166 protein-coding genes, 1 tRNA gene and 1 pseudogene are annotated in these 203,106 nt (G+C 58.4%); 96 read left to right on the forward strand and 72 right to left on the reverse strand.

The window, feature by feature from the left end; genetic code table 11:
- Both A9Q02_RS24355 and A9Q02_RS25235 read left to right on the forward strand, forming a co-directional pair.
- Positions 1-302 (forward strand): annotated as a pseudogene (locus A9Q02_RS24355) (hypothetical protein); the annotation flags it as partial.
- A gap of 102 nt (positions 303-404) precedes the next feature.
- Entirely contained in the window at positions 405-878 is a 474-nt protein-coding gene (locus tag A9Q02_RS25235; RefSeq protein WP_097654187.1) for a YDG/SRA domain-containing protein, read from the forward strand.
- A gap of 25 nt (positions 879-903) precedes the next feature.
- Here A9Q02_RS25235 and A9Q02_RS16505 read toward each other — a convergent pair whose 3' ends face one another.
- A complete protein-coding gene (locus A9Q02_RS16505) occupies positions 904-1,512 on the reverse strand; it encodes a GyrI-like domain-containing protein (protein ID WP_097654188.1) in 609 nt (202 codons plus the stop codon).
- 274 nt (positions 1,513-1,786) lie between these two features.
- Between A9Q02_RS16505 and A9Q02_RS16515 the strand changes: the two genes are divergently transcribed.
- Positions 1,787-2,950, forward strand: coding sequence for an alpha/beta hydrolase family protein (locus tag A9Q02_RS16515; protein ID WP_172451072.1), 1,164 nt, complete (start codon positions 1,787-1,789; stop codon positions 2,948-2,950).
- Between the two features lie 82 nt (positions 2,951-3,032).
- On the opposite strand, the gene A9Q02_RS16520 is transcribed toward A9Q02_RS16515, so the two are convergent.
- The 7 genes from A9Q02_RS16520 to A9Q02_RS16550 form a co-directional block, all read right to left on the reverse strand.
- On the reverse strand, positions 3,033-3,956 hold the full coding sequence (locus tag A9Q02_RS16520; protein WP_097654190.1) for a LysR family transcriptional regulator: 924 nt from the start codon (positions 3,954-3,956) through the stop codon (positions 3,033-3,035).
- Between the two features lie 4 nt (positions 3,957-3,960).
- Entirely contained in the window at positions 3,961-4,890 is a 930-nt protein-coding gene (locus tag A9Q02_RS16525) for an MBL fold metallo-hydrolase (protein ID WP_097654191.1), read from the reverse strand.
- Complete coding sequence (locus A9Q02_RS16530) at positions 4,887-5,801, reverse strand: DMT family transporter (protein ID WP_097654192.1); 915 nt, start codon at positions 5,799-5,801, stop codon at positions 4,887-4,889. The genes A9Q02_RS16525 and A9Q02_RS16530 overlap by 4 nt, the downstream gene beginning before the upstream one ends.
- A 7-nt stretch (positions 5,802-5,808) precedes the next feature.
- Positions 5,809-6,300, reverse strand: coding sequence for a hypothetical protein (locus A9Q02_RS16535; RefSeq protein ID WP_097654193.1), 492 nt, complete (start codon positions 6,298-6,300; stop codon positions 5,809-5,811).
- 105 nt (positions 6,301-6,405) lie between these two features.
- The gene (locus A9Q02_RS16540; protein ID WP_097654194.1) at positions 6,406-7,545 is read right to left on the reverse strand and encodes an acyl-CoA dehydrogenase; all 1,140 of its coding nucleotides are present in this window, start codon (positions 7,543-7,545) and stop codon (positions 6,406-6,408) included.
- A gap of 154 nt (positions 7,546-7,699) precedes the next feature.
- The gene (locus A9Q02_RS16545; protein WP_097654195.1) at positions 7,700-8,653 is read right to left on the reverse strand and encodes an NAD-dependent epimerase/dehydratase family protein; all 954 of its coding nucleotides are present in this window, start codon (positions 8,651-8,653) and stop codon (positions 7,700-7,702) included.
- Positions 8,653-9,354 carry a TetR/AcrR family transcriptional regulator gene (locus A9Q02_RS16550; RefSeq protein ID WP_097654196.1) on the reverse strand — a complete coding sequence of 234 codons (702 nt, stop codon included), beginning with the start codon at positions 9,352-9,354 and terminating at the stop codon, positions 8,653-8,655. The genes A9Q02_RS16545 and A9Q02_RS16550 overlap by 1 nt, the downstream gene beginning before the upstream one ends.
- A gap of 385 nt (positions 9,355-9,739) precedes the next feature.
- Here A9Q02_RS16550 and A9Q02_RS16555 point away from each other — a divergent pair, with 385 nt between their 5' ends.
- The 3 genes from A9Q02_RS16555 (at position 9,740) to A9Q02_RS16565 (ending at position 12,368) form a co-directional block, all read left to right on the forward strand.
- Positions 9,740-10,537 carry a class I SAM-dependent methyltransferase gene (locus A9Q02_RS16555; protein ID WP_245860591.1) on the forward strand — a complete coding sequence of 266 codons (798 nt, stop codon included), beginning with the start codon at positions 9,740-9,742 and terminating at the stop codon, positions 10,535-10,537.
- A gap of 121 nt (positions 10,538-10,658) precedes the next feature.
- Positions 10,659-11,375, forward strand: a complete 717-nt coding sequence (locus A9Q02_RS16560) for a ubiquinone/menaquinone biosynthesis methyltransferase (RefSeq protein WP_097654197.1) — start codon at positions 10,659-10,661, stop codon at positions 11,373-11,375.
- Between the two features lie 111 nt (positions 11,376-11,486).
- Positions 11,487-12,368: a DUF4230 domain-containing protein gene (locus A9Q02_RS16565; protein WP_245860593.1), complete on the forward strand. Its 882-nt coding sequence runs from the start codon at positions 11,487-11,489 to the stop codon at positions 12,366-12,368.
- A gap of 67 nt (positions 12,369-12,435) precedes the next feature.
- Here the strand turns inward: A9Q02_RS16565 and A9Q02_RS16570 are convergent, their stop codons facing one another.
- Positions 12,436-13,326 carry a DMT family transporter gene (locus A9Q02_RS16570; RefSeq protein WP_097654198.1) on the reverse strand — a complete coding sequence of 297 codons (891 nt, stop codon included), beginning with the start codon at positions 13,324-13,326 and terminating at the stop codon, positions 12,436-12,438.
- Between the two features lie 7 nt (positions 13,327-13,333).
- Positions 13,334-14,200 carry a metallophosphoesterase family protein gene (locus A9Q02_RS16575; protein ID WP_097654199.1) on the reverse strand — a complete coding sequence of 289 codons (867 nt, stop codon included), beginning with the start codon at positions 14,198-14,200 and terminating at the stop codon, positions 13,334-13,336.
- A 150-nt stretch (positions 14,201-14,350) separates the two neighbouring features.
- On the opposite strand from A9Q02_RS16575, the gene A9Q02_RS16580 reads away from it, so the two are divergent.
- From A9Q02_RS16580 to A9Q02_RS16640, 13 genes are all read left to right on the forward strand, one after another.
- Positions 14,351-15,838 (forward strand): MDR family MFS transporter, encoded by a 1,488-nt coding sequence (locus A9Q02_RS16580; RefSeq protein ID WP_097654200.1) that lies wholly within the window; start codon positions 14,351-14,353, stop codon positions 15,836-15,838.
- Between the two features lie 182 nt (positions 15,839-16,020).
- Entirely contained in the window at positions 16,021-16,284 is a 264-nt protein-coding gene (locus A9Q02_RS16585) for a hypothetical protein (RefSeq protein ID WP_097654201.1), read from the forward strand.
- A gap of 365 nt (positions 16,285-16,649) precedes the next feature.
- A complete protein-coding gene (locus A9Q02_RS16590) occupies positions 16,650-17,921 on the forward strand; it encodes a M16 family metallopeptidase (RefSeq protein ID WP_097654202.1) in 1,272 nt (423 codons plus the stop codon).
- 281 nt (positions 17,922-18,202) lie between these two features.
- Positions 18,203-18,427 (forward strand): hypothetical protein, encoded by a 225-nt coding sequence (locus tag A9Q02_RS16595; protein WP_097654203.1) that lies wholly within the window; start codon positions 18,203-18,205, stop codon positions 18,425-18,427.
- Between the two features lie 153 nt (positions 18,428-18,580).
- A complete protein-coding gene (locus A9Q02_RS16600; RefSeq protein ID WP_172451074.1) occupies positions 18,581-22,807 on the forward strand; it encodes a right-handed parallel beta-helix repeat-containing protein in 4,227 nt (1,408 codons plus the stop codon).
- A gap of 12 nt (positions 22,808-22,819) precedes the next feature.
- On the forward strand, positions 22,820-30,469 hold the full coding sequence (locus A9Q02_RS16605; protein ID WP_097654205.1) for an NEW3 domain-containing protein: 7,650 nt from the start codon (positions 22,820-22,822) through the stop codon (positions 30,467-30,469).
- The gene (gene aroQ / locus A9Q02_RS16610; RefSeq protein WP_097654206.1) at positions 30,466-30,930 is read left to right on the forward strand and encodes a type II 3-dehydroquinate dehydratase; all 465 of its coding nucleotides are present in this window, start codon (positions 30,466-30,468) and stop codon (positions 30,928-30,930) included. Before A9Q02_RS16605 ends, aroQ begins: the two co-directional genes overlap by 4 nt.
- Before the next feature lie 26 nt (positions 30,931-30,956).
- The gene (locus A9Q02_RS16615; protein ID WP_097654207.1) at positions 30,957-31,436 is read left to right on the forward strand and encodes a GNAT family N-acetyltransferase; all 480 of its coding nucleotides are present in this window, start codon (positions 30,957-30,959) and stop codon (positions 31,434-31,436) included.
- 227 nt (positions 31,437-31,663) lie between these two features.
- Positions 31,664-31,921, forward strand: a complete 258-nt coding sequence (locus tag A9Q02_RS16620) for a DUF4160 domain-containing protein (protein ID WP_167857335.1) — start codon at positions 31,664-31,666, stop codon at positions 31,919-31,921.
- Positions 31,922-31,930: 9 nt separating this feature from the next.
- On the forward strand, positions 31,931-32,182 hold the full coding sequence (locus A9Q02_RS16625; RefSeq protein WP_097654208.1) for a DUF2442 domain-containing protein: 252 nt from the start codon (positions 31,931-31,933) through the stop codon (positions 32,180-32,182).
- Between the two features lie 496 nt (positions 32,183-32,678).
- Positions 32,679-32,915 (forward strand): type II toxin-antitoxin system Phd/YefM family antitoxin, encoded by a 237-nt coding sequence (locus A9Q02_RS16630; protein WP_097654209.1) that lies wholly within the window; start codon positions 32,679-32,681, stop codon positions 32,913-32,915.
- Positions 32,912-33,298, forward strand: a complete 387-nt coding sequence (locus A9Q02_RS16635; protein ID WP_097654210.1) for a type II toxin-antitoxin system VapC family toxin — start codon at positions 32,912-32,914, stop codon at positions 33,296-33,298. The genes A9Q02_RS16630 and A9Q02_RS16635 overlap by 4 nt, the downstream gene beginning before the upstream one ends.
- Before the next feature lie 215 nt (positions 33,299-33,513).
- Positions 33,514-33,672, forward strand: a complete 159-nt coding sequence (locus tag A9Q02_RS16640; protein WP_216361543.1) for a DUF4258 domain-containing protein — start codon at positions 33,514-33,516, stop codon at positions 33,670-33,672.
- A gap of 141 nt (positions 33,673-33,813) precedes the next feature.
- Here A9Q02_RS16640 and A9Q02_RS16645 read toward each other — a convergent pair whose 3' ends face one another.
- From A9Q02_RS16645 to A9Q02_RS16730, 18 genes are all read right to left on the reverse strand, one after another.
- Positions 33,814-34,062, reverse strand: a complete 249-nt coding sequence (locus A9Q02_RS16645) for a hypothetical protein (protein WP_097654212.1) — start codon at positions 34,060-34,062, stop codon at positions 33,814-33,816.
- A 73-nt stretch (positions 34,063-34,135) separates the two neighbouring features.
- Complete coding sequence (moeB, locus tag A9Q02_RS16650) at positions 34,136-35,290, reverse strand: molybdopterin-synthase adenylyltransferase MoeB (RefSeq protein ID WP_097654213.1); 1,155 nt, start codon at positions 35,288-35,290, stop codon at positions 34,136-34,138.
- Positions 35,291-35,292: 2 nt separating this feature from the next.
- The gene (locus tag A9Q02_RS16655; RefSeq protein WP_097654214.1) at positions 35,293-35,568 is read right to left on the reverse strand and encodes a MoaD/ThiS family protein; all 276 of its coding nucleotides are present in this window, start codon (positions 35,566-35,568) and stop codon (positions 35,293-35,295) included.
- A gap of 296 nt (positions 35,569-35,864) precedes the next feature.
- Positions 35,865-36,338: a M67 family metallopeptidase gene (locus A9Q02_RS16660; RefSeq protein WP_097654215.1), complete on the reverse strand. Its 474-nt coding sequence runs from the start codon at positions 36,336-36,338 to the stop codon at positions 35,865-35,867.
- Positions 36,339-37,271: a PLP-dependent cysteine synthase family protein gene (locus A9Q02_RS16665; RefSeq protein WP_097654216.1), complete on the reverse strand. Its 933-nt coding sequence runs from the start codon at positions 37,269-37,271 to the stop codon at positions 36,339-36,341. It lies immediately after the preceding gene.
- Positions 37,272-37,304: 33 nt separating this feature from the next.
- On the reverse strand, positions 37,305-37,691 hold the full coding sequence (locus tag A9Q02_RS16670; protein ID WP_097654217.1) for an iron-sulfur cluster assembly scaffold protein: 387 nt from the start codon (positions 37,689-37,691) through the stop codon (positions 37,305-37,307).
- 64 nt (positions 37,692-37,755) lie between these two features.
- A complete protein-coding gene (locus A9Q02_RS16675) occupies positions 37,756-38,607 on the reverse strand; it encodes a sulfurtransferase (RefSeq protein ID WP_097654218.1) in 852 nt (283 codons plus the stop codon).
- A 96-nt stretch (positions 38,608-38,703) separates the two neighbouring features.
- A complete protein-coding gene (locus tag A9Q02_RS16680; RefSeq protein WP_097654219.1) occupies positions 38,704-39,021 on the reverse strand; it encodes a non-heme iron oxygenase ferredoxin subunit in 318 nt (105 codons plus the stop codon).
- Between the two features lie 115 nt (positions 39,022-39,136).
- Positions 39,137-40,552, reverse strand: coding sequence for a Fe-S cluster assembly protein SufB (gene sufB, locus A9Q02_RS16685; protein ID WP_097654220.1), 1,416 nt, complete (start codon positions 40,550-40,552; stop codon positions 39,137-39,139).
- 72 nt (positions 40,553-40,624) lie between these two features.
- The gene (sufU, locus tag A9Q02_RS16690; RefSeq protein WP_097654221.1) at positions 40,625-41,026 is read right to left on the reverse strand and encodes a Fe-S cluster assembly sulfur transfer protein SufU; all 402 of its coding nucleotides are present in this window, start codon (positions 41,024-41,026) and stop codon (positions 40,625-40,627) included.
- 14 nt (positions 41,027-41,040) lie between these two features.
- Positions 41,041-42,279 (reverse strand): cysteine desulfurase, encoded by a 1,239-nt coding sequence (locus A9Q02_RS16695; protein ID WP_097654222.1) that lies wholly within the window; start codon positions 42,277-42,279, stop codon positions 41,041-41,043.
- Between the two features lie 40 nt (positions 42,280-42,319).
- Complete coding sequence (gene sufD / locus A9Q02_RS16700; protein WP_097654223.1) at positions 42,320-43,528, reverse strand: Fe-S cluster assembly protein SufD; 1,209 nt, start codon at positions 43,526-43,528, stop codon at positions 42,320-42,322.
- A 1-nt stretch (position 43,529) separates the two neighbouring features.
- Positions 43,530-44,309: a Fe-S cluster assembly ATPase SufC gene (gene sufC / locus A9Q02_RS16705; protein ID WP_097654224.1), complete on the reverse strand. Its 780-nt coding sequence runs from the start codon at positions 44,307-44,309 to the stop codon at positions 43,530-43,532.
- A 29-nt stretch (positions 44,310-44,338) separates the two neighbouring features.
- Positions 44,339-44,995, reverse strand: a complete 657-nt coding sequence (locus A9Q02_RS16710) for a helix-turn-helix transcriptional regulator (protein WP_097654225.1) — start codon at positions 44,993-44,995, stop codon at positions 44,339-44,341.
- 149 nt (positions 44,996-45,144) lie between these two features.
- On the reverse strand, positions 45,145-46,167 hold the full coding sequence (locus A9Q02_RS16715; RefSeq protein ID WP_097654226.1) for a hemolysin family protein: 1,023 nt from the start codon (positions 46,165-46,167) through the stop codon (positions 45,145-45,147).
- Positions 46,168-46,191: 24 nt separating this feature from the next.
- Positions 46,192-47,148, reverse strand: a complete 957-nt coding sequence (locus tag A9Q02_RS16720; RefSeq protein WP_097654227.1) for a stage II sporulation protein M — start codon at positions 47,146-47,148, stop codon at positions 46,192-46,194.
- Entirely contained in the window at positions 47,135-47,953 is an 819-nt protein-coding gene (locus A9Q02_RS16725) for an isopentenyl phosphate kinase (protein ID WP_097654228.1), read from the reverse strand. Before A9Q02_RS16725 ends, A9Q02_RS16720 begins: the two co-directional genes overlap by 14 nt.
- Before the next feature lie 33 nt (positions 47,954-47,986).
- The gene (locus tag A9Q02_RS16730; RefSeq protein ID WP_097654229.1) at positions 47,987-48,967 is read right to left on the reverse strand and encodes a decaprenyl-phosphate phosphoribosyltransferase; all 981 of its coding nucleotides are present in this window, start codon (positions 48,965-48,967) and stop codon (positions 47,987-47,989) included.
- Between the two features lie 250 nt (positions 48,968-49,217).
- On the opposite strand from A9Q02_RS16730, the gene rdgB reads away from it, so the two are divergent.
- Positions 49,218-49,811: an RdgB/HAM1 family non-canonical purine NTP pyrophosphatase gene (rdgB, locus tag A9Q02_RS16735; protein WP_097654230.1), complete on the forward strand. Its 594-nt coding sequence runs from the start codon at positions 49,218-49,220 to the stop codon at positions 49,809-49,811.
- Between the two features lie 118 nt (positions 49,812-49,929).
- Here rdgB and rpmB read toward each other — a convergent pair whose 3' ends face one another.
- On the reverse strand, positions 49,930-50,115 hold the full coding sequence (gene rpmB / locus A9Q02_RS16740) for a 50S ribosomal protein L28 (protein WP_097654231.1): 186 nt from the start codon (positions 50,113-50,115) through the stop codon (positions 49,930-49,932).
- 224 nt (positions 50,116-50,339) lie between these two features.
- Here rpmB and A9Q02_RS16745 point away from each other — a divergent pair, with 224 nt between their 5' ends.
- Genes A9Q02_RS16745 through hisS form a run of 4 tightly spaced genes read left to right on the forward strand, consistent with a single transcriptional unit; the run spans position 50,340 to position 56,232 of the window.
- Positions 50,340-51,194: a DegV family protein gene (locus A9Q02_RS16745; RefSeq protein WP_097654232.1), complete on the forward strand. Its 855-nt coding sequence runs from the start codon at positions 50,340-50,342 to the stop codon at positions 51,192-51,194.
- Positions 51,195-51,215: 21 nt separating this feature from the next.
- Entirely contained in the window at positions 51,216-53,762 is a 2,547-nt protein-coding gene (recG, locus tag A9Q02_RS16750) for an ATP-dependent DNA helicase RecG (protein WP_097654233.1), read from the forward strand.
- A gap of 7 nt (positions 53,763-53,769) precedes the next feature.
- Positions 53,770-54,921, forward strand: a complete 1,152-nt coding sequence (locus tag A9Q02_RS16755; RefSeq protein WP_097654234.1) for an E3 binding domain-containing protein — start codon at positions 53,770-53,772, stop codon at positions 54,919-54,921.
- Between the two features lie 9 nt (positions 54,922-54,930).
- The gene (hisS, locus tag A9Q02_RS16760; protein ID WP_097654235.1) at positions 54,931-56,232 is read left to right on the forward strand and encodes a histidine--tRNA ligase; all 1,302 of its coding nucleotides are present in this window, start codon (positions 54,931-54,933) and stop codon (positions 56,230-56,232) included.
- A 242-nt stretch (positions 56,233-56,474) separates the two neighbouring features.
- Here hisS and A9Q02_RS16765 read toward each other — a convergent pair whose 3' ends face one another.
- Positions 56,475-56,777 carry a DUF952 domain-containing protein gene (locus A9Q02_RS16765; protein ID WP_216361544.1) on the reverse strand — a complete coding sequence of 101 codons (303 nt, stop codon included), beginning with the start codon at positions 56,775-56,777 and terminating at the stop codon, positions 56,475-56,477.
- A gap of 392 nt (positions 56,778-57,169) precedes the next feature.
- On the opposite strand from A9Q02_RS16765, the gene A9Q02_RS16770 reads away from it, so the two are divergent.
- The 5 genes from A9Q02_RS16770 to A9Q02_RS16790 all read left to right on the forward strand — a co-directional run bounded on the left by A9Q02_RS16770 (position 57,170) and on the right by A9Q02_RS16790 (position 63,932).
- Positions 57,170-59,602 (forward strand): branched-chain amino acid ABC transporter substrate-binding protein, encoded by a 2,433-nt coding sequence (locus A9Q02_RS16770; RefSeq protein ID WP_097654236.1) that lies wholly within the window; start codon positions 57,170-57,172, stop codon positions 59,600-59,602.
- Between the two features lie 150 nt (positions 59,603-59,752).
- The gene (locus tag A9Q02_RS16775; RefSeq protein WP_097654237.1) at positions 59,753-60,925 is read left to right on the forward strand and encodes a branched-chain amino acid ABC transporter permease; all 1,173 of its coding nucleotides are present in this window, start codon (positions 59,753-59,755) and stop codon (positions 60,923-60,925) included.
- A gap of 2 nt (positions 60,926-60,927) precedes the next feature.
- Positions 60,928-62,307: a branched-chain amino acid ABC transporter permease gene (locus A9Q02_RS16780; protein WP_097654238.1), complete on the forward strand. Its 1,380-nt coding sequence runs from the start codon at positions 60,928-60,930 to the stop codon at positions 62,305-62,307.
- Between the two features lie 24 nt (positions 62,308-62,331).
- On the forward strand, positions 62,332-63,111 hold the full coding sequence (locus A9Q02_RS16785) for an ABC transporter ATP-binding protein (protein WP_097654239.1): 780 nt from the start codon (positions 62,332-62,334) through the stop codon (positions 63,109-63,111).
- A 104-nt stretch (positions 63,112-63,215) separates the two neighbouring features.
- Positions 63,216-63,932: an ABC transporter ATP-binding protein gene (locus A9Q02_RS16790; RefSeq protein WP_097654240.1), complete on the forward strand. Its 717-nt coding sequence runs from the start codon at positions 63,216-63,218 to the stop codon at positions 63,930-63,932.
- Between the two features lie 52 nt (positions 63,933-63,984).
- On the opposite strand, the gene alr is transcribed toward A9Q02_RS16790, so the two are convergent.
- Positions 63,985-66,564: an alanine racemase gene (alr, locus tag A9Q02_RS16795; protein ID WP_097654241.1), complete on the reverse strand. Its 2,580-nt coding sequence runs from the start codon at positions 66,562-66,564 to the stop codon at positions 63,985-63,987.
- A 201-nt stretch (positions 66,565-66,765) separates the two neighbouring features.
- Between alr and A9Q02_RS16800 the strand changes: the two genes are divergently transcribed.
- The 20 genes from A9Q02_RS16800 to A9Q02_RS16895 all read left to right on the forward strand — a co-directional run bounded on the left by A9Q02_RS16800 (position 66,766) and on the right by A9Q02_RS16895 (position 90,771).
- Positions 66,766-67,752 carry a 2-hydroxyacid dehydrogenase gene (locus tag A9Q02_RS16800; protein WP_097654242.1) on the forward strand — a complete coding sequence of 329 codons (987 nt, stop codon included), beginning with the start codon at positions 66,766-66,768 and terminating at the stop codon, positions 67,750-67,752.
- Positions 67,753-67,815: 63 nt separating this feature from the next.
- Positions 67,816-69,336 (forward strand): YifB family Mg chelatase-like AAA ATPase, encoded by a 1,521-nt coding sequence (locus A9Q02_RS16805; protein ID WP_097654243.1) that lies wholly within the window; start codon positions 67,816-67,818, stop codon positions 69,334-69,336.
- A complete protein-coding gene (locus tag A9Q02_RS16810) occupies positions 69,296-69,925 on the forward strand; it encodes a Uma2 family endonuclease (RefSeq protein ID WP_245860595.1) in 630 nt (209 codons plus the stop codon). Before A9Q02_RS16805 ends, A9Q02_RS16810 begins: the two co-directional genes overlap by 41 nt.
- Before the next feature lie 111 nt (positions 69,926-70,036).
- The gene (locus tag A9Q02_RS16815) at positions 70,037-70,633 is read left to right on the forward strand and encodes a hypothetical protein (RefSeq protein WP_097654244.1); all 597 of its coding nucleotides are present in this window, start codon (positions 70,037-70,039) and stop codon (positions 70,631-70,633) included.
- A 5-nt stretch (positions 70,634-70,638) separates the two neighbouring features.
- The gene (locus tag A9Q02_RS16820; protein ID WP_097654245.1) at positions 70,639-71,397 is read left to right on the forward strand and encodes a YggS family pyridoxal phosphate-dependent enzyme; all 759 of its coding nucleotides are present in this window, start codon (positions 70,639-70,641) and stop codon (positions 71,395-71,397) included.
- A 104-nt stretch (positions 71,398-71,501) separates the two neighbouring features.
- Entirely contained in the window at positions 71,502-72,053 is a 552-nt protein-coding gene (locus A9Q02_RS16825) for a YceI family protein (RefSeq protein ID WP_097654246.1), read from the forward strand.
- Positions 72,054-72,344: 291 nt separating this feature from the next.
- Complete coding sequence (locus A9Q02_RS16830) at positions 72,345-74,414, forward strand: HAD family hydrolase (protein ID WP_097654247.1); 2,070 nt, start codon at positions 72,345-72,347, stop codon at positions 74,412-74,414.
- Between the two features lie 11 nt (positions 74,415-74,425).
- Positions 74,426-75,655: a glycosyltransferase family 4 protein gene (locus tag A9Q02_RS16835; RefSeq protein WP_097654248.1), complete on the forward strand. Its 1,230-nt coding sequence runs from the start codon at positions 74,426-74,428 to the stop codon at positions 75,653-75,655.
- A gap of 22 nt (positions 75,656-75,677) precedes the next feature.
- Positions 75,678-76,784 carry a glycosyltransferase family 4 protein gene (locus tag A9Q02_RS16840; protein WP_245860597.1) on the forward strand — a complete coding sequence of 369 codons (1,107 nt, stop codon included), beginning with the start codon at positions 75,678-75,680 and terminating at the stop codon, positions 76,782-76,784.
- On the forward strand, positions 76,781-77,881 hold the full coding sequence (locus A9Q02_RS16845; RefSeq protein ID WP_097654250.1) for a glycosyltransferase family 4 protein: 1,101 nt from the start codon (positions 76,781-76,783) through the stop codon (positions 77,879-77,881). Before A9Q02_RS16840 ends, A9Q02_RS16845 begins: the two co-directional genes overlap by 4 nt.
- 70 nt (positions 77,882-77,951) lie before the next feature.
- Complete coding sequence (locus A9Q02_RS16850; RefSeq protein ID WP_097654251.1) at positions 77,952-79,064, forward strand: Gfo/Idh/MocA family protein; 1,113 nt, start codon at positions 77,952-77,954, stop codon at positions 79,062-79,064.
- Positions 79,065-79,103: 39 nt separating this feature from the next.
- On the forward strand, positions 79,104-80,201 hold the full coding sequence (locus tag A9Q02_RS16855) for a Gfo/Idh/MocA family protein (protein ID WP_097654252.1): 1,098 nt from the start codon (positions 79,104-79,106) through the stop codon (positions 80,199-80,201).
- 106 nt (positions 80,202-80,307) lie between these two features.
- The gene (locus tag A9Q02_RS16860; protein ID WP_097654253.1) at positions 80,308-81,294 is read left to right on the forward strand and encodes a glycosyltransferase family 2 protein; all 987 of its coding nucleotides are present in this window, start codon (positions 80,308-80,310) and stop codon (positions 81,292-81,294) included.
- A gap of 79 nt (positions 81,295-81,373) precedes the next feature.
- Entirely contained in the window at positions 81,374-84,040 is a 2,667-nt protein-coding gene (locus A9Q02_RS16865) for a glycosyltransferase (protein ID WP_097654254.1), read from the forward strand.
- Positions 84,018-84,818: an ABC transporter permease gene (locus A9Q02_RS16870; protein WP_245860599.1), complete on the forward strand. Its 801-nt coding sequence runs from the start codon at positions 84,018-84,020 to the stop codon at positions 84,816-84,818. The genes A9Q02_RS16865 and A9Q02_RS16870 overlap by 23 nt, the downstream gene beginning before the upstream one ends.
- Positions 84,818-86,071, forward strand: coding sequence for an ABC transporter ATP-binding protein (locus A9Q02_RS16875; protein ID WP_097654256.1), 1,254 nt, complete (start codon positions 84,818-84,820; stop codon positions 86,069-86,071). The genes A9Q02_RS16870 and A9Q02_RS16875 overlap by 1 nt, the downstream gene beginning before the upstream one ends.
- A 12-nt stretch (positions 86,072-86,083) precedes the next feature.
- The gene (locus A9Q02_RS16880; RefSeq protein WP_097654257.1) at positions 86,084-87,310 is read left to right on the forward strand and encodes a glycosyltransferase family 2 protein; all 1,227 of its coding nucleotides are present in this window, start codon (positions 86,084-86,086) and stop codon (positions 87,308-87,310) included.
- Positions 87,311-87,329: 19 nt separating this feature from the next.
- Positions 87,330-88,592, forward strand: a complete 1,263-nt coding sequence (locus A9Q02_RS16885; protein ID WP_097654258.1) for a glycosyltransferase family 2 protein — start codon at positions 87,330-87,332, stop codon at positions 88,590-88,592.
- Positions 88,589-89,788: a glycosyltransferase family 2 protein gene (locus A9Q02_RS16890; RefSeq protein ID WP_245860600.1), complete on the forward strand. Its 1,200-nt coding sequence runs from the start codon at positions 88,589-88,591 to the stop codon at positions 89,786-89,788. The genes A9Q02_RS16885 and A9Q02_RS16890 overlap by 4 nt, the downstream gene beginning before the upstream one ends.
- On the forward strand, positions 89,785-90,771 hold the full coding sequence (locus A9Q02_RS16895; protein WP_097654260.1) for a glycosyltransferase family 2 protein: 987 nt from the start codon (positions 89,785-89,787) through the stop codon (positions 90,769-90,771). The genes A9Q02_RS16890 and A9Q02_RS16895 overlap by 4 nt, the downstream gene beginning before the upstream one ends.
- Before the next feature lie 12 nt (positions 90,772-90,783).
- On the opposite strand, the gene A9Q02_RS16900 is transcribed toward A9Q02_RS16895, so the two are convergent.
- From A9Q02_RS16900 to A9Q02_RS23845, 7 genes are all read right to left on the reverse strand, one after another.
- Positions 90,784-92,337, reverse strand: coding sequence for a WecB/TagA/CpsF family glycosyltransferase (locus A9Q02_RS16900; RefSeq protein ID WP_097654261.1), 1,554 nt, complete (start codon positions 92,335-92,337; stop codon positions 90,784-90,786).
- A 366-nt stretch (positions 92,338-92,703) separates the two neighbouring features.
- Entirely contained in the window at positions 92,704-93,522 is an 819-nt protein-coding gene (locus tag A9Q02_RS16905) for a gasdermin (protein ID WP_097654262.1), read from the reverse strand.
- A gap of 9 nt (positions 93,523-93,531) precedes the next feature.
- Positions 93,532-94,695, reverse strand: coding sequence for a cell division protein FtsZ (gene ftsZ, locus A9Q02_RS16910; protein WP_097654263.1), 1,164 nt, complete (start codon positions 94,693-94,695; stop codon positions 93,532-93,534).
- Positions 94,688-96,619, reverse strand: coding sequence for an N-acetylmuramoyl-L-alanine amidase (locus A9Q02_RS16915; RefSeq protein ID WP_097654264.1), 1,932 nt, complete (start codon positions 96,617-96,619; stop codon positions 94,688-94,690). Before A9Q02_RS16915 ends, ftsZ begins: the two co-directional genes overlap by 8 nt.
- 93 nt (positions 96,620-96,712) lie before the next feature.
- Positions 96,713-98,089: a CHAT domain-containing protein gene (locus A9Q02_RS16920; RefSeq protein ID WP_097654265.1), complete on the reverse strand. Its 1,377-nt coding sequence runs from the start codon at positions 98,087-98,089 to the stop codon at positions 96,713-96,715.
- Positions 98,086-101,244 carry an NACHT domain-containing protein gene (locus tag A9Q02_RS16925; protein ID WP_097654266.1) on the reverse strand — a complete coding sequence of 1,053 codons (3,159 nt, stop codon included), beginning with the start codon at positions 101,242-101,244 and terminating at the stop codon, positions 98,086-98,088. The genes A9Q02_RS16920 and A9Q02_RS16925 overlap by 4 nt, the downstream gene beginning before the upstream one ends.
- Entirely contained in the window at positions 101,244-101,459 is a 216-nt protein-coding gene (locus tag A9Q02_RS23845) for a hypothetical protein (RefSeq protein WP_141508986.1), read from the reverse strand. Before A9Q02_RS23845 ends, A9Q02_RS16925 begins: the two co-directional genes overlap by 1 nt.
- A 462-nt stretch (positions 101,460-101,921) precedes the next feature.
- Here A9Q02_RS23845 and A9Q02_RS16930 point away from each other — a divergent pair, with 462 nt between their 5' ends.
- The 3 genes from A9Q02_RS16930 (at position 101,922) to pheT (ending at position 105,420) form a co-directional block, all read left to right on the forward strand.
- The gene (locus A9Q02_RS16930; RefSeq protein ID WP_097654267.1) at positions 101,922-102,365 is read left to right on the forward strand and encodes a hypothetical protein; all 444 of its coding nucleotides are present in this window, start codon (positions 101,922-101,924) and stop codon (positions 102,363-102,365) included.
- Positions 102,295-102,789 (forward strand): hypothetical protein, encoded by a 495-nt coding sequence (locus A9Q02_RS16935; protein WP_141508988.1) that lies wholly within the window; start codon positions 102,295-102,297, stop codon positions 102,787-102,789. The genes A9Q02_RS16930 and A9Q02_RS16935 overlap by 71 nt, the downstream gene beginning before the upstream one ends.
- Before the next feature lie 72 nt (positions 102,790-102,861).
- Positions 102,862-105,420: a phenylalanine--tRNA ligase subunit beta gene (gene pheT / locus A9Q02_RS16940; RefSeq protein WP_097654269.1), complete on the forward strand. Its 2,559-nt coding sequence runs from the start codon at positions 102,862-102,864 to the stop codon at positions 105,418-105,420.
- Between the two features lie 17 nt (positions 105,421-105,437).
- Here pheT and A9Q02_RS16945 read toward each other — a convergent pair whose 3' ends face one another.
- From A9Q02_RS16945 to A9Q02_RS16965, 5 genes are all read right to left on the reverse strand, one after another.
- The gene (locus A9Q02_RS16945) at positions 105,438-105,803 is read right to left on the reverse strand and encodes a family 43 glycosylhydrolase (RefSeq protein ID WP_097654270.1); all 366 of its coding nucleotides are present in this window, start codon (positions 105,801-105,803) and stop codon (positions 105,438-105,440) included.
- A 99-nt stretch (positions 105,804-105,902) separates the two neighbouring features.
- Positions 105,903-107,270 (reverse strand): DUF4129 domain-containing protein, encoded by a 1,368-nt coding sequence (locus tag A9Q02_RS16950; protein WP_097654271.1) that lies wholly within the window; start codon positions 107,268-107,270, stop codon positions 105,903-105,905.
- A gap of 56 nt (positions 107,271-107,326) precedes the next feature.
- The gene (rpmG, locus tag A9Q02_RS16955) at positions 107,327-107,491 is read right to left on the reverse strand and encodes a 50S ribosomal protein L33 (protein WP_097654272.1); all 165 of its coding nucleotides are present in this window, start codon (positions 107,489-107,491) and stop codon (positions 107,327-107,329) included.
- A 62-nt stretch (positions 107,492-107,553) separates the two neighbouring features.
- The gene (locus A9Q02_RS16960) at positions 107,554-108,750 is read right to left on the reverse strand and encodes an ArsA family ATPase (RefSeq protein ID WP_097654273.1); all 1,197 of its coding nucleotides are present in this window, start codon (positions 108,748-108,750) and stop codon (positions 107,554-107,556) included.
- A 37-nt stretch (positions 108,751-108,787) separates the two neighbouring features.
- A complete protein-coding gene (locus tag A9Q02_RS16965) occupies positions 108,788-109,543 on the reverse strand; it encodes an esterase/lipase family protein (protein ID WP_097654274.1) in 756 nt (251 codons plus the stop codon).
- 126 nt (positions 109,544-109,669) lie between these two features.
- Here A9Q02_RS16965 and trmB point away from each other — a divergent pair, with 126 nt between their 5' ends.
- The 5 genes from trmB to A9Q02_RS16990 all read left to right on the forward strand — a co-directional run bounded on the left by trmB (position 109,670) and on the right by A9Q02_RS16990 (position 114,680).
- Positions 109,670-110,368 (forward strand): tRNA (guanine(46)-N(7))-methyltransferase TrmB, encoded by a 699-nt coding sequence (gene trmB / locus A9Q02_RS16970; protein WP_097654275.1) that lies wholly within the window; start codon positions 109,670-109,672, stop codon positions 110,366-110,368.
- A 183-nt stretch (positions 110,369-110,551) separates the two neighbouring features.
- Positions 110,552-111,499, forward strand: a complete 948-nt coding sequence (locus A9Q02_RS16975; protein WP_097654276.1) for a MerR family transcriptional regulator — start codon at positions 110,552-110,554, stop codon at positions 111,497-111,499.
- 341 nt (positions 111,500-111,840) lie between these two features.
- Positions 111,841-112,836, forward strand: a complete 996-nt coding sequence (locus A9Q02_RS16980) for a phytoene/squalene synthase family protein (protein WP_245860603.1) — start codon at positions 111,841-111,843, stop codon at positions 112,834-112,836.
- Between the two features lie 4 nt (positions 112,837-112,840).
- Positions 112,841-113,392 (forward strand): DUF2085 domain-containing protein, encoded by a 552-nt coding sequence (locus A9Q02_RS16985; protein WP_245860604.1) that lies wholly within the window; start codon positions 112,841-112,843, stop codon positions 113,390-113,392.
- A gap of 16 nt (positions 113,393-113,408) precedes the next feature.
- The gene (locus A9Q02_RS16990; protein ID WP_245860606.1) at positions 113,409-114,680 is read left to right on the forward strand and encodes a S1C family serine protease; all 1,272 of its coding nucleotides are present in this window, start codon (positions 113,409-113,411) and stop codon (positions 114,678-114,680) included.
- 137 nt (positions 114,681-114,817) lie between these two features.
- Here the strand turns inward: A9Q02_RS16990 and A9Q02_RS16995 are convergent, their stop codons facing one another.
- Positions 114,818-115,777 carry an LGFP repeat-containing protein gene (locus tag A9Q02_RS16995; RefSeq protein WP_141508990.1) on the reverse strand — a complete coding sequence of 320 codons (960 nt, stop codon included), beginning with the start codon at positions 115,775-115,777 and terminating at the stop codon, positions 114,818-114,820.
- Between the two features lie 345 nt (positions 115,778-116,122).
- On the opposite strand from A9Q02_RS16995, the gene hisD reads away from it, so the two are divergent.
- The 8 genes from hisD to A9Q02_RS17035 all read left to right on the forward strand — a co-directional run bounded on the left by hisD (position 116,123) and on the right by A9Q02_RS17035 (position 124,123).
- A complete protein-coding gene (hisD, locus tag A9Q02_RS17000; RefSeq protein WP_097654279.1) occupies positions 116,123-117,436 on the forward strand; it encodes a histidinol dehydrogenase in 1,314 nt (437 codons plus the stop codon).
- Positions 117,437-117,499: 63 nt separating this feature from the next.
- The gene (locus A9Q02_RS17005) at positions 117,500-117,754 is read left to right on the forward strand and encodes a YggT family protein (RefSeq protein ID WP_097654280.1); all 255 of its coding nucleotides are present in this window, start codon (positions 117,500-117,502) and stop codon (positions 117,752-117,754) included.
- A complete protein-coding gene (locus A9Q02_RS17010; RefSeq protein ID WP_097654281.1) occupies positions 117,755-119,419 on the forward strand; it encodes a spermidine synthase in 1,665 nt (554 codons plus the stop codon).
- A 432-nt stretch (positions 119,420-119,851) separates the two neighbouring features.
- Positions 119,852-120,358 (forward strand): HNH endonuclease, encoded by a 507-nt coding sequence (locus A9Q02_RS17015; RefSeq protein ID WP_097654282.1) that lies wholly within the window; start codon positions 119,852-119,854, stop codon positions 120,356-120,358.
- On the forward strand, positions 120,345-120,719 hold the full coding sequence (locus A9Q02_RS17020) for a YraN family protein (protein WP_097654283.1): 375 nt from the start codon (positions 120,345-120,347) through the stop codon (positions 120,717-120,719). Before A9Q02_RS17015 ends, A9Q02_RS17020 begins: the two co-directional genes overlap by 14 nt.
- Before the next feature lie 124 nt (positions 120,720-120,843).
- Positions 120,844-121,659 carry a hypothetical protein gene (locus A9Q02_RS17025; protein WP_245860611.1) on the forward strand — a complete coding sequence of 272 codons (816 nt, stop codon included), beginning with the start codon at positions 120,844-120,846 and terminating at the stop codon, positions 121,657-121,659.
- Positions 121,660-121,727: 68 nt separating this feature from the next.
- The gene (locus A9Q02_RS17030) at positions 121,728-122,759 is read left to right on the forward strand and encodes a DUF3048 domain-containing protein (protein ID WP_245860614.1); all 1,032 of its coding nucleotides are present in this window, start codon (positions 121,728-121,730) and stop codon (positions 122,757-122,759) included.
- The gene (locus A9Q02_RS17035) at positions 122,756-124,123 is read left to right on the forward strand and encodes a golvesin C-terminal-like domain-containing protein (protein WP_097654285.1); all 1,368 of its coding nucleotides are present in this window, start codon (positions 122,756-122,758) and stop codon (positions 124,121-124,123) included. Before A9Q02_RS17030 ends, A9Q02_RS17035 begins: the two co-directional genes overlap by 4 nt.
- A gap of 33 nt (positions 124,124-124,156) precedes the next feature.
- Here the strand turns inward: A9Q02_RS17035 and A9Q02_RS17040 are convergent, their stop codons facing one another.
- The 5 genes from A9Q02_RS17040 to A9Q02_RS17060 all read right to left on the reverse strand — a co-directional run bounded on the left by A9Q02_RS17040 (position 124,157) and on the right by A9Q02_RS17060 (position 131,544).
- Positions 124,157-126,286, reverse strand: a complete 2,130-nt coding sequence (locus A9Q02_RS17040; RefSeq protein WP_245860627.1) for a diguanylate cyclase — start codon at positions 126,284-126,286, stop codon at positions 124,157-124,159.
- Between the two features lie 258 nt (positions 126,287-126,544).
- Positions 126,545-128,404 carry an ABC transporter substrate-binding protein gene (locus A9Q02_RS17045; RefSeq protein WP_097654287.1) on the reverse strand — a complete coding sequence of 620 codons (1,860 nt, stop codon included), beginning with the start codon at positions 128,402-128,404 and terminating at the stop codon, positions 126,545-126,547.
- Between the two features lie 215 nt (positions 128,405-128,619).
- Positions 128,620-129,489, reverse strand: a complete 870-nt coding sequence (locus A9Q02_RS17050) for an alpha/beta fold hydrolase (RefSeq protein WP_097654288.1) — start codon at positions 129,487-129,489, stop codon at positions 128,620-128,622.
- A 1-nt stretch (position 129,490) separates the two neighbouring features.
- Positions 129,491-130,390, reverse strand: coding sequence for a D-hexose-6-phosphate mutarotase (locus A9Q02_RS17055; protein ID WP_097654289.1), 900 nt, complete (start codon positions 130,388-130,390; stop codon positions 129,491-129,493).
- 191 nt (positions 130,391-130,581) lie between these two features.
- The gene (locus tag A9Q02_RS17060) at positions 130,582-131,544 is read right to left on the reverse strand and encodes a carbohydrate kinase family protein (protein WP_097654290.1); all 963 of its coding nucleotides are present in this window, start codon (positions 131,542-131,544) and stop codon (positions 130,582-130,584) included.
- A 94-nt stretch (positions 131,545-131,638) separates the two neighbouring features.
- Here A9Q02_RS17060 and A9Q02_RS17065 point away from each other — a divergent pair, with 94 nt between their 5' ends.
- Positions 131,639-132,286 carry a uracil-DNA glycosylase gene (locus tag A9Q02_RS17065; protein WP_097654291.1) on the forward strand — a complete coding sequence of 216 codons (648 nt, stop codon included), beginning with the start codon at positions 131,639-131,641 and terminating at the stop codon, positions 132,284-132,286.
- A 52-nt stretch (positions 132,287-132,338) separates the two neighbouring features.
- A complete protein-coding gene (locus A9Q02_RS17070; protein WP_097654292.1) occupies positions 132,339-134,225 on the forward strand; it encodes an RCC1 domain-containing protein in 1,887 nt (628 codons plus the stop codon).
- Positions 134,226-134,327: 102 nt separating this feature from the next.
- Here the strand turns inward: A9Q02_RS17070 and A9Q02_RS17075 are convergent, their stop codons facing one another.
- The 4 genes from A9Q02_RS17075 to A9Q02_RS17090 form a co-directional block, all read right to left on the reverse strand.
- Positions 134,328-135,458, reverse strand: a complete 1,131-nt coding sequence (locus tag A9Q02_RS17075; RefSeq protein ID WP_172451079.1) for a site-2 protease family protein — start codon at positions 135,456-135,458, stop codon at positions 134,328-134,330.
- Between the two features lie 258 nt (positions 135,459-135,716).
- The gene (locus A9Q02_RS17080) at positions 135,717-136,802 is read right to left on the reverse strand and encodes an AOC03_06830 family ribosome hibernation factor (RefSeq protein WP_097654294.1); all 1,086 of its coding nucleotides are present in this window, start codon (positions 136,800-136,802) and stop codon (positions 135,717-135,719) included.
- 24 nt (positions 136,803-136,826) lie between these two features.
- Positions 136,827-137,234 carry a hypothetical protein gene (locus tag A9Q02_RS17085; RefSeq protein WP_172451081.1) on the reverse strand — a complete coding sequence of 136 codons (408 nt, stop codon included), beginning with the start codon at positions 137,232-137,234 and terminating at the stop codon, positions 136,827-136,829.
- A gap of 56 nt (positions 137,235-137,290) precedes the next feature.
- Positions 137,291-140,281: a leucine--tRNA ligase gene (locus A9Q02_RS17090; RefSeq protein WP_097654296.1), complete on the reverse strand. Its 2,991-nt coding sequence runs from the start codon at positions 140,279-140,281 to the stop codon at positions 137,291-137,293.
- A 290-nt stretch (positions 140,282-140,571) separates the two neighbouring features.
- Between A9Q02_RS17090 and A9Q02_RS17095 the strand changes: the two genes are divergently transcribed.
- The gene (locus tag A9Q02_RS17095; protein ID WP_097654297.1) at positions 140,572-141,684 is read left to right on the forward strand and encodes an RNA-guided endonuclease InsQ/TnpB family protein; all 1,113 of its coding nucleotides are present in this window, start codon (positions 140,572-140,574) and stop codon (positions 141,682-141,684) included.
- A 36-nt stretch (positions 141,685-141,720) separates the two neighbouring features.
- Here the strand turns inward: A9Q02_RS17095 and A9Q02_RS17100 are convergent, their stop codons facing one another.
- From A9Q02_RS17100 to A9Q02_RS17120, 5 genes are all read right to left on the reverse strand, one after another.
- Positions 141,721-143,955, reverse strand: coding sequence for a VC_2705 family sodium/solute symporter (locus A9Q02_RS17100; RefSeq protein WP_097654298.1), 2,235 nt, complete (start codon positions 143,953-143,955; stop codon positions 141,721-141,723).
- The gene (locus A9Q02_RS17105; RefSeq protein ID WP_097654299.1) at positions 143,952-145,142 is read right to left on the reverse strand and encodes a sensor histidine kinase; all 1,191 of its coding nucleotides are present in this window, start codon (positions 145,140-145,142) and stop codon (positions 143,952-143,954) included. Before A9Q02_RS17105 ends, A9Q02_RS17100 begins: the two co-directional genes overlap by 4 nt.
- Entirely contained in the window at positions 145,139-145,843 is a 705-nt protein-coding gene (locus A9Q02_RS17110; RefSeq protein WP_097654300.1) for a response regulator transcription factor, read from the reverse strand. The genes A9Q02_RS17105 and A9Q02_RS17110 overlap by 4 nt, the downstream gene beginning before the upstream one ends.
- A gap of 82 nt (positions 145,844-145,925) precedes the next feature.
- Positions 145,926-146,339: an EVE domain-containing protein gene (locus A9Q02_RS17115; protein ID WP_097654301.1), complete on the reverse strand. Its 414-nt coding sequence runs from the start codon at positions 146,337-146,339 to the stop codon at positions 145,926-145,928.
- Positions 146,340-146,347: 8 nt separating this feature from the next.
- Positions 146,348-146,424, reverse strand: a tRNA-Glu gene (locus A9Q02_RS17120).
- 118 nt (positions 146,425-146,542) lie between these two features.
- Between A9Q02_RS17120 and A9Q02_RS23850 the strand changes: the two genes are divergently transcribed.
- From A9Q02_RS23850 to A9Q02_RS17135, 3 genes are read left to right on the forward strand one after another with little or no spacing between them, the layout of a single operon-like run.
- Positions 146,543-148,948 carry a beta-galactosidase gene (locus tag A9Q02_RS23850; RefSeq protein ID WP_141508992.1) on the forward strand — a complete coding sequence of 802 codons (2,406 nt, stop codon included), beginning with the start codon at positions 146,543-146,545 and terminating at the stop codon, positions 148,946-148,948.
- 45 nt (positions 148,949-148,993) lie between these two features.
- Complete coding sequence (gene ygfZ / locus A9Q02_RS17130) at positions 148,994-149,989, forward strand: CAF17-like 4Fe-4S cluster assembly/insertion protein YgfZ (protein WP_245860616.1); 996 nt, start codon at positions 148,994-148,996, stop codon at positions 149,987-149,989.
- A 21-nt stretch (positions 149,990-150,010) separates the two neighbouring features.
- Positions 150,011-153,979 (forward strand): GAF domain-containing protein, encoded by a 3,969-nt coding sequence (locus A9Q02_RS17135; protein ID WP_097654303.1) that lies wholly within the window; start codon positions 150,011-150,013, stop codon positions 153,977-153,979.
- A 7-nt stretch (positions 153,980-153,986) separates the two neighbouring features.
- Here the strand turns inward: A9Q02_RS17135 and pyrC are convergent, their stop codons facing one another.
- Positions 153,987-154,982: a dihydroorotase gene (gene pyrC / locus A9Q02_RS17140; RefSeq protein WP_097654304.1), complete on the reverse strand. Its 996-nt coding sequence runs from the start codon at positions 154,980-154,982 to the stop codon at positions 153,987-153,989.
- Positions 154,983-155,184: 202 nt separating this feature from the next.
- Between pyrC and A9Q02_RS17145 the strand changes: the two genes are divergently transcribed.
- Positions 155,185-155,586: a PPOX class F420-dependent oxidoreductase gene (locus A9Q02_RS17145; protein WP_097654305.1), complete on the forward strand. Its 402-nt coding sequence runs from the start codon at positions 155,185-155,187 to the stop codon at positions 155,584-155,586.
- Between the two features lie 58 nt (positions 155,587-155,644).
- Here the strand turns inward: A9Q02_RS17145 and A9Q02_RS17150 are convergent, their stop codons facing one another.
- Genes A9Q02_RS17150 through A9Q02_RS17160 form a run of 3 tightly spaced genes read right to left on the reverse strand, consistent with a single transcriptional unit; the run spans position 155,645 to position 158,847 of the window.
- Positions 155,645-157,546, reverse strand: coding sequence for a S9 family peptidase (locus tag A9Q02_RS17150; protein ID WP_172451083.1), 1,902 nt, complete (start codon positions 157,544-157,546; stop codon positions 155,645-155,647).
- Positions 157,547-157,553: 7 nt separating this feature from the next.
- On the reverse strand, positions 157,554-158,336 hold the full coding sequence (locus A9Q02_RS17155) for an enoyl-CoA hydratase-related protein (RefSeq protein ID WP_097654307.1): 783 nt from the start codon (positions 158,334-158,336) through the stop codon (positions 157,554-157,556).
- 10 nt (positions 158,337-158,346) lie between these two features.
- Complete coding sequence (locus A9Q02_RS17160) at positions 158,347-158,847, reverse strand: M48 family metallopeptidase (RefSeq protein WP_097654308.1); 501 nt, start codon at positions 158,845-158,847, stop codon at positions 158,347-158,349.
- A gap of 270 nt (positions 158,848-159,117) precedes the next feature.
- On the opposite strand from A9Q02_RS17160, the gene A9Q02_RS17165 reads away from it, so the two are divergent.
- Positions 159,118-159,726, forward strand: a complete 609-nt coding sequence (locus A9Q02_RS17165) for a hypothetical protein (RefSeq protein WP_097654309.1) — start codon at positions 159,118-159,120, stop codon at positions 159,724-159,726.
- A gap of 104 nt (positions 159,727-159,830) precedes the next feature.
- On the opposite strand, the gene A9Q02_RS17170 is transcribed toward A9Q02_RS17165, so the two are convergent.
- Both A9Q02_RS17170 and A9Q02_RS17175 read right to left on the reverse strand, forming a co-directional pair.
- Entirely contained in the window at positions 159,831-160,586 is a 756-nt protein-coding gene (locus tag A9Q02_RS17170; protein ID WP_097654310.1) for an SIR2 family NAD-dependent protein deacylase, read from the reverse strand.
- Positions 160,583-161,098 (reverse strand): histidine phosphatase family protein, encoded by a 516-nt coding sequence (locus A9Q02_RS17175; protein ID WP_097654311.1) that lies wholly within the window; start codon positions 161,096-161,098, stop codon positions 160,583-160,585. Before A9Q02_RS17175 ends, A9Q02_RS17170 begins: the two co-directional genes overlap by 4 nt.
- A gap of 172 nt (positions 161,099-161,270) precedes the next feature.
- Between A9Q02_RS17175 and A9Q02_RS17180 the strand changes: the two genes are divergently transcribed.
- The 6 genes from A9Q02_RS17180 (at position 161,271) to A9Q02_RS17205 (ending at position 166,617) form a co-directional block, all read left to right on the forward strand.
- The gene (locus tag A9Q02_RS17180; RefSeq protein WP_097654312.1) at positions 161,271-162,470 is read left to right on the forward strand and encodes an ArsA family ATPase; all 1,200 of its coding nucleotides are present in this window, start codon (positions 161,271-161,273) and stop codon (positions 162,468-162,470) included.
- Entirely contained in the window at positions 162,460-163,365 is a 906-nt protein-coding gene (rocF, locus tag A9Q02_RS17185; protein WP_097654313.1) for an arginase, read from the forward strand. Before A9Q02_RS17180 ends, rocF begins: the two co-directional genes overlap by 11 nt.
- Before the next feature lie 21 nt (positions 163,366-163,386).
- Positions 163,387-164,262, forward strand: coding sequence for a PIG-L family deacetylase (locus A9Q02_RS17190; RefSeq protein WP_097654314.1), 876 nt, complete (start codon positions 163,387-163,389; stop codon positions 164,260-164,262).
- Between the two features lie 209 nt (positions 164,263-164,471).
- Positions 164,472-165,212: a glucosaminidase domain-containing protein gene (locus A9Q02_RS17195; RefSeq protein ID WP_097654315.1), complete on the forward strand. Its 741-nt coding sequence runs from the start codon at positions 164,472-164,474 to the stop codon at positions 165,210-165,212.
- A gap of 319 nt (positions 165,213-165,531) precedes the next feature.
- Positions 165,532-165,813: a hypothetical protein gene (locus A9Q02_RS17200; RefSeq protein WP_097654316.1), complete on the forward strand. Its 282-nt coding sequence runs from the start codon at positions 165,532-165,534 to the stop codon at positions 165,811-165,813.
- 87 nt (positions 165,814-165,900) lie between these two features.
- Positions 165,901-166,617 carry a glycerophosphodiester phosphodiesterase gene (locus A9Q02_RS17205; protein ID WP_245860618.1) on the forward strand — a complete coding sequence of 239 codons (717 nt, stop codon included), beginning with the start codon at positions 165,901-165,903 and terminating at the stop codon, positions 166,615-166,617.
- An 81-nt stretch (positions 166,618-166,698) separates the two neighbouring features.
- Here A9Q02_RS17205 and A9Q02_RS17210 read toward each other — a convergent pair whose 3' ends face one another.
- A complete protein-coding gene (locus tag A9Q02_RS17210; protein ID WP_097654317.1) occupies positions 166,699-166,977 on the reverse strand; it encodes an NAD(P)H-dependent oxidoreductase subunit E in 279 nt (92 codons plus the stop codon).
- A 231-nt stretch (positions 166,978-167,208) separates the two neighbouring features.
- On the opposite strand from A9Q02_RS17210, the gene A9Q02_RS17215 reads away from it, so the two are divergent.
- The 3 genes from A9Q02_RS17215 to A9Q02_RS17225 are packed head-to-tail and all read left to right on the forward strand — an operon-like array spanning position 167,209 to position 170,873.
- A complete protein-coding gene (locus A9Q02_RS17215; RefSeq protein ID WP_097654349.1) occupies positions 167,209-168,081 on the forward strand; it encodes an alpha/beta fold hydrolase in 873 nt (290 codons plus the stop codon).
- Positions 168,082-168,100: 19 nt separating this feature from the next.
- Complete coding sequence (locus A9Q02_RS17220) at positions 168,101-169,645, forward strand: SPFH domain-containing protein (RefSeq protein WP_097654318.1); 1,545 nt, start codon at positions 168,101-168,103, stop codon at positions 169,643-169,645.
- Positions 169,638-170,873, forward strand: coding sequence for an SPFH domain-containing protein (locus A9Q02_RS17225; RefSeq protein WP_097654319.1), 1,236 nt, complete (start codon positions 169,638-169,640; stop codon positions 170,871-170,873). The genes A9Q02_RS17220 and A9Q02_RS17225 overlap by 8 nt, the downstream gene beginning before the upstream one ends.
- 39 nt (positions 170,874-170,912) lie before the next feature.
- Here A9Q02_RS17225 and A9Q02_RS17230 read toward each other — a convergent pair whose 3' ends face one another.
- From A9Q02_RS17230 to A9Q02_RS17250, 5 genes are all read right to left on the reverse strand, one after another.
- The gene (locus A9Q02_RS17230) at positions 170,913-172,193 is read right to left on the reverse strand and encodes a M16 family metallopeptidase (protein WP_097654320.1); all 1,281 of its coding nucleotides are present in this window, start codon (positions 172,191-172,193) and stop codon (positions 170,913-170,915) included.
- A gap of 111 nt (positions 172,194-172,304) precedes the next feature.
- Positions 172,305-173,255 carry an alpha/beta fold hydrolase gene (locus A9Q02_RS17235; protein ID WP_097654321.1) on the reverse strand — a complete coding sequence of 317 codons (951 nt, stop codon included), beginning with the start codon at positions 173,253-173,255 and terminating at the stop codon, positions 172,305-172,307.
- Between the two features lie 41 nt (positions 173,256-173,296).
- Positions 173,297-174,460, reverse strand: coding sequence for a galactokinase (gene galK, locus A9Q02_RS17240; protein ID WP_097654322.1), 1,164 nt, complete (start codon positions 174,458-174,460; stop codon positions 173,297-173,299).
- A gap of 47 nt (positions 174,461-174,507) precedes the next feature.
- On the reverse strand, positions 174,508-176,394 hold the full coding sequence (selB, locus tag A9Q02_RS17245) for a selenocysteine-specific translation elongation factor (RefSeq protein WP_245860620.1): 1,887 nt from the start codon (positions 176,392-176,394) through the stop codon (positions 174,508-174,510).
- Positions 176,395-176,494: 100 nt separating this feature from the next.
- Complete coding sequence (locus A9Q02_RS17250) at positions 176,495-177,571, reverse strand: DUF4097 family beta strand repeat-containing protein (protein ID WP_097654324.1); 1,077 nt, start codon at positions 177,569-177,571, stop codon at positions 176,495-176,497.
- 95 nt (positions 177,572-177,666) lie between these two features.
- On the opposite strand from A9Q02_RS17250, the gene A9Q02_RS17255 reads away from it, so the two are divergent.
- From A9Q02_RS17255 to A9Q02_RS24360, 8 genes are all read left to right on the forward strand, one after another.
- Positions 177,667-178,167, forward strand: coding sequence for an NYN domain-containing protein (locus tag A9Q02_RS17255; protein WP_097654325.1), 501 nt, complete (start codon positions 177,667-177,669; stop codon positions 178,165-178,167).
- A gap of 147 nt (positions 178,168-178,314) precedes the next feature.
- Entirely contained in the window at positions 178,315-178,578 is a 264-nt protein-coding gene (locus A9Q02_RS17260; protein WP_097654326.1) for a hypothetical protein, read from the forward strand.
- Positions 178,579-178,965: 387 nt separating this feature from the next.
- The gene (locus tag A9Q02_RS17265; RefSeq protein ID WP_097654327.1) at positions 178,966-179,340 is read left to right on the forward strand and encodes an RNA recognition motif domain-containing protein; all 375 of its coding nucleotides are present in this window, start codon (positions 178,966-178,968) and stop codon (positions 179,338-179,340) included.
- 132 nt (positions 179,341-179,472) lie between these two features.
- Positions 179,473-180,072, forward strand: coding sequence for an HAS-barrel domain-containing protein (locus tag A9Q02_RS17270; RefSeq protein ID WP_097654328.1), 600 nt, complete (start codon positions 179,473-179,475; stop codon positions 180,070-180,072).
- Between the two features lie 9 nt (positions 180,073-180,081).
- Entirely contained in the window at positions 180,082-181,104 is a 1,023-nt protein-coding gene (locus tag A9Q02_RS17275) for an LLM class F420-dependent oxidoreductase (protein WP_097654329.1), read from the forward strand.
- Positions 181,104-182,252 carry a pyridoxal phosphate-dependent aminotransferase gene (locus A9Q02_RS17280; RefSeq protein WP_097654330.1) on the forward strand — a complete coding sequence of 383 codons (1,149 nt, stop codon included), beginning with the start codon at positions 181,104-181,106 and terminating at the stop codon, positions 182,250-182,252. Before A9Q02_RS17275 ends, A9Q02_RS17280 begins: the two co-directional genes overlap by 1 nt.
- A gap of 114 nt (positions 182,253-182,366) precedes the next feature.
- On the forward strand, positions 182,367-183,269 hold the full coding sequence (locus A9Q02_RS17285) for a sortase (protein WP_097654331.1): 903 nt from the start codon (positions 182,367-182,369) through the stop codon (positions 183,267-183,269).
- A gap of 14 nt (positions 183,270-183,283) precedes the next feature.
- On the forward strand, positions 183,284-185,488 hold the full coding sequence (locus tag A9Q02_RS24360) for a DUF11 domain-containing protein (protein ID WP_097654332.1): 2,205 nt from the start codon (positions 183,284-183,286) through the stop codon (positions 185,486-185,488).
- A gap of 74 nt (positions 185,489-185,562) precedes the next feature.
- On the opposite strand, the gene A9Q02_RS17295 is transcribed toward A9Q02_RS24360, so the two are convergent.
- A complete protein-coding gene (locus A9Q02_RS17295; protein WP_097654333.1) occupies positions 185,563-188,403 on the reverse strand; it encodes a VWA domain-containing protein in 2,841 nt (946 codons plus the stop codon).
- Between the two features lie 269 nt (positions 188,404-188,672).
- Here A9Q02_RS17295 and A9Q02_RS17300 point away from each other — a divergent pair, with 269 nt between their 5' ends.
- The 6 genes from A9Q02_RS17300 (at position 188,673) to panC (ending at position 200,070) form a co-directional block, all read left to right on the forward strand.
- Complete coding sequence (locus tag A9Q02_RS17300) at positions 188,673-190,643, forward strand: fructose-1,6-bisphosphatase (protein ID WP_097654334.1); 1,971 nt, start codon at positions 188,673-188,675, stop codon at positions 190,641-190,643.
- A gap of 169 nt (positions 190,644-190,812) precedes the next feature.
- Positions 190,813-194,583 carry a S8 family serine peptidase gene (locus A9Q02_RS17305; protein WP_097654335.1) on the forward strand — a complete coding sequence of 1,257 codons (3,771 nt, stop codon included), beginning with the start codon at positions 190,813-190,815 and terminating at the stop codon, positions 194,581-194,583.
- An 88-nt stretch (positions 194,584-194,671) separates the two neighbouring features.
- Positions 194,672-197,230: a replication restart helicase PriA gene (priA, locus tag A9Q02_RS17310; protein WP_097654336.1), complete on the forward strand. Its 2,559-nt coding sequence runs from the start codon at positions 194,672-194,674 to the stop codon at positions 197,228-197,230.
- 228 nt (positions 197,231-197,458) lie between these two features.
- A complete protein-coding gene (def, locus tag A9Q02_RS17315; protein ID WP_097654337.1) occupies positions 197,459-198,019 on the forward strand; it encodes a peptide deformylase in 561 nt (186 codons plus the stop codon).
- Between the two features lie 304 nt (positions 198,020-198,323).
- On the forward strand, positions 198,324-199,169 hold the full coding sequence (panB, locus tag A9Q02_RS17320; RefSeq protein ID WP_097654338.1) for a 3-methyl-2-oxobutanoate hydroxymethyltransferase: 846 nt from the start codon (positions 198,324-198,326) through the stop codon (positions 199,167-199,169).
- A gap of 67 nt (positions 199,170-199,236) precedes the next feature.
- Entirely contained in the window at positions 199,237-200,070 is an 834-nt protein-coding gene (gene panC / locus A9Q02_RS17325; RefSeq protein WP_097654350.1) for a pantoate--beta-alanine ligase, read from the forward strand.
- Between the two features lie 382 nt (positions 200,071-200,452).
- On the opposite strand, the gene lon is transcribed toward panC, so the two are convergent.
- Complete coding sequence (lon, locus tag A9Q02_RS17330; protein ID WP_245860623.1) at positions 200,453-202,888, reverse strand: endopeptidase La; 2,436 nt, start codon at positions 202,886-202,888, stop codon at positions 200,453-200,455.
- Positions 202,889-203,106: the final 218 nt, after the last annotated feature.

Here is a 203,106-nt window from a genome sequence, read left to right on the forward strand (position 1 = left end):
GGCGTGATTTCAGCGGTGAGGAGCGCTCTGGCATCACCAGTGCGCCGCGCAGTGCGGCGAGTGCCCGCCGCCTGCTGCAGGTCGTGCGCGGTCACTGGCAGATTGAGAACGGCCTGCATGATCGTCGCGATGTCACGTTAGGCGAAGATGCCTCGCAGGTGCGTATGGGCCAGGCCGCACACATCCTCGCTTGCCTCAACAATGCCGTCTGCGGACTGGCCGCCCGTGGCGGTCAGTCGAACCTGGCCGCGTTACAGCGGTCGATGGCGGCCGCCATCGACCGCCTCTTGTTCCGGGCCTGACTTTGCATCAGCCCTGCGTAGTTGGGCCGGCTCAGCCTATTGTGCCCTTACATATGCTAAAATAAGCATACGGTGCCCAAACGAACACACAAGGCTAAAGAAATGCCAGAACGAAGCTTTGGACATATAGCTGGACATCTCCCTGGCGCTGAATTCGAGTCGCGGATTGAGCTCTCACGTGCCGGCGTCCATCGGCCGACACAGGCGGGCATTTCAGGCACAGAGCAAGAAGGAGCTGACTCAATTGTTCTTTCGGGTGGATATGAAGATGATTCCGACTCCGGAGAAGAAATTATATATACAGGCCATGGAGGTCGCGATCAAGTTACAGGCCAGCAAATTAGTGATCAGCTTCTTACCCGCGGGAATATGGCACTTGTTTACAGCCAACTTCGTGGACTACCAGTTCGCGTGATTCGCGGTGCAAGTCATCGTTCGCCGTTTTCACCTCGGAGTGGTTACAGATATGATTTCACAATCTTAGGAATGTTAGGCCAACTCACAGTCATAACAGGGCATAAGATAAACATTGAACACATTCGATACCATCGTGCCCATTACTACAAAGAAATTTAAGATGGATACGTAAACATTTTCCGCTTCAGAGCATTGGTTGTCTGATAATAGTTTTCCATTTTGATGGATCCGCTTTTCTGATGTCACTTAAGTAGATTTCGTGGTGTTTTCCAGTTCGCTTGCCCCTGGCCTCAATAAACGCGTGGACTTTCTCGATCGTGGGCCCTTCTTCCGAGAATGGGCCGAGATGAAGAATTTGCGCACATGTGCCTTCTGACAGAGGCTCAAAACGTACGCGTGAGATTGCGGCAGGGTTTTTCTTCTTGCTCACATCGGCAATGGCGCTGTCGATCATTGCTACGGTGACAAAGTCGGGCTGCATGATCATCATTGTCCACTTCCAGTTGGCCTTGTCTTCGAGCAAAAACGTTGACATATCGTCTGCCCACCAGAGACCTTCCAGCGGCATGACGCCATAGTCAATGGCTAGCGGCCCCTTCTTGATCATGAACTTCACCGCATAAGAAACAGTGAATAGCGCTTCAATCGCATCAGCATATACCTGTGAAGTATTGGGATCACCTTCCCCATCGATCATCAAGTAATTCATGGTTGGCACATCAACCTGAACAACCTCCTTTGCTGACGGCTGGTAGAGTTGTTGCAACTCTTTCTTGAGATCGATCTTCTGCATAGGTTCTTTCCTCAAACTCTCATGCGGTTCATACGCTGTCGGTGTTGTCCATTTATGATACCACGTCAGCAATGGCTTGCTCCAACTGAGAGCCAGCCGCAACAGGACTGATGCAACGTCATCTGCGGACGCTATGTAACGCTACCGGGACGTTGCATCAGCTCTGGTTGCGGTGAGGTGCAAGCGCACAAATGGTGGTGAGTTTGGTACAATCATGAAACGCACGTGATTTGCCCAGGGATGATCGGATAGATTAGGATTTGTTGCCTTGAGTATGTTTTCTGATCGTTGGTTTGCGAGCGCACGCTATCTGCTGCTGCTCCTGATGAGCCTTGTAATGCTGGCAGCTTGCACGGGTCGCCCTGTTGGTTCAGCACCACCCACACCGACGGCGACGGCTGCACCGACCGCGACGCCCACGACGCCTGCGCCGACGGCGACGGCGACGGCGATGCCCACGCCCACGGCGACAGCGACGGCGACGGCGACGCCCGCGCCGACGGCGACGGTGACGGCAACGCCCGCGCCGACAGCAACGCCCGCGCCGACGGCGACGCCCGATCCGGTGGCCGGGTTGACGATTCCTGCTCTTCGTGCGCTGAGGTATGGCGCGGGGGAGCTTGTGATCGGTGAGCGGTATGCAGGTGGCCCTGGTTATACGACGTATCGTATGACGTATCCGTCGGTTGATGGGCTGCGCCTGACTGGTCTGTTACATCTTCCCGATGGCACCGGCCCGTTCCCGGTGCTTATTGCCAACCGTGGCTATATTGCGCCCGAGCGCTATCAGCCTGGGATGGATAGCCGGGTGTTCAGCGACTATGCTGCGCAACGCGGCTATCTTGTGGTTGCCCCCGATTATCGGGGTTACGGCGGCGGCGATGCGGGTCCAAATGCCTTTTATACCGGGTATTATCTTGATGTGCTCAGCCTGATTCCGCTGGTGCAGCGCCTCCCGATGGCTCGCGAGGGCAAGGTTGGTATGTGGGGCCATAGTCGTGGGGCGTCCATTACGGTTGCGGCGCTCACGCTCAGCGATCAGCTTGCGGCTGCGGTGGTCTATGCGCCGGCGCCTGCCGATCTCGCTGTTGATTATGCCCGACGCTTCCAGCAGAGTGGGGGCGATCCGGGCACCGAGACCTGGCCCTTCTCGCCTGAACGCGACCCCGATGCGTATCGCCGCGTGTCGCCGCTGACCTATCTCGGCACAGCCCAGGCCCCCGTGATGCTGCACCACGGGACGGCGGATACAACCGTGGCGAGTTCGGCTAGCATCGTGATTGCCGAGACCCTTCGTGCCGCCGGTAAAGATGTCACGCTCCATCTCTATGAAGCTGGCCCGCACACCCTTACTGGTGCGCAAGAGCAGCTCTATCTCGAACGCTCACTCACCTTTTTTGATCAGCATCTACGTGTGCTTGATACCAATGAGAATTGAGCAATCTGCATAGGCACTCCCGCCAGCGCGCATTGGAAGGCCTTGTGTGGCAATCTGTAATCTAAAATCTGCAATCTAAAACCTACGTCAATCCTGCTTTACTCAGGATCGTGCGGGCCACAGGACTGAGCATGTAGTCGTAGAGTTCCTGGACAGCGCGGGGTTGACCTCGTTCCCGTATCCGGATGAGGAACCAGTCTTGGTGCAGCGGTGGCCCGGCCAAGTCGATGGTGCCGACACCGTCGCTGCGGCTGGGCAGGCAGATCTTGGGCACAAAGGCGAGGCCAAGCCCTGCCCGTACGCTCTGCAGCACCCCGGTGGCGCTATCGGTCTCGAGCACCGGGTGTAGATCCGCTGGCAACACACTCCGCTTGCGTAGCCCTTCTTCGATCGTTCGGCGGAGTGGCGAACCCTGGCGTGGCAAGATCAAGGGCTGTTCGCGCAAGATGCCCGGCGGAACCTGGGCCTGTTTGAGCAGCGGACTGCCGGTTGCGCCGACCAGGACCAGGTTTTCGCTGCCCAGTTCCACAAGGTCAAGGCCACGTCGACGCTGCTGTTCTTCCAACACGATCAGGGTGATCTCGCGTTCACCAAGCGCATCAAGCAAGCTGTCAGCCGGGGCGATGATCAATTCCAGGTGAACCGCAGGAAAGCGGGTATGAAAATCGGCCAGCAGTCGGGGAAGGAGGCGTTCGCCACTATTTGCCGTGCATCCGACAACTATTCGCCCCGCCACTTGGCCTTTCAGGGCCAGAATCGTTTGTTCGGCCCGCTCGGCTAGTTGGACCAGATCACGCGCATTGGTGAGCAGTTCTTCACCCGCATGGGTCGGTACCATGCGCTTGCCGACCCGCCGAAAGAGCTTGATCTCGCCGAGTTGCTCTTCCAGCGCACGGATCTGCTGGCTTACGGCGGGTTGCGTCATGTGTAACGCCAGCGCGGCTGCCGAATAACTGCCGGTGTCAACGACCGCTAGAAAGGTGCGCAGGTGAAAGGTGTTGAGCATGCGTTTAGCCTGCTGCCCAGATCAAACGGGTATCAATCAGTTCAAGCCGAGCCTCGCCTTGTTGCTCGAGATAGGTCAGGTGCGCGCCAACGGCCCCGCTGAAAATGGCGTACTGGGCCACTCCGGCGAGGCTGTGCCCGATCATCCCGAGCACGCGGCTGGTGATCGTGGCTAGATCGCCCGCTTCATTCAGGGCCGCCCGTACCAGATCCGAGGCCCCGCGCACGGCGACCTCATTGGCGGCCAGGTGTTCCCCGATCTCCGCCCGTGTCGCCACAGCCCCGTGCCCTGGCACAAACCAATCAACCTCCAGGGAGGCAAGGGCCACCAGCGACGCCAGTTGCGCTGCGACATCGTGTGTATACGGCACGCCGCCATGCTTCGCCAGCACCGCCGGCCCAAAAAAGCCATCAGCCGCCAGACATACGCTATCCACCAGCACCCCGATCTGCGCCGGACTATGCCCCGGCAGGCCGATCAACTCAAGTTCAACCCCGGCGATCGTGGTGGTGCGCCTCATCCCTACAGTGACGGTCAGCCAGTCGTCGAGCAGGTGATGAACGGGCGAGCCAGGGGCAAGCACCCATTTGCCCCGCAAGGCCGCCGGCGGGCACGCCCCACCACTGAGATAGATTGGTTCAAGCAGCGGATGCTGGATCAACGCCGCCTCGAAGGGCGTCGCATAGACCTGGAGCTCGGGATATTGCTTGAGCAGAAACGCATTGCCGCCGACATGATCGGCGTGATGATGGGTACTGATGATCGCCCGTGGCGTGAGCCCGGCTGCAACCAGTGCCTTTTTCAAACCGCGTGCGGCATCCTTATCGATCCCACTATCAACAATGATGGCTCCACCGTCACCAGTTGCAATCACGCCCAGATTATTGGCCCCGGGCAGGTAGGCAACGCGCCCCGATAATTGCTGTAGTGTCATGACGTGCGATCCCCTCGCATCAAGATAAACATTGCCCCAAGCAGCAGCGCCGCGCCGAGAAAACCGAGTTGCCCCAGCCGCTCTTGAAAGAGCCACCACGCCAGTACCGTCGAAGTCAACGGCTCAAACAGGGTCAGAATGCTTGCCACGGTTGCGCTGGTTGTGCGCATCCCTTGTAAAAAGAGGATATAGCCAAAGGCCGTTGGGATCAAGCCCAGGTGCAACAAGAGTAACCAGCCGAGCGGCGGATAATCGAGCACGAGACCACCGGCGAGCACAAAGGGCAGGATCATCAGCGCACCAGCGGTAAAGCCCAGACTGATCGGTTGCAACGGATGGTACCGTGGGGCCAGCGCACGACTGGTCATTGTCACAAACGCATAACTAAGCCCAGTACCCAGCGCGAGCATTACCCCGATCATCATTTCATTGCGGTCACGCCCCAGATCCGGCCCCCCGCCCACCAGCAACACCGTCCCGACCAGTGCAAGCACCATCGCAACCCCGACCGTCGCCGTCAACCGCTCCTTCAACAGTGGGGCCGCCAACATTGCCACCATCACCGGGCACGTACAGAGCGCGATCAGCACCGCCACTGTCACCCCAAGCCGCTCAATCGCCGCAAAATAGGTCACCTGGTAGAGCGCCATCGCCAACCCGAGTCCCAGCATCAGCCAGAAATCGCGCCCCTGAATGCGGAACCCCGCCCGCCCCAGGGTCACATAGGTTGCCAACAGCAGCACTGGCGAAGCGAGGGCCAGACGAAAAAAGCCCACCGACAGCGGATTGGTCTCTGAAATAAGAAAGAGCGCCCGCGTCGCAATGCCAACGGTACCCCACAGCGTTGCCGCAATGGCAATAAAAATGACGCCCAGACGCAACTGTCCGGGCGAAACCACACTGGTTGTCATTCCAACCTCAACGCTTGACTGGTGCAATCAGGGTCGGCTCAACCTCAAGCAGACTGGCGAGGCGATTCAGACCACCAGAATTAAATGTAACCACATAGTAAGGTGTCAGCGGAAGCCGCTCGCCCGAACGAAAGCGCAGTTCAACCCGATGTTGCGAACGGCGCAACACGCGCACATCCATCGCCACCAGTTCGCTGAACGGACGTTCCAGCACCACCCGCCCGGTCATCCCATAGCGCTGAATCCTGATCAGATCACCGCCCCGGTCAAACGAAGCCAGCACCATCTCGCCGCCTTTATGCAGCGCAAAGAGACCGAGGCTGATCAGCAAAGCCAATGCTGTCAACCCACCAATATCAGCCGGGGCGCGGCCATCAACCATGCGTGTGACAATATCCACCACACCATAGATCACCAGGCCCACAAAGAGCCAGACCATCAGCGGCAGGTAACGCAGGTTTAGGTTGTAACGATCACCGCTGAGCAGAAACAGGGTCATGAGAAGCACCTTCCGGTGAGGTTATTTTTTCTTTGTTGGAAAAAAGCCAGTTACGCTGGCTTTTTTCCAACAAATGAAGCGGTTATCGGGCGGCAAAGCCGCCGCTTAACGTACCAGTTCGCGACTGATGACCAGACGCTGGATCTCCGAGGTTCCTTCGTAGATCTCAGTAATCTTAGCATCGCGGAAGAAGCGCTCGACCGTATATTCTTTGGAATAGCCGTTTGATCCGTGCAACTGAACCGCTTTGGTTGCCACCCACATGGCCGTTTCTGAGGCATAGAGCTTGCACATCGCGGCATCTTTAACATAATCAAGGCCATTATCTTTGCGCCAGGCGGCCTCGTACGTCAACAGACGTGCTGCCTTGATCCGCGTCGCCATATCGGCCAGCGTAAAGCCAACCGCCTGGAACTCGTGGATCGGCTTGCCAAACTGCTCACGGATCTTGGTATACCCAAGCGCCGCTTCGTACGCCCCCTGCGCAATGCCGAGCGCCTGCGCCGCAATCCCGATGCGCCCCGCGTTGAGGATCGTCATCGCAATCTTGAAGCCCTGCCCCTCTTCGCCGAGGCGACGCGATACCGGAACACGGTAGTTGTCATAGGCCATCTGGCAGCTATGGGCACTGCGAATGCCAAGTTTGTGTTCCACCTTGATAATGCTGCAGCCAGGCTCGTGGGTGTCAATCAAGAAGGCCGAAATGCCCTTGACCCCTTTTGAGGGGTCGGTCATTGCCATCAAGATGATCATATCGGCGTGATCGCCGTTCGTGACCCAGTTTTTGATCCCGTTGATGACGTAGGTATCGCCCTCCCGCACCGCTGTCGTCTTCTGCGCGGCCGCATCGGAACCAGCGCCCGGCTCAGAGAGCGAAAAGGCCCCGAGTTTCTGTCCCGAAGCGAGGGGCACAAGCAATTCACGCTTCTGCTCTTCGGTGCCAAACTTCTCGATTCCGTAACAGACGAGCGAATTGTTCACCGAAGCAATCACGCCGAGTGACGCGTCAACCCGGCTCAGTTCCTCGACCACCATCGCATACGAAATATAATCGAGCCCCGAACCACCATAGTCCTCGTTGACAGCCACACCCATCAAGCCGAGCTCACCCATCTTGCGCACAAGATCGGTGGGCCAGATGCCCTCTTCATCGCGCTGAGCTGCGGTTGGTGCAATTTCCTTCTCAGCAAATTGACGCACCATCTCACGCAGCATCTGCTGATCGTCAGTCGGATGAAACTTCATTGTATTCTCCTCATCCACTTCGCTAGCGCTACTGGTCAGGGGAAGCAATGTCCCTAGACTGTCACTATTGTACCGCAGATTCTGTTCAGGTACGGCGTGGGCTTGCGGCCCTACGTGTGATGCTTGCCTGACCCTGACGACGCCGGATGCATCCTCAGCGTAGCTGAGGATGCATCCGATACCATGCCACTGTCGCTTCCATCGCTTCGGCGAGCGGCGTTGCCTGCATCGCAAAGGTCTGGGCAAAGCGATTTGCATCAACAACAAAGGGTTGCTCAAACTCGTACATCATCTCGACGGTCTCGCGTGCGCCAGGGATAAAGAGCCCAGCGAGCGCCATCATTGGCTTGCTCACGCCACTCACCTTGATCGGGTGACCGACGGTATAGTAGAGCAGTTGCGCAAATTGGCGTTGCGTCATTTCGGGCCGATCACTCGGTACATGCCAGGCCTTGCCCAGCGCTTCGTCGTGTTCACCAAGAATCACCAATGCACGCCCAAAGTCTTCGATGTAGGTCGCCGTGTGCGGCAGATCAAGCTTGCCGACGAAACTTGCTGCTTTGCCTTCCAGCGCCGGATAAAAGACGCGCGCCCCAAAGGTCGAGTCAGTCACCCACGGGCCAAAGAAGTCTGAGCCGCGCCCGATGCTAACAGCCACCTTGCCCGTTGTGTGCGCCTCGAGGGCTGCCTGGCTCATTGCAGCCCGGGTCTTGCCCTTGCGTGTACGTGCAGCATACGGCAGGTCTTCGGTCAACGGCTGGCCTCGGGTATCGCCATACATATAGGTATTGTCGCCGATGACCAGGCGCGCCTGGCTGCCCGTCAGACCGGCGATGATCGCGGCTTGCAGGGGCGGGAATTTCTCCGGCCATGCCCAGTAGTGCGGTTGGGCGCATTGGTAGACGACTGCCGCATCCCGCGTCACTTCGCGCACACAGTCGGCATTGTAGAGGTCGCCTGCTACGATTGCGACCCCCTCAGGAATTTCGGCCATCTGACCGCTACGACTGACCATTCGTATCTGCTTGCCCCGGCGTATCAGTTCGTTCATCACCGCACGACCCAGTGGCCCGGTGCCAAAAATAACATGCGTTGTTGCTATATTCATCACTGTACTCCTAACTGAGCGGCAAAAGCCGTTACCTCATGGACAAAAAAGGCCTCCCCATCACCGACAAGCGGTTGGAGATGGTGAAACATCTCGAGCATGATCGTCCCATGCACCCGTGCCCAGCCACTCATCAGCAGCACCACCAGGGCGTCGGGCATTTCTATCGCCGAACTCCGCTTCCACGCGGCAATCGCCGTGCTCATCTCGCCCGGAAGGTCTTGGTAGCTCGGGGGAATCTGCAAGGTACCGGTTTCAAACGTGCTTGCAAAGAGGTGAAAGAGCCCCAGAAAGGGGCGACGGGCCAACGGGATGGTGAGCTCCTCTGGGGCCTGATAGCCCGGAATAGGATTGCCATAGATCAACAAAAAGTCGGTAGGATGGCTGATCGCCCAGTGCCGATAGGCCAGGCAGATTGCCATAATGCGGTCAAACGGTGGCTGCTTCCTGACTGCTGCCTCGGCAGCTTCAGTCGCCTCGGCCAGCGAGGTAAAGGCGTCAATAATCAGCGCTGTGATCAGATCGTCGAGGCTTGGAAAATAGTTGTAGATCGCCGGGGCGGTGATCGCCATCGCCCGCGCAATGCCGCGCAATGACAACCCTGCGGTGCCATGGGCCGCCATCTGGGCGCGCGCTGTTACCTTAATCTGGTTCGCGGTTGCGGCACCATTGCCACGTGCTGCTCGGGCTGCTCTCGCCATCGTAGGCCTCTCCTTAACAGTAAACAGTGTTTATTTACACTGTAAGTAAACACCATGTCGGCGCATTTGTCAAGCCCCCAGGAAGGTAGGGCTAGGGCGATTGCATCTTCCTGCCGTGGCCGTCAACGGCTCGGCTCCTGGGGAGCGAAGGCCACCTTCGTGGCATGATCCAGCCGGCGAAGGCCGGCTTCGCCCTCGGTAGCCGAGGCGTTCACGTCGACGGTGTGGGCGTGTGAGGGCGATTCGCTAGCCTGGTGGCACGTGCCAAGGCAAGATGCAACAGCCCTGCCTGCGCAATCCGCCAGGGTTGCGCCAGATCATCAACCCTGGTATCCTGCCTGTATTGAGGTTCAATGGGACGCCGCTGCAAGGTTCAGGTAAAGGAATGCCCCAGTTTCATCGCACGTATCGACAGACATCCACGATGCCGCCCTATCAGCGATATGCGCAGGCCTATGATCAGAGTGGTCAGGTGCGTTTTGCGTTGTTGGTCCACATCTATCTGCGTGAGATTCTCGCCCTGCATCCCGTGCATGGTCGTCGCTTGCTTGATCTTGCCTGTGGCACAGGCACGCTGGCCTTCTTGATGGCTGAACGTGGATGGAGTGTCGTTGGGGTGGATTCTTCCGCTGCAATGCTGGCGATGGCTGCCGTGCGCGTGGCCGAGAACCCCGGCGCAACGGTGCAGTTTCTGCAGGGTGATATGCGTACCCTCGCCGAGACGGTGCCGTCGGCCGCTTTTGATCTGATAACATGTACCTACGATAGCCTGAACTATATGCTGACGCACGACGATCTCGCTGCCTGTTTTGCATCAGCGGCGCTCGCTCTGGCTCCGGGTGGCCTCTATGTGGCTGATATGAATACGCGCCATTTTCTTGAGGTGGCCTGGGGCACGTGCGCGATCCATGAGCAATCTGGCTATGTCCAGCTTGAACGGAGCCATTTCGAGCCGACGTCTTCGATCAGTACGATGCTCTTGACTGGTTTTCTTGGTGATGAGACCAGTGGCTACGAACGCTTCGATGAGCTCCACGTTGAACGGGCGTATCCGCCTGATGAGGTTGCGGATTTGTTCAAACGCGCTGGCCTCACTGTCGAAGCAAGCTATGATAGTTTTACGCTGAGTTCGCCTGGGCCAGAAACCCAGCGGATCTTTTGGGTCGCTCGTAAGCCCCAATAGGGCTGTTTGGTTTTTCGCTGAACCAGTTTACCAGCGAAGTTGGTTCAGCAAAGCTTTCATCGTGTTGACGCAGCAGACTAGCTGTACTGGCATGCTGCGTTAGTAAAAAAGAAATATCCCTATGACAGTTCTCCCTCCAATTGAAGAAAAAGCTCGTTATGTTGAGCGTATGTTTGCCCGGATTGCGCCGGGCTATGATCGGGTCAATCGCGTCATGACCTTCGGGCTCGATCAGGGTTGGCGTCGGCGTGTGGTTGAGTATGTTGCGCCCCCGGTTGGCGGGCGTTCGCTTGATGTTGGTACCGGTACGGGCGATTTTTTGCCTGAACTTGCCGCGTGGAGTCGCGATGGCTTGGCCGTTGGGGTGGATTTTACGCTGCCGATGATGGTGGCTGGTCAACCAAAACTTGAGGCGCTCGGTGCGCGTTATAGTCAGTTTGTCGGAGGCGATGCGCTCTGTTTGCCGTTTCCTGATCAGACGTTTGATGCGATTACGACGGGCTTTGTGATGCGCAATGTCACCGATATTCGCCAGGCTTTCGCCGAGATGCACCGCGTCGCTCGCCCTGGTGCGATGGTCGCATGCCTGGAAGTGGCTCGACCGCGTAATCCGGTGATTCGCCTGGGCCATCGGCTCTATTTTGAAGGCGTGGTTCCCTGGATTGGGCAGTTGCTTGGTGGTGATCGCCGCGCCTATACCTATTTGCCCCAGTCGGCCCGCGCTTTTCCTTCCCCCGAGCGCCTCGCCGATCTGATGCGTGAGGCCGGTTGGAACTATGTTGCCTATCGTCTCTATGGCCTGGGGGCTGTGGCTATCCATGTGGGTGCCCGAACGTGATTGGTTGGTAACCTATGTTTTCTGACTTGTTGCCGAAGGGAGTGCCGGCTGAAGCCGGCACTCCAGAATGCCAGAAAACGTACGTTACAGAGTACTAACAATGGCAAAACGATGAATGACTATGATGCGCGTGAGCAACGCGAAAATATGATGCAGCGCCGCCTCCGTAAGGCGCGTGGCGAAGAGGTGTCTGATGAGTTGGCGGCTGATCAGGACTTTGATGATTTTGACGATCCCCGTGCGCCGGGGATGGGCTATGATCAGGCGCCGCCCTATCCTCGCTATCGCCGTGGTTCGGGTAGCGGGGGTGGCTGTGCGCAGGCGGTGCTCTATCTGACGATCGGTGCCCTTGTGGCCCTGTTAATCGGTTTTTTGGCCTTGAATCAGTTTGCCGGTCGCATTGGTGATCTGTTTGCTGGGGTGCCTGCGCTTCCCGATGTGGCGACGCTCATTGCGACCCCGACGCCGCAAATTATTACGAGTGCCGCTGTGGTGCAGCGTGTGCAGCAGTTGAGCCGCCTCGAGACGGCGTCCTATAGCATTCAGACGGTGATTGATATTCGTCAGGGTAGCAATATTCCCGTGATCGGCGATTTTCTTGAGGGCGATGCGCTGTTGCTTATTGCGCACGGCACCGTGATCGCGGGCGTTGATCTCAATACGCTGACCACCGATGATGTGACGGTTGCCGCCGATGGTCGGAGTGTGACGCTGCGCTTGCCGCCAGCGATGATCTTTGCGACGACCCTCGATAATGAGCGTACCCGTGTCTATAGCCGTAGCCGGGGCATCTTTGCTCCAGAAAATAAAGATCTGGAGACCGAGGCCCGCCGTCAGGCCGAAGAGCAGATTCTGCTCGCCGCCTGCGAAGATGGTGTGCTCAGCAAGGCAACCGAGCAGGCCCAGGTTTCGCTTACCCAGCTCGTCGGGCTCTTTGACAATATTGTGGTGACGGTTGTTCCAGCCCCTCCAGGCCCGTGCCCCGCCCCCTGAAGAAGCGTTGCGGTTCGGGCAACCAAGGCCTGCTTTGCTGGCTTGGTTGCCTGAACCGCAACCGAAATCACCCCTTGCTCTGTTCGGCCTGCAAGGCCAGCACGATGCCTGCGAGGAGCAGCACAAAGCCGAGCAGTTGCAAAGGGGCAAACTGCTCTTGAAAGAGGACGAGCGCAAAGATCGCCGAGCCGATTGGTTCGCCGAGTAGGGCAATCGCAACAAAGGTTGCCGAGAGGGTCGAAAGCGCGTAGTTCAAGGCGGTGTGCCCCAGCAATTGCGGGCCAAGGGCAAGGGCAAGGATCAGCAGGTAGGCGTACGGTGAAAAGCCGAAGAGCGGTTGCCCTGCGAGGAGCACCCACACCACCAGCACGACGGCTGCGGTGCTATAGACCACATAGATATACGCTAGAATGCTCAGCCGCCGCCGTAGCGAGCGTCCGATCAGGAGGTACCCACTGGCCGTCGCTGCCCCAATCAGCGCGAGCAGATTGCCGAGCATCGGGTTGGGTTGAAGGCTCTCGGCGCTGTCAGAAAAAGAGATTGCGATGGTGCCAAGGAGCGTCAGCCCAATGCCCACCATCGTGCGCCAACCCAGGCGCTCACGGAAGAAGAAAAATGAAGCCAGGGCAATCCAGAGCGGATTGGTTGCGACTAGGGCAGCACTCGAGGCCACCGAAGTGTAGGCGAGCGAACTGATCCAACTCGCGAAGTGACCCGCCAGAAAAGTACCCGAGCCAAGCGCCAGCAACAGATCCCGTCGACTCAAGCGTTGCAACTCGGGGCGTGCCCTGGCGAGCACCAGCGGCGTGAGGATCAGCGAGGCGATCACCAGTCTGCCCGCCGCAATGCTGAGCGACGGGACGCCCGCCGCCTGCGCATACCGAATCATAATCGAAGCCGTCGAAGCGATCAAGACACCACTAAAGAGAATCAGGTAAGGCCACATCGAACGCTGCATCGTCAGTTCACTTCGTTTCTCGGCTACGTTGAGAGCGGTTCAAAAAATCTTGCACGGCGTCTTCAAGGCTTATCTTCCCGCTCATAATGCGGTCATGATAGGCTGGTACAAAATCAAAGAGCAGCGATTGTCCCGTCTGGAGTTCACGGATCATGAGCCGACTATGGGCACCGATCGCTTCGACCATCCCGCTCGTGTGAAAGAGTTGCTCGGTTGACGCCACATTATAGCGGAGCCGAATAATCTCGGCCTGCCACCCTGTCCGCTGGCGACTCAGCCGGGCATAGGCGGCCCGTTGATCGCCGTCAAACGGTAGCCCGACCGAGCCAACATTGACCACCAAGGTTGGCCCAAACCGGCGCACAAACGGGGCGTGGGTATGCCCGACACAAAAGATCTGAGCGCGAGGATCAATTTGTTGCTGCAGCAACTCAGCCGAGGCAAAGGGGTCAATGCCATCGCGATCATGGCGCACCGACGCATGGTAGACCATCATCGTTGTCCCGTCGAGGTTGAGGGTGAGATGGGTGGGCAACTCGGCAATCGAGGCGATCTGATTGGCAACTTGACGATGGGTCCAGGCAATGACCCGACTTACCTCAAAACGTGGGCCGCTCGTGGGGAAATCGAGGCGGCGATGCTCCTCATCATAGTGCAGCACATAGCGCTCGTGATTGCCGCGCATCACCAGCCAGCCATGTTCGTCTGCATAGCGCCTCACTAGGTCAAAACAAGCCCCCGAGAGTGGCCCGCGATTCAGTATATCGCCTGCGACAATGACCAGATCGGGTTCCCATCGTTCAAGATCCTCAACAACCGCGTGCAACGCGGCCAGATTCCCGTGAATATCCGCCAGAAGCGCAATTTTATCCATAGAAAAAGGCTACTCAAGCCAGGGTATGCTTCAGGTCACTCTCTTAGTATACAGCTTCCCGGAAGCTTGCGAAAATATGGTATAGTCAAACCTAGAAATATTTGACTGAGCAGATACCCAGTACTCTTCTGTGCGCAAAGGAGGCGGCCTGTGACCCGGGGACGTGTCGTGCTGATCACGCTTGGCGTGATGATGAGCCTGTTTATGGCTTCGATGGAGAGCACGGTGATTGCGACGGCAATGCCAACCATTGTGTCTGAACTCGGGGGAATCCAGAGTTACAGCTGGGTCTTTGCGATCTATATGCTCACCTCGACCACGGTGGGGCCGATCTTTGGCAAGCTTTCGGATCTGTATGGGCGTAGACCATTGTACATGGTTGCGATTGCCGTCTTTATGCTCGGCTCGCTCTTGTGTGGTCTAGCGACCAGTATGAGTCAGTTGATCGCGGCGCGTGCGATCCAGGGTGTCGGGGCCGGTGGCTTGTTGCCGCTCGCTTTCATTATTGTGGGCGATATCTTTACCCTCGAGCAACGCACCAAGGTGCAGGGGCTCTTTTCGGGGGTCTGGGGCGTTAGTTCGATCCTGGGGCCATTGATCGGTGGCTTTCTTGTTGACCGCGTGGCCTGGCAGTGGGTCTTCTGGATCAATTTGCCGGCAGCGCTCGTTGCCGCAGGCCTGGTCTGGATGGCCTGGCGCGGTATCCCGCGCCCCGCAGGTGTGCGCCCTGCCATTGATTACGCTGGTGCGATCTTGTTGAGCATCGGGGTGGCTTCGTTGTTGCTGGGCCTCAATGAGTTTGGCAGCCTCCAGAGCAATGTCTTGCTGATGGTAGCTGTGGCAACGCTGACGGCACTTTTTCTCGTTGAACGTCGTGCCGAGGCCCCGATTTTGCCCCTGCATCTCTTTCGCTGGCGGCTCTTTGCCGTGGCCTGTGCGCACGGTGTGCTCGCCGGCTGGGTGCTCTTTGGCGGGATGAGCTACGTGCCACTCTTTGTGCAGGGGGTACTGGGAACCTCGGCGACACAGGCAGGCACAACGCTTACCCCGATGCTGCTCGCGTGGGTGCTGTCGAGCATCGTGGCGAGTCGGCTCTTGTTGAAGGTCGGCTACCGTACCTTGATTATCACCGGCATGGTCGCGTTTGTCCTTGGGGCTGGCTTGATGGCCCGTGTGAATCCCACCACAACTCAGCTTGAGATCATGGTTGCGCTGGCTCTGATGGGCCTCGGGATGGGGGCGTCGATCCCTTCATTCCTGATCGCGGTGCAGAGTAGTGTCAACAAGCCGGATCTTGGCTCGGCGACCGCGATGCTCCAGTTTTCACGCACGATCGGCGGAACCTTCGGCGTTGCTGTGCTTGGCGCGATCCTTGCGTCGCAGTTGACGGCGATCTTGCTCTCGTATGGCCTCAGTCCTGATGCAGTGCCCCTTGATGCCCTGATCGGCGAAGGTGCGACTGGTGCCGCTGAGTTGAGTGCGCAGGCCCGCGATGCCCTTGCATTGGCTATGGGCGTGATGTTTCAGACAACTTTTGTCATTGCGGTACTCGCGCTGCTGGTCGCCTTGCTTACCCCACATACCCAGATCCTGTCGTCTTCGCAACCCGATCCTGAGCCTGCTATGACCAGCGATTGAACCAGAAAGGTGCCCGATTTGTGCAAAATGTACAAATAAAAAGCCCCTTGACTTGTTGCTTTTGACTAAAAGATCGGATATACTAACTACAACAAGGCGGCAGTGCTGCTGCACAACTCAGGGTTAGGGCAACGGTGCCAGAACTCGTAACCTCGACAATGAAGACAGAAGGAGATATCACCATGCGGAACGGTAACTACGAGAATCTTTCGGTTGATGCTGTGGCTCGTCGCCTTCCCGAGTCGCGTGAGTACTTGCGTGAAGCCCGTATCGATCGTACAACGCGTATGTCGCTGCGCGAGGCGGCCAATGCCACCGGGACCAACTCGGATGAACTGCTGGCCCAGATCGAGGCTCGCCTCCGCCGTGAGGCTCGCCGCACGCACATCCAGCCCGTTGAGTTTGTGATGGTCTACGAAGAAGAAGATGAGATGTCGTTCGTCTAATTCCTCCTCGTTCACTGATAACTGCGGGCCGTCCAGTCTGGACGGCCCGTTGTTTTTATGCTGCCTATCCACGCCCCAGGGCGATTGCATCTTCTGTGTATGCATCCCACCAGGGCACCCGCAAGGGGTGCCCGTACACCGGGCCCGGCCCCCGGCCCTGTAGGGGCACCCCTTGCGGGTGCCCCGTTGTTGCCGGGGGCCGCCGTTTGCGACGCTGGTTGCATGCACATGCTGCCACAGAGAGCGTATTTTTTTGTATCCGGTTTCGTATGATGCAATCGCCCTAATCCACGCCCCAACAGACCTCCAACATCGCTGGCAAACGTGGTACTATACAACCGTGTCTATGTCGAGAGGAGACCCGTATGGTCAGGCGTGTCGGTGGTATTGCTCAGGCATCACGGTATCAGTTCGCGAATGGCATGATTGCCCTTGTGCATCGCAATCCCAGTACACCTACGGTCAGTGTGCGCGGTGAGTTGCGCCTGGGGGCGGTTGATGAGCCGGCTTCCGCCAATGGCCTTGCGTTGCTGACGGGCGCTGCGCTTATCCGTGGTGCCGGTGAGCGTACTTTTCAACAGTTGGTGGCCGAAACCGAGGCCCGTGGCTGTGGGGTCAGTGCCGCTGGTGGGCTCCACGCAACGAGTTTTGGTGGGCGCGCGCTGGTCGAAGATTTGCCCCTCATCCTTGAACTGCTGGCCGATATGCTCATCCGTCCGACCTTTCCGTTTCACGAGGTGACGAAACTGCGCAATCAGTTCTTGATGAGCCTCCGTGAACAAGAAGAAGAGCCGATGACTAGGGCGTCACGGGCGATCCACACGTTGCTCTATCCGTCCGAACATCCTTATAGTCGCCTTTCGACCGGGACGCTTATGACGGTGCAGGCCCTGGAGCGTGACGATCTCGTGCGTTTTCATGGTGCTTATCATCCCCAGGACGCGATCATTGCTGTGGTTGGTGATGTTGAGCCTGATGCTGTCTTTGCGGCCCTGGAACGCCATTTTGGCTCATGGAATCCCGTTAAATCACCGCCCAAAACGACCCTGCCTGCGGTACCGCCACTGTACGAACCGCAGCGTTGCGATATCGTGATGGAGGGCAAGCTCCAGTCTGATGTGATCTGGGCTGTCCACGGTCTGGCTCGCAATGATCCTGATTTTTATCCTGCGATGCTCGCCAATCTGATCCTCGGTCGCCTGGGGCTCGGGGGGCGGTTGGGCGAAGAGGTGCGGGAGAACCAGGGGATGGCCTACTATTGTTCGAGTAGCCTCGATGCTGATCTGGGCGCTGGCCCTTGGTCAGCCGTGGCCGGGGTCAACCCTAATGATGTCGAACGGGCGATCGAGGCGATGCTGCACGAGATCCGTCGCTTTGCCCACGAAGGGCCAACCGCACAGGAATTGGCCGATGCACGTGATTTTCTTACCGGTATGCTTGTGCTTGGGCTTGAGACCAATGATGGTATGGCTGGAACCTTGCTGGCGATTGAACGCTATCAACTTGGCTTGGATTTTATTGAGCGCTACCCGGCGTTGCTTGCCACTGTTTCCCACGAAGAGATTCTGGAGGTGGCCCGGCGCTATCTGGGCGGTACTGGCTATGCCCTGGCAGTCGCGGGGCCTCCGGTGGTCTAACGCCAATCCCTTGCACATAATACCAATGACGGTTCGTACCCCCGCATTGTCATGCTGAGTACCATATGGCCGACGGGCCAGTGGTATGGAGAGAAACCAGTGCGCGTGTGCAGCCTGCATGGTCACCCCGAACGGAGTGAGGGGGCTTCCATGATGATCCGTGCAGATTCCTCACTGAGCCTGCGGCTTCGTTCGGAATGACAGCGGAGGCGTTGCGATCCAACCATGAATAAGGCATTCTTTGAATAAGGCATTCTTTTTGACGCAAAGAGGAACAATTAATGATTGTTGCAGGTACCCGTGATGCCGTGCTGAATCAGGTTCAGATGCTCAGTATTCATGGCACGATCCTCTATGATCTTGTCTATACCCACGTAGGCGAAACTCAACCGCGTCAGGCTCGCCTCGGTAGTGAGAGTCTTTATGCCGAGCCGCAATCAGGTGATCTGATTCGGGTGCAGTATATGATGAACGTTGCTACTACGGTAGCTCGTCGTATGGGGTAGATAAGGACTCGATTCCTATCGGTACCCTCTATCATGTGGTTACGACTCGTGCTAAAATAACAGCGCGTATCGATGCGCTTTTTTGGTATATCCTCTGTTGCTCTCCTCCCGATGGTATCGCCGTTGCCCCGGCGGCGGCACAAGGAGTTCGGCATGGCTCCGCGCAGGCACACTTTTCTTCTCCTCACGGTCGTTGCTCTGGTCGTTGCTTCGTTTGGTCTGGTCTCCCTGCTTCCCGCGCAGTCTGGTCGTTCCGAGGTGGTCTTTTTTATTGACACCTTGGAAGATCTTGATGGCGCCAATGGATGTGTGGAACCTGGCCCCGGTCGTACCTGTAGCCTCCGTCAGGCGATTGCGAGTGCGAATGCGCATCCATCAAGTAGTGATTATAAAGTCATTACCTTCCGTTATTTTACCGATGGCCCGCTCGCAACCGAGGGGGGCATTGTCCGGCTTGATTCCTTGAAGCCGGTGTTGCCCAAGCTTACGGCGGATCGCGTTGAAATTATTGCGAATGATCTCTTTGGTATTCCCAAGATCCAGCTCGATGGCAATGGCCGCGATGTCGGCTTGCAACTTGCTGGCAATGAGGGGTTGATCCGGGGCCTCAGTCTCTATGGCTTTTCGGATTTTGGGATTGAGGAATTTCTTGGTTCGGCGATCTATATTACGGGCAATAATAATCGGGTCGAGCGCTCGTTTATCGGGGTCAATCCGGATGGACAGACACTTCCCGGGCGGCAGAATTTTAGTGGCGTGCGGATCGAGGGCAGTGCCACTGGCAATGTGATCGGTGGGGCTGGTGGTTCCGGGGTCGCCAACTATATCAGCGGCAATACGCAAAATGGGGTCATTATTCGCAATGCCTCGGGCAATTTTGTCCAGAATAATTTCATTGGCATTGTACGTGAGAATCAGTCAACAACACTCGTTGCCCGTGGCAATGGGCAGTACGGGGTGCAAATTGCGAGTATTAGCAGTAGCCTCAGTACCGATAATGTGATTGGTGGTACGAGTGCCGAACTCGCGAATGTGATTGCTGATAATGGTCAGGCCGGCATTCTGCTGCGCGGTTCGGGTACCATTACTAATTTTGTTCAGGCCAATTATGTTGGCCTCGATAGTGCGAATAATGATTTCAAGAACCGTGCTGATGGTCTTCTCCTTGAGGCTGGCGCACGCAATAACCGCATTGGTGGCTCGGGGGCGGCCCCCCTGGTGATCAGCAATAATGTCAATTATGGCATCCATCTGCGCCTCAATGGCGATCTCACGCGTGATAACGTGATCGCCGGGACGACCTTTATTGGAACTCGCACCGATGGGGTGACTGCCTTTGGCAATGGTCGCGGTGGGGTGCTGATTGCCCCCGGGGTGACAGGAACGCAGATCCAGGGTGCTGGCAATAGTCTGCGTATTGCCGCGAATGGTGGGCCCGGCGTGATTGTTGGTGGCCTTGGTGAACTGGCCGCCAATAATCGGATCGAACAAGCATTGATTGGCTTGGTGCCTGCCCCTGGTGGCTTCCAGGCCCGCCCTAATGCGCTCGGTGGGGTCGCGATCGTTACTTCGACGACGACCCTCTTGCACAATAATCGGATTGGCGGCAATACAACCAGTGGGGTGGATATTGGCCCCGGTGCGACTGCTGTGACGTTGACGGGCAATACCATTACGGCGAATAGCGCCAATGGGGTGGCGATCCTGCCTGGCGTGACTGATGTGACCTTGACCGGCAATATGATCAGTGCCAATGCGGCCTATGGGGTTCACGTTGGGTCCGGGGTTCAACGCACAAGTCTTGCCGGTAATACGGTGGCTGATCAGACCCTTGCTGGCGTCTGGCTCGATGGGGCCAGCAATACAACGCTTATAACTAATACGCTGACTGGCAATGCCGCCGGGGGGCTTGTTGTTCAGACGTCTACCAATACGACGATCACCGAGAATGTCTTTGGTGCGAATGATCCGTTTGGGTTGCGGATCAGTGAGAGTGTGACGACGACGGTTGATCGCAATTGGGTTGGTTTGACGATGGATGCACGCACGGCGTTGGGGAACCTCGGTACGGGTATCGAGGTCTTTGATGCGCAGATGACCGCGCTTACCAATAATTTTGTGGCGAGCAATGCGGGCCCTGGGATGGTGATTACCGGTACCAAGACCCGTGCGACGAATGTGCAAGGCAATGTCACCGGGTTATTGCGCGATGCCGCTGGTTTCGCCCGGGTGATGAGCCCTAACCTTGGTCCGCAACTCCTTGTCGCCGAGGGGCCGTATTTGACGATGATCAGTGGCAATACCATCGCGGGTGATAATGATCCGCTCACCGCCTACCCCGGGATCGTGATCTCGGGCACGCAGACCTTCACCGCGACGGTTGAGGCTAATCGCATTGGTTTTGTGCCCACTGCACCACCTGATGGCGAACCCTTCCTCAGTTTTGGTCATAGCGAGGGGATTGTTGTTGAGGGTGCGCACTATGTCCAGATTCGTAATAATAATCGTATTCGTCGTAATGATGGGGCTGCAATTCGCCTCACCGATGTGATGTCGGCGACGGTGACTGATCATATGGCGGATCGGGCGATCTTTGAGAATGGCCGTGGCATTGTGGTCACAGGTGCGTCGCAGTTTGTGACGCTGGCTCAGAATGAGTTGGTGGCGAATCGTGGCGATGCAATTGCGCTCGAGACGGTCGGCCAGATCGCCGATGTGTTGGTGCGCGAAAATACGCTACGGGCCAATCAGGGGTTTGGGATTCTGCTCAACGGCAATGTCCAGCGGGTGAAACTCCCCGGCAATCGGCTCAGTTTCAATCAGGCCGGTGGCATTGATTTTGTGCGTGCAGCTCCTTCGCCCGCCGCAACTAATCCTAATCATGATCTTGCCCCGCCTATTATCGATCTCACTGGCACTGATCCGATGCGCTTGCGGGTCTTTGATAATGGTACGTTCCAGGGACGGGTAATCACCGCGACGCTCGAACCCGGGGCTTTGCCCGCGCCCCTCGCTGGCTGTGTCACCTGCACGATCGAGGTCTTTCGCCCTGATCCTGAGTCGCTCGGTCAGGGTCTGACGTCGCTGGTGACGGTCACCGCTTCGCCCGAAGGTCTCTATAGCGGCCAGTTTGAAAACCTGACCGACACCCTCGAGTTGTTGCTGATCGCCACTGATGTGCTCAGCAATAGTTCTGAGTATGGTGTCTTCCCGGTGCGTCGGGGCATGGTCTTCCAGGAAGCAAATCTGATCCGCGAGGCGATCCCCGGTGAGACGGTGCTCTTTACGCTTGCCTTGTCGAATACGGGAACCTTGAACCTCGTTGATCTCCAGGTCGATGTTTCGGCTCCGCTTGAGGGCTGGACACTCGTGACGAATCCAGTGACGAGTACGCTGCAGACTCTGGCGGATGGCGAAGTCAAGCAACTCACGTTCGCGTTGACGTTGCCCCCAGGGGCACACCCGAATGCACGCGCTGGTCTGGTCAATGTGCTGAATGTGACGGTTCGCAATGCCTATGGTCCACCAACAACCGCTCGGTTGGAGACACGTGTCCGGGCGCAGCCGATCCTCCAGGTTGATCCGCCGGTGGCCGTGGGATCTGCCCGACCAGGGGCGGTGGTCGAACATCGGCATACGCTTCGCAATCAAGGCAATGTCGCGGTTACGGCTAATCTTGTCGCCGTGACTCGTGATGCCATTGGGATCACCGAGCTCTGGACAACGACGTTGCCGACGACGACGGTGACCCTCGCGCCCGAGACCGAGACGACTGTCGCGGTATTGGTGCGCGTGCCGCCTGGTGCCCAGGTGCTCGATCCGCTGGGCAATCCGGTGCAGGCGACGACGAGTGTCACGGCAACGGTGCCAGCTTTTGAGGGGGCGAATCCGTTGCTCAGTTACCCTGAGTTGACCCTGCCCTTTATGGCGACAACCCGCGTTGGCCTGGCCCCCGATGCTGATCTTGAACGCGACGAGACCACCGAGGCTGTGGCGGGCGGTGAGGCGATCTTTACCCATACGGTGTTCAACCAGAGCAACGGGACGGCCTTTTTCTGTCTGGTTGCTTCGACGACCAAAGGCAGTACGGTGCGCTTCGAATCGGCCACCCGCGATTTTGTGCTTGATGCGAATGGCTGCTTCCGCCTCGATCTGGTCAATGATGGCAGTCAACAGCCACCGCTCTTCCGTGAAGCCCAGTTCCGGGCAATCGTTTCGCTTGATCCGCGTCTTTTGCCCAACGAGCGCGAGCTTGTCACGTTGACCTTGCGCGAAGCTTCAACCGAGGAAATCATCAGCGATGCAACGCTGGTCAATCAGATCACGATTGTCCGTGGCAATCTGCTTCCGAGGGTGTGGTTACCGCTGGTGCAAAAATAAAGGAGGGGCACCGTGGCATCACTCAATCGTCGTCTCGCGCTAGTCCTCGTGCTGGCGCTGCTCTTCTCGTTGCTCGCAGCGCTGCCGGTGCCCTGGTCGATTGTCGCTGCTCAGGAGAATATTGTCGTCAGCAATCTCACTGACCTTGACAATGGTGGGGCCAATGATTGTGGCTCTGATGGGTGTAGCCTGCGCGAGGCGATCCGCCTGGCGAATAGCCGCACTGGCCCCAATACCATCACGTTTAGCGTGACCGGGACGATCTTCCTGGAAACGGCCTTGCCCATCTTGACTGATGACGAGACGACGCTTGATGCGACCAGCGCCGATCCTGCGGGGACGCAGCCCAATGTGACGCTGAATGCCTTGGGCATTGCGCCGGGCTCGCATGGCTTGCATCTCCAGAGCAACAACAATGTGGTGCGGGGCCTGGCGATTATTCGTGCTCCGGCGGGTATGTCGGCGGATCTCGCTGGGGCGGGCATCTTTCTTGATGGTGCGAGCGGCAATCAACTCTATCAGAACTGGCTCGGCCTCGCTGCCGATGGGACGGCCCAGGGCAATCAGGGCTATGGCCTGCTTATCGGCAATGGGGCGAGCAATAATATCATTGGGGCTGACCGTGATGATCAACGCAATGTCTTGACGTCGAATGTCATGGGCGGCATTCGGATCAATTCGGCGAGCAACACGGCGTTAAACCAGAATAATCTGATCGAGGGCAACTATATTGGGACGACGCCCGCGGGCGATGCTGCTGGCAACAATGGGACACGCACAGACAGCGCGGGGATGAGCCTGGGCGCCGGTGCGGTCAATACGACGATCCGGAACAATGTGATCGGGGGGTTCCCTCAGTCGTTTGGGATTTTTATGCCCGGCCTTGGACAGGTGTCGACCAACCCGCTCATTGCGCGTGACAACGTGATTGTGGGCAATGCGATCGGGGTGACGCGTGGCGGCACGCCCATTCCGAATAGATTTGGTCTTCAGCTTGGGAGCAATGCCTATGGTCCGCGCAATACGACGATTGGTGGGCTCGATCCACTTGACCGCAACATCATTGCGGGCAATACCAATTACGGTATTCGTTTCTTTGATAGCGGGTTTGCCTGGGGCGATGCGACCATTCTTGGCAATCTGATCGGTTTGACTGCCGATGGGACGCCACTCCCGAATGGCACAACCAGTGATAGCTCGTCGGGGGCGATCTTCATTGGGTTACTTGGCGGTGGTACTACCCAGTTTCCGCCTGGTCGCGTCACGGTTGGCCCCAAGAATGTGATCGCGGCGAGCCGTAGTTTTGGCGTTCATGTTCGTTCGAGTAACCATGTCATCAAGGGCAATTATCTTGGTACCAGTGCGTCTGGTGATCGTTCTGAAGCGGGTCAGACAGCCTTCGGTGGCGCGAGTATTTTTCTTGAGCATGGTACCGGGGTGACTATTGGCGGGACGACGATAGCTGACCGCAATGTGATTGCGTATGGCGGTGCGCTGATCGGTGGTGCGCGTGCCGCGATCCTGATCAATCCGGTGGCGCTGGGAACCAATCGCTGCAGCAATGGGACCTGTACAACGAGTGGTCACCTGATCGAGGGCAACTATCTCGGGGTGCGCCCTGATGGCGTGACGCCGTTGAATGCGGCCTCGCCTTCCGGTACCGAGGGCATGCGGATCTGGCGCACCACCGGCGTGACGGTGCGCAATAATCTGATTGGTGGGGTTGGCCAGGGTCTTGCCCTGGGCGAACCGAGTGTTGCTGCTGGTGCCGTTACGAATCTCTTGATCGAGGGCAATCTTATTGGTGCCCCGGCAACGGGCGAGTTGCCGCTTGATGCCAATCTCGCCGCCGCTCCGCGCAATTTCTCGGTTGGCATTCGTCTCTTTAATGGCTCAAACAATGTAATCCGTCAGAACCTCGTTGCCTATAATGGCTCCGGCCAGAGTTTTGATGTCGTACCTGGTATTTTGATTGGTGCGCTGTTTGATGGAAATCTCGCCAGTAATAATGATCTGCTTGGCAATCGTCTGGTGCGCAATGGTGGTGCCGATGCACCCGGTATTCAGATTCGCGGCGCGACTGGCATTCGGATTTCGCAGACGACGACCGAGTTTCATCAGGGGCCGGGGATTGCTCTGCTTGAAGGCGGCAATGCCGGGCGTACCCCGCCGACGCTGAATCCGCAGCTGCAACAGAATCCCGAGCCTCAACCCCCCAGTGTCACTGGCTTGACGGATCCCGCCTGTGGCCTCGGTTGCACGGTTGAGATCTTTACAACTTCGCGTGGCACCGAGGCCGACGAGGGGCCGATCTATCTTGCATCGGGCTTAACGCTCGCTGATGGAACCTTCAATATTCCGTTGCCCGTCTGTCAGCGCTATATTAATGCAACGGTGACTGATGCTACTGGCAATACGTCGCCTTTTAGTACCCGCATTGACCTCGGAGTTGATAATCCGTGTGCGCCCATTGCGTTTGATCTCGTCGCCGATCCGGCTGGTACCGAACGTGCCGTGGCCCCTGGCGAGCAGACAACCTATCTGCATACGCTCAATAATACTTCTCCGATCACCCTGACGTTCTCGGTGGCCCTGACTTCGACCCAGCGCTGGGCCAATGGGCCAACCCTGGTCACGGTGCCTCCCAATGCGTCAACCGAGATTCCTGTGACGGTGACGGTGCCTGCTACCCAGGCCGAGGCGGCCACCGAAACGACGAGTGTCCGTGCGCTCGTCGGGACGGCGCGTTCGTCGAATGTGGTGGTGAATACGACGACGGTGCGTTTGCCTGGCCCCGCCTTCCCTGCGCTCACCGGTCCCCTGACGACGACGCTCGCCGGGCCGACGACGATCTTTACCCATACGGTGAGCAATGTCGGCGATGTGGTTGGTGATTTCACGGTCGCTAGTACCGGTTTTGTTGGCGATGCGCCGCCCGGATGGTCGGTGGCGTCGGTGACACCAGCGTCATTTACGCTGACTCCTACGCAGACGATGACGGTCTCTGTGCTGGTCAATACGCCTGGTGCGCCCCCCGCTGGCTCCGTCGTCTTTGGGTTGCGGGCCTTTGTAACGGGTGACGAGGCGCGGGTGGCTCAGACTGCCAATACGATTATCGTGCCGGTGGTGCGTGGCTTTGCCTTTACCCCTGCGACGCTGCAGCGTGTGACTACTGATCCTGGGGCAACGGCGCGGTTCACCTATGTCCTGACTAATACCGGCAATGCTGCTGATAGCTTCGCCATTGCGACATCGGCTCCACCGGCTGGCTTGACGCTCACTGGTGTAACTGCGACGCCGAGTCTGAGCAATCTGGCTACCGGGAGCTCGTCCACGGTGCAGGTGAGCTATGCGGTGGCGGATGATGCGCTCGCCGGGACTTATCCGTTGACGGTGACGGCGCGTGTCACTGGCGGCGCTGATCCGCCCCCGCCTGCGCCGCGTTCGCTTGAGGTGGTCGTCCTCGGCAGTGGGGCGGTGACGCTTACCCCTGAGCGTGCCGAGCCGCCCGTCGTTGATCTCGCCGGGGCGACGCAACCGGTTGCGGTGACGACGGTCTTTACGGCGGCCAATACCGGCAATGCGTCGGCACCGATCCTGCCCGGGCCGGTGACTGGACTTCCCGCTGGCTGGACGGGTGAGGTGACGGGCAATGCCTGTCCGTCTGACCTCCCCGGTCTTGCGCCAGCAGCCTCATGCCTCTTTACCGTGACAGTCACCGTGCCGCCTACCGCTGATGCCGGGGTTACCGATCTCACGGTCGCGGCCACGGCCGATAATAGCGCCCAGACGAATCCGGCTGTGCCTGATGTCACCGATGAAGCCACGCTCCGTGTGCAGGTTGCGGTGGTGCGCGGGGTGGCCCTGCGCCCTGCGAACCTCGCGCAAGCGGCGTTGCCTGGCGACACGGTGACCTTTGTGCATACGCTCGAAAATACCGGCAATGCACCCGATAGCTATACGCTCACGGTGAGCCAGACGGCGACGTTGCCAGCCTGGACGCTCAGTCTGACCCCGACAGCGGTGAGTGATCTGGCGCGTGATGGCACACGGACGATCACAACAACGACGGTGGTGCCGGCGAATCTGCTGGCGGGAGATGTCAAACAGTTGACGGTGCGGGCCGTCGGGGTGAACGATGGGCCGACCGCAGAAGTGACCGCTGTCGTGACGATCGGGTCACTGGTTGCGGGCGAATTGCTTGACAGCCCGCGTGGCAGCGTTGATCCCGGTGAGACGACGACCTATACGGTGACAGTGCGCAATACGGGCACCGAACGCACCAGGTATACGCTGGTCTTGAGCGATACGCTGTCGGGATGGCGTTCTGCAGTTGGCCCGGCGACGCCTGCTTTGCCGCCGGGGATGACCGGCACGCTGGTGATCAGTGTGACCGCACCGCTTGATGCTCCATCCGACGCTACCAATACAACGCAACTGCGCCTGGTCGAGGATGGTGCGCCCACGGTCATCCTTGATGAACGGGAAGCAACTACGCGCATTGGGCCGGTGGTACGCGGCTTCCTCTTTACCCCCGCAACGCTCCAGCGTGTGACCACCGACCCCGGGACAACCGTACGCTTCAGTTACCGGTTGACCAATACCGGCAATGTGGCCGATAGCTTCACCATTGTTCCTTCGGTGCCGCCTGCCGGGTTGAGTGTGGCGGGGGTTTCGGCAACGCCGAGTCTGAATGATCTTCCCGTTGGCGCTGGCTCGACCGTGCATGTAAGCTACACGGTTGGGGTTGGTGTGTTGGAGGGAACGTACCCGTTGACGATCACCGCTCGCGTGAGCGGGGGCGATGATCCTCCCCCAGATGCCCTGCGTGCCGCTGAGCTTGTGGTGCGTGGGCGTGGTGCGGTCGCACTTGCGCCCACGCTGGCCGAGCCGCCAGCGGTTGATCTGGCCGGGGCGACGCAACCAGTCGCGCTCACGGTGGTCTTTACGGCAACCAATACGGGCAACGCACCTGCGCCGATCCTGCCCGGGCCAGTGACTGGTCTGCCGGCTGGCTGGACAGGTGAGGTGACAGGTAATGCGTGTCCTGCTGCGTTGCCTGGCCTGGCCCCGGCGGCGACGTGTCGCTTTACCGTCACGGTCTCGATTCCCGCCGATGCTGATGGTGGTGTGACTGATCTGACGGTGGCAGCCACGGCAGATAATAGCGCACGCACCAATCCGACGGTGCCGGATGCCACTGATGAAGCCACGCTGCGCGTTCGTGTGGCGGTTGAACGAGGCGTCGCGTTGCGGCCTGATGGGCTTGCCCAGTTAGCCGGCCCCGGTCAGACCGCGACGTTTGTCCATACGCTCGAAAATACGGGGAACGCGCCCGATAGCTTTAATCTGAGTGTGCTCCAGCCCCAGGCTGAACCAGTCTGGACGGTGGCGGTGAGTCCTTCGCTGGTCAGCGATCTGGCGCGTGATGGAACCCGTACCATTACCACGACAGCGGTGGTGCCTGCGACGGCACTGCCGGGCGAAAGTGTGCGCCTGACGCTCCGTGCGGCCGGTGTCAATGCTGGCCCGGTGGCCGAAGTCACGGCGCTCGTGACGGTCACGGAACGGGTCGTGCGTGACTTTGTCTTTACCCCCGAGCCACTCCAGCGCCGTACCACGGTTCCTGGCACGACGGTGCGTTTCACGTATGTCTTGACTAACACCGGCAATGGGGTCGATAGCTTTGCCCTTGATAGCTCGGTGCCGCCTGCCGGCGTGACGCTGCTCGACGTGACGGCAACGCCGAGTCTCGATAATTTGGCGGCGGGAGTCAGTTCCGAAGTTCAGATCAGGTATGCGGTTGATTCGGCGGCGCTGGCGGGAACCTACCCGTTGACGATCACGGCGCGGGCGGTCGGTGGCCTTGAGCCGCCTGCGCCAGCCGTGCGTTCAATTGAACTTGTTGTGGTCGCCGGAGGATCGGTCGTGTTGAGTCCTGATCTGGTCGCACCGCCCGAGGTTAACCTTGCCGGGGTGACGCAACCTGTCGCGGTGACGGTGGTCTTTACGGCGACCAATACGGGCAATGCGTCTGCGCCGATCCTGCCCGGGCCGGTGACTGGTCTGCCGTCTGGCTGGACGGGTGACGTGACGGGCAATGGCTGTCCGTCTGGTCTTCCTGGTCTTGCGCCAGCGGCGTCGTGTCAATTTACCGTGACTGTCACGGTGCCGTCTACGGCGGAGGCTGGGGTGACGGATCTGATCGTCGCGGCCACCGCAGATAATAGTGCCCAGACGAATCCGACGGTGCCTAATATCACTGATGAAGCCACGCTTCGTGTGCAAGTCGCGGTGGTGCGTGGCGTTGCTTTGCGCCCTGATAATCTGGCGCAACAGGCCTTGCCTGGCGAGACGGTGACCTTTGTCCATACGCTCGAAAACACCGGCAACGTGCCCGATAGCTATACGCTCACCGTGAGCCAGACGGCGACCCTGCCAGCGTGGACAGTCAATCTGACGCCGACCGAGGTGAGTGATCTGGCGCGTGCTGGTACGCGGACGCTCACGACAACGACGGTGGTTCCGGCGAATTTGCTGGCGGGTGAGGAACAGCGGTTGACCGTGCGTGCGGTCGGGGTGAACGATGGCCCGGCGGCGGAAGTGACTGCTGTCGTGACGATCGGGTCATTGGTTGCGGGCGAGTTGCTCGACAGCCCCCGTGGCAACGTCAATGTCGGTGGGACAACCACCAGCTATGCCATCACCGTGCGCAATACGGGGACGGAACGCACCAGCTATACGCTGGTCTTGAGCGATACGCTGCCAGGATGGCGTTCTGAGGTAGGTGTGGCGACGCCTGCCCTGCTTCCGGGGATGACCGGCACAGTAACCATCAACGTCACCGCACCGCCCGAAGCTGTGCGCGGCGATACGAATACAACCGTCTTGCGGCTCGTTGAAGCGGGTCTGCCGACCGTCATCCTCGACGAGGGTGAAGCCGTCACGCGGGTCGGGCCGCTCTTTGGCCTTATGCTGACGCCCGATACAGATCTGGCCGGTGCGCCCGGGACAGTGGTCGAGAGTCGGCATACCCTGACCAATCTTGGCTCCACCGAAGGGACGTTCCGCTTGCGCGTGGCCGACTCGCTCGGCTGGTTTACCAACGTCACCCCTGACCTTGTAACCCTTGGTCCTGATGAAGAGATCGAGATCCTTGCCTTGGTACGTATCCCTGAAGGGGTGCGGGCTGACACGCCGAATGTTGCGATCGTGACCGCACAACAGCTTGATGCCCCAGTGCTGGTTCAAGCACAGGCTCGGATCGACCTGCGGGCGACCCTGGTTGCCGGCCTCAAACTCGCCTCGTCACAGGTACGTCGGGTGCAACCAGGGCAAGGCCTGATCAGTATGAGCGATCTTGCGGTGACCAATCTCGGCAGTGGGAGTGATACCATCACCCTGACGGTTGTTGGTGAAAGTGACGGCTGGGAGGTTGATCTGAGTCGCAGCAGTGTATGGGTTGATCATACGAGTACTGCCCGCGTTTCGATGCGCGTCGTGGTACCTGAACGCATTGCGCCCGGTACCATCAAGACCCTGCGCATCGAAGGGCGCTCGACCAATGACGAAACTGTTACTGATGCGATTGAGTTATCGCTGATCTACTTTACGGGTGGGCAGACGCCTTCACGCGTCTTCCTGCCGCTGGTGCGCCGATGAAGACGATTGCCGTCATCCACGGACCGAATCTCAATATGCTCGGGCGGCGCGAACCCGCGATCTATGGGCATACCACGCTGGCTGACATCAATGCCGCCCTGACCGCACGCGCCGAGGCGGCGGGGATGCGCCTGATCGCTTTCCAGTCCAATCACGAAGGTGCCCTGGTCGACTTCTTGCAAGGCGAGGGGTGGGAGGCCGACGGGGTGATTATCAACCCTGGTGCGTTGACGCACTACGGCCTATCGCTACGCGATGCATTGGCCGCGCTGAGCGCCCCGATCATCGAGGTACATATCTCGAATGTCTACCGCCGCGAACCATTTCGCCACACCTCGGTCGTTGCGCCAGTTGCCACGGGCCAGATTACCGGCTTGGGCTGGCAGGGGTACATGCTCGCGCTCGAATGGCTCATTCCGACGCTGCTCCCCCCCTCCCAGGCCACACAACTCAGCACATAAGGCGGTTTTTTTGACAAGGAGACTGCGTGACAGTTCTACGACCAATTACAGAAGCCGAGTACGTAGCCTGGCTTGAGATAGTTATCCCGGCCTATGCCAAAGACAAGGTTTCCTCTGGCCAATGGCCAAAGGATTCAGCGCTCGATTCAGCTCGAAAGGACTATGCCGAGCTGCTGCCAAATGGAAAGGACACCGACAAAAACCACATCTTCACCGTTCTAAGCCCAGAAGGGTTTCCGGTCGGAACGTTGTGGTTTGTCGAGCAGGAAAGAGCGAACAGCCACATCGCTTATGTCTACGACATCTATGTAAAGCCTGAGCACAGAAGGCAGGGTCACGCTTCTCGGGCCTTTCAGGCTTTGGAAGTGGAAGTTACAAGACTTGGCCTATCGGGAGTCGCATTGCATGTCTTCGGCCATAATCTTGCAGCCCAAGCGCTCTACACCAAGTTAGGCTATGTCGCCACAAATATCAATATGTTCAAACCGGTGCCTGGTGCTACCTAACACTTGCCTCTGCGGGCAACGTAGCTCGAACGTTAGCCAGCCCTTTGCAATCTCGGCATGTCGCGCTACAATGGTAAGTAGAATCCGTTTGGCAAGGTTATGTTATTGATTGGCGCATCAGGAGAAAGAAATGAAGCCTTTTGCTACGTGGCGCACCTGAAGCCCCCCGTTAGGCGGGCGTCAAGTGACTGTTTGAGGAACGATGCAATGATTCGGAAGGAACGACAATGCCAACGTTGTCAACGTTCTATGGCATTAAGATCACGATGAACTACAACGACCATCTGCCACCTCACTTTCATGCAGAATATCAAGACTTCGAGGCGACCATTGAGATCGCCAGTGGACTGGTTACGGGCAGGATGCCCAGACGCGCCTTGAATCTGATCTGGTCATGGTTGGACGAACATCGCGACGAAGTTATGGAAAACTGGGAACGGGCGCAAGCGCGACAAGCACTCAAACCCGTGGAACCGCTCCGTTGAAGAGGTGAAATGTTTATCCATGTAACAAATGTGCAATACCTGGACGGCTATCGGCTCCAACTGCACTTCAACAACGGCGTTGAGGGTGTTGTCGATCTGGAACCAGAACTCTACGGAGAGGTCTTCGAACCTCTGCGCGATCAGCAGGTGTTTCGGCAAGTAGCTTTGACCAGTCGCACGATTGAATGGCCCAACGGCGCTGACTTTGCCCCCGAATTCCTGCTGTCATTGGCGCAGAAGCCCGAACATGTCGCCGCATGAGCAGCGACGAGCAAGCGGCCTGATGCGGTCTGCAACAATCCCAACGTGAGCGCAACGGGGAATGCAGCGGGTCTCTGGGCTCAGCCCCGATCCGGACGACGTTGCCTAGGCCGTTGCCCAACACCCCGTCCAGCCGACCGGCGCATGGGCCTGGGTTCGCATCGAGTGTTCGCGATCACCCGCGGCTGACGTGCGGCTTTGGGCCGCCTCAGCCCGTAACGCCATTCCGACGGTTTATCCAAATCCTGGATAGGCGGCAACCGTGCGGCGTCGCACCATACAGGGCCAATTGAGGTGGCATCATCGCGGTATCGCACGGGTCAGGCTGATCGAGGCCGCAGAATCGCTGTCTCCTTCATGTTGGATCGCACATCCATCACATCCGTACGAGAGCGAGTGTCTGCGATACCTGCGCCGTGCGCCAGTACTCGCCCACCGCCAGCTTTACACTACCGCGATCCTGGGCTACAATTTGCACATATCGCGGGAGGACGCTATGACGACGAAAGCAGTTGAGATCCACGAAGCACAGCAGCACCTTGCGGAATTGGTTGCCCAGGTCGCGACCGGAGAGGAAATTATCTTACTGGATGGTCAGATACCCCGCGCGCGCCTGGTACCCATCACGCCGCACACTGCACGGCGAGTCCCAGGGTTACATGCCGGTAGTATGACGATGAGCCCCGATTTTGATCAGCCTTTGCCCGATGAGTTCTGGACCGGAACACCGTGAAGCTGTTGCTCGATACGCATACGTTTATCTGGTGGGACAGCGATCCTGCCAAATTATCCGCCACCGCGCTGGCGTTATGCAGTGATCCCGCCAATGATCTCATCCTCAGTGTCACAAGTCTATGGGAAATGTACATCAAGCACCAGCTTGGGAAATTGAGCCTGCGGCTGCCGTTGGTCGATATTGTCGCGCATCAACAAGCCACGAATAGCGTGAACGTCTTGCCAATTCTGCCTACGCATGTGTTCGCATTGGATGGTCTGCCGACAGTTCATAAAGACCCATTTGATCGCTTATTGGTTGCGCAAGCGAACAGTGAAGACGCGACCTTGGTCAGCGCCGATCCCATTTTCAAATCCTATCCGGTTCGTATGGCTTGGTAACGCCTATGCGAGTTGACCATGAGCATTGCCATCGGCCACTCCACGATTCGCGATTGGGCGTTGGATGATGCTGATGCTGATGCACTGGCTAGATATGCCAACAACCCCAACGTTGCGGCGAACCTTCGCGATGGATTTCCGCAACCGAGGATCGTTGGAGCATCCTCGGCACATCGGACGTGGGTCGGCTCTTGTGTGTTGCCCATGCTGACAGTTTGCTCACAGGTGAGATTGTTGAACGCCAAAAAGACGCTGTTACTGGTGAGTGGAAGTATCTGGTCAAAGGCGACACGGTTGCAGGCTATGAAATGACGACCGTTGCAAAAATCAGCCCTACGGGCAAGTTGGTGATCATCACGGTCTATCGGTTATAAAGGTGACTTTGCTTTCGATATGCAAACAGGTAGCCTCGTGCATCACCGTAATGCGGTGTCGTCAAGGTTAATTGGTATTAGTCGGCACTGCTGTTTACAACCCAGATAGGACTGCTATAGCTTGTGGGGAGGAGCAAAACGTCACGTTTCCGTGGGCGGAAGCGACGTGGCGATGTCGTAAACAAGCACCTGCACGTCGAGGCCCTCGCTGGTCAGCAGATCGATCGTGTACTCGTGGGTGTCCGCTTTGATTGCCGTCTCGACGCCTGCCGGGGCATAGACACGGATGCTTGCTTCTTCTTCGGAAGCACGGGCAATGCGCAGCACCGCCTCGGGGCAGATCGTTGTGATACGCTGACATAGTTCGGTGATGGCGTCTTCCAGGGTCATGCGAAGATCCTCTCGTGGGCAATGTAGAGGGGCAGATCTATGTGTGTAGGTCTGCCCCCAACGAAGGTGCTACCTAATACTTCGCCATTCTCGGATCAACTTCGTCGCTCCAGCGGAGTACCCCGCCGACCAGGTTTTTGACTTTGCGGAACCCGGCGGCTTTGAGCATCTCGACGGCTTGACCACTGCGGGCCCCGCTGCGGCAGTAGACAACGATTTCGACTGAACTGTCGAGCTTATTGATCTGTTCAGGAAGTTGGTCAACCGGAATAAGCAGATCGGTTCCGGCGATGCTGGCGATCTCAACTTCATACGAATTGCGTACATCAAGCAGGAACGGTCGTTCGGGCGTCTCAAGCAATGCCGCCAATTCGACCGGGGTAATCTCATACTGGCTACTCAAGGTCTGTACCTCAGGGGCAATGCCGCAAAATTGTTCATAGTCAATCAACTCGGTGACGGTTGGGTGGTCACCACAGACGGGACAATTGACATTGCGGCGCAGCTTCAACTCACGAAAACGCATCTCAAGGGCATCATAGAGCAGCAAACGTCCGATCAGCGGCTCACCAATGCCGGTGAGCAATTTGATCGCCTCAGTTGCTTGCAGCGTGCCAATCACTCCAGGCAAGACACCGAGCACGCCTCCTTCCGCACACGATGGTACCAGACCAGGAGGCGGTGGTTCGGGATAGAGGCAGCGATAGCACGGCCCGCCATCTTTGGGTGAAAAAACGGTGACCTGCCCCTCAAAACGAAAAATGCTGCCATAGACATTCGGCTTGCCGAGCATCACGGCGGCATCGTTGGTCAGATAACGAGTTGGAAAATTGTCGGTACCGTCAATAATTATATCGTAAGGCCGCATCAGGTCAAGTGCGTTCGCCGAGGTGATTGGGGTCTCGTAGGTCGTCACTTCAACCAGCGGATTCAGATCGTGGAGGCGCCGTCGGGCCGACTCGGTCTTGGCAACCCCGACCGTCGAGGTACCGTGGACAATCTGGCGCTGCAGGTTGCTCTCGTCAACCACGTCGAAGTCAACCAGCCCGATATGGCCGACGCCCGCCGCAGCGAGATAGAGCGCCAATGGTGAACCGAGACCACCGGTACCGATCAGCAAGACACTGCCCTGCTTCAGGCGGCGCTGGCCCCCCATCCCCACTTCGGGCATAATCAAATGGCGACTATAACGCCGGATCTCTTCATTCGACAAGACTGGTGGTGCCATGCTCACCTTCCTCCAGCAATCGCAGGAATAATCGAAACCGTCTCGCCATCCTTGAGCGGGGTCGCTTCGCCCTGCAGGTAGCGAATATCCTCGTCGCCGACATAGACGTTAACAAAACTGCGCAGCTTGCCGCCATCAAAGATATGCTTGCCAAGATTGGGATAGTGTTCGACGAGGCGTTGCAGCAGCGCCCCGACCGTCTCGGCTTCAAAGGCCACCGTCGCGTTATTCCCTGCATACTGGCGCAGGGCCGTGGGAATCGTAATGGTAATCGCCATTGGTCTCTCCTTAATCTAGGCTGGCCGTTTTTGCCAGCCTAAACCTCAGTCGTGTCTAACGTAAGCTTGCTGACATGCTGCCAAAGGGAGTGCCGGCTTCAGCCGGCTAATGGTCTTCCAGAAATTAATCCGGTATAGCCCGCGCAGGCGGGCTTCGCTTCCCCTAGCCGAGGGCTTTAGCCCTACGGCATCGGGCGGATAGCGGATCATTTACTGCAAAACCATAAGCCGGCACTCCAGAATACCAGAAAATGTACGTTCCAGACTAGTAAGCGTAAACAGTGCCCCAAAAATCTCTACCGCCCATCTTCAAGGACCAGAGTCTCCTCGACAAAGGCTTCGCCGCCATCAAGTAGACACCACGACGCAAGGCTGGTTGCCTGTCCAGCCTCAACGGCTTGGATCGCAAAGGCAAAGCCTGGGCCGGCGATGGCCTGAGCCCCGATGCGATCGCGTTCCGAGGGTGTCGGTGGATGATCGGGATGCGAATGGTAACACCCAACGATGTCGAGCCCCCGTGCCTGCGCGGCGCGGTCGGCGCGCATGTAATCGCGGGGATCAAGGTAGAACCGATCCCGTCGTGAGGTTGGATCATCGGTCTCCGCCAGGCTCATCTGGCCTGCCCAGCGGTTTTCTACCGGAAAGGCTTCGCTGACGACTTTATCTTCACCGTCGAAGTGGCCGAGCAGCAGGCCGACACACTCATCAGGGTACGTTGCTTCGGCGTGGCGGGCAATGGTGTTCGCCGCCTCAGAGGCTACACGGATCATTTAGATGCCCGCCCCTTCTATCAGATCGCTATCTTCCCAGAAACGTTCGCTGAGATAGCGGTTGGCGCTATCGCAGAGAATGGTGACGACCACGCCACGCTCCAGTTCACGCGCTACCCGCAAGGCGGCGGCCACATTTGCCGCCGCCGAGATGCCTACCAGCAACCCTTCGCGGCGCGCCAGGCGGCGTGCCATTGCGAACGCTTCTTCGCTGCGCACTTCGATCACCGCATCAGGCGCTGCGGGGTTGTAAATGTCCGGCACCAGGCGGGTCGAGGCCATATGCTTGACCCCTTCGAGTGCATGATAGGGGCTGTCGGGCTGCACTGCAAGCGCCTGAAGCTGCGGGTTGAGCTCGCGCAGGCGACGACTGGTGCCCATAAAGGTGCCACTGGTGCCCAGCGCCGCGACAAAATGGGTGATCCGGCCATTCGTCTGTGCCCAAATTTCGGGCGCGGTTGTCTCGTAGTGGGCCTGTGGATTGGCCGGGTTACTGTATTGATCAGGATAAAAGAAGCGCTCGGGTTGCCCGGCAACCAATTCGCGGATCGTCGTGATCGCCAGATCCATGCCTTCGCTCGCTTCGGTCAGGATCAGTTCAGCCCCGAGGGCGCGCAGCGTACGAATGCGCTCAGGGCTCGCGTTGGCCGGCAGCGCCAGCGTGACGCCATAGCCCAGCGCAGCCCCAAGCGTCGCATAGGCAATGCCGGTGTTGCCACTGGTGGCGTCGGCAATGCGCATCCCCGGGCGCAACGCACCCCGCCGCTCACCGTCGCGCACCATCCATAAGGCAGGCCGGTCTTTGACCGACCCCCCGAGGTTGTACCACTCGGCCTTGCCGTAGACCTCGACCCCCGGGGCAAGCCCGGTTGTCAGGCGGGTCAAACGCAAGAGTGGTGTGTTGCCAATCAGATCCAGTGGCGTTGTGCGCATACCTTTAAACCTTCGCCTCTCAGCGCCTTTGCGTCAATGCCGACGCCGATACGCTTGCACCGCAGCTTTCATCGTGTTCAGGGCCAGCGTTGCGCAGCGCGGTCGGGCACGTACAACCTCGCGCCCCAGCAGATCGAGCACTTCGTTGTCGTCCATGGCTTCAATGAGCGTTAGCGGCTGGCCCTGGAATTGTTCGCTGAGTAGCGAGGCCGCGGCCTGACTGATTGTGCAGCCCTGACCCTCGAAGCTGAGCGCTGCGACATGCTCCCCACTGGCCTCAACCTTGAGGTAGATGGTAATCATATCGCCGCAATCAGGAATGCCCCCCGATAAGGTAACATCCGCCTCGGCCAGTGGCCCGTGGTGACGGGGATGGTCATAGTGCTCAAGCAGCCGCTCAATAATAGCCTGGCGATCCATTGGTGTCTCGCTTGGTCATCGTTTCAACCTATGTCGCGGCTGGTAGCAGCGGCAACATCGTACGCTACCCCCGTTCGATGGGAAGGCCAACCGCGTTGCCCCATTCGGTCCAACTGCCGTCATAGTTGCGTACCTGCGGGAAACCGAGCAGATAGGTGAGCACAAACCAGGTGTGGCTCGAGCGTTCGCCAATGCGACAGTAGGTTGTCACCTCTTTGTCGTCGGTCACGCCCTGGCTTGCATAGAGCGCCCGCAGTTCGTCGGTACTCTTGAAGGTACTATCCTCATTCACGGCCTGCGCCCATGGGATGTTGACCGCAGTCGGGATATGCCCCCCGCGGAGCGTGCCCTCCTGCGGATATTCAGGCATATGCGTGCGTTCGCCGCTGAACTCCTGCGGGCTACGGACATCCACCAGCGCGGTGCCTGCGGCATGCTTGATCTGCGCACGCACTTCGTCGCGGAAGGCGCGGATCGTCGTATCATCGCGCTCGGGGGCGTGGTAAGTGCCCTGCGGATAGCTCGGCACGACGCGGGTCAGCTCGCGCCCGTCGGCGATCCAACGCGCTCGCCCGCCGTTGAGCAAGCGAACATCCTTGTGGCCAAAGAGCTTGAAGACCCAGAAGGCATAGGTCGCCCACCAGTTGTGGCGATCCCCATAGAGAACCACGGTTGTATCGTTGCTGATCCCTTTGCTCGCCATCAACTCAGCAAAACGCGGTGCATCAAGATAGTCGCGCACCACGGGATCATTCAAGTCGCCAACCCAATCAAGTTTGACCGCACCGGGGATGTGCCCTGTCTCGTAGAGCAACACATCTTCATTGCTCTCGACCAGGCGCACCCCGGGATCGTTGAGATGGTCAGCCACCCAGGTGGTGTCAACTAGCACTTCGGGATGGGCATATGCATTCATTGGAAACTCCTCGCCAAACTCTTCATATTTGAAAGAGGGAAGGCAACGCCCTCCCTCTTTTGCAGTATACCGCTGGTCTGGTGTAAAGTCAAGTTCTTACGTAGAATACTCAACAAATAAGGCGTCACCCTCAGCATAGACGCGATAGGTCTTGACCGGCTTGTAGGCCGGTAACGTGCGCGCCTCGCCGGTACGGAGGCTAAAGAGCGCCCCGTGATGCGGGCACTCGACACAGAGCATGTCGGGATCAAGCTCGCCCGCGCTCAACGAGGCATCATCGTGGGTGCAGGTATCATCAATCGCAAAGAGTTCGCCCTCAACGCGAAAGACCGCAATCGCATGGCCCTCAACCGTAAAGGCCTTGCCCCCCTCTTCGGGCACCTCCGCCAGCATTCCAATCTGAATTGCGCTCATCAACTCTCTTCTTCTTCAACAAGGACGTCATTTCCCCAGCCAGAGGCGAACGCTGCGGGCGTGAGCCCGCTAGCCTTCACCAGCAGGCTAAGGATGCGGGCGCTAGCCCGCATCCTTAGCCTACCGATCCCTCCATCTCCATCTGGATCAGGCGGTTCAACTCGACTGCATACTCCATCGGCAGCTCGCGGGTGAACGGCTCCATAAAACCAAGCACAATCATCGAGAGCGCATCGGCCTCGGGCAAACCACGGCTCATCAGGTAGAAGAGTTGCTCGGCACCGATGCGTCCGACGGTCGCTTCGTGGGCGAGGGTGCAGCGATCCTCTTCGATCTCGATGAAGGGGATCGTATCGGAGGCTGACCGCTCATCAAGGATCAGGGCGTCACAGTTGACATTGATCTTCGAGCCGTAGGCCCCACGGGCAACTTTGGCGAGACCGCGGTAGGTCGTTTTGCCGCCATCCTTGCTGACCGATTTGTTGGTGATGCGGCTCGTCGTCTCGGGGGCCAGGTGAACCATCTTGGCTCCGGCATCCTGATGCTGGCCCTTGCCGGCGTAGGCGACGCTCAACACTTCGCCCTTTGCTTTGCGGCCCATCAGGTAGACCGACGGGTACTTCATTGTCAACTTGCTGCCGATATTGCCGTCCACCCACTCCATGCTCGCCTCTTCGTGGGCAACGGCACGCTTGGTCACCAGATTGAAGATGTTGTTCGCCCAGTTTTGGATCGTGGTGTAGCGGAATTTTCCGCCCTTTTTGACGACGATTTCAACGACAGCCGAATGGAGCGAGTTGGTCGAATAGATTGGCGCGGTACAACCCTCGATATAGTGCGCTTCGGCTCCTTCATCCACAATGATCAGCGTGCGCTCGAACTGGCCCATATTCTCAGCATTGATGCGGAAGTAGGCCTGCAGCGGAATGTCAACCTTGACGCCCTTGGGCACGTAGACAAACGAGCCACCCGACCAGACCGCGGTGTTGAGGGCGGCGTATTTGTTGTCAGCCGAAGGAATGATCGTGCCGAAATATTCCTTGAAGAATTCCGGATGCTCCTTCAACGCCGTATCGGTATCAAGAAAGATCACACCGAGCTTCGACCACTCTTCGCGCAGCGAGTGGTAGACCACCTCAGACTCGTACTGCGCACCAACACCCGCGAGGAACTTGCGCTCGGCCTCGGGAATGCCCAGTTTCTCGAAGGTGTCCTTGATCTCCTGCGGCACCGCGTCCCAATCGGTCTGTGGGCGTTCACCGGCACGCACGAAATAGTGAATCTCGTCGTGGTTGAGGTCGGCAAGCTCGTGGTTCGCCCACATGCCTGCCAGGGGCACCGGCTTCTTATTGAAAATATCGAGCGCACGCAGGCGTCGCTTTAGCATCCACTCGGGCTCATCCTTCATCCCCGAAAGTTCCCGGACGACCCGCTCGTTCAGCCCCTTGGGCGCCTTGAACAGATAGTTCTCTTCGTTCCGAAAACCGTACTTGGTGTAATCAAACTGGAGATTGGTTGCTTCTGCGACCATTGTCTATCCTCCTGAAATATGTCTTGTTGCTAGCGTACCACGCAAACTGCACGTATCCGCTCGAATGTCTGTTTACAGATCGTCGTCGTCCTCATTGAGATGATCGATGCCATAGAGCCCGGCTTTCAGTGCTTTGAGTGAGAGCAGCGCACACTTGAGCCGCGTCGGATTGCGGGTGAGCGGAATGCCGATCAGATCGAGCAGTTCCTCTTTGCGAAAGACCTTGGCATCCTCGACCGACATCCCCTTGAGCTCATCGGTCAAGAGCGAGGCCGAAGCCTGGCTGATCGCACATCCGCGCCCCTCAAAACGTACATCAGTAATGATGTCATGCTCGATCAATAATTCAATCCGTACCCGATCACCACAGAGTGGATTATGTTCTTCATGCGAAATATCCGGGTCTTCGAGGCGTCCAAAATTATGCGGATATTTCGCATGTTCAAGGATCTGTTGTTGATAGAGATCGTCCATATTCTGGCCTGTTCTTATTGAAAGAGCTTGCTCGCTTTTTCGAGGCCGACCGCCAGCCGATCCACTTCTTCGGGCAGATTATAAATATAGAAGCTCGCGCGAGTGGTTGCTGGCACATCAAAGTGGCGATGCAGTGGCTGCGTGCAATGGTGGCCTGCCCGCACGGCAATGCCCTGTCCATCGAGAATAGCGGCGACATCGTGGGGATGCACACCCGCGAGTGTAAAGCTAAAGGCACCTCCACGTTGCTCAGTCGTCAACGGGCCATAGAGGGTCAACCCTGGCACATTGCCCAGTCGCTCGAGCGCGTAGGCCATCAATTCGACCTCGTGCTGATAGATCGCCTCCATCCCGATAGCGCTGAGGTAATCAATCGCTTCGCCCAGCGCGATCGCCTCGCCAATTGCGGGCGTTCCCGCTTCAAAACGTGCCGGCACATCGGCATACGTACTCTGTTCAAGCTCGACCACCTTGATCATCGAGCCGCCCCCGAGGAACGGTGGCATGGCCTCAAGCAACTTGCGCCGCCCCCAGAGCACCCCGATGCCGGTGGGGGCACACATTTTATGCCCGCTGAAGGCGAGAAAATCGCAACCGAGTTCGGTGACATTGACGGGCATATGCGGCACACTCTGGGCACCGTCTACTAGCATCACTGCCCCAACCGCGTGCGCCCGTTCGGCGATCATCCGCACTGGGTTGATCGTTCCAAGCATGTTGGACTGGTGTGTCAGCGCAACTAATTTGGTCTGTTCCGTTAATTTCTGGTCAAGCTCTTCGAGGACGAGCCGCCCTTCGCCATCAATGCTGAGGTAATCGAGGATGGCTCCGGTACGCTGCGCGATCATCTGCCAGGGCACGATATTCGAGTGATGTTCCATCAGCGAGAGCAGGATGCGATCGCCGGGACGCAGATTGGTTGCGCCCCAGGTTTGGGCCACCAGATTGATCGCTTCGGTCGTATTGCGGGTAAAGATGATTTCGCGCTGACTGGCAGCCCCGATGAAGCGTGCCACCTTGCCCCGTGCACGCTCGTAGGCAAAGGTGGCCTCTTCGCTGAATTTGTAAACCCCCCGATGCACATTGGCGTTGTAGCGGCGATAGTAATCTTCCAGGCAATCAATCACCTGCCGCGGTTTCTGCGACGAGGCCGCACTGTCGAGAAAGGCCAGCCGATGACCATGCACCTCTTGCTGGAGGATCGGGAACTCACGCCGAATCGCCAGGACATCGAATTGGGTTAACGTTGACATAACCACTCGCTTCGCAACTGGTAGGCTTTGGCCCCAGTGCCTAGATCTTCGCTTCAATCACCGCTTCGAGTTGGTGTCGCAGCGCTTCAACCGGGATCGTATCGAGGGCCGGACTAAAGAAGCCCATGACGATCATACGGCGTGCTTCATTTTTGCTGAGCCCGCGGGTCTGCATGTAGAAGATCTGCTCTTCATCAACATCGCCGCTGGTCGAGGCATGACCGCCCTTGAGCACACTGTTGGTGTCAATCTTGAGCCCCGGGATCGAGTCGTTGCGGGCCCCCGGTTTGAGGTGCAGCGCATGCTCTTCGAGGCGCGTGCTGGTGGCCGCTGATTCGTGCTCGATCTTGATCATTCCATCAAAGATACTGTAGGCCGTATCGTTGACCACCGTTTTGAACTGCATAAAGCTCTCGGCGTTGTGGCCGACGTGACGCAGCCAGGGGGCGGTGAGCAGTATCTGGGAGCCATTGGCAAAGGTGGCCCCGAGCCAGTTGACGCGTGAGCCATTGCCCTTGAGCGTCGTCTCGGCTTCGATATGCTGCACTTTTGCCCCGAGCGCCAGCGAGGTCCACTCAAGCGATGCGTTATTGCCAAGCACAGCCTTTTGTCCACCGATATGATAGACCCCATCGCCCCATTGTTGCACACTGATAAAGCGCAGGGTGCTATTGGGGCCAGCGATCAGTTCGGTAGTCGGCGCGGCCAGCGCCTGTTCGCTGCGATCCGCCGAGATAAACTCTTCGATCACCGTTGCGCTAGCGTTGGCTTCCAGGATCACCAGGGTGCGCGGCATGATCATGTGGTGGTCGGCAGGCAGTGTGTACCGCACATGGATCGGCGTATCGGCAGCGACATTTTTTGGCACATAGAGCAAGACGCCATCAGACCAGAGGGCGGCGCGCAAGGCGCTGAATTTGTGGTCAAGTGGCGCAACCGCACTATCCATATGCGCTTTGATCAGTTCTTCGTGGCTATTGAGTGCCTGCCGCAGTGATTTGAAGACGACGCCCTGCTCGGCTAGCGACGCATCCCAGATCAATTCGGTGCCAACGGTGCCGCTGAGGGTCAGGGCATCAGGTGCCAACCCGCTCAGGTCAGTCCGGCGCCACTCGGGTGGCCCTGACTGGGCAAAGAAGGTCCACGCCTCGTGACGGCGCTCGGCAAGCCAACCTGGCTCGTGCGCAGCGTGCGCCTGCTCGACAATCAGGTCGGCGGTCAGGTCTTTCAGTGTAATGCTTTGCTTCATCTTACGCTGCTCCAGCTAGTTCCTCGCGGAGCCAGTCGTAGCCCTTCTCTTCCAGCTCCAGGGCCAGTTCGGGGCCGCCATCACGCACGATGCGTCCGTCCATCATCACCGAGACAAAGTTGGGTTTGATATAGTTGAGCAGGCGCTGATAGTGCGTGATCACGAGGGCACCTAGCTCTGGCCCGGCGAGGCGATTGACGCCCTCAGCGACGATGCGCAGCGCATCAATATCGAGCCCCGAGTCGGTCTCGTCCATCACCACCATCCCTGGCTTGAGCATGGTCATCTGCAGGATTTCGAGGCGCTTCTTCTCACCACCGCTGAAACCTTCGTTGAGGTAGCGGCGGGCAAAGCCTTCGTCCATCTCGAGGGTCTTCATTCCCTCACGCAGCATCTTACGGAATTCCGCCATCGGAATAGCGGTCGCTTTGGGATCTTTGCCCTCCTCGGCCCGATGCGCATTGATCGCGGCGCGCAGGAAGTTCGCGACGGTCACCCCAGGAACGGCCACCGGGTACTGGAAAGCTAGGAAGAGACCCAGCTTGCTCCGCTCATCGGCTTCCAGTTCAAGAATATTCTGCCCGCCATACCAGATCTCACCAGCGGTTACTTCGTAGTCAGGATGCCCGGCAATAACATGCGCGAGCGTGCTCTTGCCACTGCCATTCGGACCCATAATGGCGTGAATGGTGCCGCCGCGTATGGTCAGATTGACGCCTTTGAGAATCTCGTTGTCGCCAATGTTTGCGCAGAGATCCTTGATGACCAGATCGTTGCTCATGTGCTCCTCATTACAAAAAATCAAAACCCTTACTCAGACTGAACTGGTACAAGCGGAATTACTCCGCTTTGCACCACAAAACGACAGGTGTGCGACCCTTCCCGGATGGTGCTCTCAAGCTGTAATTTCTCGCCAAGGACAAACTCGATCATCTGCCGCTCCATCGAGCAGACTTCAGGATGATCTTGGGCAATGTCATAAAACGGACACGCAAAGAGGCGAATGCTGTCGCCACTCTCGGCTACTTCAGCCGGGACACCGCGCTGTTCAAGCAGGCGGCGCAACTCACCAAGACGTTCAGGCACATCGCTGCCTGCCATGCGGTCGGCATACTCGTTGGCCAGACGTCGGCTCACCCGTTCAAGCAGTTCACCGACTTTATCAGGCCCTTCGAGCGCAATCAATTCACGTAACAGGCCATTGATCAGGCGATCGTACTGCTTGGGAGACCGGCTATGGGCTTCGTCGCTGAGCATGTAGATTAGGCGCGGTCGCCCTGGTCCATATCGCTCGGCGCGTACCGTCACGAGCCCCTCGGCCTGTAGGTGAACGAGATGTTCACGTGCAGCAGTGGTGCTGACCCCAAGCACCGTCGCCAGTTCTTTCACGGTTGCCTCGCCCTGACGCTGCAAGTGTTGCAGGATCTGGCCCGAGGCGCTGGTTGTGGCATAACCGATGACGGGCATTGCTCTTGTTCGCCTCTTGCAAAGGCCATTGCCTTCGCTATGGCCCCACCTGGGGCGCATGATGAACTCGCTGAGTATGTGTGTTGAATGTATAGAAGCATTGTACCGACCTCACTTCTTTTTGTCAATAAAAACGGAAAATACCTTTTTTATTCAAAACGGCGGCGATTTTTGAGGCGTGCTTCGGCTTGGAGGTCGGCAACGCGATCGGTTTCATCCACAATTTCCCCGGTGATCACTTCGAGCACATCTTCAAGCGTGATTACGCCGGCCACCCCGCCGTATTCGTCAATGACCACCGCGAGGTGCTGGCGCGTCTGGCGAAAGACTTCGAGCAGGCGGTCGGCGCGGACGCTCGCCGGAATCAGATTCGCTGGCCGCATAATCGTGGTCACGAGTTCGTCGCCCCGCCCTTCGAGCAGGGCCGCTAGGATCTCTTGACGCAACGCAATGCCCCGTACTTCGTCAATCGAGTCGCCAATGACCAGCATGCGTGTGTGCTCTGAGGCGAGCACGCGCTCACGCGCTTCGGCCAGACTCTCGTCGGCATAGAGGTACGAAAGGCTGACCCGCGGGGTCATAATATCTTCGGCAATGGTATCGTTGAGCCGGAAGACACGCTCGATCATCTCAGACTCATCGCGCTCAATGATGCCCTCCTGTTGCCCGATCCGCGCCAGGAGCCGGATCTCGGCTTCGGTGGTGGTCGGTGCCTTCCAGGTGCCCACAATCGGCGCAACCAGGCGCTCGATCATCCAGACAAGTGGCGTGAGCAACATCGTCAGCGTTGCCACCGGGCGTGCCGCCACCAGTGCAATTGGCTCAGAATAGCGCTCCCCAAGATTTTTGGGGATAATCTCGGCAAAAATAATCACCGCCAGGGTCAACCCGGCGGAAAAGGCTCCAATCCATTGGCTGCCAAAGACCGTTGTGGCCAGATCACCAACGATAATGCTGCCACCAATATTGGCAATGTTATTCAAAACCACAATCGTGCTGATGGGCCGCCCCATATTTTCACGGATCTTGAGTAGGGTCTTTGCCGAAATGCCCCCACCTTCGGCGAGTTGGCGTACGCGCACCAGGTTGGTCGAAAAGAAGGCCGCCTCGACCCCCGAACAGAGGGCCGAGCTGATGAGAACCAGGGCAATGATGAGAAAGAGTTGCTCCATACGGTGGTGCTCCGAATGCTTTGTTTAGGTACGCCCCACGCCAAGCAGGTAGGTGTAGAGCCCGATGCCCGAGCCGATCGCGACGGCATATTTGATCGCTACCGGTAGAGCTGAGGGTGAGATAAACGCTTCGATCATGCCCGCAATGATCAAGAGGGGAATACAGCCGAGGATCAAGATCAGGGCGCGGCGTGCGGCGACCACCAGCGCCCCCCGGCGGGTCAACAGGCCAGGGCGTAGGATCGCCCAGCCGAGTTGCAATCCGGCCCCCCCCGCGATAAAGATGACACTCAGTTCCACCACCCCATGCGCGGCAATGAACCCCCAGAGATTGCCGGCAAAAGCAAAGCGCTGGGCGGCTCCGGCGATAATGCCGAGAAAGAGCCCATTCATGATCAGAATATAGCCCGTATAGAGGCCCAGCGTTACGCCTCCCGCAAAGGCGCGAAAGGCGACGCCAATGTTATTGGTCATGATTTCCGCCGAGGCGAGCGAGCGTCCTTCTTCGTTGATGCGCAGCCACCATTCGTTGCCGGCCTGCACCTCGCCTACCACAAATTCAGCTCCAGGCATCAGTATCCCGGCCAGCGCCGGATCATTCATGGTTAGGCCAAAGCCGATCAGCGCTGGTACCAGGAACATCAGACAGGCGATCAGCGTGGCTCTCCATGTGGCGCGAAACGTCTGCGGGAGATCGGTGCGGAAAAAGGTGCGGATCCGCGTTGTGCCACCAGCCCCACTCTCGCGATAGATGGCGCTATGCCCACGGGCGACTAGGCCATTGAGAAAGCCTACAATGGCGTGCCCAGGCAGATCGCGGCGGGCTGTCGCCAGGTCGGCGGCAGCCTGCCGATAAAGCCGCCCGAGTTCACGTAGTTCGCTCGCCGATAGCCCAGCCAGGCCAGCCCCGGCCTGTTCAATCAGGTGCTCGAGGCGCTCCCAGTTGGCCCGACGCTGCGCAATAAACTCATCGTGGCGCATAGGCTCTGATGATTGTTCCGCTCTCCAGAGGGCTTCCACTCACCGCTGCCGTCAGATTGCCCGGGGTCGGGCCAATCAAGTGGACTTCAAGCCCGGGGCAGGCTGTCACGAGCCGCCACATCAGTTCGAGCTTGCTCCGCATGCCGCCGGTCACATCGACCCCGTGCGACCCAGAGGCTCCATGCAGTACCGTTGCGAGGTTGTCGGCACTGATCACCGGGATGCGGGTCGCTTCCGGATCACGGTGCGGGTCAGCCGTATAGACCGCATCTTCGCCTACGAGAATGATCCGGTTGGGGGCGACGTTGCTGCTCAGCGCCAGATGGGCTAGCAGCAACTCGGTTGAGATGATGGCGGTTCCTTGCTGATGATCAAAAGCGACATCACCGTGGATCACAGGCAGCAAGCCCTCTTGCAGGGCGTGCTCGATATGGTCTGTCGCCCACGATGCAATCTGGCCGCCCTCGGCCCAGAGCGTGGCCGAGGGCTGGAACGCCATCGCGGGCAGACCAGCGTCGAGCAGGGCTTCAACCACAATGCGATTGAGGCGCAGCGCGGCACTGGCGGTCATCGCCAACCCGCATGGCTCGACCCCGGCAGCGCGACCGCGATGCACCCCGTAGCGGGTCGCCGCGACATGCCCAAATGAGCCACTTCCATGCCCCAGAAGCACGCGCACCTCGGGCCTGAGTTGGCGGGCCACCGCTAGTTCAGCCGCCAGTTGCCGGATCACCGGCAGATCGGCCGCCTCCTCGCCGCGCTTATCAGTAATGACGGAACCACCAAGTTTGATAAAGGTATACACACCGTACCTGATGGCTACACGGGCGCAAGCCCGCTAAAAAAAGAATAACACCCCAAGCACTGTGATCCCCCACAGCACCACACTGCTCGCCAACGGACGATCACGTAGCAACAGATCTTCGGGAGCGCCACCTTCACCGCGTTGATAGATCAGATAGAGATACCGGAAGATCGCGTAGATCACAAACGGAATCGTCATCATCAACATCGGGTACGGTTCCTGAGGGGCCACCGGGGCCAGAAAAGCGGTAATGCTGTAGGCCATAATGATGCTTGCCGTCACAATTGACATCATCTGGTCGAGCATTGGCACCGAATATTCCTGCAGAATCCGGCGATGCTCACCCGCGCCTTGCTCAAGCAGCGTCAATTCGTGGCGCCGTTTGCCAATGCCGAGGAAGAGCGCCAGCAAGAGCATGCAGAGCAGCAGCCACGGGGTAATCTGGATATCCAGGACGGCGGCACCAGCTACGGCGCGCAAAACAAAACCAGCCGCAAGCACGAGGATATCAAAGATAACCACATTTTTGAGCCAGTAGGTATAGAGGAAGCCCTGAATGACAATATAAAGCACGAGCACCGCAAGGAAGTCGAGATCGAGCGGGGCGGGTAGGGGATCACGATCAAGCACGATGGCGAGCGGAATGATGGCAAGCATCAGCACAACTGCCGCAGCGATGCCGATGCGCGGATCGAGACGCCCTGACGCAAAGGGACGCTCGCGTTTTTTAGGGTGAGCGCGATCCTTCTCGATATCAACGAGATCATTGACCAGATAAATGGCACTGGCGGCCATCGAAAAGGCGATGAACGCCCCGATCACCCGCAAGAGCGGTCCAGGTCCCGCGTCACCCCAGAATTGCCAGAGGCGATCCTCAGAAAAGGCCAGGGCCGCAAAGACAAAAGCGTTTTTTACCCACTGCCGTGGACGCATCGCTCGCAATAGTTCGCGCAAGGGGTTAACGGTTCCCGTTGTGAGCGTGGTCGTCGCACGATCGGTCGAAACATTATTCATACAGCGTAACAGTGCTACTGTGGTATCATGCCTCAAGATTGTATATACTATGCACAGGGGATTGTACTGCATATCTACGCTATGCGTCAATCACCTTCAGCATGGGGACAGGGCTTGTGCAAAGGTGTTGGGGTTGCGCCCCAAACCCCAGTTTTTGGTTCGTTTTGGCGGCGAAGCCGCCAAAACGAACCAAAACATCTCGCAGAGCAGCGAAGCCGCCCCAAGGCGGGCCTAGCCTAGAAACAAACGTATGCAAGAACTCTTGATCGCAACGCGTAATCCCGGTAAGCTACGTGAGTTTGCGGCGATCTTTGCCGGGCTCGATCTGCAGTTGCGGACGCTGGATGAGCTTGGTATTGTTGATGAAGTGGCTGAGACGGGGGCTACGTTTGCCGCCAATGCGACCCTCAAAGCTGAACAGTATCGTGACCTGAGCGGTTTACCGACGCTTGCCGATGATAGTGGCCTCGAAGTGGCGGTGCTCGATGGGGCCCCAGGCGTCTATTCGGCGCGCTATGGCGGCGTCACCGGCGAGGCCCAGTTGCGCTACTTGCTGGATCAGTTGCGCGATGTACCCTGGCATGCTCGCCTCGCTCGGTTTGTCTGCGTGATTGCTCTGGCCCATCCCTCGCATCCAACCGAACTGGTGGAAGGGGTGCTGCCAGGAGTGATCGAGTGTGAGCCAAAAGGCACCGGGGGCTTTGGCTATGATCCGCTCTTCTATCTGATTGATGAAGATAAGACGATGGCTGAATTGCCCCCCGAACGGAAGAATGCCATCAGCCATCGTGCCCGCGCTGCCCACGCCGCCCGTGCGATCCTCGCTCACTGGTTCACTCCATAGGAGCAAGGCGCTGAAAACAATCACCGCGAAGCCCTGGGGCTTCGCGGTGATTCGGTGGAAAATTCCTATTGCATCGGCTCTGGCGTTCGGCTATAATAGGCAACGCTGTGGCCGGTGCTTAACGAACTTTAGACATCGTACGAATACACTGCGTACACGCCTTGACCTGTACCGACGAACCGTCGTTGTTGGTGATGGTTGTCTTCTGAATGTTGGGCCGCCACATCCGGTTTGTACGACGTTTCGAGAAGCTGACATTGTGACCGAAGGATGGCTTTTTTCCGCAGATTTGACACTTTGCCATTGGGTAACTCCAGGCTTTTGTTTACAAGGATTTCAGGATACTGGTTTTTTCTTACGAGCGACGGTTAGCATGTTGCGTATCCGCGCACAAACAGATATCCGCACACCTTGTTCAATAGATGCACATCTCTGCGAGACTATACCATACTGATGGATCTTTGGCAAACCAATGCTTTTGGGTGCGCTTTGCGATGAGGTTGTAGGGCAGATGGGTAGGTTCTTTTCATGACCAAGATTAAAATTGTCACCGATGGATCGGCGGATATTCCTCCTGATATAGCCCATGAATTGGGTATTGAGGTCGTGCCAATTCTCGCTCATGTTGACGAGAAGGTGTATCGGGTTGGTGTCGACCTGAGTGATGATCAACTCTATGATCTTATTGTGAGTGGTCATCACCGGGTGCGGATGGCAACTCCTTCCTCTTCGGTCTTCGAGCAGGTCTATCGGAGCATGATCGGGACGGTGGATTATGTTTTTTCGATCCATCTGGGTACCCGCCTTGGTTCGGTGCTTGGTGAGGCGGTCGCCGCCAAGCAGCGCCTCCCTGCCAGTACGACGCGCTTGCAACTGGTTGATAGCAAGTCGGCGTCGCTCGGCCTCGGTTCGGTGGCGATCAGTGCCGCCAGCGCCGCTGCGGATGGAGCCCATCCCGAGGAGGTCAGCCGTTTGATCCACGCGACGATCCGCCATACGCATGTGGTCTTTTTTGTCGATACGATGGAGTACCTTGAGGTCACTGGTCGCCTGACGCTCGCTGGGTCGGTGCTTGGCTCGATGCAGCGCATCAAGCCGCTGATGATCCTCGATGAGGGCGAGATTGTACCCTACGAGCGTACTCGTACGCGCGCGAAGGCGATCGAGGGCCTCTTTACGTTTGTTGAGGATTTTCCCCGTGTCCAGGATGTGATCGTGCTCTATGCGACAACCCCCGAAGATGTTGAGAAGTTGCTGGAAAAGCTCGATCCTATTTTTCCTCGTGAACGCGTGCAGGTGGCGCGCTTTGGCCCCGCCGTTGCCGCACATCTCGGCCCCGGTGCGATGGGGGTGACGGTCTTTGAGGGTTTTGAAGAGGGTTAGGGCGTCGCTACGTTGGGGGTTATGCAGGATCGCGACCATATTATTAGCCTCGGCCGTCTCCTCGCCGCTGAGTTGCGCCGGGGGTGCGATGATACCGCTGCCGAGCTCGGCCTCGACCACTTCCTTGCGCAGTGGCAGGCTCAGGCTGATGGTGCGCTCGATCTCCCTGCCGTTCAGGCGACCTTTGCTCTGCTCGCTGATTATGGGGCTCAGTCGGTTCTCGAGCGCCGTGCCCGCGTGACCCGCGCGGTCGAGGATCTGCGCGGGCTCTTTCGTCACGAGACTGCGCCTCCTCCCCCCGCGCCACCAGCCAAAAAGAAGCGTACGCGTCCGCCCGCTTCGCCTCCTCAACCTCCTGCTCCTGTTCGCACTGCCGCCGATCTCGCGCTCGCTGATTCCCTCGATCTGGTGCCGGGGATCGAGCGCCGTGACGTCACTGCGTTTCGTCGCCTTGGCCTCAAGACCGTTGAGGATCTGCTCTACCATGTGCCCCATCGCTACGATGATTTTTCGTCGCAGCACGGCATTGCCGATCTCGAAGTCGGTGCGGTTGGTACGCTTATTGCTGAAGTAAGCGATGTCCGGCTCGTCGGCGGTGGGCCGCGCTCGCGCGTTGAGGTGACGTTTAGTGATACGAGTGGGTCGATCCGGGCGGTCTTTTTTAATCAGCCCTGGTTGCCGAAACAGTTGACCGTCGGACGCCAGATTGTGCTCAGTGGCAAGGTGTCGTCTTATCAGGGGTTGCGCCAGATGACGGGGCCGACCTGGGAGCCGTATGTGCCTGATGGGACGATGCTCCATACTGGGCGTCTCGTGCCAGTCCATCCGCTCAGCAAGGGGCTGCATGAGCGCAATGCGCGTAAGACGATTAAATTTGTTGTTGATGCGATGTCGTCTCGCATCGTCGATCATCTGCCCGAAATGAGTCGGCAGCGCTGCAATCTGTTGCCCCTCGGTGAGGCGTTGGCGCAGATCCATTATCCCGATACGCCCGAGCAGTTGCAACAGGCGCGTACCCGCCTCGGGTTCGATGAGTTCCTCTTTATTCAACTCGGGGTGCTGCAACGCAAGTTGCTCTGGCAGGGCGAACTTGGCTATCAGTTGGCGTTCCTCCCCGATCTCCACCAGCAGTTGCTCGATCATGTTGGCTTTCGTTTGACCAATGCCCAGCAGCGCGTCCTTGATGAGATCTTCCGCGATATGGCCCGGCCCCTCCCGATGGCCCGTCTGCTCCAGGGTGATGTTGGTTCGGGCAAGACGGTGGTCGCGGCGGCGGCCCTCGTGCAGGCGATTGGCAATGGCTTTCAGGGGGCGTTGATGGCCCCCACCGAAATCCTGGCTGAACAGCACTACAAGGGGCTCAAGCGGTTGCTTGGCAAGCTTGCCGTGCCCCGGGCCGCGCGCCAAGAGGCGGAAGGTGAGACGTGGAAGGATCGCCTTGAGCCTGAAGAGGCCGCAAAACTCGCCGAGATCAAGGCGCTGCTCGGGATGACCGATGAGGAAGATATGGCCGGTCAGGGTGTTCGGGTCGCGCTCTTGACCGGGAGCCTCGGCATCAGGGCGCGCCGACGGGTGCTCGAGGGTGTTGCCAATGGTGAGATTGATCTGGTTATCGGGACGCACGCGCTCATTACCGAAGGAGTGCGGTTTCAGTCGCTTGGTCTGGTGGTCGTTGATGAGCAGCATCGCTTTGGCGTCGAGCAACGTCAACGTCTGCGTGATAAGGGCTTTAATCCCCATTTGCTTGTGATGACCGCGACGCCGATTCCGCGTACCCTCACAATGACCATCTATGGCGATCTCGATACGTCGATCCTTGATGAGTTGCCCCCGGGCCGTGAGCCGATCCGTACGCGCTGGGTGCGCAAAGCAGAACGCTCGAAAGCGTATCGCCATCTCCGCCGTGAAATCGAGCAGGGCCGCCAGGCTTTTGTGATCTGTCCCCTCGTCGAAGAGAGTGAGAAGGTCGATCTGCCGTCGGCGGAAGAGATGTACGAAACCTTGCAAGGCTCGGTCTTCCCCGATCTGCGTGTGACCCTGCTGCACGGGCGGATGTTGCCACGCGAGAAGGACGAGGTGATGCTGGCGTTTCGTGACCACGCCTACGATATCATGGTCGCAACGGCAGTGATCGAGGTTGGCATTGATATTCCCAATGCCTCGACAATTCTGATCGAAGGGGCTGAACGCTTTGGTCTGGCCCAGTTGCACCAGTTTCGTGGCCGCGTCGGACGGGGTGCACACAAGAGCTATTGCATCCTGATCAGTGACAAAGATGATAATGCGATCACGCGCCAGCGCCTCGAAGCGATGGAACAGACCAACGATGGCTTCAAGCTCTCGGAAGTTGATCTGCAACTTCGTGGCCCCGGTGAGTTTTTTGGCACGCGCCAGAGCGGAACCCCCGATCTGAAGGTCGCTCGCCTGGCTGATACCCGTCTGCTCTATGCCGCTCGCAATGAAGCTGAGTTGATCCTGAACGATGATGTCCGTTTGAGCAAGCCTGAACATGCCCTTTTGAAACAGAAAGTAGACGCCTTCTGGGCCGAGGCCGCGAAGGCGGGATGAACATTTCATGCATACTCTTTCCCTGCCAGCGTTGCCAGGAGGTGCGGCGGTGGTCACACGGTGGCTCGTTGACCCTGATGCCCATGTGACCCTGGGCACGCCCCTCGTGATTGTGGTTACGTCGTCGGTCGAGGTGCTCATTCCTGCCGCTACGACCGGGCGCCTGTGCGATCCTGTGCCCACTGGGATGCGCGTGGCGCCCGGTGCGCTCCTGGCTCGCATCGAGGCGCTGGCCGAGACCGAGCCTGCGTCGGCCTTGCCTGCTACCCCTGCGCGCTGCAAAGCGACGCCGCTGGCTCGCCGCATCGCGCTGGCGCACGGCATCGCGCTGGATCATGTCACTGGCAGTGGCCCGCACGGCCAGATCCGGGCCGCTGATCTGCGTGCCCTGCTCTCCCCGCCCGCGACGGTCGTTGCCGCGCATGCTCCTGGAGAGACCGGGGAGGATGGGCAATGGCAGCCTCAGGATGGTACGCATCTTCCCCTCACCGATAATGAGCGAGAGCCTAGTTGCGCTGATGCGGCACCGCAACCAGCACTCACCCCGACCTTCACCGATCTTGAACCCGACCTGCGTCCGGTTGCCACCCTGACAATGGAGTTTGACGCAACGGCCACACTCGCACAAAGTGCCGCTTTGCCTGCGCATCTGGTGCGCCTGGAAGTTCGTCCAGCCATCGCTCCGCTGGTTATCGAAGCGCTTGCCGCGTTGCTTCCGGCCTATCCGTTGCTCAACGGTGCGCCTGGTAAAGATGGCAACCTTGTCTTGCGGCGGCGCGTGCACCTTGCCATTGGCCTGCCAGGCACCGCGCACTACCAATGGCATCTCGTGCATGATGCCGGCGATCTCAATCAGCGCGGCCTGATCAGAGCCCTCGCGCACCAGTCGGCTTCCGCGCTCGATGAGGCCACCTTTGCCGTCGTTTTTCAGCCCGAAGGCGCTGCTGCTTGGCAAGGCATGCCGCCGTTGCCGCATTGCCTGGCTGCAGTGAGTGTCACGCCTCCGGTGCGCCGCCTGATTGTCGTCAACGACAGCCTGGTGATTCGGCCTGTTGGCGTATTGACCATCAGCTACGATGCCCGTATCATTGATGAGCAACTGGCGAACACCTTTCTGCGTACCCTCTGTATGCACCTTGAAGCGCCGTCAACGCGATAAAGTAGAGACATGGCAAAAGTACAAAATATCAAAGGCATGCGCGACCATTTGCCCCAGGCAATGTTGCTCCGGCAGCACATCCTGACGGTGGTGCAACGCGTCTGCGAACGTCACGGTTTTGATCCACTGCAAACACCGGTGATCGAGTATGCCGAAGTGCTTGAAGGCAAACTCGGCGACGACGAGAAGCTCATCTACCGGTTTGAAGATCACGGCGGGCGGAGTCTGGCGCTCCGGTATGACCAGACAGTGCCCCTGGCCCGGGTGGTCGCGCAGTACGCCGGCCAACTCGCCTTCCCGTGGCGTCGGTACGCCTATGGGCCGAGTTACCGTGGCGAACGTCCGGCCCGTGGGCGCTACCGCGAGTTTTATCAGTTTGATGCCGATATTGTCGGGAGCAGTTCGCCGCTGGCCGACGCCGAGATTGTTGCCCTCTTGAGCGAGGCGCTCGCCGAACTCGGCTTTCCCGACTTTGTCACCTTGCTCAACCACCGCCAGGTGATTGGCGGCATCGCCCGTGCCAGTGGCCTCGATGAAGCAGCTGCGGGTGGCGTCTACCGGGCCATTGACAAATTCGACAAACTTGGCGCAAGCGGGGTTGGCGAGGAACTTGTACGGATGGGCGTCAACACCACCGCAACCGAACAGATCCTTGCCCTGGTGCAGACCGAAGGTTCACCTGCGACCGTGTTGGCGACCCTGCGCGAGCACCTGGCTGGTGACGAGCGAGCCGTGGCCGCCCTCGACAACCTGCACGCAATCATCGCAGCACTTGAGGCAATGGGTGTCCCCCCCGAGCGCTACCGTATAGCCCCACGGCTCGCCCGTGGGCTCTCGTACTACACCGGCCTCGTCTTCGAGACCATTACCCCGCACTGGCCAGAAGGCTCACTGCTCGGCGGTGGCCGCTACGACGAACTGATCGGCCAGTTTGCTGGACGAGCGATTCCGACGGTCGGGCTTGCCTTTGGCCTTGATCGCCTGCACGACGTCATGGAAGAGCTAGGGCTTGGGCCGAGGCTGAACACAACCGCGACGGCCTTTGTCACGATCTTTGGGCATGACCTGGCTGGCGAAGCGATGGCACTTGCCAGCGAATTGCGCGCCGGCGGGGTCAACACCTTGTTGAGCCTTGATCCAACCCAGGGTCTGGGCAAACAATTCAAAGAGGCCGACCGTAAAAGCGCCCGCTATGCCCTCGTGCTTGGCCCCGACGAACGCGACCGCGGCGAAGTTGTGATCAAAGACCTGCGCGACGGCAGCCAGCGCAGCGTCGCCCGCGCAGACGTTGTCGCCGCATTGACCCCGTAGGGGCACGGCTTGCCCGTGCCCCTGCCGCGCCGCCGTGCCCCTGCCGCGCCGCCCGTGCCCGGCGTGGGGGTCACGGCACCGCCGTGCCCCTACCGCGCCGCCGTGCCCCTGCCGCGCCGCCGTGCCCGGCGTGCGGGGCACGGCTTGCCCGTGCCGTGCCGCCCGTGCCCCTGCCGCGCCGCCGTGCCCCTGCCGCGCCGCCGTGCCCGGCGTGCGGGGCACGGCTTGCCCGTGCCCACCTGTCACGGCGCAAACAGACGTACTTCCACCACCGCATCAAGGTTCAGCGGCCCATAGAGGTGCGGGAAAAATTTGCCTGGTTCCGACTCCTCATAGCGCAATGCAGCCGTAAGGCGATCAACTTCCACCACAAGCAGCACCATGTTGGGCTGATGCTTGTAAAAACGCTCGACCACCCCGGGCAACTGTGCCTCAGTGGAAAAATGGATAAACCCCTCGCTATCCAGCGATGGAGGTGCATAGAACCCCAAGCGTTGTGCCTCGGCCCAGGCTATTGCATGGGCGAGGTGAAGGATCGTTGTCACAGAGAAACTCCTTGAAACGGTAGGGCTGACGCCCTAGAAACCAGTGCCTATAGGGTAGCCCCAAACCTTGGCACGACTCGGGCTGATTGTCAAGCGTAGCTTGACAATCAGCCCACAATCCGGTAGACTCCCGTTCTGTCACCCAACAAAAAAGTGTATAATAGGGCTATGTGTGGTACCCTACCACACAGTGGCACATAGTTTCTCACACGTCAACGCTGAATCCAAACCTGCCCTACGTCAGGGCCAACAACACCGAAAGGAGGTGTCTGTGCCTGTGCCGTTATCTCGATGAGCGTCAGTCAGGTGTGGGTTGGCAACCCTGGGTTACTATGATGTTCGTGTCGTTTCCGATACAGTAGCTTACAGATTGTGTAAGGAGTCCTACGTTTATGAAGCGTGTAAGTCTTTTGGTTCTCATTGCACTGCTCGGGGCGCTCATCGCGGCCTGTGGTGGTGCTCCCGCAGTCCAGCCGACAGCGGCTCCAGGTGCGACCGCTGCGCCTGAGCAGCCCACGACGCCTCCGGCACCACCGAGTGCTGGTGCGACGATCAAGATTGCTTCACAGAGTCCCCTTAGCGGCCCGCAGGCCGCGCTTGGTACGGGTATTCGCAATGGTGCCCAGTTGGCGATTGAGCAACTGGCTCAGCCGTTGATCGATCTCGGTTTTACGGTCGAACTGGCCCCGTTTGATGACCAGGCTCGTGCTGAGGTTGGCTCGGCCAATGCCAAGAACATCGTCTCGGATCCCGAGATTATGTGTGTCGTTGGTCACCTCAACTCGGGCGTGGCGCTAGCCTCGCTGCCCGATTATCAGAATGCGTCGTTGGCGATGGTGTCGCCGGCCAACACCAACCCGAACATCACCGAAGGTGGCTATGGCGTGGCCTTCCGCGTCGTTGGTCGCGATGATGTGCAGGGTATCGTGGGTGAGCAGTTTGCCCGCGAAGAGCTTGAGGTTGAGTCGGTCTATATCATTCACGATACGACCGCGTATGGCCAGGGTGTGGCCGAGTTCTTCCGCCTCGCGGCTGAAGAGAATGGCATGGAAGTGCTGGGCTTCGAGGGGACCGAGGAGCAGAGTGATTTCTCAGCGATTCTGACCCCGATCCAGGCCGCGAATCCTGACCTGATCTACTTCGGTGGGCTCTATCCGCAGGCTGGCCCGCTCTTCCGCCAGGCTCGCGACCGTGGCATCGCGGCGCAGTTCCTTGGCCCGGACGGCATGGATAGCCCCGAGTTGGCGACGCTGGCGGGTGATGCCGTTGATGGGATGCATTACACCTCGGTGGCCGCACCGGTGAGCCAGTTCCCCAATGCTGCCCAGTTTGCGACGGACTACCAGGCGCAGTTCAATGGGACGGCAACGCCCTTCTCGGCGCAGGCCTATGATGCCGCTGGTATCTGTATTACTGGTATTGCCGCTGCTGCCGAGGCCGCTGGTGGCGTGCCGACCCGTGCCCAGGTGCTTGAAGAGTTGAAGGGTCTGGCCGGCTACGAGGGCATTACGGGCGACTATACCTTCAATGAGAATGGCGACCCGAACCCGGCAACCTACTTTGTGCTTCAGGCCAATGTTGCTGATTGGAATGCCAATGCGTTGATTACCCGCCTCGAAATTGCTCCTCCAGGATCTGAGAGTACGACGACGCCTCCTCCTGCGGCAACCGAGGCTGAGCCGCTGGTTGATTTGATTGCTGCGCTCGGGGCTGAAGTTGTCGATTTGAACCTCGGCACGATCAAGCTTGCGTCGCAGAGCCCCCTTAGCGGCCCGCAGGCCGCGCTTGGTACCGGTATCCGCAATGGTGCCGAATTGAGCGTCGAGCAGTTGAATGAGTTGCTGGCCGATGCTGGTGTGACGTTTGAGTTGGCCCCGTTTGATGATCAGGCTCGTGCTGAGGTTGGCTCGGCCAATGCCAAGAACATCGTCTCGGATCCCGACATTATGTGTGTCGTTGGTCACCTCAACTCGGGCGTGGCGCTGGCCTCGCTGCCCGATTATCAGAATGCGTCGTTGGCGATGGTGTCGCCGGCCAACACCAACCCGAACATCACCGAAGGTGGCTATGGCGTGGCCTTCCGCGTCGTTGGTCGCGATGATGTGCAGGGTATCGTGGGTGAGCAGTTTGCCCGCGAAGAGCTTGAGGTTGAGTCGGTCTATATCATTCACGATACGACCGCGTATGGCCAGGGTGTGGCCGAGTTCTTCCGCCTCGCGGCTGAAGAGAATGGCATGGAAGTGCTGGGCTTCGAGGGGACCGAGGAGCAGAGTGATTTCTCAGCGATTCTGACCCCGATCCAGGCCGCGAATCCTGACCTGATCTACTTCGGTGGGCTCTATCCGCAGGCTGGCCCGCTCTTCCGCCAGGCTCGCGACCGTGGCATCGCGGCGCAGTTCCTTGGCCCGGACGGCATGGATAGCCCCGAGTTGGCGACGCTGGCGGGTGATGCCGTTGATGGGATGCACTACACCTCGGTGGCTGCACCGGTGAGCCAGTTCCCCAATGCTGCCCAGTTTGCGACGGACTACCAGGCGCAGTTCAATGCCGCTGCGACCCCCTTCTCGGCGCAGGCCTATGACTCGGCTGCCTTCTGTGTGGCCGGTATTCTCCAGGCTGCCGTTGATGCCGCTGCTGCCCCGACGCGTGCCCAGGTGGTTGACGCGATCCGTGGCTTGCCGACCCTTGGTGGCATTACTGGTGACTACAAGTTCAATGAGAATGGTGATCCCGAGGTTGCGACCTACTTCGTGCTCCAGGCCAACATTGTTGACTGGAACGAGAATCTCCTGATCACCCGGTTGGATATTGCGCCGCCGCAATAGCTTGTACGCTGTGGTCAAGCGTGTGTACCAGGCGTGTCCTGGTCACACGCTTGCTCACCTCCACTCCTGGCCTTGTGCGGTGCTCCGCACAACAGTTTGTCGTGCGTGCGGTCAGGCCGTACGCACGACATATATAGTCTGGTGAGGTTCATGGCTGCGGAAGCAAACGCCCAAACGTCAGCTCAAGCTGTTCGACGCCCCATCGTTGAGACTCTGCGAACCGTCTTTGGCCCGCTTGTCCAGTTGTTGATCTTTGTAGTTGGCAGTGCCGTCGCGTTGAGTTTGTTGGTTATCTTGCTGTCACTGGTGCAACTTGGCGCACGCCCCGATCTTTTGACCCGTACGCTGACCATTCTCCCGCAGGTGCTTATTGATGGTCTGGTGCGCGGGTTTCTTTTTTCGACCATCGCGCTCGGCTATACGATGGTCTATGGTGTGCTCGAGTTTATTAACTTTGCCCACGGTGAGATCTTTATGGTGGGTGGCGTCACCGGGGCGGCGGTGGGGTTGTTTCTGGCGAGTATTGGTCTCCTGGAAGGGATGAACCCTCTGTTCTTTGTGCTGCTGGTGGTGCTGATCGGGATGATCGTCAGTGGGACGCTGGCCGTGACCGTGGAACGAGTCGCCTATCGCCCATTGCGAGGTACGCCGCGTCTGGTGCCGCTGATTTCAGCCATCGGGGTGTCGCTGGTGCTCCAGGATGTTGTGCGCTTGATTATGACCAATTCCCCGATGGGTTTCAATGCGCGTTATAATGCCCCTGATTTTGGCCCGCCGATTCGCCTCTTTGAGATGACCCTTGGTGATCGCCCCGTGCCGATTATTATTAGTCCCAAGGCGTTGGTCTTCATTAGCGCTGCGGTGATTATGCTCATTGTGCTCAATTATCTGGTGAATGCAACCCGTCTTGGCAAAGCTATTCGGGCGACCGCACAGGATATGCCGACAGCAAGTTTGATGGGCATTAATGTCAATCGCATTATTACCCTCACCTTCTTGATCGGCGGGGCTCTGGGTGGTGCCGCTGGGGCGCTCTTTGGCCTCAATGTCGGGACGGTCAATCCTTATATGGGCTTTATTCCTGGTCTCAAGGCGTTTACGGCTGCGGTGCTCGGTGGCATCGGCAATATTACTGGTGCAATGGTCGGCGGGTTGGTGCTTGGCTTCCTCGAGGCGTTTGTGGCGTCGTATCTGTCGCTCTTTACCAATGGTGCCCTCTCTGGAGCTGCCTATGCCGATATTGTTGCCTTCAGTATCCTGATTCTGATCCTGATCTTCCGACCCTCCGGCTTGCTCGGTGAGTCGACAACGCAGAAGGTGTAGCTATGGCGACGATGTCTCCACCAACCAATCTCTGGGAGCAGGTGAAGGCTACATTATCGCGTGGGCCGACCGGCTATAGCTTTCTCGGTCTGTATGCAGCGATCTGTACCTGGCTCTTGCTGACGAATCCGCGGACAAGCCTCAATACCGATATTGCCTTTGCCCTTTTTCTGCTGCTGCTGCTCATTATCTATCGCTCGCAAGTGGCCCTTGGCTTCAAGGTCGTGCTCGGTGGCGCAATGCTGCTGGTCGTCTTGCCGATCTTTGGAACACTCAATCCCTTCTATATTGATGTGGCGACCCAGGCTGGTATCTTTGTCGCGCTGGCCCTTGGGCTCAATGTGGTAGTCGGTTTTGCGGGCTTGCTTGACCTTGGCTACGTGGCCTTTTTTGCTGTCGGGGCCTATCTCTGGGGGATCTTGAGTACCGAACAGATGACGCTCATGAATCCGGCCTGGAGCCCAGTGCCGCCGATTATGTTCTACCCTTTTATTTTCCTTGGCCTGATCGTCGGAGCGATTTTTGGTGTGCTCCTTGGCCTCCCGGTGCTGCGCTTGCGAGGCGATTATCTGGCGATTGTTACCCTTGGCTTTGGTGAGGTGATCCGGGTGCTGGCTAATAACCTTGATCGCCCGATCAATATTACCAATGGTTCGCAGGGTATTCGTGGTATCGCACGCCCTCCGCTGATTTTTGCCGATTTTGTGCGCGATACCCTTGGCCTCAACCTTGATGACCAGCAACTCTATCAGCAGTTTTTCTACTTTGCGGTGCTGCTGATTGTGCTGTTGACGGTGGTGGTTGTGAGTCGCCTCAAGCACTCGCGGATCGGACGTGCCTGGGAAGCGATTCGTGAGGACGAAACCGCCGCGATTGCTCAGGGTATTCCGCTGGTGCGTACCAAATTGCTGGCCTTTGCCGTCGGCGCTTCGTTTGCCGGGGCGATGGGCGTGATCTTTGCCTCCAAGCAACTCTTCATCAATCCGCCGACCTTCGACCTCATTCGGTCGATCAATATTCTGGCGATGGTCATTCTTGGTGGGATGGGGTCGATTCCTGGGGTTATGCTTGGGGCCGTGCTGGTGACCATGCTCGATCTGCAGATTTTGCCCCGTTTGGCGAACGTACTGCGTGATCTGCAGCGTGCCGGTGCGCCGATTCCGTCGGCCTTTGATCCAACCCAGTATCAGCGCCTCTTCTTTGGTCTGCTGCTGATCTTGATGATGATCTTTCGCCCCACCGGAATTCTTCCTGATGAACGACGTAAGGAAGAGTTGGTAGATGATCAAGAGGTGGATTTGCCCCTCGATGCTGGCGAAGTTGATGGTGGCGAGCCACCCTCGCCGACCCAGGCCCCGCCCGGTAGTGGCCCAATTGCTTAGCTTGTATGATGCGAGAGGAACCGTATGGCGCTGTTGGAAGCAACCAACGTTACCAAAACCTTTGGCGGCTTGACTGCGGTCAACGATGTGACGCTGATCATCGAAAAGGGCGTGATCGCCAGTGTGATCGGGCCCAATGGCGCAGGCAAGACGACGTTTTTTAATATGTTGACCGGGATCTATAAGCCCGATAAAGGGGCGATCCTCTTTGATGGCAAGTCGATCGGTGGGACGCGCCCCGATCAGATTGCGGCCCTTGGGATGCGGCGGACGTTTCAAAATATTCGCCTTTTTGATAACATGACGGTGCTCGAAAATGTGCTGGTGGGGATGCATACCCGCCTGCGCGTTCCGTTCTGGCAGATTATCGCGAGCGCTCCTGGTGTTCGTCGTGAAGAGACGAAGGCCCGCGATGAGGCTCGTGAACGCCTTGCTTACGTTGGCCTTGATGCTAAACGCGAAGAGCTTGCCAAGAATTTACCCTACGGTGATCAGCGTCGCCTTGAGATTGCCCGCGCCCTCGCTGGTGATCCCAAGTTGATTTTGCTCGATGAGCCGACCGCAGGGATGAATCCCCAGGAGACCGATGCCGCTACGGGTTTGATTCGACGTCTCCGCGATGACCTTGGTCTCACTGTGGTGCTGATTGAACACGATATGCGCCTCGTGATGGCGATTTCTGAGCGCATTTCAGTGCTTGATTATGGGACGAAGATCGCTGAGGGAGATGCGCATACGATTCGTTCCAATCCGCGGGTGATCGAGGCTTACCTCGGTAAGGGGGCCGCCGGGGCCGCTGCCTAGCTGCCCCGGTAACGTGGCTCGCTCGCCCTGGTGGGGCATCCTGCCCAGGGTACCGGTCGTACGGTGTGCATTGTAGATAAACGATCGGCTGCATAGAGGAATATATGGCTCTACTCAAGCTCGAAGATGTCCATACATACTACGGTAAAATTCACGCTTTAAAGGGTATTTCCCTTACTGTCAATAAAGGTGAGATTGTTACCCTGATTGGCTCGAATGGTGCCGGGAAGAGTACTACCCTGCGGACGATCTCAGGGTTGCTTGTGCCTCGCCAGGGGCAAGTGGTGCTGAATGATGAGCGGATCGACCGCATTCCATCACACGAGATTGTGAAGCGTGGGATTGCGCAGTCGCCCGAAGGTCGTCGGATCTTCCCGCGTCTGACGGTGCTCGAAAATCTTGAGATGGGGGCGTATCTCCATAGTACGCGCAGTGTGACCTATCAAGAGGATCTTGAGCGCGTTTTTACGCTCTTCCCGCGCCTCCGCGAGCGCGTTTCCCAGAAGGGTGGTACCCTCTCGGGTGGTGAACAGCAGATGCTGGCGATTGGACGCGCCTTGATGACCCGCCCTCAGGTGCTCTTGCTCGATGAACCTTCCATGGGCCTCGCCCCCGTGCTGGTTGAACAGATTTTTGAGATTATCGAGACGATTAATGCCCAGGGGATGACCGTGCTCCTCGTTGAACAGAATGCGCTTCAGGCGCTCGGCATTGCCCACCGTGGCTATGTGCTGCAGAGCGGCCGGATTATTCTTGAGGATGAAGCCAAAGCGCTGCGTGAAAATGAGACGGTGCAGAAGTCGTATCTCGGCCTCGAATAAGACTTGATCTATGCCCCAACAATGTGAGCAAAGCTCGCATTGTTGGGTTTTTCTATTCTCCAACTTCCCGCGGCACGCGGGGCAAAATGCCGGTGACGACGTCGTAGCTGATGGTGTTGAGCCAGGTTGCTACTTCGTCGGCGGTAATGGTCTCGCTGCCCTGTTGCCCGATGAGCACCACTGAATCACCGCGCCGTACCTCGGCAAGGTCGGTGACGTCAAGCATCGCATAGTCCATGCAGATGCGCCCTACCAGCGGGGCGCGTTGCCCCCGCACGAGCACTTCACGCCACGCCGGGCTACGGCGCAGACCATCGGCATAGCCAACCGGAATGGTCGCGATGCGACTGTTGCCCCTGGTGATGTAGCTGCCCCCATACGAGATTGGCGTGCCCTCTGGGTGGTCGCGGATCTGAGCGATTTCGCTGTGAAAGCTTAAGGCCGGGCGGAGCGTAGCGGGCAGCGGTACCGTTGGAGCTGGAGCCAGGCCGTAACACGCAATGCCAGGGCGGATCATGTCAAAGCAGGCCGTCGGGAGGCGCAACGTTGCGGCGCTATTGGCGGCGTGGGCGAGCGGCGGTCGCAGCCCGGCAGTCGCGAGCTCGTCGAGCAAACGGCGGAAGCGCTCGATCTGCGTGGTTGTCTGCGTAAGATCTTCGGCATCGGCACTGGCAAAATGGGTGTAGATCCCGACTACTTCGATCCCGGGAAGATGGCGTAAGCGGCTGAGAAACGGCCCAACTTCATTGGGGGCCAGCCCAAGACGCGCCATACCGGTGTCTACTTTGATGTGTACCCGGACGCGACGGTCTGCTGAGGCAGCCGCACTCAGGGCCTGGGCTGTATCGTCGTCAAAGAGCGTGCAGTCTAGGCCGAGTCCGACGATCGCTTCGGCTTGCCATGGTGGGGTATAGCCAAGCACTAGAATCGGTGCAAGAATGCCCTGTTCGCGCAGGGTGCGCCCCTCTCCGAGGGTTGCTACGGCCACGGCACTCGCGCCGGCCCCAAGCGCTGCCCGGGCAACGCGAACGGCCCCGTGTCCATAGCCATCGCCTTTGAGCACGACCATCAATGGCACGCCGCGCAACTGTTGTAGCCAGCGAATATTCGTGGCAATCGCATCAAGATCAACCCGGAGCCAGGTGGGGCGGTCAGGTGCCCCGATCCGCACACTACGCCAGGCCGTTTCTTGCCGTACTAAAAGGTGGTCGAGCTGGGGTGTGGTCAGGTACCCCGCGATCGGCGTACCTCCCGGCGTATCGGCAGGATGCGCCATCAACACACGGGCCACGAACCGTTCCATGCGTGCCTCGGCTGATCCGCTCACCAGCACAAGATCGCCGGTACGGGTCACGGGCATCGCTCGCAAGGCTGCGTCGGTGGTATCAACGATCGTGATCGGCAGATCATTGCGTACCGTGCGGGCGGCGCGCGCCGCGATGACACCCCAGTCACCTTTGAGGATCAAGGCATCACTGCAGTGCGCGGCGAGTTGGCCGAGCTCACGGGCAGCAACGGTTGCCTCGTCGGTTTTCAGTTCGGTGAAAGGCCCAAGCACCGCAATGCGGCGCCGTGCGGGCAGGGCCGCCAGCGTTGTCAGCGCTGCCTCCACCGAGGGCGGCGACGCATTGAAGGTGTCATCGAGCAGCACGGCCCCGCTCGGCAACCGCAATGGTCGCAGGCGCCCGGCTACTGGCTCGATCGTTGACAGCGCTGCAACACAAGAGGTCAATCGCAAGCCACAGACGAGACCAGTTGCCACGGCGGCAAGCGCGGCGTAGACCGCAGGGAGGCCAATAAGGGGGATAGAGACTGTCTCCACCACTCCTTGCCAGTGTAACTGGAAACGGGTGCCTTCAAGGCTATAGGTGATCGTATCTGCCCGTATGTCACAGTCGCGACCGAGCCCATAGCGGATGACACCGCGATCCGCGTGACCATTGGTCAGATGTGCCAGTAATCCCTTCTGATCATCGCCATTCATGATCACAATGCCGTTGGTTGGTAACGCGGCGAGAAGGGTTGCAAATTCGGTGGCTACCTGAGCGAGGGTGCCAAAGCGGTGCAGATGGACGGCCCCAACCGAGGTAACAACCGCAATCTGTGGCGGGAAGAGCGCGGCCAGTGCTTCGATTTCGCCAGGGTGATCGCTGCCATATTCGAGGACCGCAAAACGATGCTCATCGCGAAGGCGGGCAAGCGCAACCGGCAAGCCTAGCAATGAATTGAAACTGCGCCGACTCTGAAACGTTGGCTGGGCAGTCGCGAGCACGGCGGCAATGGCACGACGGGTGGTCGTTTTTCCCACGCTACCAGTGACCCCGATGACTTGTGGTGCGGCGGCAGTGAGGCGTGCTGCCGCCCAGCGTTGCAAAACGGCCTGCGGCTCATCGGCAAGCAGCACCGTCACCCCGGCGCTTGCCGGTGCCCACCGACAGAGCACACCAGTAGCCCCGGCGGCAATCGCCGCAGCGATGAAATCGTGCCCATCGGCCCGCGGGGTGCGCAAAGCCACAAAACAGGCCCCCGGGGTCATTAAACGAGAGTCGTAGCACCAGTCGGTAAAAGTTGTCGCCCCAGGTGGCCCAGCAAGCCGTGCGCCAGCCGCTAGCAGATCGCGAAGCAAGATCATCGTATGTTCGTTGTTATCCTCTCAGCGCATACCAGAGCATGCGTCATGCTTATCTTCTGCATAGTACCATATCGTTTCACCCTGGCGCAGTGTATAATGTGGGAACACCAAGCACCACCATCCCCATGTCATGCCTGTGTACGTGAGCATCCAGCGGATGGTCTGTCGGTGGACTTGGATCCCATGAAAGGTATATCGCGTATGCGAGTGTTAGTCTATGATACCCATTCCTATGATCGAACCTTTCTCGATACTGCGAATGCCGGGCGGCATGAGATTGACTATACCTCAGCCCAGCTTGATCCCCAGACGGCAGCTTTGGCCGAGGGCTATGATGCCGTCTGTCTCTTTGTGAGTGACCGTGCCCCGGCTCCCGTGATGGAACGTCTGGCTGCCGCTGGGGTGCGGATGATTGCGCAACGCTCGACCGGGTTCAACAATCTTGACCTGGAAGCAGCTTCCCGTCTTGGGTTGACCTGTATGCGCGTTGGCTACTATTCACCCTATGCGGTCGCTGAGTTTGCCGTTGGTCTATTGCAGACGCTCAACCGGCGCATTCACCGTGCCTACAACCGTACCCGTGAATTCAATTTCCGCCTGGCTGGCCTGCTTGGGCACGACATTTACGGGCGTACGGTCGGTGTGGTCGGAACTGGCAAAATCGGAGCCATTTTTGCCCGTATTATGCATGGCTTCGGATGTCCTATTCTGGCCTATGATGTCCAGGAAAATCCTGATTGCCTTGCGCTTGGGGCAACGTATGTGTCCCTGGAAGAGTTGCTCAGTCGTGCTGATATTATTAGCCTCCATGTTCCGTTGATGCCTCAGACCTACCACATGATCAATGCCCAGAGTCTAGCTTCGATGAAGCGTGGGGTGATGATTATCAATACGAGTCGGGGTGGCTTAATTGATACTGAGGCCCTGATTGCGTCGATCGAACGTGGTCATATAGCGGCCGTCGGCCTCGATGTCTACGAAGAGGAAGAGGGCAAGTTCTTTCGTGATCTCTCGGATGTGGTCATTGACGACGATGTCCTTGCGCGCCTGATGACCTTCCCCAACGTGTTGTTGACAAGCCATCAGGCCTTCTTTACCCACGAAGCAATGACGACCATTGCCGAGACGACCATCGGCAATCTGACTGATTTTGAAGAGGGGCGCACAAACGAGAATCTGTTGCGTTAAGGAGCGTATCTTTTCACCCTTCCCGTGCGGTATATCAAGTAATTCTAGTCACGGGGTAAGGGTATGATTGCCAAAGTCTATAGCTGTGCGGTCATCGGGCTCGAAGGGGTGCTGGTTGAAGTTGAGGTGGATATTGCCAACGGGATGCCGATGTTTGCGGTCGTTGGCCTGGGCGACGCTTCAGTGCAAGAGAGTCGCGAACGAGTGCGCGCGGCGATTCGCAATTCAGGCCTCAACTTTCCTATGAAACGCCTGACCGTCAACCTTGCACCTGCTGATCTGCGCAAGGCTGGTCCTTCCTATGATCTGCCCATTGCGGTGGGCCTGTTGCTCGCCTCGGGGCAGGTCACCGAGCGTTTTGACAAGACGGTCTTTATTGGTGAGTTGAGTCTTGATGGCGGCCTACGCCATACCGATGGCATTCTGCCTATGGCGGCCATTGCCCGCGCCTGTGGGATGACGACTGTCTATGTGCCCGCTGAGGATGCCGCCGAAGCTGCGCTCGTCAATGGCCTGACGATTATGCCGGTGCCCTCGCTTGGCAAATTGGCCGCTCACATCAGTGGTGAGCGGCGCTTGTCACCCTATGCGCCACGACCACCTGTCTCTTCGCTGGCAACGCATTTCCCCGTTGATTTTCAACATATCAAGGGCCAGGAACACGTCAAACGTGCCCTGGAAGTTGCAGCTGCTGGTGGACATAATGCCTTGCTCTGGGGAACTCCCGGTTCGGGCAAAACGATGCTGGCGCGGGCGATGCTCTCGATCTTGCCCCCGATGAGTCTTGAGGAGGCGCTCGAGGTGACCAAGATCTATAGTGTGTGCGGCCAGTTACCCAAAGATACCCCATTGGTGCAGCGCCGCCCCTTCTGTGCGCCGCACCATACGACCTCGCTGGCGGGTCTGGTAGGCGGCGGTGCCGGTCGTGCGCGCCCGGGGATGGTCAGCATGGCTCACCGAGGCCTGCTCTTCCTGGATGAACTACCCGAATTTGGCCCCAAGCTTGAGGTTTTGCGTCAGCCGCTGGAAGATCGGGTCGTCACCCTGAGCCGTTCAGCGGTGAGTGTCACCTATCCGGCGGCTTTTATGTTGATTGCGGCCATGAATCCCTGTCCATGCGGCTGGCACGGTGATCCCGAGCGTGAGTGTACCTGTAGCCCGGCGCTGGTGACGCGCTATCAAAAACGCATCTCGGGGCCACTGCTTGATCGAATTGACATTCATGTGGAAGTTCCGCGCATTAACTACGAAAAACTCAGTTCGAATCGTCTTGGTGAACCATCAGAAGCGATTCGTGCCCGTGTCGCCGCTGCGCGGGTACGCCAGCGTTCTCGCTTGGGTCCTGATGGTCCCGGTTTTACCAATGCCGATCTTGGCCCTGGTCAGATGCGTGACGATTGTCGTCTTGATACGGCAGGACATGCCCTGATGAAAGCCGCTGTGCGTCAACTCAACCTTTCGGCACGTGGCTATCACCGGGTACTCAAAGTGGCCCGTACGATCGCTGACCTTGCCGGGGCCGACATGATTGGCCCGGCCCATCTTGCGGAAGCCATCCAGTATCGCCCGCGACGAAGCGAGTAGACCTGCGGCCACCAGGAAACTCGCGTGTGCTGGCGTAAACGGCCAGCATACAAGGGCTAAATGGACTTTCAATTTTGATGCGCTCTTTGCTGATCGTCCGGATGTTTTTGTGGCCGGGGATTTGCTCTGGTATCCGGTCGAAGGTCGGCCTGATATTCGACGTGCCCCTGATGCGCTCGTTGTCTTTGGACGGCCCAAGGGCTATCGGGGTTCATATATGCAGTGGCGCGAGGATCAGATTGCCCCGCAGGTTGTCTTTGAAGTGCTTTCGTCCAAGAATACTCTGTCTGAAATGGCGCGTAAGTTGGAATTTTATGATCTGTATGGGGTCGAAGAGTATTATCTCTATGATCCTGAACGCAATGATCTGAGTGGTTGGTTGCGCCAGGGCGAGCGTTTGCGCCCGCTGGAAACGGTTGATGGCTGGCTTAGCCCGCGTTTGGGGGTTCGTTTTGCCCTTGATCCTCAAGAGCTTCAGATTATCCGTCCAGATGGTCGTCCGTTTCTGAGTTTTGTTGAGGTGTACCAGCGGGCAATGCTCCTGACTGAACGCTTGCGTGCGCTTGGGCTTGATCCTGATGCAGGCTAGCCTGTGTGCCCGAGGCTCTTTTCCGCGACACGCTTTACTGTGATCGGACGATAGCGGTACAATCAGTTGCCTGTTGTCATCGGTAGCGCATAAACGTGGTATGCTAGACACATGTTTGATCAATCTCCGCGCGGCATGCCCATCTGGATCTGGGGGGCTTTACTCGGCCTGATGCTGATTGTGATCAGCACCGGCGGTCGTTTGATGCCCGGTGACAATGCTGCTCTTCGCCAAATCTTTGCGGCACAACCTCCTGGAACGGGGGTTGGTGCCGGTGCTGATGGGGGCGACTGGCTCCCTTCTTTTGATCTTGGCTCGCTGCCGACCGAGTTGCAGCAGGGCGCACGGGATCTATTGACGCGCCTCGGGGCAGGGTCAAGTGGGCGTCCGGTTGAGCCAATTGCGATTACGCCCCGCCTGCGCGTCGAGGTCAAGGAACTGCGGCCGGTTGCCGATGGCATTGAAGTGCTTGGCTCGATCACCAATCTGAGTTCCGACGATCTGCTTGTGCCGATCAGTGCGTTTGAATTGCACGATAGCACAGGTACAACCTATCTCGCCGGAGGCGGGGCAAGCGCCACGCTGCGCTCTGGTGAGAGTACGTCACTTGAGTTGACGGTGCCGTTGCCTGAAGGCCGTGGTTTGCTCTTGATTACCAATTTGCCCCCTGATCCGTCAGTACAACAACGATTGATCGTAGTAGAGTAACGTGTATGCCAGGGTATCCTGAAACGATTGCTGACCGTGTTGCGCTTGTGCGTGACCGCATAGAGCGTGCCGCCCGCCACGCCGGACGTGATTCGGCGTCGGTGACGCTTGTGGCGGTGACCAAGACGCATCCACCTGTGTTGATTGAGGAAGTGGTTGCGGCGGGCGTGGTTGACCTTGGTGAAAATCGTGTGCAGGAGGCGGCCACGAAAGTCGAAACCTTCCGTCAAACTGGGCACGCTGTGCGCTGGCACCTGATTGGCCATTTGCAGCGGAACAAAGCTCGGGTCGCGGTTGGTCTCTTTGATATTGTCCATTCGGTTGATAGCCTGCGCCTCGCCGAGGCCCTGGATCGACAGGTGCGGGAAGCCGTTCTGTCTGCAGAGCGTGCTCCAGACTCACGTTTGCCGATCTTGTTGCAGATCAATGTGAGTGGTGAGGCCAGCAAAGAGGGTTTTGCCTTACTGGGTGGATGTGCCAACAAGTCAGGGATGGAGGCCTTGCTGGGTGCGATCGAGCGCATGGTTGCCTTGCCAGGGCTCGAAGTACGTGGCCTGATGACGATTGCCCCGCTGGTTGACGATCCAGAACTGGCGCGCCCCACCTTTCGTATGCTCCGCGAACTGCGCGACGAACTTGCTCGTCAGGTGCCCACCGTTCACTGGAACGAACTCTCGATGGGGATGACGGATGACTTTGAGGTTGCCATCAGTGAAGGAGCCACGCTGGTGCGGGTCGGGCGGGCCCTGTTTGGCGAGCGTTAACGAAAGGTGCTAACGCACGTGTTCACGCTTGTGTTGACACTGACCAGGTATGCTGGGTTTCAGGAACCGCATACAATCAAGTGAAAAGACAAAGGAAACCAAACATGACCTGGACAATTGATGCTGGCCATTCGCACATTCAGTTTAGCGCTCGCCATATGATGATCGCGAAGGTGCGTGGGCGTTTCCAGACCTTTACGGGCAAGGTTGAGTTTGATGAGCAGAACCCGGCCAATTCGTCGGTGAGCGTCGAGATCGAGGTCGCCAGTATTGATACGCGTGACGAGAAGCGCGATGGGCATTTGACCTCGCCTGACTTTCTTGATGCGGCCAATTATCCCTCCATGACCTTTGTGAGCAAGCGAATTGAGATGGTGGACGGGATGCACGGCAAGATCATTGGTGACTTGACCATGCGTGGTGTTACCCGCGAGGTGACGCTCGAAACCGAATACAATGGTCAGGCGAAGTCGCCCTGGGGGACGACGAGCGCTGGTTTCACGGCAAGCACGAAGATCAACCGCAAAGACTGGGGCCTCAACTGGAACGTCGCGCTTGAGACCGGTGGTGTGCTGGTGGGTGAAGAGATCACGATTGAGATTGAGCTCGAAATGGTCAAGATGGTCCCCGAAGAAGCCGCAGGCGTGGCTGCGTAAGCCTCAATGATGCTATAGCAACCCAACGGGTTTATAAAGCATGTGAGTGGCTGCTCGTGGCATATCCGCGAGCAGCCATTTGGCTCTTTATAAATGATTCAGAACTACGATGTGAAGGCTTGTGAGTTTTACCCGTACTCGCAGTGCCTTACAGCCGGGCGGCGTTAAATGACAATTCTTCCACACGCAAGGTTTGTCGTTGTCACCCAAGCTTCAGCTTTTTCGTTTACAATAGAAAGGATTTCTTGAACAATACTGGGGATTTCCCACAGATTAGGACCAGTCCAGTATATGAAAGTTACGTCATTTGATGTTTTTGATACGCTGCTGACCAGAGTTACCGGCCAACCAAGCGCAATCTTTCTCTTCCTGGGACGTCAGTTAGCCCATGAGGGGGCTTTGCCGTGTTCGCCCGAGGTTTTTGCCCGTCTGCGCTCAGAGGCTGAACAGCGTGCTTTCGAAAATGCCGGTGGACTTGACTCACATGTAAATCTTGCGCGAATTTATGAAGAACTCGGCGTTATTCTCGGCCTCGATGCATCACAGCGTCAGATGATGATGAAGGCTGAATTGGAGATGGAAAGGCGCTTTCTTCGCCCGCTTCCAGCGATGGCTGAACGACTGGCTCGTCTGCGTGCAACCGGGCAACGGGTCGTCTTTACCTCTGATATGTACCTTTCAGCTCAGACCATTCTTGAATGGCTTGTCGCACACGACCTTGCCACGCCAGATGATACATGCTATGTCTCGAGCGAGTACGGCGCATCAAAGGTTTCTGGAGCTTTGTTTGATCTGCTCGTGCAACGTGAAGGCGTTGCGCCAAAAGAGGTGCTCCATATTGGCAACAATGCGCGTGCTGATTTTCGCGGGGCAAAAATGGCAGGCCTGCGGGCTGAGCTTGTGACCGACGGCAATCTGAATCGCTATGAAGATGCGCTGAGTGCTTTTACGTATGCGACTGACGGTCTGGCGTCACTTTTGGCAGGTGCTTCACGGCTGACACGTTTAGCGGTTCCCGTAGCTAATGCGCATCAACGAGCCTTGCGTGATGTCAGTGCTGGGGTAGCGGCGCCTCTGCTTGTGGGTTTTACCCTCTGGGTCTTGTCTGAAGCACAGCGTCTGGGTTTGCGCCGACTCTATTTTGCGGCACGTGATGGGCAGTTGGTGCTCGAACTAGCGAAGCGCCTTGCCCCTAAACTCGGTCTGGACATTGATCTCTGTTATTTGTATAGTAGTCGCCAGGCGTGGTGTCTTCCCGCGATCACTGCTGACGAACAGCGGTTACTGCAACGGATGTTTAGTACGTATGAATTGAAGTCACTTGAGGTTTTATCAGTCGAAGGTATTCTGCATCGCGTGAATCTTCGACCAGAGGAAATAGCTGCCCGCCTGGGCGCTTTGCAATTGCACCCAGATGATTGGCAACGCAATCTAACTGTGGCCGAGCGCCTCGCTGTCCAGAAAGCCTTGTTCAACGATCCTTTGATCAATGCTTTGATTGTCGAACGGGCTGCTGAAGCACGGGCTTTGATGCTCACATATTTGCAGCAGGAGGGGATGCTGGATGGGACGCCGTTTGCGCTGGTTGATCTTGGCACCGGTGGCACTCTTCATAGTGCCCTTGAGATTGTCCTCGCAACGGTTGGTGTTGCTCCCTTGACAAGTTTCTATCTTGGGTTTACAAATGAGCCAACGAGCCATACTGGTACGCTCTTACCCTATTTCTTTGCTCACCATACGGGGATGGGCTTCCCTCATGTCATGGGATTAGTGCAAATCGTTGAGATGATCTGCACGGCTGATCATGGCACGGTATTGGGTTTTCAGCACGATGGTGAGCGGGTGGTGCCAAACTTGCAGGCGCAATTTAATACGGCAGCCTATGCCTGGGGCTATGCGTTTGTGCGCGAAACGATCTGTCATTTTGCTGAGGTGCTTGAACTCAGCCCTGATCTGGTCAATGTACGGGTTGATTTGCGCCCCCCGTCAATTGAGGTCATCAGGCACTTTTGGCGTTCGCCTACCCATGAAGAGGCGTTCGCCTGGGGCGCGTTTCCTTTTGATGATGGCTGGGGCAAGGAAGTCTTTTTCTCTTCTCTGGCACGGCCCTATCAATGGTCAGATCTGCCACGGATTATCCGTACTGGGCATATGGCGCATCCTCGCCACAATTGGCAGCGTGGTTCACTGTTGCTTACTCGTTCTAGGGGGCTGCGAAACCTTCTCCGAGCTTTATTGACCTTCCACGATACGATCAAGTCGTCGCGAACCAAGCGTGGCCTCCGCTTGCTACGGCGTTGGGTTCAGCGCTTGATCCGTATACCTCAGGGGATTATGCCCGTTGAGCATCCCAGGAGTTAGGGAAAGCCTGTATGAAGACCCTCTTAGTCGCTCCCTTTACCCCCTTCCCGCTCGTCTTTGGTGGTGCCATTCGGGTGCATTATCTGATGAAAATGCTGGCCTCCTTTTCTGAGGTCACCTTGCTCGCCTATCGTTCCTGGGCGGATGTCGATGCGGAAGCGGTGCAAGACTACCTTGAGACGATTTGTCACCGCGTGATGCTCGTTGATGGCAAGCCGACGGTGACCAATGTTGACCGGGTGCGTTCGGTGTTTCGCATGCGGTCTTTTCAATACGATGTACACTACAGCCAGCATTTTCAATTGATCATTGATGATCTGCTCGCTGCCGAGCAATTCGATGTCATTGTGGTCGAAATGACCCAGATGGGCTATTTTCGTTACCACCAGCCAGGGGCTTTGCGTGTCCTTGATATGCAGAATATCGAGTATGAGTTGTTGTTCCGTCGGGCCGAGATGGTTGCGCATCCTCTGAAACGGGCGGCCTTCTGGCTCGAAGCCCAGAAGTGTTACCGCGATGAAATCGCGATCTGTCGTTCGTATGATCTGATCTTTACCCCTTCTGATCGTGAACGTCTCATTCTGCAACGCTTCAAGCAGATGCCCCCCGTGGAGACGTTGCCGAATACGATTGATGTTGATTACTTTGCCTTCCATCCCCAACGCCCAATGACCAATCAAATTACCTTTATTGGGGCCACGCAAGTTGATGCCAATCGCGATGGCTTGCGCTATTTTATGACGCAGATCTTGCCCCTGATTGAACAGCACGTCCCTGATGTCCGGGTGTCAATTGTTGGCGGTGACCCGCCTCCTGAGCTTCTTGCTTTTGGGCAACGACCAAATGTCGAAGTCACTGGCTTTGTGCCAGATGTACGCACCTATATGGCGCAAGCAACGGTCCTGGTTGTGCCGCTGCGGAGTGGTGGGGGGACGCGGTTGAAAATTCTCGAAGGCCTTGCGTTTGGCGTGCCGACGATTTCGACGTCGGTTGGCGCGGAAGGCCTGAACCTTGTTCCAGGTGAGCATCTGCTGATTGCTGATACGCCTGAGGCGTTTGCGACGCACGTGGTGCAAGCGTTGACCGATCCCGCGTTGCAAAAGCACTTGAGTGTGGCCGGACGGAGTTTTGTCGAGGAACATTATTCGTGGCGGAACGTTGCTTTCCAGTTGCGCACCCATCTTGAACGTGCCTTAGGATCAAGAGCGACTGTTCCTGACGTTCACTCCACTCGCGCCTAACCGTTCAGGAGGAACGAACACTGTGTATACCATCGGGTTTGTCATCGAACAAGTACTGGGCCATATTACCCATACACAGAATTTGCGGGCCAATGTGTGTGATGATCCTGACGTGCGCACCGAGTGGGTTCTGGTACCGTATGAGGTCACTGGCCTGGCTCGTCATCTGCCTGTGTATGCAACGAACTGGACCGTGCGCGCTGGCCTGGGGGCTCGACGTGGGCTTGCGCAGATGGTTCGTGAGGTGCGCCCTGATGTGCTCTTCTTTCATACTCAGGTTCCGGCGATGCTGGCGGTGGATTGGCTGCGCCGCTTTCCAAGCATTATCTCGCTTGATGCAACGTCCTTGCAGTATGATCGGCTCGGTGAGTTCTATGACCATCAGACGGGTTCGTTGACGAGCGAACTGTTGAAGTGGCGTCTGAGTCGGGTCTGTTTTGATCTGGCTCGCCATATTGTTGTCTGGAGTGACTGGGCCAAGCAGGGCTTGATCGATGAGTATGTTGTCCCTGCCGAGAAAATTACGGTTATTCCACCAGGGGTCAATGTGCGCGAATGGCTCCGCCCTACCCCTCTCAAGCCCGATGGACATCAGTTGAAAATCCTGTTTGTGGGTGGCAATCTCGAACGGAAGGGCGGCCTCTTGTTACTTGAGGCGTTCCGTTCATTGCGCCATCACGGGATCGAGTTGCACCTCGTCACCCGTGATCCCGTTGCGCCTGAACCGGGTGTTTTTGTGTACCATGATATGCAACCCAACAGTGATCGCCTCAAGGCGTTGTACCATTGCTGCGATATCTTTGCTTTGCCAACCTATGGCGATTGTCTGCCGATGGTGCTTTCCGAAGCGGGTGCGGCTGGGATGGCAACGGTTTCGACGCGGGTGGGAGCTATTCCTGAGGTGGTACGCCATGATGAGACGGGCTTGCTGGTTGAGCCTGGTGATGGGGCCGGGTTGACGCTGGCCCTGCAACAGTTGGTGCTCAATCCCGCGTTGCGGCTGAGGCTGGCCCATGCCGCCGTCGCGCATATTCGGCAGGCCTATGATCTGCAGGTGAATTCCCGCCGTCTCCTTGAACTGTTGAAGCATGAAGCGGCTGCGGCCCGTAGGCAAGTGAGGGTGGCATGACCAATCAAGTCCTCTTGACCGTGGCCGGAACCATTCCTGCTGATCTTGTTGACCAGATTGAACGCGGCCAGCGTCCGCGTGCTGACTATCTTGAATTGGCGCACCATTGTGGCGCTGATCTGCTTGATTATCCCCAGGCGCATCAAGAAACAGGCCTGTTTGGACGCTTCCTCGCCCGGTTGGGTGGTGCTGATCTGACGCTCGCCTGGGCCTGTTTTCGGCGTCGTCACAGCTATCAGGCGATCATCACTGATGGCGAACAGGTTGGCTTGCCCCTGGCGGCGCTGTTCAAGTTCTTGGCTTTCGGCAAACGACCGCAACATTTGATGATTACCCATGTCATTTCGGTACAAAAAAAGATGTTTTTTCTTGACGTGTTGCGGGTGCAAAGTCACATTGATCGGTTTCTGGTCTATGCAACCCGTCAAAAACACTTCATTGAACAACGCTGGAAGCTTGCGCCCGAACGGGTTTTGTTCACTCCATTTATGGTGGATAGCCGTTTTTTTGCGCTGGAACATGTGGAACCGGCGCACCTGGCGCGCCCACAGATCTGTGCCGTGGGCCTCGAACGCCGTGATTACCCGACGTTGTTGCAGGCCGTTGATGGGTTGCCGGTCGATGTAGTGATTGCGGCAGCGAGCCCCTGGTCAAAGCGACAGGATAGCACCGCCGGTCAGCGTATTCCCGCCAATGTGACAGTGCGTCGGTTTACCCAGTACGAGTTGCGCCAACTTTATGCTGATAGCGCGTTTCTTGTGATGCCCCTTGAACCGGTTGAATTCCAGGCCGGGATCACGGCCATCCTTGAGGCGATGGCGATGCAACGTGCCGTGATCTGCTCGCGTGTGGCTGGTCAGACCGATGCGATCCGTGATCAGGAACATGGCCTGTATGTTCCCCCTGGTGATCCGGTTGCGCTACGCCGCGCCATTGAAACATTGCTTGCGAACCCTGATCAAGCTGCTACAATGGGACGTAACGGTTATCTGCTGGTGAGGCAAGCGATGAATCTGGATCAGTATGCCGAGCGCTTGCATGGCTTTGTGCAGGCAACGCTTGTTCGTTCGGCGCATACGCCTTCTTCCTCTGCGTAGGAAGCAACTTCTTCCTTCAAGCCTGCGAGGAAGACCCCGGGCAGTACCTGCTCGCTAGGAGAGTCACCCAATGAAGATTGCCCTGGTTGGTTGCGGTTTTGTCGCTGACTATTATCTCAAGACCTTGCCAGAACATCCTGAACTCACGTTGCTCGGGGTCTATGACCGTAATCAGGCGCGGGCCAGGACGTTTTCGGCGTACCATAAGGTGCCTACCTATCCTTCGTTGCAGGCGCTGTTGGCTGATCGTGAGGTTGAGATGGTGTTGAACCTGACGAATCCGCGCAGTCACTATGAAGTGTCGCGGGCGTGCCTTGAGGCAGGCAAGCATGTCTATTCTGAGAAGCCACTGGCGATGACCTTGTCCGAGGCGCGCGAGTTGGTCGAGATCGCTGAACGGCGTGGGTTGCTCATTATCTCGGCACCGTGTAGCTTGCTGGGCGAGACCGCCCAGACGATCTGGAAAGCCATTCGTAAGCAGGTCATCGGTTCGGTGCGCCTGGTGTACGCAGAAATGGATGAGGGCATGGTCTTCAAGATGCCCTACAAAAAGTGGATCAGTGCTTCTGGGGCACCCTGGCCGTATAAAGATGAGTTTGAGATTGGTACCACGCTTGAACACGCGGGCTATGTGGCTACCTGGCTGCCGGCGTTTTTTGGCCCCGTGCAGTCCATTGCGGGGTTTTCGGCGTGCTTGGTACCCGATAAGGGCACGCCGCTGGATGTGCTTGCCCCCGATTATGCCTCAGCTTCGCTGCATTTTGCGTCAGGGGTGGTGGCCCGTTTGACCTGTAGTTTGCTGGCGCCCCACGATCACTCACTACGGATTATTGGCGATAAAGGGGTTATGTATACCGATGATACGTGGTACTACACGTCGCCGGTCTATGTGCGCCGCTGGTTCAATCTGCGCCGCCGCCATCTCGAATGGCCGCGCCGCACTTATCCGCTGGTTGGCAAAGGTACCCGCTACAAGTATCGCGGTACCCAGCAGATGGATTTTGCGCGTGGTCCCGCTGAGCTGGCCGCAGCTGTGCGCGAGGGTCGGCCTGCACGCCTCTCGCCGCGCTATTCGTTGCATGTCAATGAACTTGTGCTGGCCGTCCAAAATGAATTACAGGGCGGTGCGACGTATAAGATGACAACGACGTTTGATCCGCTTGAACCGATGCCCTGGGCATAAGGGGCGAGCGCTGCCGTCGTTGTAGTTGGGAGTGAGTGTATGGCTAAGCAGATTCGCTGGGGAATTCTGGGAGCAGGCCGCATTGCACGTGGTTTTGCGCAAGGATTACGGATATTGCCCGAGGCTAGGCTGGTGGGGATCGCGTCGCGTACGGCCGAAACCGCTCGCCAGTTTACCCGAATGCATCCGGTTGAGCGGGTCTATGCCTCATATGAAGAGATGGTGCGCGATCCGTCGCTTGATGTGATCTATGTTGCGACACCGCACAACCGCCACGTCCACGATGTGACGCTTTGCCTTGAGCATGGCAAAGCGGTGTTGTGTGAAAAACCGTTTACCGTCAATGCCCGCCAGGCTCGGCAGGTGATTGAACTCGCCCGTGCTCGCCGACTCTTTTGTATGGAAGCGATGTGGATGCGGTTCATTCCGCTGATCCGCCGGGTTGCCGAGCTTGCGGCCAGTGATCAACTTGGTGATCTGCGGATGCTCATGGCTGATTTCGGGGTCGCCAATGCGTATCAGCCCCAGAGCCGTTTCTACAATCCGGCCCTGGCAGGCGGCGCACTGCTCGACCGCGGTGTCTATCCGATCTCGCTGGCGCATATGCTCTTTGGCAAACCAGACGAGGTGGTGGGCTTGGCTGGCATGACGCGGGAGGGGGTTGATGAGCACTCGGCGCTGGTGCTGCGCTTTCCCAAGGGGCGTCTTGCGGTGCTTGCTTCGTCACTGAGTAGCTTTGGCTCGAATGGTGCCATGCTGTCGGGAACCCACGGCAAAATTCAGATCCATGCACCTTTCTTCTGCCCTCAGCGGATGACAATCGAGCGCTATCAGCCGGCACTCGATCCGGTTGGGAGTGATCTCACGCTCAAACATCGTCTCGTGGAGGCTGTTAAACAGAATCCGGTGCTCAAACGGGTCTACCCTGCGGTGCGCTCGCTGGTGCGCCCGCGTTCACGCGATGTAACGATGCGCATCAAGGGCAATGGCTATAACTACGAGGCCGCTGAAGTCATGCGTTGCCTCCGCCTCGGTTTGACCGAGAGTCCGTTGATGACCCTTGACGAGACCTTGCAGATTATGGAGACAATGGATACGGTCAGGGCAGCCTGGGGCCTCAAGTATCCTGGCGAGTGATGATGGACGTAGACGTTATGCTTCGGAATTGTAGTGCATATGTGCTTTCTCTTTCAGTCAAGTGATGGCTATCTACCCGGTCACTCTTGTGGGGATGTTTCCTAATATGAATCAATCTAGCCTGTCATCCTCGCCCTCCATCGATATTATCATCCCTACCCGCGGTCGTGGTGAGTTGATTACCACCACCATTGCCAGCATCCGCACCCTGCGTGACGTCCACTTTACGCTCTGGGTGATTGATCAAAGTGAAGATGATCGTACCGAACAGTGTGTGCGTCGCCATGCGAAGGAAGATCCGCGGATCTGCTATCGACGCACCCCCACCGTTGGGGCGAGCACAGCACGTAATCTTGGCGTGTCGCTTGGGCAGGCTCCTTTCATTCTGTTCACCGATGATGATTGTTACGTGCATCCCGACTGGGCGAGTTCGATGCTTGCCGAGTTGCGCAACCCGTCGATCTGGGCGGTCTTTGGGCGTGTGTTGCCGGCGACGCATGGTGGCGAGGATGCGACCGTGCTTCGCGGTGGCACGGTCGCCATCAAACCAGTTCAAGCGCCACAGGTGTATTGGGGCAATCGCCTTGATCTCAGCTTTGGCCACGGTGCGAGCATGGGCGTACGGCGTGAACGGATGGAGCAGTTGGGCGGCTTTGATGAGTTGCTGGGGGCGGGTGGCCCCCTGCATTCATGGGAAGACCGTGATGTCGGCTATCGGATTCTCGCGGCCGGGGGGCGCATTACGTATACCCCTGCTGCCCTCATTTACCATCGCCAGTGGCGTGATTGGGCCGCGATCCGGCGGGTCTTTCGTGGGTATGCCATTGGGGCGGGGGCGTCGGCAAGCAAGTATGTGCGTTGTGGCGATCCCGTGGGGGTCGCGATCTTTGCTGAGTGGATGTTCAGTCAAGGCCTGCGCCAGGCGGCCTCGGCGATCCTGAAATGGCGCAGTTGGCCCAAGCTACAGGTTGCCCTCGAACAGTTTGTCTATCCCTGGTATGGGTTTGTCCAGGGGTTGCGCTACCCGATCGATCGTACGCACTGCCTGTATCAGACGGGAACACAACCAGCAGAAGTGGTGCAAGCGCACTAACCCAGACCGCTCCTGGGTGCAGCGATCTTCAGCTTCAGCCATGTATGGCGGCAGTGCAGTTGGAAACCGGAGCTAACGGGTGTTTCATGCCATCAAAGTCCTGGAACTTGAACTTACCCTCCCGCTTGTTGATCTGATCAATCTGGGGGCATATCGCCGAGCGCGGATCCTCGTTCGTTTGCAGGGAAGGCCGCTTGGGACGATCAGCCTGGAGGTGCAACACGGTCGGATTGCGGCGACAGCGCTGCGTGAGGCACTGTTGCGCGAATGTGCCTGGATGCTTGTTGGTCAGCATCTGCAAGGTTTGTTGAACACTCCGCCTACACAGCCGTGGACGCTCGATGATCTTGCGGTAGCGCCCCTGCCTCCGGTGTATGATGGCCCCTGGCCTTCGGTGACGGTGGCCGTCTGTACGCGGGATCGGCCCGAGGCAGTGCTGCGCTGTGTGCAGGCGCTCCTTGCCCTTGATTACCCTGGCGCGCTGGAATTAATCGTCGTTGATAATGCTCCGTCCGACGATCGTGTGCAGCGTGCGCTTGAACCATACGCGCCTCACGTGCGTTATGTGCGCGAACCACGCCCCGGTCTTGATTGGGCGCGCAATCGCGCTCTTCGCGAGGCTCGTGGCGATATTCTGGCGTACACCGATGATGATGTGGTGGTTGATCGGCTCTGGGTTCGTGGTCTGGCGCAGGTCTTTGCCCAGCATCCGGCGGTGATGGCGGTGACAGGTCTGGTCGAGCCATATGAATTGGAGACCGAGGCGCAGTTGGCGTTTGAGCACTACGGTGGTTTTGGTCAGGGCTACGAGCAGCGCTGGTACGCGATCAATCGACCGGCTGGTCAGCCAGCAACGATCTATGCTGCGACCGGCAAGTTTGGCACTGGTGCGAATATGGCCTATCGCCGTGAAATTTTTGCTTCGCTTGGAGGCTTTGATCCCGCGCTTGATGTGGGCACGCTTGCGAATGGGGGCGGTGATCTTGATATGTTCTTTCGCGTGATCAAGGCAGGCCATAGCTTGGTCTATGAGCCGCGTGCGCTGGTCTGGCATTGTCATCGGCGCGAAGCGGGCCAATTTCATCAGCAGATTGCCAATAATGGTGTCGGGTTCTATGCGTATCTGGTGCGGCTTTTTCTGCACTATGCCGACGAACGTCGCCACCTGCTACGTTTCGCGGTCTGGTGGTTTTGCTCGTGGTACCTCTATCGTTGGGGGCGCTCGTATGTGGCACCGGTCAATACGACCCGCGACCTGATCGTTGCTGAGATGCGTGGAGCTTTGCTTGGGCTTGGTCGCTATCAGCGTGCGGTTCGCTCGGCGTGCCAGATGGTTCGACCGGATGATCTGCCCGCCCGGATCGCCGCTTTTGCGCCGTTGCCCCATCCTATCTATCCCGATGGTCTTGCCGTACGGGTGATCGATCTGGCGGAACCGTTGCAATCCCTCATCGATGTGACGGCCTATCCTGCTGTCCGGGTCGAACTTCGACAGGGTGCGCTGGCTCTCGGAAGGGTTGAGCTTGTGAATGCGTATCAACCCGTTGGACGTGAGCGTCTGGTTGAAGCTATTGTGGCTGAACTGGGCCTGAAAGTGCTGGTTGAAGGACGCGACCCGGCGTACCCCGAGGTGCGTGAGGCCGCGCAGCGCCTCGTGGCAGCGCGTTATGGTCTGGTCGAGCCGTTGCCTTGTGCTAAGTACGTTGCATCAGAGCAACCCACAGCCACCTTGCCAGACGATCGTGCCGTGGCAGTCGTCGTCATTGATCATGGTACGCCTGAGGATCTGCGTGCGTGTTTGACGGCGCTGTATGCCCAGCAAACCGGGCGTGACTATACCGTCAGCGTCGTGACCAGTGCTGTTGGTTCAGGCGTGGTGGCTGAAATGGTGGCCGCGTTCCCGGGGATCCGTTTGGTTGAGGTGCCGCAGGTCGGGCATGCATATACGTCGTACGCAGAGTTGGTGACGAGCCAGGGCGAGTTTGTGGCCGTGCTTGATGCCAGCATCGTTCCAACAACAGACTGGCTTGAACAATTGCTGCGGCCCTTTCTGCGTGATGAGGTTATGATAACAACCGGCAAGGTTGTGCCGTCGCGCCTTGATACGCGGGTTGAGCAGATCTTTGCTGCTTATGATGAGGTGGGGCAGGGGTATGCACAACGGAGCTTTGACCAGCACTGGTTGGCGAGTTTTCGCCGCCAGATGCCACCGATGGACGAACTCGGCTTGCCGGTCAATCGTGCATGGCGCACAGCGCTGCTCGCCGAGCCTCTGGGCGGGCGCGGCCAGCAGGTCTTTGCTGCCGAGGTGATCCAGGCTTCTCCTCGTGACTATGAGCGTGTGTACCGAGCTTTACGTGCCGGGCATTCCCTGGTCTATGTTCCACAAGCGTATGGGTGGCGACGCTATGATCAGCGCTTGCCCGTCTTACGTCAGGATGTTGCGCAACGCACGTCGACCACCCTGCTCTGGTACCTGACATGCCTGATCGAGCGACGCGATCTGCGCGTCGTGTATCAAATGGGCTTCGATACTCCCAGGCAAAAACTAAGGCAATTAGCAGGTTTTATGCGTTCATATGTACGCGGGCGAAGCTATGCACCACTTTACCTTTGGGTTGATGAAGTCCGTGGTATACTAGCCTCATGCAAAGCCATCGCACGCGCCTCGTGCAAGAGCAAAGCCTTTGGGCAGCGCTTGATAAGACCAAAGGAAGGAACAGGTGGCTTCAATAACGTCACGTAAACATGCTATGCCCACCATCCGTCTCGTCTATGTGCGTGACCTTTTGCGTGAACTGGTGCTGCGTGACCTGAAATTACGCTATAAACGCTCAGTTATTGGCATCCTCTGGTCACTGGTGAATCCACTTGTCCAGATTTTGATCTTCACCTTTCTTTTTAGTCGCGTCTTGCCGCTCAATATTCCCAACTACACCGTTTTTGTCTTCAGTGGCGTGCTGGCATGGACCTGGTTTCAGACCTCGCTGAGCATGGCTTCGGGGGCAATCGTTGATAACCGTGAACTGGTACGACGGCCCGGTTTTCCGGTGGCGGTCTTGCCTGTGGTCACGGTGACGACCAGCATGATCCACTTTACCCTAGCGCTGCCCGTTTTAGCCTTCTTCCTGATCTTTGGCGGGGGGCACATTGGTCTTGTCACGTTGTTTTTGCCGCTGATTATGCTTGTGCAGTTCCTTTTGACGCTTGGCCTGGCTTACCTCATTGCTGCGGCCCATGTCATTTTTCGTGATACGCAACACCTGATTACGCTCGGGCTCATGTTGATGTTTTATCTGACGCCCGTCTTTTATCGTGCCGACAACGTCCCCGAGCAATATCGTTTGATTTATGCGCTCAATCCGATGGCTCATCTGCTGACTGCCTATCGCGCGATTCTGGTACAAGGGGTATGGCCGGCAACAGGCACGATGGCCCTGCTCTTTGTGATGGCCCTGATCCTACTAGGAATTGGCTATGCGGTGTTCCAACATGTGAGTCTGAGCTTTGTTGAGGAACTCTGATGGATCCTGCCATTATCGTTACGCAGCTTGGAAAACGGTTTCGTCGGCGCGGGGGTAATCGGCCCTCGACGTTGAAAGAAGCGATCCTCAGAGGCATGCGTGGCATGCGTGATGAGACGTTCTGGGGCCTGCGTGACGTCAGTTTTAGCATCGAGCCAGGGCGAACGGTGGGCATTGTGGGTCCCAATGGGGCAGGAAAATCAACCTTGCTGCGTCTGGTCGGCGGCGTTGGTCGCCCTGATACCGGTCGGGTGCAGACCCGGGGGCGGATTGGCGCCCTGCTGGATCTGGGGGCTGGACAGCATCCTGAATTGACCGGGCGCGAAAGCATTTTTATCTCGGGGGTCATCAGTGGCATGCTGCGCAGCGAAGTTGAGCAGCGCTTTGACGAGATTGTGGACTTTGCCGAGTTGGATGATTTCATTGATAGCCCGTTGCGTACGTATAGCACGGGGATGCAGATGCGCCTTGCGTTTGCTGTGGCCGTGCATATTGACCCGCAGATCCTGCTCGTTGACGAAGTTCTGGCCGTGGGCGATATCGCTTTTCAGCGCAAATGTCTTGATCGCATTGCCCAGTTCAAGACGCAGGGGTGTACCATTTTGCTTGTGTCGCACGATCCCGGCCAGATGCGGGGGTTGTGTGATGAGGTGATCTGGTTGCGGCATGGCGAAGTGGTTGCACATGGCCCCACCGATCTGGTCATGGATGACTATGTCTCGGCCATGGATACGGTGACGCGGCAACGTACCCCTGAGCATGTGCCGATTGTCGTGCTGGCGAATGGTCAGGAACTGCGCATTCGTGACAATCGTTTTGGCTCGCAAGAGGTGGAAATCAGCCAGGTGCGCCTGCTCAATCAGTATAACAAGCCGGTCACAACGCTGAGAAGTGGGGTGCCCTTGACGGTGGAGTTGAGCTATCGGACACCCCAGACTATCGTTGACCCGCTGGTGAGTGTTTCGATCACGAAGCCTGATGGCTCGCTTTGCCTTGATATCAATAATGTGAGCACGGGGGTTGCGTTTCCTCCGCTGACCGGTGAAGGGGTCATTCAATTGACGTTTGAACGCCTCGATCTCGCCAGTGGGGACTACTTCGTTGATGTGGGCGTCTATGCGCAGGAATGGGCCTATACCTATGATTACCACTGGCATGTCTATCCTCTCGTCATAGAGGGCGTTGCGCAGAGCAAAGGTGTGCTTGTTCCTCCGCTCAGTTGGCATGTTGAGCGTAGTTCTGAGCCTGAATAGGGGAAAGAAACAATGTCCAGCCAGCATCAGGGGGGGCCAGTAGCCGTCTGTGATGTTCGTCTTGAGCACCTGACGACCGATCTTGTTGGCCTTGAGGCCTATGCACGCGCTCTGCTGGTGCTGCGGATGGGTTCAACTGTGGTGGGACAGGCCTGGGTTGAGGTGAACCAGGGACGGGTTCCCGTGGCACGGATCAGGGAACTGGTACAGCGATCCGGTTGGTCTATCTGGCAACACATGCTTGACGAGGCGTTACCGCCGACCGTTTTGCCATCTGCCACAGTTGTCGTCTGCACCCGTGATCGTCCTGACGACATGCGTCGTTGTCTCCCCGGATTGGCGCGGCTTGCCGAGGCTGGCTACGAGGTACTGGTCGTTGATAATAACCCGAGTAGTGAGGCCACCGCGCAACTGGTGGCCCAGTATCCGCTGATTCGGTATCTCTGCGAACCACTGCCGGGGCTGGATCGAGCGCGGAACCGGGGGTTGCTTAGTGCTCGCGGTGAGATTGTGGCTTTTACCGATGATGATGCTGTCGTTGATGATGGGTGGCTTGAGGCGTTGTTACGCAATTTTGCTGACCCTATGGTAGCGCTGGTGACCGGGATTACAATGCCGTTGGAACTCGAGACCCCGGCCCAGATCTGGTTTGAACAGGCCCACGGTTTTCAGCGTGGGTTTGAGCGCCGAACCTTTGAACTTGCCACGATCAATCCCTTGAGTTCTGGGCAGATGGGGGCCGGGGTCAATATGGCGATCCGCCGGCAGGCTCTTCGCACAATCGGCCTCTTTGATGAAGCGCTGGATGGAGGCTCAGCTTCACTGAGTGGCGGCGATCAGGAGTTTTTCTTTCGGGTGCTGCGCCGTGGCTATCGCGTGGTCTATGAGCCAGGGGCACTCGTCTGGCATCGGCACCGCCGTGATTGGCCCTCGTTGCGCCGTACCCTCTATGGCTACGGGGTTGGGCTCTATGCCTGGTGGACACGTGCCCTCCTGGTGGAACGCGAGTGGCAGACGTTGATCGTGGGAGTGCGCTGGTTTCGCCAATGGCATCTGCGTAATCTCGTGCGAGCCTTGCTTCGTCGTCCTGGGGTGATGCCACTTGATCTGGCGTGGGCGGAATTTCAGGGGGTCTTTCACGGCCCCGGGGCCTATCTGCGTGCTCGACAACTTGACCAGCGGACAGCGCAGATACTTCAGGGTTCAGGGTCGAACGAATGCTTGGACACGCTTGTCTGATGCTGGATGAGGATCTGTGATGAGCCACATGCTCCTGGTGAGTGTCATTATTCCAACGCACAACCGCCGTGCTTCATTGCTTCGTTGCCTGGATGCGCTCGCTGCCCAGGATATGCCGATGGATCAGGTTGAAGTGATTGTTGTGGCTGATAGTTGCCATGATGCGAGTGAGCAGGCGGCTCGGGCCTATGCAGCCGAGGCACCGTTCCAACTGCGTGTTGCCAGCCATGCGGCGCGGAGTGCGGCGGCAACGCGCAATCTTGGCGCACAGATGGCGCGAGGAGCGGTACTGGTCTTTCTTGATGATGATATGGTGATCTTGCCTGGTTGCTTGCGTGCGCATCTGCACGCCTTGCAGTCCTATGATGTCTCGATTGGCTATTCACAGCCAATCATTCCCGACCGACCGACGCATTGGCAGATGGGTGCCCGTCAATGGTGGGAAGATCGTTTCCGGGCGATGGAGGTTGCTGGATATCGGTTTAGTTATCATGATCTCTTTAGTGGCAATCTTGCCATCCACTCGGAACTTTTTTCTCGGGTAGGCGAGTTTGATCTGGCCTTTGCCGGACGCCTGGAAGACTATGAACTGGGTGTTCGTTTGTTGCAGACCGGGGCGCAGTTTGCTTTTACACGAGCGGCGCATACCAGGCATTATGAGGCGAGTGACCTTGACACCTGGGTTCGGCGAGTCGGGTATGACGGTGAGGCCGAGGTGCAAATGGTGCGCAAGCATCCGGCGTTACGCTCGTTGATCTTTGGTGATGTGCTGGCCGTGGCTGATACGGTCACGAAGGTGATGATCCGTGTGGCGGCGGCGACGATTGATCAGGGCCCGCAGATTGAACAAGTGTTGGTTGCTCTCATTCGTTTCGCCGAGGCGCTGACGCTGCGTCACCGACGCGCCCAGTTGTTGCGGGTGGCGCGTGACTACAGTTACTGGCGTGGTGTGGCACGGGCTGTTGATGGGGGGGGCCGCGTCTCCACTTGGCTCCGTGAGAGCAAGCCGTTAGTACTTGCTGCTGATGCACCGGTGCTTGATCTTGCCGATCCTCCGTTGGGGGGCACCCTTGATGCATTGCTTGCCGCCGGTACGCGGCAAGGGTTGCGGGTTACGCTGGCTGGTGTGAAGGTCTATGAAGTTCTGCCGCATCCTGCGGCTGAGCCTCTGCGTCTTGAGCATATCAGGTACCTTCTGCGTGAAGCTTCCCGTCATAAGATCTTGCCCGGCGTGGTTTTGTATATGATGCAGAAAGAGCAACGGCTATGCTGGCCTGTATGAGAAGCATCGATCTCGCGCACCCGCTGCAGCCAGTGACGGTAGAGCCGTCCTGCCGCCGTTTGATGATCCTTGTGTGGCTTGAACGTCAGCCACTTGCATTTGTGCCGGTGTCGCTTGCCCTACACCAGCGTGAAGTATCAGTGGATCAATTGCAAGCCGCGATCCTATCGGCTCTTGGGGGCGATCTCTGGCAAGTTGTGCTTGGTCAGCAAATCGAACAGCAAGCCTTGCCGACGCCGCACTTGCCCCCTTTCAGTGTCGTGGTGTGTACCCGTGATCGTCCCGAGAGCCTGGCCCGCTGTCTCGCCTCGTTGCAGCACCTGGATTATCCGGGGTATGAAGTCGTCGTTGTTGATAATGCCTCGCGTGACCAGGCGACGGCTGCGGTAGTCGAACGCGCAGGGGTACGGTATGTCTATGAACCACGCCCCGGTCTGGATTGGGCGCGGAACCGTGGCTGGAACGAGGCAATGTACGACCTGATTGCCTATACCGATGATGATGTTGTGGTTGACCATGGCTGGTTGCGCGGTTTGGCGCACTCGTTTGCCGATCCAGAGGTTGCTGCGACGACGGGCCTGATCTTGCCCCTCGAACTTGAAACCGAAGCACAGCTTCTTTTTGAGACCTATGGTGGGATGCACAAAGGCTTCAAACGGATCTGCTTCCGGCGTCCCGATCTGCCGGAGGCACAGATGATCGCTGCGCATATGACTGGGGTTGGGGCCAATATGGCTTTTCGTCGCACGGCCCTTGCCCATGTGGGTGGTTTTGATACGGCACTAGATGTGGGAACGCCCTCTGGTGGGGGGGGCGATCTTGATATGTTTCACCGGATCATGGTTGCGGGATTGCCTCTCTGTTACGAACCACGTGCGCTGGTCTGGCATCAACATCGTCGCGATCAGCCTGGGTTGCGGCGACAGATCGAAAATAATGGCCGATCCTTTGGGGCGTATCTGTTGAAGATCTGGCAGACGCAGACAGTGCCACGTGGGGTGACCTTACGTTTTGCGTATGCCTGGGTATTTCGTTATCTCTTGCCGCAAGTCGGGCGTTCGTTGCTGCGCAAGAGCAACCTCCCGTTCTGGTTGACGTTGGCCGAGTTACGGGGTGCGCTGGATGCACCACGAGCCTATCGGATGACGTATGCGCATGATCGGCAACTCCGTTCTGGTATGAAGGTAGCCTTATGACCACTTCATCACCCTGCCTGGTTGACATCATCATTCCTACCCGTAATCGTGGGGCCTTAGTCGACACAACGATTACCAGTATCCGGGCCTGTTATGGGGTCAACTGGCAATTATGGGTGCTTGACCAGAGCGATGATGATCGCACTGAGCAATGTGTGCTGCGCCATTGCGCCGAAGATGACCGGGTTCACTATGTGCGCACCGCGTCACGGGGGATCAGTGCGGCCCGTAATGCAGGCTGTGCCCGTTGTACGGCCCCGCTGATACTGTTTACTGATGATGATTGTCGTGTTGAGCCTGCGTGGGCGATGATGATGGCGGCCGAACTCGTCAAGCCTGCGATCTGGGCCGTCTTTGGGCGCGTGCTGCCCGAGACACTCACCGAGTTAAATCAAGCGGTGGTCGTTGCGAGTGGGGGAATCCTGGCGACCAAAGTGAGTACCGAACGGCGGCTCTATGTGCGCAGTCGGCTCGATTTGAGTTTTGGTCACGGGGCAAGCATGGGTGTTCGCCGTGAGGCGTTGCAACGTATTGGGGGCTTCGATGAACTGCTCGGCGTCGGTGCCCCATTGCGTTCGTGGGAAGACCGTGATTTCGGCTATCGTATCATTAGCGCAGGCGGCCAGATTGTCTATACCCCTGCCGCAGTGATCTATCATCGGCAGTGGCGTGATTGGGACGCGGTGCGCAATGCGTTTCGTCAGTATGGCCTTGGCGCGGGTGCCGCGACGGGGAAATACATGCGCTGTGGCGATCTGGTTGGTGCAGCCCTCTTGGCCGAATGGATCATTGGTCAGGGTGGGCGCCAGGCCCTCTCGTCCATCTTGAAATGGCGGAGTCTTGCCAAGCTACGGGTCGCCCTCGGTCAGTTTGTGTACCCGTGGTACGGGCTACTCTTGAGTTTCCGCTACCCGATCGATCGTACGCACTGCTGCTATCGAGCCAGCGACGTGATTGACCATGTGGATCTGCTCCAACCGTAAGCTGGCCGCTTGTTACAGCTTAGCGGAGGTGGCAGTCGCAATATCTGGATAGAGGTTGAGGATCGTCTCAAGTTTGACCAGTTTCAAGGTGCGGAGCACATCACTCGAGCAGTTGGTAATGCGGAGTTCGCCCTCACGCCCGCGGGCGGCTCGGTCAACCTTGATCAGCGTTGACATCCCAATGCTGGCGAGAAAGACGACCTCGCTCATATCAACAATCAATTTCGGATGGTGCTCGAGTTGTTCCATACAGAGTTCGAGCATCGTTGAAGCTGTGGACGCATCAAAGAGGCGCGGGCTGCGAATGATGTGCCATCCGCCTGCAACTGGTTGTGCCTCGCTCATCTCACCCGTTTTTAACCGACGGTCTTCGGCGGCAGCCGGGCTAGCCATGATCTCAAAGAAGTGGTGCAGATTCACCAGGGTCAGAATTTCGCGAATCGGCTGAGGTACTTCAACGAGCCAGACATCGCCACCGTCAGCACGGGCCTGATTTGCCAGGGCGACCAGCGCCCCCAGTGCACTGCTGTCGAGGAAGTCGGCTTCGGCCAGGCTAATGATCAGATAGGGGTTGCTTTGCAACAACTGGTTGGCTTGTTGCATAAAGGTTGCCTGATTACTCACATCAAGCCGTCCACGAATCCGTAGAATGGGTGTCGTCTGCGTTGCGACTGCGGCAACTGGTATCGGTGCTGTCACCACATCTTCGCCGCCGTCTGCTGTCACCAGTACCGGTTCGGTGGGTGGAGGAGGGGGAGGAGGCGTCTCGATCGTGGTGGTGACGGGAACCATGCTGATCCCACCGCCGGAACGCATCGCCCACCACTGACGGGCAAAAAAGTAGCCGAAGTAGCCAAAATCGTGCAGGTACCGCTTGAGGAGGCGCTGTGGTTCTTGCGCCAGACGATAGACCCACTCGAGACCGGCGCGTTGCATCCAGACGGGGGCGCGACGCGTGACCCCGACGATCATATCGAGGGTGCCCCCGATCCCGATGCAGATCGGCACTTGAAGGGTTGGTGCGTGCATCCGGATCCACTTTTCCTGTTTTGGATTGCCAAACGCAACGAGCAGAATATCGGGGCGGGCTGCTTTGATCGCATCAACAATGCTTTGATCCATGTCGAGCACCGAGGCTGGTGGCGGTGAGAGTACGCCAGCGACCTTGAAGCCGGGGTTGCGTTGTTGCAAGATGTCAGCTGCACGGTCTGCGATGCCGGGGCCTGCACCGAGCAGAAAGACCGAGTAGCCTTTCTCGGCGGCGCGACGGGCCAGGGCTGGTACCATGTCGGCCCCTGTTACTCGGCCTCGCAGGGAACCACCCAGCAGGCGCGAGGCCCAGACGAGCGGCATTCCATCGGCGGTTGCCATATCGGCTTCTTGCAGAATACGGCGTAATTCAGGGTCATGCAGTGAGTTGACCACAAAATCAGCGTTGACGGTTGCGATTTGATGAGTTCTGCCACTGGTTCGTCCATGAGCAATGAATTCGTCACAGCGCACAAGAGCTTCTTCCATGGTCAGATTGTCAATGGGGACGCCCAGAACGATCAGCAATTTGCGCATGGTGCCACCAGCCTCTGCTGTGCAGTCAATCGAATCGGTTTCTTTAGAGCAATACCATATCGTGCAGGTATGCTGCCAGCTGCTTCTGGCAATGTACCAGGGTTAGTGAAAGATTTGCTGACAGTTGCTACTGCTCTCGATGAACATTCGTTCATACATCAGAATGGCAGAGAGCACATATGAGGTACCGTATCCTGGCGATATAGCCCTGCTCTGGATACAAGCTCCATTATAGCCTGAGTCGTAGTGATTTGGTGGAGGCGGACGACCAAGGGCTACGCTGAAAATGGGGGAATCACGTTCCCCCATTTTCAGCGTAGCCCTACTGATAGCGGAATACTTTGGTGACGAGCTGGTTCAGGCCAATTACGGAAGCGTGTGATCCCAGATTAACAAGCCCGGGCCATGACTCAGCACAACGTGGGGCTGTGGTTCACCTAAACTCAGCGTGCGCTGCTGCGGATCGGGGGGCAGGGCAATGATGTCGCCTTCGGGACTGAAGATGACCCGGACGCACGTGAAGGCAAAGGTTAGTTCGGCCTGGCTTTGCAGGGTCAACTCGAGATCACTGTCACTATTTGCCCCGACACTGCCACCAAGCTCGGTCATCGTTTCACGCAGGACGCTTATATCAACATTGAGTCGTCGCCCGCGCGCCGAACTGAGCACGATGCTGATCTGACGACTAATCAGGATTGAGTCGATTAACAACAATTCATATCCTGACTCATTGAACAGAATCGATGCGGCGGGGTTTTGGCGATCGATGCGGCGTTCGGTCAGTGCCCACCCAAGGGCATTGGGATCGACGGCGCGCCGACGTGCTTCGGGAAAGGCGAAGGTGAGGTGGGCCGCTCCTGCAAACCCCGCTTCAAGGTCGGCATACGGTAAACCAAAACCCCGTAGAAAGCCGCGCAAGATGTGCAACCCCAGGTCGAGATTGACTTTGCGTGATCGCCGCCCCGAAATATCGGTCAGCAACGACTCTTCAATTGGTAACCCGAGCGGGCGTGCATCTTCAAGCATTGGCAACAAGGAACCACGAAAATACGTCCGTTTGTGGTGGTGGAGTAGTACCGTCAACGGAATTACGCGGGCATCGGGGATGCGCACGATATTCGCGTTGAAGAGATCATGCACCAGCCCGGTGAGCGGATCTTCACGACAGAGGGGAATAATAGTCATTACGGCTCCTTACGCCTGGCGAAAGCGCTTTAAGAAGGGTGGAATATCCAGGGCATCCTGTTCGCGTATGCTGACCGGCTCGGCGGGGGCCGGGCGTGGTTTGACCTGGTTGATGCGTGAGAGCATCGCATACGGTTGCGCCAATGGTACCGACTCTTGCAGGCTGAACCCGGTGGCGACTAGCGTAACTTTGACCGAGCCGTTACTCAGCGTGGGGTCGATGGTTGCCCCCAGGATGATGTTGGCGTCGGGATCAATGGTGCGTGCGACCATTTCGGCGACCCGTTGCACTTCGAAGAGCCCCAGGTCTTCGTTGCCTGAGACATGCAAGAGGAGGCGGCTGGCTCCTTCAAGACGGCCTTCGAGCAAGGGGCAGGCCATGGCTCGGCGGGCCGCTTCGACGGCTCGGTCGGCACCCTGCGCCGAGCCGATGCCCAGTAAGGCCGGACCGGCTTCACTCATAATGGCCCGTACGTCGGCGAAATCAACATTGATCAGGCCATGGTTGGTGACTAGGTCGGCAATGCCCTGAACGCCATGGCGCAGCACTGCGTCAGCCATGCTGAATGATTCGCGTACCGTGGTGCTGCGTCCAGCCACTTGCAACAGGCGGTCGTTGGGTACGACGATGACTGTATCGGCAACGGCGCGCAGTGCCTCAAGGCCCTCTTCGGCGGTGCGCGCTCGCCGCCGCCCTTCAAATGAGAAGGGACGGGTCACGAGCGCCACGGTGAGTGCCCCGAGTTCGCGGGCGACTTCCGCCACAATTGGGGCCGCCCCGGTGCCGGTGCCTCCGCCCATGCCAGCCGCAATAAAGACCATATCAGCCCCCCGCAGTGCGGCGGTCAGGGCTTTGAGCGACTCTTCAGCCGCATGACGCCCAACCTCTGGGTTGCCGCCCGCTCCCAGTCCTCGGGTGAGGTTTTCCCCGAGGCAAATGAGGCCGCCTGCTCGTCCGCCAGATAACGCCTGCCGATCCGTATTTGCCGCAAGCGTATCAATTGCCGCCATCCGATGTTTGACCAGACAGTTGATAACATTGCCACCGGCCCCCCCCACTCCGATGACCCTGATCCGTAATTCGGGCGGACTTACCGTGAGGACGTCAGTGTCGGTTTGGAAGGGCGTCTGATCGGAGGTTGGTGCTGGAAAGAAGATCAATCGCTCAGCCATGGACGTATTCCTTTGCATAGCCTGCGTTGCGCAGGACACGAATCCGTTCGGAGGGGATCTGCAGGGTGGCTGAGAGGGAGCGTACTAGCCACGAAAGGGCACGGCGTTGGATCGTGTCAGCGTCGGACGGTCCTCCCTCAACGGCAATGACGATTGAGCGTTCACCAAGCGCGGTATCGGGTGCTGCAGTCGCAACGCAGGCTTCGTCGCAGAGGCGATAGATGGCTCCGGTTGCATCAATGTAGTAGTGCCAGCGCCCTGCCGCTGCTTCATGGTAGAGGTCGTTGCCAACAGGGCCTGTCGTTGCCGTGATCAAGATGGTGTCGGTTTGTGGGCGGGTGCGTTGCTGATGCTGGTGGAGCGAGGTGCCCATATCAAAGATAATCGGTTGCGCCGATGGGCTGCCGAGGAGGGCCGTCGGTTCTTCTGGTTCGTGCTGGTTCCAGCTGAGGCCCAGGTGGACACGTTGACGGAGACGGGTCAGCGGGTGTTCTGGATGCCCGCCCAGAAGGATGCCGGTTAGTCCGCCGACACGTGCCGCATTGTTGTTGAGCCCGATGACCTTTGTTTCGTTGGGTAGCGCTTTGTCGAGCGGCCAGTCGACCGAGGGCAACTGGCAGGCCAGGATATCAAGGGCAAAGGGCATCAGCAGATAGGCTTCGGTTTGTACCATGACGACTTCGGGGCGCCCGAGGGGTGCCCCGAGGCGTCGCCGTTCGGCCTGGCGGATCAAGAGGGCTTCGGCATCGTAGCGTCGCCCCGTCCGCGAACGGTAGAGGTCGTCGAGCAGGGTGCGGCGCAGGGTGCTGGTCGTGTCGGCATCGAGGCCGGCGAGGGTGCGGTTCATCTCGCTCAGACGATAGACGGTTTGCCAGTCGTCAACTGGTGAACAGAGGCTGTCGAGGCTGAAGTGCTGGCAGGTGAAGGCCTGGCGCCCGTTGATCGTCAGGCGGTGGTTGGCCCCGATGGGAACCCCCAGTCGGGCTGATTGTTTGAGATAGGTCTGGTGAAAGGCCCACGCGGGCTTGAAGCCATGTAACGGGTCGGCAGAGCGAAAGAGTAGGTCGAGCAAGGCGTCACGCAGCGGGCCCGCAGGGGTTTGTTGCAGCCGTTTGGTCTGCTGCTGGGCTGGTGGTTCATCATCTGGACCGTTGGCCTCGGCATAGATCAGGTCACGCGCATAGGCCTCGATGAGCAGGGGGGCCTGACCGGGCAGCCGCACGGCGCGATCACGGTCATCCTGGGCTGTGCCGCCGCTCTGTCCGGTTGGGCGGGTGGTAATGACGGCCACTGGCAGCCCGAGACTCTGGTGGCGTGCGGCAGCAAAGAGCGGCCAGTCGGCCGCGATACCGGTACCGGCGGCACGGTAGGCGAGATCGAGCATCAGGTTGCGTACCTGATCCTGGGGTGGAGCGCTGCTGGCGTCACTGTTGGTATACACGCGCGCCACAAAGGTTTGCCAGGGGAAACCGGCAGGATCGGTTTTGCGCCCCGGACTGATATCGAGGTGGCGCACAAGCTGGCTGCGAGGTACGTTGTAACGTTCGACCAGCATCCGGGTGAGCGCGACGGTTGCCGCTATCTGGGCCTCGGGGTAGGGGTCACGCCCGGTATTGAGGTTCTCCAACTCGATGCCGACCGAGACCGTGTTGAGGTTCTCGCGCATCTGCCCATCGATCATCCAGCGACTCACCCCGGCATGCCAGGCGATGTCTTCATCCTTCACCAACTGGCTGATCCGTCCGGCTTTATCAATGTAATAGTGGCACGAGATTGGTCTGCGTTCGTCACCACCTTTGCGGAGCCACCCGAGATCACCGGGTCCCCGGCCCGCTGTGGCGTGGATCACAATGGCCCGAATCCGTTCGGCGCTGCCACGTTGAAAATGTTGACGGGTCATCCCGACCCACGTAATGTTGACCATCCCTGGTTCTCGCTTTATTTCATGACAACGGTTCGCGCCGCATCTGACCTCTCAGCGCCTCTGCGTTAACCCAAGACTGCTGCGCCAACGCTTCTACCCAACCACCCGCATCGTGACGTCTTGAATCGAAGCTCCACTATCAGCAATGACGCGCTGGTTGCTGTGGGGGCGCCCTTGAATGCTGAGTGAGCGAATGACCGCCCCCCGGCGTGCCAGCACACTCTGGCGCACATCATCAGGCTTGACCGCCCCTGCCGACAAGGTGCGCGCCGGTTCGCGCAGGTAAAAAGGGCCACCGGTGCGATTCCGTAGGTAGAGCGCCGGGACATACCACGATGCCCCGTCCGCTTCTTCGACAAAGAGGACCCGCCGCGCCTGGGCAACGCCCTCCTGTAGGCTCCTGCCGTCGGCAAGGGTGCGATAGATCGCCGCAGCCGCCCGGCTCGCTGCGGTTGAACGCACGGCCAGTTGCATGCCCAGCACTGCCGGTATGCCTGCCGCCACGAGCGCCTGGGCGACGCCGCCGAGCAGTGGATCACCCATCCCCCCACCGACACTGGCTCCTTCGCAGGCATAGAGGGCGACCAACCCGACCTTGCCGAGTAGGGCGACAAAGGCTTCGGCAGGTACCCAGCTTGCGCCGTTGGCATTATCAAGCAAGAGTTCGCCCAGTCCGCCGCGCAACCGCCCGTGCCCGTAAAAGTGCAGAATGTCAGGTGGCTCGCCTTTCAACGCGCGTACTAGTCCTGTGCGATCGGCTGGCTCTAACTCTTCGATGATCGCCTGCCCTTTTTCTACCAGTGGCGCAAGCGCTTCGTTGCGTGCGGCTCGCTCGACATAACGTAACTCGGTACTGATCCCAGCTTCAGGCGAGACGGCGAGGATGCGCAGCGGGCCGCGTCCACGGCGCAGAGGCGGCAAGGCCTGCGGCAGATCGAGTCGGCGCGTAAGACTGCCCGCTTCGCCGCGCCCGAGGAGCAACGGGGCTGAGCCGTCATCCCAGAGCAATTCCCAGGGGAGGGCGGCAAGGCGTACGGCGTCGGGTGGAAAGCAGAGTTCGATTGCAAGCGGCACCCCCGTCGCTGTGGCGTGATTGCGTGTACTCTCGAGCGCTTCGCGACCGGCAGGATCAGCTGTTAAGGCGGTGTAGAGCCGCCGCCCGATCCTTCGTGGGGCATCCAGCGGCACCCGCTCGTTGCTGTCCCAGAGTCCCAGGGTATCAAGGCGTGTCCGTTCTTCGGGGGTAAAGCTGAAGTGTCGTTCTTGCATCGCTGTACGCGCATAGGGATAGGCGGGATCTTGCAATACATCAAGCGCACGCAAGACGAGGGCCAGTTCACTCGCTGGAATCGGGGGCACCATACGACTCTGGCGCACCCCAATAATGTCGGCTTCCCAGCGTACGGTTGCCCCAGCCCCACGGAGTAGGAAGATCAAGCGCAGGTCGACTGATTCCAGTGCGTTGCTCACGACGTCACCTCTTCGGTTGTCCAGACCATACGGAAGCCCAGGAGGTTATAGCGCTGGGCGGGGTGAAACCAGTAATGCGTGCCACAACGTAGGGCGTCGCCGTCCCAGTTGAAAGCGCCCCCTTTGATCGCAGGCATTTGCTCGGGCGAGACATCGTGACAGGGCGTGCGTTCGTTGAGCCGCTCGGCCAGGCTGGCAGTCCATTCCCAGATGTTGCCCGCCAGATCGAGGGCACCACAGCAGGCTGCTCCGGTGGGAAAGACGCCGACTGGCGATGGGGCGCGCACGCCGGTGTCGGTATAATTGGCTCGTTCTGGGGTGACCGCTTCGTCGCCCCACGGAAACGTCCGTTGGTCGGTATGGCGTGCTGCTCGTTCCCATTCCAGCGTCGTTGGCAGGCGCAAGACCTCGCCAGGGTAGAGCCAGCCAGCCGTGCGCCCGAGTGCCGTGAGCCAGGCACAGTAGGCACTGGCCTCGTACCACGAGACGCCAACCACGGGTTGGTTGGGGTTGTTGTATTGCCCATTCGTCCAGAGGGCTGGCTGGGTAATCGGGACGATCACGTCTTCGGACGAAGGCATGCGCCCGCCGTAGTCGAGAAAGGTGCGCCCCTCTGGGGTCCACCAGCGCTCGTCACGGTAGCCGCCGGCTTCGATAAACCGCTGATACTCGCTGTTGGACACCGGATAGCGGGCCAGACGAAAGCTATAGCCTAGGTAGGTCTGGTGAAGCCCACTGCTGCGCCCGTGTTTGAGCCGTTCGTCGCCCGACCAGAAGTGCCCCGCGGCGACATCACACCAGTAATCGGCAATGCGGGCTTCGATGCCACCGGTGGCCCGGCCATCGCTCAGGTTGAGCAGGCGTGGATCGCCGAGTTGACCCAGCACGAGTCCTCCGCTGACGCGGGTCGTGAGCGGCGTCGCCGGATCCGTTGCTAGTTGCACCAGTGCGCCAGTCACGGCTTGCCAGGCCCGTCCGCCGGCACCATTCCGTCCGACATCAAGCAGACACTCACCCGCAAGAACGACGGGATGGATGCCAGCGCGTTCGCCTGGAGGGGCTTCGAGCAGGGCGAGCAAGAGGCGTCCGGCTTCGCGCTGGGGCGCTGCGGCGACTGCGAGACGGATGACCTCACGCCAGCGTGGATCATGGGCATAGTTTTGCAGCAAGAGGGCCGGATCTTCGATTGCAACCGACTCGAGCAACCCGCGTGCGGCCAGGTACTCCTGAAAGGTCAAGTGCAAAAACGCGAACTTCCCGAAACCACGCTCTTGTAACAGCCCCGTATCGCGGCGCATCAACTCCACAAAGGCCAGGGCCATCCGTCGGGCGCGTCGCCGTGGCATCCCATCCGTCTGTTCGAGCGTCTCGGCCAGACGTTTTTCGAGATCAACCTGTTCGATCAAGCCTTCGGCATGTTCACGGTGCATCCAGAGCGCCAGTGGGCCCAACAGATTCACGACAAAGCGTTCGTCGAGCAATTCATCGCCGAGATAGACTTCGACGGGGCGTCCGCTCAGCGAGCGAGCGCGGTTCCAGGTTTCGGCCAGCGCGGCGACGCAGAGCCGGTAGAGTTCGACGCGTCGATCAGGCAGGCGCGCCCCCTGGTTGTGGATCAAGGCGAGAATCGTGAGCAGCAGCGGGTTCCGGGCGAGTTCAGTCACGTGGGGAACCGCAAAGACCGCTTCGGTGAGCGATGCGCTATAGGCCGCGACGCGCCGTTCGTGTTCAACTGCAACCGACTCACGCACGAGATCATGCAAGAGTTCGTCGACCGGAGGAACCGGGGGCATGCTGCTCGCGGCATAGGCCTGGCTCCAGCGCTGAATAAAACAACGAATCTGGGCGTCACTGAGCGGTTGGATCGTCACCACCGCAAAGAGCGCTGGATCAAGCGGCGCATCATCGTAGCCCACAATCCGTGAGGTTGCGAGGAACCGGTTCCCCGGTGCGTCCCATTCACGCACAAAGGCTTCAAGCACCCGGATCGTCGCTTGTCGGTCGGTGCGCACCTCATCGAGGCCATCGAGCAGCACCATCGCCCGCCCGGTTGTCAGCGCGCGCTGAAAGAGCGCTCCATAATCGGGCTGCGAGAGGCCGCGGTAATAATCAGCAAGGTATGCGAGGGGCGCGAGATCTTCTTTGCCGGGGCGACGGCGCGCCGCCGCAAAGGCAGCCACCGGAAAGAAGATTGGCAACCAGATCGGATCGAGCCCCAGGCGCTCGCGGGCATCGTTGCGGGTCAGAGCCAGCATCAGATAGCGCACCAGCGTACTCTTGCCACTGCCCGGATTGCCGAGCACCACCAGGAGCGGCTGTTCACAGACAAAGGTATGTAACGATACGCCTTGGCCCTGTGGCCCAAGCGCTTCAACCGGAATATAGATCTGTTCTAGATTGAGCCGACTGATGGTCTGGATTTGAAGCAGCCCGCGAAAATCGAGTTGATTGAAATTCTCGTTGATAAAGGCCCGATAGCGCGCATAGAGCAGCGCCAGATCGGGGCTAGCCGCTCCTGGTACCGTATAGAGGTTGCCCCGGACAATCGTCTGCTGCACGTGGTGGATCGCGGCCCCATTGGTCGCCACAATGCCCTGGGCAAACTGCTCGGCGAGGGGGGCAATTGGCGCGACGCGGGCACTGCGAAGCAGATCAATCGCTGTGCGCTCATCGGGGCTCGGCAAAAGTCGCCGCAGGCGGGCGTGATCGGCCAGGGCCTGGGGCACGAGTTGGCCCAGGAGACGGATCAGCGCGGGCCCGGCCACCCGCCACGGGGGCAACGTCACCTCGGCGTTTGCCATGCAGGGTCGTACCTCACGCCGGTACAACTCAACGAGCCGATTCAGATCGGGCTCACCAGCGAGCAACAGTTCTTCCACCGCAGCCGCCCGAAACCGGGCGGCTACGGGCGCTTCGTCGGTGAGCAGCGTAAGCAGCAACGGAACCGCCGGATCGGACTCTTCCTGCCCCAGGCGTTCGGCTGCACGGGTCATAGCACGGGCAAATGGTGCGATCAGTGGCGGTTCAGCGAGGCTCGCGAGGGCCGTCAAGCGCTCGTGGAGCGTTGCGGGTGTGGCCTCGGTTGCAGCCTGGTCTTCGAGTTCCAGCGCAACGGCCCCCAGCGTCGCGGCCAGGGCACGGGCCAGGTCACTCATTACGGTTCCCTCCCGCCCGGGATCTGCTCGTCAAGCAGGTGGCGCAACATCTCATCCGACGACATCACTCGGGCGGGCGGCCTGGCTGCCGGGCTGGACGACGTTCCGGCACAGAGGCCACGTTCAGCCTGGAGAATACCGCGCAGTCGTGTACGGGCCGTGGTAGCACTACCGACCTCTGGTTCAACATACACAGGGCGAGATAGGCGCAACATCGCAGTACCTCCCAGCTCTTCAGAACGCTCAGTGCAGCCCACTTGATCCTTGTTAGTATCTTATGAGTTGCTTATCAGGTTGCTAATCAACTATACTATAGCACATAGTATGATTTTTGTTAAGTCCCTCTCGCGGGTGCTTTTCGGGCTCTTTTCGGGGGAGATTGCCCGGTTTTGACTCTTGCAAAGTAGTACGATGTGTTGTAGTATAACGTATGTCAGGGTCATATGCAAGCTATTCGCTCCTTTTTGACCCTTCGAAGTCGTCTCTAAGACCGCTCGTTGAACTGAGCGTAGGCGCTAAAAGCTCTGAGGAGGTGGAACGAGCCCCAAAGTTCTTGCCCAGTACCCAGACCTCAGGATAGTCCTGAAGGTACGCTAATAAGAACCCGATAAGGTATAGACAAGTCGCCTGAAATATGCTAGAATAAGACCCGACGAGACCCTGAAAGGAACCCGGTAATGACTACGTCTCGTGAAGAAACCCAGAATGAGGCTTCGGAAGAGCAGTTGGCCGTGACGGTGCCGCTCAAAGTTTTGGGCATTGCTACTGCCTATGCAGCCATCCTGAGCTACCTTGAACGACGTTTTCCCATTAAGCCTGACCATATCTGGGCTGAAGTAGCTGGAGGAGTCCTTATTTCGTTGGTGCCGGTTGCGTTGACCGCCCGCAAGTCCAGACATTTGGATTGGCGGGTCTATGAAGGTACTATCTGGCGTAGCTTTATTGCTTCCGGGACGCCGATCATTCTCTGGCAGATCGGTGAGGCAGTGCTCCGTCAGATGGAACTCCTGAATTACACGACGGCACGTGAGTTACAAAGGCCAGATGCCTATGCCTACGATACCACGCCGCTGGCCCATCGAAGTGGAGAGCGAGCGCGAGGAGGCAATTCGCTCAGCTAACGAGGCGGCTCAGATCCTTCAGAAAGCTCAGGCGACCCTTGATAGCGCTCGGGCAAAGGTTAATGCCCATCAGAGCTTTGCTCTGGTGCTAGTGACCGATACCGAGCGCTATCTCGCCGATGCACTTACTCGTACCGAACGCGTGCGCCGCTATCTCTCCGTCGCTCGCAGTAAGTCCATCAATGGCCGCTGGCCCCAGGGGGTTTCTCGCCAGCGCGAAGAAGCTGAAGAAGCCCTTGATCGTGCGATTACCCTCCTCTATGATGGTGAACGAGGCCTTGCCCCTCTTCGTGAAAAAGTAACCAAAAATCCGGCGCTTTGTGATGCGATGATTGCCGATCTCTCGCTTGCCCTGGCCCGTTCCCTCAATCGGATCGAACGCGTTGTTCGTCTTTTGACTGAAGCTGGCCTCGGGCGTGATTGATCCTTCCGCTTGACACCGCTTCAACCCACGGCTACAATCCGCCGTGGGTTTGTTTTGCCTTGCGGGGTCGTCATGAAAGTACCGTTGAGTTGGCTGAAAGAGTTTGTTGCGGTTGAGTGCTCGCCTGATGAGTTGGCCCATCGCCTTACCTTCGGTGGTCTTGAGGTTGCCCAGGTGCGCTATCTTGGGCTTGAAGGCGCTGAGTTGCCCTGGGATCCTGATCTGATTGTGACCTGCAATATTCTTGAGGTGTTGCCCCATCCCAATGCGGATCGTTTGGTGCTCGCTACCGTTGATTATGGGGCCGCTCAGCCCCATACGGTTGTCACCGGTGCGCCTAATCTCTTTCCGTATCGCGGCCTTGGTCCCCTCGCCCATCCCCTCAAGGCGGTCTTTGCCCGTGAGGGTGCGCGTCTCTATGACGGTCACGCCGAAGGATGGGTCATTACGACGCTCAAGGCGCGCCCCGTCCGCGGGGTGCTCAGTGATGCGATGCTCTGCTCCGAAAAGGAACTCGGTATCTCTGAAGAGCACGATGGCATTCTGTTGCTCGAAGATGAGATGCCCGTTGGGCACCCCCTCCGCGATCTGCTCGGTGAGGTGATCTTTGAAATTGAGATTACCCCCAATTATGCCCGCGCGCTCTCGATTGTTGGCGTCGCTCGTGAGGTCGCTGCGTTGACCGGTGCGCCGCTGACCATCCCTGAGCCCCAGGTGCTCGCTGAAGGTGCGCCTATCGCAGGCCGCGCTGCGGTGACGATTGAGGCCCCCGAGTTGTGCCCCCGCTTTGCGGTCGGGCTCGCTGAAGGGGTGCAGATTGGCCCTTCCCCGCAGTGGATGCAGCGCCGCCTTGTCAATGCCGGGATGCGCCCGATTAGCAATGTGGTCGATATCTCGAACTATGTGATGCTCGAGTGGGGCCAGCCAACCCACGCCTTCGATGCCGCTAAAGTCGTCGATCACCATCTGATCGTGCGCCCTGCTCTGCCTGGTGAACGCCTCGTTACCCTCGATGATAAGGATCGCGATCTGACCCCTGGCTCGGCCAGTGGTCTCGAACGTACCCCCCTGATGGTCTGTGATGCCTCGGGTTCTCTTGCGGTCGCCGGGGTGATGGGCGGCGCTTCTAGTGAGGTCAGTTCGGCCACAACGTCTGTCCTTCTTGAGGCGGCAATCTGGGAACCAACGCAGATCCGGAAGACGGCCCGCGGTATGAAGTTGCCCAGTGAGGCCTCCCGCCGCTTTGAACGCGGGGTGGATTATGCGCTGCCTCCCATCGCGCTGCGGCGTGCCCTCGAGTTGATGCGCCGCTATGCCGGGGCGACGATTGCCCAGGGCTTTGTTGATGTTTATCCCCGCCCTTGGCAGCCACTGATACTTGAGCTTACAACCGCCGAGGTTGCTCGCATGCTTGGCATTCATCTAACGCCTCCCGAACTCGCCAGCCTGCTGCAACGCCTCGGTTTTGCCTGTATACCTCACGAGACGCCTGCCCCCTATGTGACTGTCGAGGTGCCTTCGTTTCGCCAGGATGTGACCATCCGCGCCGATCTCTGCGAGGAGGTCGCACGTGTCTATGGCTATGACCAGATTCCGCCTACTCGCCTTGCCGATGAGTTGCCCCCGGCGATGCAGTCGCCCGAACTCGCCCTCGAACAGCGCGTCCGCGAGGTGCTCGTTGGCGCGGGTTTGACTGAGTTGATTACCCATTCGCTCATTGATATGAACCTCGTTGCGTCCGTCGCTCCCTCAGAGGCGCTTGAGGCCCACTATCTTAAGCTCACGAATCCAAATACCCCCGAAAAGACCTTTTTACGCCGTTCGCTCCTGCCTTCACTTGGGGCCGCACTGACGATGAATCTCCGTGAACGCGAGCGTGTGTCCGTCTTTGAAATCGGGCGTGTCTACCTTAAGGTGAAAGACGCCTGGCTGCCCGCCGAGCCGCGTCGCCTTGCGCTTGCGCTCGCTGGTCCGCGTGAGCCCGAAGCTTGGGGGCCGGCTCACCGCGAGCTCTACGATTTTTATGATCTCAAAGGCATGGTCGAGCTGCTTGTTGCTCGCCTCGGCTTGACCGACCGGATCAGCTTTGTCCCGCTCACTGACGACGAGCGCTTCCACCCCGGTCGTTCCGCTACGCTGATGCTCATGCCGGAGAGTTCTGGGGGCAAGGCGAGCCCCCAGCGCGACAATGGTCAGGCGCCAGGGGTGGCGGTCGGGGCTCTTGGTGAAATGCATCCCGCCGTTCGTGTCCGCCTCGAACTTGGGGTGGCGCGGGCGGTCTTCGCCGAGCTTGATCTCGCTGCACTCATTGCGGCGGCGCAACCGCCAACCTTCCGCCCAATCTCCCGCTTCCCCGCGACCGTGCAAGATCTCTCGATCGTGGCCCCCCTCGAGGTTTCGGCAACCCGCGTGGCTGCGCTCATCCGGCGGGGTGCCGGCGATCTCCTCGAAGACTTGACGCTCTTCGATGTCTATACTGGCCCCCAGGTTGGCGAAGGTAAACGCAGCCTTACCTATCACCTGACCTTCCGTGCCCCCGATCGCACCCTCAGCGATGAGGCGTTGACCCGCGTGCGCCGTAAGATCATCACTGGCCTCGAACGCGAGCTTGGTGCAACCATGCGAACGTAGAAGAGCTTCCCGGAAGTTTAGCTTCCGGGAAGCTCAATATCCCGGCAGTCTGACCAGTAATCTGGGCCTGGATAGAAGGCATCAGGATGATCTGGGGTGAAGATCACGCCTTCTTTCTGCCAGTTTGCTGGTTCGGCTGGATTGGTGCTTGTGGCCAGCATGATCGTCTGGGCGATCTGGTTGTTCACCCCGGTATAGTACATGTAGAAGATTCCGTCACGTTCAATCACATGAGGAGCCCAGATCTCCCACTCATCGGGTTCACCTGGTTTCCCATGCTCAAGCGGCGTCGCGAGCTCTTCCCAAGTACAAAAATCGCGGGTTCGTGCATACGCAACGCGTCTTTGAGCCGTACTCCGGCAATGCTCAGGGGTGTGTGGCAAGCCGTACTGCTGGTTCCAGGCTGATGCTGGCTGAAGCTATGTGCTGTCGTGCTGAGCAGGCTGATCAGAGGCACAACGACGAGCCCGCGCATGCTTGTCTTAGCTCGGTTCTGGTTTGCGCTCATGTTCAATGATCCGGAGGATTGCTTCGGCTCGCTCGGCTTCGTCATACCCAACCCCGTCGGGGTGGTAGCGTGCCTGTTCGTAGATCTGGGTCAGCGTGGTGAGGGCTGGTTCGGACGGGCTGTGGGGCGCGGTGGTGTGCGCAAATTCGGTGGGCGTCTGGGCGTCATGGCGCACAAGCCCCTTCGCTTCGAGGCGCAAAAGCATCCGTACATAGGCTCGCCGCGTGCGTGTGGTGGCATCATTGCCCTTCAGATCTGCCAGCGCTGCCCGTAAGCCGGTGCGATGAGCGCTAAACGGATGACGTAGGCGGCTCAACAGGCTTCGCACGTCTTCGCCAAGGCTCTGCAGCACGCCCAGCGACTCGCGTTCTTCGTTCATCTGGGTGCTGGTGCTGGTGCGTCGACGCCAGAGCATAATCGCGATGAGCAGCAGGATCAGCGGGATGACCGCCAGCAGCAGACTTGCCCCCTCCACCAGAGCTCCGATCGAGGGCACTGGCGCGAGCACCTCAACCCCCGGTTGACCGCCCTCGGGTGGCGGTATCGGGCGCAAGTCGAACCCGTCGAGGGCTTCAAGCACCCGTTCGAGCAACCAGCGTAGGGGCTCACCAAAGATCGTTAGCACGAGCCAGACAAGGATCCCGCCGATGAGCGCAAACGGCAGCACTACGATGCGTAGCCCAAACTCGACTGTGCCAAGCAGTTCATCGCCACCGATGAGTCCTACGCCAAGGATCGCCAGGCCGAGCACCATCGCCACCGATCCGAGCATCGTTGCCAGCCAGCGCCAGTTCAAGCTCCGCTCTCCATCGTTGGTGGCCTGCGCATGCGTGAGTGCCAGTGCCAGCAACCCGGTTGCCCCAAACCCTACAATATGAAGCAGCATCTCCGGAGCATTCAACGGCCTGCCTGTGCCCATCAAGGTTCCCAGCAGCAAACTTGCTACAGCCAGCGCCGCACCGCGCCCAAAGAGCACCCCGGCGGCATTGCCGTCGCGATGATCGATCTGCATCCCACGCCAGAAGAGCACAAGGCCCACCAGCAAGAGCGTATATGCCCCGGCAAAACCGGGTTGACCTGGCTGGAGGCGTTGGAAGAGCGCAGCGACGTTCCCCGCCGCAAAGAGTGGCACCAGCAGCGCACTCGCCATGGCACTCACGGCGAGCAACCCACGCTGTCGCCCCAGGCTTAGCCGTCGCGTCGCATGTTGGCTCAGCCAACCCAGGCCTACCACAACGAAGAGCAGTGGCCACGGGGCTGTCAGCGTCGTCAACGCCAGCAATGGCAGGCTTATCACCGTCGTCGCAAGGGCTAGCAGTACCAGCACAAAAAAGAGGCGCATACAGGGGAAAAAGCAGCGAGGGCAGGCTCATCGGCCTGCCCTCGCTTGGTGGTAGACTACTTTGTTTCGCGGTAGGTTACGTGGCGGCGCACCAGAGGATCATACTTGCGGAGTTCGATCCGGCTGGGATCATTCCGCCGATTCTTCATCGTTGTATACGAATGACCACTCTCGGTGCTCTTCAACTTAATCACGATCCGATTGCCCTTTTTCGAAGCCATGGCTCAATTCCTCTCTGGCGCAGCAAAACGCGCTCTCTGGCGCACTGCCGACCATTGTAGCATTATTTCTCAGCACCGGCAAGCGGAGCCGTTACTTCTGCCTTGCGGAAAATGATCCGCAGTGCCTCGTTTTCAAAATACGCATCCTGGGCCCGTAGCCGGGCGAGACTCTGGGGCAGCACAATGCGGTGGCGATGCCAGCCTACCGAGATCAGCAACTCGTCGGCGCTCTGCGCCAGGTGTACCTGATCCTCTGAGGCAAACGGAAGCGGAATGATCAGATCAAACCCACCGACCATCTTTTCAACCCGTTGTACAGGCCCATGGTAGAGGAACTCGGCCGGATCTTGCTGATCAAACAGGTGATCGGCCAGACGACTGAGGTTCTCGATGCCAACAATCTCACGTTCAAAGTGAGGCGCACGCAGGATCGGCAGTGGCTCGAACATCTCATTCACGAGCGGGGCATACTCTTGCTGCATATTGCGCCACGAGGTAAAGTGGCGATCGACGTCTGTCGGCAAAATGCGATTGACGACCACCGCATCAACCGCATACCCAAAGAGGCTCAGATAGGTCAGGCTGCGCTGGGCTTCACGGATCACCATCTTTTCGAGGTTCATCACAATGCGTGCCGTCGTCACCTGCTGATCAGTCAAAATATGGCGAACATCGACAAGGGCATCAATCGCCTGTTGGGCCGACGCGAGCACATCATCGGCGGCGATCGGCATATCAGTCACCCGTTTGGCAACCGGGCGGACGACTTTGAGCAACGCGCGGGCAATCGGAAAGAGCCGCCCGATCCACCAGCGCATAATATCGGGTAGTGACAGCAAGCGCAAGGTCTCACCAGTCGGCGCGGCGTCAACGACCAGCACATCATACTTTTGCTCATCATAGTGGCGCTTGATCTGCAGGAGACTGAAGAGTTCTTCGGTTCCAGGAATGACTGATAGCTCACCCTGGGCAATCGTCTCGACGCCCTGCCATGCCAGCAGATCCGCGAGGTACTGTGACACCTGCCCCCAGCTTGACTCGAGCTCGTGCAGCGCGTTGATCTCTTGCGCCCAAAGATTCGGATGGACCAGGATCGGCTCGGCGCGCAACTCGACCCCGAGTGAGTCGCCAAGTGAGTGGGCTGCATCAGTACTCAAGACAATCGTACGATAGCCACGCTGGGCGCAGCGCAGCGCGGTTGCGGAGGCAACACTTGTCTTGCCGACCCCGCCTTTGCCAGTATAAAAAAGGATGCGCATGGAGACCCTATCTAGAGGAGACGAACATCAGACACGTTCAAGTACGCTGACCTTGGGTTGGTTCTTGCAAGGCCAGTTCGACCTGTTCCCACCAGGCTCGCACAATCGCGGCATTCGTACCATACCATGGAAGGTCAGGGCGTGGATCGTGACGCAGCCCGGGAATGATAACTTTGCGTGAGCCCTCAAGCAACCCGGCTGTAAGCGGCACCACCCCATCACCCCACTGCTCACCCGACCCATCGATCATTGCATAGCTCTGCCATGCCCCGCGTTCTGGTGGCTGGCCCTGTTGCACCCCGTAGATGCCTCGCCCCATCACGCTAATATAATGCATGAAACGCCAGTAAGCCCCAGGATAGCGTGCCTGCACAAACGCGATCTGATTCAGCCCACCCTGACGCCCGAGCCGCGTCGTCGTATGGGGCGTCCCCAAGGTTACCAGGGCGCTGACGTGGTTGAAACCATTGTACACGAGGCGACGTGGGCCATACGGCTGATCGCCCAGATAGATCCGACAAAGAACCCCACCGGCACTGTGGGCCACCAGAATGACTTTGCGGGTCTGTTGTTCGGCCAGGATATCGCGAACGGCTAGATCAAGAACCCGTAAGAGTGCTCCATAACTATCACTGGCAACAACGCCCGTCCATTCAAAGAGGGTAATCGGCGCAACTTTGACGACGCGCCCGCTGACTTGACCCACCAATTGCTGCAGCTGATTGTATAACGAGTAGTTGCTTCCAAAGCCCCCTACAATCAGGATTGGCTCTCTGCCGATAATGTCACTCATCGGCTTATCCTCGTTTCACGGCAACATAGCTTCCATGCACGCTATTATAACAAAATTGCAAGCCATGGGGTATAATCGCGTGGTTTCATTGGCAAATGTCAACTTCTACGGTAGCAGGAAAGCAACATGGGACGTGGACGTTATCCGGCGCGGTTAAAAGTAGTGCCGCCGCCCGAAGAACTTGCCGCACGCTATCTGCACATCTGGCCTGGACATACGCTCTATGCCCATGCCGAACAGTTTCCGCCCCTCTCATCACCAGGTCTTTTTGGCAATGAGCAGCCGCTCGCTCTCGATATCGGGTGTGCCACTGGTGAGCTTGTGCTGGCCCTTGCCGCAGCCTCCCCAGAGTGCAACTATGTCGGCCTCGACATTGTGGCCAAGCCGCTCTGGCGCGCTGTCGAACGGGCGGCGGCGGCGGATCTGCGCAATGTCTGTTTTATCCAGGCTGATGCCCGCTTGGCTTATCGCCAGATCCCTGCTGCCAGTCTCGCCATGGCCTATGTCCATTTTCCTGCCCCCCTCTTGCGTAACCGCCAACGCAATCAGCGCCTCATTTCGCCAACCCTGTTGACCCAAATGGAGCGCTGCCTTGCCCCTGAGGGCCGCTTGAGTATCATGACTGATCAGCCGGCCCTCTTTGCCGAATGCGAAACGTTGCTGCTTCACCATCCGGGTTTGCTCCCTCTGCCCCCCGAGGCCTGGTCAGTAGCCCTGACTGGCATGATCAAATCACATTATTACCAGCGCTGGGAGGACCGTGGCCGCCCAATCCTTCGCCTTGAGTTGATGCACAATCTTCGCACAGCGTTAACTGGGTCATAAATGCACAACTTTTGTTGCGATCTTGCAATATAATCTCACCTCGTTTTAAGCGCCTGGCGCGTTCTGAAGCCTTATAATCTGTTGTGCATTTCATTGACACCGTTTGTGCATCATGTTACAATGTGAGAAACAAAAGGAACACCTTTTGTCCAGGGTCTCAACCTTTCAGGAAGGCAGCCAGTCATGGCCCAGCAGCATTTTTTGACACAATTCTCTGACAAGCCACGTTACAACACCAAAGCCGTTGCTCAGGAGACAGGTGTCCCAGCGGATACTTTTCGTGCCTGGGAACGGCGCTACGGTGTTCCGCGGCCGCAACGTACTGAAGGTGGGCACCGACTCTACTCTGAGCGTGATATTGCCACGATTCGTTGGCTCCGTGATCGTACCGCTGAAGGTCTGACAATCAGCCAGGCGATTGCACTGATGACCGACGGTAACGAGGCTAATCTCTCGTGGTTGAGTACGGCGGTTGATACAGAACCACATACCTGGGAGCGGTTGAACAGTCGGCTCTTTTCAGCGCTGACTGATTTTGACTCAACCCGCGCTGAACAGATCCTCGGTGAAGGGTTTGCCCTCTATCCGATGGAAGAGGTCTTTCTCAAACTGGTTCAGCCAGTGATGGTTGAGATCGGTGAGCAGTGGCACGCCGGGCGGATCACCGTCACCGCCGAGCATTTTGCGACCCAGTTTGTGCGCCGCAAGCTTTCGAGTCTCTTCAATACGTACAATATTACCGACGGGCGCGGCCTCGTTCTGCTTGCCTGTGCGCCAAGCGAGCAGCACGATCTTGGCGTTCTTATGCTCGCGGTCTTCCTCGTGCGTCACGGCTGGCAGGTGATCTATCTTGGCCCTGAAGTGCCCGTTCGTGATCTGATTGATACGGTGCGTCATCTGCAACCTGACATTGTTGCGGTTGCCGCCTCTACCACCGAGTCGGCTACCCAACTCCTCGAAGCGGGGCGCGCCATTACCGCGCTTCCACCACCGACGCCTCACTTTGGCTATGGTGGACGCGCTTTTAATCTCAATCCGATGCTGATCCAGCGTATGCCAGGCGCTTTCCTTGGGCGCGATGCCCAGGAGGCTGTTGATACAATTGCCGATCTGTTGAGCGCCAGTCGCTAAGCTTTCTGCCCACCAATGTGTTCTGTTTGAACGAAAAAGCCAGCGTCGCTGGCTTTTTTGTGTCTGTAAAGAGCTATGCGCAGCGCCTGCGGCCCCCAAAAGAATTTCGCTTATACTGGCAAAAACGGCCAACTTCGCTGGCCGTTTTTGCCAGTATAAGCACGGGTTTTGAGGGCGTTAGCCCTCATGTTGATGCACATGAGCCGCACGCTCCCTCCCTTCTCCCCCACTTCTGGCTCTTATGGGCCAGAAGTGGGTTGCCTTCTGGCACTGATTCACGTATTATGAAAAGAGAACACTTTGTGATCTTCGTGTGTGTCTCAAGTTTGAAGGAGAGCCGCGTGTCGCTGAACTCCGTGCCCTCACTGGCGCTTCACGCAACCGGTACGCGTCGAGCCCAACCTTTGCCTGCGGAGGAGCAGCTCGCGCTGTTGTTTCATCTGACTGATCTTGCTCCCCAGGTTGGCTCTGATGAATGGCCGCCCCATCCACCTGATGCGACGGCTGCAGCGTATCTCGAGTGTGAACGCATTATCCGCCAGCATTCCAAGAGTTTCTATTTTAGTTCGCAGTTTCTTGCCCCTGATGTGCGTAAGGCGGTACGTGCCCTCTATGCGTTCTGCCGTATGACCGATGATACGGTTGACATGGCAACAAGTGATCCGGCTCGTGCGCTCGCTGCCTGGGTACAACAGGTGCGCGCACCACGCCCGGTTCCCGATAATCCGGTGCTTGTTGCCTGGTACGATACCCGTGTGCGTTATCAGTTGGCTCCCCAGCTTGTTGATGAGCTGCTTGCCGGGGTGGCGATGGATTTGACTATCAATCGCTACGAGACGTTTGCTGACCTCTGGCTCTATTGCTATCGGGTGGCGTCGGTTGTTGGTCTGTTGGTGATGGGTATTACCGGCCACGCTCCTGGGGCAGAACCCTATGCGATCAAGCTGGGGGTCGCCCTCCAGATGACCAATATTCTGCGCGATGTCGGCGAAGATGCGCGCCGTGGCCGAGTCTATCTGCCCCAGGAAGATCTAGAACGGTTTGGTTTGACCGCCGATGATATCCTGGCTGGGGTCTATGATCGCCGTTTCCGCGATCTCATGCGCTTTGAAATTGACCGCGCCCATCGCCTCTATGAGGAGAGTTGGCCCGGTATTGCACTCTTGCCCCCTGAGAGCCGGTTTGCTGTTGCTGCGGCGAGCCGGGTCTATCAGGGTATTCTTGATAAAATTGTCTTGAACCATTATGACGCCCATACCCGCCGAGCCTATTTGAAGCTCCACGAGAAGTTGGTGCGTATGCCCCGGATCTGGTGGGGTGTGAGGAGATTTAAGTAATTCTATGACGACAATGGTTGCCGTGAATCGCAGCAAGGCGCCCCAAGTCTGGCCGCGGTGGCTCTTTGATACCTTTTTGTGGGTGCTCTTGCTTGGCCCAATTATCTCGCCGCTCTTCCGGGCGACCGGGTTGCCGCTGGTGAGCGATGCCGGCGTGCTCGCTCGCGATCTGCTCTCCATCTATGTCTGTCCAACCCCTGAGCGCTCGTATCTGCTCTTTGGGTTGCCGATGGCCGTCTGTGCGCGCTGCTGGGGCGCAACGCTTGGTCTTTGGGGTGCACGCTTGCTCGTTGGCCGCTGGACGACTGATGCTGCCCGCCCACCCGCCGTGGTCGGCTGGTTCCTGGGCCTGCCCTGGCCGATACGCCTGTTGCTCTGTGCCCTCCCGTTTTTGCTCTGGCCCCTTGAAATTGTCGGCCATTATCAGGGCCTCTGGTTTGCCCCGATGTGGCTCTTACTGCTCAATGGCATCCAGGCTGGGTTTGCGGCTGGTCTCTTCTTCTGCTCGATCTGGCCCGGGATGTGGACCCCCGCCCACCATGGGTATGCTGCATAGTCTGGAAGGCTTTATCGTGCGTTTTTTGCTTCTATGCGGGTTGTGTCTGCTGCTCGTCGGGTGTTCCCTCCCGCCGATGCCGCTTGGCCAACGCCCTGATCCGACGGTTGAAGCGATTCAGACCCAGGTTGCGCTGATGGCCGAGGAACAGTTGCTCATGCTGGAGGCAACCCCGACCCCTCGCCCTCCATTACCAGTGCTGCCAACGCTTCCTCCCGTCTCGCCTCAGCCGACCCTTGGCGCTGAACTGACTGAACCATTGCTCAGTCAGGAGCGCTTGTTGGTTGAGTTGTTTCGTCGCGCTAATCCGGCTGTGGTGAGTATTGATGTGCTGGGCAGTAGTTTGCCCAGCAATCATCCGGCTATTCCTGGCTTGCCTGATGCCCGTTCCGGTCAGGGCTCGGGGTTTCTTTATGATGATCAGGGCCATATTGTGACCAATAATCACGTGGTTGCCCGGTCGTCACAGTTGCAGGTGCGCTTTTTTGATGGGACGACGGCGCTCGCTGATCTGGTGGGTACCGATCCTGATAGCGATCTCGCGGTGATCAGAGTTCGTCGCCTGCCTGAAGGCGTCGGCCCCCTCACCCTTGGCGAGTCACGTGCGGTTGAGGTTGGTCAGACGGCGGTCGCGATTGGTAGCCCCTTTGGTGAGCAAAACACCTTGACGGTTGGGGTGGTCAGTGGTGTTGGTCGTACCCTTCGTGGTCCAACTCGTTCGATTGGCACCTATAGCATTCCGAATATTATTCAGACCGATGCGTCGATCAATCCTGGCAATTCGGGTGGCCCATTGCTGAATATTCGGGGTGAAGTCATTGGCGTGAATACGGCGATTGCGGTCAGTCAGGGCAATAGCTCGTTTGAAGGGGTTGGGTACGCCGTGCCCGCGAGCACTGTGGCCAAGGTTGTTCCTGGCCTGATCAGTGAAGGTCGTTTTGACCATCCCTGGATGGGTATCGCCATGCTTTCACTTGATGCGCTGATGGCCGAACGGCTTGGTCTTGAGGTCGATCGTGGGGTGTTGATTACCGATGTGCGTTCGCCTAGCCCTGCTCAGCGCGCTGGTTTGCGGGCGGGTACCGGTGAACCGATTGAAGGCATGATGTCGCTCCAGGCCGGTGGCGATATTATTATCGCTATTGGTGGTCAGTTTGTTGCTGATAGCGATCAATTGCTTGGCTTGCTCGATCTCAATTACCGTGCCGGTGATACGGCAGTGCTGACGGTTGTTCGTGCCAATGGTACCACCGAAGAGGTTGACCTGCTGCTCGACGCTCGTCCCTAAAGCCCCTCGTTGCACACAAAAACGCCAGCAACGCTGGCGTTTTTGTGTGCAACTGTGTCACCCTGCGCGGAGCGAAGCATCTCTGTCATTGGGACGCCTGAGACCCTTCACTCCGCTCAGGGTGACACAACGACTATTTAGCGTTGCAACACAAAGGTTGCCACGCGCACCTGATTGCTGCGCAACCCCTGCCCCACGATGCTCCAGTTTCCCACCGGATCGCGGGTCTCGGTGAGGAAGCCGATCAGGATTGAGCCATCACTGTTGGCTCGCGCCAGATAGGGCAGTGCGCGGGTGGTGCCATTGGGCAAGTTCAACCAGAGCGCAATGTCTTCGCCGGGTTGATATCCATGCGCTTCAAAGCCTTGCACCGTGCCGGGTGATGTCGGATCGGGGAAGACCCGCGAATTCAGATTGACTGGCGGTGGGCAGGTGCTTGGGTCGCCTTCAGGGATCGGGCCAGTCGGCGGTGCGTGCGGTGGCAAGGGCTGGCGGAGTTGGCACGGTACCAGGAAGGTGCCGAGCGTGCTCAGGCGCACATTGCTCCCCACCAGTTCAAAGCGCCCGCGCTCGAAATACTGGACAACATAGTTGCCTCTGCCGTCAAGCTCCTGAACGAGTTCTTCGCTGATGGGGAAGCCGAAAATTGGCAACCCACCACGGCGCTCCCAGAAGCTGCGGAACGCCCCGCGCAGGGTATGACCTGTCTCGGGGAAATAGCGCACACCGGGCTGATTGACCGGGGCCAGGCGGGGGAAACCCTGCCCGGTTGCCGTAAGGTATTCACGTCCTACTAAGCCCAGGCTGACCACCGCCGTATTGTTGACCACATCGAGCTCGAACCGTGCCCGCTCAAAAAACTGCGCAACCCGTCCGTCCTTATTCTGGATAAACTCCTCGGAAAGAGGATAACCAAAAATCTCGACCCCACCGTTCCGTTCCCAGAAGGAGCGAAACGCCCCCCCAAGATAATGTCCCGTTTGCGGAAAATAGATCCTGCTCTGGGCCTCAGCGGGCGCGGCTGGCATGGTGCCAAAGAGCATCAATACTGCCAGGAAGACCAGGAGCCCTGCCCACCATCTGTGTCGCTGCCTCATGTCTTTTTCCTTACCATAGCGTAAAGCGAATTCTTGCCACTCTGGAGTAGTTCGGCCTTGTCTTTACCTGCTTTGTGCATGGTAAAATAACCGTTTTATCGTTTACACGCCTTCAGGCTCATCATACGCGATGGGATCTGTGCTGTCAAGGGTATGGGCGGCGCATATGCGCCGCCCATACCCTTGACAGCAAGGTGAACAGCGTGTTGGCGTCAAAAGAACCGCCTTCTTTGCAAGATACTGGGCTTAGGTGCTGGTCAGCGGCTTTCCGAGTAAAAGCTGTATAATAGAAGCAACAAACAAGCCCCTTTGTGTCTGGCTGGAGTGGCCTGGAAAGGTAGAACGATGACGACCATTCCGATCATTGTTGATCCTGCTGTTGCTCGCAAGAGTGTGCTCTATCGCGCACCGCTTGATGAGGATCAGACAACAGCACAAGCGGTGGCCGCCATTGTGTCTGAAGTTCGTGCGGGTGGCGATGCGGCGCTGCGGATCCTGAGTGAGCGTTTTGATGGTGTTGCGCCCGCGTCGATCGAGGTGCCCCGTGCGGAGTGGGTTGCTGCGGCTGAAACCTTGCCCCCCGATTTACGGGCGGCCCTCGAACTATCAGTCACGGAAATTCGTCGTTTTCATGAGCGTCAGGCCCGCAACTCCTGGATCGATTTCAGCGTCGAAGGGGTGCGTGGTCAACTGGTGGTTCCTCTTCAGCGGGTCGGCGTCTATGCCCCGGGTGGGGCGGCTCCTTTGCCGTCGTCATTGATCCATGCGGCCGTGCCTGCTCAGGTGGCTGGCGTGGAACAGATTGTCGTCTGTTCGCCTCCCCAGGCGGCGACGGGCAAGCCCTCGGTGCTTGTGCTCGCTGCGGCCCATCTCGTGGGGGTTGATCAGGTCTTTGCGGTCGGTGGAGCGCAGGCGATCGCCGCGATGGCCTATGGTACCGAGAGTGTCCCGCGGGTCGATAAAATTGCTGGCCCTGGGAATCGTTTTGTCATCCAGGCCAAGCGTCTGGTCTATGGGGCGGTAGGGATCGAGAGTCTGCCAGGCCCGACTGAGACCCTCGTGATTGCTGATCTGTCGGCGAATCCACGGTATGTGGCCGCCGATCTGCTTGCCCAGGCTGAACATGTCGAGGCAAGCGCGATCTTGCTTACGCCGTCACCCGAACTCGCCGTGGCGGTGCAGACCGAACTTGAACGGCAGTTGCAATTGCTGCCCGAGCCAAATGCAACGGCGGCGGCTGAAGCTGTGAGCCAGCGTGGTGCGATTGTGCTGGTACGCGATCTTGAAATGGCATTTGCTCTGTCCAATGAGTATGGTCCGGAACATCTCTGTTTGCTGCTCGAAGAGACCTGGCCGTATGTCGGGATGGTACGCAATGCCGGGGGCATCTTTCTTGGGGAACAATCCTTTGAAGTGCTTGGTGATTATTGTGCCGGGCCTTCACATATTATGCCCACCGAGGGAACAGCGCGTTATGCGTCGCCCGTCAATGTTGATGATTTTCGCAAGGTGATCTCGTTGGTTGGACTCAATGCAACTGGGCTCGCCCGGATTGGCCCCGCAGCGCAGCGCCTGGCCGAGGCCGAAGGTTTGTATGCCCACGCTGCGGCGGTACGCGTTCGCCTCGAACCCGCTGAGGACGCGGATGACAAGGGCTGAGACTGGTGGGCTATGCTAGTTCGGTGTTTGGAAGTAAAAAATCTTTGCTGAAAGGTAGTCTGTATGGCCGGCTTTTTTGTAACCTTTATCAACTTGCTCTTTCAAGTTCTGTTGTTTGCCATTCTTGGACGGGTCATCGTCTCGTGGATTGATCCGATGGGCAATATGCGTGTGACGCAGATCCTACGTGAGTTGACCGAGCCAATTCTGGCACCGATCCGCAGTGTGTTGCCGACAATGGGTATGATTGATCTCTCACCTCTGGTGGCGCTGCTTTTGCTTCAGTTGCTCCAGAGTCTCATTATGCGAGCAATCTAAATGGCGCGTCGTGATCGCTTTTTACTCGTGGTTGTCTTTCTGGCCGGCGTTGGTACGCTGGGGATCGAGATGGTGATGCCACGGTTGCTTGCGCCCTTTTTTGGGACGTCGCAACCGATCTGGGCGGTGGTGATCGGGATGACCCTCGCCTATCTTGCGGTAGGCTATTGGCTTGGTGGGCGGCTTGCTGACCGTTACCCCGATGAACGGTTGCTCTACTGGTTCATTGCATGGGCTGGCTTGCTCTGTGCGGTTATTCCGCTCATCGCCCGGCCTGTGCTGCTCTTTGCCCAGGGAGCGCTGCGTACGGTGGCCGCAGGCGGGTTTCTTGGGGCCTTGCTTGTTGTCCTGTTGCTCTTTGCTGCCCCGGTGATTCTGATGGCGACCGTGGGGCCGTTTGCGGTACGTTTGCGCCTGCGTGAGGCTGCCCATGGGGTGGAAGAAGCAGGCCGCACGGCAGGAACCATTTCGGCCCTCTCGACGGTTGGTTCGATTGTCGGTACGTTTCTGACGGTGCTCCTTCTGCTGCCTCTGATTGGCTCTAGTGCGACCCTCTTTCTCTTTGCGGCCTTTCTGATCATACTGGCCTTCGTTGGGCTGCGTGATTGGCGCGTTGGGATGATGCTCGCGGTTGTTGCGGCCCTCTTTGGGGCGCATATGTTCAATACGGACACCATCAAGCGTGCTGATTGTGGGGGTTGTCGCTTGCTTGCAGAGCGTGAGTCGAACTATAACTATATTCAGGTGGCCGAACAAGAGGTGATCTACCAAGGTGGCCGGGTTGATCCCCGCCGTGTTCTGATGCTCAATGAGGGTCAGGCCTTGCACTCGATCTATCGGCTCCGCTACCGCGAGACGGGGAATCCGCTTGATCTGTTGACCGATGGTGGCCCGTGGGATTATTTTACGGTGGCGCCGTTTGTCTATGCCGCTAAGGATCCGCAGCAAGTACAAAGCTTTGCTATGCTTGGCTCGGCGGCTGGGAGCATTCCCAAACAGTTCCTTGCGATCTATGGGCCGCAGACGCGCATTGATGCGGTTGAAATTGATGGGCGGATTGTCGAGTTGGGCCGTCGCTATTTTGATCTGGAAGATCGCGATCCGGCCTTCCCGTTCTATACGACGTATGTCGCTGATGCACGGTACTGGCTGGCCACGACTGATCAACAGTATGATGTGATTGGTATGGATGCCTATCATCAACCCTATATCCCCTTTCACCTCACCACGGTTGAGTTTTTTACCGAAGTGAAGGCGCGCCTCAACCCCCAAGGCGTTGCCGTCGTCAATGCCGGTCGGCCAGCTAGTGGTGACGATCGTCTCGTCAATGCCCTTGGCTCGACGATGCTCGCCGTTTTCCCCGAGGTCTATGTCATTGATACGCGTTTTGCCAATGCGATCCTGATTGGTGTCAATACGCCAGCCGGTGATGGCGTGACGAACTTTATCCGCAATGCCGAAACGATTGCGACGCTTGCCGAAACGAAGACGCAGTATCAGGCTTTGCAACTCGTGATGTACTGGTCACTCAATGAAGGTCGTTTTGGCCCTGTGCGCCCGTTTACCCCGACCCAGGCGCGTTTTACGCCCTTTACCGATGATCTTGCCCCGGTTGAACGCCTGATCGATGGCTTGATTCTGCGCGAGGCCATTGGGGGATCATGAGATCTGTTCAGGTGGTTTTGGGCGGCTTTGCCGCCCAAAACCACCTGAACAGATCTTTGGAGAGGGGGGCCGCACGGTTTGACAAGCAGCCGGGAGGTATGCTACTGTTAAGATGTGGGAAAATATGGCATCGTCCTGCTGTCGCAGGTCAAGGGTAGCAAAGGTCTGTCAGGTGATGAACAACGGATTGCGAGCATATGTCCGGCGTCGGTGCGGCGCTAACCGAGGGGCGGTGATGATACAGCCAGACCGGGCTGATCGTGCCGCGTACCGTCGTGGCCCCGGCATCGGTGTGGCACTGCAAGCGATCCAGTCTGTCTCGACGCGCTGTCAGACCTGGGATCAAACGCTCTAGCCGGGGCACCATGCATAACCCCCGTGCGAAGAGCTTTTGTTTCAGCGACAAAGGGTTCTTTGAAGGGGGTGGGCGCCTTGGGCCAGCGTGTTCTCGTCCTTAATGCGAGCTACGAGCCACTGCAACTCATCTCGGTTCGTCGTGCCGTTGTCTTGCTCCTCCAGGAGAAAGCCGAGCTCATTGAGGCTGCAGAGGCTCAGCTTCGCGCCAGAGCGATAAGTTTTGATGTGCCTTTGGTGATTCGTCTCGTACGGTATATTCGCATCCCGCGCAAGCTCAAGTTGCCCTGCTCGCGTCGGGGTGTCTTTGCGCGTGACCGTGAGACGTGTCAGTATTGTGGAACCCAACCCGGACGAGCACATTTGACGATGGATCATGTGCTGCCACGTTCGCAGGGTGGCATGACGACCTGGGACAATGTGGTGACGGCTTGCCGTGATTGCAACCATCGCAAAGGTGGTCGCACACCTGAACAGGCGCATATGGTGTTGTTGAGTACGCCTCGTCAGCCCCAATATATGGCCTTTGCGTTGCTCGGTGAACTCGAACGCCACGATGTTTGGCGTAAGTATGCCTTTGGCTAATCATGATCTCGGGCGGTTTGGTGAGGCCGCTGCAGCTGCACACCTGCGACGTGCGGGCTATGTCATTGTAGGCCGTAACTGGCGTTGCCCACTTGGTGAACTTGATCTGGTCGCTCGTAAGGGCGACCAGCTGCTGTTTGTCGAAGTCAAGACCCGCCACGTGGGGGCCTGGTTGCCCGAAGATGCCCTTGGCCCCGCCAAGGCCCGGCGTCTCGTGCAATTGGCCTATACCTATCTCACCGAGTTGCAGTTGCCACTTGATAGCCCCTGGCGGATCGATTTGATTGCTATTGAGCTTGATGCCTCTGGGCGTATCTGCCGCCTTGACCATATTGAAGGCGCAGTCGAGGGCGAAGGTTAATTGATTGTCACTGATTGTAGTCACATTGCACCTTGTAGTTTATGCCATGAAGATTGACTTTTATGTCATGGCTCTGTTATACTTGAAGCCTCAAAGGTTAGAATGGGCCTAGAATGAGAGAACCTTGCGTTTGCTCCACACACCTGTTATCGTCGGCCATCTGGCCCCTGATCTCGATTGTCTGGTGGCGATCTGGCTTTTGATGCGTTTTGGTGATGCTGCTGACGCTGAATTGGAGTTTGTTCCAGCCGGACGTACCCTCGATGATCGGCCAGTTGATGCTGAACCATATATCATCCACGTTGATACCGGTAGCGGTCGTTTTGATCACCACGATGCCGCTGATCCTACCCTGAGTGCCGCTGAACTGGTGCGCCGTGAGGTTGCGCCTGATGACGAGGCGTTACGCCGTCTTGTTGATCAGGTGACGCGTATTGATAATGCTGAAGCGTATGGTGGGCGTCAGCCGATCTTCTTCAATATTACCGATCTCATTGCTGGCTACAACGCGCTCTTTCCGAATCGCCCCTATCACGTTGCCCAGGCGATGTTGCCTAATCTTGATGCATGGTATGAGCATGAGCAGCGCAGTTTGCGCCTTGAGCGTGCGTTTAACCGCAGGCTTGAGTTCCAGACACGGTGGGGCCTTGGGATTGCGATGGCAAGCGAGGATGGCGGTTCAAGTCGGCTTGCCTATAGCTGTGGCGCGGTGCTCTATGCTTATCGCGATGGCCATGGCTATATGGGGGTGGCTGCCCAGAATCGTTCCTGTGTCGATCTTGGGGTGGTCTACCGTGATTTGAAGCGCGTTGATGCTGACGCCGATTGGTATTTGCATCCCGGGAAACGGATGTTGCTCTGTGGTACCCCCAAGTCGCCGCCACGTGTGCCTTCGGCGCTCTCGCTCGAAGAACTGGTGGATGTCTTGAAGCGACGGTGATTGCGGGGCCTGTGCTATAATGCCGTCGCATGGAATACCCGCCAGGTTCGCGGAGAAAAAATGACAGCATGACTCGATACCTCGTTCGTACCTTACTCCTTTTGGCTGTGTGTGCCCTGTTTGTGACCGCCTCCCCCACGCTGGCGGCTTTTCCCAATGATGTCACCCTTCATCAGATCAAGCCCAAACCTCCTGTGTCGCCGCTGACGCTTGTCCGGGGGAGTGTGACCGCACGCCCCTATGCGGTGATGCTCGATAACCATCCGATGGCCTATCCGCAGGTGGGCCTCAACCAGGCCCCGCTGGTCTTTGAGGCGCTCGCCGAGTTTGGCATTACCCGCTATATGGCGCTGTTTGTGCCCGGGATTACGCCCGAGTTGCCCACCATTGGCCCGGTGCGCAGTGCCCGCTCGTATTTTGTGGAGTATGCCAAGGGAATGCAGGCCGTCTATGTGCACGCAGGCGGTGCCCCCGATGCGTTGACGATGGCGCGCACGTCGGTCGAATTGCTTGATATGGACGCGCTCCGCGTTGATGCTGAACGCTATTTCCGTCGCGTGGGCGATCGCCAGGCTCCGCATAATCTTTTTACTTCAACACGCGAACTCGCCGCCTTTGCTGAGGCGCAGGCGCTCGCCGAGGTTGATCTGAGCGAAATGGGTTTTTTGATCAAGCCCGATTTGCCCCTGGTTCGTCGGCCTGTAGCCCAACAACTCAGCTACTATTTCCTGTACCGTGAGTCGTTTGTGGCCTGGAAGTATGACCGCACCAGCAATAGCTATCTCTATTTTCGGCAGAATCGCCCGCATGTTGACGGAGCGACGGGGCAGCAACTTCGTTTTAAGAATGTGGTTGTGTTGGAAGTGCCCGAGCGCCCTATTCCTGGCGATCCCAAGCAGCGCATTGAACAACAGGTGATCGGCGAAGGTCCGGCTCGGGTCTTTCTGGATGGTCGCATGATCGAGGCGACATGGCGTAAGGGCGCTGGCTTTGCGCCGTTGCGTATCTATGGCCCCGGTGGAACCGAACTGACCCTGAATGGCGGGCCGGTCTGGATTGCCGTGTTGCCGTCGCTCGATCATTTGACGGTGGAGTTATGAACCTTGTCAGACTCTGCAATCGGTTGAGCATTGTGCTGCTAGGCTTGCTTGTCCTGGTTGCTGCGCATGTAGAGGCCGCCCCGCAGCAGCAACAGGCGCAACCCGCCCTCGCCCCAACCTATCGTATTTTTGCCACCCGCGAAGGCCTGGTGGGTCATATGACGGGCAATGGGCATATTATTCAGCCGCGTGACCGCTTTGTGGCCCTGCCTTCGTGGGCGGTGCTCTCCCCAAAAGGCACCGACCGCTATCGGGTACGGGTTACCTATAAGGGTCGGAGTGTGGTGGTGCCTGTCTGGGATGTTGGTCCGTGGAATACGCGTGACGATTATTGGAATCCGGATCGCCGCTATCGCGATCTGCCGGTTGGACGCCCCATGGCCGAGGCGGCCTTTTTTGATGGCTATAATGGCGGTCTCGATGAACGTGGCCGTCGGATTAATAATCCCAATGGGATCGATATTGCCGATGGAACCTTTTGGGACGATCTCTTGATGACGCGTAATGATTGGGTTGAGGTGAGCTTTCTCTGGTTGGGGGCTGATCCTGGCCCTGGTGCGGCGATTACGATCAATCCTCCCCCACCTTCTGCGCCTGCCCCGCCGCCTTCGCCAACCAGCCTGCCTCCCGCGCCCGTTGAGGCCGAAGCAGGGTCAATCGTTGTCGACGACGGGGCCGCAGGCTATCGTGTGCAGGGCGATGGCTGGAATAATGCCAGTTGTGGTATGAATGGCAGTCATGCCTGGATCGCTTCGACGTCTGATGCCACTCGCTCGACGGCAGCAGCGGTATGGACGCCTTCCTTGCCTTCGGCTGGGAGCTATGAGGTACTGGCGTATCTGCCGAACTGTGGCAGCCCGGCGACCACCTCGGCACGTTATCAGGTGACCCACGATGATGCGGTGACCAGTGTCACGCTCAACCAGCAGGCGCTGGCGGGAACCTGGGTCTCGTTGGGTACCTACAGTTTTGGCCGAGTCACCGGGGTGCAACCGCAGGTGGAGTTGAGCAATGTGACCGGCGAGAACGGACGGGCCGTCCGTTTTGATGCCATCGCGTGGGCCCCGCGCCTCGACACCGAGCCCCCTGTGAGCAGCATCGAACTGATCGAGCGCAAAGGCAACGGCTATCAAATCACTTGGGGCGGAACCGATGCTGCGAGTGGCATCGCGAGCTACGATGTGCAGGTACGGATCTTGCCACGCGGCGGTTGGACCGACTGGCGCATGCAGACGACCTTGACGACGGCCTGGTTTGGGCCAGATGAAGGTAAACATTTCGCGTTTCGGGTACGTGCCCGTGATCGGGCGGGCAACCTGGAACCCTGGCCTAACGAGGCGCAGATGGATACAACGTCATCGTAGGGGCACGGCGCTACCGTGCCATGCGCCGTGCCCCTATGGGTTATATACTGTAGCTTCTCTGGGTTTGGCGAGGTAGGCGCGGTTACGTCCTTCGCTCTTCGCACGGTAGAGGGCATGATCCGCCGCAGTAATCAGTTCGTCGTGGGTATGGCCGTGCTCGGGGAAGATTGCCACGCCAATCGAGGTGGTAATGTTAGGCAGACGTTGCCCTTCGTGGCCTAGATCAAGGTTACTGATCGCTTCACGCAGGTTATTGGCACGGCTGAGGGCATTTTCTTCAGTCATGCCAGGCATGATCAGCAGCATCTCTTCGCCGCCAAAGCGACAGGCGATGTCTTCACCACGTAAGCTCGTGCTGAGAAAGCGCCCCAGAATGCGCAATGTTGTATCGCCGGCATCATGCCCGAAGGTGTCGTTGATATGCTTGAAGTAATCAATGTCAAGCAGCATAATGCCCAGGGTGCGCTGATGGCGTTGCGCTTCAATCAATTTAGGGCCAAGGATTTCATTGACAAAACGCCGGTTGAAGAGCCCGGTTAACGGGTCGCGGATCGCCTGCTCACGCAGGTCTTCGCGCAGTTGCAGACTTGCCAGGGCGAGGGCGAGCAGATCCGCTGTACGAATTGCGAGCGAAAGTTCACGTGGCTCTTCCGCGTTGCCAGAACCCGGTTCTCCATACAGACACAGCAGGCCCGAGGGCTCACGGTTGGCGTGGAGTTGCACACAGAGCAACGGATCCCTGATCGGCAGACAATCAGCACAGGCCTGGGCCTTACCTTCATTGTTGGGATAGGCAAAACGGGTGTTGGTTTGCATCGCCGGGCAGGTTGAGGTAATCTGGTCAGGATACGTGTCATCCTGCTTGCCCCACGTGCCAACCCGGTGGTAGACCGCAGCCTTGTCCCTATGATGATAGAAGACACCGGCGTAGCCTTCGAAGATCTCTTGCAACAAAGGAATACTAACCGCATAGGCCTCTTCAAGGCTCTGGCTTTGCTGCAAACGGCTGCTGAGGCGATTGAGCAACTCCTGTTCCTTGACATCGCGGGCGAGTTGCTGATTCACCCGGCGCACTTCGGCCTCGGCCTGTTCGAGTTCAGCTACATGGCTTTCGAGATTGCCGATCAACTCGCGCAGGCGGGCCGTCATCCGGTTAAAGGCCACGGTGAGCGCACCTATCTCATCGTTGTGGCGGGGATGAGCAATCAGTTGCAAATCACCGGCGGCAATGCGGGTGGCCGTATCAGCCAGGCTCGCCAGCGGTTTGGCAATGCCTCGGGCGGCAAAGAGGGCCGAGATAAGCGCGAACAGCATAGCTGTCAGGGCAATCACGATAGTGAGTTGCAGAGTCGCGTAGATCGTCTGAAAAGCCTCGCGCTCTTCTTGTTCGGCCACGAGCACAAATTGCAGTGAGGGGAGCCAATGGTACACTCCGATGACACGTTGCTGGCGATAGTTGTCGTAGATCCCAGCCGCATTGGTCTGATCGCGGATCACCTGTTCCATAATCGGTGTATGCAGGCGCAAGATCTGGGTGCGGCGGTCGGCAAAGCGTGAGTCGGTGAGCAACAGGTAATTCGGTCCGACGAGATAGGTTTCACCGGTCTCCCCCAGGCCTGCTCGTTGCAGCATGATCTCGTTGAGCGTGCGGGCGCTTGCGCGTCCAACCAGCACGGCACGGGCGCGCCCTGCGACATCGTAGACGGGCTGCGAAACGACGACGGGGCTACTCAAGCCCTGGGCGGTCGCCGAGGAGAGGGATTGCACATAGGTGCCCTCGATGCCCCGCCAGAAATATTCTTGGAGCGAGTGAACCTGGCCCTCTTTCGCAGGATCCGTTGCCACCAGCGCACGACCTTGAGGATTCAGGAGCAAAACTTCTTCAAATAACCCGGTTGATGCGATAACGCCATCAAAATGAATTCGTAATTCGTTATATGATTCGGTATAGGCTGTCGAACCCGGTTCATTGGTCAGCAATGGTTCGATCAGGCGCGGCACTTGATGGGGATAGACGATTGCTCCCATATGGATGCGTAGGCTCTCGATCCATGCAACAATCTGTTCTTCTTTGAGGGTCGCAACGGACTCGAGCTGATTGACAACCTGTGCTTGGCCACCACGCAACCCCAGTAGCACCGAACTACCGCCAATCAAGAGCATCGGAAGCAAAACCAATAGCATGGAAGCTATGAGTAAACGATTCCGGATGGTGCCAAGGCGCAAGCCAGAAAAAAGGCTTGCGCCTTGGCTGGTCAGGTGCTTGAAACGGCCAGCAACGTGCTCCATAAAAGCCAAGGTCTTGCTAGTCTGTCCACAAAAGTTTTCGGTATCTGGCCGACAACGCATGTGGGCTGTGACAACGCATGTGGGCTGAGCTTGTCAAAGCCCACATGCATTGTAGCATACGTCGTGTACTGACTATTTTTTGGTCTCTGTATTGACAGGTTGCACCTCATGAATAATCACATGCATACTTTGCCACCATGAAGGTGGGTGAATGTAGGCATTGGAGGCACTGGGCCAGTTTTGCCAGTAGGTTTCATCAAAGGAGATCAGTTGCCTATATTGTACTAGAGGAATGAAGGGTAATTCTTCAAGCCAAATGGCACTGGCTTCAACAAAGAGTGGTTCGATGCGGGCATCGCCAAGTGGCAACGCGCCTATCGCGTCAACGAGGTCGCTGTAGGCCTCGTTGCTCCAGCGTACCTGGTTATTATAGTTGGTGACAGGTATCCCGATAGGTTGCGCCCAACGGGCGTGGTAGCGATTCATTGAGGCCCAGGGCTCGTTGATCGAGCCACAGCTATCCCAGTCAATCATGGCATCAAAGACACCATTGGTCTTGTGGTAGACCCATTCGTTATTGGTGAGGGCTTTGGAGGAGGCGTTGATCCCGACGGCTTTGAGCCGTGTGGCGATCAGCTCGGCGCTACGTTGCATCGTGGTCGAGGCTTCGTGAACGTGGATCGTCAGGCTCAGTTGGCTGCCGTCTTTTTCATAATACCCGTCGCTACCGAGGCTCCATCCCTGGCCCTCGATCAACTGGCGAGCTAGCTGAGGATTGTGTTGCATCAACGGGTACTGTTCATAGAGACCGGCCTGTTCGAGTAGCTGAACATAACGATCAAGCGGTGGATAGGCGGGGAAGAAGTGGCGTGATGCAGTAGTGGTTCCCTCATAGGCATCGGTGACAAGCTCCTGGCGATCAAGGGCATAGTTGACGGCCCAGCGCAGGTCTTTATCGCCCCAGGGTTGCTGGAGGGTATTGAATGAGAGTGTGCGTGAGCAGGGGTCGATCCACGAAAAGGGCACTCCATCGAGCCAGGTGACCAGGTTGGGCTTGAGTGCAGCGATGGCCTGATACTCTTCGAGGGTGACATTGCCAAGCGAATCGAGGTGTTCGACAGCCTGAGCCAAGTCTGCCTCCATATTAACGGACGTCCAGATAAGCCGTTTTGGTGCTGGTAAGGGCTTGAAGCCCGCCTCGACACCCCACCAGTCATCATCACGGACATAGACGAAGGTGATTTCGTTAAAGCTCTCGAGCACGTACGGCCCGGTAAAGACCGGCCAACCCTGGGCGGGATCATAGTTGGTAAACGTGTACGGATCTTTATCACGCCAGATATGCTCGGGGACGAGGTTGAAGCTGCCCCAGACTTTGACCGAGAAGAAGTCAAGCTGAAAGCGCGGATTGGGGGCGGTCAACTGGAAGCGTACGGTATGTTCGTCGACCGCTTCGACTGATTCGATCGAGTTGGTCAGACCCGCAAAGAAGTCGAGTTCGAGATCGGGATGTTCGAGCAAAAGATTGATACTAAAGACGACATCTTCAGACGTCAATCGCTCACCATCGCTCCAGCGTACCCCTTTACGCAGGGTCAACGTCCAGACATCCTGTTCTGGATTAGGATCCATACGCTCGCCGAGCCATGGCTCGATCACGCCACTCTCGTAGTTGAGGATAAAGAGGGGCTCGATCATCGCCTGATGCAACCCTTTATCGAGGCGCGCATTGCGGGCAAAGGGATTCCATTGTTCCGGCTCGTCAACATTACCCGAGAGCATATCAAAGATGACCGCCTGGGCACGCTCGGCTGGATCATTGATCAGTTCGGGAGGCAAATCAACCACGAAGGCGGCGGGCGAATCCTCGGCGGTGCTGACTAGGGCCTGCTGAGGGAGGCTTGTTGGTGCAATGCTTGTCGTCGAGCCACAGGCGGTGCTCACAAGGATAACCATAATGATGAGGATCCAACGGTGCGCATGCATAGCCATATAGGTGCTCCTCTTTTTGGCCCAGGATCGGGTATATTTTCAGTATAGTGAGAGGATGTACCAGTCTATTACCAGGGCGACCATACCAAGAAACGTGCGTATGATGACGAAAACGACCAGCAAAGCTGGTCGTTTTCGTCATCATACGCACGGGGATTGTTCGCGACAGCCGGCTACACCAATGCACGCTTCGTGGCGATGCGCAATGTGCGCTCTCAGGCGAGAAATGCGCCTATTGAGGTGTAAAACGGGACGGCAGCCTCGATCATTGGCACGTGGCCGCAGTTGTCGAGCAAGAGAAGCCCTGCATCAGGCAGGGTATTGGCGAGGGCCATCACTGCTGTTGGTGGAAAGAGCGGATCTTCGCGCCCACTCACAACCAACGTTGGTACCCGTACCTGTTCGGCGGCAACGATGACAATCGGATCACCTGAACTGCTTGCTGCTTCTAGGGCAACGCGCGGATCCATCGCGACTAGGTCTGCAACGCCGATCGCCATCGCAGCATAGGGGATCTCGTTCATGCGATAGACCACCTGTGAGGCCAGCATGATCGGCCAGGGCGGCGTCATCCACGCCATCTGCGTCCACGGTCGCAGCATCGTAAACCACGGCCCCCAGAGGCTCAGCCACGGTGCCCAGAGCGCGGCGTTCGTGCGGAGTTGGGTGTGCAGACCGGCAAAGACGCCCGCTTCGACTGAACTCCGCGGCAGCCCAAAGCTCGCCAGGATGGTCCGTGTTACCCGATCAGGCCGCGCCGCTGCTAGCAGCAAAGCAACCGCTGCCCCAAGTGAATGCCCACCGACCGTAACCTGCTCGAGGCCCAGAGCATCAATGGTCGCAAGGGCGCTGGCGGTCAACGTATCGAGCGTCGCCGGCGTTTTCGGTGGCGGTGACTCGCCAAACCCTGGCAGATCAAGCGCAATCAGATCGTGTTGTTCGGCCAATGTTGCAAACGCACCCATCCAATAGCGTGACGATCCACCCCATCCGTGGATCAGCAGCAAGGGCGAGCCTGTACCGGCACGTCGGTAAGCAAGGGGGCCAGTTGGCAGGTGGAGCCAGGAAACTTCGGGGAATTCCATCTTACTTCTTCTCTAGACGATCAATGATCGCCATCATGGTATGACTCTCGTCCGGAGCCAGCATCATCGTTGCAGCCAGGGCATTCGCTGTTTCGATACAGATCATAGAGGTGGATGCTTCATCAGCAAAATCAGGAATCTGCTCTGCCTTTGCGTGCCATGGGTTCCAGATCACCGTTGAATGACTGCCTTGCTTGGCGATTCTGATCGTGTGCCCTTGCACAGGATCTTCAAGGAAACACGTTGCGGTTGTGCCTTGATAAACCCGATCGATCTCTGCGCCAATGTTGACCGGCCCACTCTGGGTGTGGGTTTCATGCGTGACTTTATCAAAGTATGTAACGCCTTCAAGTCCTATGATGCCACACTGAGTTACATCAGTCACCTGAAAATAGCTGTGTAACGCGCCACTCCAGACAAAAGCTTCGGCATCCAGATTGGTGATCTTCAGCGCAACCTCCAGGTGTTTGCCAACTGTCACCGTTAGCGTTAAACGAAATGCATACGGCCACAGAGCCAGCGTTGTCTCGTCGTGGCTCAGGCTCAGTTGTAGCCACACGCCTGTCGCGTTGACGCCACTGCTATCTACCTGCCACCAGCGTTCACGCACAAAGCCATGCAGCGGTTTGCTAGGATCGCTGGGGTGCGCCCCAAACCAGGGCCAGCATATGGGGATGCCCCCATGTACCGGGGGGCGGTTGGCTTTGAGCGCTGCCTGACTGGCCCACAGCAAGGGTGGCCCCCCCACAGGCTGGTACGTCAACACCTGTCCTCGATACAACGCAACCGTCGCCGTACCCTCATCAGCCATGAGCCTGGCCGTGACCATCCCGCCTGGATCGTCAACAAACTCAACCCGTCCAGCAAGACCAAAACGTGCCTGCAAGCCTGTGCGATCCATACCCTATGCATTGCCTTTCAGTAGTCTGTCAACGAAGTTTTCCGACCCGCGGGCGGCCCGCCCGCTTCCGGAACAAAGCGGGCGGGCCGCCCGCGCTCCCAAATGGCACCCAACCACCCTTTTCAGACCGCTTGCAAGCGTTCGCATGCCCGACGTCAGCAACTTTGCGCCTTTGCGTCAAACAACTCGTCCTATGTACACAGGAAGGCCTCTAGTTCGGCTCGGGTTGGCGGGTTGGCCCCAGGGCGTGAGCAGGCAAGCGCAGCAGCAGCAGCCCCACGCCGCAAGGCTTCAGCCAGGTTTGCGCTGGGCATTTTGGTGAGGGTGTCGCGACTCAGCACTTCGGCGTCAGCCAGCGCAGCGAGCAACCCCGCGCTAAAGGTGTCGCCGGCTCCGACGGTGTCGGCTACCTGCACCTTGAACCCCGGTACATCGAGTTGTTCGACGCTATCGCCCTGTTGTCGCAAGGCCGTCACGCCTTCGCCACCACGCGTCAAGGCAACAACACAGGGGCCTGCCTCAAGTTGCGTGCGGGCATAAACGAGTGGATCGGTATCGGGGGCGAGCCAGGCAATATCGGCAGCACTCAGTTTGAGCAGATCGCACGCTGCGACTGCCTGGGCCACCGTAGCCCGGTAGCTTGCATCATCAGTGATCAGCCGTGGGCGCACATTGATATCGAGCGAAACCAGGGCACGTCCATGCAATGCCCGCGCTGCCGCCAGCGCTGCCGCCGGAGTTGTCCCGCGCAAGAGACTGATCCCGCCAAAATGGAGCAGGGCTGTTGTTTCGACCAGTTCGGGCGTGATATTCTCGGGTGTCAGCAACGTATCCGCTGCGGCAGTGCCATAAAACGTAAAAGCCGGTTCGCCATCCTCAATCGTTACAAATGCTAGGGTCGTGGGGGCTTCAACACTCGTCAGCCAGCGATCATTGATGCCTTCCTCGCGTACATGCGAGCGCAGGCGTCGGCCAAAATAGTCGTTGCCAACCTTGCTGACAAACGCCGTCGGCACCCCCATCCGCGCCAACCCGACCGCTACATTGAACGGCCCGCCCCCAGAATGCAAGCTAAAGCCAGTTATGGTACCATCCCGTTCAAGCGGCAAAAAGTCAACCAGGATTTCACCAAGACACACGAGCCAACGCTTCATCGAGTTGCTCCTTTGTTTGTGGGGTCAACGCTGGCGTGCCGTGCTCCCACAAGCGAGATTCCAGACTGGGTAACAGGATACCACAAGAAAACCTATGCACAACAATCCGGCCCTCACGACGCTGATCACGACTCTAGCGAGCATTTCGGCCCCGCCCGACGCAATCAATATGTATGCGGGTGACGATCCGCCTGGCAATGCGATCCGGCGGGCGAACCTGGCGCTTGCGTTGCACCTGGCGCAGCAACGTGGCCCTGATCTGATCATCGTCGGCGAGGCCCCGGGCTACCACGGGGCGCGGCGCACCGGGGTTCCCTTTACCAGCGAGCGCATCTTGCTGGCCGACGAAGGCCAATTTGGCGCTGCTCGAGGGTTTGCCCTGGCGACGAATGACGGTCGCATCAGTGCCGAACAGACTGCTACTCTGGTCTACCGCGAGCTTGCCGCGCTCGGTCTCTATGCCGTGGGCTGGAATGCCTACCCACTTCACCCACATCGTCCTGGCAACGATCAGAGCAACCGCTTGCCACGGGCCGCGGAACTGGCGCTCGGTCGGCCTTTGTTGAGGCAAATGCTTGCCCTCTTCCCAGGGGTACCGGTGGTCGCAATGGGGCGGGTCGCCGCCGCGATGCTGACAGCGCTTGAGGTGCCCCATCATGCCGTACGTCACCCCGCCCAGGGTGGCGCAGTTGCCTTTGCCGAAGGGTTAAAGGCTTTCACTTTGCGCAGGATGCCTGGGTAGTTTGTTGTTCCATGGCTATGGCTCGCGGTGCGCGGGCAGAGGGAGGGACGTCATGCGTTGGGTGTTCGTGCTGTTTCTCATCGGCTTTGGGTTTCCCCTGCTTGTGACGACTTCTGCATTGCTCACCGTGCCGTCAGGGGATGCACCGCTAGCACCGAAGTCTTCCTTCGCGGTGATAGATCGACGCTCGTATACGATGCCCGCTCTTCGCACGACCACTCTGCCCCAGGTGAGCGCTGGTGTCCGCAAAACCTGTGTGCTCAATCGTGTCGGTCAACTCTATTGCTGGGGCGCACATTCCGATGTGCCGAACGATCTCGGCCCGGTGCGCCAGGTCAGTGTTGGAGGAGGTGGGCATACCTGTGTGGTGGCGGACGACGGGAGACTGCGCTGTTGGGGCAATAACGGGTATGGTCAAGCAGAGGTGCCAGAGGATCTTGGCCCGGTGCGCCAGGTCAGCGCAGGGAACGCGCATACCTGTGCGGTAACAACAGCGGGTACGTTGCGTTGCTGGGGATGGAATCTGGGCGGCCAGACGATAGTGCCAGATGACCTGGGTCCGGTTAGTCAGGTCAGCGCGGGGTGGTTGCACACGTGCGTGGTGACGACGGTTGCTACCCTCCGCTGCTGGGGTAGCAATACCTCCGGCGAGACCACTGTTCCAGACAATCTTGGCCTGGCAAGCCAGGTCAGCGTAGGCTATGCACACACGTGCGCGGTGACGACAGCAGGCATGCTCCGCTGCTGGGGTAGCAACACGGATCAGTACGGCAATCCCAGCGGTCAGACCACCGTGCCAGAGGATCTGGGTGTGGTCAGTCTAGTCAGCACAGGTAGCTTGCACACGTGCGCGGTGACGATGGCAGGCCGCTTGCGTTGCTGGGGAGAGGACGTTTCTGGTCAGAGCACTGTACCAGAGGATCTAGGCGCAGTCGGTCAGGTGAGTGCGGGGGGCAACCACACGTGCGCACTGACGCACGATGGCTCCCTCCGTTGCTGGGGGGGAAACAATGACGGCCATGCAACGGTGCCGCATGACCTGGGTGCGGTCAGTCTTGTTAGTGCGGGCTATTTGCACACCTGCGCGGTGACGGCGGCGGGTGCGCTATCCTGTTGGGGTAGCAACACCAACAACGATTGGCTCGATAATCCGGTTGGACAGGCGACAGTACCGCCCGATTTGGGGGCAGTCAGCCAGGTAAGCGCGGGCTATTTGCACACCTGTGCCGTGACGACGGCGGGCACGCTCCGCTGTTGGGGCGATAGCGGTGCCGGTCAGGCGACGGTGCCACATGATCTGGGGGTGGTTAGCCAGGTTAGTGCGGGAGGTGAGCATACGTGCGTGGTGAAGACCGATGGTGCGGTGATGTGCTGGGGGTATAACGGATCTGGTCAGGCGACAGTGCCAGGCGATCTGGGGGCAGTCAGCCAGGTGAGTGCTGGAAGTCAGCACACCTGCGCAGTGACGACGGTAGGCACGTTGCGCTGTTGGGGGAACAATGCAGATAACCAGAGCACTGTACCGCCCGATCTGGGCTCGGTCAGCCAGGTCAGCGCGGGTTTTCAGTACACCTGCGCGGTGACGACGTTGGGTACGCTTCGTTGCTGGGGGGCAAACATTTCCGACCAGGCGACGGTGCCAGGCGACCTTGGCACGGTTAGCGCAGTCAGCGCCGGAGGCGGGCACACCTGCGTGGTCACGATGGCGGGCATGCTCCGTTGCTGGGGCGATAGCGGTGCCGGTCAGGCGACGGTGCCGGGGGATCTGGGCCAGGTTAGGCAGGTCAGCACAGGGGCGCAGCATACGTGTGCGGTGGCGGTGGATGGTGGGTTGCGTTGCTGGGGTGATAACAGAAGTGGCCAGACGACGATTCCTCGTGATCCGCTGCGGGTCATTGATCGTGAGGAACGGGTCTATCTCCCAGGTGTGTATCGGTAGTCCTTGCGCTTGGCCTTGAGCTGAAGCTCGATCTGAAAGCCAGGGATGGGGGCGCGACGTAAGGCTGCAGCACGCGCCAAGCGCGTGCTGCAGCCTTCTTCTTTATGCCGACGGGGTTGTACGCGGGGTCGTCGAGGGCCCTTGGGGTGGTGTACCTCGGTCGCGCACCGCATACGCGGTAGCAATATCGTCAATTGTCAGCAAACCACGAAATTCCTCGCCCTCGTAGGCGGCGAGCACTGGGGTGCTATGCTCGGCCATTGTTGCGCGGGCGACTTCCAGCGTTTCGCCAAAGGGAACGCGAACAATCTCGCGGCGCATGATCATCGTGATCCACATTTCGCCTCGTCCAGTTGCGATTGCAGCCTGAATATCGGTGCGCAGCACAATGCCAAGCACGCGCTCGCCTTGCAAGACCACTAGCGCCTGCTGGCGCGTTGCCTCGATCATGGCCGCCGCATCACTCACCCGCTGCCCGATCTGCAAACTGACGGGCTCACGGTTCAGCGCATCGGCAATGCTCAAATCATCGAGCACCCCGATGACATCGGTTGCCACCACCTCTTGGCGTGCGCCAAGGAAGATAAAGACGGCCACAGCAATCAGCAAGAAGTTGACACTCATGACCCCAACCACAGCCAGCAAGATAGCGATACCCTGCCCAATGGCCCCCGCGATGCGCGTCGCCCGCCGGTAGTCCATCAACATTGCCATAACCGAACGCAGCACCCGCCCGCCATCAAGCGGGAACGCCGGGATCATGTTGAAAATCGCCAGCAGCAGGTTTGCCTGGATCAGCCAGAGCACCATCCCATCGAATGAGGGTGTCCCAACCATGTTGACCATTGACTCGGCGGTCATTCGCGTTGCCAGGCCGCTAAAGATGGCGACGATGAGCAGGCCAAAGACAATCAACAGATTGACGATTGGTCCCATGATGGTGATCAACAGTTCGTGTCCGGGGCGCTGCACGGGCCGCCCGAGCACAGCTACGCCACCGATTGGTAACAGTTGAATCTCGCGTACCGGAATACCGAGCGCACGTGCGGTGAGAGCGTGCCCAAGCTCGTGCAGGAGTACACTGCTAAAAAGCAGGATCATCATCAATACACCAAAGAGCGCCCCAAAAAGACTTCCATTGCCCCAGATCAAAGCGCCTAGCGGCAACATCAGCAAAAAGGTTACATGAAGATTAAGATCAATGCCTGCAATACGTGCAATACGAAAACTCATACGCATTATTTTGCTTCTTTCTATGCTTCTGGCAAAGGGAGTCGCTTATCCTGACTCGCCTCACCACATGCTCAGTCTTGTCACACAATAGTTCCCTTTAAGGATAACGCTTTCATTGTCTCAGCGCAATAGCGGGCTTTCCCGAATCAAGAGGGGAAGAAGCCCTTAGCTGCGTCTTGCGCTGGAGCAAAGCCAGCTGAACTGGCTTTGCTCCAGCGCAAGACACGGCGGTTTCCGGGCTTTCGCCCTTTAATCTACCTAATAGCGCAAAATCAAGGCGATCCGCCCGTGTTGTTCGAGCGCACCATCTTCCACAAAGACCACGCGACCACCCATGCTCATCACCATCGTGATCGCCTCGTCAACCGCATCGTCGAGATGGTTTGGGCCACTCTCGCCTGTATCGGGCAACAGCTGGAAGCCAGTCTCGTCGAGGATGGCCGACTCGTGGTAGTTTTCTTCGACAAGCAGGGTTGCGCCACGGCCTTCACGCGCAAAGCGCCACACTTCACCGAGCGTCGAGGCACTACGCTGCCCACCTACGGCTGTGCCAAGCTCTTCCAGCACGCCATTGCGTCGCTCTGCCAGGCTTGCTTTGACTTCAGGCCAGACCAGTTTGCCCAATTCGTGTCCCGGTGTTGTGTCGTGGTTCCCTCGGACGGTTGCCACGATCTGGCTCGCGTTACTCGTGACCTCATTGAAGAAGGAGGCCCAGCGGTCAACGCCAACGACAGCAACGGGCAAAGGGTCTTCCTTCAAGACTTCGGTCAGCGCTTCATCAACGCTCCGGAAGAAGATCCGGTGGTGCTCATCGCGGAAACGCGAACTGTTGACTGCCGGATCGTTCGGCAACCCACTGCCTCCCCCCGGGCCACCGTGGGTCAGCGGAAAGCCGGCCACTCTGACTTCGTCCAGATCCTCGCGGGTAGCTTCAAAGAGCCGGGTCGGCTGCTCGCTCAGCACGACCACCCAGTAGCGCGGGGTACGGTTCATCGCAAAGACCATATCCCGCGTAAAGAAGGTCTCGTCGACGACCACCCGCTCAGGCAGTTCAAAGGGGACTTTATAGATGAAGCTCGTCTCGGCGTTGACAAAGATTGCCAACCCATCAAGCGTATGTGAAAAGTCTAAATCATTGATTGCGGCTTCAAGATTGGCGAGCAACTGGGCTACTTCGCGCTTGCCAAACTCGTCTTTCAAGCGCTCATTGGCCTCGCGGGTCAGATTCCTCAAACGAATCGGATCCTGCCGGTTGTCGGGCGAGGTGCGATGTGTAGGGAGCGTAATCGTTAGACACGGGTAGGTCACAATGTTCTGCAATTCAATAACATCACCACGATACATGGCTTCTCCTCACTATAACGAAATTCAAATCGAACGACGCTCTTGCTTTGGGAACAAAAAACGAGTACCAAGCTCAATTTCTATCGGCAAAAGCGCAAGTAGGATCAAAGGAATCCAGATCGGACTCAAGACAAAATAGAGGCCGAGCGGTAGAATGCCGAGAATAACGGCAAAAATCATTCGTCCCGCACTCCGCCATCCACTTGCCAGCACAACGCCGACCGTGGTCAGGGTGACAATGACACTATCACTACACGTATTCAGGGCAGGACGATTGTAGCATGAATTAAGTACTGATGGTACGGCAATGTCAAAGGGCACACCCTGAATTTCGAAGGTGGTTGGCAAGACCATCCTCCGCAAGATAAAGAGGGCTATGCCAGCAAGCAGAATGGTATAGGCAACCAGGATCCGTTGCGTAGAAATATTCATACAATCCAGGGAACCCTCAGACAGGCAACGCTTGGTTGCCCGTCTGAGGATTTGTATTAACCGACAACGACATTCACCAGTTTTCCTGGCACCACAATGAGCTTGCGGATCGTTTTGTCGCCGACATGTTCTTTGACCCGCTCGCTCTGCAACGCCACGTTACGCAACTGCGCTTCATCGGCATCAGCAGGTACGACGAGTTTGTCACGGATTTTGCCATTGACTTGCAAGACGATTTCGACTTCTTCTTCCGCTGCCAGGGCGGGGTCTGCCTTGGGCCAGGACTGTTGATGAATGCTATAACTGCGTTGCGTGCGTGCCCAGAGCTCTTCGGCGATATGGGGGGCGACCGGTGCGATCAAGCGCATTAACGTCTCGATCGCCTCGGCCCACGTGGGGGTTCTGCTCAACCCGGCTTCGCGGGCCTTGTAGAGTGCATTCGTAAACTCCATCAACGCAGCCACCATTGTATTGAACTTGAATTCTTTGATATCACGTTCAACGCGCATGATCGTCTGATGGAGTACCCGCTGCAATTGCCGCTCGGTGAACTCGCCTTCGCCTGACCGCTCGGGTTCTGGATTGAGCACAATGCGCCAGACGCGGTCGAGCCATCGGCGAATCCCCGGCACCCCATCGGTACTCCAGGGCACCGCAGCTTCGAAGTCCGAGATGAAGCATTCATAGCCCCGCAGCGCATCGGCCCCGTGGGTTGCGACGACTTCATCGGGGGTGATGACATTATTCTTGGACTTCGACATCTTTTCGATGACGATCTGCCCATCTACTTCACGGGGCGGGGCCAGGATCAGCCCCTGATTGCGCAGGCTCTGAAAGGGCTCGATAAAGGGGACAACCCCAATATCATAGAGGAACTTGGTCCAGAACCGGGCATAGAGCAGGTGCATGACGGCGTGTTCGGCCCCACCGACATACATATCGACGGGCAACCAGTAGGCCAGGTCCTCTTGGCGCGCCAGTTCGTGCGGATTCCGGGGGTCAACAAAACGCAGGAAGTACCACGACGAACAGGCAAAGGTGCCCATCGTGTCGGTTTCACGCCGTCCCTGTTGCCCATCGCTCAGGGTCACCTTGACCCACTCGTCAATCTGGGCCAGGGGCGACTCGCCGGTCGCTGTGGGTTCATAGTTTTCGACCCCTGGGAGGGTGACGGGCAACTGCTCATCGGTTTCCATCACCTCGAGGCCATCGGCACGGTGAATGATCGGAATGGGGGTGCCCCAGTAGCGCTGGCGACTGATCAACCAGTCGCGCAGTTTGTAATTGTGGCGGGCCTTGCCCTTCCCTTCAGCCTCAAGCAGTGCAATCGTCCGACTGATGGCTTCGTCACCAGGCAGGCCATTGATTGACCCCGAGTTGATCGGTACCCCGGTCTCATCGTGATAGAGCAGGTCGCGGTACGCTGGTATCGTCGTCAGATAGGCCATCACGGTTGGCAGATCGTTGCGTTCCAACGCGGTGCTGATCCGTGCGGCTAGTTGCTGATCCGCTTCAACCGAGTCAAAGGCGACGATTGCATCGGGAAAGATGAACTTCCACCCGCTCCCCGCGATTTCGGTCCATCCATTGAACAACGCCGGTTGCACCAGGTGGGCATACGCCTCGGCCTGCGCCCCGGTCAGGTCAACGACCAGATCACCATCCTGTTCACTGAACTGATACCCCGCCGCACGCAACTGGTTTGGCAGATCCTCAGCATAGGTTCCCCAGCGCACCACCGAACGGGCGGCATCGTCGGGTCGCTGAATCACCGGGATGATCGGCAAGCCAAATTTCAGCGCAAAAGCGAAGTCGCGCTCGTCGTGGGCGGGTACCGCCATAATCGCGCCGGTGCCATACCCCATCAAGACATAGTCGGCGACCCAGATGGGAATCTCGGCCCCGTTCACCGGATTCACCGCATAACTGCCGGTAAAAACGCCGGTCTTCTCTTTCTCTTCGACGGGCACAGGCGCACTGGCATTGGTGTTGGCCTGCGCAACATAGGCCTCGACGGGAGCCTGCTGTGTCGGCGTAGTCAGCTTGGCGACCAGCGGGTGTTCGGGCGACAGCACCATAAAGGTGGCCCCCCACAACGTATCGGGTCGCGTCGTAAAGACGATCAATTCGTCGCCCGCCACTGTTTTGAAGCTAACCTCAGCCCCGACCGAGGCCCCGATCCAGTTGCGCTGCATCGTGACAATGCGGCTAGGCCAGTCAACGGTATCAAGGTCGCGATCCAGGCGGTCGGCGTAGGCCGTCGTGCGGAAAAACCACTGTTTCAGCGTGCGGCGCTCGACCAGGGCCCCACTCCGCCAGGCGCGCCCATCGGGGCCGACCTCTTCATTCGCCAGCACCGTTTTGTCAACAGGGTCCCAGTTGACGGTTGCTTCGCCACGATAGGCCAACCGGAAACGCTTGAGGATCGCTTGCCGTTCGAGGGGTGTCGTCGCCTGCCATGCTTCCGCCGTAACCCCACGCTCTGACAAGGGCAACCCCAGGCGCGAGGTGCCATACGCCGTTAATTCCGCCTCCAGTTCAGCAATCGGACGGGCCTGATCGACGCGTGGATCGTACCAATGGTCGTAGAGACGCAAAAAGATCCACTGGGTCCAGTGATAATAGTCTGGCTCAGACGAAGTAATTTCACGGCTCCAGTCATAACTGGCCCCGATCAGATTCATCTGGCGTTTGTAGTTGGCGGCGTAACGGCGGGTCAAGACCGAGGGATTGGTCTTGGTCTTGATCGCCTGGTTTTCGGTGGGCAACCCGAAGGCATCCCATCCCATCGGATGCAGGACGTTATAGCCTTTCATCCGATAATAGCGCGCTACCACATCAGTGGGTACATAATTGCGGCAATGGCCGACACTCAAGCCCTCACCCGACGGGTAGGGATAAAAATCGAGCACATAATACTTGGGGCGTTCATCAGCCGGGTCGGTTCGATAGAGATCATCATCCGCCCAGCGTGCCTGCCACTTTGACTCGATGGCCGTCGGATCATAACGTTCGTGCAACATTTTCTCGGGCTGTGCATCTTTCATGCGGTCACACTCCTCAAGGGTTGAGCAGAATTGGTGGCACCTACGACGAATTGGCATGAGTGATCATAGGCTGTAAGGCCACTAAGGTCAGGTTCTGACATGGTGCTCACCCCCTTTCGGAACGTTGTACAATGGTGCTCATTATAGCATAGGACGGTTTGTCGGCCTCATAGAATGCTTGCCTTTAGGCGCGGAAACCCACGAGCTTTAGCCGTGGGAGGAGCGCCCCGCTTGAGCGGCTTTAGCCCTGAGTTGCACGGGTGTTCGCTATGTAGTATACTTCTCATATTATGAGGCTCACAATCCAACTGAAGTTGCAGCCGACTCCTGAGCAAGCTGACGCTTTGCAGCGCACGCTTGAGCGGGCGAATGAGGCGTGTAACGCGATGAGTCTGACGGCATGGGAGACCAAGACCTTTCGGCAGTTTGCGGTTCACAAGCTGGTGTACCAGGACACCCGCGAGGCGTTCGGGCTTGCCGCGCAAATGGTGGTGCGGTGCATTGCGAAGGTAGCGGATGCCTACAAGCTGGATCGCAAGGTTCAGCGCACGTTTCGCCCACACGGTGCGATGGCCTACGATGATCGCATCCTGTCCTTCCACCGCGGCAAGCAGGAAGTCTCGATCTGGACGCTCGACGGGCGGCAGGCGATCCCGTTCCTCTGCGGCGATAGGCAACGCCCGTTGCTCGCTTCGCAGCGGGGCGAGACGGATCTGGCGCTGGTCAACGGCGCGTGGTATCTGTTCGCTGGGTGCGAGGTTGAAATACCCGACCCTGGCGACGTGGAAGGCGTGATGGGCATTGACCTGGGGGTGACCAATATTGCGGTAGATAGCGACGGCGAGACCCATTCCGGCAAGGCGATCAAGAACGTGCGCTATCGGCATCGGAGCTTGCGGCGCAAGCTCCAGCGGAAACGGACCCACGGTGCCCGCCGCCGCTTGCGAAAGCTCGTAGGGCAGGAATACCGCTTTGCGACATGGGTAAACCACAACCTCTCCAAACGGATTGTTGCGAAGGCCGAAGGCACGAAGCGGGCGATAGCGTTGGAGGATCTGACGCATATTCGCACGCGGATAACGGCTCGCAGGTCGCAGCGCGCAACACTCCATAGCTGGGCCTTTGCGCAGTTGCAGGCCTTTATCGTCTACAAGGCAGCGATGTGCGGGGTTCCTGTCCATCGGGTTGATCCTCGGAATACCTCTCGTACCTGTCCTATGTGCGGTTGTATTGACAAGGCCAACCGCAAAACCCAGGCTTCGTTTGTCTGCACATCTTGTGGCTTCGCTGGGCCAGCAGATGTGATCGCGGCGGTCAATATTGGCCGCCGGGCGCCTGTAAGTGCGCCATGCTACCCGGCTGCCGACTCGTCGGTAGTGCAGGGTAAAGCCCAAGAGCTTTAGCCTTGGGTAGCTTACTCGGAAGGTCTATCTATGCACCTACGGGTGGCGTAGCGAGTCGACCATGGCCTCGATCTCGGGCGAGGGTGGGGTATCGAGCCGGCTGACGATCCAGGTCACCAGGGCATTGATGGGGATGCCAAAGATGCCGGCTGCACTACTACTAATGCCCAGAAGGGTCCAATCTGGCAGGATCGAGGTGAGGGCCATATACCCTGCCGTGACGATCAAGCCACTCAGCATCCCTGCTGCTGCCCCACGACTTGTGGCTCTCTTCCAGAAGATGCCCATGACCAGAATAGGAAAGAACGTAGCGGCTGCGAGCGAGAAGGCCCAGGCAACCATCTGGACAATGATGGCGAGACGTTGCAACGCGGTGAGCGTCGCCAGCACTGCGGCCACCAGAATCATAATGCGCCCAAGCCAGAGCCGTTCGCGCAACGAGGCTTTGGGGTTGAGGGTGCGGTGGTAAATATCATGCGCCACCGCTGCCGCAATGACCATCAATAGTCCGTCAGCTGTCGAGAGGGCCGCCGCCATGCCCCCGGCGGCCACCAGGGCCACCACCGTCGTCGGTAAACCGGCAATCTCGGGCGTTGCGAGCACGATCAGATCTGGGTCGATCCGCAATTCGCCGTATTGGAGGCGGTTGTCATTGCTATTTTCGTCGGACGGATCTTCGCTGATCGTCAACAACCCGGTCTGCGCCCAGTTTTCGGCCCATTCAGGCAGCTCGGCAATGGGGCGTCCCACAACATCCTGCAGGATCTCCCAGCGTGAAAAGGCGGCATAAGCCGGTGCAGTGAGGTACAGCACCGCAATCCAGACGAGTGCCCACGCAACACTACTGCGACTCTGATGCACGTCGGGTACCGTATAAAAGCGGGTCAGAATGTGGGGCATGCCCGCTGTGCCTACCATCAGGCAGATCGTGAGCGCAATAAAGTTGAGCGGTGACCAGTCGTTGAATGGTTCGATATAACTTGACGTAATACCCTGCTCGGCTTCGAGGCGGATAATATTTTGCAGCGCTTCGCCGTACATCAACTGGGGGATAGGAACCCCGGTCAATTTGAGCGAGAGCCAGGTCACTGGCACGAGATAGGCCACAACCATGATAATACCCTGCACCCCCTGGGTCCAGGTAATCGCTTTCATCCCCCCCAGAAACGAGCAGAGCAGCACAGCCGAGAGCCCGACGATGACGCCGAGCATATAGTTGATGCCGAGGAATCGGCTCATGATGATCCCTATCCCCGTCACCTGTGCGGTCAGATAGGTAAAGCTGATGATGATGCAGATAATTGCCCCGAGCACGCGGGTGGCGCTGCCTGGATAGCGTGCGCCAATGAAATCAGGAATGGTGAATTGTCCAAACTTGCGCAAATAGGGTGCGAGCAAAAGCACGAGCAAGACAAAGCCGCCTGTCCAGCCGGTGATATAGGCTAGGCCCTCGTAGCCGAGCAAGAAGAGCGCCCCGGCCATACTGATAAACGAAGCCGCACTCATCCAGTCCGAGCCGGTTGCCAGGCCGTTGAGCAGGGCTGGCACGCGCCGTCCAGCGACATAATATTCATCAAGTTGCTCGGTTCGCGCACGTAGCCCGATCACCGCATAGACGCCGATGGTGAGCAAGAGAAAGAACCAACTGATTGCGCCTGGCGGCAAAGTGTAGATCTCATCAAGCAGGCTTACGACCCCGATCAGCGCAAGAAACCCGAGCGTAAAGCCGAGATATGCCATCAGCAGACGATTGCGGTAATGACGTTGTGCCGCGCTTTCGGGCGGGCTCATGCCAAAGCGACGATCGAGTTTCCGCATACGCAGGGTATAGCCAAAGGTCAGGCCAATGAAGATAATGAGGGCACCCTGACTCTGCATATAATAGCCGAGCGGAAAACCCGTGAGTACCGTCACCTGATTGAGCATGGGGGCAAAGATTGCTGGCAGGAGAAAACTTGCCAGCCAGATCAGCAACAATGGCCCGATCAACGTCAGATTAGTCTTCCAGTAGATCCCAAGCCACGGCGGCGCACGGTAGCCAGCCAATTCCTCCTCTTGAACATCCTCTTGAACGCTACTCTCTGGCGTGCTTGCTACGTCTGGCTCGGGTTGCGGTCGAATAGGCATGCCGCTTTCGCGTGAGAGATCGTGCATATCTCGGATACGTTCCATCGGGGGGAAGATCCGGTGCATCGTAAGGAAGGCCACGGCCAGTGCACTGACGACGATCAAAAAGACGTGCCAGAGTTCCAGCGTGATCAGTTCGCTCATGGTGCCTCGACTGTGCCTGGTTGGCGTGCAGGTTGCAACAGGGCTTCTGAGGCGCCCGGCGGCAGGGGCAGCGTAAACGAGATGGTTGTGCCGGTGCCCGGCCCTGCACTTTCGGCCCAGATCTCACCACCCTGAACATCAATCAGGTGGCGCACAATCGCTAGGCCGATACCGTTGCCCCCGCTTTGGCGTGCGCGTGATTTATCGACGCGGTAGAATCGTTCAAAGACATGGGGCAGATGCTCGGCGGCGATGCCTACGCCGGTATCTTGCACTGATACTTTGACCATCGGGTTGGCATAGACGGCCCGTACCGTTACCTTGCCCCCGCTGGGCGTGTACCGGAAGGCATTCGAGAGCACATTGATCATCACCTGATCAATGCGATCAGGATCGCTCCAGACTGAAGGCAGGTAGGCCTCGACATCGAGTTCCATTTCGACCTGGTTGGCCTGGAAGATCGGCTCAAAATGGGTCATGACCCCCTGCAACAAGGTGCGCAGATTCATGCTGCGCGCCACCACGGGGATCTGGCCCGCTTCGACGCGTGAGAGTAGTTCGAGGTCTTCAATCAGGCGTTGGAGGCGATTTGATTCGTGGAGAATCAGGTTGAAGGTTTGCGGCTCAGGTTTGATGACGCCATCGAGCAACCCTTCCATATACCCACTGATCGTCGCGAGTGGGGTGCGCAATTCGTGGGTCACATCGGCGAGCAGCGCCAGGCGCCGTTGCTCGGTACGGTCAAGGGTGTCGGCCAATTGATTGACACTCTGTGATAATTGGGCGATCTCATCGTCACTTGAGATCCGTGTCCGTTCACGATAAAAGCCCTGAGCCAGGCGTCGGCTGACCGTCGAGAGCGTGTAGAGTGGCTCCACGATGCGTTTGGAAACAAACAGGCTGACGATCACCGCAGCCGTCAGTGCGGCAAAGCCACTGATCAACAGTGCTTGCTGCAAAACGGTTTGAAACTGCTGCAACAACGGGGTCTGCACGTTTTCGGCTGCTGCTGGATCGCGCAGCGGGCCTGTTTCCGCCGCTGCTGCCCCAAGCGTGAGAGGGGCGACTTCTACCAGCCCGACACGAGCCAGGAAGAGCGCCGTGGCGATCAAGACAACATCAGCAATCACCACAATGATTAAATGCGATGCAAAGAGTTTCCAGCGTAACTGATGATGCCATCTCATCGTATCCCACCGACAAATTTATAGCCAACCCCACGTACGGTCTGGACTACAGGGGCTTCATGCGGGCCACATTCTTCGAGTTTCCGGCGGAGGGTGCCGACATGCACATCAACGACCCGATCAATGCCCGCAAAATCGGCCCCCCAGATGCGTTGCAACAGTTCTTCACGGGTAAAGACGCGCCCCGGATAACTCGCCATCACATAGAGGAGATCAAATTCACGCGGTGTCAATTCGACCATGGTCTCGCCATGTTGCACCTCGCGGCGTTCGGGGTCAATGCTAAGCACCCCAAACTGGAGTGCTGGGCGTTCGGCGCTCTTTTCCTGGGGCATCCGCGAACGCCGCAGAATCGCCTTGACACGGGCGACGAGTTCACGCGGGCTGAAGGGTTTCGTCAGGTAATCGTCGGCCCCGACCGAAAGCCCAATCAATTTGTCAACCTCGTCAGTGCGAGCGGTCAGCATCAATACATAGACTGATGTCTCTTGATGCAAACGTCGACAGACTTCGATGCCATCGATGCCGGGCAGCATGACGTCTAGGATGACCAGGTCGGGCCGTATCGCACGGGCTAGCGTCAGCGCTGATGGGCCATCAAAGGCACGCTGGATCGCAAATCCCTCAGCAGTCAGATAGCTCGCCACCAGATCGACAATGGGCTGCTCGTCGTCTACGACCAGGATCGTCGCTGCATCCATCGCAGCACCTCCCTAGCGCCTCAGGTAGGGTCAGTTTCACGAGAGGTACAAATTGACCAAGTGTAGTGCGCACTATACCATATTATGCCGAAACTTCGGCCATGACAAGCAGACGTTGCCACTGTTCATCAGTCAGAGGGACAACCGAGAGGCGACCCTGGCGGACAAGCGCTGAGTCGCTAAAGAGCGGATCGGCTTTGATGTCGGCCAGTTTGACGGGCGAGGGCAAGGCGCACGTGGCGCGAATATCAACGACAATAAGGCGGGGATCGTCTGTTTTGGGGTCTTGATACGGGGCGCTGATCACTTCAGCTATGCCTACAGCCTGGCGCTCGTCGCCCGTGTGATAGATGAGTGCTTGATCGCCTGGGGCCATCGTGCGCATGTGCTTGAGGGCAGCATTATTTGCTACCCCGTCCCAGATCGTTTTGTGGTCACGTTCCAGGTCAGCATAGCTATACACATTAGGCTCAGTTTTGAGTAACCAGCAAGCCATACAAAAAATGGTACCCCCAGCGGGATTCGAACCCGCGATCTTCACCTTGAAAGGGTGACGTCCTAGGCCGCTAGACTATGGGGGCGCAGAAACAAGACATGCTGTACAATTTGGTTCGTCTAGGTGCGTAACCAACGTACTCAAACCTTCGGTATTATACCAGGGTCTTGTTATTCTTTCAAGTCGCGGTAAGGAGCCTTTGTATGTTCAAATCAGCTCGCCTCTTGCTTGGGATCTTCGTTGGTCTTGCGCTGCTGCTCTCGTCATCACCAGGGGTGTCAGGTCAGCCATCAGTCGGTGCTGACGCGGCGTTTGGGGTGAATAGCCACCTGGCGTCGCGCTATCCAGTTTATGAGACATTGCAGGTGCCGCTGGATCTGGTGGGGCAGACGGGGATGGGGTGGGCACGCGAAGATTTCCAGTTTGCGCGGATCGAGCCTCGCCCAGGTGAGTTTGATTGGGGCTGGCATGACCGGGTGGTTGATGATCTGACGCGGCGTGGCATCAGGATCGTTGGTCTGTTGAATGGCCCGACCCCGGCCTGGGCTGCGCGTGGACGCGGCGAAGCCTTTGCCCCCCCTGATGTGGCGCGTTTTGCAGCGTTTGCCGGTGCGGTCGTCGCTCGCTATAAAGATCGGGTGCAAGACTGGCAGGTCTGGAATGAGCCTGATAATGCACGCTACTGGGCACCCGCACCCAATCCTGCTGCCTATGCGGCGCTCTTGCAGGCGACGAACCAGGCGATCAAGGCCGCTGATCCCAATGCTCGGGTGTTGGCGGCTGGCCTGGTCTCACCTGAGCCTGCGACGAGCTTTTTGCAAGCGATGGCGACGCACGGGGCCTGGAATGCGTTTGATGTGATTGCGTTGCACCCTTATACCGATCCTAAAAGCCCTGAAGAGGGCCAGATCGCTGCGGCTGGGGTTGGTTCGGTGCGGGCGCTCGCCGAACGTCTTGGCTCCAAGCCGATTTGGGTGACTGAGTATGGCTGGTCGACGGCGAGCGGCGACCGCGATGGTCACCGGGTTGCGCCTGAGGTGCAGGCGAGTTATCTCGTGCGCGGGGCGGCCCTTTTGCGGGCCGCTGGCGTTGAACGGGTGATCTGGTATAACCTCAAAGATGTCAACCCCGGTGATGGCCTTGGTCTGCTCGCCTATGGGGCTGGTCGTACTGATTATAGCCAGGGCAAACCCGCCCTCCAGGCCTTCCGTACCCTCAATCAGCAACTCGTCGGGACGACTCCCGCTGGGATGCTTGAGTTCGGTCAGCGTAGCGTGGTGGTTGATTTCGAGAACTTTGGGACGTGGCGTCGTGGTGATCAGCCGAATGGTACGTTTACGCAGAGTTCGGCGCAGGTCTATCGCGGTCAGTTTGCGGGTCAACTCAGTTATACCTTTGGAACGCGTGGCAATGATTATGTTGTCTTTACTGCGGGTTCACCGGCCCTTATCCCGGCTGGTGCGACTGACCTCGGGGTTCATGTCTATGGCGATGGCAGCGGTCACGCGCTCAAGGTCTGGTTACGTGATGCCGAAGGCGAGACGTTGCAGTTTCGGCTTGGTTTTGTTGGGTCGCCCGGCTGGCAGTTTCTCGCAGTGCCGCTCTCGGGTCAGGTCGAGGCCTACAATCGCGTCAGTGGCAGTGGCAACCTTCGCCTCGATCTGCCGGCTCGTTTGATCGCTCTGGTGCTTGATGATGAACCCGATACGGCGACGGGATCAGGGACGATCTACCTTGATGATCTGACGGTCTTGAGTGGCCCGTCGGCCTATGGCGCACGCTTTCAACGCGGGGGCGAGGTGATCGATCTGCTCTGGGCCTTGCAGCCTGCTCAGGTTGCCATCCCCACCGGCGCAGGCCAGGGAACACTGGTGACGCTCAGTGGTGAAACCCGTACCGAGGCGGCGCGTGATGGGCAATTTGTCCTTGGCCTTGGCCCTTCGCCAGTCTTCCTGCGTCACGTCGCCGGCCAGGCTCAGCCGCAACCGCAGCCGCAGCCGCAGCCGCAGCCGCAACCGCAACCGCAACCGGCTGACCAACGCTGTTTTCCCGAGACGGGCTTTTGCATTGCGGGTCGTATCCGTACATTTTGGGAACAGAATGGCGGCCTGCCCGTCTTTGGGTATCCGGTGGGACCACAGCGCGAAGAGATGATCGAAGGTCGGGCGCTGCAGGTGCAGTGGTTTGAACGCAATCGCCTTGAGTTGCATCCCGGCAATACACCACCGTACGATGTGTTGCTCGGGCGGTTGGGGGTTGATCGATTGGTGCAACAGGGTCGTGATTGGCAGGCCTTTGCAACGAGCACACCAGAGCCGGGCTGTCGTTTCTTTGCCGAGACGGGCCACAATGTCTGCGGTGCGATCCTGGCCCTCTGGCGGGCCAATGGGCTGGAGTTTGATGGGCGCCCCGGCAAGAGTGAAGCCGAGAGCCTTGCGCTCTTTGGGTTGCCGCTGAGTGGCCCACAGGTCGAGACGCTCAGTGATGGGCGCGAGTATACGGTGCAGTGGTTTGAACGGGCACGCTTCGAGCTTCATCCCGAAAATGCGCCACCTTACAATGTCTTGCTTGGTTTGCTTGGCAATGAATTTCAGCAAGATCGCAGATAAAACCGGGCGGCCTGTGGTATCATGTACCATAAGATGAGCAATTCTATGATGTCATATATTTCCGAGGCCATGCCTCGCGCCTATGCTGCTACCTACGAAGGAGCAAGCCTGTTGGTCGCGACTGATCACGGTCGCGTCTGGATGCGTGATCGTAATCGTGCCGCGCTCCTCCATCGCCTTTCAACGAACCATATTGAAGCGTTGCAACCCGGGCAAGGGACGACGACCGTCCTGACGACGCCAATCGGGCGGATTATTGATCTTTTGACGGTGTACGCTCTTGATGATGCGCTGTTGCTGCTCAGCAGTCCCGGTCGTGGGGCGGCGCTGAGCAGCCATCTGCGCAAAAACATCTTCTTCAACGATCGGGTGAAACTTGAAGATGCCGGATCCAGCCTTGATCAACGTGCCCTCTATGGACCGCAGGCACCTGCGCTGCTTGCCCAACTTGGTCTTCCGGGGGCTGAGCTTGGTGCGCACGGGGTTGCGGTGACAACCTGGCATGATCAGTTGTTGTATGTAGCCCGGACACACGCTGTTGGTGGCAATGGGTACTGGTTGCTCGCCGCACCTGAAACGATGGCGCAAGTGGCTGATGCGTTGCGTGAAGCCGGTACGCAACTGCTTGATGCTGCGACCTACGATGTGCTGCGGGTCGAACACGGCTCTCCGGCCTATGCGCGTGAGTTGTCACAGGAGTACATTCCGTTGGAGACGGGGCTGTGGGATGCGGTGAGTTTCAACAAAGGGTGTTATGTCGGACAGGAGATTATCGCCCGCATGGAGAGCCGCGGGCGCTTGGCGAAACAGTTGCGTGGCCTACGCCTGGCGGCGTTGCCCGCTTTGCCTGCTGAACCAGCTATCCCGCTAGCAAAACTTGCCGCTGGTGACAAAGAGGCTGGTGACTTGACTAGTCTTGTGCGGTCGCCACGCTATGGCTTGATTGCTCTGGGGTATGTGCGTACCGCTTATGCTGCTGTGGGTACCCGGCTTGAGGTCGCCGGTGTCGCTGCGGAGGTAGTTGAACTGCCCTTCTGCTAACCAACCAGGATCAAGAGCACTATGCCCAGGCTTGCTGCCAGGCGCGATCACCTTGAACGTGCATACCGCCGACGTTACCTCCGCTTACAGCAGGAGCGCGATCAGCGTGTGCTCCAGGCGCTCTACAAGATTAGCCTGACGTGCCGCGAGCGTCCGAGTTTTCAGGCCATCTTTCAGGCGATCCAGGCTGAACTCGCGACGGTCTTTGATTTTGATGCGGCCTACCTTGCCTTTTGCGATGAACGCCCTGAATACTTCAAGTGTGCCCTGCTGGTCGATGAAGGCGACGTGTCGTATATCGAACAGGTTGAGTACGGGTTCCTCACCGGGGCGATTGTGCGGAGTGGGCAGCCGATGCTCTATCGTGATCTGCTCTATGAGCGCGATCCCGCCTTGCCCCGTGTCCCTTTCGGTCAGATCGAGAAGCGCTCGCGGGCCTGGATGGGGGTGCCGCTCTTGATCGGCGCGGCCTCGATTGGCGTGATTTCGCTGCAGAGCTATAAGGTTGGCATCTATACGCAGGCCACGCTTGATCTGCTGCAGCGCATGGCGAATGTGATTGCCGTTGCTCTCGAAAATGTTGCCCTGATCGAACAACAGGAGAATCTCTCGCGTGCGCTAGCCGCACAGGTTGCTGCCCGTACTGAAGAGATCCGTGCCCTCAGTGAGGTCTCGGCGGGGTTAGTGACGCGCAAGCCACTCACGGAACTGCTCGATCACGCGATTGATGTCGTGCTCGAACTGTTTCAGCTTGATGCCGGCAATGTGCGTTTGATCGATGAGAACCGTGAATTCCTGGTGCTCTATGCGCAGCGGGGGTTTTCCGAGGCGTATGTTGAGCGGACGACCTACTCGCGCCTGACGATTAGCCCGATCCGCGAGGCGGTCTATACGGCGCAGCCAATTGTCATTCCTGATAACTGGCGCTCGCACTATGAGGGCATTGGTTTGCCTTTTGAGGTCTTTCCGCCTGCCGAAAGTTCGCTGATTTTACCGTTAACCATAAGTGGCATGGTGATCGGTACCCTGAACCTCTTCGGGTTGTCGCCGCGCCCGTTTGAGGCATACGAAATCAATCTTTCGATGTCGATCGCCTATCAGATTGCGACGATTATTGAAAATGCGCGCTTGCTCGACCAGCGTGAACGCCAGATTGCAGAACTCCGTGCCCTCGGTACGATCAGCACGGCGGCCTTGACCGCTCCGACGCTCGAAAACCTGCTCTTTACGGTGCGTGATGCTTTGCAGAGCTTTGTCCAGCTTGATGGATTGACGGTGATTGCCTATGATCACGAGCGTGGGGTGGTCACGGATAGCCTGATGCTGGAAGAGGAGCGGACGACCCGGTTGTGGGAACTTGAGCCGCCGCCTGCGAACTCTTTGACGGCACATATTCTGGCGACCGGCCAGGTGATGCGCTTCAACGATCTGCCGGTTGAACTTGCGGCCTACCCAAATCTTCGCCATGCTGCGCCGCCCGGGTTGTTGCCGGTGCAAGCGTGGCTTGGCGTGCCCCTCTATGATCGGAACGGGGTGGTCATTGGTCAGATGAGCATTCGGAGTGCGTGCCCTGGTGTTTTTACCCAACGCGATGCGCAGTTCTTACCGAATGTTGCGGCCCAGATTGCCCTCTATCTGCAAAATGTGCGCCTGCAAAGTCAGCGTGAACGCCAGATTGTTGAACTCGAAGCGATTGGTCAGATTGGCAAACTCGTAGCCGCATCGTATGACCTCGATCAGATGCTTGCCGAGACCTATCGCATTTTTCACGAATTGATTGGCGTCAATGTCTTCGCGCTGATTGTCTGTGAACCTGAGAGTGGTTTGATTACCAATGCCGCCTTTGTTGAAGAGGGTGAGTGGTTTTCGCTCGATCTTGTTGGTCAACCACCGCCCGACGCTTCAATGAGCACGTGGATTCTTACGCAACGTGAGCCGTTGCTTTTTCAGGATCTGGTCGAACAGCGCGAAGCGTTGCAGCGGCGTGGCATTATGCCCCAGCCCATTGGCCCACCCAATGAGGTGCGTTCCTGGGCCGGTGTGCCCGTGGTTGCGCGTGATGGCGACTTGATCGGCGTGCTCTCGATCCAGGCGTATCAGCCCTATCGCTATGATGTTGGCACGCTCGATTTTCTGAGCCAGGTCGCGAGCTATATCAGCCTTGGTGTCCAGAAGGCACGCCTGTTTCAAGAACGTGAACGTCTGCTCCGTGAAGCCCGTGAGAGTGCCGAGGCGGCCGAACGCCAGGCCGACCGGATGGCCCTTGTGCATCGGATGGCCTCGGTCTTGTCGGCTCGCCTTGATCAACAGGAGATCCTTGATCTCGCGGCGCGTGAATTGGTGCAACTCTTCTGGGCCGATCATACGGGGACGGTCATTCTCCACCCTGATGGAACAGGGTATGTCGCGGCTGAATACCCCGATCTCCAATTGGTTGGCCTGCAAATTGAGGCGAGCGACAACCCGATTGTGCAGCAACTTGCGACAACCCGCCGTCCAGTGGTCATTAATGACCCAGACCACGACCCGCTCGCCGCAGCCTCACGTGAGCTCTGGCGGTCGCTTGGCATCAAGGCGCTGGTGATTGTCCCGTTGATCAGTCGTGACCGGGTTTTTGGCTCGATTTCGCTCGATAGCCTTAGCAAGCCACTCAATTTTAGCGCTGAGGAACTAGAGTTGATGATGACGGTGGCGACTTCGATTGCTGCTGCCATCGAGAATGCGCAACTCTTTGCAGCTGAACAGGCGCAACGTCAGACAGCCGATACGCTGCGCGAGATGACCAGGGTGCTCAGTTCTTCGTTTGATCCTGCTGAAGTGTTGCGTCTGGTGCTTGATGAGCTTGGCAAGCTGATTGCGTTTGATACGGCTTCGATTATGTTGCGCGAAGGCTCGTATCTGCATATGGTTGCCTTCAAAGGCCGCGAGCAAGACCAAGAGTTGTTCCCGTTTATCTTACCTCTCGAAGGAAGTGCGGGCGGGGCTGTGGTTCTGCGCAATGAACCGTTGCTCTATATTGACGGGGAGGGTGGGGCTCCGTGGCTGCCAATGGAAGTCCTCAACGATATTCGCTCGTGGCTTGGCGTACCGCTGGTGGCGCGGGGTCGTGTCCTTGGGGTACTCAATATCGATTCACGTAGTCTCGATCCGCAGACACATGCTTCGCGGATCTTTACCGGGCGTGAGATTGAGGTCGCACGTGCTTTCGCCAACCATGCCGCCCTCGCGATCGAGAATGCACGGCTCTATCAAGAGTCAATCACCCGGGTTGAACAAGAACTTGAAATTGCGCGCAAGATCCAGTTGAACCTCTTTCCGCGTGAGTTGCCCCGCGTGCAACAGGTCGAACTGGCGGCGCGTTGTTTGCCCGCACGCGAGACCGGGGGTGATTTCTATGATGTGGTTGAGCTTGGTACGCGCCTTGGGGTCATTATTGGTGACGTGAGCGGCAAATCGTTGCCGGCCGCGATGCTGATGGCCGTGGCGCGCTCGACGGTGCGCTCAGAGGCCCGCAACCACGAGACGCCCTGGGTTGTGTTGACCGAGACGAACCGTTGGCTGGTCGATGATGTGCCGCGTTCTAGCTTTGTGGCCGTGAGCTATGCCGTGGTTGATCCTCAGCAGCAGCGCATGGTGCTCGCCTCGGCAGGCCAGTTGACGCCGTTGCGCTATCGGCGCGATGGGACAACCGATTTTCTGCCGAGCCCGCAGTCGTTGCCGATGGGTTTTTCGCGTGACACCGAATTTTCGCAGGTCGAGATTGCGCTGGTTCCTGGCGATACGTTGCTCTTTTATACCGACGGCATTGTCGAGGCCCATGATCACGAGCGCAATCTCTTTGGTTTTGAGCGCCTGCAAGCGCTGCTGGCACGCTGGGGGCATCTCGAACCCGAGGCGTTGATTGATCGTATTGTGTATGATGTTGAATTGTTTAGCGCTGGTATGCCGACGCACGATGATATGACGCTCCTTGTGGTGCGTGTGCATTGACGCAGGATCAACGAACTTCAACGATCTGCCAGTTTAGGGTTTCGCCGGCTGCGAAGGGGACAACGTCACCGTAGCGCTCGGGTACTTGCCAGGCTTCTCGTGCCAGGCGCACCTGTTTCGTCGGTGGCTCGAGGCCATAGATGCGGCGCGCATTGTCGGAAACGAAAGCCTGGAGTTGGTCAAGTGCTTCGTGACGCTCAAAGAGATCCGCGAGCATGGGCAGGATCACGGGTGCAGTGAAGACCCCGGCAGCACATCCGGCTGCCTCTTTGCGGTGGATTGGATGCGGGGCCGAGTCGCTCCCAAACATCAGGCGCGGATGGGTACGTAAGGCTGCTGCAAGCAATGCGGCACGATCCTCGGGGCGCTTGGCGATAGGCTTGCAAAAGAGGTGGGGGGCCAGCAAGCCGCCAGCAACATCATCAAGCGTGATCAGCAGATGATGCAGCGTTACCGTAGCCGCCAGATTCGGATATTCATCGAGCAGCGCCAATGCCCCCGCCGTGGTGATATGCTCCATTACAATCGTCAGACGAGGGAAGCGTTGCGCCCAGTGTGCATAGAAGGGCAGAAACTCGGTCTCGCGGTCGAGCACAAAGCCGTGACTCTCGCCGTGGACGAGCAGTGGAATGCCAAGCTCTTCAAGCAAGGCCAGCGTTGCTTCTACCCTCGCCAGATCGCTGACGCCACCGCTGCTGTTGGTCGTCACCCCATCGGGATAGAGTTTTACCCCGATGATCGCTGGGCGCGCTGCCTCCAGGGTTGCACGGTCGTAGGCACGAAAAAAGAGCGTCATCAGTGGGCGGAAGCGGTGTGGCACGACCGCTGCTTCGATCGCCTCGCGATAGGTTGTGAGCCGTTCAAGGCTGTCGACTGGGGGAACAAGATTCGGCATGATGACTGCCCCGGCAAATGCCTGAGCACTGAGCGGTGCAACCACCTGGAGCATGGCCCCTTCACGTAGATGGAGGTGCATATCGAGGGGCGCTTCGAGGGTGAGCATCGGATGGTTCTCCTTCCTGACCAGCATGTGCTGGCAACGCGTGCCAAATGATCATACAATACGAGATGCGAATTGCCAACGTTGTGTGGGGTCCTGTGGTTTTAACAACCCGTGCGTATGTTGGCACAAACGGCCAGCGAAGCTGGCCGTTTGTGCCAACATATGCGCGATATAGATTCTATCGAAAGGGAAAGTCGCATCAATGAACACCTCTGTCACCCTCACGCCATCGCAACGGGCGCTGCTCGACGAACGGCACTATGCGGTGATCGCCACGCTCAATGCCGATGGCAGCATTCAACAGACGGTTGTCTGGTACCTCCTGGATGGTAATGTGATCCGTTTTAGTGTTGGCGATCAGAGTGTCAAGACCCGCAACCTCCGCCGTACGCCGACGATTAGCATCACGATCGAAGACGGCATACGCTATCTGTCGTTGCAAGGCGAGGCGATTGTTGAGCCGAGCGATCCTGCACTGCGTCTACGCCTGGCGCAGCGTTACCTGGGTCCTGAGCGTGCTCAGGAATGGTTGACCCGTCGACCGGATGCGCCCCGCGCCAGTGTGCGTGTTGCGATCAAGCGTGTCTATGGGCAAGGGGTGTAATGGTGCGTGGGCCGGGTGCCAGCGTTGCTGGCACCCGGCCCACGCTGCCACCCGGCCGCTAATCGATGGAGTCCCCGGCAAAGACGACGTATTGACGTAAAAAAGCGTCAATGGCGCGGTAGTAGGTTGCGATTGTTTCGGCTCGTCGCCAGCCGTGGCCTTCGCCGTCGAAGAGGTGGTAGATGTGTGGGATGCCACGCCTTCGCAGAGCCGCAACGATCGTTTCGGCCTGATCGGGGGGCACGACCCGATCTTCACTGCCTTGAAAGATTGCCATCGGTGCGTTGATCCGTTCGGCGTGAAAGAGAGGTGAGCGTTCGCGGTAGCGCGTGGCCGTTTCTGGCAAGGGGCCGACCAGACTGTCGAGGTAGTGCGCCTCGAATTTGTGGGTGTCGGTTGCCAAGGCAAAGAGATTGCTGACGCCGTAACGGCAAATGCCTGCACGAAAGAGTTCCGGGGCCTGACAGAGCGCCTCAAGCACGGTGTAGCCACCCGCGCTGCCTCCTATGATGATGATCCGTGAAGCGTCAGCGAGGTTTTCTTGCGCAAGATAGTGGGCTCCGCTGATCGCATCGGCCACGTCAAAGACGCCCCATGCGTAGCGCAGACTCTGAGCGTAGGCGCGCCCGTAGCCGGTGCTTCCGCGATAGTTGACGTCGAGCACAACATAGCCACGGGTCGCAAAGAATTGAACTTCACCGCTATAGGTAGCCACTGCCTGATCAGTCGGGCCGCCGTGGATACGGATCACCGCAGGTGGTTTTGCCCCCTCCTGCTTGGGGGCATATCCCGGTGGCAGGTAGAGCATGCCGTGGATTGTGGCGGTTCCTGCGGCCCAACTGACGCACTGGACGTCGGCCAGTTGATTCCTTGCCACCAGTTCGCTACTGCTCCGGCGCAGGATTTGGGTGGTGGTTGCGTTCTGCACGACCAGGCGGGGCGGTATGGTCGAAGCCGAGGCCAGGCTCACCAGGTCGTCGTTGCGCGGGGAAGCGGCAAGCTGTGAAAACCAGGTATACCCCTCGGCATTGGGCAGGGTCGAGGCAGGGCTACCGTCAATGGGCAGCGCCTCGATGCTTCGTATGCCACGCTCATTGCGCAGCGCATAGATCCGCTGGCTATCATGGCTCCACGCAAACGAGCGTAACCCCTGCGCCCAGGCTGGCTGTCCATATTCACCCTCGCCCGTGCTGAGCCGTCGGTTGATCCCCGTCGCCACTTCGTAGAGATACACCTGCCATGCACCCTCGTGATCAGATCCATACGCGAGATATTGCCCATCGGGTGAAAAGCAGGGCTGCACAATGCTCTGGCCTTCACCACCAGCGACGATCCGGGTCGTCCGCACCTGCGGCAGTTTCCCCTCGAAGCCAAGCTCGGCCAGATAGAGGGTCGAGCTATCCCAGGGCATATGGGGATGCTCCCAGGCCACATAGGCGATGCGGTCACCCGCAGGATGCCAGCAGGGCCACATCACAAAATCGTGCCCTCTGACCAATTGTTGCGGCCACTGAGTGCCATCAAGTGACGTAATGGCGAGGCAATCCTGTTCTTCATAACTATGGACAAAGATCACCGTGTTGCCATCAGGGGCAAGCGCAGGGGCGGCAGCGGATCCAAAGGCTGGTGTCACTGGGCGGCGCGAACCTCCGTCGAGGTGTTGGCACCAGAGGCGGCCCGAAGAGGCTTCGGCAAAGACAACGTACTCATGACCAACGGTAAACGCGCCCCCGCCATAGCCAACCCGCCCGCGCACCGCAAGATCGCCGGGGGTCAGTTCACGGGGTGCATCGTTACGCTGCGTATCAACGCACCAGAGCGAGCCGCGCCCATCGAGGGCCTCGAGCCAGACGATATACCGCCCACTGGCATCCCAGAGCACATCATCGAGGCGCAACGAAGCCGCCATCTGGCGTGGGGTCAACGGACTGGCCCACAACCCGAAGGGTAGAGTCTGCATAGGTCTCCTAATGAAAACGAGCGGCGCGCTTCTGCACAAACGCGGCGACTCCCTCACGGAAATCGGGGTGCGCCCCGGCAATCTGCTGCGCGTGGAGCTCATAGTCGAGCATTGCATCAAGGCTGGCATGCCGTGACTCGGCGAGGCCAGCTTTGATCAGCCGGATCGCCGTCGCCGGGCCGTGCGCCAGTTGGGCGGCGAGTGCCTGGGCGGCGGTGGGTACCTCGTCATCAGGCACAACGCGATTGACCATCCCCCAGGCCATGGCGGTGGTCGCATCAAGCTCGCCACCGAGTGCAGCAAGCTCAAAAGCACGGGCATGCCCAATGAGGTGGGGCAGGGTATAGAGCATCCCGCAGTCGGGAATCAGGCCAATGCGGGCAAACGCAACGACCAACCGGGCTTGCTGGCCGGCCAGTCGGAGATCGCATGCCAGTGCGAGGCTCAACCCGGCCCCTGCGGCGACCCCATTGATGGCGGCAAGGATCGGCTTGGGGAGCGTCTGGAGCTTGCGCACCAGCGGATTATAACTGTCGCGCAGGCGTTCGCCAATCATCTCGACGGTGCCTTCGGTTGGAAACTCGCGGAGATCCTGCCCGCTGCAAAAGGCCTGGTCAGTCCCTGTCAGGATCACCGCCCGCACTGACGGATCATCTTCAGCCCGTGCCAGGCCAGCCATGAGATCGGCGTGCATCTGCGCATTGAGCGCGTGATAAACTTCTGGACGATTCAACGTGAGCGTCGCCACACCATCATGAACCGAATAGAGCACCGTTGCTTCATTACCCATACCAACGTCCTTATGCCTCATCGTCAAGTTGTTCCAACCCAACCGCCATCAGATACCCCCGCGCTCGTTCGGTAAGCGGATACTGTTCAACAATGCGCCAGAACCGGGGGCCGTGATTCGCCTCAAGCAAATGGGCGAGCTCGTGCATCACCACATATTCCTGAACAAAACGGGGCATATGGGCCAGCCGATGCGAAATTCGGATCGTACGATCGATTGGGGTGCAACTGCCAAACCGCTTGTTCTGTTGCATTGACCAGGTAATGCTAGCCCAGTGCAGGGTATTCTGAAAATAACGGTGATTGAGTTCACTGGCTATTGCGTGCAGGTTCGCATCATCAAGCGCCTCTTTTTGGGCACGACGCTCGATCCGGCCAGTTAGATGTGCAATAATCGGCTGGAGTTCCTCATCAGAAAGATGCGCCGGAGCAAGGATTTCGATCGTATCGCCGTCCTGACGGGCACTCACGGTTTTGGAACGCTTCTCGCTTCGCGTAATTTTGATCTTCATGGCAACCCCCATCTATGGGGTGCAGCACTGTAGAGCTCTCGTGTTCAGGGCGGCTACGCTCCTGATAGTTCTTATTATACAGGAGACCACCCGTTTTTCTGCCGCATGATCCTTCCCCAACGTAACCAGAACTGGTATAATTCTCATAACATAGTTTACAAAATACAACCAAAGAGCAAGACTTCTACGCTTGAAGGAACGATTATCGGGTCGTTGTGCTTGTGGTGTGATCATTCCAACCTCCCTATCATCATCTAGACGGGAAGTCGTATGGTGCAACTGATCAAACGCACACTTGTGAGTCTCGTGCTCGGCTTTGTCGTTAGTCTGGTTGGTCTGGTTGTCATGCCGGTTTCAGCGCGTCTGGCTGAACCATTGCTCTGTCAGGGAAGGCTTGAACCTGAGACGGGTTTTCTCAGCCTCCGTTTTCGTTGCATTTTGCCCACTGATGGGCGTATCGAACCTTTGGCGACGGGTCTGGTTATGCAGTACACGGTGCCAATCGTATCGTTTGGGGTCGCCCCACTGATTTGGTTTGCCCTGGCTGGGCGTGCGCAGCGGGCAGAAAAAGCGCGGACGACGATGCAAGCCGACCTCTCGCATGCGATTGTTGCGCCGGCCGAGATCCTGCGTGTCGAACGCCAGGATACGATCAACCACCAGATGCTTTTCCACGCCGCTGAATTGACGCTCGTCTTATGGGTACGACCGCCCAACCGTCGCCCCTACGAAGCCCGTGTTGCGTGGGTGGTCAACGATGCCAATGTCTATCACCTGCGAGCTGGTACTGAATTGACTGTTCGCATTAACCCCGAACGACCCGAACATGTCTATCCTGATCAGCCGTGGGCACGCTATGCCTGGTGGTTTCAGGAGTAGCGTATCTTTGTATTTCGCATGTGGCACAAGCCCGCTTAACGGGCTTGTGCCACATGCGAAATCCTTAGATGGCGTCCAACCGTGCACCGCAAACCTGCCAGGTTTTATCCCTGTTGCTCTAGGGCGGTCACCAGCGCTGGCAGCAGGTTTCCCGCCTGGCCGTTGAGGAGATAGAGCCGCTCTTGGTTGTGTGGGGTGACATCGAGGTTTAGCACCGCGACGGTTGCCCCACGGTTGTAGGCGAGCCGTGGCAGCGACGCGGCTGGCTCAACCAGCCCTGAGGTGCCGATCGAGAGCATGACATCACAGGTTGCGGCGGCGCTCCAGGCTCGCTCGAGAGCAATCACGGGCAATTGTTCGCCAAACCAGACCACATCGGGGCGCAGTGGTGCGCCACAGCTTGGACAGGGTGGCGGTAATGCGCCCTCCTCGCTCCAGGTCGTATACCGCGTCGCCTCGAGTGCACAGCGTACGCGCATGATATTCCCATGCAACTCGATTGGCTCGCGACTTCCGGCGGCTGCGTGCAAGCCATCAACATTCTGTGTGATTAGGGTAAAGGTCGGGACAAGATGTTCGAGACGGGCGAGGGCCAGGTGGCCTGCATTTGGCTTGGCCGCCGCAACCATCTGCCGTCGCCACCCATACCAGTCCCAGACGAGGCGCGGATTGCGTTGAAAGGCTTCGGGGGTGGCGAGTTCTTCGGCACTGTACTGCGCCCAGAGGCCCGTTTGCGCATCGCGGAAGGTCGGAATGCCGCTCTCGGCTGAAATACCTGCCCCGGTAAGCGCAACTACATGCTGTGCCGTACGTAGGGCCTCAAGCAGCCCGTTGGGGATGGCTGGCTCTTGCTTGCTCATGATGGTCGAAAGACAAGTTCAAAACGCTGCGTATGTTCGTCAACACGGTGAATATGCCAGATGCCACAGGTGGGTGCCGGGTTCCCTCCCGCATAGACATGCTTGCTCAGATCGATTTTCTCGCAGCTCATTTCGAGTAACAGGGCCCGGATTGGTGAACCGTGTGTCACCAGACCAATGCGTTGGTAGGGCGAGTCTTTGGCGGCTGCCAGTAACTCGCGGAGGCGCTCACGCACCTGATCGAAGGGCTCGTGGGGGCCATGCTCTTGCACCAGACTGGTAAAGGTAACAGGGATATTGAGGTGCTCGACAAGGACCTCGGCCGTCTGGGTGGTGCGGGCAAACGGCGAAACAAAGAGATGTTCCAGGCCCACCTTGGCAAGAAACGCCGCGGCCTGACGCGCCTCTTCGCGCCCGCGTGGTGAAAGATCAGGGCCAGGCAGCGTCTGATAAGGAATATCAGCTTTGCGTGCGGGCTCACCGTGACGAATCAAATAGAGATCAGTCAGCACTCCTTGCGCCTCTCCGCGTTGAATGAACGATACATCTTCAGGGTAGCATAGCCTCGCGCGCACTGTCAATGACGTTTGACGCCCTCTTATGCAACACGTACAATAGAAGAAGCGTCACATAAAGAGAGCAATGACTGACATTGTAGCTTAGTGGAGAGAGAGAATAACACATATGCGGCTCATCCTCTATCTTGGCAAAGGCGGGGTTGGCAAGACGACCACAGCCGCCGCTACGGCCGTCCGGGCCGCCGAGTTAGGTTATCGTACCCTTGTTGTCAGTACTGATGTTGCGCACAGCCTTGCTGATGCCCTTGATGCACCGCTTGGCTCGAGTCCTACCCCTTTGACTGATCGTCTGTGGGGCCAAGAGATCAATGTGCTTGACGAGGTGCGTGAACATTGGGGCGAGTTGCGTGGTTATTTGTCAACCCTGCTGCGGCGGCGTGGGGTCGACGAAGTTGCTGCCGAAGAGTTGGCCATCATTCCAGGGATGGAAGAGGTTGTCAGCTTGCTTCACATTCGTCGCCAGGCCAAAACGGGCGAGTTTGATGTGGTGGTGGTTGATGCCGCCCCGACCGGCGAGACGGTGCGCCTGTTGACGATGCCCGAAACTTTTACCTGGTATGCCTCGCGGGTGATGGACTGGGAGCCGCAAACGTTGAAGGCTGCCCGCCCCCTCGTCAAGCAGTTGATTCCGGCAACCGATATGTTTGCGACCCTCGAGCGTCTCTCGAAAGGGGTCGAGGCCTTGCGTGAAACGCTTATTGATCCCGAAATCAGTTCGTATCGCCTCGTCATCAATCCTGAACGCATGGTGATCAAAGAGGCCCAGCGTGCGGCGACCTACCTCGCACTCTTTGGCTATCCGGTTGATGGGGTGGTGCTCAACCGGGTTTTGCCGCTTGACCAGGCCGAGGGCGCTTTTATGCAGGAACTGGCCCGTATCCAGCAGGGCTATCGCCAGATGGCCTACGATATTTTCCAACCCCTGCCGATCTGGGAAGGCCCCCACTATGCCCGTGATCTTGCCGGTGTTGACGACCTTTCGATGGTTGGCCGAGCCCTTTTTGGCGAGACCGACCCAGTCAAAGTGCAGTTTCGGGGCAAGACTCAGGAGATTGTGCGTGAGGGCGAAGAGTATGTGATGCGTCTGCCCTTGCCGCACGTCGAAATTGGCAAAGTCTCAATGACCAAACGTGGCGATGAGCTCTTTATCGAAATTGGCAACTTTCGGCGCGATATGATCCTGCCGATGACCCTTGCCGAACGTCCTGCGCGCCGCGCCGTCTTCCGCAATGGTGTGCTCGAAGTACGGTTTGGGATTCCTGAGGGGCTGCCGCTTGAGCCGGCTGCCAGTGCGAATGAAGCCTGAGAAAATCGCCCTTATTGGGGTGCCGCTTGATCTGGGGGCCGGACGGCGTGGCGTTGATATGGGGCCCAGTGCGATGCGCTACACCGGGCTTCGTCGACGCATCGAGGATCTTGGCTATCCAATTGTTGATCTGGGTAACCTGGTCACACCGATGGTCGAGACGAGTGCGCCACCGGCCCCCGGTGAGTGCCTGCGGTATCTCGAGCCAATTGCCGAGGTGTGTGCTACGCTGGCCGATACGGTTGAGGCGAGCATTGCCGATGGTTTCTTACCGCTCATCCTCGGTGGGGATCATAGCCTCTCGCTTGGCTCGGTCAGTGGCAGTGCGCGTGGTTGTGGCCCCGGTCTGCTCTGGATCGATGCGCACGCTGATTTTAATACCGCCGAGACGACTCGCAGCGGCAACATCCACGGGATGCCGCTGGCCGTTGTGACGGGTCGTGGACATCCATTGTTGACCGGGCTTGCCGGGCGAACCCCGGCGATCCAGCCGGGACACGTTGCCCTCGTTGGTGTCCGCGACCTCGATCCGCTCGAGCGCGAAGCGTTGCGCCATGCCTCGATCCATGTCTTCACCATGCACGACATTGATCGTCTGGGCATGGCTGCGGTCATTGAGGCAGCCATCGCGATTGCTCAGCAAGGCACGGGCGGCTTTCACGTCAGCTTTGATCTTGATGTCATCGATCCCCGCGAAGCCCCTGGGGTTGGTACGCCAGTAGCGGGTGGTATTTCGCGTCGTGAGGCCCATCTCGCGCTCGAAATCATTGCCCACGCCGGTGGTATGCGTAGCCTCGATCTGGTTGAAGTCAACCCGATTCTCGATGAACGGAATGCGACGGCGGCGCTCGCCGTCGATCTGGCGCTCTCGGCGTTGGGGAAACGTATTTTGTGACAAAAAGACGAAAGCAAAAGAATGTCTACTTTATCAAACATAGATGGTATTCGCCCAACCTTGCTTGCCGTGCTCGCGCATCCTGATGACGAGTCGTTTGGGATCGGCGGAACGCTGGCCGCCTATGCGTGGATGGGGGCGCATGTTCACCTGATCTGTGCCACTGGTGGCGAAGAGGGTGCGGCTGACCCTGAGTTTCTGGTTGGCTATCCGTCACTTGCCGCACGCCGCGAGGCGGAACTTGCCTGTGCTGCGCAAGCACTTGGGTTGACCAGTGTCACGTTGCTTGGCTATCGCGACTCGGGGATGCCTGATACTCCTGCCAACCACCATCCCGAGGCGCTGGCCGCACAACCCCTTGAGCAGGTCACCGCCCGGGTGGTTGAAGATATTCGCCGCTTGCGCCCCCATGTTGTTGTGACCTTTGATCCGATTGGCGGCTACCGGCATCCGGATCATATTGCGATTCATCAGGCGACCGTCGCTGCATTCTATGCTGCTGGCGATCCTGCCCGCTTCCCTGGCGATCTGCCTCCCTGGCAGCCCCAAAAACTCTATTTTCAAACGATTCCCCGCCGTCTCTTGCGCATCTTTGTGCGGCTTATGCCCCTCTTTGGCCGTGATCCACGCCGGTTTGGACGGAACCACGATGTTGACCTTGTCTCGCTTGCCGAAGTCGATTTCCCGGTACATGCCCAGGTCGACTACCTCCCGCTGGCCCAGGCGCGCATGGCTGCAGCGCGGTGCCACGCGAGTCAGGGCGGAACCAATTTTGGGGGCAGCTTCTTTGCCATCTTTGCCCGCCTCTTTGGGGGCCGTGATACCTTTATGCGCGCCTATCCTGAGCCTGAAGCCAATCTGCATGAAACAGATCTTTTTGCCGGGGTCTCGATCTGAAAACTTGTGTGTATGCGAGCCAAAACGACCAGTTTCAGTGGTCGTTTTGGCTCGCATACGTGCGATTCTTGCAGGGCCGTAGGCCCCCAAAACCCCACTGGCAGCTAGATTGAGCTAGTTACCAGCTTCTTATCATCCAGGTTGAGCCTCCTGAGACGTTTGATTCAATACGTATCCTTGGATCAAAGACATAGCTAGAGGCTCCTCCTATGACAACGCGACGACAGTTTCTCCGCTTGATGCTCGCCGCAGGGACAGTGGGCGCAGTGGCCCAGCATCGTACGGCAGATGCTGCTTCAGCTTCCTCTCATCAAGCCTATCTGCCGTTGGTGCATCACCCTGCTGCCGCACATTCGGGATCATGGCCCAATGATGAGGGCTGGATCGTTGCTGGCCCGTCGGGACGGTTTGATCAGGCGATCGCATGGTTCCATGCTCGTTCAACAATCTATACTCATTACGATCTGTTGCAGATTGTCGGGGCCTATGAGCGAATTGGCAATGAAGCTGGGGTTGACTGGTTTCTTGCGCTTGCGCAGTGCGCCCATGAAACAGGCAGTCTGACCTCGTGGTGGTGTGATCGTCCGCGCCGGAATCCTGCTGGCATTGCTGTCACCGGGGCCGTGCGTGATGGCACGCCTGACAATCCGCCTGGCGTGAACTGGGCCTGGGATGGAAGCCGCTGGCGGGAAGGGGCGAGTTTTGCGGCCTGGGATAGCTTCTCGGTGCGGGCCCATCTGGGGCGCCTCCTTGCCTATGCTTTGCCTGATTGGGCGGCGACCCCCTATCAGCGTGAGTTGATTGACTATGCGCTCGCCATCCGACCACTCGCTGCCCGTATCCGTGGCATCGCTCCGACGATCATTGGGCTCAATGGTATCTGGGCTGTTCCTGGGACTGAGTATGGGCAACGCATTCTCGATCTCGCCCGCCGGATGCGTCAAAGTTAACGTCGGCCAACCGTTTAATGCGCAAATCTTCACTGATTATCCTACCGCCTAGCGGGGCGTTGTCGCTTATTAGGAAGCTGAATTGCTTTCCTCTATGGTCGTTGAATTGCTCCTTGACGTGCCTCACGCACACTCGTATAATAAGTTTATGTTAAGGGTTGCTTAACTTTTGATCAAGGAGCCACCATGGCGGCAAAACTGACAAAAGAGCTGATTTCCTAAGGGGCGGCGCGGGATAATGTCCTGCTGCCGCCCCTGTTGTTTTGTTTACGCTCCGCATATCTGGACATGGGAGTTCAGGAAGTACAGGAGGCACGAAATGCAGTCAGATCTGATCGGCAAGATTGAAAAGGCCCGCCGTTACGCTGCTGAACCTGATCGGGTGAAATTTGTCGAGTTGCGTGCGAACTTTAACGGGGGCAATAGCAATCACGAAGTGGTGCTGCGCGAAGGCCACTGGAACTGCGATTGTTCGTTCTTTCAGACGTGGGGAACCTGCGCACACGTGATGGCGATGCAGCGCATGTTGAATCCGATGCTTGATGAAGAAGCTCGACAGGCTGAATTGGCAATTGCCGCTTCTGCCGAGTTGTCGGTTTAGCGACCTCCTCAAAATATTTTAAGACCATGAAGTGTGTTTCGTTTGATTTTTACCACGTTACACCTTCATGGTCTTTTTGTGTGCCTTATGCCTATGCCACTGATTATTGCTCACCGTGGTGCCTCAGCCTATGCACCCGAGAATACGATGGCTGCGTTCGAACTGGCCTATCGCCAGGGGGCCGGCATGATCGAATTGGATGTGCAACCCACCGCTGATGGGTATCTCGCGGTCTTTCACGATGATACAACCGAGCGCTGGGATGGCCGCCCGCGTCCGGTTACAACGTGTCGTTTGGCTGAATTGCAAGCGCTTGATATCGGCGGCGAACGGGTGCCCATCCTCGAGGAGGTGCTTGCTTTTGCCGCTACGACCGGCATTGCTCTGAACATTGAACTCAAGGCTGTCGGTATAGGAAGGCAGTGCGTCCATCTGGTGCGTCAAGCCCGCCTCGTTGATCAGGTGATCGTCTCTTCGTTTGTCCCTGTGGCCCTGCGTGAGGTGCAAACGGCGGATCCGGTGGTGCGTCGGGCGTATTTGATGGGAACCCGTACCTATCGCCCTGATGTGCGTCTTCGCGAGTTGTGGCCTTTTCTGGCCCTGCGGCGCTTTGCGGTCGCCGCCTGGCATCCCTCGCACGAATTGCCCCTCGTTGACCGGATTATTCCGCTTGTGCGCAAGGCTGGCTATCAGGTCAATGTCTGGACCGTTGATGCGCCTCAGCGTATGCGCCAACTGGCGGCCCTGGGTGTCCAGGGAATTATTACGAATCGCCCTGATCTCGCCAGCGCGACATTGGCGTGAACATCCACCGGGCTCTTTGAGAAAGACAAAAAGGCCAGCTTTGCTGGCCTTTTTGTGCTTCTGGATGCCTTGAAGCTCCCCTTATGCAGGTGGGTATGGTGCAGGTACCCCAACAGGGTGCGCCGAGGTTGCCTGAGGGCTCAAACGCTCACGGATGAGGCGAGCTAGCTCACAAGGCGCGACTTGCGGGTGATAGTCAGTTTCGATCATGATGGCCGGTACATCGTCACATGCTGCTATGCAGTCGAGTTCTTCCACTTCGATCTGATTTGGAAACTCTTTGACGAGTTGGGCAACGGTGCGCTGCACTTCAGGTCGGCTGCGGATGCAGAACCTGCACATCGTAAGTTGAACGGGCATACATCCCTTCCCTGGTACCAGTCCGATGGGCGCATCAGGCTGAACCTCGAACTATCCTCTGCTGCTGATGAATGTGGTGGTGGTTGCGTGAGTATTATAAGGAAATTCTTTCGAAATCACAACCCTACCCTTTGTCTTTTTCTATTGTACACTGTCTGTCAATACTTTGCAATACTTTTGCACGGTTAATTATCATGGAGAGCGGAAGCCAGGCTTGCTATAATGCAGCATATGGCTGCTCGCAATGACAACAATGGCCGCGTTGCACTGGCGACGGATCTGCCTCCGGCCGCGATCCGCTCGTGCCTCCATCCCCATCCTCGCCTGGCCTATCTCTGTGCCGGTGAGACCGGGCCGCCCGTTGTGATGCTGCACGGGTGGGGGGCTTTCAAAGAACTCTGGTGGAGCACGCTGCGTGGCCTGGGGCGCGATCACCGTTGTTTTGCCCTGGATGTGCCTGGTCATGGCGATTCGCCCTTGGGAGGGGCGCACACGATTCCGTTGCTTGCTGACGTTGTGGCCCAGTTTTGCGCCGATCTCGGTTTGACCGAGATCATCTTGATGGGCCATTCGATGGGCGGGGCGATTGCTGCCGAGTTGACCCTGGCGCATCCCGACCTTGTCCATCGCCTGGTGCTCGTGGATGCGGCGGTTGATGCCCATCTGATGCCTATCTATGCCCGGGTCTACCTCTTGCCGCAACTTGGCTGGGGTCTGTTACGCCTGACCCAGTTGATTGGGCGTCGTGCGCGCCCCCTCAGTCTCCGCATTCCCCACGAACACGGTGGGGGCTGGATTCGCCCTTGGTTGCGCCGTTCGTCCTATCTGGCGATGTTTGAACCTGAAGGCTTGCACCGTGTCTATCGTTCGCTCTTTGCAACCCAGACTGGCGATCGCCTCGCCCAGATTGCGGTGCCTACGCTTGTGCTCTCAGGTCAATTTGATAGTCTGGTGCCTCCGGCCAATTCCCACCGCCTCGCTGACCTGATCCCTGGTGCCAGCTATCATCAAGTTTCTGGTGCGTTGCATAATCCAATGGATGAACGCCCGTATGCTTTTGAAAAGGCTGTGCGGAGGTTTCTGCGTTCCGCAGCAGATCTTTGAGCTTGGATGGTGAGGTTCTATGACAAACGCAAATGCACGGCGTGTGCTCGATTTTGCTCAGGATCTGATCGGTGCTGAGCAGATCGAACAGTTTCGTCTTGATGCGGCTGATTTTCTTTCGCCCCGCAGTGTGGGTGAGTCGGCAGGTACCCGTATCGAGCAGATGACGACGCCGCTCGATGAGGCCGCCGAGACGGTGAATCGTAGTTTTCCCCAGCGCGATCTTGCGTCGGGTCAGTTTACGAATGTGATCTCGCCTGTCGTGATTCCGCGTGATCCGCGGTCGCTCTTCTGGCTGCTGATTGCCGGTTTCTTTGCTTTGCTGGGCGTCGTTGGGTTGGCGATGACGGCGCTGGTTGATGCGGCAACCAATCTTGTTTTTGGGCAGGGCAATCTGGGGTGGGCGCTCTTTGGCCCCCACTATTGGCTCGTGCTCTTTGGCTATGTCGCCTACAATCTCTGGCGTAATAGCTATGTCATGGTGCCCGATGGGTGTCAGGCCCTGATTACCCGCTTTGGTAAGCTCGAACGGGTTGCCCCCGCCGGTCGTACGATGATCCTCGATCCCTTTGCGCGGGTGAGCTATATCGTCAATACGACCCGCGAGTATCCCTACAATGCTCCGATCCGTGAGGCTCCGACGGCGAGTCGGGTCAATGCATCAGTTGATCTCTTTTTGCAGTTTAAGATCGAGGATCCGCCGGCGTTTATCTTTACCCTCGGCGGCGCACGCGGCTTTCAAGAAAAGTTGCAGAGCGCCGTCAGTGAGGTGACCCGGGCCTTGATCTACGAGCAGAAGGCCGCCGCGATCTATGATCTCGTCGGTGAGAGTACCCAGACGGTCATTGATACGCTGAATCAGCAGTTTCTGCCGGCGGTGCGTTTTGTCAATGCGAATATTACCCACGCCGAGCCGTCAAGCCAGGAGTATCGCATGGATCTCGCGGCCCCCGAGATGGTGCGGGTCGCAAAAGAGGCGTATACCTATCAGTACGAGTTGCAGTTGCGTAAAGAACAGGACGAAGGCGATCTCAACCGCGAGCTCGCTGGTCTCCGTGAGCAACTTTCGGCGATTCGCGCCGAGATTGCGACCTATCAGGCGCAAATTGATACGGCAGGCGAAAAAGAGAGCTATCGCGCCAGTGCTTATGCCAGTCAGTTGTTGAGTGAGGCCGAGAGTGCGGCACGGGCGAATGCGGCGCTGCTCGAAGCTCAAGCGCTCGATATTCGTGCTGTTGGTGCGGCTGCCCATCCCGCGATTCTGCAGTACCGCTACCAGCGCGAGGTGCTTGACCGCCTCGAAGCTGTCGCTGAGCATTTGCCCCAGGTGATCCAGACGGGTGGCGATAATCAGGTGATTGATTTTCTTGAGACCGCCCGCAAGATGCTTGGCATTGCCGATGATCCGCTCTATAGCCCCGAGGAAGTTCAGGCGATTACCCGTCGCCTCAATGAGATCAAGGCGCGCATCAAGACCAGGAATGTGCAGTTGCGTCAGTTGATTGCCGATGAGACAACGACGGCGATGGCCCCCCTGCCTGGAGGAGGTGAGACCCGTGACTGAACCACGACGTGATTTTTCCAAAGTGCGCGAGGCCGTCGCGACCTGGGGGCGCATCCGTGAGTTGCTCCGCTCGGGCGAGGGCGGCCAGGTCGTGCCTGTGGTCATTCCGAAGGATCGGCGGCGGGCGGTGTGGCTGGCATGGTTGGCAGCCGGCCTCTATTTTGTGGGGGTCGCCCTGTTTGGCGGCATCGGACTGGCTCTTCTCACCGCTCCGCTTGCGTTGCTGTTCCTCTTGATCGCCGGGGTGACGCTCTGGCGTACGGCGATGATCGAGATTGAACAGGGCACCACGGCCGTCTATTCGCGTTGGGGGCGTATTGTTGGTACACTCGATCCTGGTCTGCACTATCTCTGGTGGCCCTGGGAAAAGGTTGAGGCCGTTGTGGATACAAGCACCGAAATCCCCTATACGGCCCCGGTGCTTTCGAGTCCGACCCGCGAAAATGTGCCGCTCAAGTCGATTGAATTCTTCCTGAAATTCCGCATCGAAGATCCGGTTGCTTTTGTGCGCAATATTGGGGCAAGCAATTTCGATATGGTGCTCAGTAGTGCGGTACAAGATGCGATTCGGCAGCGTTCACGTCAGGTTGAAACCGAGCGTGCCTATGACCTGCGCGGTTCAGATGTTGGCGATATGCAACAGAGCCTGAATCGTCTGCTGGCGCGGTATGGCGTGCGCATTACTGGGGCGAACATCCCCGATGTGCAGTTGCCCGACCAGTACCAGCAGCACCTTGCGACACGTGAGCGTGTTTCAAAGGAGCTCGAAGCCTATGCCCGCGAATGGGAATTGGTACGGCGTCAGCGCGCCGATAGCTTGCTGATGGAGATCGAGCGGGCCAAAAAGGTGCGAGATGCTCGCCTCGTTGAGGTACGAGCCGCCGTCAACAAAGCCCGTGAAGATGTGGCGCGCGCTATTCAGCAGAAAGAGACCGAGGCGCAACGTGTGCGCTGGGAGATCGAGGCCCGTGGGCGGGCCACCCTCAAGCAAGCCGAAAATGAAGCCCGTGGCCTCGAATATCTTGGTCAAGCCTACCAGGATAATCGCGCTGTCCTGCAGTATGAACTGGCCCTCCGGCGCATCCAGGTCGCCGAAGCCCTTGTGCGTAATGCACCACGCCCGGTTTTTATCCAGGGCAATAACGGCGAACAGTCTGCCCTGAGCACCCTCATCCTTGCCCAGATGCTGCCCAAACTCCTGGCGGAGTCATCTGCCGAAGAGAAGTAGGGCCGCAGGCTTCCCTTTATCTGCCTACGACAGAGGAGCCTATTGCTCCTCTGTCGTAGGCAGAAAAGTCCCGATCACACTACGCTTGCTGGTCAAATAGGTCTGTGCGACGCGCTGCACGTCGGCAGCCTCGACAGTGGCAAGTTCTTCAAGCAGGGTCTCGCCGCGCTGGTAGCTATCGAGCACTTCCCACATGCCGATTTGCAAGGCTTGATTGGTCACGCTTTCGAGGCTGTAGGCAATCTGGGCTCGCATCTGCTTGAGAACCCGTGCGAGTTCGTTGGGGGTGATGCCGTCTTGCTGGATCTTCACCAGTTCGTGCAGCAGCGCCGCTTCGACCTCTTTGGCGCTATGGGCTTCACTCACAATGGCACTCAGTTCAAAGAGATAGGGGTCGCGGGTGGGCATAAAACTGCTCCACGCAGCGGCAGCCAACTCGGTCTCGACCAGGCCCTGGTAGATCCGGGCGCTCCGGTTGGTTGGCGCACCGCCCCCCATAAAACTAGGCGCTTTCGCCCCACTCAACACGGCATCAAGGACTACCGTAGCGGCAAAGTCGGGGTGACGGCAATCAGGCGCAAGAAAACCGATCTGCACATATTCGGCTGGCCCGGGGCGACGGATCACAAGGCGCCGTTCCCCCTGTGGTTCTGGTTCGACGGCGCGTACCGAAGGCAAGGACGGACCTGACGGCAGTGACCCGAAATGGGTTTCGGCCTGACGCAGGATGGTGTCGGTGTCAACGTCGCCGACGATCACCAGCACCGCATTCTTCGGCATATAGAAGGTCTGGTAATAGGTGTAGAGTTCGTCGCGGGTCATGGCGAGGAGATCGCTTTTGTAGCCAATGACCGGGTTGTGGTACGGGTGAGCCGTGAAGGCACTGGCCTTCACCGCCTCATCGAGCCACGTTTCCGGGTAGTTTGCGGCCCCTTCGAGCTCGGCGATAATGACCGTGCGTTCACTTTCAACTTCGTCAGGTTCAAAGAGAGCATTGACCATGCGGTCAGCTTCGAGACGCAGGGCGAGTTCGATGCGATCAGCCGGCAAAGTCTCGTAGTAGGCCGTATAATCCACCCAGGTAAACCCGTTGAAGGTGCCGCCATTGCGGGCAATCAGGCGATCAAGTTCCCCCCTGGGGACGGCTGGCGTCCCCTTAAAGAGCATATGCTCAACCCAGTGCGAAATCCCCGTTTGACCCGTTGGCTCGTTGCGACTCCCCACGCGATACCAGATCCAACTAGTGGCGACCGGGGCGCTATGAACTTCGCGAATCAAGACGAGCATGCCATTGGCGAGTGTGTGGGCGTGAATTTTCATCTCTTTTCCTTATGAAGGCTGACGCCTCAAACCTCTTGCTGTGTTCAGAAAAAAGCCAGCGTCGCTGGCTTTTTTCTGAACACAGCAAAGCGACGTGTGGGCTGCAGGCCTCTACCTCCCGCTGGCAGGCACGCCCTGCTTGAGGGCAAATGAACGCACAAGGCGAACTAGTCGCCGCGGTTGTTCGCGTTGGGGCAGGTGACCGGACCCTTTGAGGACGTGCAATTCGGCCTGCGGCATGTTGTCACGGAAGAACTCAAATGATCCTTCGGGTAAAAAACGGTCGCGGTCGCCCCAGATCAGCATGGTTGGGACAGTGATGCTTCGCAGGTCTTCGGAGGTGAAGAAGTCATCTTCGCTCGCCGCCTCAATAAATTGCCGCACGGCATCGCGTGCGAAGAGATCGCGGAAACTGGCCTGTCCTAGATAGAGGGCCAGCGGAATGCGCCCGAACATCTGGCGGTAGATGCGGCGAACCGTTGCCAAATCGGGGACGCTCACCGTTGCTACAAAATTTTCCCACGAAGGTCGCCCGTTCAGTTGCGCTCCACCGGGGTCGAGCAAGACAATGCCCCGCGTCAACTCGGGCGTCTGTTCGGCGAGTCGCGCGGCAACCCATCCGCCCATCGAGTTGCCGACCAGGATCGCGGGTTGGCCGATGACCTCGCGGATCAGCGCCTGAATCACGTCCACCTGCTCGGCAATGGTCGCAAAACGGCGCCCTGGTGGGTAGCCACTCTGGCCGAAGCCGGGTAAATCAAGCGCATAGACTGGCCCGATTTTTGTCATACCGCGCATAGTGAAGGCCCAGGTCAGTGCATTATCGGCAATGCCGTGAATAAGAACTAGCGGGTGGCTCGTCACCGCTTTGCGGTGCGCAGGCGCGTAGTAGTAGTGGCTCAGAATGCCTGCTAGGCGGCGTTCGTGGCTGCTCACGCCAGCGCGGAGCAGGGCGCGTCGCGTGATGCCGAGACTTAGCGGGATCAGCACACGCGAAAAGGCTCCGCCAATTTCGAGGCGACGGCGGAAAGCCTGGTCTTGTTGCGGGGTGTTTTGGGGCATTAGGTAGGGCTTTCATATGCAAAGCGCCATGCATTGGCGCATCAGGCAATGGCAATCAGGCGGACGCCCTCGGCGGGTGTGCAGACCAGGGTGTGGGCTTCGCGCCCGGTGTGGGCCTGGTAGCCTGCCCGTAGTTCCGTTGCAAAGGCTGGCACCGCATCGTGGGCCACCAGACTGACGGTGCTCCCCCCAAAGCCGCCCCCGGTCATCCGTGAACCGTAGCAGCCTGGCAAGGCGCAGGCCAGTTCAACCAGGGTGTCAAGCTCGGGAATGCTCACCTCGTAATCGTCGCGCAGGCTTGCGTGCGATGCGTTCATCAGTTGTCCAAAGCCTGCCAGATCGTCCTGTTCCATCGCTGCGGCGGCATGAACCGTGCGACTAATCTCGGTGACAACATGGCGAACCCTGGGCAGCAGTTTCCCCGTGAGCAGATCGGCGTGTTCCTGCAATTGTGCCGGTGTGAGATCGCGGAGGGCCATCAGCTTGGGCAGACGGGTGCGCAAACGTCGTACGGCTTCGTGGCAGGCCTCACGCCGTTCGTTGTACGCCGAAGCGACGAGCTCATGCCGCACCCCGCTATCACAGACAACCACCCTGGCCTCGGTGGGCAACGGGATGGTACGATAGCTTAGATCGCGACAATCGAGCAACATCGCGTGGCCTGCCCGCCCGAGCGTGACAACAAACTGATCCATGATGCCGCACTGGGTACCCACAAAACTCTGTTCGGCCCCCTGGGCGAGCAGCGCCAACTCTTCGCCGAGCAAGTTGAGATCGTTGAGCAACTGAAAGGTGTAGCCAACCCCAATCGCCAGGGACGCCGAGGAAGAAAGCCCACCACCGACCGGCAGATCGCCGGTGATCAGTAGATCCGCGCCCTGGATATGCAGATCACGGGCAAGCATCGACTTGAGCATCCCACGAATATAGTTGCTCCATGGGTGTGTCTGGCTTCGTTCGAGCGTCTCAAGGCTGAACTGGTCTTCGGCCTGCATACTAGTGCTATAGACCCGTACCATCTGATCGCTACGGGGCCGGGCCACAACAAGGGTCGCCCGGTCAATCGCCATCGGCAAGACAAAGCCATCGTTGTAATCAGTATGCTCACCAATCAGATTGACACGCCCAGGTGCGCGTACCAGCATCGCGGGTTCGCTGCCAAAATGGGCCGCAAACGCTTCACCAGGTTCCCCGAACGTGTCCATGCCTTGCTCCCTTGTCAGCCCGTTGCCACACGGCATAGTCTACCACATCACGCGAGCTCGCGTCGTTCGCCGACGCGGCGCGTCAGTTTGCGCTCGTCGAGATGCTCAAGGAGGGCCAGCGCATAACGGCGGGTGCTGCCAAAGTGGTCGCGCAACTGCCCTACCGTCAGGCTGCCTTCGGCCTGGAGTATCGTGAGCACCCAGTTGACCAGTTCAGCATAGGTTTCGGGGAGCAAGTAGAGATCAGGGGCTATGCGCACGAGCATCTGCTGTTGAACCACCCACGCCAGCACTTCGGGGTCAAGATCGGGGAGGGGCGGACTGTACGGGGTGCGTCGCATTGCCGCGAGCGTCGTTGCCACCGCACGTTGCTGATGCGCCGCAAGTTGTGGGTCGTGTCCCACCAGCCAGACGCTTGTTTCGTCAGCGGCAATGATCTCGCATCGTATGGCCTCGTCAACGATACCACCGATCAGACGTGGCGCGAGGCGCAATTTTTGGCGAAGTTCTTCGCGGGGCATCCCTCGGCGCAGCGGAAAGCGCGTATGATAGGCGCGCACCGGTGGCACCAGACGAGTCGCGAGTCCCTGCCAGCCTGTTGCTGTCACCAGCAAGATGTCGGCCAAGGGGGCGGCTTTTTCACCTATATGAAGAGCCGGTATCGTCAGCACCCGTCCGCTCGCCACGAGATCGCTGACCAACGAGTGCATCTGCTCGTCGGGCAGGCCCACCGCTCTGGCGACCTCGTCCCAGGGTCGCGGCGGATCAGTGCCGAGCATTTGGAGCACCAGTTCGGCGGGGTCGCCGCGGGCCAGCGTCTCGAGGGCGGCGATGACCTCGGTGCGAAAGCGGCGGTGGCGCACCGGGAAGGGATCAACGACCATGCCCCCGGCGACCGTGCGGCTCGGCGAGGCAATGCGCAGGATGCAATGGTCATCGCGCACGACGACGACCGGCACTTCGAGGCGTACTTGCGCCCACCCGCTGCTGCCAGGCGCAAGTTGCTCGGTATCAAGCAGGGTCAGGCGACAGGGCACCTCACTTGCGCCCGTGAAGAGATCGAGGCTGCAATTCTGTTCGAGTGGTCCCGGCGCATCAGCGAGAACGCGCAGGTGCAGATCGATCAATCGCGTTGGCTGCAACGTCCCGGCAGGCACCAGGACATCACCACGCTTGACCTCGCTATGATGAATGCCGGCTAGATTCACCGCGACACGCGTTCCAGGCGCAACCACTTCAACCTTATCATAATGGATCTGTAGACCACGAATGCGCCCAGTCAACCCAGAAGGCAAGACAACAACCTCGTCACCAACCCGTAACGAGCCATCGCGGAGGGTGCCTGTCACGACGGTGCCAAAGCCGCCAATTGTGAACGACCGATCAACTGGCAAGCGTGGAATGCCGTCGGTCTTCGCGCGGGGAGGCAGGCTCTGTAGCACCTGTTCCAGCGTCTGCCGGAGCTGATCAAGCCCTGCCCCAGTCCGGGCGGACACCGCCACCAGCGGAGCGTCAGCGAGGCTGGTATGCGCCAATTCACTCGTGACCTCCTCGCGCACCAGCGCCAGCCACTCGGCATCAACCAGATCGGCCTTGGTCAGCACCACCACCCCATGGCGGACATCGAGCAGATCGAGGATTGCCAGATGTTCGCGGGTCTGGGGCATCATTGACTCATCGGCGGCAATGATCAGCAGGGCCGCATCGAGTCCGCCGACGCCGGCGAGCATGTTCTTGATAAAACGCTCGTGCCCAGGCACATCCACCACGCTAACCCTGCGCCCGCCGGGGAGGGCCAACCAGGCAAACCCGAGATCAATGGTCATCTGGCGACGTTGTTCTTCTTCCCAGCGATCGGGATCGATGCCCGTCAAGGCTTTCACCAGCGTGGATTTCCCGTGATCGACATGGCCTGCGGTTCCAACAACAAACATCGCTCGCATCCCTCAAAAGCATGCCTGCGGTTCCCTGGTTTGCTTGCCGCACGCAAACTGCCACATAACTAGCGGTTTGCGTACAGCAAGGTACTGAGGTTTATTCTAGCGTCTCAACCGAAATGTTGCCAGAGGCAGTTGTGATCGTCAAACGTGTCTCGCCGGTGCCCAGCGTCCCACGCAGACTACGCCGTTCAAGCGCAAGGCCATCAATATTTGTCGCCACCGAACCGCTCGTGGTGGTGGCCTCAAGGCGGAGATTCTCGTTTGCAGCCAGGCGTACCTTGATCCTACCTGACGCATTGCTGATGGTATGCGCCGCCCCTGGCATCAACCCAGTTCGGACGTCGATGTCGCCACTGGTATTTTCAAGCTGCAGATGCATCGGCCCCTGGCCGTTGATCTCTATATCACCCGAAATCGTCCGCACATCAACAAGCCCGATTGCTCCATCAACCTCGACATCGCCACTAACGGTACGAACAAAGGGCGCATCAAGCTGACCGCTGATCTGCACATCGCCGCTAACCCCATTGAGGTGCAGCTTGCCACGATGATTCTGCACGATCAGATCCCCCGACGTATTGCTGATCTGGATAGCGCCACTGGTATTGGTGGCGGTAAGATCGCCACTGACGGTTGTCAAGGTCAAGTCACCCTGCACTCCCTCTACCTGGACATCACCACTCACCAATTCAGCCTGTACCTGCACCCCCTCGGGTACCCCGATGCGGAATTCGACATAGGGCGAACGTCCGAAAGAGAGGCCATTCCATGGTGAACGGCGTACTTCAAGGGTGAGCGTGTCATCCGCGAGTGAAGCCTGCACTTCGAGGCGATCCAGTGCCCGACTTGCGGACTGTTCGGTGAAGCCAAAGCCACGGCGGAGTGCATTGACCTCGACCTGATTGCCCGCAATGCCCACCAGTTGCACCTGGTCATTGACGCCGCGGATCACCACGGTACTAGCCTCATAGCGTTGCTCAAGCATCACCTGACTACGTTCAGCGGTGCTGAGGATAAAGTTCCCGGGCCAGTTGCGGGCGCTGAGCGCAAAAACGAGCCAGATCACACCGATGACGAGCAGCAGAACCCCCCAGCGTCGGGCCTGCTCACCGCGTCGGTCATAGCGTTCCTCTGACCCTGAAGAGGATTGAGGTTCAGGATTGTCTTGCACAGCACACCTCGCACTAAAGCATCTTCCCTGTGCATAGGACGCCTTGATCGGTCTGAGTGTTGCGTTCCAACTGGCTCATGATGGTACAATGCAATATGCCAATCCTTATTGACGGACACAACCTGATTGGTCAGTTGCCTGGTTTCAGCCTCGCCGACCCGGATGATGAGGCCCGTCTGGTGATGCTCTTGCGTCGCTATGCCACGCGCCGCCGTGGCCGCAAAATCGTGGTCGTCTTTGATGGCGGCGTCTATGGGCACCCTGATAATCTAAATGGCTATGGTGTCGAAGCCCATTTTGCGCGCTCGCCGTCTGATGCCGATACCCTGTTGATCCGGCGCATCCGAGCGATCAAACGGCGCGATGAATGGCTCGTTGTCAGTTCTGATCGCGCGGTGGTTGGGGTTGCCCAGGCCCAGCGCATTCCAGTTATCTCGGCGCAAGCCTTTGCACGCCGCCTGGCTGCACTCGATCAGCCGCGGGCCTCGCTCCAGGATAAACGCAATGATCGCCCCTTGACTGCGGCAGAAATTGAAGAATGGATGCGTCTGTTTGGTATCGACGAAGATGACGCCGAAGATTTTGCAAATTATTGACATGATCTTGAAAAAACCTGTGCAAAATAAAAAAGATGTGATATACTTTACCTAACAAACCCGGAATGCGGCGCGGCACTTCTGCGGGACGGTAGTAGTTCGGCCTCATGTTTTCTGGTGAGGCTGGGTTATGGAGCTTGCATTTTTATGAACAAAGTCTATTTCGAGCGGCGTCTCGATGCTCTGCGCCTGCGCCTCAATGCGTTGGCTCCTAGCACCGAGCGGGCACGGCAGGCCGTCCGACGTCTTGAACGTGAGCAGGTACAGGTGCCAGCGGGGACTATTTCGGGTGCGCTGGCAGCCCAACTTTCGGCAGCGCGGGCGATGGCAACAACGCTCGAAGAGCGTGAACGCCAAGTGCGCGTGGCCATCGCGGCACTTCAGGCTGAACTGATTGCCGATCAGCCTTAATCAGGGTTTCACCACCGTTCGTGATCGCATGATGCGGCAACTCAAGAGGTGATCAGGCCAATGCCTGTTCTACCTGTTGAGTTTTTTTATATCTGTGGATTCTGCACCCATTCAGGTCTTGCTATTCTTGAAAAATATGCTATGATTGCGGTGTTTGCCAACGTTGCATAGCTGCCAGACTTGCATCAGAGACTCCTGATTAGTCCCCTGAGCGGTCGCGGGAACTTCTTCGCTCGAAGGGTGTGTTACGTTGTGATGGCCGGAGTGCGACAGCCGTTATATTGGCTGCCGGTGGTACGGAAGGTATAGGGAAGTAGGGTTTTAGACGACGGTGTCTGGTGCCGTACGTCGGTCAACACTGCGTAGAGACGCAGAGGAGTAGTTTTGATGCTGGTCAAGCTGTTTGTTGGGAATCTGCCCTGGAGTGTCGGTGACGAAGATCTGGCGCAAGTCTTTGCACCCCACGGGGATGTGCAGAGCGCTCGTGTGATCACTGATCGCGATACGGGCCGCTCACGTGGGTTTGGGTTTGTTGAGATTGAAGTTGATGATGTCAATACCGTGATCCGGGCAACTGATGGCCAGGAGTTGAATGGCCGTCCGATCCGGGTGAACGAGTCTGAGGATCGTGACCGTGGCAGCCGTGGCGGCGGCGGCGGTGGCCGTGGTGGTTACGGCGGCGGCGGCGGCGGTGGTGGTTACGGCGGCGGCGGCGGCGGCGGCGGCCGTGGTGGTCGTGGTGGCTACGGCGATCGGTACTAGCTTCTGTCGCCCGCTCCAGTGCAGGTGATCGCGCAGCTTTTTGGTAGGATCCTCGGGGCTACCGGGCCTCTCTTAGGCGAGACGGGGGGTAGTTACCTCCCGTCTCGTCCTTGTGTTTACGTGGTGCCCCAGATGCAACGCATCGGCGAAGTGATTGAAGCGTCAACGACTCGTTTTACCGCAGGTGCCTATGAGTTGCTCGAGGCTCCCTCTTTTGGTGCCCTGGTGCGGGCGGTGACTCGGGAGCCCACCCTCGAAGTCTATGGTCTCGTCTATGAGATTCGTACCAGTAGCAAAGATCCTGGGGGTCGTGCACTCGTCCGCGGGCGTACCTATAGCGGGCGTGAGTTGTTTGATGAAGAGATCTATGCCGAACATCCTGACCTCGCTGAGGTGTTGCAAACCGAGTTTTCGGCGTTGACCGTTGGCTATGTTGCGGATGGTCAAATCTGCCACTATTTGCCTCCTCAGCCTCCGCCTGTGCATTATTCAGTCTATGCCGCAACCGCTGCTGAGATGATCCGCTTTAGTGAGGTGACCAGTTTTTTTCGCGGGGTGCTCTTTGCTGCCCAGATCCCCGGTGACGAGTTGCTGGCTGCCTCGATTCGTGGCTTTGCCCGTGTGCGCCCCGATGGCGAACCCTACCTGCTTCGCGCTGGACGCGAAGTGGCCGGTCTGCTCAAAGATGATTACGACCGCCTGACGGCGTTGCTACGACGCATTCGCCCATAGGAGCAAGCTATGTTGCTTGATGTTGCTGTTCCGGTAGATGCGAATCCTTTGCCTACCGCTGTTGAACTTGCCCGTGCTGCCGAGTCGATTGGTTTTGCTGCTCTCTGGACGCCCGAGACCGGGCATAATGGTTTTTTGCCTCTGGTGCTGGCAGCTGAACATACCAGCCGTATGACGCTTGGTACCGCCGTTGCGATTGCGTTTCCCCGTAGCCCGATGATTACGGCCCAGCTTGCCTGGGATCTCGCGGCTTATAGTCAGGGACGCTTTGTGCTTGGGCTTGGGACGCAGGTGCGTGCCCATATCGAGCGTCGCTTCAGTGCCAATTTTGATCAGCCTGTTGCCCGCCTCCGTGATTATATCCTTGCGTTACAGGCGATCTGGACCTGCTGGCAAACTGGGGGTCCCCTGCGGTATCGCGGTGAGTTCTATCAGCATACGCTGATGTCGCCTTTCTTTAACCCCGGCCCGATCGAGCATCCGACGATTCCGATCTATATCGCCGGCGTCAATAGTGGCCTCGCCCAGCTTGCCGGTGAGCTCTGCGATGGCTTTCATGCGCATCCCCTCAATAGTGCGCGCTATCTCTCCGAGGTTTTACGCCCTCAGATTGCCGCTGGCGCGGCCAAAGCAGGCCGCGATCCTTCGGCCTGTATGCTTGCAGGGAGTAGCTTTGTGATTACCGGTGCCGAGCCAAAGCAGCGTGAGCGCCTGCGCCATTTTGTGCGTCAGCAACTTGCCTTCTATGGCTCAACCCCATCGTATCGCCCGGTGCTCGAATGCCACGGGTGGGGGGCCGTCGGTGAACAACTCTCGCAGCTCGCCAGTCAGCAGCGCTGGACAGATATGCCCGCACTGATCACTGATGAGATGGTCGCAACGTTTGCGGTTGAGGCTGACCCTGCCGATCTTGGAGCGGCGCTGCGCGCCCGTTACGAGGGCCTCCTTGATCGCGTTGCCCTCTATATACCCTTTGTCCCCGGGCAGATGGATGATTTCTGGCGTCAATTGGTGCAGACGGTACATCGCTAATGCCAGGCGTCTATGACGATCTTGATCTGAGCCCGAATGAGTTGGAACTGGCCCGCCTGCACCAGCAGGCGTCCGGGGGCTACGTTGATCTCAGCAGTAGCAATCCGACGGAACACGGGCTCATCTTTCCACCCCAGGTGCTGCAGCAGGCTGCCGAGGGCTTCTGGGCGTCACGGCGGTATGCGCCTGATCCGCATGGCAGTGCAACGGCGCGCGCTGCGGTGGCGGCCTATTATGCCGGGCGTACGCCAGCCCTGCACCTGGAGCTTGATGATCTCTTCATCACGGCCAGTACGAGTGAAGCCTACGCCTTGCTTTTTGCGTTGCTCGCTGATCCGGGGGACAACCTGCTGGCCCCCGGTCTTTGCTATCCGCTCTTCGAATACCTGGCCGCCTTACGCGATCTTGAGTTGCGCCCCTATCAACTCTGTGAAGAAGACGGCTGGCGTATCGATGAGGCCTCACTCCGTGATGCCGTTGACCAGCGTACCCGTGCCATTCTCCTCATTTCGCCGCATAATCCGACTGGCTCGGTGATCCAGCAACCGGTGGCGGTGCTGCGCGAACTGGGGTTGCCACTCATTTGTGATGAGGTCTTTGCTGCCTTTACGTATGCCCAACCCCACGTCCCACCGCTCGCCGCGTTGCATCCTGAATTGCCGGTCTTTACCCTGAATGGTATCTCGAAGTTCTTTGCCCTACCTGATCTCAAACTGGGTTGGATCGCCCTCAATCCACCGGCGCGTCATTTTCTCCCTCGGCTCGAATTGTTGAACGATACCTTTCTGGGAGCCAACAGCCTGACCCAGTATCTTGCACCTGCCCTCTTTGCCCAGGGTATGGATTTTGTCAACGCAATGGTTGCCCGGGTACGCGCCAACGTTGACTTGTTTATCGCAACGATTCGTCAGGCTCCTCAGATCACGCTTCGCCCGCCTGATGGTGGTTACTACCTCTTTCCGGCGGTACACGGCTGGGAGGATGAAGATGCGCTGGTGTTGCACTTGCTTGCGCATGGGGTGCTGGTTCATCCAGGCTATTTTTATGGCGAAGCAGCGGGCACGCATCTCCTCATTTCTGCCCTGACCGAGCCGACTCAGTTTGCCGATGGGCTTACACGTCTGATGCAAGCACTTACAAGATCGTGATTTTCATGCGCTCCTATTGCATCTGTACACACCTGGTTGTATAATCATTACCACAACGAAAGACAAGGCGACAGGCCATCACCTTGTCTTCAACCTCATCAGCCAGGCGTTTCCATGCCGCGAATTGTTTCCTCACCGGTCGCTCGGCCGGATGATCAAGATGCTCAACTCTTGAGTACGTTGCTCACCAGTGACGTGCCGAGTCGCCGTGAGAGTCTGCGTGCGGCACGGGTGCGTTCTGTCTCACAGCAGCGTAATGAGGCCCTGCGCGGCTATCTTTTGCGTAACGGGGTTGACCGTGCCCTTTTTGTCGTTGAGCGGGTGCTCATTGTGGCGGCTTTTATGGCGTTTGGCTACTGGTTGCTCGATGGCTATGGTCGCGATTGGTTCTATATGCTGCGCCAGACCCAACCTGTTGCCGCGAGCCAGGTGCAGATCGAACGCACCCCTCGCCCCACGCTCAGCACGCCGATGCCATCTGTTCAACCAGACGCGTTGGCGGTCGCTCCCCTGCCCTTTATTCATCAGGATGACGAGCCGTCGTCACTTGCGGCCGATGATCAGTTTCTTGTGCCGCAGACGATGCGTGCGCCCCCGGCGGTTGATGATCCCCGTCCGCAACGCCTCTTGATGCCCTCACTCGGGGCCGAGATGGATGTCTATGAAGTCTTTGTGCGCAATAATGAATGGGAAGTAGCCGAGTATGCGGCTGGGTTTCATCATGGCAGTGCACTGCCCGGCGACATTGGCAATACGGTGCTCTCGGGGCACGCTGGGCTCAGAGGGGCGGTGTTTCGGCACCTTGGGCGCCTCAAGCCCGGTGATCAGGTTGTCATTGAAACGAGTAACTGGCGCTATACTTACCAGGTGCGCCATACCCACAATGTTTGGCCGCATCAGGTTGAAGTGATGGATCCGACCGCCACGCCAGTTTTGACCTTGATTACATGTACCAACTGGGATACGCAGCGTTTGATTGTTGTTGCCGATTTGATTGATGTAAGCCCTCTGTCTTGAACCGAGGAGATGATATGAAACCTCCTGCACGGGGACGCCCCTCTCAACCAGGCCGTGGTCGCGGGCCTGTTCGCTGGACGGCATGGGAGATCAGCCTGATTGTTCTCAGCATTGTGATGATCGCCTTTCCGCTCTACGCTGAAGCGACGCGCCTTGTTTTCGCGCCTATTGCTCCGGCGCAGGAGAATCCTACGGCGACACCTGATCTTGTGTTTCCGCCGACGAATACGCCGCTGCCACCACCAACTGAGACACCACTGCCTGATTTGACGCCAACAAATGATCCGATTCTGCCTCAGCCTTCACCTTCGGGTACGGGTACGAATCAAGGGCCGACCTTGACGCCAACTAATACTCCGCTGGCCGGAACGCCCAGTGCCACGAGTACAGGTGAGCCTGCTACACCAACGGCGGAGCCAGGGTCGCCGACGGCAACGGCGGAGCCAGGGTCGCCGACGGCGACGAGTGAGCCAGGGTCGCCGACGGCGACGGCGGAGCCAGGGTCGCCGACGGCGACGAGTGAGCCAGGGTCGCCGACGGCGACGAGTGAGCCAGGGTCGCCGACGGCGACGGCGGAGCCGGCTTCGCCAACAGCAACCTTTACGGCGATCCCTACGGTGGCGCCGAGTCCCACCAGTGATGTACCGCCAACGGGTATCAGTATCTTCAAGATTGCCTCATCGTCGCAGGTTGCCCAGGGGCAACAGTTCAGTTACAACATCTCGGTTGTTTCGACGAGCACGGCCAATCAGGCGGTACGATTGCAAGACAATCTTGATGCCAACCTTGAATTCCTCGGGCTTGATGTTCGTGGTGGTTCATGTAGCGGCGGTCAGACGGTTGTCTGTGATCTGACGGTGAATAGTGGCAGTGCTGCGTCGATCACCTTGCAAGTGCGGGTTCGCCCGAGTGCTGCGGTTGGGACGACGATTAGCAATGTTGCGACCGCACCGGGAGCCGAGACAAGCGGGGCTTCGATCACGGTTATTGCTGGCACGCCTGGGCCTTCGCCTACACCGCTTAGCCCGTCGCCCACGTCGGCCTATCCGTCGCCGACGACGCCCGTGGTGCCGTCGCCAACGACGCCCGTTGGTCCGTCGCCGACGACGCCCGTGGCGCCGTCACCAACAACGCCGTTCTTGCCCTCACCTACCACGCCGCCAGGGGTTGTGCCCACCACGCCGCCAGGCGTTGATCCGACGGTACCGCCGGTCGTTGTGCCGCCTGCTGGTGAACCTGCGCCACCAGCCACGCCCTTGCCGATAGCCCCGCCGGCTCCGCCAACACCTCAGCCTGCCGTGCCAACCGAGCCGCCAACGCCGGCCCCACCTCCGCCTGGCCCGACGGTGATCCGCCCAACTGCGGCCCCACGCCCCCCTTCTGGTGGGGGAACGGTCGGCGGAAGTGTCGCCCGGACAAGTACGCCGGTTGATGTTACCGCCACTGCCACCACTGCGGTGACGCCTTCGCCAGGACTGGGGGGAAGCCAGACAGGAAGCGATGTCTTCTTCCGCATGGCAAGTGACTGGGGGAGTGCCTATCCTGGTCAGATCATCAATTACACCCTGGTTGTGCGCAATACGCGCCCTGCTGCTGCAGAAGGTGCCAATGATCTGCGGACGGTGAATATGCGGACGCTCTTGCCGAGCAATCTTGAAGTGCTTGGCGCACGGGCCGACCGTGGTACTGATCCGACCATCACTGGTAACGAAATCCGTCATGTAGTCGAAGTGCTGCAACCCGGTGAGAGTGTCGAACTGACGATCAATACCCGCATCAAGACGAGTGTTACGGCTGGTACGTTGCTGGTCGCGCAGGGACAACTGACCTATGCCGGACGACCGCAAGACCTCTTCTCGAACATTGTCTCGGTGCAGGTTGTCGGTAGTACGCCACCGACGGTTGTGCCAACCTTTACGCCAACCGTTGATCCAACCAGTACGCCCGATCCGGGGCCATCGCCCGTCCCGCCAGGGGCTACCGAGGTGCCAACCAGCACCCCGGTTCCGGGTGCGCCCTCGCCTACACCAGTCACGACCCCGCCAGCCGGTGGGCAACCCGATCCGCAACCAACGTCTGAACCGGGCGGCAAACCCCCAGGTGAAACCTCACCATTGCCTGAGACAAGCACGGGCGTCCCGCTAATTGGTGTGCTGATGCTTGGGCTAACCCTGTTGACCCGAACCTGGCGTTTGCACCGGGCTAAAGAACGTATCTAAAGAGCTACGCTCAACGCCGTGGCTGATGGAGAGCTTTGCTCTCCATCAGCCACGGCGTTTATGCCAATAAGACCTCACCCTTCTTCGCCGGTGGTGCGTTTGCGGGCGCGTTCTTTGGCTGCCCGTAGGCGTTCGAGGGGGTCGTCGTCGGGTGCTTGCTTGTCAGGTACTTGATCATCGGGTGTCTGGCTGACACCCTTGATGCGTGTTCCAGCCCGTTCTTTCGCGCTTTGGAGGCGTGCCATGGTCGGGTCGGGCGGGGCCTGCTCGGCGGCGACACGCCGGGCCTCAGCCCGCTGCTGCCGTGAACGCCAGAACTGGCTGAAGGGGAGGTCGCCGGGTTGCAGCATCAACCGACGGAGGGCGATGTCAAAGGGGAGGAGCACAAGGGCGAGCAAGAGCAGACTCAGCCCAATTTCGCGGGCCTGGGTAACGCGCCCTGCGACGGGCAGAAACGCATCGGCAGGCTCACTCAGGCGCTGGCCCCCGGTCAGGGCGGCCAGTTCGTCGAGCAGGGCCAGATTTCCCTGGCCGCCACGATATTCCGATGAATAGGGGACGACGAGGCCTGCCATCTCTTGCAGAACAACGCGATCGGCGGCAGCACCACTGATCTGGACAAGATAGGTTCCTGGGTTCGGGCTTTCGACGCGGCCCTGATAGGTCAAGGCCCCAACCTGGGGTAACGGCACGGCACGCCGCGAACCGTCGGTGCCAATCAAGGTTGCCGTGACGGCCAGGTTTTCCTGGCCTGGCGCTGCATTCAGGCGAATCATCGTCTCACCGCCAGCCACGAGCAGATCAGTGCTGATCTCCTGGCCCCCACGGACAGGCAAGATATCACCGACGACCTGCCCGGCGAAACGGGGAAAACCCTCCCAGGCCATCCAATCAACGGCCCATTTCCCTTTGGTATCGCTCAACCAGGCAGCGCTGCGTCCGAGGCCATACTGCCATGTTGCGAGCAGCGGCTGAGCATCATCGGTCTCTAACAACACACGTGCGCTATTCTTGAGGGTACTGCCATTGAACCCGTAGAGCAGAGGCAAGCCGCCGAGCCCATTGAGCACGGGGCTACTGCCGATCATCACCGGGGTAAAGGGGCGTTCCACGATATAGTTGCCTACCGCGCTGATCGTCTCTTGGACAAAGATCTGGGGCACGGTGGTAATATCTTCGGCGAAATAGTAACGGCCGCCGCCAGTATTAGCGAGATTTTCGAGGAAGGTGGCCGACCCGCTGCCTGCGGCAATCGTGGTCAGGGTCATGCCCTGTTCACGCATCCGGGCGGCGATTTCTAACTGATCACCACCGGTGCCCCAGCCATCGGTGAGCAGCACGACGTGTTTAAGCCGGGCATCAACCTGTTGCAACATCGCTTCGGCCTGGATCAGCCCAGAGCGAAGATTGGTGGCCCCACGCGGCTCGACGCCGGCGAGCGCATCGAGAATCTGGTCAAGCGAGGCGCCGGTGGTTGCGGGTAGCGTATCGAAGGCCCGACTATCGAAAGTGACAATGCCGAGGGTATCTTGCGGTCCAAGCAGGGCTGCTGCCTGTGCAACGGCTTCTTTGGCAATATCAACTTTACGCACCCCGCCAAGTTGCGAAGGGTTACTGCTCATATCGGGGCTGCTGCAGTGGCAAGCATCCATTGAACCTGATTTATCAATCACAAAGACCATCGCGAGATCGGGGCGTTCTTCGCGATTGCGCACATCCATATAGACAGGCATCGCCTCTTCGATCGGTGTACGCCCGTAGCCGCCAACGCCAAAGCTATCCGCCCCACCGATCATCATCAGGCCGCGCCCAAGGTCGCGCACATACCCTGGCAAAGCGCGCAGGGCACCCACAGGCAAGGTGCGTGCAGGGGTATTGACGAGAATAACCGCATCATAGGTAATCATTCCCGCCAGATCCGAGGGCATCATTGCTGGCGAAAGCACCTCGGGGGTCATATTGGTTGCTGCGAGCGCATTGACGAGCGGTTGAGCGTCGGCCTGATCTTGAGCCACAACGAGGATCCGTGGTGGCCCCTGGACCTGAATGAGCGCAGCGGCTTCATTATTTTGGGCTCGCCCATCGCGTTCGGGCTCGATCTGCACACGGAAGCGTTGAAAGCCATTGCCGGCAATCTCGACGGCAAACGTCACCTCGGTAAGACCGGGTTGCAGGGCCAGTTGTTGTTCGCTGATCGTGCCGCCATCGCCAATCAACCGCACCGTCGCCTGTTGGGCCACATTGCTCTCGATCGTAGCCACAACCGTTGCCACTTGGCCCTCACGCACCTGAGCAGGGGCTTCGACGCTGGCAACGAGCGCCTCGGCTTCACCGATACCGATGCTTAATGCCACGACTTCAATCGGAATGCCACGACTTGCGGCGAGGCGCGCCGCATCGCCGGCGCGTCCGGCATTCTCACCCCCATCCGAGAGCAAAACGAGGCGACGTGAAGCATCGGCGGGAAAGAGCGCGAGGCCGAGTTGGATGGCCTGTTCAAGATTGGTACGGGTCGCAATGGGCACCGAACTGATGCGTCCAAGGCGTTGTTCGTCGCTGGGTGCCCGTTCGACCAGGGCATTGCCGCCAAAGACCACAATGGCGGCCCGATCGCGCTCGGGCATCGCCTGCAAGGCCTCTTGCATAAACGTCTCGGCCTGAGCTCGCGCCGATGCCGAGAGCGAGTCGCTGCCATCGAGCAAAAAGACGGTCGTTAGCCGATTGACTGGAAGCACCAGTTGAACCCCTGCGATCGCAAGCACGAGGGCAAGGGCGATGAGCGTGCGCACCGTCAGGCTTGACCAAAAACGCCATGGGGCCAGGCGGCGTGGGGTGAGCACGGCAATTGCCACCATCAACCCGATCAGGCCCAGCAACCAAAGCATCTCAGGATACACAAAGGAGAGACGAGGCATAGAATCATTCTCAACTGCGGTGGCAGCCCATAGGAGGCTGGCCGCAGAGTACAGACGTGGTTATGCTAGAGGCATTGTACCCCATCGGCTAATGAGGGACAATGCTTATCTTGGCAACAGCCCTCGGCTGTTGCCAAGTTCGCCTCCGGAGATGCGGTCTGGGGTGCAACCCCAATCAGCCCTCGGAAGGAGCCGTACTCTGGCCCAAATTCTTGCAGGATTTGGTACAATAGTACAAATCCTCCCTCATCTCAACGAGATCAATCCCTATGAGTTACAGTGACCAGGAACTCAGGCTTTTGCAGTTGCTCAGTCGTCGTTTCCCTTCGATTACGGCTGCCCATAACGAGATGATCAATCTCTACGCGATTATGGCCTTGCCGAAGGGAACGGACCACTATCTTTCGGATATTCATGGGGCCTATGATCAGTTTGACCATATGCTGCGCCATGCCTCAGGTGCGGTGCGGCGCAAGTTGGCGCAGACCTTTGAAGGTGAACTGACGAACCAGGAGCAGATCGAGTTGGCGCTGCTCGTCTATTATCCTGAGCAAAAGCTTCGTGCGACGTTGCCTACGCTTGATACGCCTGCGGACTGGATCGCCGAGACGATCGTGCGGTTGGCCCGGGTGGCCCGTACATCGGCCCAAAAATACACGCGGAGCAAAGTGCGCAAACGGCTCGATCCCCAGCGGGCCTATGTGCTTGAAGAGTTGCTGAGCGAAAGCGAAGCCGCCGAGACAGCCCAGAAGGAACAGTATTACCGTAGCATCGTGGCGACGATTGTTGAGCTAGGTGAAGGCGAGGCCTTCATTATCACGCTGGCGGATCTCATCCGTAGCCTGGTCATTGATCGTCTCTATGTCATTGGTGATATCTACGACCGTGGTCCGGCTGCCGAGAAGGTCATGGATCGCCTCATGGCTTACCACTATGTCTCGATCCAGTGGGGCAATCACGATGTTTCGTGGATGGGCGCGGCGAGCGGGTGCCCGGCTCTCGTGGCCAATGTGGTGCGAGTGGCCCTGCGTTATAGCACGCTTTCGACCCTGATTGATGGCTATGGCATCAATCTGCGCGAACTCAGCCGTTTCGCCGATACCGTGTACAGCCATGACCCGTGTCACGCCTTTCGCCCCAAAGTTGCTTCACCGATTGAAGATTATACCTCCGCAGCGCTCGCCCGGATGCACAAGGCGATTGCCGCCATTCAATTCAAACTTGAAGCCCAGATCATCCGCCGTCATCCTGAATATCAGATGGAGCATCGGTTGATTCTCGAGGGCCTGGATCTCGCCGCCGGGACAGCGATGATCGAGGGGCGTACGTATCAGTTGCTTGATGCAAACTGGCCGACGATGGGCGGGCGTGATCGTTCGGTTCTGACCCCTGGCGAGTCCGAACTCATTGCCGATCTCTGTGCTCAGTTTCAACAGAGTACACGCTTGCAACGGCATATCCGTTTTCTTTATAGCTATGGCAATATGTTTCAGGTTCACGACGGCAATCTGAAATTCCACGGTTGTTTGCCGGTGGATGAAGCAGGCAATTTTATTCACTTCCCCCTTGGTGGCGAAGAACTCGCTGGCCCCGCTCTGCTCACCCGCTATGAACAAATGGCTCGCGAAGCCTTCTTTAGCCGCGATGTGCAGGTACGCCGGGCTGGACAGGATGCCCTCTGGTATCTCTGGTGTGGTGAGCATTCACCTCTGTATGGGCGCCTGCGGATGGCGACGTTCGAGCGGTATGTCATTGCCGATCCTGTAGCGCACGAAGAACCCAAAGGCCCTTACTATGCGTTGCGTGACGATGAAGCTTTTTGTAAACGGGTGCTGGTCGCGTTCGGGGCTGATCCCGAACACGGCCATATTATTAACGGTCACACACCCGTCAAGACTAGGCGTGGTGAGCGTCCGCTGCTGGCGAAGGGCAAGCTCATCATTATTGATGGCGGCATGAGCGAGGCCTATCAGCATGAGACGGGGATCGCAGGTTATACTCTGGTGGGTAGCTCCCACGTCTTGATTCTTGCCGCCCACGAAGCCTTCACTAGCGCCGAAGCGATGATCCGTACCGGCCATGACCCGACCCCCCACACTGAGTATGTGCAGACCTTTCCCCGCCGTCTGCTGATTGGTGATACCGATACGGGTACGTTGCTCCGTGGTCAACTCGAAGATCTGCGTAAACTGGTTGCGGCTTATCGGGAAGGAGTGTTGATTGAGCAAGAGACTTTGTAGTCTTCAAAGAGGTCGTGGACCGCGGTCTGTCAGACCACACAGGGCTTTAAGCCCTGTGTGGTCTCTGGGGCCCGGCACAAAACTTCCTGGACAGACGAATGTGGAGGGTGTAAACGACATTTACCAGTGTTGTGTGCGCCCGGTTCCCTACCAGTAGAGGAGAAATGTTATGCGGCGCTTCACTACGTCTCTAGCCCTCTTTTTTGCCATCCTGCTGATGGTCGGCATGGTTTCGGTCGCAGAGAGTCGGCAGCCCGCGTCCCAGCAACCGATCTATCTCCAGGCTGGTGTCTTTGATCCACTTGTTGATCGTGAACCGCGTAGCCTGCTCTTGAGTGCGGTACACGGGGGCGAAAATCCGTACTATCTTGTCCAGTTTACCGGGCCAGTGCAGGCGTCCTGGCTGGCTCAGCTTGAACGCCTTGGGGCTCAGGTGCTCGGCTATTTGCCCGAGCATACGCATGTGGTGCGCCTTGCGCCGGAGGATGTGGCGAAGGTGCGGGCGATGTATGCGGTGCGCTGGCTTGGGGCGTATCAACCGGCCTATAAGCTTGCTCCGGCAATGACGGCGGTGATGACGGGCCCGCAACTTGCCGATGCCCGCAGCCAGGTGACGATCATTGCGCATCCCGGCGAGTCGTTGCCCGCTCTGCGCATGTTTTTGCGCGGCCAGGGTGCGGTGATCGAGGATAGTGCTGCGCTCGCGACGGGTGCCGTTGTCCGGGCGACGCTCCCCCTGGCTAGCCTCGCCGAGCTTGCCGCCCATCCCGCGATTGCCTGGATCGAACCCTATCTGGTGCCTGAACTGACCAATGCCGAGGGCCGCAGGATCATGGGCGTCGAGGCGATCTGGCAGAGCCGTGGGTTGTATGGCGCAGGCCAGATTGTCGCGATCTCTGACTCGGGGCTGAGTGTCGGCCAGGGAACCGATGTCAGTCAGTTGAGCCCGGATTTCCAGGGGAGCCTGGTGCGGGCCTTTGCGCCCAGTGAGATGCTGCCGGGGGCACCGCAGTGTGCCGCGAAAACCTCCTGGACCGACCTGAATGGTCACGGTACGCACGTCGCTGGTTCGGTGCTGGGCAATGGCTCGCAGTCGGGGGCAGTGCCGGCCAATAATCAGTATGGGACGTCGCAGGCTGGCCCGGCACCAAAGGCGCGCATGGTCTTTATGGCGATGAATACCGATGGTTCGACCGGTATTCAATGTGTGCCGGTCAATGGGAATTATATTGCCCTTGGCTATGAGAATGGTGCCCGCATCTCGACCAATAGCTGGGGTTCGAATGCGCAGGGGGCCTATACCCAGAATTCGATGGTGGTTGATGACTATATCTGGCGCAACCAGAATTATCTCGTGCTCTACTCGGCGGGTAATGCCGGGCGCAATGGGTCACAGACGATTGGTTCGCCTGGTTCCGCCAAAAATGTCTTGACGGTCGGAGCTTCGGAGAATAACCGTCCTGCGCTTGGGCCATCCTCGGATAATCCCAATCAGGTCGCCGATTTTTCGTCGCGAGGGCCGACGGCTGATGGGCGGCTGAAGCCGGATCTGGTTGCCCCTGGCACCAATATTTTGTCGGTGCTCGGTGCTCAGGCGTCTGGTCTTGAGCCAGTGGCCCCTGGGGTGCCCTATGCCTTTTCAAGTGGAACGTCGATGGCGACACCGCTGACCGCTGGAGTCGCGACGCAGGTGCGTGAGTGGGTAACGGGCGAGCGTGGGGTGGCGGATCCGAGTGCCGCGTTGCTCAAGGGGTTGCTCATTCATGGGACGGCGCGCATGCCTGGGGCTCGGGTTAACTTTGATAGTGGTTGGGGCCGGGTTGACCTCAAGAATATTCTTGAGGCTAACTATGCTGTTTTTGAGGATAATCGCAGTGGCCTGACGAACGGGCAAGAGCGCGAGTTTACGGTGCAGGTCGCTGGGAGTACACCGGCTGGTACGCTCTTTGTGCAGCAACCAGCGCTGGTGATGGGTGAGCAACTCGATACGTATCTGACGCTTCGCCGTGCTCCTGCGATCCAGGGGCGGTTGCGGTTTAACACTGATGAGGTGAGCCTCCAGACGGTGCCGGGTTACGATCAGCCGCCGGTTACCTCACCTATCCCCGACAGCACGGGTACCGATAAAACTGGCCTGCCTAGCCTGAATAGCCCGCTTGCCGTGCCAGCGATCACAGGTCAGGGTGCCTTGAACTTGCAGATCACGCCGGTGCAGGATGGTCCTACCACCAGTGCCTTTGCCTACAACGTGGTGCTTGGTGGTGATTTTGAAGATCCAGGCTGGCAGGTCTTCAGTCAACTCTGGCTGGGCCAGGGGGCCCCGTTGCGTACCAGTCGTGCGCTTGGCGAGCCAGTGATCAATGGCGATGCCTCGATCTGGCTCGGTGGCACCCCGGTCAATGATGCGATCTTCTACCCGGTCAGCTTCCCGCGCACCATTGATAGTGCCAACGCCAGTGGCGTACAGTTCCTCTTTGCGATGGCGAACTTTGATCCTGGCTTCGATCAATTCTGCTTTGCACTGCTTGATCCGTCAGGGGCTGTCATTGGTGATTTGTTTGGGTGTAGCGATGGTACCGGCCTCGATCCCTTGACGATCTATCAAGTCCAGCTCGCCTTTACTGCTGATCAGCGTGCGGTACTCGCCGGTATGTCGGGCTACCTTGCCCTCTTTACCAATGGGGATGGCGAGTTACCCCATCTGTCAGCCTTCGTTGACGATGTGCTCTTGCAGATCGACTATCCCGATATGGCGATGGAGGCAGTGCCTGCGGCGGGGCCTCCTGGCTCGACCTTTATGTTGGGGGCGATCAATGCCGTGCCCTATTTCCCGGTGCGGGTCTGCAATACGAGTTGTGCCAACCCAGAAAATGTCCTTGGTACGGTCTATGCCGATGCACGTGGTGATGTGCTGGCCTATTTGCAGACCGACGCTGGGATTGCCCCTGGGCCACGGACGGTGGTGATGAGTGATGTGGCGAGTCGAACGGCGGGTACCACGCTGACCATTGTTGGGGGTGTGACGCCCGAAGTCACGATTACGCCTTCGACCGGGCCTGCCGGTACCGAGTTTGGGCTCACTGGGGCTGGCTTTACGCCCAACGATGGCAATATCACGTTGGCCGTCAATGGCCAGAATCTCGGTACGGTGGGCAGCAATGTCAGTGGCGAGCTTGGTGTTACCCTGCGCACCGCCTCGAATACCCCGGCTGGCACCTATCAAGTCGCACTCACTGATAGCGCCGGTCGCACCGCCTCGGCGCAGTTCCAGGTGACCGCTGTCAGCGGCGATCAACCGGTGATGACCGTTGCCCCCCAGACTGGTGCGCCGGGCTCGGGGTTTGTCTTCCAGGGCCGCGGCTTTGCGCCATCCCAGGCGATCCAGTTTGATCTCGACGGCGAGGCCATTGGTGAGCTTGCGGCTGGGCCTGATGGAACCTTCGAGGTGGCTTTGACGACCAATCCCAACATTCCGCCGGGAACCTACACCTTGCGCGCCACCCAGGGCCAACGCCAGGCGAGTGCGCAGTTCCAGATCACCGGTAGCGGTGGTGGCGGTGGCGGCACCGAGCCCCCTCCGAGTGGCAATGGGCTCTATGTAACGCTGGTCTGGACTGATCCGCCTGCGCAGGCAAGCGCAGCCCGGACGCTTGTCAATAATCTCGATCTGGTGGTGATTGCCCCCGATCAAACGCAGTTCCTTGGCAACGGCCAGGCTGACCAGATCAACAATGTCGAGGGCGTGCGGATCGAGAATCCAGCTGCTGGTACCTACCGCATCATCGTACGGGCAACTGCACTCAATGCGGTCTTTGGCTCGCAACCCTTTGCCCTGATCGCCACGACCGGGCAGAGTTATAGCTCGAATACGGCTGACCGCACCCTTGGTGAACGGCCTCAATTGGATAACAAGGTCTTTGTGCCGTTGATCAAGCGCTGATCGTTCGTTCTGGTGTATGATGGTGGCATCAGTTGTCAGGTTGTCTGGCGACTGATGCCACTTCTTCGTGTGTAGGGAACCCTTCAGAATGCCGTCGCTGATTGCCGACGTGGCCCTCAAGGCGCGTCTAGGTGCTGACAAGAGCCCTGTGCTCACCTATCTGGTGCCAGTGGCGTTGCAAGCGTTGATCGCACCTGGACGCCTGGTCTGGGTGCCGTTACGTCGTCGTCGGGTGCAGGGCGTTGTCTTGCGCGTTGCCCCTGCCGGGGATGAAGCTACCGGACTGCGCGAACTGGATGCGCTGGGTGATCCCGAAGGCTTCCTGACCCCGGTGGGCCTGGAACTGGCCCAGTGGGTTGCCACGACGTATCGTGCGCCTCTCTACGACGCCTTGAGTCTCTTGTTACCGCCGGGGGTGGGCCAGGAGGCCGAGTTGACCTGGCGGGCTACGCCAGCCGGCATGCTGGTCGATCTTGGCAGTCTGCCCGAAGGCGAGCGCTCGATCCTCTACTACCTGCGCCTGCACGGCGAGCAGCGTGAACGTGATTTGCGGGCGGCCTTGCGGGGTACCGACAGCGAACTGCGCACGCTCTATCGCGCCCTTTATGAACGTGGCCTCGTTGCGTCTGGAACCGCGCAGACACCGCCGGGGGCGCGCCCCCGCACGGTACGTTTTGCTCAACTTGCCATTGCCCCAGAGCAACTCGCCTCCACGCTGGAGACCTTACGGCGTGCCCCTAGGCAGGCCGCCGTGATCGAGTGGATGGCTGATCAAGCTGTCGCCTTGCCGGTCAGCGCGATCTATGCCGCAACTGGCTCCAATGCCGCGCTCTTGCGCATGTTAGAGCAGCGTGGCCTGATTGCCCTTGAGCAGCGCGAGGTGCGGCGCGATCCGCTGGCCGGTGATCATGTGATGCCTGATCAGCCTCCGGTGTTGAGTCCGGATCAACGTACTGCGTATGACGCGATTGTCACGGCACTTGAAGCTCCGGAAGATGCAGCGGTCTTTCTGTTGCATGGCATCACTGGGAGTGGGAAAACCGAGGTTTATTTGCGCACGATTGCGCGGGCGCTGCGGCTTGGGCGTCAGGCGTTGGTGCTGGTACCTGAGATTGCCCTAACGACGCAGCTTGTACGCCGGTTTGCGGCGCGTTTCGCTGGCCAAATCGCCGTGTTGCACAGCGGTCTGAGCCTCGGTGAACGCTACGACGAGTGGCGCCGCTTGCGGCGCGGCGAAGCGCGCCTAGCGATCGGGTCGCGTTCGGCGGTCTTTGCCCCCCTGCCGGATCTGGGCCTGATTGTGATTGATGAAGAACACGAGCTCACCTATAAACACGATGCGGCCCCGCGTTACCATGCCCGTGATTGTGCGCTGCACCTTGCGACCTTGACCAAAAGCGTCGTCATTCTTGGGAGTGCAACGCCTGCGGTGGAAAGCTATCATCGGTCTACGCAAGGCACGTATCGCCTGCTCGAATTGCGTGAACGGGTCAGTGGCCTTGGCCCCAACGCGCAAGCCCGTTCAGCTCCGTTGCTATTGCCGCCGGTGCGTCTCATTGATATGCGTCACGAATTGCAACAGGGCAACCGCTCGATCTTTAGCCGGGTCTTGCAGCAGAGCCTGATCGCGACGCTTGAGCGCGGCGAACAGAGCATCCTCTTTCTCAATCGACGTGGAGCGGCCAGTTTTGTGATGTGCCGTGACTGTGGGTACGTGGTCAATTGTGGGGTGTGCAGTGGCCCGATGACGCTGCATTACGAGGAAGACCCGCAACCCTCCCCGGTCAATGAACGCCCCTCACGCGAGGCTGTGCAAGCGGGGCAACCTGCCTCGGTCTTGATCTGCCATTCGTGCGGGAGTCGCGGAGCGGTGCCGTTGGTCTGCCCCAAATGTATGAGCACACGGATTCGCCGCTTTGGCGTTGGTACCCAGCGTGTCGCCGAAGCGGTCGCCGAATTGCTGCCTGCGGCGCGTGTCCTGCGCTGGGATCGCGACACAGCCAGCGGCAAAGGTGCCCATGGGCGCATGCTAGACCTGCTCTTGCGGCGCGAGGTTGATATCCTGGTGGGCACCCAGATGATCGCCAAAGGCCTCGATCTCCCCTTTGTTGCGCTCGTCGGGGTCGTTGCCGCCGACACCGGTCTGCACTTACCCGATTTTCGCAGTGGCGAGCGGGCGTTTCAACTGTTGACCCAGGTGGCAGGCCGGGCGGGGCGCCGCACGTCTGGGGCGGAAGTGGTCATTCAGACCTACAATCCCGAGCATTACGCCTTGCTCGCCGCCCAGGAGCACGACTACCGGGCCTTTTTTCTCCAGGAGATCGCGTATCGGCGCGAAATCGGTTACCCTCCGTTTAGCCGTCTGGTGCGCTTTGTCTATGCCAGTTCGGGTGAACCGGCGGCCAGGCGCGCTGCCGAACAACTCGCCGAACGCCTGCAGAACCTCATCACCAGTCAGCGTCTGGAAAACTGGAGTCTTATTGGCCCAGCACCAGCTTTTATCCAGCAAATCCGTGGGCGTTGGCGCTGGCACCTCATTGTGCGCATTCCGCTCACCGTTGACGCAAGAGCGCTTGCCTGGCTGCTCGACACCCTTGGCCCCACGCAGGGTTGGAGCATTGATGTTGATCCGGTGCATGTGCTGTGACTCTGAAACAACGTGTTGGTACAAACGGTCAGTATTGCTGACCGTTTGTGCCAGCACCAGTGAGCGACTAGCAGGCTGCAGTCCCGTGATTTTGCATGTTATAATGTTATGCAGAAGCCCTTCATCATTTGTGAAGGTGTTGTGTGCTGGCTCGCGGCGTAGTCGCGAGCCAGCACACAACCACTAAACCTGTTAGGGTTGCTATAGCAAGCCGGAAGAAAGAAACCTATGGCACAGCGGCGCATTTTTCGCATTGATCATCCAGAAGACAAAAAAGTTCTGAAGACGAACTGTCGTCCAGTCAAGCTTCCTGATCGGACGCTCAAGCAACTCGTTGCTGATATGTTTGAGACCATGGAGGCTGCCAATGGAGTTGGCCTGGCGGCACCGCAAGTCGGCCTGCCCATTCAACTCTGCATTATCGAAATCCCACCTGAATACGAGCAGCAAGAGGATGGCACCGAAGTTGAGGTTGCCCCTTCTGAGCGTTACGTGCTTTGCAATCCCAAGATTGTCAAAACGAGTGGCGAAGAAATCATGCGCGACGAGGGTTGCCTGAGCCTGCCTGGTTGGTTTGGTCAAGTACCCCGCCAGACCTGGGTGACGGTCGAGTACCAGGAATTGAGTGGCAAAACGCGCCGCTTGCGCAAGGCTGACGGATTGCTCGGTTGGGCACTTCAGCACGAAATTGACCATCTGCAAGGCATTGTCTTTACCGAACGTATCCGCGATCTCAACACCTTGCGCGATCTCACAAACGAGCCGGAAGAGATCCCCGCCTCAGCCTAACCACACGCGTGGCAGCACAAAAGGCCAGTTTTGCTGGCCTTTTGTGCTGCCCGCAACAGATCTAAAAGCTTCCGGGAAGCTTGCGCGGTGGTGGCAGCATGCTCATCGGTGTTTCGGCACGTCGGTGCGCCATAACATCTTCGCGCAGAGCTTCCCGGAAGCTGTCTGCTGACGTGCGTGCAAGACTTTTCGTCGCACCCGAAACTGTCACGCCTCTGTCGGAATGCATCTCCCCTATGTTACAATAGTGAGCCGGGTCTGCGCACACAGGCTGCGCACGCTCACGCCCCTGGCAGGAGGTTATATGCGAACAAACATCCTTGATATTCAGAAGCTCAAAGACCGGGGTGAACGTATCCCGATGGTGACTGCCTACGATTATACTTCGGCGCAGATGGCCGATCGGGCGGGTATTCCCATGATTCTCGTGGGCGATTCGCTCGGCATGGTGGTGCTCGGCTATGACTCAACGGTGCATGTCACGCTCGATGACATGATCCATCATATCAAAGCGGTAGTGCGCGGCAGCCGTCAGGCGCTGGTGATCGGCGATCTGCCGTTTCTGACCTATACAACGGTTGACCAGGCCATACAGAGCGCCGGTCGCATCATGCAGGAGTGTGGCGCGCAGGCGGTCAAACTCGAAGGAGGCGCCGAGGTCGCCCCGATTGTGCGGCGTCTGGTGAACCTGGGCATTCCTGTGATGGGGCATATCGGCTTTACGCCGCAGTCAGTCCATCAAATTGGCACCCGTGTTCAGGGCAAAACATCTTCAGGAGCCGCGCGCTTGATTGATGATGCGCTTGCCCTTGAAGATGCAGGTGCGTTTGGGGTTGTGCTCGAACTGGTACCTGCCCCGCTGGCGCGTGAAATCACGGCGCACCTGCGCATCCCCACCATTGGTATTGGGGCCGGGGTTCATTGCTCGGGTCAGGTGCAGGTCTGGCATGATATGCTCGGTCTCTACAGCGATTTCAAGCCTCGTCACGCCAAACGGTATGCGAGTCTGGTGGAGACCGTGGAGGCTGCGTTGCAAACGTATGCGACCGAAGTCCGTGAAGGTACCTTCCCCGGGGCCGAGCATAGCGCACGGATGGACGAGGCGGAGCTGCAGGCTGCTCTGAGCCAGAGCAAAGCGGGTAAAGCGTAGCACCGTACGCCGTTGGGTGCTGTCTGCTATGGCATACCCGTTGAGGAGTAGGATCGTAATGCAACGCATGCAAGTATTGACAACAATTGACGCTGTCCGTACGGCGCGGGCCAGGTTTGACCAGATCGGCCTTGTCCCGACGATGGGCTATCTGCACGAGGGTCACCTCAGTCTTGTGCGCCGTGCGCGTGAAGAATGTGGCGCTGTGGCGGTGAGTATCTTTGTCAACCCGACGCAGTTTAGCCCGCGCGAAGATTTTTCGCGGTACCCGCGGGATCTCGAACGCGATCTGCGTCTGCTCGAAGCCGAAGGGGTTGACCTAGTCTTTACCCCTGCACCAGGCGAAATATATCCCGAAGGCTTTGGTACCTATGTCGTGTTGCCTGCCGCGGATGAAGTGCTTGAAGGCGCGGCCCGTCCGTCGCATTTTCGCGGTGTTGCCACGGTGGTGTGCAAGCTCCTCAATATTGTGCAACCGACCCGAGCCTATTTTGGCCAGAAAGATGCGCAGCAGACCGTTGTGGTTCGCCAGATGGTGCGCGACCTGAACATACCTACCACGATTGTCGTCGCTCCTACGGTTCGTGAACCCGATGGGTTAGCGATGAGCAGTCGCAATACCTACCTTACCAGCGAGCAACGAGCGGTTGCGCCCGTGATCTATCGTGCGTTGCGTGCGGCCGCGCAGTCCTATCAGGCGGGTGAACGGGATGCAACGTGCTTGCGTCAGCAGATCGCCGATCTCCTGGCAAGTGAACCACTTGTGAAACCAGAGTACATCAGTCTTGCTGATCCGATGACCTTGCTCGAACTTGACACGATCGGAGCGCGTGGGGCACTGATCTCACTTGCTGCACGCCTCGGCAGTGTGCGTTTGATTGATAATCTGCTGCTTGATTAGCGGCTTGTCAAGAAGAGCGGGTGTGGCAACCAGGGCGATTGCATCATACGAAACCGGATACAACGCGGCACCCGCAAGGGGCGCCCGTACCGGGGTGGGGCGCCCGCAAGGGGTGGGGCACCCGCAAGGGGTGGGGCACCCGTACCGGGGTGGGGCGCCCGTACCGGGGTGGGGCGCCCGTACCGGGGTGGGGCGCCCGTACCGGGGTGGGGCACCCGTACCGGGGTGGGGCACCCGTACCGGGGTGGGGCACCCGTACCGGGGTGGGGCACCCGCAAGGGGTGGGGCACCCGCAAGGGGTGCCCCTACACCGGGCCCGCCCCCCGGCCCTGTAGGGGCACCCCTTGCGGGTGCCCTTGCGGGTGCTTTTTTGTTATCGCGTTTAGCGGGAACGTGCCAATACCGAGCGAAGGCTTCGTTTTTCGGGTTCAGGTGGGGGTGGGCCAAGGACAAGCTCAAGGACCTGATCAAGATGGTTGACGAGGTGGATCGTCAGGCGTGAGCGGGTAGAGGCAGGAACTTCGACCAGATCCCGGCTATTCTTTTGTGGCAGGATGACCTCGGTAATGCCTGCCCGCAAGGCGCCGAGCAGTTTCTCTTTGACCCCGCCGATGGGCAAGACATTGCCCCGCAGCGTGATTTCGCCGGTCATGGCAAGATCATGGCGTACTGTCCGCCCGGTCAGCGCCGAGATCAGCGCAACGGCAATTGTCATTCCTGCTGAAGGTCCCTCTTTGGGGGTGGCACCTTCAGGGACGTGGATATGGATATCGAGTTTCTCGAAGCGCCGTACATCAATGCCCAGCGCTGTCGCATTGGCTCGCGTGTACGATAGGGCCGCCTGCGCTGACTCTTGCATCACCTCACCAAGTTGGCCGGTTAGCGTCAGCACCCCTTTGCCCTCCATCAATGACACTTCAACTGGCATCGTATCGCCACCAGCACCGGTGTAAACCATGCCGGTCGCCAGCCCGATCTGGGCACTGCTCTCGGCGGTATTCGTCTCGTAGCGCGGTGGCCCAAGCAACTTCTCGACCAGTTTTGGTGTGATCACGCGTGGATACGTCCGGCCTTCCGCAATGCGGCGCGCTGTCTTGCGACAGATCGATCCGATCTCGCGCTCGAGGTTCCGCACCCCTGCTTCATACGTGTAGCTACGGATAAGGGTCGTCAGGGTGGGTTGCCCAAAGCGTAGCGGGGTATCAACAAGCCCGCTTGCGGCCTGCTGGCGTGGTACGAGAAAACGGCGGGCAATCTGTAATTTCTCGTCTTCGGTATAACCAGGGAGGGTAATCACTTCCATCCGGTCGAGCAATGGCTCGGGGATGTCATCAAGATAGTTGGCTGTTGTCACAAAAAAGACCCGTGAAAGATCGAAGGGAAGATCGAGGTAATGATCGGAAAACGATGAATTTTGTTCTGGATCAAGGACTTCCAGCAGGGCATCGGCGGGATCGCCGCGGAAATCGGCCCCGAGTTTATCGACTTCATCGAGCATAAAGACGGGATTCAGCGTTCCGGCTTCTTTCATCCGTTGGAGGATACGTCCGGGCATAGCGCCGATATACGTTCGCCGATGGCCGCGAATTTCGGCCTCATCGCGTACGCCGCCGAGGCTCAAGCGCACAAATGCGCAGCCAATAGCTTCCGCAATGCTGCGCCCGAGGCTGGTTTTCCCGACGCCTGGCGGTCCTACAAGGCAGAGGATGGGGGCGCGCTGATTATGACCAGCCAACTGACGAACGGCAATAAACTCAAGAATGCGATCCTTCACCTTGGCGAGCCCATGGTGATGCTCATCAAGCACTTTGGCTGCCTTGCGCAGGTCTATCGCTTCTTCAGTAGTGATTGACCATGGCAAGTTCAGGATCCACTCAACATATGTGCGAACGACCGCATATTCAGGCGTTACCGGCGACATTGCCTCGAGGCGGCCAAGCTCCTCTTCGGCCCGTGCGCGAGCCTTGACGGGAAGATGCGTTGCCGCCATGCGTGACCGCAACGAAGCGAGTTCACGCTGGGTTGGATCTTCCTGCCCCAGTTCACGCTGGATCACCTTGAGTTGTTCACGTAGGAAGAACTCGCGCTGACTCCGGTCAACTTCTTTTTGTACCTGAGATTGAATCCGGCTCTCTAACTCAAGCAGATCAAGCTCTTGTGTGAGCAGGGTACTGATGCGATGGAGGCGTTCTTCGGGATCAACTGTTTCAAGAATCTGCTGGCGATTAGCGATGCTGATCGGCAGGGTTGACGCAATGAGATCGGCCAACCCGCCGGGGTCATCGACATTCAAGGCCATCATATAGGCATCATCGGGCAAGGTGCGCGACAGACGCACAACCTTCTCGAAGAGCGACCGCACCGCACGCATCATCGCTTCAATGGCGATTGTATGTTCACCGTGATGTTCAATGGCGACCGCACGTACGCGCAGAGCCGCGTCGTGATCGAGCGCACTTACAATGCGCATGCGCCGCCGACCTTCGAGCACGACACTGGTCGTCCCATCAGGCATTTTGCGCGAACGCTGAATGACGGCTTCCACCCCGATCGTATAGAGATCGCTGAGCCCAGTCGTTCCGAGGGTGAGCTCACGACGGGCCAGGGCCAGGACGGTACGATCCCCGTCGAGGGCCAGGTCGGTCGCCGCAAGTGCTGCATCGTCCACCAGAAAGATCGGGGCCAGCATATGTGGAAAGAGCACCGTATCAGACAGCGGCAACACGATCAGATCGCGCTCTACGGGAGAAGCATCGTACAGCGTGCTATCGGGTTTCGATGAAGGAAAATTGAAGAGAACGGGTGTCTCCTCGTGCACAGACCCTCCCTGACGCCTGATCGTGATCGTTGATCGCGGCGTATACATAGTATTTTGATTATAGCACACCAGGCCAGATGAAAATGCCTTTGATGTGACGCGAAAGCTGTGCATTCAGTTGTGTTCGTGACGTGGGTAGCTTAGGGCTACGTCAAAGTGGTAGGGACACCGATCAGGGCAAGTGCGGCCCCCACGGAAGCGGCGGTCGCGCGCACGGC

The sequence above is a fragment of the Candidatus Chloroploca asiatica genome (assembly GCF_002532075.1).
GTDB lineage: Bacteria > Chloroflexota > Chloroflexia > Chloroflexales > Chloroflexaceae > Chloroploca > Chloroploca asiatica.

Excerpts from the sequence above, each read along its gene's own strand:
- A9Q02_RS16815 (WP_097654244.1), top strand. The coding sequence starts at position 70,037 with ATGTTTGATCAATCTCCGCGCGGCATGCCCATCTGGATCTGGGGGGCT.
- A9Q02_RS17200 (WP_097654316.1), top strand. The coding sequence starts at position 165,532 with ATGCAGTCAGATCTGATCGGCAAGATTGAAAAGGCCCGCCGTTACGCT.
- A9Q02_RS16715 (WP_097654226.1), bottom strand. The coding sequence starts at position 46,167 with ATGGAGCAACTCTTTCTCATCATTGCCCTGGTTCTCATCAGCTCGGCC.
- A9Q02_RS16525 (WP_097654191.1), bottom strand. The coding sequence starts at position 4,890 with ATGACACTACAGCAATTATCGGGGCGCGTTGCCTACCTGCCCGGGGCC.
- A9Q02_RS17085 (WP_172451081.1), bottom strand. The coding sequence starts at position 137,234 with ATGAATATTTCTACGCAACGGATCCTGGTTGCCTATACCATTCTGCTT.
- A9Q02_RS17005 (WP_097654280.1), top strand. The coding sequence starts at position 117,500 with ATGGCCGGCTTTTTTGTAACCTTTATCAACTTGCTCTTTCAAGTTCTG.
- A9Q02_RS16745 (WP_097654232.1), top strand. The coding sequence starts at position 50,340 with ATGACCAAGATTAAAATTGTCACCGATGGATCGGCGGATATTCCTCCT.
- A9Q02_RS17075 (WP_172451079.1), bottom strand. The coding sequence starts at position 135,458 with ATGAGTTTTCGTATTGCACGTATTGCAGGCATTGATCTTAATCTTCAT.
- A9Q02_RS16995 (WP_141508990.1), bottom strand. The coding sequence starts at position 115,777 with ATGAGGCAGCGACACAGATGGTGGGCAGGGCTCCTGGTCTTCCTGGCA.
- A9Q02_RS17260 (WP_097654326.1), top strand. The coding sequence starts at position 178,315 with ATGAACAAAGTCTATTTCGAGCGGCGTCTCGATGCTCTGCGCCTGCGC.
- A9Q02_RS16645 (WP_097654212.1), bottom strand. The coding sequence starts at position 34,062 with ATGACCCTGGAAGACGCCATCACCGAACTATGTCAGCGTATCACAACG.
- A9Q02_RS16800 (WP_097654242.1), top strand. The coding sequence starts at position 66,766 with ATGCGAGTGTTAGTCTATGATACCCATTCCTATGATCGAACCTTTCTC.
- A9Q02_RS16545 (WP_097654195.1), bottom strand. The coding sequence starts at position 8,653 with ATGAATATAGCAACAACGCATGTTATTTTTGGCACCGGGCCACTGGGT.
- A9Q02_RS16675 (WP_097654218.1), bottom strand. The coding sequence starts at position 38,607 with ATGAATGCATATGCCCATCCCGAAGTGCTAGTTGACACCACCTGGGTG.
- A9Q02_RS17155 (WP_097654307.1), bottom strand. The coding sequence starts at position 158,336 with ATGGGTAATGAAGCAACGGTGCTCTATTCGGTTCATGATGGTGTGGCG.
- rpmG (WP_097654272.1), bottom strand. The coding sequence starts at position 107,491 with ATGGCTTCGAAAAAGGGCAATCGGATCGTGATTAAGTTGAAGAGCACC.
- A9Q02_RS16595 (WP_097654203.1), top strand. The coding sequence starts at position 18,203 with ATGATTGTTGCAGGTACCCGTGATGCCGTGCTGAATCAGGTTCAGATG.
- A9Q02_RS16570 (WP_097654198.1), bottom strand. The coding sequence starts at position 13,326 with ATGCAGCGTTCGATGTGGCCTTACCTGATTCTCTTTAGTGGTGTCTTG.
- A9Q02_RS17190 (WP_097654314.1), top strand. The coding sequence starts at position 163,387 with ATGTCTACTTTATCAAACATAGATGGTATTCGCCCAACCTTGCTTGCC.
- hisD (WP_097654279.1), top strand. The coding sequence starts at position 116,123 with ATGACGACCATTCCGATCATTGTTGATCCTGCTGTTGCTCGCAAGAGT.
- ygfZ (WP_245860616.1), top strand. The coding sequence starts at position 148,994 with ATGATGTCATATATTTCCGAGGCCATGCCTCGCGCCTATGCTGCTACC.
- A9Q02_RS17215 (WP_097654349.1), top strand. The coding sequence starts at position 167,209 with ATGGCTGCTCGCAATGACAACAATGGCCGCGTTGCACTGGCGACGGAT.
- A9Q02_RS16505 (WP_097654188.1), bottom strand. The coding sequence starts at position 1,512 with ATGCAGAAGATCGATCTCAAGAAAGAGTTGCAACAACTCTACCAGCCG.
- A9Q02_RS16730 (WP_097654229.1), bottom strand. The coding sequence starts at position 48,967 with ATGAATAATGTTTCGACCGATCGTGCGACGACCACGCTCACAACGGGA.
- A9Q02_RS16790 (WP_097654240.1), top strand. The coding sequence starts at position 63,216 with ATGGCTCTACTCAAGCTCGAAGATGTCCATACATACTACGGTAAAATT.
- A9Q02_RS16720 (WP_097654227.1), bottom strand. The coding sequence starts at position 47,148 with ATGCGCCACGATGAGTTTATTGCGCAGCGTCGGGCCAACTGGGAGCGC.
- panB (WP_097654338.1), top strand. The coding sequence starts at position 198,324 with ATGCGAACAAACATCCTTGATATTCAGAAGCTCAAAGACCGGGGTGAA.
- A9Q02_RS17270 (WP_097654328.1), top strand. The coding sequence starts at position 179,473 with ATGCAACGCATCGGCGAAGTGATTGAAGCGTCAACGACTCGTTTTACC.
- pheT (WP_097654269.1), top strand. The coding sequence starts at position 102,862 with ATGAAAGTACCGTTGAGTTGGCTGAAAGAGTTTGTTGCGGTTGAGTGC.
- A9Q02_RS17220 (WP_097654318.1), top strand. The coding sequence starts at position 168,101 with ATGACAAACGCAAATGCACGGCGTGTGCTCGATTTTGCTCAGGATCTG.
- A9Q02_RS16670 (WP_097654217.1), bottom strand. The coding sequence starts at position 37,691 with ATGGATCGCCAGGCTATTATTGAGCGGCTGCTTGAGCACTATGACCAT.
- A9Q02_RS16665 (WP_097654216.1), bottom strand. The coding sequence starts at position 37,271 with ATGCGCACAACGCCACTGGATCTGATTGGCAACACACCACTCTTGCGT.
- A9Q02_RS16985 (WP_245860604.1), top strand. The coding sequence starts at position 112,841 with ATGACGACAATGGTTGCCGTGAATCGCAGCAAGGCGCCCCAAGTCTGG.
- A9Q02_RS16925 (WP_097654266.1), bottom strand. The coding sequence starts at position 101,244 with ATGAGTGACCTGGCCCGTGCCCTGGCCGCGACGCTGGGGGCCGTTGCG.
- A9Q02_RS16695 (WP_097654222.1), bottom strand. The coding sequence starts at position 42,279 with ATGTCAACGTTAACCCAATTCGATGTCCTGGCGATTCGGCGTGAGTTC.
- A9Q02_RS17230 (WP_097654320.1), bottom strand. The coding sequence starts at position 172,193 with ATGAAAATTCACGCCCACACACTCGCCAATGGCATGCTCGTCTTGATT.
- A9Q02_RS16975 (WP_097654276.1), top strand. The coding sequence starts at position 110,552 with ATGGCCCAGCAGCATTTTTTGACACAATTCTCTGACAAGCCACGTTAC.
- A9Q02_RS17145 (WP_097654305.1), top strand. The coding sequence starts at position 155,185 with ATGAACACCTCTGTCACCCTCACGCCATCGCAACGGGCGCTGCTCGAC.
- A9Q02_RS17170 (WP_097654310.1), bottom strand. The coding sequence starts at position 160,586 with ATGAGCAAGCAAGAGCCAGCCATCCCCAACGGGCTGCTTGAGGCCCTA.
- A9Q02_RS16935 (WP_141508988.1), top strand. The coding sequence starts at position 102,295 with ATGCCTACGATACCACGCCGCTGGCCCATCGAAGTGGAGAGCGAGCGC.
- rpmB (WP_097654231.1), bottom strand. The coding sequence starts at position 50,115 with ATGGCAAAGTGTCAAATCTGCGGAAAAAAGCCATCCTTCGGTCACAAT.
- A9Q02_RS16785 (WP_097654239.1), top strand. The coding sequence starts at position 62,332 with ATGGCGCTGTTGGAAGCAACCAACGTTACCAAAACCTTTGGCGGCTTG.
- A9Q02_RS17055 (WP_097654289.1), bottom strand. The coding sequence starts at position 130,390 with ATGGATCGCACAGGCTTGCAGGCACGTTTTGGTCTTGCTGGACGGGTT.
- A9Q02_RS16585 (WP_097654201.1), top strand. The coding sequence starts at position 16,021 with ATGCGGAACGGTAACTACGAGAATCTTTCGGTTGATGCTGTGGCTCGT.
- A9Q02_RS16625 (WP_097654208.1), top strand. The coding sequence starts at position 31,931 with ATGTTTATCCATGTAACAAATGTGCAATACCTGGACGGCTATCGGCTC.
- A9Q02_RS17030 (WP_245860614.1), top strand. The coding sequence starts at position 121,728 with ATGACTCGATACCTCGTTCGTACCTTACTCCTTTTGGCTGTGTGTGCC.
- A9Q02_RS16555 (WP_245860591.1), top strand. The coding sequence starts at position 9,740 with ATGCCCCAGTTTCATCGCACGTATCGACAGACATCCACGATGCCGCCC.
- A9Q02_RS16855 (WP_097654252.1), top strand. The coding sequence starts at position 79,104 with ATGGCTAAGCAGATTCGCTGGGGAATTCTGGGAGCAGGCCGCATTGCA.
- A9Q02_RS17265 (WP_097654327.1), top strand. The coding sequence starts at position 178,966 with ATGCTGGTCAAGCTGTTTGTTGGGAATCTGCCCTGGAGTGTCGGTGAC.
- A9Q02_RS17095 (WP_097654297.1), top strand. The coding sequence starts at position 140,572 with ATGAGGCTCACAATCCAACTGAAGTTGCAGCCGACTCCTGAGCAAGCT.
- A9Q02_RS17010 (WP_097654281.1), top strand. The coding sequence starts at position 117,755 with ATGGCGCGTCGTGATCGCTTTTTACTCGTGGTTGTCTTTCTGGCCGGC.
- aroQ (WP_097654206.1), top strand. The coding sequence starts at position 30,466 with ATGAAGACGATTGCCGTCATCCACGGACCGAATCTCAATATGCTCGGG.
- A9Q02_RS16540 (WP_097654194.1), bottom strand. The coding sequence starts at position 7,545 with ATGAAGTTTCATCCGACTGACGATCAGCAGATGCTGCGTGAGATGGTG.
- A9Q02_RS17020 (WP_097654283.1), top strand. The coding sequence starts at position 120,345 with ATGCCTTTGGCTAATCATGATCTCGGGCGGTTTGGTGAGGCCGCTGCA.
- A9Q02_RS24360 (WP_097654332.1), top strand. The coding sequence starts at position 183,284 with ATGAAACCTCCTGCACGGGGACGCCCCTCTCAACCAGGCCGTGGTCGC.
- A9Q02_RS16565 (WP_245860593.1), top strand. The coding sequence starts at position 11,487 with ATGAATGACTATGATGCGCGTGAGCAACGCGAAAATATGATGCAGCGC.
- A9Q02_RS16630 (WP_097654209.1), top strand. The coding sequence starts at position 32,679 with ATGACGACGAAAGCAGTTGAGATCCACGAAGCACAGCAGCACCTTGCG.
- hisS (WP_097654235.1), top strand. The coding sequence starts at position 54,931 with ATGGCAAAAGTACAAAATATCAAAGGCATGCGCGACCATTTGCCCCAG.
- A9Q02_RS17090 (WP_097654296.1), bottom strand. The coding sequence starts at position 140,281 with ATGAAAGATGCACAGCCCGAGAAAATGTTGCACGAACGTTATGATCCG.
- rdgB (WP_097654230.1), top strand. The coding sequence starts at position 49,218 with ATGCAAGAACTCTTGATCGCAACGCGTAATCCCGGTAAGCTACGTGAG.
- A9Q02_RS17210 (WP_097654317.1), bottom strand. The coding sequence starts at position 166,977 with ATGCCCGTTCAACTTACGATGTGCAGGTTCTGCATCCGCAGCCGACCT.
- moeB (WP_097654213.1), bottom strand. The coding sequence starts at position 35,290 with ATGGCACCACCAGTCTTGTCGAATGAAGAGATCCGGCGTTATAGTCGC.
- A9Q02_RS17300 (WP_097654334.1), top strand. The coding sequence starts at position 188,673 with ATGAGTTACAGTGACCAGGAACTCAGGCTTTTGCAGTTGCTCAGTCGT.
- sufB (WP_097654220.1), bottom strand. The coding sequence starts at position 40,552 with ATGGTCGCAGAAGCAACCAATCTCCAGTTTGATTACACCAAGTACGGT.
- A9Q02_RS17295 (WP_097654333.1), bottom strand. The coding sequence starts at position 188,403 with ATGCCTCGTCTCTCCTTTGTGTATCCTGAGATGCTTTGGTTGCTGGGC.
- A9Q02_RS16820 (WP_097654245.1), top strand. The coding sequence starts at position 70,639 with ATGCCAGGGTATCCTGAAACGATTGCTGACCGTGTTGCGCTTGTGCGT.
- A9Q02_RS17035 (WP_097654285.1), top strand. The coding sequence starts at position 122,756 with ATGAACCTTGTCAGACTCTGCAATCGGTTGAGCATTGTGCTGCTAGGC.
- A9Q02_RS16905 (WP_097654262.1), bottom strand. The coding sequence starts at position 93,522 with ATGACTATTATTCCCCTCTGTCGTGAAGATCCGCTCACCGGGCTGGTG.
- A9Q02_RS16660 (WP_097654215.1), bottom strand. The coding sequence starts at position 36,338 with ATGATCCGTGTAGCCTCTGAGGCGGCGAACACCATTGCCCGCCACGCC.
- A9Q02_RS16515 (WP_172451072.1), top strand. The coding sequence starts at position 1,787 with ATGTTTTCTGATCGTTGGTTTGCGAGCGCACGCTATCTGCTGCTGCTC.
- A9Q02_RS16535 (WP_097654193.1), bottom strand. The coding sequence starts at position 6,300 with ATGACCCTGTTTCTGCTCAGCGGTGATCGTTACAACCTAAACCTGCGT.
- A9Q02_RS17050 (WP_097654288.1), bottom strand. The coding sequence starts at position 129,489 with ATGGAATTCCCCGAAGTTTCCTGGCTCCACCTGCCAACTGGCCCCCTT.
- A9Q02_RS17045 (WP_097654287.1), bottom strand. The coding sequence starts at position 128,404 with ATGGCTATGCATGCGCACCGTTGGATCCTCATCATTATGGTTATCCTT.
- A9Q02_RS17150 (WP_172451083.1), bottom strand. The coding sequence starts at position 157,546 with ATGCAGACTCTACCCTTCGGGTTGTGGGCCAGTCCGTTGACCCCACGC.
- A9Q02_RS16560 (WP_097654197.1), top strand. The coding sequence starts at position 10,659 with ATGACAGTTCTCCCTCCAATTGAAGAAAAAGCTCGTTATGTTGAGCGT.
- A9Q02_RS16770 (WP_097654236.1), top strand. The coding sequence starts at position 57,170 with ATGAAGCGTGTAAGTCTTTTGGTTCTCATTGCACTGCTCGGGGCGCTC.
- A9Q02_RS17275 (WP_097654329.1), top strand. The coding sequence starts at position 180,082 with ATGTTGCTTGATGTTGCTGTTCCGGTAGATGCGAATCCTTTGCCTACC.
- A9Q02_RS17255 (WP_097654325.1), top strand. The coding sequence starts at position 177,667 with ATGCCAATCCTTATTGACGGACACAACCTGATTGGTCAGTTGCCTGGT.
- A9Q02_RS17305 (WP_097654335.1), top strand. The coding sequence starts at position 190,813 with ATGCGGCGCTTCACTACGTCTCTAGCCCTCTTTTTTGCCATCCTGCTG.
- A9Q02_RS25235 (WP_097654187.1), top strand. The coding sequence starts at position 405 with ATGCCAGAACGAAGCTTTGGACATATAGCTGGACATCTCCCTGGCGCT.
- panC (WP_097654350.1), top strand. The coding sequence starts at position 199,237 with ATGCAAGTATTGACAACAATTGACGCTGTCCGTACGGCGCGGGCCAGG.
- A9Q02_RS16835 (WP_097654248.1), top strand. The coding sequence starts at position 74,426 with ATGAAGACCCTCTTAGTCGCTCCCTTTACCCCCTTCCCGCTCGTCTTT.
- A9Q02_RS16885 (WP_097654258.1), top strand. The coding sequence starts at position 87,330 with ATGAGCCACATGCTCCTGGTGAGTGTCATTATTCCAACGCACAACCGC.
- A9Q02_RS17280 (WP_097654330.1), top strand. The coding sequence starts at position 181,104 with ATGCCAGGCGTCTATGACGATCTTGATCTGAGCCCGAATGAGTTGGAA.
- A9Q02_RS17040 (WP_245860627.1), bottom strand. The coding sequence starts at position 126,286 with ATGCTCTTGATTGGCGGTAGTTCGGTGCTACTGGGGTTGCGTGGTGGC.
- A9Q02_RS16845 (WP_097654250.1), top strand. The coding sequence starts at position 76,781 with ATGACCAATCAAGTCCTCTTGACCGTGGCCGGAACCATTCCTGCTGAT.
- A9Q02_RS16550 (WP_097654196.1), bottom strand. The coding sequence starts at position 9,354 with ATGGCGAGAGCAGCCCGAGCAGCACGTGGCAATGGTGCCGCAACCGCG.
- A9Q02_RS16780 (WP_097654238.1), top strand. The coding sequence starts at position 60,928 with ATGGCGACGATGTCTCCACCAACCAATCTCTGGGAGCAGGTGAAGGCT.
- A9Q02_RS16805 (WP_097654243.1), top strand. The coding sequence starts at position 67,816 with ATGATTGCCAAAGTCTATAGCTGTGCGGTCATCGGGCTCGAAGGGGTG.
- A9Q02_RS16890 (WP_245860600.1), top strand. The coding sequence starts at position 88,589 with ATGAGAAGCATCGATCTCGCGCACCCGCTGCAGCCAGTGACGGTAGAG.
- A9Q02_RS16895 (WP_097654260.1), top strand. The coding sequence starts at position 89,785 with ATGACCACTTCATCACCCTGCCTGGTTGACATCATCATTCCTACCCGT.
- A9Q02_RS17160 (WP_097654308.1), bottom strand. The coding sequence starts at position 158,847 with ATGAAGATCAAAATTACGCGAAGCGAGAAGCGTTCCAAAACCGTGAGT.
- A9Q02_RS16520 (WP_097654190.1), bottom strand. The coding sequence starts at position 3,956 with ATGCTCAACACCTTTCACCTGCGCACCTTTCTAGCGGTCGTTGACACC.
- A9Q02_RS16950 (WP_097654271.1), bottom strand. The coding sequence starts at position 107,270 with ATGCGCCTCTTTTTTGTGCTGGTACTGCTAGCCCTTGCGACGACGGTG.
- A9Q02_RS17065 (WP_097654291.1), top strand. The coding sequence starts at position 131,639 with ATGCACAACAATCCGGCCCTCACGACGCTGATCACGACTCTAGCGAGC.
- A9Q02_RS16590 (WP_097654202.1), top strand. The coding sequence starts at position 16,650 with ATGGTCAGGCGTGTCGGTGGTATTGCTCAGGCATCACGGTATCAGTTC.
- A9Q02_RS16530 (WP_097654192.1), bottom strand. The coding sequence starts at position 5,801 with ATGACAACCAGTGTGGTTTCGCCCGGACAGTTGCGTCTGGGCGTCATT.
- A9Q02_RS16900 (WP_097654261.1), bottom strand. The coding sequence starts at position 92,337 with ATGCGCAAATTGCTGATCGTTCTGGGCGTCCCCATTGACAATCTGACC.
- A9Q02_RS16850 (WP_097654251.1), top strand. The coding sequence starts at position 77,952 with ATGAAGATTGCCCTGGTTGGTTGCGGTTTTGTCGCTGACTATTATCTC.
- A9Q02_RS17205 (WP_245860618.1), top strand. The coding sequence starts at position 165,901 with ATGCCTATGCCACTGATTATTGCTCACCGTGGTGCCTCAGCCTATGCA.
- ftsZ (WP_097654263.1), bottom strand. The coding sequence starts at position 94,695 with ATGGCTGAGCGATTGATCTTCTTTCCAGCACCAACCTCCGATCAGACG.
- sufD (WP_097654223.1), bottom strand. The coding sequence starts at position 43,528 with ATGAAGCAAAGCATTACACTGAAAGACCTGACCGCCGACCTGATTGTC.
- galK (WP_097654322.1), bottom strand. The coding sequence starts at position 174,460 with ATGGACACGTTCGGGGAACCTGGTGAAGCGTTTGCGGCCCATTTTGGC.
- A9Q02_RS16655 (WP_097654214.1), bottom strand. The coding sequence starts at position 35,568 with ATGGCGATTACCATTACGATTCCCACGGCCCTGCGCCAGTATGCAGGG.
- A9Q02_RS16710 (WP_097654225.1), bottom strand. The coding sequence starts at position 44,995 with ATGCCCGTCATCGGTTATGCCACAACCAGCGCCTCGGGCCAGATCCTG.
- A9Q02_RS16830 (WP_097654247.1), top strand. The coding sequence starts at position 72,345 with ATGAAAGTTACGTCATTTGATGTTTTTGATACGCTGCTGACCAGAGTT.
- pyrC (WP_097654304.1), bottom strand. The coding sequence starts at position 154,982 with ATGCTCACCCTCGAAGCGCCCCTCGATATGCACCTCCATCTACGTGAA.
- trmB (WP_097654275.1), top strand. The coding sequence starts at position 109,670 with ATGGGACGTGGACGTTATCCGGCGCGGTTAAAAGTAGTGCCGCCGCCC.
- recG (WP_097654233.1), top strand. The coding sequence starts at position 51,216 with ATGCAGGATCGCGACCATATTATTAGCCTCGGCCGTCTCCTCGCCGCT.
- A9Q02_RS17285 (WP_097654331.1), top strand. The coding sequence starts at position 182,367 with ATGCCGCGAATTGTTTCCTCACCGGTCGCTCGGCCGGATGATCAAGAT.
- A9Q02_RS16575 (WP_097654199.1), bottom strand. The coding sequence starts at position 14,200 with ATGGATAAAATTGCGCTTCTGGCGGATATTCACGGGAATCTGGCCGCG.
- priA (WP_097654336.1), top strand. The coding sequence starts at position 194,672 with ATGCCGTCGCTGATTGCCGACGTGGCCCTCAAGGCGCGTCTAGGTGCT.
- A9Q02_RS16965 (WP_097654274.1), bottom strand. The coding sequence starts at position 109,543 with ATGAGTGACATTATCGGCAGAGAGCCAATCCTGATTGTAGGGGGCTTT.
- A9Q02_RS17135 (WP_097654303.1), top strand. The coding sequence starts at position 150,011 with ATGCCCAGGCTTGCTGCCAGGCGCGATCACCTTGAACGTGCATACCGC.
- A9Q02_RS17115 (WP_097654301.1), bottom strand. The coding sequence starts at position 146,339 with ATGGCTTGCTGGTTACTCAAAACTGAGCCTAATGTGTATAGCTATGCT.
- A9Q02_RS16930 (WP_097654267.1), top strand. The coding sequence starts at position 101,922 with ATGACTACGTCTCGTGAAGAAACCCAGAATGAGGCTTCGGAAGAGCAG.
- A9Q02_RS16680 (WP_097654219.1), bottom strand. The coding sequence starts at position 39,021 with ATGAGCGCAATTCAGATTGGAATGCTGGCGGAGGTGCCCGAAGAGGGG.
- A9Q02_RS16620 (WP_167857335.1), top strand. The coding sequence starts at position 31,664 with ATGCCAACGTTGTCAACGTTCTATGGCATTAAGATCACGATGAACTAC.
- A9Q02_RS16875 (WP_097654256.1), top strand. The coding sequence starts at position 84,818 with ATGGATCCTGCCATTATCGTTACGCAGCTTGGAAAACGGTTTCGTCGG.
- A9Q02_RS23845 (WP_141508986.1), bottom strand. The coding sequence starts at position 101,459 with ATGTTGCGCCTATCTCGCCCTGTGTATGTTGAACCAGAGGTCGGTAGT.
- A9Q02_RS16600 (WP_172451074.1), top strand. The coding sequence starts at position 18,581 with ATGGCTCCGCGCAGGCACACTTTTCTTCTCCTCACGGTCGTTGCTCTG.
- def (WP_097654337.1), top strand. The coding sequence starts at position 197,459 with ATGGCACAGCGGCGCATTTTTCGCATTGATCATCCAGAAGACAAAAAA.
- A9Q02_RS17080 (WP_097654294.1), bottom strand. The coding sequence starts at position 136,802 with ATGTATCGTGGTGATGTTATTGAATTGCAGAACATTGTGACCTACCCG.
- A9Q02_RS23850 (WP_141508992.1), top strand. The coding sequence starts at position 146,543 with ATGTTCAAATCAGCTCGCCTCTTGCTTGGGATCTTCGTTGGTCTTGCG.
- selB (WP_245860620.1), bottom strand. The coding sequence starts at position 176,394 with ATGTTTGTTGTTGGAACCGCAGGCCATGTCGATCACGGGAAATCCACG.
- A9Q02_RS16755 (WP_097654234.1), top strand. The coding sequence starts at position 53,770 with ATGCATACTCTTTCCCTGCCAGCGTTGCCAGGAGGTGCGGCGGTGGTC.
- A9Q02_RS16915 (WP_097654264.1), bottom strand. The coding sequence starts at position 96,619 with ATGGTCAACATTACGTGGGTCGGGATGACCCGTCAACATTTTCAACGT.
- A9Q02_RS17235 (WP_097654321.1), bottom strand. The coding sequence starts at position 173,255 with ATGCCCCAAAACACCCCGCAACAAGACCAGGCTTTCCGCCGTCGCCTC.
- A9Q02_RS16880 (WP_097654257.1), top strand. The coding sequence starts at position 86,084 with ATGTCCAGCCAGCATCAGGGGGGGCCAGTAGCCGTCTGTGATGTTCGT.
- A9Q02_RS17165 (WP_097654309.1), top strand. The coding sequence starts at position 159,118 with ATGGTGCAACTGATCAAACGCACACTTGTGAGTCTCGTGCTCGGCTTT.
- sufU (WP_097654221.1), bottom strand. The coding sequence starts at position 41,026 with ATGGACGATCTCTATCAACAACAGATCCTTGAACATGCGAAATATCCG.
- A9Q02_RS17105 (WP_097654299.1), bottom strand. The coding sequence starts at position 145,142 with ATGAGATGGCATCATCAGTTACGCTGGAAACTCTTTGCATCGCATTTA.
- A9Q02_RS17100 (WP_097654298.1), bottom strand. The coding sequence starts at position 143,955 with ATGAGCGAACTGATCACGCTGGAACTCTGGCACGTCTTTTTGATCGTC.
- rocF (WP_097654313.1), top strand. The coding sequence starts at position 162,460 with ATGAAGCCTGAGAAAATCGCCCTTATTGGGGTGCCGCTTGATCTGGGG.
- A9Q02_RS17060 (WP_097654290.1), bottom strand. The coding sequence starts at position 131,544 with ATGAAGCGTTGGCTCGTGTGTCTTGGTGAAATCCTGGTTGACTTTTTG.
- A9Q02_RS16860 (WP_097654253.1), top strand. The coding sequence starts at position 80,308 with ATGAATCAATCTAGCCTGTCATCCTCGCCCTCCATCGATATTATCATC.
- A9Q02_RS17195 (WP_097654315.1), top strand. The coding sequence starts at position 164,472 with ATGACAACGCGACGACAGTTTCTCCGCTTGATGCTCGCCGCAGGGACA.
- sufC (WP_097654224.1), bottom strand. The coding sequence starts at position 44,309 with ATGAGCAACGATCTGGTCATCAAGGATCTCTGCGCAAACATTGGCGAC.
- A9Q02_RS16825 (WP_097654246.1), top strand. The coding sequence starts at position 71,502 with ATGACCTGGACAATTGATGCTGGCCATTCGCACATTCAGTTTAGCGCT.
- A9Q02_RS17180 (WP_097654312.1), top strand. The coding sequence starts at position 161,271 with ATGCGGCTCATCCTCTATCTTGGCAAAGGCGGGGTTGGCAAGACGACC.
- A9Q02_RS16775 (WP_097654237.1), top strand. The coding sequence starts at position 59,753 with ATGGCTGCGGAAGCAAACGCCCAAACGTCAGCTCAAGCTGTTCGACGC.
- A9Q02_RS16960 (WP_097654273.1), bottom strand. The coding sequence starts at position 108,750 with ATGCGCATCCTTTTTTATACTGGCAAAGGCGGGGTCGGCAAGACAAGT.
- A9Q02_RS17070 (WP_097654292.1), top strand. The coding sequence starts at position 132,339 with ATGCGTTGGGTGTTCGTGCTGTTTCTCATCGGCTTTGGGTTTCCCCTG.
- A9Q02_RS17110 (WP_097654300.1), bottom strand. The coding sequence starts at position 145,843 with ATGGATGCAGCGACGATCCTGGTCGTAGACGACGAGCAGCCCATTGTC.
- alr (WP_097654241.1), bottom strand. The coding sequence starts at position 66,564 with ATGATCTTGCTTCGCGATCTGCTAGCGGCTGGCGCACGGCTTGCTGGG.